Genomic DNA, 230686 nt, shown 5'->3' with positions numbered 1-230686 from the left:
TGACCTTCTGGCCCTACAACCTGAACCTGAGCTTCAGCAACTACCGTTTCGACCTGATGGACGGCGGTGGCTGGAGCGCCTACACCAACAGCCTGCTCATGGCCCTGGGCGCCATGGTACTGGGTACGGCGCTGGTATTCTTCAACGCCTGGCTGATGGAGCGAACGCCACAGTCGAAGACCATGGCTGGCCTGTTCCAGTTCTTTGCCCTGCTGCCCCTGGCGGTGCCGGGGCTGGTGCTGGGGCTGGCGTATATCTTCTTTTTCAACCACCCGGACAACCCGCTCAACGGCCTGTACGGCACGCTGCTGATCCTGATTCTGTGCACCGTGACGCACTTCTATGCGGTCTCGCACCTGACGGCGGTCACCGCCCTTAAACAGCTCGACAAGGAGTTCGAGGCGGTGGGCGAATCCCTCAAAGCTTCTCGCTGGCGCGTGCTGTTCACGGTGACCCTGCCGCTGTGCCTGCCGGCTATCCTCGATGTGGCGCTGTACCTGTTTGTCAATGCCATGACGACGGTCTCCGCCGTGGTTTTCCTGTACGGCCCGCACACCCAGCTGGCATCGGTGGCGGTGATGAGTATGGACGAGGCCGGCGACATCGCTCCGGCCGCCGCCATGGCGGTGATGATCATGCTGACCTGTGCCGGCGCGAAATTGCTGCAAGGCGCGCTGCGAGCCTGGCTGGACCGGGCGACCCGGGCCTGGCGGCGGGGCGCATGACCTTTTCTCGAATCTCCCGCCTCTTCAAATGAGCCTGTTTGCAATCGGGTTGGTGCTGCTCTCGGCACTGACCCACGCCGGCTGGAACCTGTTCGGCAAGAAAGTCAGTCCCGGTGGGGCCTTCTTCTGGCACAGCACCCTCTGGAGCGCCCTGCTGGCATTGCCACTCATTGGATTGAATATCGATGGCCTGGCCCGGTTATCAACGGAGACCTGGTGGCTGGTGGTGCTGACCGGTTTTTTCCAGGCGGTGTACCTGTCCTGCCTGGCGGCGGCCTATCGGCATGGTGAGCTATCCATCGTCTACCCGCTGGCCCGCTCCTCTCCCCTGCTGATCGTGCTGTTTGGTTCGGTCTTTCTCGGCACCGCTGAACGTATCTCCGCCTGGGCTGTGCTGGGCATCCTGCTGATCGTTGCCGGTTGCATCGTTCTGCCCATGCAGCACTTCCGCCAGCTGCGTTGGCGCAACTACCAGAACCTGGCCACGTTGTTTGCCCTCATCGCAGCCGCCGGCACAGCCGGTTACTCCATCGTCGACGATGCAGCCACCGGACTGATGCGCGAGCAATGGCCGACGCCGGACGCAGACGGTGATGTGGCGCTGGTGTACGTGGTGTTGCAGGCCTGGTCCGCGCTGGCCTGGCTGACGCTCTTCCTGCTGCCGTCGTCCGGCGAGCGGCGCGAACTGGTGTCGCTCTTCCGATATTGGCGCAGCACGGCCCTGACCGGCGTCATGATCATGGCCACCTACGCGCTCGTGATCTGGTCCATGGCCTATGCCGACGATGTCAGTTACGTGGTCGCCTTCCGGCAGGTGAGCATCCCGATCGGGGTGGCCATGGGTTGGCATTTTCTGGGGGAATCGCTGTATCGACCCAAAATAGTGGGTGTGGTCATTATCCTGCTGGGACTGATGATGGTGGTGCTTGGATAACGCGTCAGGCGAGCAGTCGAGTGCCGCTGTCCGGCGGCATGGGAACCGGTGGAGGGAGCGGCCGGTTTGACCGTGCATCCGGGGATGCGATACGGCGGCGGTACCGTGCCGAGGCCATCACGGCCCGCGCCAGATTGAGCTGGCGCAGCGTCATGCGGTAGCCACCTCATCCCTCAGCACGGCCCAGCCGGCGTTTACAGCATGCCGGGACAACCGGGCATCGGGATTCACCGCGACCGGCACGTCAGCGCGATTCAGCAGCGGCAGGTCGTTGTGGGAGTCGGAATAGAACCAGATCGGCGCCATGGCTTCACCGGCCAGCCAGCGTTCCAGGGCATCGATCTTGCCTTGCTGGAAGGGGCGCAGGCGGCCGATGGCGCCGGTCAGCCGATCCGCCTCCCAGAGCACTTCGACGCCCAGCGCGTCCTCGATGCCCAACACTCGGGCGATGGGTTTGACCAGGTGATCGCCGGTGGCGGAGATCACCAGCAACCGGTCACCCCGACCGCGGTGCCAGGCCACCCGTTCGACACCGGTCGCCAGGATGCGGGGCCGGATCTCCCGTTCGATAAAGTCGGCCACGACGGCGTCAAACCGCTCGCGCGACCAGCCGCAAACCGGCGCCAGGTTGCACTGCATGTAGGCATCCAGGTCCAGATCGCCCCGGTGATAGGCCGCCATGAAGCCCCGGTTGGGCTCAAGCAGCGTTTCCTCCGTCGCAAATCCTTCCCGGACCAGGTATTCGGCAAACAGGTGCGAGCTGTCGCCCGCAATCAGGGTCTCGTCAAGGTCGAAGATAGCAAGCACATCGGTTTCCTTTGGTATAGACCAACAGTTAAAACCAGGGATGTGACAGTTTGACGACAAGCTTGTGTCAGCCGCTACCATCGCAGCATCGGCAAAGGCGACAGCGGATGACGGCGTGCATGGGCAACACCGAGGCCAAACAGCAGGCGGCGGAATCCCAGCGAGGGAAACTGTTCCCGAATCTGGCGCCGGGAATCGGTCGGTATGCCGGCGATGCCGTAAAGCCCTGTCACATCGGCCCAGTCGGCCTTGCGAAAGGCATTGGCCAGGCGATCGTCCGATGGGCGGATCTTATGGTGATCATGGATGATCCGGCGCACCTGCCGCTGCTCCTCCTCCAGTGAGAGCCCGGTCAGGTCCGGATGCCGGGACAGCCATGCCGACGCCCGGTCCGCCGACGGCGTCAGGTAATCGAAGCTGCCATCCAGCCAGATCCCCACGTCATGACAAGCCGCCGCAACCTCCAGTAAACGCTGCTCGGTGTCGGTCAGATCGGGGCAGAGGCAGCGGGTCAGGTTGAAGACGCGATAGACGTGGTTCCGGTACGCGTCAGTGGCCGGTCCCAGCGTGTTCTGCCAGTTCTGGAAAAGCCGTTCGACAATGGGTAAATGGGTGTCCATCAATGGTCTGCTCCCCTGTGCAAATCTTATTGAAAGATGCACACTGGATTTAGAGTGAACAACTTAAATGGCGTGATGCAGCGATCACCCGAAGGAGGTCTTCTGACAGCCCTGAGCGTTGAAAACCGCTATATCCGACTTGCCGACCACTTCTACACCCGCATCCAGCCGACACCGCTCAAAGAGCCCAAACTGGTGCTCTTCAACGACGATCTGGCGGATGACATGGGGCTGGAACCGGGCGACCGCGAAGACTGGGCCCGCATCGGCGGCGGTCAGGCATTGCTGGACGGCATGGATCCGATCGCCATGAAGTACACCGGCCACCAGTTCGGCGCCTATAACCCGGACCTGGGCGATGGCCGCGGCCTGTTGATGTGGGAAACCACCGGCCCGAACGGCCGGCACTGGGACTGGCACCTCAAGGGCGCCGGCCTGACGCCCTATTCCCGCTTCGGGGACGGGCGCGCCGTATTGCGTTCGACCCTGCGTGAATACCTCTGCAGCGAGGCGATGCATTATCTGGGTATTCCCACCACCCGCGCCCTGTTCATGACCAGTGCCAAGGATCCCGTCATGCGGGAATCCATCGAAACCGCCGCGACACTGATGCGGGTCGCCGAAACCCACATCCGCTTCGGTCACTTCGAGTACACCGCCTATCACCAGGGCCCGGAAGCGACCCGCGAACTGCTGGACCACACCATCGCCCTGCACTTCCCGGAATTGCAGGACGAGCCCCTGCCCGACCGCTATCGCCTGTGGCTGGAAGAGGTGGTCCGGCGTACCGCGCGATTAGTCGCCCAGTGGCAGGCCGTCGGTTTCTGCCACGGCGTCATGAACTCCGACAACATGTCGATCATCGGCGATACCTTCGACTACGGGCCTTATGCGTTCCTCGACGATTTCGACGCTGGCTACATCTGCAACCACACCGACCAGGGCGGCCGCTACGCCTACAACCGTCAGCCCCAGATCGGCTTTATCAACTGCCAGTTCCTGGCCCAGTCGCTGGTCCATGTGATGGACGAGGACGACCTGCGGCGGGCCCTGCGGTGCTATGAAACGACTTACAACAGCACGTTCGAATCGCTGATGAAGCAAAAGCTCGGACTGGAGCAGGATGCCGAGGGCGATATGTCCCTGATTATGGACCTGTTCAGCATGCTCCACGAGCATCATATCGACTACACCCTGTTCTTCCGGGGCCTGTCGACACGGGCAACCCGGGGCAATGCGCCGGTGCGGGACCTGTTCGTGGATCGGACCGTCGCCGACGGCTGGCTGACGCGCTACGACACCCGGCTGGCGCAGGAAACGCGCTCACCGGAACAGCGGGACCAGGCCATGTGCACTGTCAATCCCAAGTACATCCTGCGCAACTATCTGGCCCAGCAGGCCATTCAAGACGCGCAGACCGGCCAATACGACACCGCCCGCAAGTTGATGGAGGTGCTGAAAAACCCTTACGACGAGCAGCCGGAGAACGAGCACTATGCGGCCCTGCCACCAGATTGGGGCAAGCATCTGGAAATCAGCTGTTCATCCTGACGAAACGACCGAGGGGGAGCACAAAGATGGCAACGGAATATGTGGAATACCCGGAACAGAAAACGGTGGAGATACGCGTTGAAGGCCGTGTCTCCGCTGAGGATTTTGAGCAGATTGCCGGCCACATGGAGGCGTTCATCCAGCAGCACGGCAAGGTCAAACTGATCGAGGTGGTACGGGATTTCGACGGTTTTGACCTGTCGATCCTCAAGGACGCCATCCGGTTCGACCGCAAGCACCTCAAGGACTTCACCCATTGCGCCGTGGTCTCGGACTCCGGCTGGATCGGCCCCTTTGCCCGGTTCATGTCGCGGTTTCTGGACATGGAGCTGCGGGTGTTCCGGATGGATGAGGTGGAAAAGGCGCGCGAGTGGCTGGCCGGACCAGACAACTCGAGCATGTAGCAGACGCTTCAGAGGATGTTGCAAGGGTTTAAGGGGTAGGTTGGGCTGACGCAGGAAGCCCAACAATGGGCGGGCACCGAACGCCCTCGTTATTGCGGACATGCTTGGTGCATAGGCTCTCAAAAATCGGCCGGGCGACCATGGGGATGAAATTGACCGTAAACCCGGCTTGTTGGGCTTCCTGCGTCAGCCCAACCTACTTCGGAGAACATCGAAAAGGTCCGTTCGAAACCAATGCATGCCATCGCTGGCGCAGAGGACAGGATGTCCTCGTCGCATAAGCGGCCATGGACGGCCCTCTTAGGCGACCGAAGCGATGGCGTTCATTGGTTCAGACGCCCAAGTCATGCCGTTAGAAGCTCAAACAAAAACGGAGCCTCGAAAGGCCCCGTTTCTGCAGTCAGTGGATCGCCGAGATCAAACTGCCTTTGCGGCAATGATCTTCTCATGCCACTCGACCGGACCGGTCTGGTGCACGGAGCTGCCCTTGGAATCGACCGCCACGGTCACCGGCATGTCTTCCACCTCGAACTCGTAGATGGCTTCCATACCCAGCTCTTCGAAGGCCACGACTTCGGCCTTCTTGATCGCCTTGGAAACGAGATAGGCGGAGCCGCCCACGGCCATCAGGTAAACCGCACCGAATTCCTTGATGGCATCGATCGCCACCTGGCCACGCTCGGCTTTACCGATCATGCCGGTCAGGCCGGTCTTCTCCAGCATGGTGTGGGTGAACTTGTCCATCCGGGTGGCCGTGGTCGGACCCGCGGGCCCAACCACCTCTTCACGGACCGGATCAACCGGGCCCACGTAATAGATGAAGCGGCCTTTCAGATCGACCGGCAGCTCTTCGCCCTTCTCGATCATATCGACCATCTTCTTGTGGGCGGCGTCACGGCCAGTCAGCATCTTGCCGGAGAGCAGCACGGTTTCGCCCGGTTTCCAGTCGCGCACTTCTTCCGGCGTGACCGTGTCCAAATTGACGCGACGCACGTTCTCACCCACTTCCCAGGTGATTTCCGGCCAGTCGTCCAGGCTCGGCGGGGTCTGCAGGGAGGCGCCGGAGCCGTCCAGCACGAAGTGGGCGTGACGGGTCGCGGCACAGTTCGGGATGATCGCCACCGGCTTGTTGGCGGCGTGGGTCGGGTAATCCTTCACCTTCACATCCAGAACGGTGGTCAAACCACCCAGACCCTGGGCGCCGATACCCAACTCATTGACCTTGTCGAACAGCTCCAGACGCAGCTCTTCCGAGCGATTGGACGCGCCGCGGGCCTGCAGGTCGTGGATGTCGATCGGATCCAGCAGCGATTCTTTCGCCAGCTCCATTGCCTTCTCGGCCGTACCGCCAATGCCGATGCCCAGCATGCCCGGCGGGCACCAGCCCGCGCCCATCTGCGGGATCATCTTCAGCACCCACTCAACCACCGAATCCGACGGGTTCAACATGGCGAACTTGGACTTGGCCTCGGATCCGCCGCCTTTCGCGGCTACGTGAACCTCCACCTTGTCACCCGGCACCAGCTTGTGATGGATCACCGCCGGCGTATTGTCCTTGGTGTTCTGGCGCTTGCCGTCCGGATCCGCCAGCACGGAGGCCCGCAGAACGTTGTCAGGATGGGTGTAGGCCCGGCGCACGCCCTCATTGACCATGTCGTCCAGGGACATCTCGGCGTCCCACTGCACGTCCATACCCACTTCAACAAACACAGTCACGATGCCTGTATCCTGGCAGATCGGGCGCTTGCCCTGGGCGCACATCCGCGAGTTGATCAGGATCTGCGCCATGGCGTCCTTGGCCGCCTGGGACTCTTCCTTCTGATAGGCCTCGTAAACAGCCTGGATGAAATCCTTCGGGTGATAGTAGGAGATGAACTGCAGTGCGTCGGCAACGCTTTCGATCAGGTCGTCCTGGCGAATTACTGTGGTCATATCGGCTCTCATCAGTTGGAAGGTGCGCAGTAACGCATTGATCCGGGAGGGCAATGCCCTGCCATGGCTGGTTGTGACGCGACACCTGCTCAGTGGTTCTGCGGTCGGCACGGGCTCAGGCGGCACGGCCGGCCCGGTTCGACACTGGAAAAGTGCGCCACAGTTTACCCGATTCAGCGGCAGGAATCAGCGCCCGGGCTCTTTCCGGTCATGGCCGTCCCCACCTGGCGGATTGAAATCGAATCGGGCAATCCGGTTGCATTGAGAGACCAAACCCGGCTTTAATCGCCCCACATCACAGAGAACAACCATCAGGAGACCCCCGTGACCGACTTTATCCAGACCGAACGTCACGACGGCGTGCTGATCATTCGCATCAACCGTCCCGAGCGCAAGAACGCCCTGACCCACGCCATGTACACCGGCCTCGCCGATGCCCTGGGAGACGCCGAAACAGACGCCTCCATCCGGTGCTCGCTAATCACGGGCAGCGACGAATGCTTCACCGCCGGCAATGACCTCAGTGATTTCGCGGCTGGCCTGCCGGGCGAGTTTGAGACCACCCCCGTGGGCCGCTTCCTGTTCGCCCTCGCCAACGCCACCAAACCGGTTGTGGCGGCGGTCAACGGGCCGGCCGTCGGCATCGGCACCACCCTGCTGTTGCACTGCGACCTGGTCTTCGCCGGCACCAACACGCGGTTCCAGATGCCATTCGCCAACCTGGGGCTCTGCCCGGAAGGCGCCTCCAGCCTGCTGCTGCCCCTGTGGCTGGGACGGGCCAGAGCCAGCGAACTGCTGATGCTGGGCACGCCCTTTGACGCCGACAAGGCAGATCGCCTGGGCCTGCTCAACCGGATCTGCGAGCCCGGACAGACCGAATCGGAGGCCATCGCCGCCTGCCAGCAACTGGCGGCGCAGCCACCGGCCGCCATTCGGGCAACCAAGGCCCTACTCACTCGCCCCAACCGCGATGCCGTCCGTGAAACGATGCTGGCGGAAGGCGAGCTGTTCGGCGAGCGCCTGAAATCCGCCGAGGCGACCGAAGCCTTCACCGCCTTCCAGGAAAAACGCAAGCCGGACTTCAGCCAGTTCGACTGAGTCAACGCCGGCATGGCGGTGCCTGCCGCGTGAAAGATGCCGCAGAACGGGGTCCCGATACTCGACAGTATCCGGACCCCGTTCTATTTTTCATAAAGGCCCGCGTTGGGGAGTCTCTGGTTAACACCTGAGTCGTCTCTGCGCGCTCTGAAGACTGCTGATGCAAGTGATGCGGCACACCGACGCGGTTCGTAGTGAATGGCAGTAGCCCTTTCAAGAACCGCAACGCCGCAGATGCAGTCTTCAGAGCGCGCCCTACGGGGCATTCAGAGCGATCCACACTCTGCGTTGCGACTTTTTGAAAGGTGGACACATTCCTGCAAAGTCGCGCCTTGATTGTGAATCGCTCTGAAAGCCAGAGGCGACTCAGGAGTTAACCAGAGACTCCCTGGCTCAGAATCACACTTTAGAGCGATCAACAGGTTTCTGTTTCTTCCGATATAGTCAGACTGATAGAAACCACTGGTGTGCTCGCACCAGAGCGCTGGCAGGAGGGCGGTCGATCGCACCTCCGCAGGTTTTCAGACAAGAATTGGTGACTGACCGAGGGCAACCGGGCCAACCGGAGCGGTCAGTACCGACAATAACGACACAACAACAGGAATAGGTTCCATCCATGTTTAGAAAAACGCTAATAAGCCTTGCCGTAGCGTCGACTTTTGGCCTTTCCGGCTGTCTGAGTGACGGTTCCGACAACAAAAACGCCAATCCGGATTACAAGATCAGCAACCCGGACTTCGACGGCAAGACATGGCCGATTTTCAATCCGCTGACCAGTGAACTGCCGATCCCCAACGACCTGATCTTCGATTCAGAGCAGGGTGACGGCACATTCGGCGTTGCCGATTCCTCGCCCCCCGTGACGACGGCACTGAACGAGCTGAGCGGTGCGTCGACGGTTGCACCGGCGGTGGTTCAGCTGAATGGCAAGGTGGATCCGTCAACCGTTAATGCAAACACCGTATTTCTGCTCGAACTGGAATACGCCAGTGGCGATCCGGTTCAGGGCCTGAGCAATGGCGAGCCGCCCACCGTAGCGGGTGCGGCCGATGTCCGTGCCGACGTGGAAACACTGGATGGCACATCCGCAATCCGCATTCTGCCACTGGAACCGCTGCAGCCGCGTAAGCGCTACATCGTCGCTGTGACCACTGGCGTGAAGGACCTCAATGGCGACAGCATTGTGGCCTCCCCGTCCTACCAGAGCCTGACTGATGCTGAGCAGCCTCTGGGCAACGCGGCCCTGGCGCCAGTGCGCACACTGATCAACAGCCTCTGGGAGCCCACCATCACGGCCGCTACCGGTGGCGCTGTGACTGAAGACAACCTGGCACTGAGCTACAGCTTCACGACTTCCAACGATGAGAAGGTGCTGCAGTATATTGCAGAGCCGGGTTCCTGGTTTGCAGATCAGGTTGAGACCTATGTGAAGGTATCTGCGGCGAAGTCAGCCGTCGAAGGTGGCGCGACAAGCTATGCGCAAGTCAAGCCAGCCGTTGATGGCGCCGTTGGCGCATTCCCCAATATCCCGCTGGGAGATGGCTCTACGATCGCCGATAAACTGGCGACCGTTTTTGGAAGCGGTGCGCCCTGTGATGGCGTCGCAGCTGGCCAGGACTCCATCGACTGTGCCGGCGTTGCACTGGCCTCCAATTTTATCAACGTGTTGCCTACTCCGGTTTCCGGCGTCAATCGTTCAGCCAACGACTTCAGCATGGACGCAGCCGCAACACCCGTTGGACTGGTATCGGCCGTTGCCGGCAAGATTACTGGATCAAGTGGCGTACTGGCTGCCCAGGGCACTCTGGAACTGCCCTACTACCTGGGCACAACCGCAAGCACCGTGGCGACAGATCACTGGGAAGCAGACAGCGGTCTGGCCGCTGGTCTGAACAGTGCGTTTGCCAGCATTGGCCTGTCTCTGCCTCAGGCAGATCCGACCGTATCAACAGCAGTGAACTATATCTTCCCGTTCCCGGAAGAAACGAAAACGGTTGATGTGCCGGTGCTTGCGCTCTATCCGGCTTCCGGTGCCCCCAAGGGCATCGTGATGTACCAGCACGGCATTACCACTGACCGCAGTGCAGCGCTGACCTTCGGTACCGCGTTGGCCGCGCAGGGCTATGCCGTCATTGCGATTGATCAGCCGCTGCACGGTGTGGCAGCGTTCACCGATGCAGAGCAGCGGGCGCTGGCGGACCAGTTGCTGACTGGCGCGGGCTTGACTGTCAATGACACCAATCGCAGTGCTCTGCTTGCGGGTCAACTGTCTGATGGACTTCTCCAGCAACTGATCACGGCGGGGTGCCCGGGCCTGAGCTCCGACACGGATACCGCAAAGCTGCAGGTTATTGGTGGTGCTTGCGACGGAACCGTATCTGGTTCCTCTGATCAGATGGCAGGTCTAGTATCGATTGAGAATACCGCTGCCAACGCAGGCAGCACCATCCCGGGTCTCGCACCGATGATTGGTAATGAGCGCCACTTTGGCCTCTACGCCGAATCTCCCAGTACACCCGCTGCAATCGACTATGATGCAGGCGTTGGCGATTCCGGCAGCCTGTATATCAACCTGACCAGCTTCCTGACCACTCGCGACAACGGTCGTCAGAGCGCTGTGGACCAGATGAACCTGCGGGCCAGCCTGCCGGGCCTGACCCTGCCGGATACAACCGGTGCAGATCGTTTCACGATCTCTCCGGCTGATCCGTTCTACTTCGTAGGTCATTCACTGGGCACGATCACAGGGACTCCATTCCTGGCCAGCGTCAATGCCAACCAACTGGCGGCAACGGTCGTCAATGCTGACGGCTCCACCGCCGTCCCATCCGCCTTTAACGACATCAAGGCGGCCAGCCTGCTGACCCCGGGCGGTGGCATTGTTCGCCTGCTGGAGAACTCTCCGACATTCGCACCGCGCATCCTTCTGGGCCTTCAGAGTTCAGCCGGTCTGGAACAGGGTGACGCCAACCTGGAGACCTACTTCAACGTCTTCCAGGCGACTGTAGACACCGCGGACCCGATCAACTTCGTAGACAACTTTGACGATCCGTCGATTATCAAACTCTCCGAAGTGAAGGGCGACACCGTTATCCCGAACGCGGCTGACGAAGATCAGTGGGGCATCCCGGCACTGAACAAGACGTTCACGCCTTCGGAAACCGGCCTGCCGGTTAACGTCACAGTGGACAGCTTCAGCGCACCGTTGGCCGGTGGCGAACCGCTTACCCTGGGTCTGACGAACATCACGCGTTACGACACGGGTAGCCACGGCACCCCTGTCTCTGCGGATCCGGTCGATGTCTTCACCGGCATGGTTACCGATACAGTGACCCTGTTCATGAGCAACCCATAACAGACACAGCCTTTCAAGCTGGCTGATCCGATAAGCCCCCAACTCCGGTTGGGGGCTTTTTTGTTCCTTTGACGCACCGGCTTGCACAAGTCATTCAAGCCCACGCATCCAACTCGCATTTCAACTACGCTGGCATTATCGATTTCCAACCCGTTTTGATGTGTCGGACGCAGTTCATGACCGTTGAGAGCCATACCGCAACCGTCAGCACTGAACAGAAACAGATTCGGGACCAGCGCCTTCGTAAACGTCGACTGGGCATGTCGTTTGTCTCCTACCAGGGCACGCTGGTCATTGTTGTTCTGTGCTGGCTCGCCGGCCTTTTGCCCGGAAAGGTAGTGGTCGAATTCTTTATTTTGGCCGCTCTGATTAACGGCGCTTTCTTCTTGCTCATCCGGCACGACATCAACCTGCGCTTTCGAGATCCGAGCATGACCTGCCCGCAGATGGTGGCCTCCCTCCTGCCCCCAATCTGGGTGATGTATTTTCTGGAAGTCGCCCAGGCCCGGACCATCTTCCTGTTAATAGCCATCGTGCCGGCCCTGTACGGCATCCTGGCGTTGCGGACCCGTCAATTTCTTTGTGTTGCCGCTGCCTATCTTGTGCTTTATGGCGGGCTGGTTGCGGCCATCTGGCTGACGCGACCAACGCTGATCATGCAGAAGCTCTCGGTTGAACTGATCCAGGTGCTGGCCTTCGCACTGGTCATGGGTCAGATTGCCATCATCGGCGGCTATATCAGCGGGCTGAGAAACAAAGTACGCAAGCGCAATCAGGAACTTCAGTCCGCCATGCAACAGATCCGGGAGCTGGCCAATATCGACGAATTGACCGGCATTGCCAATCGGCGACGTCTGACTGATGCGTTTAGCGATGAGATAAGTCGAAGCCGACGTAGCGGGTCACCACTGAGCATTGCCTTGTTGGACATCGATCACTTCAAACGGATCAATGACCAATTTGGCCATCCAACGGGCGACGCCGTTCTCAAGCACATCGCCCGAACGATCAGGGAGAGCCTGCGGGAAACCGATTGTTTCGGCCGGTACGGCGGCGAGGAATTCCTGATGATTCTTCCGCAAACGGATCTGAACGGCGCCCGCGTAAAAGCGGAGAGGACATGCCGACTCCTTCGCGAACTCGGCTGCGACCGAATTCACCCGGGCCTGCGAATCTCGACATCGATTGGCGTTGCCCAGTTCCGGAACGGTGAATCCTCGCATGAGACCGTTCAACGGGCCGATAAAGCCCTCTACATGGCAAAGACCACAGGGCGTGACAAAGTGGTCGACGAGCTCGACACAGCCGCCTCAATGGATCAGCCAGCAGAAAGTCGTCACTCCTGATCGTGCCCGAGCAGGCATAAAAAGCCGGCCACCCTGAGGTAGCCGGCATGCATCATCCGTTTTTCACATTACTCGGATATCGTGGTTTCACCTTGCGGCAGCAGATTCGCCTCAATATCCGATTCCTTGAACAGCAGCTTGCGATAGTCCTTGTTGGAGAACCGCTCGCTCTGGTCGGTGAAATACGGCGACATGGCGTCGCTGGACTCCGAGTAGCTCACCAGACCATAGGCCTCCGGACCGTTGTCAGTGAACTCGAGACCAAAGTGCCAGCTGGTGCCTCGGGCAATTTTCCAGCCCTTACCCTCAACAGAATCCGAGGAAAGGCCCGCCGCAAATCGGTTTCCGCTGGCATCCTCATATTGCGATGTGTTCGTGCGAGGAATAATCGTGTCTTCTGCAAAATCAGAGTTCACGACACCCACCGCGTTGAATGCACCATCGACGTTGCCATCCCCCCCGTGCCAGGGAATTTTCGGGCTCTGGGTTACGACACCCGAGGCATCGCCACCCGGCGGCACGCCGCCTGTCGGCTGGTAGTACTGCACATCGCCCAGCTTGGCGTCGTAGGCAATGCCCGCATCATCCAGCAGCGTCAGCGCCGCCGCCAGCGATTCCAGCATATGATCGTCTGCGGTGCCTTTATTGGCCGGGTCTGGATCCGCCGGCGTGTAGACTGGATCATCCGGATCAAACTCAGTCTGCAGGTCATCCGGGAAGCTGCGCATGTAGATGTCAACAAACGTCCGGAAGGTATGCGCGCCGGTGCTGTCGATCGCATAGGTGCCGTTCCAGTTGTGCAAGGCCGTGCAACCATCTGCAACGGATCGGGCGCTGCCGGATACAGCCGGATCAGCCGGAAGTAGACCCATACCACTGGGGATGTTCACGTCGGTAGTACCGATGGTATCGCAACGATCCAGCAGCTCGCCCAGGAACTGCTCAGCGTACCAGCCGCGATCGTTCCAGATCACGCCAATCAGGTCCTTGGCGCTGAATTTGCCATCCTGACCCGCGGGGGCCGGCGTATTGGCATCCAGGCCATGGCCCATCGGGTTCTGCAGCATTTTGAGCCCCAACCGTGTCCGCGCGTTGATCGGCGCGTTCTCTTCGCCAAACATCGGCGAGTAGTCGGTCAGGAATTCATCCGGGTTGGTCGACCAATAGCTGCTGTTGGAGTTCTGTACAAAATCAGTCCGCAGCAGCTTTGGCTTGTCTTCATAGGGGACCAGACCATTGCACTCACCCTCTACCCAGTCATCGCGCGAGGTGCTGCCATCCAGCAGGGTCAGTCCATTTTCGAACAGCGTGTTGTAGGACGCACTGTATCGGCGCTTGAAATCAATGGTGGACAGTGCAGTCGGCGACAGGTTGGGGACCGAGCTACTATCGATGTAGAAGGCGTTGCCCTGATCGTCCGCGTAGGTAGAGTTGGTCCACAAGGTAGAGCCGCAATTGCGGAACACATCCTGGAACTCGGTCAGGTTGGATGCCCGGCTCATCTGCAGCCAGGTATCCAGCAGACCGCTGGTATTGGCATTCGCATCGCGGTAGGTGTAAGCGACCGTTGTACCCTGGCTGTTGGGATCCCCCCAGACTGGCAGGCCGCCACTGGTGATCGCATTACCCGACACCATGGGCCCGTATTCAGAGTAGTAGAAAGTCCGCTCCAATACTGTCGGTGTCGAGGTACCGTTTGCGACCTCAATCTGGAAGGTCTTGGTGGTAATGGGCTTCTCTTCACCGTCCTTGATGTAGGTGAGATTGTCACCCGTCTTGAGCGCCAACTCATACAGTGTAAAGCGACGGCTGGTGGTTACAGTGTGAGACCAGGCGAGATGCTCGTTGAAGTTGATCAACGGAATAGCCGTCCCCAACAGGCCCGCCCCGTTAACGTTCAGGTAACCCGGAACCGTCATCTGCATCTGATAGAGGCGACGATGGCCGGTGTAAGGAAAGTGCGGGTTCGCGAGCAGCGCACCGCGTCCCTGCTCCGTCATGCCCTTGCCAATGCCCCAGGCATTACTGGCCAAGCCCATATCGGTGTAGTTCGTGCGGCTGGAAGCAAACCGCTTGGCCTGAGAGGCCACGCCTGCCGGGTCGAAGGCGGGAGTCTCGTCGAGCTTGGCGACGACCGGGGTGGGCGAGGGAGATTCTCCCGGCGGAACGGCGATAAAGACCGCACCCGTGGCGAATAGCGCACCGCTGGCATACTGCCCCACAATCCGGTAGTGGGCCAAAAGATCCGTGGGTTCGATTTCTTTCACCCAAGGCTGATTACGGCATTCTGCTGGCAGGTCGGACGCCGGCGTATCGGCAACGTACTTGTTGTAGCCCGCCGTAAAGCCATCAATCATCGCACGGCTTTCTGACGACAGGTTGTCGTAGTCACGCTGGGCGCCACCCAGAATATCCTGGGCCTTGTAAGAGAAGTCGTTGATGACATTCATGTTATCGCCGGAACCGGGCTTGGCGTCGGGGCCAAAATACTTGGACCGCTCACTGCGCGCCTTGACGATCGCCTCGGCCAGCAGACAGACGTTATCCTCGGCCTGCGCGTAGCCTGCACCGAAAGCGGCGGAGGACAGGTCGTTGGCCTTGATGTGTGGCACGCCGTTGGTTGTCCGGCGGATGGTGGCCTCCAGCTTGCCGTTGGAGGGGGTCAGCGGATCAGCCGATGCCTCGTCATTGGAACCACCGTCACCACCGAAACAGCCGCTCAGCAGAATGCTGCCGGCCATGGCTATTCCAATAGCGCGTAGCGGGTATCGACCGGGCCTATCCAGCCCCAATCTGATGTGTCTCATTGTTGGCTTCCATTTATTGGCTTTGTTGGTGAGAAGGAGTCGGAAAACGACTCAAATTTCAGATTAGCAGACTGGCGGAATAGATCACCCCAAAACGTGAGTATTGATTCACTTTTTGGCGTTTCATTACGTAACCACATGACTTTATGATCTTTTAGTCATGCGACAGAGTTTTCAGGCAACGAGCCTAAGGCAAGCGAGTGGTGGCTGAAGGAGGCAGTAAAAATGCGTCAGGAGAGCGGCGACACGACCAGGAAAAAAGATAGGATGCCGGACAGGATGAAAGGAAAACAAAGGAGGCCGACGGACGCCGGCCTCCGGGAATCGATCAGCTCAGCTTGCGACCTTTGCTGGCCGCAATCCGCAGACGCAGAGCGTTCAGCTTGATGAAGCCTTCGGCGTCCTTCTGGTCGTAGGCGCCCTGGTCTTCCTCGAAAGTAGCGATCTTCTCGTCGAACAGAGAGTCTTCAGACTTCCGGCCAACCACGTCCACGTTGCCCTTGTAGAGTTTCAGGCGAACGGTGCCGTTGACGTAGGTCTGGGTCTGGTCGATCAGCGCTTGCAGCGCCTCACGCTCCGGTGACCACCAGTAGCCGTTGTAGATCACTTCGGCGTAGCGCGGCATGATGCTGTCTTTCAGGTGAGCCACTTCACGGTCCAGGGTGATGGACTCGATGGCACGATGGCCGCGCAGCATGATGGTGCCGCCCGGGGTTTCGTAGCAGCCGCGGGACTTCATGCCCACGTAGCGGTTCTCGACGATGTCGATACGACCGATGCCGTTATCGCCGCCGATCTTGTTCAACTTGGCCAGGACCTCGTGCGGCTTCAGGCGTTCGCCGTCGATGGCCACGATGTCGCCCTTCTCGTAGGTCAGCTCGATATAGGTCGGCTGGTCCGGCGCCTGCTCCGGTGCCACGCTCCAGCGCCACATTTCCTCTTCCGCCTCGGCCCAGGGATCCTCCAGCACCATGCCTTCATAGGAGATGTGCAGCAGGTTGGCGTCCATGGAGTAAGGGGATTTGCCCTTCTTCTTCTCCACCGGGATGTTGCGCTCTTCGCAGTAGGCCAGCAGCTTCTCGCGCGAGTTCAGGTCCCATTCACGCCAGGGGGCGATCACGTGAACACCTGGCTTGAGGGCGTAGGCACCCAGCTCGAAACGGACCTGGTCGTTGCCCTTGCCGGTCGCGCCGTGAGAGATCGCATCCGCGCCGGTTTCGTTGGCGATGTCGATCAGCCGCTTGGAAATCAGCGGACGGGCGATGGAGGTACCCAGCAGGTACTCGCCTTCGTAGATGGTGTTGGCTCGGAACATGGGGAACACGAAGTCACGTACGAATTCTTCGCGCAGGTCTTCGATGTAGATTTCCTTGACGCCCAGGGCTTCGGCCTTGGCGCGGGCCGGCTCCACTTCCTCGCCCTGCCCCAGGTCAGCCGTAAACGTGACGACCTCACACTGATAGGTGTCCTGCAGCCAGCGCACGATGACCGATGTATCGAGGCCACCGGAATAGGCCAGTACGACCTTCTTGATGTTTGACATGTCCATGCTCCGAGTCGATCAGAAAGGAGACACCGCGCCGGCGCCTCCGAATGGCTAAACGGCGCCCCATCTTCAACCCTAACGGAGGCGTGGAGAAGGAACGACCGGATTCAGAGAAGTGCGATATTGTACGGCAGGCGGGCGCCGCATCCAATCGGGAAGAGTGAAAAGCCGCGGTTCGCGGCTCTGTTAACCGTTGCGGGGATCGCTGTCGGCTTCCGCACGCTGAAGACTGCGGCGCTCGCCTTCCCGCTCCAGCCGCACCGTAGTGCGACGGTTTTCGGCCGGATTGCCGGAGGCCGGATAGCGCTCACCATGGTATCGCGTGATGATCTTGTCTTCGGGGATTCCGTTTGCCTTGAGGTATTCGGCCACCGTATTGGCGCGATCCTCGGACAACTGCCGATTGTGGATCCGGCTGCCGCTGCGATCCGTGTGACCATCCACATAGATCTGGGCGATGGTGCTGTCGGCCTGGATGAAGCGGACAATCAGATCCAGGCGATCCAGATCCGCATTGCTGAGCTGGGCACTGTCGAGCTTGAAGTGGATGCGGGAGCGTTTGATCTGGTCGTAGTTCACCGGCAGCAGGCCGGCAACGCAAGTCTGGTATTCCTGGTACGTATTGGCAAAATGGATGTTGGACAGTTGCACCCGGACCGGACCGGACGAATAGCGCGCCGGGCTGGTCACCGTCGGCGCCATTCCCTTCATCAGGCCATCCACCATGGCCATCGCCTGGGGCGTCCCGACTTTAACCGGGCGCGGATCAGAAGAGACACGGATCTGTCCCAACGGCCGAGGTGCGACACCTGGCCGCCAGCTCGGTGCCTCCACGTTGAGCGATGCCTGCCCCACCTTCATCAGTCGGAGGTTGGACTCAAGATAGAAGGTCAATGCCTCCCCCGCCCGATGCTGGAATACCGCCCGCCCGTATCCCGGGACGTCGTGGGTCATCGTGCAGTTGAACACCGAAGTGGTCAGGTACCACTGGCTATTCTCGATGCCGGCACCATAGCTCGCAGCCTGGCTCACCGGTAAGGGAACAGCAAACAGCGGGAGCATCAGCAACGGACGCAGGACGTTTTTCATCGGACGGACCATTTGGAATACGGTAAACGGTTGATAGTGTTGTTATCGGCCGTTCCGTGGAAATCTTTAGGAAATCGGTTGGCCGTTACCGCGCGCCCAATCCCGAACCCGGGTCTGGTATACTCCGCCGGAAACCGTGACACCCGCATCAGGAAACCGCTGCCCCCATGACCACCACACTGACCCTGACCCGCCCCGACGACTGGCACCTCCACGTTCGCGATGGTGCCATTCTGGCCGATGTCGTACCGGCAACCGCGCGCTGCTTTCACCGGGCGATCATCATGCCCAACCTGGTACCGCCGGTGGTCAATGCGGATGAGGCCATGGCTTATCGCCGGCGGATCCTGGACGCCCTGCCCGGTGACACCGGATTCGATCCCCTGATGACCCTGTATCTCACCGAGCAGACGACGCCTGAGGATATCCGCACCGCCCACGCCGCCGGCGTTTTGGCGGCCAAGCTCTATCCCGCCGGCGCGACCACGAATTCCGCCTCCGGCGTGACCGATATCCGCAACATCGACGATGCGCTGGCCGCCATGAGCGAGTGCGGCATGCTCCTGCTGGTTCACGGTGAGGTCACGGACGGTGATATCGACATTTTCGATCGGGAGAAGGTCTTCCTGGAGCGGGTGCTGGTGCCGACCCGGGAACGGTTCCCGGATTTGCGCGTCGTACTGGAGCACATCACGACGGCGGATTCCGCGCGCTACGTGATGGAAAGCGAGCGCAATCTCGCCGCCACCATCACACCGCAGCATTTGCTTTATAACCGCAACCACATGCTGGTTGGCGGCATTCGCCCGCACCTGTATTGCCTGCCGATCCTCAAGCGCCAGCAACATCAACAGGCCCTGCAGGACGCGGTGGTCAGCGGGGATGCCCGGTTCTTCCTGGGGACCGATTCGGCCCCCCATGACACCAGCCGCAAAGAGAGCGCCTGCGGTTGCGCCGGCTGCTTCTCGGCGTCCGCCGCCATTGAACTCTATGCGGAAGCCTTCGAGGATCTGGGCGTACTGGACAAGCTGGAGGCCTTCGCCAGCTTCAATGGCCCGGATTACTACGGCCTGTCGCGCAACACCGACACCATCACCCTGGTGAAGGAGCCGTGGACCCAGGCCGATTCCCTGCCCCTGGGCGAGGGCCGCATTACGCCGTTGCGCGCGGGAGAAACGATCCGCTGGCGCCTGCAGGCGTAAATAACCGTGAGCCAAGCGACATCATTCAACAGCAACAGTAAGGGTATTCAGTGATCGAGGAAGAAAAACCGACCTCTCCCATGGCCGCACGTTTCCGGGGCTTCCTGCCCGTCGTCGTGGATGTGGAAACCGGCGGCTTCAACGCCCGGACGGATGCCCTGCTGGAAATTGCTGCCGTACTGATTGAGATGGACGATGAGGGCTGGCTCAAAAGGGGCGAGACCCTGGCCTATCACGTTCACCCCTTCGACAACGCCAATCTGGAACAATCGGCCCTGGACTTCACCGGGATCGATCCGTGGGATCCGGAGCGGGATGCGGTCCACGAGCGGGATGCCCTGAGCGATCTCTTTACGCCGATCCGCAAGGCCATCCGCCACAACGAGTGCAAGCGGGCGGTGCTGGTGGGCCATAACGCGACCTTCGACCACAATTTCCTGTTTGCAGCCTCCGACCGCTGCGGCATCAAACGTAATCCGTTCCACCCGTTCTCAACCTTCGATACGGCCACACTCGCCGGCCTGGCCTATGGGCATACGGTGTTGGCGCGCGCCTGCAAGATTGCCGGCATCCCGTTCAGCAATCGTGAAGCGCATTCCGCCGCCTATGACGCGGAGAAAACGGCCGACCTGTTCTGCGGCATCGTCAATCGCTGGAAGGAACTGGGCGGCTTCCCGCCACCGTTGGTGGACATTGATGAAGACGAGACGGCATAACGCCGCCGTGTACAGGGCCCGCCGCGATGTCCCGGCGGGGCCCACCACCCTCAGAACAACTTGAAGACAGTCAGCTCAAGGCACCTGCCGATCAATCGTGACGGCGACCGGCTGGCCGTCATACTCCGCCAACCTGACCGGTTCGATGGCGGAACCCTGCCAATCCCCGCTCTGCGGAATCGCGTTGCCGGACGGCGACAAGCGCGCTGAGACAATCACCTGATCGGCGCCGGAGAGCGTGTTGCCCGGCGCCATGGCCATGCTGTCGTCCAGGGTCACGGTAACCGGCAGCTGGCCGGCCTGCAGTCGGGCAACCGCCAGCGGCATCGGCGATCCACCGGCCGCCTTGGCGAAGACGAACAGGGTCGTATCCGGCTTGATCTTGTCCCGCAGGTTATCCGCCAGGGTAACCTTCACGGTCACAGCTGCGCCACCAGACGCCATCAGTTGATCAGGTACCGGTTCGCCCAGGCGCCGGTAGGCCTCTGCCACGCCCTGCTTGATGGACGGCAACTGGGGATGATCCGGCGCCACCTTGATAATGCGCTCCCAATAGCGGATCGCCTCCCGGTAATCCTGCTGTTCAAAGGCATGGATGCCCAGCAGCCCCAGCGCATTGACTTCATCCGGGTTGCGCGAGCGCGCCTTGTCGATGGTGGAGGTTACCACCGGGGTCATGGCCCCCTTGCTGGCGAAGAAGCGGGCCTGTGCGGCCAAGCCCCAGGCGGTCGCCGCTTCACGGGGCACTTCTTCCACCTGCCCGGCCAATTGCTCGAACGCCCAGGCCGCCTCATCGTAATTCTCCAGGGTCATGTAAGTACGACCCAGCATCGCCCAGCCGTCCAGGTTGTCCGGGCTTTTCATGAGGCGATCCCGTAACTGTTCCGCCAGCGCGGCCATTTTCTGGTTGCGGCCCTGATCCGCTTGCTGCAGGGCCAGCATGGTGCGGTATTGCTCCAGCTGATCCACGCCACCCCAATCGCGATACAGCCACAGGGATACCGCCGGCACCGCAATGACGCTGACCAGCACCACGACCAGGGCGGCTCGACGGCTTCGCCCCGGCCCTCGGCCGGGAGACTCGGGCGATCGATCCACATCGTCCAGTAACGTCCCCGCCAGCTCTTCCTTCATCTGGTCGTGGGTGGGGGTATCGATCACGCCCGCCTCATGGTCCGCATCCAGCTCCGCCAGCCGGGACCGGTACGCCAGCAGGTTCTGGTGCCGGATATCATCGACGTCCGCCTTCTGCGACCGACCGAAAAACAACGGGTAGAGGACAAAGACCAGCGCCAGTCCAATCAGTGCGGCAAGCGTCAGCCAGAAAGCGGTTGTCATAGACTCGTGACCATGAATCAGGAATGTTGGGAGGGTGTATCGTGGGGAGGCTCATCGGCGTCCAGGAGTCGCTCAAGCCGCGCCCGATCCGCCTCGCTGAGTACCGGTGCGTTAGTGCGTGCCGAGCGCCTGGAGCGAATCACCAGGAGGGTGACGGCGACAATCCCCACCACCACGACGATCAGGGGCGTGAACCAAAGCAGCAACGTTCGCTTCTCCAGTTCGGGCCGGTAGCGCACGAACTCGCCGAAGCGGGATGTCATGGCGGCCATGATGGCGTCGTTACTTACGCCTTGCTGGACCAGACGATGCACTTCCGCCCGCATATCCGCGGCAATCGGCGCGTGGGAATCGGCAATGCTCTGGTTCTGGCACTTGGGGCAGCGCAATTCCTGCGTCAGGGTCTCGAAGCGATTCCGGTCCGCATCGTTGTCAAAGGGATAGGTGTCGCCGGCCGCGTGGGCCACGCCGCTGAGAAGGATCAGAAAAAGCAGGCCAATCACGCGCATCAGCCTTCCCTCTTGTAACGGGCAACCAACGGTGCCAGCTCTTCTTTCCAGACCTTTTCGTCCACCACGCCAACGTGGCGGTAGCGCACGGTGCCGTCCGCATCGATGATGTAGGTTTCCGGTGCCCCGTAGACGCCCAGATCGAAGCCGAACGTGCCCTGGGGATCAAACAGGACCTTGCTGTAGGGATTGCCCAGCTTGTCCAGCCATTTCAGCGCTTCCTGGCGATTATCCTTGTAATTCAGGCCAATAATGGGGACGCCCTGCTCCCGCGCCAGCTTGACCAGTTGCGGGTGTTCGACACGACAGGACGGACACCAGGTCGCCCAGACATTGAGCAGCCTGACCTGGCCCTTGAACACATCCGGCAGGTAGGTGGTTTGCGGGTCCTGCAGCGAGGCCAGCTGGAATCCGGGCACGGGCTTGCCGATCAGCGCCGACTCCAGGGTTTCCTTGTCCCGGCCGATGCCGGCAGACAACACCACGCCGACCCCAACGGCGACCACCAACGGCAGGAACAGCAACACTCGTTTGAGACTCAAGACGCGCTCCCTGTAACGGTACTTGCTGAAGCGGGTTGTTGTGTCGACGCTTCCGGCGACTCGCGGGTGACCCGCATGCGGTAACGCCGGTCGGCGATGGCCAGCGCCCCACCCAACGCCATGAAAATCGCGCCCAGCCAGACCCAACGGACCAGCGGTTTGTACTGGATCCGAACGGCCCAGGCCGTGTCGCCGACGGGCTCGCCCAGCGCGACAAACAGGTCCCGGAACAAACCGGCATCGATCCCCGCCTCGGTCATCACGTTGCGCTGGACGGTGTAGACCCGCTTTTCGGGATAGAGCGTGGTAACCGGTTCTCCCTCGTGGGTGATCACAAACCGACCTTGTTCAGCGGAATAATTGGGGCCCTGACGATGCTTGAGGCTGTCGAAATGGAACGTCAGACCGCTCATCTCCACCGTTTCACCCGGCGCCATGCGCACGTCCCGCTCAACGCCATAGTTGGTGACGACGGTGGCGCCGGCCATGACGATCGCCACCCCCAGATGCCCCAACACCATCCCGTAATAGCTGCGGGTCAAACGACGCAGGCCCGCCCGGCGCCCCTGGCGGGAAGCGGACCGGGCCCAGATGTCGCGGAAAGTGGCGACGACGACCCACGCCGCCGCAAAACAGCCGGCAAACGCCCAGGGCTCCAGATGACCCAGCCAAAGCGGCACGATCACCGCCAACACCAGACTGATCGACGCCGGCCACAGCAATTGCCGACCCAGCCAGCCACCATCCGTACGCTTCCACCGCGAGAAAATACCAACGCCCAGCAGCAGCGCCACGGCTATGGCCACCGGGCTGAACGTCATGTCGAAGAACGGTTTACCGACGGACAGGCTGCCCGCGCCCAGATAGTCCAGCACCAACGGATACAGTGTACCGACCAGCACCAGCAGCATCGCCGCCATCAACAGCACGTTGTTGAGCAGCAGGAAAATTTCCCGGGACAGCGAGCCGTAACGGACCCGCGTGTGCACCACCGGCGCCCGGAAAGCATACAGCGCCAGCGAACCGATGATGGTCACCGCCAGGACGCCGATCAGGAACTTGCCCCGCGCCGGATCGGCCGCAAAAGCATGTACCGAGGTCAGCACGCCGGAGCGCACCAGGAACGTGCCCAGCAGGCTGAGCGAGAAGGTCACGATCGCCAGCAATACTGTCCAGCTCTTGAACACGCCGCGCTTTTCGGTGACGGCCAGCGAGTGCATCAGCGCCGTGCCCGCCAGCCAGGGCAGCACGGACGCGTTCTCCACCGGGTCCCAGAACCACCAGCCGCCCCAGCCCAGCTCGTAATAGGCCCACCAGCTGCCCAGTGCGATCCCCAGTGACAGAAAGCACCAGGCCACCGTGGTCCAGGGCCGTGACCAGCGCGCCCAGGCGCCGTCCATGCGGCCGTTGATCAGCGCCGCAATGGAGAAGGCAAAGGCCACCGAAAAACCCACATAGCCCATGTAAAGCATCGGCGGGTGGATCACCAGGCCGAAGTCCTGCAACAACGGATTCAGGTCGGCGCCGTCTGCCGGTACATTCGGCAGCAGACGCGTGAACGGATTGGAGGTGATCAGGATAAAAAGCAGGAAGGCGACGCTGATCATGCCCATGATCGACAGCACCAGCGACACCAGCTCGGTTGGCAGGCGGCGGCTGAAAATCGCAACAGCGACGGTCCAGGCTGTCAGGATCAGGATCCACAGCAGCAGTGAACCCTCGTGGCTGCCCCAAACGGCACTGAATTTGTAGTACCAAGGCAGCAGGCTGTTGCTGTTGTTGGCCACATAGGCCACCGAGAAATCGTCCGTGATGAACGCCCAGGCCAGGCAGCCAAAGGCAATCGCCACAAACACGAACTGACCGCTGGCCAGCGGACGGGCGAACGCCTGCAGGTCCGACCGTTGGGTAATGGAGCCGGCCAGGGGCACCAGCGCCAGCAAAATCGCCAGCATCAGGGCCAGGATCAGGGCAAAATGGCCAAACTCGGGAATCATCGCGCTCTCCGCCTATTCCGTGACAACCGTTTTCACCGCATCTGCGGCGGCATCGTCACCGGTCTTTTTCTTCAGGGATTTGGCCACCTCCGGCGGCATGTAGTTTTCATCATGCTTCGCCAGCACCTCATCCGCGACAAACACACCGTCATCCCGCAGACGGCCGGTGGCTACCACACCTTGCCCTTCCGCGAACAGATCGGGCAGGATGCCGTCGTATTCCATCGGCACGGTGGACTTGAAGTCGGTCACCTTGAACCGGACCTTCAGGCTGTTGGGCTCGCGCACGACACTGTTGTCCTCAACCATGCCGCCGGCCCGGATGACAATATTGTGGGGCGCATCCCCGACCGCGATTGCCGTGGGATCGTAGAACAGGTTGATGTTCTGCCGAAAGGCATAGACCGTCAGCCCAACGGCAATGCCCAGCCCCGCCAGCAAGAAAATCACGATGGTCAGACGTCGTTTACGGACGGGATGCATCAGGACGAGCCCTCTTCGGTTCTCGGTGTGGCCGTTGCGGTTTGGCGACGCGCCATCTTCAACTGCCAGCGCTGACGATCGATCACGCGGCGACGCTGGAGGATCGAGCCAATGACCAGGGTCGCCATCACCAGGAAAAACACGCCGTAGCAGGTCCAGACATACGGCCCGTGCCCGTTCATCGTCCAGAAATCGTGCAGTGAATCAAACGCCATAACAGCCTCACTCTACCAGTTCCCGGACCCAGCGCGCGCGCCGTTCCCGATGCAGGATTTCGGTCTGCATCCGCAGACAGGCCAGCCAGCCGAACAGCAGGTACAGCCCGACGATCGATAAGACCAGCGGTATCCACATCTCCGGCGGCATGCTGGGTTTCTCGGTCAGCTTCAGGGTGGCAGGCTGATGCAGCGTGTTCCACCACTCCACGGAATACTTGATGATCGGGATATTGACCACACCCACCAGGACCAGCACGGCCACTGCCCGCGCAGCGGACTTCTCGTCGGCGATAGCGTTACCCAGGGCGATCACACCGAAGTACAGGAACAGCAGGATCAACATCGACGTCAGACGCGCGTCCCAGATCCACCAGGTACCCCAGGTGGGCTTACCCCAGACCGAACCGGTGAACAACGCCAGGAACGTCACCACGGCGCCCACGGGCGCCACCGCCTTGACGAACACGTCCGCCAGTTTCAGGCGCCAGACCAGCGTCACTAACCCGGCAGCCGCCATCATCACGTAGCAGGCCTGGGCCAGGAAGGCGGTGGGCACATGGATGTAGATGATCCGATAGCTGTTGCCCTGCAGGTAGTCTGGCGGTGCGAAGGCCAGCCCCCAGACAATGCCGGTCAGCAACAGCAGCAAACCCGGCACCAGGAACCAGGGCATCAGCCGGCCGGCGATGCCATAGAACCATTTGGGGGAGCCGAGTTTGTGAATGAACTGCCACATCAGACCTGTCTCCGGTTAACTGTTTGAAACGCTGATACGCAGGGCGGCGGCCGTGGCGAAAGGCGCGCAGGTCAGCGCCAGGACCAGCAAGGCGCCCAACAGCGCAAGGTGACTGGCGATCGGCAGGCCCTGGCCGGCAGCCATCACGGTACCGGTGCCGAAAATCAGCACGGGAATATAGAGGGGGATCACCAGCAGAGAAAGCAGGATGCCCGCCGAGCGCAGCCCCAGCGTCAGCGCCGCACCGATTGCGCCAATAAAACTGAGCACCGGCGTTCCAAGCAGCAGCGTTAGACAGAGGCAGGCGATCGAGTTCCCGTCCAGTTGCAGCATGAGGCCCAGCAGCGGCGTCATCAGGATCAGCGGCACCCCGGTCACCAGCCAGTGGGCAAACACCTTGGTCAGCACGATCAGATAGAGCGGCTGGGGCTGGAGCAACAGCTGTTCCAGCACCCCTTCCTCGAAATCATGGCGAAACAGATGATCCAGCGACAGCAGGGTCGACAACAAGGCCGCCACCCAGAGAATGCCGGCGCCAGCTTCGCTCAGGAAAGCCTTCTCGGGACTCACCCCAAGCGGGAACAGCGACACCACCATCACAAAGAAAACCAGTGGGTTGAACAGGTCCTGTCGCTGGCGCAGGCTGCTCAGCAGATCCCGCCGCAGCACCGCCCAGCAGGCCGGCCAGACCGGCACACTTTCCTGCTTGGGGGTCAGGCGCGGCAATTTCTGCATAGCACTCATACCGCCAATGCCTCCCCGGCATGGATCTGCAGGTCGAGGGACTGGGCACCCTGGTTGGATAGCCGATGATGGGTGGTGAGTATGATGGCCCCGCCAGCCGCCATGCGCTTTTCCAGCAGGCGCTCCAGGGATTCCACGCCCGCGCGGTCGATGGCGGTAAAGGCTTCGTCCAGGATCCAGAGCGGTTCGTCGGACAGATAAAGACGAGCCAGTGCCACGCGCCGCTGCTGCCCTGCCGAGAGATGGTGGCAAGGGATGTGGGCAAATGGCAGAAGCGACACCGCCTCCAGTGCCTCTTCCTGCTGATCCCGGGTCATCCCCGGATTGCAGGCCAGCAGCGCACCCAGATTCTCCAGCGGTGTCAGCAGGGGTTTGATGCCGGGACGATGCCCAATGTACAGCAGGTTCCGGAGAAAATGTTCCCGCGCCCGCCGAATCGGTTCGCCGCACCAGAGGATCTCACCCTCATAACCGGCATGCAGCCCGGCCAGAATGCGCAAGAGCGTGGTCTTGCCGGCACCATTGGGCCCCTCAACCCGCAAGAGGCTACCGGCTTCGACCGCCAGATCCAAGCCGGTGAACAGGATCCGATCGTCCCGCTCACAACTGAGGCTGGTGGCTTGCAGAAGAGGAAATGACATCAGACACTCCGGTGGCCGCTCACGATGTGCTTGCAGGGCACCATCGGCTTAAATTCGGAAGGCCGCACTATAGCCGAAATCAGGTCGGGATGCCGTACTGTTGAATCGTGTTTCATTATTATCATGACACCCCGAAGAGCCTGAGATTACACAAAAAGGTCCGAAAGGGTTTAACCTGAACAGAATAGTGAGAACGTGCCAGGGGAACAATGCCTCGAAGGGCTGATTCCCCTACTACAAACGGGCCAACCATGAAAATTCCCGTACCGGGACAGACACCCCCTACACCGGACAAGAGCACCCAAACGGACAAGGCCTCCCCCACACGCCCCGGGCCCACGTCCGGCAGCGACGGCGAATCGGTTGCACGCCCGACAGTGAGCCCGCGTCAGCTGCTGGACCAGTTGCAGCTGCGCCAGAGTCAGCAGGTGCTGGCCCGGGTGTCGCAGGTTCTGGAGAAAACCGCGTCCAACCCGGAACAGCTCCTTTTGGAGGTGCGCGGCAAATCCCTGGTGGTGAACAGCGATACCCGCCTCCAACCCGGCGACTGGGTCAAAATCATGCGCGCCGGGAATGAGTTGCGACTGATGGGCCAGGTGGCCCCGGACACCACGCCGCAGGCCCGGATTGCCCAGCAACTGGCTCAACATCTGCCCTGGCAGCATCGATTGGATCAAGGGCTGGGCCAGCTGGCGCGGGCATTACAGGCCCTGTCCTCACCGCCAGCGGACAATCGCCAGACGGCCGTTGCCCCCCAGATTCGCCAGGCCCTGGAGCAACTGGTTTCCCAGTTGCCGCAGGCCGGCAAACTCCAGCGGGCCAATACCGACAACCCGGTGGATACCCTGAAGACCTGGGTCCGCGACAGTGGCCTGTTTGCAGAAAGCCGGCTGGCACAGGCGCCCGCGTCGCCACCGGCCGACCTGAAACTGGCCCTGAACCGCCTCGTCACGGCCCTGCTCAACAGCCAGAATGAAGAAGCCGAGGCGTTCAACCGCTATGTACCCTTGACCAGCAAGGACCTGGTGCAGTCGCCGTTACAGTTTCCCCAGGCCGGTTCGCCACTGGCACCGCCCCCGCCCCAGGATCAGCTCAACACCGGTCAGATGCTGCGCCTGCTGGCCGGCATGCTGAACCGCATTACGGTCAACCAGCTCCATAGCCAGACGCTGACGACGCGCACCACGGCGGATGCGCCGGTAGCGACGCCCACCTGGCTGCTGGAATTGCCCTGGCTGGACGCCCAGAATCAGCCGCGCACCGCGCAACTCCGCCTGGAGCATGATGGCGAGGACGCCGACAGCAACCGTCCCAAGCGGCGTGTGGCGGAGTGGCGGTTGACGCTGGCGATGGATCTGGATGAAGCGGGCGCCGTTACGTTCGAATTGGGCATTCAGCAGCAACAGGTGTCAGCCCGGATCTGGGCCGAGAAAACCGAGACGCTGCGTCGGGCCAACGAAGAGCTGCCCCAGCTGCGTCAGCGACTCGGGGATCTGGGACTGGATGTAGTGGAGCTGGAATGCCGTCGCGGCCAGCCGCAGGGGGCCAAAACGCAACTGGATCATCGACTGGTGGATGTCAGGGCATGAGCACGGAAAACGGCACAGATTATCGGCGGGAAACGGCGGTCGCCCTGAAGTACGACGGTGAGCGAGCGCCCACCGTCGCGGCCAGCGGTACCGACGAACTGGCCCGGGAGATCATTCGGATTGCCCGGGAACACGGCGTACCGCTCTATGAGAACGCTGAGTTGGCCGGAATCCTGGGACGACTGGACCTGGACGAGGAAATCCCCGAGACCCTGTACCGGGTCATTGCGGAGATTCTCTCCTTTGCTTTCCACCTGCAGGGCAAGACGCCGGCCGATGCGGGCCGGACCGGGACAGACTCACCCGAGGCAGACGGACCGGCTCAGGCGACCTGACGACGACGCAGCGCGGACACCAGCTCGGCTTCTGGCCGGGAGATGCCGCAGGTGTTCATCAGGTCGTCGATATCCGCACCCAGATCAACCAGGCGCGACGCCTCGTCATAGGAAATTCTCAGCGGATCGTTCTGACGCATCTCGTCCACCGCAGCCCGCAACTCGTGCAGGCTGCGCTCGCAGGCAATCACCCGTTGTCCCACGCCCATGCTGCCACTGCTGGTGGCGTGCAGCTCACGGCCCACGGTTTCCAGACGCTCCCGGAAACGATTTTCCAGTTGCTGGATGCGACGACGATTGAGGATTGCCTGAACGCTGAGCAGGATCAGGGACCCTGCCGTGAGGGCCCAGGGTGCGATGTCTAGCCAGTCAGCCATAGCCTTTTCTCCCGGCTGGCAGCATCACACCCCATAAGGGGCCCCTCCGGTCGGGAGGGGTTACAGTGCGGCGATTTCCGCCCACTCGTGATCTGCCAGCATCTTGTCGAACTCAACCAGGATGATGAGTTCGCCGTTCTTGTTGCACACCCCCTGGATGAACTTGGCGCTTTCCTCGTTCCCCACGTTGGGTGCGGTCTCGATTTCACTGGACTTCAGATAGACGACTTCAGCCACCGAATCGACCAGGATGCCCATCACCTGCTGGGAGGCCTCCATCACCACGATCCGGGTGGCGTCGGTCACCTCGGCATCCGCCAGACCAAACCGGCGGCGGGTGTCGATCACCGTAACGACGTTGCCGCGCAGGTTGATGATCCCCAGCACGTAGTCCGGCGCACCTGGAACCGGAGCGATTTCGGTATAACGCAGCACTTCCTGAATCTGCATCACGTCGATGCCGTAGGTCTCTTCGTCGAGCCTGAAGGTCACGTACTGCAGGACCTTGTCTTCTGCGCCCTGACTCTGTTGTCCGCTTGGGGAAGCCATAATGTCCTCTCTTCAATCAGATGGCGCCCCCGGCGAGGGGCACCGCACAAACTCTGTCAAAATTCCAACACGGTTGCCCCATACTATAGAACAGGGCACAAACCGTGCCATCCCGGGCTAACCGTCATTTTTCAATATTTGTAAAACGAATCAGTTCAGATCGAGTTTCTGTTCCCGCTCCGCACGGGACAGCAGTTGGGTCATCGCCCCCACATCCAGCAGCGCACACATGTGATCCACCACCGTACCCGCCAGCCAGGGCCGGCGGCTACGCTCCGAGCGCCAGCGCACGTCGTCCGGGCGCAGGGTAAAGGACTGGGCCACTTCGTCACAGGCCAGGCCCCACTCGCTGTCATCCAGCCGGATCACGAACTGGTAGCCGTCGCGCGCGCCTTCGGGAACCCGTCCCGACATCACCCATTCCGCGGTATCCACAACCCGCAGGTTGTGTCCGCCTGAAGGCATCATGCCCATAAACCAGCGCGGGCGCCCGGGAATCGGATGCAGGTCGGTATCCATGCGATGGATGGCTCCCAACAGCACCAGCGGAACCGCGAGCTGAAGGCCCGCAACCCGGAAGATCAGACACTCGAACGCCTGATCCGCCCACGCTGGACGGCCCTGCGGTGCCGGCTGGGTATCGGGCTGGGCCGCGTCGGCCGGCTCGGCGATAACCTCTGGCGTCGGCGGTGCGGCCCTTTCTGTCGCCACAGCCCGAGCTTCAACCTGCTGGAGTGCTTCCTCTTGACGCTGCTTCTCCGCCTCCGCCCGACGGGCCTTCACACGCTGGGCCTGCGCCCGCACGCGATCACGACGGGCCTCGCGTTCAGCCTGTTTGACACGGTCCTGCTCCGCAACATCCACCGACGGCGGGGCCTCTACCGGCGAAGCAGGCGCTTCGGTTTTGACCTCCGTCCCGGTTTCGGCTTCGGTCTCGGTTTCTGTCGCCGTGCTGGTCGCCACGAACAACAGATCGTCCAGATAGCTGGATAGAGCCGCCGTGGGATCGACGTAGTCTGTTTTTTGACTCTTTTCCTGCATCAACGACTCCGGCGTCAACAAACTGACGTCCTCATTCCTGGCCCTTGCCCTGTTCGATCAGATCATCCAGCAGACGCCGGTAAGCCCTGACACCATGGGTGTCGCCACTGAATGCGGACGGCACCTGCCCCGCTTCGCTGGCATCCCGGAACTTGGTGTCCACCGGAACGGCAAAACGCCACAGGTCCTCGGGATAGGCTTTGCGCAATGCGTTGAGACTGTGGACGGACGCCTGGGTGCGACGATCGAACAACGTCGGAATAATCGTGTACGGCAATGGCGTGTTGCGCGACCGGATGATCATCTTGAGCGTATTGATCATCCGCTCCAGGCCCTTCATCGCCAGAAACTCGGTCTGTACCGGTACCAAAAGGCGCTGTGACGCCGCCAGGGCGTTGACCATCAATACACCCAGCGACGGGGTGTTATCCAGCAGCACGTAATCGAAATCGTCCCAGAGCTGCGCCAGCGCCCGGGAGACAATCAGCCCCATGCCCTCGACACCCACCATCTTGCGCTCCAGGGTCGCCAGCGCCGAACTGGCCGGTATCAACGACAACCCCGGGCAGGACGTCTCCAGCAGCAGTTGCGCCGGCAGCCCCTCGGGCACCTTGCCATTGTGCTGGAAAAGATCGAAGGCGCTGTGAGCCAGACTGTCCGGATCATGCCCGAACCAGCTGGTCAGCGAACCGTGGGGATCGAGGTCGACAACCAGCACACGCTTACCCGACTCAGCCAGTAATCCACCCAGTGTGACCACCGTTGTGGTCTTGCCGACACCGCCTTTCTGATTGGCGACCGCCCAGATTCGCACGAAATCATTCTCCCGTTGAGCCTCATCGCAGTACCCTGCGGTGCCTGATTAGATCGCACTCGCCGCTGCCATGACATTTATTTTTGTATCGGCTCGGTGACGGAAAACTTGAGCCGTTACCGCAAGCCGACGACGACGCGATAGGCAAACCTTTGCCCGTCGCTGGTGACGACAAGGATAAATACAGAAACCATGCCAGTTTCAGGGGATTGGAAGCGAAAATTAAACGCAGATGAAACTGTGGCTGACGGCGACCTAGCGAACGGCACCGCGGACACTGGCGTCCCTGGAGATCAGCAGGACCACCCGCCGGTTGCGGCTGCGCCCTTCCCGGGTGTCGTTGCGGGCCACTGGCTGGTACTGGCCGTAACCAATCGCTGCCATGCGTCGCGGATCGATGTGATTGCTCGCCAGCAAGCGGACAACGGCTGCCGCCCGGGCGGCCGACAGCTCCCAGTTCGAGGGGTAGGCCGCGGTGTGGATAGGCTGGTTGTCGGTAAAGCCTTCGACGCGGACGGCATTGTCGTAGCCGGACAGGATACCGGCAATTTTCTCCACGACCGGGAAGGCATCGTAATGGGGTTCGGCATCGCCGGAGCCAAACAGCAGGCTATTCTGGAGGCTCAGTTCGATCCAGTTCTCATTGGTCTCAACGGAAATCAGCCCCTTGTTGATGAGCGTCTGGAAATGGTCTTCAAGCTGGTTGGCGATGGATTCCAGGGCCTTGCTGCGCCCTTCCTCGTCATTGGCTTCATTGGCCGGGGCAGTGGCCACCGGAGGCGCGATCACCTGGTCTTCTGCGGGCGGTTCCGGGCGGGAAATACGATCCCCCACGGTAATCGGCTCCACCGAATGCTGCGGCGCATTGAACACCCCGGTCAGGGTTTCCGAGAGCACCTTGTACTTGCCCTCGTTCACCGACGAGACGGAATACATCACCACGAAAAAGCCGAACAGCAGCGTGATGAAGTCCGCGTAGGATATCAGCCAGCGTTCCCGGTTGTGCTGGTCGTCTTCTCTGGCGCGCCGGCGTCGCATAGTCGTGCCTGCTACTGGATGAAGCCCTTGAGGCGAAGTTCGATGGAACGCGGGTTCTCCCCTTCCGCAATCGCGATGAGGCCGTCAATCATCATGTCTTCGTAGCGCGTGCGCTGGCGGGCAATGGCGCGCAGCTTGCTGGCGACCGGAAAGAACAGGAGGTTGGCCAGCGCCACCCCATAGATGGTGGCCACAAACGCAGTGGCAATACCCGCCCCCAGAGTGCTGGGGTCTTCCAGGTTGGTCATAACCTGGATCAGCCCCATGACAGCGCCGATGATGCCGATGGTCGGCGCATAACCGCCCATGGCCTCAAACACCTTGGCCGCTTCAATGTCGCTTTGCTCGCGGGCATCCAGCTCCACTTCCATGATGCTGCGGATGGACTCGGTCTCGGCGCCATCGACCAGAAGCAGCAGCCCCTTGCGCGCAAACCGCTCCGGTTCGCGCTCGGCCAGCCCCTCAAGGCCCAGTAATCCCTGCTTACGGGCGCGTACACTCCAGTTGATGACCTTGTCGATACCGTCTTCAAGGCCGATATAAGGCGGCACAAACACCCAGCGGACCTGTTTGAGCGCCCGTTTGATGACCGGCCACGAGGTTTGCAGGATCGTCGCGGCGACCGTACCGCCCACCACGATCAGGCCAGCGGGCGCATTGAACAGGGACCCCAGCGCACCGCCCTCCAGGACGTTGCCGCCGAGGATGGCGGCAAAGGCGAGGATGATGCCCAGTAAGCTGAGCACGTCCATCAGCAGACGCCCTCGACCATCCGCTCGCCAATGTCATCCAGGGTCAGTATTTCGTCGCTCAGGCCGGCCTTGGCGACCGCCATGGGCATGCCGTAGATCACGGAGGATTTCTCATCCTGGGACCAGATCACGCTACCGGACTGCTTCATCATCCGGCAGCCTTCCTTACCATCAGCGCCCATGCCGGTCAGGATGATACCCAGGGTCTTGCCGGGAAAGCTGCGTGCCAGCGAGCCGAACGTCACATCGACGCAGGGTTTGTAGGTCAGGCGCTCGTCGCTTTCCAGGATGCGCACCCGGCCATGCGGGCCCTTGTTCTCGATCATCATCTGCTTGCCGCCGGGCGCCAGCAGGGCCAGGCCCGGGCGCAGCATGTCGCCGTCTTCAGCCTGACGGACCTCAATCTGGCACAGTTTGTTGAGGCGATCCGCAAACGCCGGCGTGAAGCTGGCTGGCATGTGCTGGATCAGCACGATCGGTGCCGGAAAACGGGATGGCAAACGCGTAAGAACCCGTTGCAGGGCAATGGGACCGCCCGTGGACGTGCCGATGCCCACCACACTGTAACTGCGCGGCTGGGTCTTGCGCGATGACCGGGAGGCTTCTGCTTCCGGTTCGGCCCTGCGCTGCGCCGGTGTGGGCCTGGCAGGACCACGTGTCTGCGGGCGAGCCGGTTGCGCGGGCGGCGGCGTGGACGGCACGGCTGGAGCTGGTCGAGTGCCTGGGCGACTGCGCGCCACATCCAGGATTCGCTCGCGCAGGATCTTCTGGAGCTGGCTATTATCCCGGGCGATTTCCTCGAAATTCTTGGGCAGGAAGTCGACAGCCCCGGCTTCCAGAGCATCCAGCGTCACCCGGGCGCCTTCGTAGGTTAGCGAGGAAAACATCAACACCGGTACGGGCCGGCGCTTCATGATTTCCTTCACGGCGGTGATGCCATCCATGATGGGCATCTCATAATCCATCGTGATCACGTCCGGGCGCAGTTTGTCCGCCATCTCGATCGCTTCCCGACCGTTAGTGGCGGCACCGACCACGCGGATATTACCCGACGCGTTCAGGATTTCGGTGAGTCGCTTGCGGAAGAAACCGGAATCATCAACGACCAGAACGGAAACGGTCATTCAGGCATTTCTCCTGTCATCCGTAGTGCTGCAGCAGACTGGGCACGTCGATAATCAACGCGATCCGCCCATCGCCGGTAATGGTCGCACCGGCCATGCCCGGCGTTCCGTGGAGCATCCGGCCCAACGGCTTGATGACCACCTCTTCCTGACCGATCAACTGGTCCACCACAAAACCAACCCGCTTGGTGCCCATCGCGACAATAACCACGTGACCATTCTCGGGATCGGGCTCGCCTGCTGCGCCGTGGATCAGCCAGTCCTTGATGTTGTAGATCGGGAACACCTTGTCGCGAACCACAATACACTCGCGACCGTCAACGATGTTCTTCTTGGTCAGATCCAGGTGGAAGATCTCCACGACATTGACCAGCGGCAGCGCGAAGGACTGGTCGCCCAGCATGATCATCAGTGTCGGCATGATCGCCAGCGTCAGCGGCACCTTGATCAGGATGCGGGAGCCTTTACCCAGTTCCGACTCCACATGGATGGTGCCGTTCAATTGACTGATCTTGGTCTTGACCACATCCATGCCCACACCCCGCCCGGACACGTCGGAAATCTGGTCCTTGGTGGAAAAGCCAGGAGCAAAGATGAGGTTGTAGCATTCGTTGCTGGTCAGACGATCCGCGGCGTCCTGTTCAAACAATCCTTTCTCGACCGCCTTCTGACGCAGCTTGTCCGGATCCATGCCGCCACCGTCGTCTTCAATCGACAGCAGGATATGGTCCCCTTCCTGCTCGGCTGAAAGCGTCACCACACCCGTCCGGGGCTTACCGGCTTTTTCGCGCACATCCGGTGCTTCAATGCCATGGTCTACGGAGTTGCGCACCAGGTGAACCAGCGGATCGGACAGGGCTTCGACCAGGTTCTTGTCCAGGTCGGTGTCCTCGCCGTGCATGACCAGATTGATTTCTTTCTTGAGGCTGCGCGCCAGATCGCGTACCACACGCGGGAAACGGCCGAAGACTTTCTTGATCGGCTGCATGCGCGTCTGCATGACGGCAGACTGGAGATCGGTGGTCACCACATCGAGGTTGGCCACCGCTTTGTGCATCTGTTCGTCTTCGCTGTCGTTACCCAGGCGCTGCAGGCGGTTACGCACCAACACCAGCTCGCCCACCATGTTCATGATGTCGTCGAGGCGTTTGGTGTCCACGCGCACGGTGGTTTCGGCAGCCGGCTGGGAGTCCCGCTGCGGTACAGCCGGGCTGGCGGGCGATTTACTCTCGTCCTTGTTGGCGGGAGCGCCCGGTTTCTCAGCCTTCCTGGGCGTTGGTGCCGGTTCCGGCCTCTTCGCTGCCGGCTGGCTGGCGCCCGGGGCACCGGGGCCTTTGCCTGAGCCGTGCAGTTCGTCCAGCAGGTTCTCGAATTCGTCGTCGGTAATCAGCTCATTGGCACCGCTGGTCCTGGCGCTCGCATCCGATGCACCACCGCCCTTTGACGCCGGTTCGACCGAGCCTTTGAACTGCCCCTTGCCGTGCAGGTCATCGAGCAGACTCTCGAACTCATCGTCGGTGATGTCATCACCGCCACTGCCGCCGGATTGCCCTGCTGCAGCGGGCTTGTCGTCGTCTGCCGGTTTACCGCTGTGCTGCCCTTTGCCGTGCAACTCATCCAGCAGGTTCTCAAACTCGTCGTCGGTGATCTGATCGTCGCCGCTGCTGTCGCCGGATGACGATTTCTCATCCTCAAGGGCATCCAGCAACTGCTCGAATTCTTCGTCGGTGATATCGCCCTGGTCCGCATGGCCGCCGGCTTCAGCCGCCGGTTCAGGCTGGGGGGCTGCCTCCGGCTCAGGTGCGGCGGGGGCCTCACCTTCGGGCAGCGCCAGGGCATCCAGCGCCTCGATCAATGCCGGATCGGCCGGTGTCGGTTCCTCCCGGTTGCGTACCTGGTCAAACATGGCGTTGACGTTGTCCAGGGCTTCGAGGACCACGTCCATGAGATCGGAGTCGACCCGGCGCTTGTGGTTACGCAGGGTGTCGAAGACGTTTTCCGCCGAATGACAACAATTGACCAGCGCTTCAAGCTGCAGGAAGCCGGCACCCCCCTTGACGGTGTGGAACCCACGGAAGATCGCGTTTAGCAGATCCCCGTTATCCGGATTCTGCTCCAGATCCACCAGCTGTTCGGACAGCTTTTCGAGTATTTCACCAGCCTCTACCAGGAAGTCCTGGAGAATTTCTTCGTCAGCATCAAGCGCCATGCAGTGTCCTCACTCAAAAACCAAGGCTGGACAGGAGGTCATCGACATCATCCTGGCCGGATACGACATCCTCACGCTCTTTGGCGTTCATTTGAGGGCCTTCGCCTTTTTCGATTGTTGTCGTTGTTTCGCCGATATCATGGACAGTGCCGGTGATTTCATCGACATGGCTGGCCATGACCACCAGGCTGAGCAGGTGTTCTTCCACTTCCTTGACCAGCGCCGTGACCTTCTGGATGACCTGACCGGTCAGGTCCTGGAAGTCCTGCGCCAGCAGGATCTCGGACAGGTTGCCGTAAAGGGCTTCCGCATCGCTGGCCGTTTGTTCGAAGAAGTTGTCGATCCGGTTGTACAGCTCACGGAATTCGCCGGCGCCGATTTCCCGGCGGCGCAGCTTGTGCCAGTCGGCTCGCAGCGCAACGGCCTGCTCCCGCAGGCTGTTGGCCTTGGGCATCGCCTCTTCCACGATGTCCATGGTGCGGTTGGCTGCCTGACTGGTCATGTCCACCACGTACGCCAACCGGTCGGAAGCGTCCGTGATCTTGGACAGGGCTTCCTGCTGCTCCGGGTTCTGCGGATCGATACTGAAGTTGCGAATGGCCTCGTGAAGGCTGCGGGTCAACCGGCCAACCTCACGGTAAAGGCTCTGGTCCCGGACATCATTCAGTTCATTAATCAGGCGCATCGCCGCGGCGTAATCGCCGGCGTCCACCTGTTGCTTCAGTTCTTCCGCCTGGTGCTGCAGCTTCTCAACGACATCGGGATCGAGGGAGCCGGCCTTGTCTTTTTTTGTGCCCATGATTGGCGCTCTGATACTCAGGACTGGATGCGTTCGAAAATCTTCTCGATCTTTTCCTTCAGGACAGCCGCCGTAAACGGCTTCACGACGTAACCGTTAACGCCGGCCTGAGCCGCCGCCACGATCTGGTCACGTTTGGCTTCCGCCGTCACCATCAGGATCGGCAGATTCTTGAGGTTCTCGTCCGCGCGAACGGCCTGCAGCAGTTCAAATCCGGACATGCCCGGCATGTTCCAGTCGGTGACCAGAAAATCGTATTTGCCACTCTTGAGCATGGGCAGCGCGGTGTTGCCGTCATCCGCCTCGTCAGTATTGGTGAAACCGAGGTCGCGAAGCAGATTCTTGATGATCCGTCGCATCGTGGAGAAGTCATCCACGATCAGAATTTTCATGTTTTTGTCCAAAGGGACCTCCAATCATTACAGCCCGGAATACCAATCCAGCGTCCAGTTCAGTGTCCGGCAATCCACACGATGCCGGCGCCACTGAAAGCACCGCCTATTCTGTCGCGTCAACGCCCGCTGTAAAGCGTCCGTTACCAAAAACTACAGTTCCGGGATCAAAGCCTGGGCATCAACGCTGACCACAAGCTCCCGGAATTCGATGTCAACTATTTGCTTGTCGCGCCTGATGTCGCGCGTCCGCCCATTCTGCCCTGCTCAACCGGCGTTTTGCGAACCGGCTTTGAACGGCGTGGCTAACGGACTTCCTGCCAATCCGTCAGGCGTGATTTCAGGCGCAATGCCGCCTGACTGTGAATCTGGCTGACCCGACTTTCACTGACACCGATGACGGCGCCGATTTCTTTCAGGTTCAGCTCTTCCTGGTAATACAGACTCAACACCAGCTTTTCCCGCTCCGGCAGCGCCGCGATCGCTTCGGCCAGACTGCGCTGGAATCCGGCCGCCGACAGCTCCTCAAACGGACGATCGGGCACAGCCTCTTCATTGTCTATCGGCAGCTCTCCCGATTCATTTAGCTCATCCAGGCTAAAAAGACGGCCGCTGTTGGAATCGGCCAGGCAGGCATGGTACTCCGGCAGGGTCATGTCCAGCTCGTCGGCGACTTCGTGATCCTGAGCCTCGCGCCCGGTCCGGTCTTCGACGGCCTTGATCGCCTGGGCGATGCGACGGGAATTGCGGTGGACGGAACGCGGCACCCAGTCGCCCTTGCGAATCTCGTCGACAATGGCACCGCGAATGCGGATACCCGCATAGGTTTCAAAGGAAGCGCCCTTGCCGGCATCGTATTTCTGGGCTGCCTCGAGAAGGCCGATCATGCCGGCCTGCATCAGGTCTTCAAGCTGGACAGAGGCGGGCAATCGCGCCAGTACGTGCAACGCGATCTTTTTCACCAGCGGCGCATGGTCCTCGACCAGTTGATGGGCCGATTTGCGCGAGCTCGTCTGTTGGTAGATTCCCAGGCCTTTTGCCAACGTCATCAATCCGGATTACCCGTGTGTTTCAATCGACCGTCATACCACGCCACCTGTCGGTCAGGGTACTCCATCAGGCGTCCACCAGGCGCTCAACGAAAAATTCGAGATGCCCCCGTGGAGAAGACGGGAGCGGCCAGTTGTCCACCTGCTGGGCCAGCGCCTTGATCGCCAGCGAGGCCTTGGCGCGTGGATAAGCGTCAAGCACCGCACGCTGCCGTTGTACCGCTTTTTTGACGGCTTCGTCGTAAGGGACGATGCCCACATATTGTAGCGCAACATCCAGAAATCGCTCGGTAACCCGGGTCAGTTTCCCAAACAGATGCTTGCCTTCCTGCTCGTTGCGAACCTGGTTGGCAAGGATGCGAAAACGGTTCACCCCGTAGTCCCGGTTCATGAGCTTGATCAGTGCGTAGGCATCGGTAATGGAAGTGGGCTCGTCGCAGACCACCAGCAGCAATTCCTGAGACGCCCGCAGGAAGCTGACCACCGATTCGGAAATACCGGCAGCGGTGTCAACGATCAACACGTCGATCTGGTCGCCCAGTTCGCTGAAGGCGTTGATCAGGCCAGCGTGCTCCATTGGCGTCAGCTGGGTCATCCGCTGGGTGCCGGACGAGGCGGGAACGATCTTGATGCCGCCCGGGCCGTCGACCAGTACATCGCGCAGGTCGCACTCGCCGTTCAGCACATCATTGAGATTGTGGTTCGCGGTGATACCCAGCAGGACGTCGATGTTGGCCAGCCCCAGATCGGCATCCAGAACCACCACCCGACGCCCCATCTGTGCCAGTGCAATAGCCAGGTTGACCGAAACGTTGCTCTTGCCAACGCCGCCCTTGCCACCTGAGACGGCGATCACCTGGACCGGGTTAACTCTACTCATGCCGGATACAGTCTCTCACGACAACTCTTGATAAGGATGGCCGGTTGATGACCGGCTCGACAGTGGAGCCCATGAACGCCCTGCGGCTGTTCCGGCGGACTCCCGGACCTCAGGCGCCGGCTGCAACCACGGCGGTTTCCCGAACCTGCTTCAGACGCTCCACACCCAGTCTGACCAGTGGAGCCGCCTGTGCCGGATGAATGTCCTCGGGGATGCGCTGCCCATCGGTGTAATACGCCACCCGAAGACCTGTTTCCATGGCAAAGCCTAGCACCTCGCCGAGTGTCAGGGCCTCATCCAGTTTGGTCATGATACACCCGGCCGGATACGCCATCTTATAGCAATGCCACGTGGATTTCATAATGCGAGGCTGGCTGGTGGCTGCCAGCACCAGGTAAGGCTTGACCGGATGCCGGCTTGCAGCCAGCTCCTCAAGCTGTTCCTGGTGGCCGCGATCGGAATGGGTCAGGCCCGCCGTGTCGATCAGAACCAGGCGTTTATCGGACAGGTCATCGAGAATCTGGTCCAGGGAATGACTCTCATCCACCACCCTCACCGGCACGTTCAGGATGCGACCGAATACAAACAGATGCTCATGTGCCGCGATCCGATAGCGGTCGGTGGTGACCAGCGCCAGGGAATCGGCGCCGTGCTCCAGGACATAACGCGCCGCCATCTTGCCGATGGTGGTGGTCTTGCCAGAGCCAGTGGGGCCCACCAACGCAACCAGACCACCCTGCTCGACCAGCTCCTGCTGCTGGGTGCGCAGGCCGGCCGCCAGCGTGCGCAATGCCCGCTTCCAGCCCTCTTCCAGTCGAACACCAGCAGCGTTACGAGACAGCGTGGAGGCCAGCGTGTGGGAAAGCCCGTACTCTTCCAGTCGCTCCATCAGGCGCTGCTGACTCGCGTCCACCGGGTCGTTTGCCGGGCCATTTGCAGCGGCCGGAGAACGACGCTCGTTGACCATATCACGCAGTGAATGGATTTCCGCCCGCATGGCTTCGAGGGCCGCATGGGTGGCGTCCTGAGCGGGTTCGGCAGCCGCCGGTTCCGGCGTGGTGAAATCCAGAATGTCCTGCTCACGGGGTTGGCGCTTTTCACGAATCTCCCGGATACGGTCCCGCGAGCGGCCGAGTTCTTCCTCCAGGCGGCGATGTTGTTCCGCCTGCATTTCGGCCAGCCGGGCGCCATTGGTCGCTTCCACCGCGGCGGTACCCAGACGCTGACGCGCCAGATTTTCGTCATAGTCGAGAGCCGTCACAATTTCGACGCCCCCATCCACGCGCCGGTTCGACAGGATGACGGCATCCTCTCCCATCTCCAGGCGAACCATCTTCAGGGCTTCCGCCATGGTTGGAGCAAAAAACCGTTTAACCTTCATGATGACCTACCTCCGGTGGCGCCGCGACCCGCGACGCCTTGCTGTTGCTGGGCGAGCCTCACTGCTGGCCCACCGACGCGACAATCGTAATCTGCTTATTGTCCGGCACTTCCTGGTAAGACAGGACGTGCAGGCGTTCGACCCCGTAACTCACAAAGCGCGCCATGACATGCCGCAGTGGCGCCGAAACCAGCAGGATGGCGGGCTTGCCCATCATTTCCTGACGTTGGGCCGCGTCCTGCAGGGAGCGCTGGAGCCGTTCCACCATGTTGGGCTCCAGCACCAGACCGATATCGTCCTGACCGCCGGATTGTTGACTCTGTTGCATGGACTTCAGCAACATCTGTTCCAACTCTGGATCCAGGGTGATGACCGGGATCTCGGATTCGTTGCCGCAGATGCTTTGGACAATCATTCGACGCAGGGACTGGCGGGCTGCTGTTGTCAGGATCCGGGCGTCCTGGGTCTTCGGCTGTACATTGACGACCGCTTCGGCAATCGACCGCATATCCCGGATCGGCACCTCTTCTTTCAGCAGACTCTGCAGGACTTTCAGCAGCAGACTGATGGAAATCGTGTTGGGTACCAGCTCTTCCGCCAGCTTGGGCGACATCTTCTCCAACTGTTCCAGCCACTTCTGGACTTCCTCGTGGCCGATCAGCTCATGGGCGTGCTTCTGCAGGATCTGGTTGAGATGGGTCGCCACCACGGTGCTGGCATCCACCACGGTGTAGCCCAGGGTCTGGGCCTGATCTTTCTTGTCCGGTTCGATCCAGCTGGCATCCAGACCAAACGCCGGATCCTTGCCCTCAATGCCTTCAATCTTGCCGAAAACCTGGCCCGGGTCGATCGCCAGTTCCCGGTCCGGGTGAATCTCGGCTTCGGCAATGGTCACGCCCATCAGGGTGATGCGATAAACGTTGGGCATCAGGTCCAGGTTGTCGCGGATATGGACGGACGGCATCAGGAAGCCCAGATCCTGGGACAGCTTCTTGCGCACACCCTTGATCCGGGTCAGCAGCTGGCCGCCCTGGGATTTGTCCACCATGGGGATCAGGCGGTAGCCCACTTCCAGGCCGACGATATCCACGGTGGACACGTCGTCCCAGCCCAGTTCCCGGGATTCGGTTTGCGGACCGGGCAAGGCCTGCTTCTGCGCGCCATCGCCGCCGCCCTGCGGACCGCCGGAAGGCGCCGAGCGCGGCATACCGCCCCCACGCGCCGGAAAGATACTCTCGTCCTCTTCCACCTGCTGCTGGCGTTTCCAGATGTAGTAGGCGCCCGCGCCGGCGATGAGGCCGAGCCCTATAAAGGCCACGTGCGGCATCCCCGGGATAATGCCCAGGATGATCAGGATGGCGCTGGCAATGAACAGAATCCGCGGTGCGGTGAACATCTGGGACAGGATCTGCTGGCCCATGTCCTGACTGGAGGTGACCCGCGTCACCATGATGGCGGCGGAGGTGGAGAGCAGCAGCGACGGGATCTGGGCGACCAGGCCGTCACCGATGGTCAGCAGCGCGTAACTGCGCATGGCATCGCCGAACGACAGGGCGTGCTGCATCATGCCGATGGCCACGCCGCCGGCGATGTTGATGAACAGGATCAACAGGCCGGCGATGGCGTCGCCCTTCACGAATTTGCTGGCACCGTCCATGGAGCCGTAGAAATCCGCCTCCTGGGCGATTTCGGCGCGACGGGCCTTGGCTTCGTCCTGATCGATCAGGCCGGCGTTCAGGTCGGCATCGATCGCCATCTGCTTGCCGGGCATGGCGTCCAGGGTGAAGCGGGCGCTGACTTCCGACACCCGACCGGCACCCTTGGTGACGACCATGAAGTTGATGATGACCAGGATGGCGAAGACCACCAGGCCGACGGCATAGTTGCCGCCGATCAGCACGGCACCAAACGACTCGATCACCTTACCGGCGGCGTCGCCCCCTTCGTGACCGTTGAGGAGGACAATTCGGGTCGAGGCCACGTTCAGGGCCAGACGCAGCAGTGTCGCGACCAACAGCACCGTCGGAAACGCGGCAAACTCCATCGGCCGCAGTGCGTACACACACACCAGCAGGATGACGATGGACAGGGTGATGTTGAACGTGAACAGCACGTCCAGCAGGAACACCGGCATGGGCAGGATCATCATGCCCAGCAGTGCCATCAGCAGAACCGGGATGCCCAGGTTGCCGTTTGTCAGCGATTTGACGTTATTGAGGACCAGCGCTCTGTCCACGACCCGATGTTCTCCAGTAAACAGGGTATCTCACGTGCCGCGATGTCGTTTTTTTGACGGCACGACTGTATCTGGAGGGTGTTTCGCAATAAGCGTACCAACCGACGCTCAACCCGCCCGACAAGGGGATTGCGGCCTACCCGGACTGACTGAATCGGGGAAGTAAGGTATCCTTGGTGAGATTTTATGTCCCTATTTTAGAAAAGAAGGTGAGCCATGCCCGTCCTCGAGGTAAAGCACCCCCTGATCCGCCACAAACTCGGCCTGATGCGCCGGGCGGACATCAGCACCAAGAACTTCCGTGAGTTGGCGCAAGAGATCACGGCCCTGCTGACTTACGAAGCCACCAAGGACTTCCAGCTGGAAAAACAGACCATCCAGGGTTGGGCTGGGCCGGTGGAAGTGGATCGCGTGAGCGGCAAGAAAGTGACGATTGTCCCCATCCTGCGTGCGGGCATGGGCATGCTGGAGGGCGTCCTGACCCTGATCCCCGGCGCCCGCGTCAGTGTCGTCGGCCAGGTCCGTAACGAAGAAACCCTGGAAGCCAGCACCTACCTGGAAAAGCTGGTCGGCGAACTGGACCAGCGTATGGCGATGATCGTCGATCCCATGCTGGCCACCGGCGGCTCGCTGATCTCCACCATTGACCTGCTCAAGAAGGCCGGCAGCACGGAAATCCGTGCCCTGGTCCTGGTGGCGGCGCCGGAAGGCATCGACAAGGTCCAGAAGGCCCATCCGGATGTCTCCATCTACACAGCGTCCATCGACGAGCGGCTGAACGAGAAGGGTTACATCCTGCCCGGGCTCGGTGATGCCGGCGACAAGATCTTCGGCACCAAACAGAAGGAAAACTAAACATGCAGACGAGTCCGAACGAGCCGGTATGGCGCCAGGCCCTCGCCGGCGCGCAGATGTTGCTGGTCGCCTTCGGCGCCCTGGTCCTGATGCCGCTGATCACCGGCATGGACCCCAACGTTGCCCTGTTCACCGCCGGTATCGGCACCCTGATCTTTCAGATCATCACCGGCGGCCAGATCCCCATTTTCCTGGCCTCCTCTTTTGCCTTCATTGCGCCGATCATCGCCTCCAAGGCCAAATTCGGCATGGAAGAAACCCTGGGCGGCCTGGTGGCCGCGGGTGTCCTCTACATGATCCTCAGCGGCGCCGTGAAACTGCGGGGCACCGGCTTCCTGAACCGTCTTCTGCCGCCGGTCGTCATCGGTCCGGTCATCATGGTCATCGGGCTGGGTCTGGCTTCCACGGCGGTCAACATGGCGATGGGCAAGGCCGGCGACGGCAGTGCACAGCTCATCCCCTACAACACTGCGATCTGGATCTCGATGATTTCCCTGCTGACCACGATTCTCTTCGCGGTCTTCGGCAAGGGCATGTTCCGGCTGATCCCCATCATGTTCGGTGTGATCGTGGGTTACATCGCGTCCGCCGTCATGGGCATCGTCGATCTGTCGCCGGTCAGCGAAGCAGCGTGGCTGCGCGTTCCTGACTTTGTCACGCCGGAATTCGGCTGGGGCGCCATCCTGTTCATGGTTCCGGTAGCCATCGCGCCAGCGGTTGAGCACATCGGCGATGTACTGGCGATCGGCACCGTCACGGGCAAGAACTACATCCAGAAGCCGGGTCTGCACCGCACCCTGCTGGGCGACGGCGTGGCCACCAGCGCTGCGGCGATGCTGGGCGGTCCGCCCAACACCACCTATTCCGAAGTCACCGGCGCGGTCATGCTGACCCGCAACTTCAACCCGCGGGTGATGATCTGGGCGGCCATCGTGGCGATCCTGCTGGCCTTTATCGGCAAATTCGGCGCGGCGCTGCAGACCATTCCGGTACCCGTTATGGGCGGCATCCTGTGCCTGCTGTTCGGTTCCATTGCCGTCGTCGGCCTGAACACACTGATCCGTCACCACGTCGACCTGTCCGAAGCCCGTAACCTGGTGATTGCCGGTGTCACACTGGTCTTCGGTATTGGCGGCATGGCCCTGGGTCACGTGGAAGGTATTGCCCTGTGCGCCGTGGTTGCCATCGGGCTGAACCTGATTTTGCCCGGCAGCCAGGCTGCGTGGGGCGATTCGACCATTCCCAACGGTGATTCACCGGCGGCAGAATAGATCGGGCCTTGAGCAGGCGCTTCGCCAGGCGGAGCGCCTGTTGTCAGGGCTCATCCCTGACAACAACAAGGATCGCCCATGACACGCCCGATCGACAGCACCGGCATCAGCTTTACCGCCCTCTACACCGGTGCCGTCTGGCAGCATCATGGCCTGTCGGAAGACGGCCTCACACCGCCCGCAGGCCATGCCCTGTACACCCTGATGACGCCTTTTGAAGGGCTCAGCCGCCTGGTTACCGGCGGCAATATCCGCACCTTCCTGCTGCAACGCCATCTGATTATCGACCAACTGATTCACGAAGCCATCGAACAGCGCGGCATCAGCCAGGTGCTGGAAATCGCCTGCGGCCTGTCGCCTCGAGGCATACGGCTGCGCCAGCGCTACCCTCACCTGCAGATGCTGGAAGCCGACCTGCCGGCCATGGCGACCCGCAAAGCCGCTTACCTGGCAACCCACGGCTATCTCGGGGAACACCACCAGGTCCAGCCCATCGATATTTTTGCCGACGGCGGCCCCATGGCGCTGGAACGGGTGATCGAGGATCAGTTCGAGGCGGGACGACCACTGCTGGTCGTCACAGAAGGCCTGACCAGCTATTTCACCCTGGACGACATCAGCCAGTTCTGGCGCCGGCTGGCGCGCTGTCTGGCGGAACGACCGGGCTCGGCCTACCTGACGGAAACCTATCTCAAGCCCGAAGGGAAAATTCTGGGCCGTGGCCTGGACATGCTACGCGGCGCGCTGGGCCAGATGACCCGGGCCCAGGTCAGTTTTCATTTCCGCGATGGCGAATCCGGCGCCCGGCACTTGGCGGGCCTGGGGTTCGATGACGTTCGGGCGATTGATCCAGAAGACTTCTACGGGCGGTTGCCGATTCCCGAGAGCCGGGGAACGCCGCTGGTACGGATACTGGATGCTCGGAGTTAGCTCCGGGACACGGTCGCCTGGCGGCGCCTCCACGGGTATGTTGGGCTTCCTTCGTCAGCCCAACCTACACCACCATGATTACGCGGGGTACTCAAGAGGCTCGGGAGGGCTTGCCCGAAGACTTAATCGAAACCAATGGATGCCATCGCTGGAGAAAAGGACACGGATGTCCTTGGCCGCAATAGCGGGCCTGGGATGGCCCTCTAGGGCGGCGGAAGTGATGGCATCCATTGGTTTCAGCCCCCAAGATCTGCTGAAGCCCCCCAACTCAGCTATCCCGCCGCAAATCACTGGGAATCGGGAAGTCCGGCATACCCGGCCGCTGCCCCTGCCCACGGCGATAGCGCCGCAACTGGTACAGGTAGGCCAAGACCTGGGCAATCGCCACATACAGCCCCTGGGGGATCTCGCCGCCCACGTCGGTATTGTGATAAACCGCCCGGGTCAGCGGCGGGGTGCGCAAGACATCCACCTTGTGCTCCCGGGCGATTTCCATGATCTTGAAGGCCACCTGATCGGCGCCCTTGGCCACAACGACCGGCGCCGCCATCTTCTTCTGGTCGTACTTGAGCGCTACCGCGTAATGGGTCGGGTTGGTAATGACCACGTCGGCGGTGGGCACGTCCTGCATCATGCGGCGCTGGGCCATTTCCCGCTGGAGCTGGCGAACCTTGCTCTTGACCTCCGGCTTGCCTTCGGTGTCCTTGAACTCGTCCTTGACCTCCTGCTTGGTCATGCGCAGCTTTTTCTGGTGGTCGTAGATCTGGAACGGCACATCGATGGCCGCAATGATGATGGTGGCGCAGGACAGCAGGAAAAAGCTCCAGCCCAACGTCCACAACACATGCTCCATGGCCGGAATCGGTGCTTCCTCGGCGATTGCCAATAAGTCGTCGGTGCGCTGGTCGAGGATCACCAACGCGATAACCATCACCAGCGCCACTTTCGCCACCGCCTTGACCAACTCGATCAGCGCCCGTAGCGAGAACATCCGCTTGAGCCCCTTGAGGGGATCCATACGACTGAGCTTGGGGGCAATGGCCTTGCCGCTGAACAAAAGACCGCCAATGCCTATCGGCCCGAAGATGGACGCCACCAGCAGCAACAGCAGAATGGGTGACAACGCGACGGCGGCATCCTGGGCGGCGGCTCCCAGCATGGTGGTCATATAGTTCGTGTCAAACGCCACCATACGCTCGAACGAAAAGCTGTAGCGCATGATGCGCTCAAGGGACGCTCCCAACGTGGAACCGAACATCAGCAGGCCACTGGCGCCCGCCAGCAGGACGGCCATGGTCGCCAGCTCACGGGAGCGGGCGGTCTGCCCCTCTTCGCGGGCTTTCTCAAGCCTTCGGGGGGTGGCCTCTTCAGTTTTTTCCTGACTGTTGTCGTCTTCTTCAGCCATTGTCGTCAACCCGCCGGATCAGGGGACCTGCTCTATAGAGCGCATGAAATCAAAGGTTTGCCGGGTGTACTCGTCAAAGTGTGGCAGAAAATTGGCGTGCAGTACCCAGATGGCAAACAATCCAAAAATCAGGCCAATCGGGAAGCCGAGGGAGAAGATATTCATCTGGGGCGCGGCCCGGGTCATCACACCGAACGAGATGTTGACGATCAGCACCGCCGTCACCGCCGGCAGTGCCAGCAGCATGGCGGAAACGAACATCCAGGTGATCCGGTGCGCCAGATCCCAATAGGCGTCGGGTCCCAGTCCGCTGAGTCCGATGGGAATGGTCCGGAAACTTTCCAGGAAGACCTCAAACGCCACCAGATGGCCGTTCATGGCCAGAAACAGCAGCGTGACGGTAATGGTGTAGATCTGCGACAGCACGGGGACCGTCACGCCGTTAGCCGGATCCACCATTGAAGCGAAGCCCAGGCCCATCTGCATCGCAATCATCTGGCCAGCAATCACAAACAGCTGAAACAGCGCGGTGAGCACAAAGCCCAAGCCGGCGCCGATCAAAACCTGCTGGATGGTAATGACCACTGCATTGGCGTTCAGCGCATCCACTTTTGGCACATCGCCGATCATCGGGACCACCAGGATCGTCATCAGCAGCGCCAGCCCCAGACGAATCCGGGCCGGCACCAGGCCGGCTCCGACAAACGGAATCGTCATCATGAAGCTGGCAATGCGAAACAGCGGCCAGACGTGTTGCCCGACCCACTGCCCCACGCCGTCGGCGGCGATCTCCAGTGCCATCGTCAACCGATCAGGTAGGGAATATTGGTGATCAGTCGTTCAGCGTGATCCATGAGCTGATGCAGCATCCAGGGACCGAACACGATGATCGACAGCAAGGTGACCAGCAGGCGCGGCAGGAAGCTCAGGGTCTGCTCGTTGATCTGCGTCGCCGCCTGGAACGTGCTGACGATCAGACCGACAACCAGCCCCGGCCCGATGATGATGGCCGATAGCAGGACAATCAGCCAGAGCGCCTGGCGCATGATGTCAATAACGGTTTCCGGGGTCATGGCTGACCTCCCTTACAGTCCGTAGCTGGCTGCCAGCGTTCCCATGATCAGGGACCAGCCGTCAACGAGTACAAAGAGCATGATCTTGAAAGGCAGCGAGATGATGATCGGTGAAAGCATCATCATCCCCATCGCCATCAGCACGCTGGCCACGACCATATCGATGACCAGGAAGGGTATGAACAGGATGAATCCGATCTGGAAGGCGGTCTTCAGTTCGCTGGTCACGAAGGCCGGCATCAACACCCAGAACGACACATCGTCGGGGCTGGCCGCCTTTTCGCCGGAAATCCGCATGAACAGCCCCAGATCATCTTCCCGGGTCTGGGCCAGCATGAATTTGCGGAACGGTTGGGAAGCCGCCTCGACGGCTTCCAGGGGCGCCATCTGTTCGGCAAGATAGGGCTGCAGCGCCGTCTCGTTCACCTGCTCGAACACCGGCCGCATAATAAAGATGGTCAGGAACAGGGCCAGCCCAAGCAGGATCTGATTGGACGGCGTGGACTGCAACCCCAGCGCCTGACGCAGGATGGAGAAAACGATGATGATGCGGGTGAACGACGTCATCATCATCAGCATCGCCGGCAGGAACGTGAGCGCCGTCATCAGCGCCAGGACCTGCAGGGTGACCGAATACTCCTGGGTATTGCCGTCCGGACCCGGGGTTACGGTGATTGCCGGAATGCCGGGAATATCGGCCGCCTGGGCCGGGAGAGCGAACAGGAACAGGGGGAGGCACGTCAGGCACAGTTTGAGGCTTCGGGCCAAGAGGGTCACGTATCACCTCCCTGGTCATTGCGGGAGGCCGAGCGATCACCCCAGCTGCGCCCGAGCATGGTCTGCAGTCGCTTGGCAAACTCACTATCGCCGCCCACGCTGCCACTGACCACCGGCTCGTCAAAGACATGCAGCGTCCGGATCGCGGTGGCGGTAATGCCCACCAGGATCTGGGTGCCGCCCACCTCAATCAGGGCAATGCGCTCGCGGGCGCCCACCGGCATGACGCTGACCACCTTGATCGCCTGGTTGTTCATGCCGGACAGGCCATTCATCCGCTTGACCAGCCAGGCACAGCCAAAAATCAGGGCAATGACGACAATCAGGCCAAGCCCCAGACTCATCAGTGATGAGAGGTTATCGGCGCCGCGGGTGACCGCACCAGCGCCATTTTTTTCTTCGGCCAGCAACGGGGCGCTGAGCAGCAGAAGCCATCCGCAGAACAGGATGCGATACAAGGGAACACCTCCACCCACCCGTCAGGCCCGGGCCATCGGCCGGGCCGGGGGTCAGGCTTTCTTATTTTGACAGTCGCTTGATGCGCTCGCCCGGACTGATGACATCCGTCAGGCGAATACCGAATTTCTCGTTCACCATGACCACCTCACCATGGGCGATGAGGGTGCCGTTGACCAACACGTCCAGCGGTTCGCCCGCCAACCGGTCCAGCTCGATCACCGACCCCTGGTTGAGCTGCAGCAGGTTACGAATGGGGATCTGGGTGTTCCCCACCTCCATGGAGATGGTCACCGGAATATCCAGGATGACATCCAGATCCGGAGCCGGACCCGTGCCGGTTTCCGAGATCGCACTTTCCTGGCCGAACTCTTCCATCGGTGCAGCTTTCACATCCTCTTCACTGGCACCGGCCTCCGCCATGGCGGCCGCCCATTCGTCGTCGCGCTCACCGCCGTCTTCGGCAGCGGTTTCGCCGTCAGCCGCATCATCGCCGGATTCGGACATGGCGGCTTCCCACTCGGCAGCGAGCTTTTCGTCTTCGCTCATCTCCTGCCCCTCTTTCTTGTTGTCGTCTTCAGCCATGCCTGTTCACCTTCAGTTGCTTCTTCACTTTGGGCCGGTTCATGCGACGGGTGACCCGCAGCGCCAGATTCCCGTCGCGGGTACCCATTTGGGCCTGATATATTGGAATGCCGTTAGCCGTTACCGTCAGCTCGTCTTCCAGTTCCACCGGAATCACATCGCCTGCCTTGAGTTTGGCGATTTCCCGCAACGACATCCGGCGTCGGCAGACTGTGGCATTGACCGGAACGTTCACGGCCTTGATGTCTTCCTGGAGGGCATTGACCCAGCGTTCATCGACTTCGTCGATATCACTCTGGACACCCGCGTCCAGCACATCCCGGATCGGTTCGATCATGGAATACGGCAGGGCCATGTGAAGTTCACCACCGCCGCCGTCCAGCTCGATATGGAACGTGCTGATCACCACCACTTCACTGGGGCTGACGATGTTGGCCATCGCCGGATTGACCTCGGAGCTGAGGTACTCGAAATCCATCTTCAGGACGGCATTCCACGCCTCGCGCATGTCCTTGAAGACCTGATCGAGCATCATCTGCACGATGCGGGTCTCGGTGGGCGTGAATTCGCGGCCCTCGATCTTGGCGTGCCGCCCTTCACCGCCAAAGAAGTTATCCACCAACTTGAAGACCAGCTTGGCGTCGAGAATAAACAGGGCTGTGCCGCGCAGCGGGCGCATCTTGACCAGGTTGAGGCTGGTGGGCACGTACAGCGTGTGGATGTACTCGCCGAATTTCATGATCTGCACGCCGCCAGTGGAGACGTCGGCGTTGCGGCGCAGCATGTTGAACAGACTGATGCGGGTGTAACGGGCAAATCGTTCGTTGATCATCTCGAGCGTCGGCATCCGGCCGCGCACGATCCGATCCTGGCTGGCCAGGTCGTAATTCTTGACGCCGGTATCGTCGACGTCGTCATAGGTGTCGACATCGCCGTCATCAACGCCGTGCAGGAGCGCGTCGATCTCGTCTTGTGAGAGTAAGTCCTGCATAGTCCCTATCCGACCTCGAGATTAGTCAATCGGCCACAATCAGTCATCGCTACTGCAACACAAAATTTTCAAAAAGGACATGGTCGATCGGCTCGCCGCCTTCCTCTGCCAGGATGCCGTTGATCGTGTCCAGTGTTTCCTGCAACAGCTTTTCCTTGCCTTCCGGCGTCTGCATGGCCTGGAAATCCTGCCCGCCAAACAGGGTCAGCAATCGGCTTCGGATCAGCGGCATGTTGGCCTGCGCGACGTCCAGCGCCCCCTGGTTGCGACTTTGCAGCGCCAGGAAGATCTGCATATAACGCTGGCGCCCGTCCGTGGACAGCGTGACCACAAACGGTTTGGTGATGGAATAGTAGTGGCTGGGCTGGAATGCCGGCTCGGCCGTCTCGTCAGCAGCCGCTTCATCGGCGGCGGCACCGTCATCGGATTTCAGGAACCAGAGCGTGCCGGCCACCGACAACCCCACCGCCAGAACAATGATCAGGACAAGGCCGATGATCAGCTTCAGCTTGCCTTTACCCCCACCCGCCGGGGCTTGCTCGGTATTTTCCGCCATAAGTCCTACAGTCAGATTATTGTCGTATCACGCTGCCTGGAGAGATTAGCAGCAAGGAACAGGCCAATCCTGCCGCTCCAGTCAGTTCTTTTGGAAAACAGAAGTTTAGCGTCTGGACGCGGAGACATAAACCACGAACACGCGTTCCGGGCATTCTGAAGAGGGGCTGACGGAAGCGTCGTCGCGATGGGCGGAAGGAGAAAGCCAGCCTGACCGGACGGTCAGGCGTAAAGATCCACTTCACCACGCCAGCTCAGATCAAGCTGACCGCTGGCAAGCGTGCCGGATTCGTCAGCCGACAGTTCGTCACCCTCACCGGCAAGGCTGCCACCGCCATGGCCGCCACTCTCATCGTCCTGCTGCAGTTGCTGCTGGGCACCCTGGTCCGCCGTGTCAGCGGACACTTCAAAGCGATCCAGGTTCAGCCCGTTCTCCTGCAGCATGTCACGCAGACGGTGGCCGTTCAGTTCCAACTGGTCACGGACGGCAGCATGGGTGGCGTGGACCGTCACCTGGGCCTGGTCGTGGTGCACCTGGACCCGGACCTCCAACGGCCCCATGTCCGGCGGGGTCACATGGATTTCCGCAGCGGACATGCGCTGACTGGTGAGCCAGGCCAGCTTGCCAGCGATCTTGTCACCCCACTCGGCGTGCTGAACCGGCAGATCAATGCTGGTGGAATAGCTTTTCAGGGGCGCCATGGTCTCGCGACCTTCCAGCCCCCGCTGCAAGCCGGTGGCGTTATTGGGCACCGAGGTTTGGGCGTTGCTGTCCCCCTGCAAGCGGCTCAGTTGGGCGGAAAAATCCAGGGCCTTGCCATCCGCGGCAACGTTCTTACCCAGCAGCGTGCTGACCGCGTCTGACTTACCGGCACCCAGGCCGTCACTGTTCCCATCCTGAGCGCTGTTGCCTGACGCCCCCTGGGCCAGCGATTTGAGGGAAAGCCCCTGCAGTGGATTCTGTGAAGCGGACGAGAGGGGCGACGGGCCATCGGCGGCGGCCGTCTTGGTCGTTTCCACCTTCACGTTGGTCGGCATGGAGAAGAGCATCGGGGCAGCGGCATCGTCTTTCCGCTTGTCGTCTTTCTGATCCTTGCCGTCCTTGTCATCCTTAGACGCCGTTTTCCCGTTCTTGTCGGCCTGGCCTTCCGCGACCGACTTGTCATCGTCGGCGGTATCGGCCTCTTGACCCTTGGCATCCCTGGCGTCATCGGAGCGTCTCTGCTCTTCGGCCTTATCCGCGCGGGCGGTTTCTTCCTGGCGCTCTTTGGCATCGACCCGCTCAGCCCGTTTTTCCTGCAGGCGCTCGTCTTCGGCACGGCGCTGGGCCCGCTCTTGCTGCGCTTCTTTCTGTTCCAGGCGCGACTGCTCGCGGTTGGAGACTTCCTCAAATGCTTCTCCGGAACGCTCGGTGTCTCCAGCCGACGAGGATCGTTCCAACATTTTATCGGGTGTGGGCGATGCGGGGTTAAGCACCAGTCCGGACATGGCAACCTCTTGCCGCTAGGCATCAATCAAACAGTGTTGCAGGGACTAGAGCAATTAAAGTGCCAGATTTTAGGGAGTGGGCATAAGCCAGCCGAGTGACGCCCGCCCAGGCGTGTTGGGCCGCCGGCACAGGGACCAGATCGACCGTCTCCGGCATCACCGCATCAGGGTGCGTTCCAGCAGCTCGCGGACGGTCGCGAATTCGCTCTGCATATCATCCAGAACATGGCGGGCATCATCGATGCGTTCTTCCTTACCCGCCAGTTCTGCGTCGGCGCACAAGGCGCCCAGACGCGGCGCACCGATGTTGATACAGCTTCCCTTGAAGCTGTGGGCGGATCGGGTGAAGGCGTCGGCGTCACGATCACTGAGTGCCGATCTCAGTGCAGTCAACCGTTCCGACGAGTCGCTCAGGTACGTCCTGATCAGCACGTCGAACTCGCCTTCCATAACCTCCTGAAGTTCCGCAAGCGCGTCATCGTCCAGATGTGGCTTGTCGTTCATGTTTGTCTCCTTGTCATCCGGCCGGGCCTGCGGCTTGACCGGCGGATCACCTTGTCCAGCTTGGATCAGCGGGCATCCCTCAACGACGCCCCGGACGTGTCCCCTCGGGAACGCGCCGCCAACGAAGGTCGGCTACACTGCCTGCTCCGTCATCCCGGTTCAACCCGTGTGTTGTTCCGATTCGTCGGGATCGAACGTCCAGCGATAGACCGCCTCCACTTCATTGCCCGTGCCGTGGTGCGTCAGCGAGCCACACAGCTGTCGCAGCAACGCCAGCCCGCGGCCGGCGTACCCGGCCTCAGGGACGGTCCTTTGTGTCTGCTCAGTATAGTTGAAGCCCACGCCACTATCCCGGCACACCACCCGCAACTCTCCGCCTTTCCGGCCGGTCTTGTGCTCGAGCCGGAACAACACCGCATGGTCCCCCACCGTTCGCAGGCGGCGTTCGCGCTCGGCATAATACTGGCCGAACCCTTCCAGCGAATTCTTCCATACAGACGGCAGCCCCAGCACCCCATGTTCCAGGGCATTGGTATAGAGCTCCGCCAGCACCGTGTACACCTCGCCACCCCGCCGGCGCAGACCGGGCACCTCCATACAGATGTGCAGCAACAGCGGCAGAGGATTGAACTGGGCCAGCGTTTCGCCGGTTACCTCATACTCGCAGGACCAGGTGGCCGGCCCGCTCAGGGCCGACTGGGTGACCCGCAACGGCAGTTCTTCAACGTCTGCAGGCGGCACCACATCGACGGTCAGCACCGTCAGATCATCGCTGTATTCCTCAGCACCGGTGAACCGGGCCACGGCCCGCAACACGGCATCCAGCACCGACTGGTCGTCGGACGTGCCGGCAACGGCGGCCTCCAGCCGGGTCTCACCGAACATCTCGCCCTCGGCGTTCATGGCTTCAGGAACCCCATCGGTGGCAAACAGGACCGTGTCCCCTTCCTCGACCTTGTAGCGGACCACGTCCACGCTGAAGCGTTCCGCCGCGACGACCCCCAAAGGCAGGTGGGCCGAGGCCAGTCGCTCGACGGTCTCTCCCCGACGCAGCAGGAAGCCACAGGGCAGGCCGCCATTCCAGATGCTGAGATTACCCAGATGGAAGTCGAGTTCGATAAAGGCGGCGCAACAGAACATGTCCTTGGGCATGATGCGCCACAGCTTCTGGTTGATCTCGCGCAGGATATCGCCGCTGAGGAAGCCCTTGCTGGTCATGCCGTAGAAAATCTCGGCCACCGGCATGGCCCCGATAGCGGCCGGCAGGCCATGACCGGTGAAATCGCCAATCAGGATATTCATGCCGCCGGACGGACGCGGACAGGCGTACAGGATGTCGCCGTTGAACACCGACATGGGCGAGGCATGGTAGCGGATATTCGGCGCATCCAGGCAGCCGGTGTGGGCGACATTGTCGAAAACCCGTTTGGCAATATTCTGCTCGTTGACCAGTCGCTGGTTGTGGGCACGAATCACGTCCCGCTGCTGGCTCAGGGTCCGGTGCATCACCCGCATGCGATTAAAGGCGTTGATCTTGGCTTCAATGATGATGCGGTTGTAGGGCTTGGAGAGAAAGTCGTCACCACCGGCCTCCAGACAGCGGGCCAGGGCATCGGCGTCGGACAGGGACGTCAGGAAAATGACAGGCACCAGCGATTCGCCCGCCAGCGCCTTGATATGGCGTGCCGCATCCATACCATCCATGCGCGGCATCATCACATCCAGCAACACGATCTGGGGCTGGAAACGCCGAAAGCATTCCACCGCTTCGATACCATCAGCAGCCGTCATGACGTCATGACCCTGACGCCGAACCATGGTACTGAGAATCAGGCGGTCGCTTTCGCTGTCATCGGCAATCAGGATGCGCAGCGCCTGCGCGTCCCTTTGCACCTCATCCAACGTAACGCCTCTTCCCGTCTACTTGATGGAGAACAGCTGCTCGAAATTGGAAATACTGAGAATCCGTCTTACGTCGCTGTTGCAGTTTTCGATGCGGACCCGACCGGCATCGCCACCGGCGTAATCCCGCAACAACAGGAGCATGCCCAGCGCGGAGCTGTCCAGATAGGTCGTTTCGGACATGTCGATGACGTAATCGCTGACGTCCTGGTCATCGTGCTCGTAGGCATCGCGGAAACTTTGATGGGAACTGAAGTCGAAGCGTCCATCGATACTGATAATCAGCGTGCGACCGTCTTCGCTTCGCCGCGTGTGAATGGCCATGCGGTGTCCTCCGTCAATGCTTGAGCCAGCGGGTCTGAATCGGGCGCGGCACCATTGAATGGCGTCTGCGGCCCTGCCCCGGGTATGTCCTTTACGCCGAGTGTCCGGGATGTATCCGAACTCATTTTTGATTATTCCACGGCATTGAGGATAGCCAAAACTCTGCAAAATGCATGCGTAAATTTAAAGTGGATTCCCCGACGGATCACGTCAAACGGCGTCGGGCGTGCATTCGATTGGCGGCTTCGTCGGCCTGCTTCTGGTCACGCAGGTCCTGCTGGCGCTGTTCCTGAGCCCGGCAGGCTTCAATGTGACGCGCCATCCCCTTGCGACGTTCATAAGCCTCGCGCCAGACATCCCGTGCCTTTTCAAACACTTCAACGGCTTTGCGGACCTGCTGTTCCTGGGACACGATGGCCTGATCGAGCTGGGCAATAAACGCCTGCCAGCCCTGCAGTTTGGTCACCGACACCACCCCTTGCTGACCACGGCGCATCTGGTCCCGGTAGTCGGCCTGATAGCGGCGCAGCTCATCCAACTGATGCTGTTGCTGCTGCAGGTGTTGTCGCGCCCGGTTCAGCCCATCCAGCGCCTGGTCCTCGCGGCGCTGCTCCAGCGACAGGACCACTTCAAGCCGCTCGGACCGCGGTTTCATACGTTACCCTGCTGCGGCGGTTCCGGTGCCCGGTTCTTGCGATTGGGCAACACCTCCTGCAACCGGTCAACACTGGCCTGATAGGGTGCGCTCTCTTTCAGCCCCTGGCGCAGGAAGGCACGCATGTCGTCGATGCGCTCGATGGCGTAATCGGTCTCCGGATCCGACCCTTTGACGTAGGCACCGACGCTGATCAGGTCCCGCGCCTGCTGGTAGCGGGCGAAAACCTGCTTGAATTCCTGGGCCTTGCGGAAGTGCTCGTTGGCCGTCACCTGGGGCATGACCCGGCTGACCGAGGCTTCCACATCTATGGCCGGATAATGCCCCTCTTCCGCCAGCGAGCGGGACAGCACAATGTGGCCGTCCAGGATCGCCCGGGCCGCGTCGGCTATCGGATCCTGCTGGTCATCGCCTTCGGTCAGTACGGTGTAGAACGCGGTAATCGAGCCGCCACCGGGCTTACCGTTACCTGTTCGCTCCACCAACTGGGGCAGCTTGGCAAAGACCGAAGGCGGATAACCCTTGGTCGCCGGTGGCTCGCCCACTGCCAGAGCAATTTCCCGCTGGGCCTGGGCGTAACGGGTCAGCGAGTCCATCAGCAGCAGGACGCGTTTGCCCCGGTCACGGAAATACTCGGCAATTCGCGTGGTCAGCATGGCGGCGCGGAGGCGCATCAGGGGCGAATCGTCTGCCGGCGAAGCCACGACCACGGAACGGGCCAGCCCTTCCTCGCCGAGAATGTCTTCAATGAACTCCTTCACCTCACGGCCCCGTTCGCCGATCAGGCCAACGACGGTGATGTCCGCGTCGGTGAACCGGGTCATCATGCCCAACAGCATACTCTTGCCCACGCCACTGCCGGCGAACAACCCCAGGCGCTGGCCCTGGCCGACTGTCAGCAGCGAATTGATGGCACGAATCCCGACGTCCAGGCTCTGCCGGACCGGAGCACGATGTAGGGGATTGATGATTTCGCCGGCCAGGCCCACCTGGGCTTCGGCCCGCAGGGGACCGCCACCGTCCAGCGGCACGCCGGAGCCATTGATCACCCGACCCAGTAGCTCGGGGCCCACCGGCACCCGGCTCGCCGAAGACAGCGGCACAACACGGGCGCCGGGTCTCAGCCCCTCGATGGCGGTCAGTGGCATCAGGTAGACGCGGTCATCCTCGAAACCGACCACCTCCGCCTCAACACTGCCGATGCCCTGCCCCTGGATCACGCAGCGATCGCCCACCACCATCGGGCAGCCGACGCATTCCAGCGTCAGCCCGACCATACGGGTCAGGCGTCCGGACAGCTCCGGTTCGATCTGCGGTGGCAGGTAATCCTGGAGTCGGTTGAGGCGGTCAGCCAGAGTGCTCGTCACGGTCATCCTCCCCGCGGTCGGTCTCGGTGTCCGTGTCGGTCTGGCCGGGCGCTGTCTGGTCATCGGCGTTGCCGGTTTCCAGCACGTCGCGATGGAAATCCGTCAGGTCGCCCATCATGGCATCCAGCTCGACGCTGTCACCGGGCTCGTCACTGTCCAGTTGCTGATCCAGCATGCGCTGGACCGCTTTCTGGAAGCGTTTCTCCACCGTGAAATCCACCAGGCTGTGGCGGGTTTCCACCTTACAGCCGCCGGCCAGGATGGTCTCGTCTTCGACGACACTGGCTTCGGCTTCCAGACGACCGGCCACATCCCGGACCCATTCCAGGTCCGACGGATTGACGCGAATACGTACGTTGTCCTGGGTGGACGGCAGGCTGGCTACAGCTTCGCGGACCACGGTGCGGATCTGGGACGAATCGGTTTGCAACTCCCGATAGACCACCGCACGGGCCAATACGGTGCTGAGATTGAACAGGGCCGTTTCCAGCTCGTCCTCATGGCGATGGATGGGATCCACAAGATCGGCCATGATAGCTTCGAGCTGCTTCAGCCGGGTCTCCACCTCTTCACGGGTCTGCTGCAGCGCTTCTTCGCGGCCCTGGGCGCGCCCCTCGTCCAGCCCCTGCTGGAATCCTTCCTGGTGGCCGGCTTCCCGACCGCGGGTCAGGCCTTCCTCGTGGCCGGCTTCCTGCCCCTCTTTCTGACCGTCTTCCCAGGCCTCCTTGCGGATGGCTTCCAGGTCGGCAGCCGTCAGCGGTTTGACGTTGCGATCCTCCTCCCGGGAATGCGCCACCATATTGCCTTTTTCATCAAGCAGTGGGAGCTCCCAACGCTCGTAAGCGGTCAGCTCTTCGGAAGGAATTCGATCACGATGGCCCTTGTGTTTCATTACATCATTTCTTCGCCGGAACCGCCGAGGGTGATTTCACCCGCTTCAGCCATTCGGCGGGCAATGGTGATAATGTCTTTCTGCGCCGCTTCCACTTCGCTGACGCGGACCGGCCCCTTGGCCTCCAGGTCATCCGCCAGCAGCTCCGACGCGCGTTTGGACATGTTCTTGAAGATCTTGTCCTTGACCTCGTCATCGGCGCCCTTGAGTGCCACGACCAGGACTTCGGAAGAGACTTCGCGCAGCAGGGCCTGAATGCCCCGGTCATCGATATCCTTGAGGTTGTCAAAGACGAACATCAGGTCTTCGATGGTCGACGCCAGGTCCGGATCCATATCCTTGATGGAATCCATCAGGTTGCCTTCGACGCTGCGGTCCATGAAGTTCATGATATCAGCCGCCCGCTTGACCCCGCCAATCCGGCTGGTTTGGGTGGTGGACCCGCCGGAGAACTGTTTCTCGAGGATGTCGTTGAGTTCCTGCAGGGCCTGGGGCTGGACGCTTTCCAGCGAGGCTACCCGCATCAGGACGTCCAGCCGGACCTTGTCGTCCAGCGTGGCGAGGATTTCGGCGGCCTGGTCCGGATCGAGGTAGGACACGACGATGGCCTGGATCTGCGGATGCTCGTAGCGAATGATGTCCGCCACCGCCCGCGGCTCCATCCACTTCAGCGTGTCCAGGCCGGTGGTGTTGCCGCCGATCAGGATCCGGTCAATCAGACTGGAGGCTTTGTCGTCGCCCAGCGCCTGGGTCAGCATCGCCCGGATGTAGTCGTCGTTGCCCACGCCCAGACCGGTTTGCCCGCCCACGGCGTCGACGAACTGGTCCAGCACGTACTTGACCTCTTCTCGGCTGACGTCCTTCATCTGGGCCATGGCGACCCCCACGCGCTGGACCTCCTTGGGCCCCATATGCTTGAGGATCTGCGCAGCATCCGCTTCACCCAGACTCATCAGCAGGATCGCCGCCTGCTCCACCCGGGGAATCTTGCGCATCGGCTTGGTCTGTTCTTTGGCCGGCTGGTTTTGCGCTGCGTTGTCGTCAGTCATCCACGTTTACCCACTGGCGCATGACCTGGGCGACCCGGGCCGGGTCTTCCGAAATCACGCCTTTCAATGCGTTCAGTTGCTTATCATAGCTATCTGTCGCACCAGGCAAAAGGAGGTCGTCGCTGCGATCCATAGCGCTGCGCAGGGCGTCGTCACCTTCGATACCCTGCAGGCTGTCGTAATCGTCCGAACCCAGTGACCGGTCACGCTCGCTGCGACCGGCGCCGGACAGGCTCTTCAGGGTCGGGCGCAGCAGACCAAGGACCAGGATCAGGATCACCAAACCCGCCAGCACCTGCTTCATCAGATCCCAGAACCAGGGCTGCTCCCAGAAGCCCGGTTTTTCAAAGGCCACCTGCTGCTCCGGCGCAAACGCCGTATTCATGACGGTAACACTGTCACCACGGGCCGCCGAGTAACCTACCGCATCCCGCACCAGCAGGGTCAGGCGCTGCAACTCCTGCTCCGACCAGGGCTGGTAGCTGACTTCGCCGGTGTCGGGATTGACCACCCGCTTGTCGTCCACGGCCACGGCAACGGTCAGACGCTGGACCGTGCCCTGCTCCTGGCGAATGTAGCTGACGGAACGGTCCATCTCATAGTTCTTGGTCGACTCGGTGCGGACGTTAACCGGCGTACTTTGCTGCTGGTTCTGCTGCCCCTGCTGACCCTGACCGTTCTGCTGATTCTGCTGGGCCTGGTTGTTGCTGGCCACTTCCGGTGCCGTCGCATTGCCTGGCGGCTGATTGCTGAGCGCACCCGGAATCCCGCCCTGAGTCCCCGCCGCCCGCTGCTCGCTCATCTTCCGCTCGGACCGGATGGCCCGCTGTTCGGGGTTGTAGAGTTCCTGGGCCTTCTCCACGTTGGAGAAATCCAGATCCGCCGAGACTTCGGCGCGGAAGCGGTCGTCGCCCACCACCGGCGCCAGAATACTGGCGACCCGCTTGTTGAGCTTGTCCTCGATGCGGGACGCGTATTCATACTGGTCCTGCATCTGCTTGGCGTCGCTGTCCTCGTCATCATTGGTCAGCAGGTTGCCGTTCTGATCCACAACGGTGACGTGCTCCCGCTTCATTTCCGGCACGCTGCCGGCCACGAGGTTGACGACGGCGGAAATTTGCTCGTCTGACAGGCGCCGGCCGGAGTAGACCTCCAGGAAGACAGACGCCGACGGTTCACGGGCATCCCGGACAAAGACGGAACGCTTGGGAATCGCCAGATGGACACGCGCCCCGTGGACGTTGCTCATACTGGAAATGGTACGCGCCAGCTCCCCTTCCAGGCCGCGGCGGTAGCTGATGGTTTCCATGAACTGGGACGTGCCCAGCCCCTGCTCCTTGTCGAGCAGTTCATAACCGACGGTTTTCTCGTCGGTGACGCCAGCGGCAGCCAGCTTGAGGCGGGCGTTATAGACGTCATCCGAGGCGACCAGGAGCGCACCGGTACGGGGCTCCATGTGATAGTCGATACCGGACTGATCCAGGATATTGGTGACTTCCTGGGTGTTGTAACTGGACAGATCCCCCAATACCGGTTGGTAGTTGGGCTCCTGGGCCCAGAGTACCACCGCGACGCCCAGCGCGACGCTGGCTGCCAGCCCCACCATCAGGCCAATCTGGCGCAGCAGGGTCAGGCGATTGAAGCCGAACAGGAGATCGCTCTGGCTTTCATTGCCGGCGTCGGTCGTTGCCGGTGTATTGGATGTTGTTACTTCGGCGGCTGCACTGGCCATGGTTCTGCTCCGCTATCAGACCGGCATGTTCATGATGTCTTCATAGGCCTGCACCACGCGGTTGCGGACCTGAGTCAGGGCTTCGAAAGAGACCGAGGCTTTCTGCGAGGCAATCATAACCCGGGCAATATCCACATTGGGATCGCCCTGCTCGTAGGCTGTGGCCATTTGCGTGGAGTTGGACTGCAGCTCGTTCACGCCATCTACGGCCTGCTTGAGCATGTCACCAAACCCCGGGGCTTCCTGGGTTTCGCTGGGACCATTGGGCTTGCGGACACTGTCGAGGGAACCCTTGAGCTGGTTCTCCTGCTCGACCCGCTGATTCTGCATCATCTGCGAGCGCAGAGAACGAATCTCGGAAAGGACGTTGTTGATGTCGGCCCGTTGAACCATGGTGCTCTCTCCTCGCCGGTTGCGCCTGACAGCAAACCGGTTCGCGTTGATCAGTCATTGCTGGAGAATTTAAAGCAAAGCTCGGGCCAAACCATAAATAACGTTAATTTTCATAAGGATAAGTAGAGTTTTCGATATTGTTACCGGAACCTTGCCAAATAATTGACTGGCGCCAGGCAGCAGTGCCGAAGGACCGACGGACCGGTAACAAAAAAGTGGCACCCGAAGGTGCCAGACGAAGGAGTTAACGCAGGAGTCAATCAGGGGTTCACAATGCGGATCAGGCTGTGGCCAGCTCCGCGTCGAGGTCGATACCGAAATCACGCATTTGGGCCAGCTTGTAGCGCAGCGTGCGGGGACTGATGCCCAACTGCTCGGCGGCGCGATTCCGGCGGCCGCGCTCACGCTTGAGCGCATCGATGATGATGCGGAATTCACGTTGTTTGAGGTCCTGCCCCAATGAACCGGACTCGGCCTCTGCTTCGGTCATTTCCGTCTGGAGCGGCTCACTGACCGGCAGCGGCGGTTCTTCAACCACCGGTTGCGGCGGGGTTGGCACGGTGCGGGGACTCAGTCCGGTAATGCCCATGTCCAGACACAGATCGTCGGCGACGATGTCTTGCCCCTGAAGCAGCACCAACGCCCGCTGGATGGCATTGTCCAGCTCACGAACGTTGCCCGGCCAGCTGTGATGGCGCAGGGCCTGTTCGGCATCGCGGCTGAAACTGATGCCGGTCAGCTTCATCTTGCGACTGTGGGACTTCAGCAGGTGGCGCGCCAGGGGCATAATGTCCCGCGGGCGCTCGCGCAGCGGCTGCCACTGCATCGGGAAGACGCTCAGGCGATAGTAAAGGTCTTCCCGGAATTTGCCTTCGCGGACATAATCCGCCAGGTCACGGTTGGTGGTGGCCAGCACGCGCACATCCAGCCGGATCGGCTTGCGACCGCCGACGCGCTCCACCTCTCTTTCCTGCAGAACCCTCAGCAGCTTGGCCTGCAAGCCCATGTCCATTTCGGAAATCTCGTCCAGCAGCAACGTGCCGCCGTTGGCCTGCTCGAATTTGCCCGGCGATGAGGCGTGGGCGCCTGTAAAGGCCCCTTTCTCGTGACCAAACAGGATCGCTTCCAGCATGTTTTCCGGGATAGCCGCACAGTTGATCGCCACGAACGGCTGATCCGCCCGCGAGGAATACTGATGGATATAGCGAGCCAGCACTTCCTTACCCGTCCCGCTCTCGCCGGAGATCATCACCGTCGAATCACTGGCGGCTACTTTGCGGGCCAACTGAAACATACGCTGGCTGACCGGATCTTCCGCTACCGGCTCGTCCTTGCGACGGGAGCCATCGCCGCCCACCACCCGACTGACGGCTTCCACCAGCACTTGTGGCTCGAACGGCTTGACCAGGTAATCGATGGCGCCGGCCTGCATCGCGGCCACCGCGTCGCTGATCTGGCCATAGGCGGTAATCAGCATCATCGGCAGCCCCGGATACAGTCGCTGGACGTCCGACAGCAGGTCATGACCGGACTTGCCGGGCATGTTGACGTCGCTCACCACGATATCGACGGGGCCGTCCGCCAGCCGCTGCAGCGCCTGTTCGGCGGAGTCGGCTTCACGTACCTTGAATTTCGCCAGCTCCAGCGTCGTCACCAGCGCCTCGCGCAGGTCACGATCATCCTCGACGATCAGAACGGTTGATTTGGCCATGATTGCCTCCGCCTTGTCCTTACTCTTGTACTCAGTTTCTTGAGTTCGTTGTTAAACCGCGTCCTGGGCCAGTGGCAAGCGTAGAATCGCCTGCGCACCTGAGCCCCCGGACGTCAGATCAAATTCGCCCTTGTGCGCTTTCACCACGGCCTGGACCACAGCCAGACCCAGCCCGGTGCCCTGGGATTTGGTGGTGTAGAACGCCTCAAGCAGCTGCTCGCGCTCTTCCGGCGCAAACCCCGGCCCATTGTCGGCCACGATGATTTCCGCTCGTCCCTCGTTCACGCTGACCCGCACCGTCACATGACTGGCGCCAGCTTCGAGGCTGTTGTTCACCAGGTTCAGACAGGCGCCGATCAGGGCGTCGCGATTGCAGTGGATCGACGCGGTGGACGGTGTCAGCGCCCACTCCAGCGTCGTTTCCGGACGCAACGCCAAAGCATCGGCCGCGCCCTGCAGGGCCTCGCCCAGGGACGCTAGCGACAGCTGTTCTGCCAGGCGTGTCTCGCCCCGCGCAAAAATGAGCATGTCGCGGACCTGTTGTTCCAGGTGAGTCAGTCGGGACATCAGTCGATCGGCACAACGCTGACGCAGCTCCGGCTCCAGGTCCGGCTGGGACAGATGCCCGCCATACAGAATGGCGGCGGACAGCGGTGTACGGATCTGGTGGGCCAGCGACGCCACCATCCGGCCCATGGCCGACAGGCGCTGGGCGTGGGACAGCTGGGCCTGGAGACGACGGGTTTCTGTCAGATCGTTCAGCAGGATCAACTGGCCCGGCTCGTTTTCCATGGAGCGGATTTCAATGCTGACCCGCCGGCCATCCCGCAGCGACACTTCGTGACCGTCGTCGCGGCGCGGTGCAAAACAGCGCCGGATCACCTCCAGCCAGGCCTCCCCTTCCAGCGGCTCGCCGAGCAGCGACACCGCCGCCGGGTTGCACTGGCTGACGACGCCCTTGCTGTCGAGAACCACCACGCCCGCAGGCATAACGGAGAGCAGTGTGGACAGTCGGTCGGCCAGGCGCTCCTTCTCTTCCAGCTCCTGCTGGCGCTGTCGGGTCTCAGCGGTCAGTTCACCAGACAGCTGGTTCACCCGGGACTCCAGCGTGCGGTAGGAATCGGTAATTTGCCGGGACATGCGGTTGAACAGGTCCAGGGCGGAATCCACAGCAGCATCGTCGGTGGCTTCCGGAAACAGCGCCGTCACCTTCTGATTGGCGTCGGCGGCGGCGTTGGACCCACCGGCCGTCGCGGATGACTTGGCGGAAAACTGCAGCTGGCTCATGCCTGACCTCCCGGCTGCGGGCTCACGACGAATGGTCGCGACGCCCGCAATATAATTAGCGTTGCAGGTCGTCAAGCGATTGCTGTGCCAGTTTTTATTTTTTCTTACTTTTCAGTAAGTTTCCGGAAACCAGAAAGCGGAGATGCCAGATATTTGTCGGAATATGAAGGTGTTAGACAAGGCGGGAACGGGATTTTGACAGTGGAAGGAATCAATCATTCGGGCCGGCCACGAACAGCCGGCCCGGGACATTCAGGCGTTTTCGGAGGTCTCTTCGCGCAGGCCGTATTTGCGGACTTTTTCCACCAGCGTGGTCCGCCGAATGCGCAGTTTTTCCGCCGCACGAGCCACGACGCCGCCGGCTTCATCCAACGCCTGTTGGATCAGCTGCTTCTCGAGATTACCCAGGTAATCTTTCAGATCGATGCCGTTGACGGGCAGTAGCGCCGGCGCATCCAGCCCCACCAGACCCGGCACGGCACCCGGCATGCCCTGATCTTCCATCGGCCGATTCTCATCGAAATCGTCCACATAGCGGAATTTTTTGGGCAGCTCCTGGACACCGATCACGCCGTAGGGGTGCATGATGGCGAGGCGCTCCACCAAGTTGGCCAGTTCGCGCACATTGCCCGGCCAGTCATGGCGGCACAGGCTCATGATGGCGGCGGAATTCAGGCGCAGTGAGCCGCGCTTTTCCTTCTCCATGCGGGCGATCAGCTCGTTCACCAGCAGCGGAATGTCCTCGACACGCTCGCGCAAGGCCGGCATCTCGATGGGAAAGACGTTGAGGCGATAGTAGAGGTCTTCCCGGAAATCGCCGCCCTCGATCATGTCTTCGAGATTCTTGTGGGTGGCGGCGATGACCCGAACGTCGGCACTCTGGGTGCGGTTACTGCCCACCCTCTCAAAGGTTTTCTCCTGCAGCACTCGCAGGATCTTGACCTGCATGTTGAGCGGCATATCGCCGATCTCATCGAGGAACAGGGTGCCGCCTTCGGCCATCTCGAAACGACCGATCCGGGCGGTTATCGCGCCGGTGAAAGCGCCTTTCTCATGGCCGAACAATTCACTTTCCAGTAGCTCGCCGGGAATGGCGCCGCAGTTGACGGGCACGAAAGGCTTGTCGCGGCGCGGCGAATGGTAGTGCAGGTTACGCGCCACGACTTCCTTGCCGGTTCCGGATTCGCCGGTGATCAGCACGCTGACTTCTTTATCGGCGACCTGGCTCATCAGCTGGCGCACATGCTGGACACTTCGACTCGTGCCCACCAAGCTGCGGAACAGCTGAACGCTGCGCTGCTGGCCTCGCTCTTTGGATCGGGCGTACTGATCACGAAAGACCTGACCGCGATAGAGGGAGTCAACAAACTTGGTGTAGTTGAGGGGCCATTCCATGCGGGCGATCACCCGTTTCGCGATGTCCTCGCTGACATCGGTCAGGTCGGGATCCCCCACCACCAGAACCGGCAGTCCGGGATCACGCTCGTCCAGCTGCTTGAGTAGGTCGACCAGCCCCGGCTCGGCGCTGTCCACCATCACCGACGTCGCGTCGGCCAGATCGGTCGCCTCAATACTCGCCAAAGCCTCCGGGGCGACCACCTGAGAGACCTCTCCGATAAAATCCAGGATCGTTGTCAGATCACGACGGACTGCGTCATTACTAATCAGGACCAGAATTTTATTGTGTTCGCTGGACATGCGGGATTTGTCTCCGGGTTATCAGGAAGGCACCGACCAGCCAGCTGTCAGATCGCCCCGGGGACGGGTCTGCGAAAGATGTGCTGCATTGGATGCCGGAGCCCCTCGGCAATGCTCTGGAAAGGCCACAGTTTGCCTGAATTCTGACGCGTAGTTAAGACTCCGGAAAGGTTTGAGTCAATTTTATGACGCAATTTTTTACCAAAAATCACGGCCGGCGCCCGCGGGCACGGACATTGGCATAGGTCTTCAGCGCATTACGGTTCTGGTTCATTCCACGCAGTTCCCTCGCCGCCGTATCACGGGATTCGGTCGCCTGCCGGGCAGCGTCGTCCATCAATTCCTGGAGGGTTTCCAGCCGCTGACCCAGTTCACCGCGATCATTCGCCTCATCCGCAACGGCTGCTGAAACCGTCGGCTGAACAGACTGGCTGACCTGCCCCAGCGTCTCCCAGTCTTCCTGCGAGAGCGCTTCGCGAAAGGCGTTGATCAGGCGATCCAGCGATTCCAGTGCGTTCGGCATTCGGTCTTCCCCTTCCCGGCGTTCAGTGGATGATTCACGCAGTATAACCGCGATATCGCCTGCCGCCGACCGGTACGCCACCAGGCTTGCGTCCCAACAAAAAACCCGATCCACAGGGATCGGGTTTTATCGGCGTCGATATCCATCAGCGGCGGGCTGAGCGACGTACCGCAGAGGCGGTGAACTCGTTGCCACGGAAGCCCGGATGGAAATCATACGGGCCCTGGCCATCATCGAGCCCATCCACATAATAGCGGTCGGACTTGAGATCGTAGGTCAGTTCCAGCGTGGTCCAGAACACCGGTACCGTGTAGTAGCTGATGTTGTGAGCCTCTGAAACCCGCCAGAGGTTGCCGTCCTCGTCGTACTCTTCAGACACCAGGATCTGCCAACTGTCTTCGTCGATGTAGAACACACGACGATGATAAATGTGCTCGATGCCGGTCCGCAGGGTGGCTTCCACAACCCAGACCCGGTGCAGCTCGTAACGGGTCAGTTCCTGATTGATGTGGCGCGCCTGGACGATCTTGTCGGCCGTCGCGGACGGCTGATGCAGGCGATAGGCGTTGTAGGGCACGTAGATTTCACGCTTGCCCTTGAGCACCCAGTCGTACTGGTTGGGCGCACCGTTATACATATCCTTCTGATCCACCGAGCGCAGCGACGAGCTGTTGGGCAGATCCGTGGTATAGGCCAGGTTCGGGGACCGACGCAGGCGACGCTCTCCGGATTCATAACGCCACGCCAGACGCGGCGAACGCACCTGGTCCAGCGTCTCGTGAACCAGATTCAGTGTCCCGGCCAGACTGGAGGGCGCCATAATCCGGGTCTTCAGATAGAAGATCTTGTTGTCGATATCCGCGAGGGTAGCGCCCGGCTCGCTGTAGGCGAAGAAGTAGTCGTACTCGGTCAGCACCGGCGTGAACGATCCATCCACCGTCGGTGTGGCAAAGGCGGAACGGTAGGACACTTCTTCCCCGCGGTAGCGCAGAATGTGATTCCAGATCGCTTCCAGGCCGCTCTTGGGTATCGGGAACGGGCTGGTGGCAATGGTATCGCGCACGCCATTACCGTTATCCAGCAGGGTTGCAGAAACGACGTTATCACGCAGGCGATCATAGATTCGCTCAGGGTAAGCCGCCGTACGCCGGGTCCGGTAGACCGGCATCACATAATCGGAGCCGTACTGCTCCAGCAGTTTTCGATGGCCGGCGGTCAGCTTGTCCTTGTAGAGATCGGCATTGCGGGCCGTAATGACGAACAGCGGCTTGTCATCGGTAAACGGATCCGTCTCGATCTTACCCTTCTGGTAACTCGCGGGCGGCGTTGACAGCCCGCCGTCCCAGGCCGGGATCGTGCCTGACGGATTTCCGGCGCGCTCGGCGCCAACCGGTGTCAGGTCCTGATCCAGGCGGGCGGCCTCAGCGTCGGATACCTTGGCCTGGGCGATACTGCCCATCCCGGCCAATGACAACACCGCCATCAGTGCAAGCGTCTGCTTCCCCATAGTCCGTTCTCCAACCAGCATGGACGCATTCCGCCACGGACGACCTTTCGTCGAACGTGTTGCGAACGCGTCGTTATATTTTTCGAATGCGCGCGCTTTTTGCCTGATTGGCGAGCGGATGACAAGCATTGAATTGTAGGAAGTTGTTAATTGGTAGCTTGCGAGGCGCCAATCATCGACACACAACGACAGCGAAACACAGGCAACAATCTGGTAGAATCACAACCAGCAGAGATCAATGAAGTCACGGGGTTCCGACATGGCGTCACAATGGCCGTCATTTACCAGACAGAAGCTGTTTCTGGCCAGTACCCTGTTCCGGCTTGCCGAGCAGCAGGAACACGCCGTTGAGCGGGAAGCCAGCATTCAGGGCGGTATTGCCCTGTTGGCCGAATCACGCCAGGCCCTGCTGCGGGTCATTGCCGACATCTACCAGGCGCGCCAGCAGGCACCACAAAGCCTGGACGCCCTCGCAGACAGCATTGGCGGTGATCGTGCCGAAGTGGAAGAGCTGAGACGCCTGGCCATGGAGCCCGGCTCCTGGTGGCAGCAAACCGAACAGTTGCTCAGTGAGCAACAGAGACCGACAGAGCGCAAGGCGCCAACCGAGCAGGAAAACATGATTGCGATTGCGGCCCAGAACGGACCGGATCGCGCACTGCCGGCACTGCAGGAAACCGCCGGCGGCATGAAAACGTATCTGGAAATGGTCGTGGAGCGTCATGACGAGTGGTGACCAATCACCCTCCCCCATGCAATGACGCAGCGACAACGAACACACTGATTTGAAAAGGCCAATGGCCTTCAGGATAAGGCAGTCTATATGTCCACATCGATTCTGGAAATTGTCGAACTTCCCGATGGTGACTTTGCCCTGCGCCGGGCGGACGACGAAACGACACCGCTGGTGCGTATTTCTTTCTCCCAGGAAGCACGGGACATGATGGAAGATCGCGACCTGTCTGTCGCCAAGGCGATGATGACCGCCGGTATCGAGGCGGTGGGCAATATTGCAGATGCCATCGATTGGGATGATGAAGACGCCGAAGCCGAGGTCGCCAAACCGGCTACCCCCAGAACGCTTCACTGACCGGGTCGGCCCTTCCAGCCCCCGCCCTCATTGTGGCGAGATCAGCGCGGCTGCTCGCCACCATTCACCGATCATCAGCCTCCATCTCACCACTCTTCAGTAACCATTTTTCCTGATCATTGGCGACCGCCCGACCAGAATGCTCAACCTGAGAGGCAGCACCTATCTCTCTCGACCAGAACTTGCGTCACTCATTGTCATTCGATTGTTCTGATAAATGGCCTGCTGACCTATACCCTGCAGACCACAGGAAATACCTGCGCGCCCTTGCGCTCGGCAACCACAACCAAGAGGGCTTACCGCTGACGCAATACGACGCCATGGCTGTTGCCCTGTGCCGACGCCGACTGTAGGCGCTCGAACGCCGGCGCGCCCATAACACCACCGGTCCACATCACGACCGCATGACACGTTCCGGCCCGTAGAGCACGCTCGGCCAGTGACGACGCATCGTGCTGATCGCTGGAACGCAGCACCAGGATTTCTCCGGCAACGATACCGTGCATCTGCTGCCACTTCTGCATCAGTGCCTGGGGCGGGTCAATCCACGCCAACCAGCGGCGCTCCTGGTTGAGCTGGGTCAGCATGGGCAGGAGCAACTGCATGTTTTCCACCTGCGCTTCCGGCAGGATAATCTCCGTCACATTCCCTTGGGGCACCTGAGGCGCCGATGCTCCGCGGGACGACGCGCTCCTCGCGAAATCAACGGATCCGGTCGGGCGGCCCGCCTCCTGGCGACGACTCTGTCGTTCCAGGGCCGGCTCCACAACAGGCACCGGCATCGGATGACGGGAAAGTGACGGGTTAAAACTGAGCTGCTCCATGGGACACCTCCGAATGCTCGCGTGCCGGGTGGTCAGTGCATATCCGAACGACGGATCACACCCACCCCCAGGCCTTCGATAAACAGTTCCTGCTCTGTGAGATCAACCTCGATGGGGTCGAATTCCTCATTCTCGGCAATCAGGTAGACACGGGAGCCGTCGCGCTTGTAGCGCTTGACCGTGACTTCCTCGCCAACCCGGGCCACGACCACCTGGCCGTTATGCACGTCCTGGGTCCGGTGAACCGCCAGCAAATCGCCATCGAGGATACCGATGTCCTTCATACTCATGCCGCGAACGCGCAGCAGGTAATCGGCGGATGGGGAGAAAAAAGTTGGCTGCAGGGCACAATAGTCGTCGATGTGTTCCTGCGCGAGAATGGGACTGCCGGCAGCGACCTGGCCGACAATCGGCAGGCCCGGATCTTCTTCCGCTTCCGGCAGCCGGATGCCACGACTGGCGCCCGGCACCATTTCGATCGCACCCTTGCGGGCCAGCGCCCGCAGGTGTTCTTCCGCGGCGTTTGCGGACTTGAAGCCCAACTCCTGGGCGATTTCCGCACGCGTGGGGGGATAACCCGTCTCATCGATCGACCGACGGATCACATCCAGTACCTGGGTTTGTCTTGGTGTCAGCTTCATGCCGTTGACCTGTCTTTATATACAGTATCAACGACTATATACAGTATTTCATCCAGTGTAAAGACGGTATACAGAAATCGGATCCAAGCCCTGAATACAACTATTTGATGCGGAAACCCTGATGGCTCCGGAAGCCGACCGCCTCAACATCTACGTGATCCACCCGAGCCCGCTCAGGGCCCTTGTGAAGCCACTCCACCAGACGATCCAGGGCATCGCCGTCACCGCAGGCAACGACCTCGACACGCCCATCCGGCAGATTCTTGGCATACCCGGAGAGGCCTTTCGCCTGTGCCTGTTCCTGCGTACTGGCACGAAAAAAGACGCCCTGAACTTGTCCGGAGATCCGGACCCTGATGCATTGCTCGTCCATAGCCACCTCCTGATAACGGCGTGACGCCGCGGGCAAAATGCTGACCCACTGCATCGCCGGCGCCACATTCTTTCCATCGTCCTTACTCTAACGCGGTACCGGCGCACTGAAAATGCCACCAAAGAGGACCGAACGCCCACTTCATACAGGATCAGGTCGGCGCGCTCCCGCTTGATGACGGGCTACCAGCGGTATTTGCCCCAATTCTCGGGGTTGGCCCAGAAACGGGGATTGTTCCAGTCCCGGGGTCGGTTGTAGGTGGCGATGTCGTAGGTAAACAGTTCGATGCCGTCGTCCAGAGTCGCATAGCGGGTGAAGGCCAGGCTGATCATATCGTTGAACGACCAGTCATCGTCCGGATGCACGCTGACCGCAACCCGGCGGGCACCCGCGTTGCGCAGCCAACCCAGCAGCTGCCGGGCGTCTTCATGGGAAAGCGTCCCCAGCATGTCGGTCACCAGCGCCAGGTCGACCACTTCAGCCCGACGGGACAGGCCCGTAACAGACTCGCCGTTCAGTTCCAGCAATTGCGAGCCGGCATGATCGGCCCAGACCCGACCGATACGGGCTGCCGTATCCCCTGCAACGATCAGGCTCTCGGGTCGGTATTGGCCGATTAGCTGTTTCAGGGTCTGCTCGAGCATGTCGATGTTTACTCCAGTGGTCATCATAGGGTGCGGGGTCATCCTGTCCCGATCGCGCACTACCGGCTCCCGACGCAGGGTAACCCGCTCGCCAGAGTCTCCTTCAGTCTAACAGCCAGCCACCAGGGACGTCGCACGCTCGGACCGGCGATGACGGTCTGTTAAGCGGCACTCGCTTGAGAGGCTGTGATAGAGTGACCCACAGCGAGTAGTGGCCTGCCTGGCAGGCCTGTAGACGATCGATCGGAGGGTGCGGCAAACGCTGCGACGCCCTCGTCCGGCTTTCAGACAAGGAGAGAACATGAGCTCGGATCAGGTAATCCGGATGCCCAGCATCCGCAACAACCGGGACGGCGATGAACGCCATGTCGGTGTCGAAGTGGAGATATCCGGTCTGTCCTATGACGGTCTTGTCAATCTCTGCGCGGGTTTGCTGGAGGCAGAGCCCCGCCTGGAGTCCCGGTACGTGAGCCGGCTCGACTCCCCGCTCGGCGATTTCACCATCGAGCTGGATTCCGATCCGATCAAGGACCTGGACCTGCAGGACGATCGCCTGCCCGAATCCATCCGGGAGCTGGGCAGTCATGCCATGGAGGTGATCGACGCCGCCGCCGAGCGCATCGTGCCCCTGGAGATCGTCAGCCCGCCGCTGGCCCTCTCCGACCTGAAAACCATGGAGACACTTTGCAACAAGCTGCGTGAAGCCGGTGCCGAGGGCAGCCGGGAAGCCCTGATCTATGCCTTCGGCCTGCAGCTCAACCCGGAGTTGCCCGATCTGGAACCGGCGACGATCCTGGCCTACCTGCGTGCCTTTGCCGCGCTCTACGACTGGCTAAAGTCCCGTCACCAGCTGGATATCAGCCGCAAGTTCACCACCTACATCGAGCCCTGGGACACCGACTACGTCGACCTGATCATGCAGCCGGACTACAACCCGGATCAGGCGACGCTGATGAAGGACTACCTGCACTACAACCCGACACGCAACCGCGCCCTGGATCTGCTGCCGTTGTTCTCTCATCTCGACGATGCGTTGCTGCGTCAATACGTCGATGATGAAAGGGTCAAAGCCCGTCCCACCCTTCACTACCGGCTGCCGGACTGCGACATCGACAACCCGCAGTGGCACTTTTCCACCGTCTGGAACGACTGGGTCCTGGTGGAAAACCTCGCGGCCGATGCCGAACGGCTCCAGTCACTGATGGCGCTCTACCGTGAGAGCCGCAAGATCAGCTTCAAGAACCTCACCACCAGCTGGAAGGACCGCTGCGACGAATGGCTTACGCAGAACCCGGGCTGACCATCGGGATCAGTGGACCGTCACGACAACGGCTGACACACCGTCTGATGCGCCTGGGGCTGGCGCTTTACGGCGCCCGTAGCGTCTTTATTCGCCCGGGCGCCCGGGTGGACGTCAGCCTGCTCGACGGCCTGATCCTTTCCGGGGGGACACACGTCCATCCGGAACGATACGGCCGCAAGCCGGAAGTGACCGCCCGCTTTGACCGAATGCGCGATACAACCGACTGGCACCTGCTGGAAGAATGCCAGCGCCTGCACTTGCCGGTGCTGGGTATTTGCCGAGGTGCCCAGTTGATCAACGTTTTCCGGGGCGGCTCCCTATGCCAGAACGTCACACCGCTTCGCGTCAACACGCGACACCGACCCTTGCTGCTGCCCCTGCAGACCGTCCGCCTGGTGCGTGACAGCCTCCTCGGCCAGATCATGCGCGCCACCACCATCGGCGCCAACCGCATCCACAGCCAGGCGATCAAGCGGCTGGGACAGGGGTTGCGGGTGGTAGCGATCGACAACGACTATTTCGTGCAGGCGGTTGAGAGCGAGGAAGGGCAATGGCTTCTGGGGGTGCAGTGGCATCCGGAATACCTGCTCTATCATCCGATGCACCGGCGTATTTTCGAATGTTTTGTCGAGCAGGCCAGGGAATACAAGTTACAGCGACTGGGGCGGAGTGAGGGACCGGTCCTTTAGCTCAGAGAGCCAACAGGTATTTACTGAGGACGGACTTGAGCCGACGTAACGTGTCGACATCATGCTCTTCCGCGGCCAGGTTGGCCTCGGCGTAGCGGCGCAGATCGTCGCGGGTGCGGATCGCCGACGGATCGCGGCCGGTAAGCTCCAGCAGGACCTGTTGCTCTCTGCGCGTGAGGCGCACCTGCTGTTCATGAACCAGCATGAAGGAACCTCTGAGACTGACTTTGGTCCATTCTCACTCGTGCCGGAAGGCAGAATCAAGGCTTCCGGTTTGACGGCCACAGCAGATAACGACAACGCCCGATGTCCCAGGACATCCGCTTCTTCGGGGGCCTGAAGCCCCCGATCCGACAACACAAGGAACCATCTATGGTGTTCAATCAACTCGGTATCCACAAGGTCATCCCTCGCCCGCTGTTGCTGGCCCTGGCATTCACGCCGGGTCTGGCTCTGGCCGGCGAAGTCAACGTGACTGGCGAAGGCAAGGTGTCCTATACCCCTGATAGCATCCGTCTGCAGTTTACCGCGCGGGCGGAAAATCCCGACGCCCAGGCGGCCACCCGGGCCGTCAAGACCACCATCGCCCAGTGGGAGGACAACGTCAGCGCCTACCGCAACCAGCTGGACGACTACGACAGCGCGGCCCTGAATCTCTATACACAACGCCTGCCGCCACAAAAGGACGGCGACAAACCGCAGACCCAGAGCGTGGCCGCCCAGTCCGTCAGCTTTACCCTGTCGGCCCTGGACAGCCTCAACCCGGTGCTGCAGGCCGCCCAGGACGCGGGTATGGAATACCATGTCGGCGAGGGCAACTTCTTCCACTCCAACGAGAAATCGCTGGAGCGGGAAGCCCTCGGCAAGGCGATTGATGATGCCAAGGCCCAGTGCCAGTTCATCGCCAAGCGCCTGAACCAGAGCTGTGGTGAGGTCAAATCGCTGTCCACCAGCTACGGCGGTCGCCCGGTTCCCATGATGATGGCGGAAGCCCGCGGCAAGAGCGGCCCGGTGACCGCCGTTGGCGACCGGGAAGTCACCGTGACGGTCAACGCCACCTTTGAATTGGACTGAAGCCTGCCCACCCGCTGGCACTAGAAATCGCGGGTGTAGAACAGGTCCAGGGAAGCCGCCAGCCCACTGGCGGCTTCCAGGTAGAAATAGCGCCCCAGATCGTAACGCAGCGCCACCGTCGTGATCGGCTCGAACACCCCGACGCCATAACGCACGGACAGGTCGTCGGTGATATAACCACTGGCTACCACGCTGGCTTCCTCGCCGGAACCTTCAGCCTCCAGCGTCAGATCCCGGATGCCAAACTCCTCGCCCAATCCCCGGGTCAGCTCGTTGGTCTGCGCGAGTCCCAGACTGAGAGCGGCCTGCCCCACCTGGCTCTGGTCGCCACTGGAGCGGAGCGGACGCCCGAGAATAACGTAGGACAGCGCCTCGGCCTGCGGCATGGACGGCTCCGAGAACACCTCGGCTTCCGGTTCGTCAGCCGGCCCACTCAGTCGCACCCCGGCCACCACGTTGTCGACGGTCCGCACCGCCTCCACGTCGATATAGGGTTCACTGATCGGTCCGACAAACACCAGCCGGGCGCGGCGAATCTCCAGTTCCTGCCCGTAGGCCTTATAGGTCCCGTCGACCAGCTGCAGCGTGCCCCGGGTATCGAGATTGTTGCCGATGTGCAACTCCCCTTTGAGGTTGCCCGTCACCCCGAATCCCTTGAAGGTGACCTTGTCCTCACCGACGACGACGGTCACGTCCATCGCGATTTCCTCAACCGCAGACGCCTGTTTCTCCTGGCCAACGATCACTTCGTCATCGGATACAGAGACCGCGGAGGGCGGCAGTTCGCGCACCTCGATGTCGCCCCGGGGAACGCCAACCCGACCGCTGACCGAGACTTTCTGGTCCTTGAAGCTGAACTGGATGTCCGGTGACAGTTCCAGCCGGGCATAAGGCTCATACACCAGCGGCAGGCGATCACCCTTCAGGTTCAGGGCAACGGACGGCTTGCCGCCACGCCAATCGATGTCCCCATCGAGGCTGCCCTTGCTGCGTTCGTTGCTGCGCCAGCTGCCATCGACTTCAGCTCGCTGCCCCTTGAAGGCCATATCAAGCGACACGTCCCGGAACGGGATGGGGATCGAGGGATCCAGCACCTTGCCGTTCTGCAGGCTCAGGTTGCCGTTCACCTGGGGGTTGAGCAGCGGCCCCGACAGATCCCCCTCCCCGCCAATCTGACCCTCGATGGATTGCAGCCCCACAAAAGGCTCAACAATGGCCAGCTGTAAGCCCGACAGGGCGTAATGCCCCTCGATCTCCCGGTTGCGGCTGTTGGGGTCGACGCTCAGGTCCAGGGTGAAGCGTCCCAGTTGGTCGCCGCTGAAGTCGAGGTTCAGGTCGGCTTTGCGTGGCTTCAGCTTTGCGTTCAGTTTCAGGGTGTTGTATCCAATGGACCGCCATTCATCCAGCTGCTGGATGCCAAATTCGCCGGGGCCCGCATTCAGGCTGATTGAGCCATCGGGCCCTTTGTCCGTCATCGTCAGATCAATCTCGCCATTCATTTTGGCCTGCCAGCGGAAATCATCCGGCCACAGCGCGGCGAGGCTCTCCATCGGGAAGTTCTGCAGCTGGTAGTGAATGCTCTGATCCGGCAGCAGCACCTGATCGTCCGCACACAGGCTGCTGGACTGCCAGCGCCAGCAATGGGCCGCCAACGTCAGCCGTCCCTTGTCGGTGTACTCGATCGCCGCAGGCTGCGCCAGACGCCAGATCTGGTCGGACGTCTTGACGCTCGCCTCGGCCAATGCGCCGGACCACAGCTGGCCCAGGCCGCCTTCGAACACCGTCCTGACAGTGGCCTCGGGATGGGTGAGGTCCAGTGTCAGGCGATGTTTCTCTTCCGTCCCCTTCAGCTGCACATCCAGGTCACCAATCACCTGTTCGCCCATGTGCAGTTTGTCGACGGTCAGGCTGGCGTCCACCTGCTTGCCATCCTGCACCGAACCGTTGAGGTCCAGGGTAGCCAGCTCCAGATCCTGCCAGGCCAACTGACGGCCTTTGAGCGTCACTTTGCCCGACGGCGCCTGCGGCGAGCCGGACACCTGCGCTTCACCCTCGATCCGTCCGGCCAGGCCCGGCCAGAGCTGGTCCAGTTTGGGCAGGGCCAGCTGCATATCCGCCTGGATCTGATCGGCCCACTGACCGCTCCCGGATACCGTGTTCTCGCCCACCACCAGCTTCAGCGGATCCATCCTCCAACGGCTATCGCTACCTTCCAGCTGGCCCCGGGTCGACAGCTTGTTTTGGCGCCAGGTCCCATCGAGCTGCCAATCCGCCTTGGCCTGGAGACCGGATGCCGGGATCGAGCCGGTAGAGGTCACCGATCCACTCAACTGCCCATTAAGCTCAGCGACCCAGAAGCCTGGATTGAACTGGTCCAGATTGAGGTCCGCGTCCCAGCTCACGATATCGCCGTACTGGACCTGCGCCTTCCCGGCCAGCCCGCCGGCGCCGGTATCCAGACGCAGGTTTGAAAGAGTCACCTGCTGCAGGTCACCCTCCGCATCCGTCGCCAGCGTCATGTCGCCGGCGGGCCCCTGTGCCGCCGCCTGCAGTTGCACGTTGTACCGGTCGTCCGCGTAGTTGAACGTGGCCTCTGCAGACTGCAGCTTCACCGGCGGCTCTTCGACTCCCGGCAGCAGCGTGTACCAGGGGAACCGGTTGATGGCGAGCTTGCCGCGGGCGCTGAGCGTATCCAGCCATTGCACCTCGCCGGTCAGGCGGGTCTGCCGTTGCGAGGCGTCCGGCAAGGCCAGCTGCAGCTCTATATCCCGTGCCCGATCGGTCAGCGCGTTGCCGGTCAGCTTCAGCGACACCGGACCCTCCGTGCCCGGCAAGGTGGCGGAGGAGGTCACGTCGAACCCGTCGTCCAGATTGCCATCCAGCGCCAGCGTCCACTGGTCCAGTTCCAGGGTGGCCGGCAAGCCCGACCAGGGCATGAACCGTTTGCTGTTGAGCTTCAGCGACGCCGGCAGCCCGGGCTCGAACGGCTGCGCGCGGCCGGACAGCTGGGCTGCCAGGTAGCCTTCGCTGGTGCCGGTCAGCCGCAGGTCGTGAGCGCTGCCGGCCAGCTTGAGAGCCAGCTTCCACGCCTTGTCCGGCTCCGGCGAAGGCAGAGCCAGTGCCACGTCCAGATCCAGCGGCCAGTCGCCGCGGGTTTCCAGGCGGCCCTTGGCATTCACCTCGACCGCGTCGGTCACCAGCCCGAAATCCTTGATGGTCCAGGCCGCACCGGACGCGTCCACGGCCAGCGTAAACGACTGCCAGATGGTGCTGTCGTCCACGGCCAACGGCCCCAGCCGGACATCACCGACCGACAGTCCGACCGGCAGATTGATCGACGGCAGCGTGAAGGGTTCATCGCTGGACTCCTCGCTGGGAGCCAGATGCACGTCAATCCGCTCGGCCAACAGCCGGTCAATACACAGCACGCCGGTGAACAGGCAGCTCGGCGACCAGTCCAGATACACCTGATCCAGATCCAGGTTGACGCCATAACCCTGCCAGTGGACATGGCTGGCCTGCCAACGCCCGAGTATGGCGCCCTGCCCGCCGGAGACGTCCAGGCCGGGTACCTGCTCCAGCAGCCATGCCGTGCCGGTCTCCGAGCGCAATACCAGGAACACGGTAAACAGTGCCAGAAGAACCAGGGCCAGCACGCTGCCGGCTGTCCACAACAAGACCCGCTTCATAGCTCTGGCCCCATCGAGAAGTGCAGACGCCAGCTGCCCCCCAGATTGTCGTCGAGACCCTTGGCCAGATCCAGGCGAATCGGCCCGACCGGGCTGACCCAGCGGATACCGGCACCGACACCGGTCGCCAGTGGATCGTTCAGGCTATCGATGGCATTGCCCCGGTCGACAAAGGTCGCCAGGCGCCATTGATCGGACAGCGGATACTGGTATTCGAGGCTGCCCACGATCAAATACCGGCCGCCCACGGTGTCGCCGTCGGAGTCCTTGGGAGACAGGGTCTGGTAGCCGTAACCTCGCACGCTCTGGTCACCACCGGCGAAGAAGCGCAGCGAGGGCGGCACGTCGTCAAAATCGTTGGTGGCCACCGCCCCGAGCTGTAAACGACCGAGAAATCGATGACCGTTGCCGACCGTCACCAGCCCCTTGGCCACCGCCAGCACATGGGCAATATCCGCATCGGAAAGAAGCTGTCGGTGGGCCCCGGTGACATCCAGCTGCAGACGATACCCCCGTGATGGATCCATCGGCGAATCCGCCACCAGCTTGGAAAAACTGATGCCCGGCAGCAGCAGTTGACTGCTGTTGGGCTCCTGCTGGCCAATGGTGTAGTTCTCACGCTCCAAACGAAGCGAAAGCACCCGCATCCACTCATTATCGAGCTGGTGGCGCCACTGCTCACCAAAGGTGAAGCGCTCGGACTTCACATCCTCGATGTTTTCGTTCTGATACCCGGTGGTGAAACGGATGGCATCGGTCATGGGGGGATCGAGCGGCAATTCGTAGTAGGCACTGACACTCTGGCGCGGCGCCGACAGTTCGGCCTCCGCTCCGCGGCGGTGGCCCATGGCGTTAATCCAGTGCTCCGTCCAGGTGCCGCGGAAGCGCGGCCCCACGTCGGTGGAAAAGCCGATACCCGCGGCCACCGAGCGAGGATCCCGGGTGTTCAGCCGCACATGGATCGGAACCCGTCGGTCGGTTGCCTCTTCGTGACGAGCATCCACAATCACCCCGGCAAAATAGCCACTGTTGGAAAGATTGTTGTCGAGCTCGGCGATCTTGTCCGCATCGTAGGGATCCCCGGGCTTGATCTCGACAAAGCCGTCAAGCAGCGGCTCCTCGAAAGTCCCGTCGCCTTCAAAGGTGACGTCACCAAAGAGATAACGCGGTCCGCTGTCAAAGACAATCAGGATATCCGCCGTGCGGGCCTCCGGATCCACCTTGAGCTTGCGCTCGGTGAATTTTCCATCGAAGTAACCCAGCTTGCGGGCCCGGTTCCGGATACGCTGGCGAACCGCCTCATAGGCCCCGTGGTTGAGCACCTTGCCCGGCGCAATCGCGGACAGATCGCCCTTGCCGAAATCCGGATCAGACGCCGCATCGCCCTCCACCCGCACCTCACGGTTGCGGATCATCACCGGTTCGCCCGGCTGGACGGTGAGCTGGAGGAGCGGCGTCTCCCCGGAGTCTTCCACCTGCCACTGGACGCTGGGATCGTAATAGCCCAAGGCCCGCAACGCTTCACGCACCTGGGACTCGGCATGGCTGACATAGCGACGGAGATCTTCGGCGGAACGCCCGTCGACGTTACCGATGTAGTTGCTGGCGTTTTCCTGGAGGGCAGGAAAATCACCTTCGACGCGAACCTCGACCTGGCCCGCGCCCAGCGCAGAGGCGGCCCAGAACAGACCTGACAGCAGAAAACCGGTGCATGCACCCAGGCGTAATGCGCTGATCGTCAAAAACGTCTCCGTCCCTAAGTGACCTTTCGAACAGCCGTATGCTACCGAAGATCGGCGTTCCCTGCCTGACTTTCCGGATTACAGAATGGGACGATCAGAGATGCCTCAAATCTTGTCGTAAAGGACGCCGTAATAGATGGCGAAAAAGTGACAGGCCCCGCCACCGACCACAAACAGGTGCCAGATGGCGTGATTGTAGGGAATCTGCTTGATCAGGTAGAACACCACACCCAACGTGTAGGTAATGCCGCCGGCCACCACCAGCCATAGCCCCAGGCTGTTCACGCTCGCCGCCAGCTCGGTGGAGGCAAACACGATCAGCCACCCCATCAGCAGATAGATCACGATCTGCAACGCCTTGAAACGGTGGCCAAACACCAGCTTCAGGGTAATCCCCGCCGCCGCCAGACCCCAGACGATGCCGAACAGCAGCCAGCCGGCTCCATCGCGCATATTCACCAGCAAGAACGGTGTGTAGGTCCCCGCAATCAAGAGGAAAATGGCGCAGTGATCCAGCATCTTGAAGATGCGGCGCAGATGGGGCTGACGGGCGCTGTGGTACAGCGTCGAGGCCAGGAACAGCAGGGTCATGCTGGCGCCATAAATGCTGAAGCTAACAATTTTCCAGGGGTCCGCTTCCAGGCTGGCCAGTACGATCAGCACCACCATGCCGGCGATACTGCACAGGGCCGCCAGGCCATGGCTGATCCAGTTCAGCCATTCCTCGACGACCGGGTAGTCCTGCACGCTGCCATCAACGTTGACCGTGGGTTGGGTACTCAAGGATGCCTCCGGAATCTCTTCTCGACGCTCAGAATTTCAGCTTACAACTGTAAGCTGAAAAAGAATGATTTCAAAGGGGGGATAACCGAATCGTCACAATGTGACAGGCCTATCGCCCGGCTCGATGTCGTCAATACCGGCACAGTCCGGGCCGCGTTGACCGGATTGCCCTGCCCCGAAGCCCCGTTCGCCAATGGCGGAGGGCCAGCCGCACCACATGATCAGGTTCAGCTTCCTGAACCAACAACAACGGAGATTCAGCATGACGCGCGATCCAATCGGTTTCGCCCTGTCCGCCATGAATCGCCTGGCCGGCCTCCCCCTGCTTGATCGCCTGGGCGTGCGCAAGCCGGTCGAGCGACTGGCCTACCAGGGAACTCGTGTCGGCTTTCAGGCGTTGACCGTCGCCAACCGTGAATTCAAGCGGGCCCGGGATCTGTTCCCCCGCAAGCGGCTGCCCGCCCGCCGACCGGGCGACCTGTTCGACCTGAACCTGGACGACGACCAGCAGATGATCGTCGACAGCCTGCGGCGCTTTGCCTCCGATGTGCTGAGACCGAATGCGGCCGAGTGCGATGAGAATGCCGCCCTGCCGCATGACATCGAGCACCAGGCGCAGGCGTTGGGCCTGAGCCTCTATGCCGTGCCCGCCGAGTTTGGCGGGGTTGCCGAGAATCTGTCGCCAGTGACCAGCGTCCTCATCGCCGAACAGCTCGCCTGGGGCGACCTGGGACTGGCCCAGGCCCTGCTGGCGCCGTTCAGCGTGGCCCAGGCCATCACCCGCTGGGGTACGGCCGAGCAGCAGTCCACCTACCTGCCAGCGTTCTGCGAAGACCAGCCGCCGGTCGCCACTATCGCCATCGACGAGCCGGTGCCCCTGTTCGATCCCATGTCACTTTCGACCCGCGCGACACGCCATGGTGACGACTTCACGCTGAACGGTCTGAAAAGCGGCGTTGTCCGCGCTGGCGACAGCGATCTGTATCTGGTGGCTGCCGAACTGGACGGCGAAGGCCCACGGGTGTTCCTGATTGAGCGCGGGACCGGTGGCCTGGCCTTCGAAGCCGAACCCGCCATGGGTCTGCGAGCTGCCGGGACGGGCCGTATCCGCCTGGATAACGTGAGGCTGCCGGCCTCCGCCCTGCTGGGCGACGAGGACTTCAACTACAGCACCTTCATCGATCGCGGCGTGCTGCTGCGCTGCGGCCTCGCCGCGGGCTGTGCGCAGGCGGTACAGGACTATGTCATCCCCTATGCCAACGAGCGCGAAGCATTCGGTGAACCCATCAGTCACCGCCAGTCGGTCGCCTTTATGATCAGCAACATGGCCATCGAGATCGAGAGCATGCGCCTGCTCACCTGGCGCGCCGCCAGCAGAGCGGAAACCGGTCGCACCTATCACCGGGAAGCCTGCCTGGCGCGGCTGCTCTGCAGCGAGAAAGCCATGGAAGTCGGCACCAACGGCGTGCAGTTGCTGGGCGGTCACGGCTTCGTCAAGGAACACCCGGTGGAACGCTGGTATCGGGACCTGCGCTCGGCCGCCACCCTGTTTGGCGGTACCCACGCCTGATGCCGTTAAGGAGACTTCGACGATGAACCTGGAAATACCGCGTAAATTCACCCCGCTCATCAATCAGGCCCAGCAGGTGGCCCGGGAAGTGTTTCGCCCCATCTCCCGCAAGTACGACCGCGCCGAGCACGACTATCCTCGCGAGCTGGACATGTTTGCCTCCATCATGGATGGCATGAATGAAGGCGCCGGCGATGGTGGGGCCGGCGCCGGCAGCCTGGCCCGCGCCGGCGGTGAAAACGGCTCTGGCAACCGCAACGGCACCAATATGAAAACCGTCCTGGGGCTGACTGAATTGTGCTGGGGCGATGTCGGACTGGCCCTGTCCATTCCCCGTCAGGGGCTGGGTAACTCCGCCATCGCCGCGGTCGCCAACGAGGAACAGCTGGCCCGCCTGGGCAGCACCTGGGCCGCCATGGCGATCACCGAACCCGGCGCCGGATCGGACAGCGCCTCGATCCGCACCACCGCCACCCGGGACGGTGACGACTACATCATCAACGGCGAGAAAATCTACGTTACCGCCGGCGAGCGAGCCGATGCGGTGGTGGTCTGGGCGTCGCTGGATCGCAGCCAGGGCCGCGCCGCCATCAAATCGTTCGTGGTGGAGAAAGGCACCCCGGGCATGACCGTGGAACGGCTGGAAAAGAAGCTGGGCATTCGCGCCTCCGACACCGCCGCCATTCGCTTCGACAACTGCCGGGTACCGGCGGCCAACCTGCTGGGCGATCCCGAGATCAGCGTCAACAAGGGCTTTGCCGGCGCCATGCAGACGTTCGACAACACCCGCCCGGTGGTCGCCGGCATGGCCATCGGTATCGCTCGCGCTGCCCTGGACCAGACCTACGCCCTGCTGGAAAAATACGGCCAGCCGCTGACCTACCGCGCCCAAACCTGGACCCAGACCGCGGCCGAACGGGAGCTGCAACTGTTGGAGGCGGAGTGGGACGCCGCCCGCCTGCTTACCCTCAAGGCCGCCTGGATGGCGGACAACGGTCTGCCCAACTCCCGTGAGGCCTCCATGGCCAAGGCCAAGGCGGGGCGCGTCGGTAACCAGGTGACCCTGCGCTGCGTGGAGCTCTGCGGCAGCCTTGGCTACAGTGAAGTGGAGTTGCTGGAAAAGTGGGCGCGGGATTCCAAGATCCTGGATATCTTCGAAGGGACACAGCAAATCCAGCTGCTGATCATCGCCCGCCGCCTGCTCGGCAAAAGTTCGGCGGAACTCAAGTAGCCGAATGCCAGTGGTGGCCATCGGGCAACCGAAGGCCACCGCCGGTTTCTCGCTGGCTATGTGCCGGTGGTAGGCTACGGCGTCGAGCAGTCGTTGTCCGCTGCCCTGGATGGGGCGGAAACGCCCCCACTCATCGGCCAGGCGAGGCGCATGTTTACAATCAATCGAGCCAATCTACGTCGCAGTCACCAGCTGTTCTGGTTCATCGTGGATTTCGTGATGCTGGGGCTGCTGTTCCTCAACATCACCTGGATCATCTTCGACTCGCTGTATGCCGTCGAAGCGGTCAGGGACCTGCTCTTCCAGTATGCCCAGCCCTTTGCGGAATTCTATCGGCCGATCCACCGCAACTTCATTTTCTATGACCTGATTTTCGTCTGGATCTTCCTGACCGAATTCGCCATCCGCTGGATCTACGCCATTCACAGCAAGCTCTACAGCCGCTGGTATTTCTACCCGTTTATCCACTGGTACGACCTGCTGGGCTGTATCCCGATCGGCTCCTACCGCTTCCTGCGGGTGTTGCGGGTGATCTCCATCGTATACCGACTGCACAAGTACCAGGTCATCGACTTTACCCAGACCCGCGTCTACCAGTTCCTCAAGTTCTACTACGAGGCCTTCATGGAAGAGTTGTCGGACCGCATTGTCATCAAGGTGCTGTCCGGCGCCCAGGAAGAAATGACCCACGGCTCACCGCTGATCCACCGCATCCAGAACGACATCCTCATGCCTCGTCGGGAGCTGCTGACTCAATGGCTGTCGGAAAAGGTGGCGGAAACCGCCCAGACCGGTTACATCCCCAACCGCGGAGCGCTGCGCCACTACCTGGAAAACTGCGTGGACCATGCCCTTACCCAGAATGTTGAGCTGTCCCGCCTGCGTCAGGTGCCGATGCTCGGCCCCCAGATCACGGAAACCCTGGAAGCGGCCGTGGGCGATATCGTGGCGGAAGTCATCCACCGGATCCTGGAAGATCTGGCGTCGGCCAAGAACCACGCCTTCATCGAGGACATCGTCGGCACCTTCCTCCAGGAAACCGCCGCCCCCGGCGAAGGACCGAGTGAAAGCGAGCGTCAGATCATCCAGGTGGTCAACGAAATCATCGAGGCCCTGAAGAAACAGATGGCCATCAAGCGCTGGCGCCAAGAGCTGTAATGGTCGGATCGGGCCAAAAGAGGATCGCCGACGGCCCCACCCGCTTCACCTAAAGCAATTGCTTTACTTGTCGCCACCACTTGTCTTTAATGGATGATTCAGAACGTCTTTTTCCGAGGAAGTCATCCGGCATGTCTGATCTCCATTACCGCAGTGCGATCGAGCTGCTCGCGGCCCTGAAGTCCGGCGAGCTGACCAGTGAGGCGCTCACCCAGGCCCTGATCGCCCGAATCAAGTCACGCAATCCCGACGTCAACGCCGTGGTCACCCTGGCCGAAGAGGACGCCCTGCGCCAGGCTGCCGAGGCCGATGCACGGCGCGCCCGGGGCGAGCCACTCGGCCCCCTGCACGGCCTGCCCATGACCCTCAAGGACACCTGGGAAGTCGCCGGCCTGCACTGCGTGGCCGGCGCCCCGGCGATGAAGGATTATGTGCCGCGCCAGAACGCCGATCTGGTGCAGCGGCTCGTGGATGCCGGCGCCATCATCCTTGGCAAGACCAACGTGCCGCTCTATGCCATGGACATCCAGAGCTACAACAAGGTCTTCGGCACCACCCAGAACCCTTACAACCCCAAGCACACGCCTGGTGGGTCCTCCGGTGGCGCGGCGGCGGCTCTCGCTGCCGGACTCACACCGTTGGAAGTAGGCAGCGACCTGGCGGGCTCCATTCGCACGCCCAGCCACTTCTGTGGCGTGTTCGGCCATAAGCCCACCCGCCACCTGGTGTCCATGCGCGGCCACATCCCCGGACCGCCCGGCACCCTGAGCGAGCCGGATCTGGTGGAAGGCGGCCCCATGGCCCGCAGTGCAGGCGACTTGCGGACGCTGTTGCCGGTGATTGCCGGTCCGCGTCGACTGGAGCAGCGCAGTTGGTCGCTGTCACTGACCGACAGTCGCCTGGACAGTCTGGAGCAGGCCCGGGTCGGCCTCTGGCTCGACGATCCCCTGTGTCCAGTGGCCGACGAACTGACCCAGGCCTATCGCGCGTTGGGCCGACGGCTTGAGGAACAGGGCGCGCTGGTGGCGGATGCCCGACACAACCTGCTGGATATGGAAACCATCCTGCCGGTTTATTTCAACCTGCTCGGCAGCCTGGTGAGCGCCTCCCTGACACCGAAACAGCGGCGCCAGATGGCCTGGGTCGGACGCCTGGAAAAATGGCTGCGACTCTTCCTGCCCATGACTCACCACATCGGCGAATACGGCCGTGCCGTGAACCAGCCCATCCACAGTTGGCTGCACTGGAACGAACGACGCGAAAAAATGCGCGCCGAGATCGATACCCTGTTTGATGAATACGACGTGCTGTTGACGCCAATAACGCCGACCACGGCGATCGAACACGATCAGAAAGGCGAAGCCTTCAACCGCAGGATCACCGTGAACGGCAAGCCCCGCCCCTACCTCGACCAGTTCTGCTGGATCGCCCTGGCCACGACACTGGGATTGCCCGCCACCTCGGTGCCGGTGGGCCGGTCTCGGGACGGCCTGCCCTACAACATCCAGGTCATCGGGGCGCCGGGCATGGACCTGACCACCATTGGTTTCGCGGAATTGATGGAGAACGCGGGACTGGCAGGATTCGAGATCCCGAAAGGCTTCTGAACCACCGTCACATCAAATGAAAAAGCCCGGCCATTGGCGCCGGGCTTTTGGGTTTCGCGGGGATCCGAAAGGTATCAGTCGCGTTCCAGAATGGCCGTTACCCCCTGGCCGCCAGCGGCACAAATGGAGATCAGGCCGCGACCGCTGCCCCGCTCAGCCAACTGCTTGGCGAGCGTCGCGATGATCCGGCCGCCGGTGGCCGCGAACGGGTGCCCGGTCGCCAGGCTGCTGCCCTTGGGATTCATCTTCGAGCGATCGATGCTGCCCAGCGGCTTATCCCGACCTAATCGCTCTTTACAGAACGTGGGGTCTTCCCAGGCCTTGAGGGTCGACAGCACCTGCGCGGCAAACGCTTCGTGGATCTCGTAGATGTCGAAGTCCTGCAGGGTCAGGCCGGCTCTGTCGAGCATCCGCGGCACGGCGTACGCCGGCGCCATCAGCAACCCCTCCTTCTTGTCGACAAAATCCACGGCGGCCACTTCCGAGAAGGTCAGGTAAGCCTGAACCTCCATGTTGTTGGCCTTGGCCCACGCCTCGCTCGCCAAAAGCACGCAGGACGCGCCGTCTGTCAGCGCGGTGCTGTTGGCGGCGGTCATGGTGCCGTTCTCACGATCGAAGCACGGCTTGAGAGTCGACAGCTTTTCCAGCGTGGTATCCGGGCGCAGGACGTTGTCTTTTTCCAGGCCGGCCAGCGGGGTCATCAGGTCCTCGAAGAAGCCGGACTGGTAAGCCGCAGCCAGCTTCTGGTGACTCTCGTAGGCCAGTTCGTCCTGGGCGTCCCGCGGGATATTCCACTCATGCGCGGTGATCTGGCAATGGTCACCCATGGACAGGCCCGTACGGGGCTCGCCGTTCTCCGGGATTTCGGGAACCAGGTGGCTCGGACGGAACCGACCCAGGATCTTCAGGCGTTCGGTGTTGGTCTTGGCCCGGTTCAGGTCCAGCAGGATCTCGCGCAACCCCTCACCGACGCCGATCGGCGCGTCGGAGGTGGTGTCGGTACCGCCGGCGATGCCACACTCGATCTGACCGAGGGCAATCTTGTTGGCCACCAGGATCGCCGCCTCCAGGCCGGTGCCACAGGCCTGCTGGATATCGTAGGCCGGCGTTTCCGGCGCCAGACCGGAGCTCAGCACCGACTCACGGGTCAGGTTGAAGTCGCGGGAATGCTTGATTACGGCGCCAGCCGCCACTTCGCCCATACGCTGGCCTTCCAGGCCGAACCGATCCACCAGACCGCGCAGGGTCGCGGTGAGCATGTCCTGGTTGCTGAGTTTGCTATAGGCGCTGTTGGAGCGCGCAAACGGAATGCGGTTGCCGCCAATGACGGCCACCCGGCGGACGGTCTGCGCAGCCTTCGCCGCTTTCTTCTGTCCTGCATTGCTTGTCTGTGCCATGGGATTATCCTGTTCATCAGTATGATGTGTGGCAGTCTATCGAGACGGGCTTCCCGCTCATTGGCAGCCCTGACAACGGGCCGACCGCGTTGAGTCAATCCAAAGCCGGCCAGTTTTCATACCATACGGGAAACGCTGAAGAGCGCGGGGACCCTCTGCAGCGCCGATATCGCAGACGCCCCGTCAGACACCTCATTCAAAAAACGCGCGCAAGACGCAAGGAAACCACTATGTCAGACCTTTACCTCAAGTTCGTCAATACCCCTGTCGGCAAAACCACCGCCTCGACCCTGGGCCTGCCGTCGCCAGTCGTGCTCAAGCGCTGGCAGCGCAGCGATCAGCCGTTTATCGAGGGTGACGTGCTGGTCGGCGCGGCCAACGGCGCGCGGGCCATTGAGACGTTGGGCAGTATTCTCGGGGCCAGCCCCGCCAACGTATTTCACGCCTCCGGCACCGAGCGGCTGACCGATTCAGCCAAGGCTGGCAGTAAGGCCAAACCGCTGGACGTCAGCGGCGACATCCAGAAAACGTTTTCCGCCCTGGTGTTCGATGCCAGCGGCATCAAGGACACAACGGAGTTGCGGGCGCTGTACGACTTCTTCCACCCGGTGATCCGCAAGCTGGCCACCAACGGCCGAGTTCTGGTGATCGGCCAGGATCCGGACACCTGCCGCAAGCCCGCCCACGCCGCCGCCCAGCGCGCCCTGGAAGGCTTCGCCCGCAGTGTGGGCAAGGAAATCGGCAAGAAAGGCGCCACTTCCAACCTGATCTGGATTGCGCCTAACGCCGAGGAACGCATCGACTCCAGCGTACGCTTCTTCCTGTCGCCCCGCTCGGCGTACGTCGACGGTCAGGTGGTGAAGATTGGCAAGTCGGACACCGGCAACACCGCCACCAACCCGGTGGCTCCGCTGACGGGCAAGGTCGCCCTGGTAACGGGCGCCTCCCGGGGGATTGGTGAGTCCATCGCCCAGACGCTGGCCCGGGACGGCGCCACGGTGATTGCGCTGGATATCCCGGCGGCGATGACCGATCTGGAGCGCGTGGCCAAGGACATCAATGGCAAACCACTGGCCTGCGACATCACCGGAGCCAATGCGCCGACGCTGATTGCCGAGTTCCTGGAAAACATGGGCAGCGGGCTGGACCTGATCGTCCATAACGCCGGTATCACCCGGGACAAGACGCTGGGCAACATGCCCGAGCATTTCTGGGATATGACGATTGCCGTCAACCTGACCGCCGAGGAACGGATTGACGAGGAACTGCTCAAGCGCGGCCTGATCCGCGAGAACGGCCGCATCGTGTGCGTGTCGTCCATCAGCGGCATTGCCGGCAACTTCGGTCAAACCAACTACTCCACGTCCAAGTGTGGCGTCATCGGTTACGTGGAGGCCATGGCCAAAAGCCTCAAGAACGGCATCACCATCAACGCCGTGGCACCGGGCTTTATCGAAACGCAGATGACGGCCGCCATGCCGATCACCATCCGTGAGGCCGGTCGGCGTATGAACAGCCTGTCCCAGGGCGGCTTGCCGGTGGACGTGGCAGAAACCATCGCCTGGTACTGCCACCCGCAATCAGCCGGCGTGTCCGGCAACGTGGTGCGGGTATGCGGTCAGTCGCTGATCGGCAAGTAAGGTCATCCCGCCACGGGATGACTCAGTGGGCCGGCGCGGGTTCGGCATCCGGATCCGCCTGCCCCGGCTTCAGCAGCAGGACCACCGGAATCATCAGTACGAACAGCGCCCCCATGAAATGGAAGGCGTCGATGTAGGCCAGCATCTGCGCCTGGCCCTGCACGGTCTGGTTGAGTAGGGCCAGCGCCTGTTCATGGCTGCCGGTCACACCCTGTAACTGGGACAGGTGCTGCTCCCATTCCGGATCGCCGGGACTGGTATTGGCCACCAGCGGCACCCGGTGGTGGGCACCCAGGCGCGAGATCAGCGTCACCAGCACCGATATCCCGACACCCCCACCCAGGTTCCGCATGAACGCCAGCATGGACGCCGCCTGGTTGTTGGCGCTGGCCGGCAGCCCGATGTAGGCCATGGTGTTGATGGGAATAAACAGGAAGGCAATTCCCAGCGTCTGCCACACACGCATCAACGCCAGGGTTGTACTGTCGACCTGCAGCGTGAAGCCGCCCATGAACCAGAGCGAGCTGCCGGCACACAGCAGGCCGAACGAAATCATCAGCCGCAGGTCCACTTTACCCGCCAGTTTCCCCACCACCGGCATCATCGCCATGATGGCAAAGCCACCGGGCGAGATCACCAGCCCCGCATCCAGCGCGGTGTAACCCAGCAGCGACTCCATGAACAGCGGCAGCAACGCCGTCGAACCCAGCAGGATAAAACCGAGCACGAACATCAGCAGGTTGGAAATGGCGTAGTTGCGATAGCGATACAGACGCAGGTTGACGATGGGGTTGTCCTGATCGAACGAACGCACGATGTAGGTCAGCAGCGCCACGATCACCACACCGGTAAGAACCTGGATCTCCAGGGAATCCCACCAGTCCTCGTTTTGCCCCCGATCCAGCAGCCACTGCAGGCTACCGATGCCGACGGCGATCAGGCCGAAGCCGACATAATCGATGGGACTGCCGTCGTGGTTGGGTTTCTCGTCCGGCAGGTACATCCGGATCAGGACGATCAGCAGCGCCCCGACCGGCACATTGATCAGGAAGATCCAATGCCAGCTGAATTGGTCGGTGATCCAGCCCCCGAGCGTCGGGCCGATGGCCGGCGCCGCCACCACGGCGATCCCGTACATGGCAAACGCCATGGCCCGCTGGGCCGGCGGGAAGGCGTCGGCGAGAATCGCCTGGGACACCGGCTGCAACGCACCACCGGCCAGCCCCTGGATCGCCCGGAAGAAGATCAGCATGCCCAGACTGGGGGCCAGTCCGCAGGCCAGGGATGCGGCGCTGAAGCCGATGATGCAGGCGATGAAGAATCGGGTGCGGCCGAAATACTCGGACAGCCAGCCGGCAATCGGCAGGGCTATGGCGTTGGTCACCAGATAGGACGTCAGAACCCAGGTGGATTCCTCCGGCCCGGCGCCCAGGCTGCCGGCAATGTTGGAGAGGGAAACGTTGGCGATGGAGATGTCGAGCACCTCCATGAACGCCGCCAGCGCCACCATCGGCGCAATCAGCCAGGGATTGATCGCCTTGCGGGCCGGGGGCGCCTCGTTGCCGGTTGCGGCATCACTCATGATGGCCCCTTACGGCTGCTTGCCCGCGCTGTCCAGATGCACCGTCGGTACGACAGACATGCCAGGCCACAGCTGCATGTCTTCAGGCGTGTCATCCAGTTCGATACGGATCGGCACACGCTGCACCACCTTCACGAAATTGCCGGTGGCATTTTCCGGCGGCAGCAGCGCAAAACGGGAGCCGGTCCCCGGCTGGAAAGAGGCAACGTGGCCGGTCAGGGTCTTGTTCGGGTAGGCGTCTACATCGATGTCCACCCGATCGCCCACGTGCATATCGCCGATCTGGGTTTCCTTGTAGTTGGCCTTGATCCAGGGATGGCCAGAGACCAGGATCACCAGCGTCGCTTGCGGTCCCACCATGGCGCCGGTGCGGGCCTGCAGTTCGCTGATCCAGCCATCCACCGGGGCCTTGATGGTGGTCCAGTCCAGGTTCAGTTGGGCCTGGGTCAGGCTGGCCTGGGCCTGTTCCAGATTCGCTCGGGCTTCATCCACGGCGGCCTGCATGACCGGAAGACGCTGATCATCGGCGGCCACCGCCTGCTGCTGTGCGCGTGCCGAGGCAAGCTGGCTCCTGGCCACGGACACAGCGGCGGCTGTCGCCGCATGATCGCTTTCCAGGGTATTCAGGTTGGTTCGTGCATTCTCCAGCGTCTGCTTGGACACCTGGCTGCGTTCAACCAGCACGCTGTAGCGTTTCACATCCCGGCGCGCCTGTTCAATCTTGGCGGCCTGGGCGTCCCGCGTTCTTTCCTGCTGAGTGATCTGGGCTTTGGCCACCTCAACACTCGCGGTGGCTTCCGCTTTGCGGGCGGCCAGATTGGCCTGGAAAGCCGTCAGCGAGGCCCGGGCACTCTCAAGCGAGGCCTGGGCATTGGCTACCTTGGCCTGGGCCGCTGACAGTGACGCCTGGTAGGGTTCCGGATCGATCGTCGCCAGCACCTGCCCGGCTTTCACCGGCTGGTTGTCGTGCACAGCCACATCCACCAGCGGGCCATCCACCCGGGGTTTCAGGTACACCACGTCCCGCTGGACAAAGGCGTCATCGGTGGTTTCCTTGCCCAGGCTCCACCACCAGAGGGCGGCAATGACGACGGCAGCAACGGCAAAAACAATGAAGAGGCGTTTCAAACGCGAAGACATGAGTGTCGTTCCATCCCTTAAAGAATCAGATCCCTCGCACCCTTCGAGAGGCACTTAGAAGAGAAAGGCCCCGTGAAGATACGGGCGCGGACGCCAACCGGACGTCAGACCGCGAGCCGAGGGCCCGGATCGACGCGATCATCGCCGAACATGACGGGAACGCAGCATAAACCACGAACTGTCCGATTCGCAATTCGCCGACAACGCCTGGATCAGGTTTGGAAGTTGCAGAGGTATGATGAACGCAAAAACCCGAAACCAGCGTATGCTGTCGGGTACAATCAATCCACACAGGGAAAGGAAATGGTGGGTGGTGCAGGGATCGAACCTGCGACCCTCGCCTTGTAAGGGCGATGCTCTCCCAGCTGAGCTAACCACCCGGGAATTCGGGAAATGGCGGAGCGGACGGGACTCGAACCCGCGACCCCCGGCGTGACAGGCCGGTATTCTAACCAGCTGAACTACCGCTCCGCGATCATCTTTCTGTCGAAGGGGTTAACCCGACAGTGCGCTGAATTGGTGGGTGGTGCAGGGATCGAACCTGCGACCCTCGCCTTGTAAGGGCGATGCTCTCCCAGCTGAGCTAACCACCCAATCAGCGCGGATGCACCAGCGTTTTGCCGTGCCGGCGTTGCTGTGTCATCCAGATGAGACGCGCATTTTAAGCATTTGAGTGGGCCTGTCAAATACTTTTGTGGGATTTTTTGGAATTAAACTCAAGTGGTTATTTTGCAGCCAGGTCACACACCCCTGAGCCTGTCACGATGCGTCGGATTCGCTTGACTTTGCCGGCGTGCGCTTCTTTTTGCCGGCGGCCGACTTGGCGACAGATTTCGACGCACGGCCCGATTCAGCCGTGCTCTTGCGCCGCCCCGCCCCGACCACCGAGCTGGCCTTGCGGACGGCAGAAGCGGCCTTTTTCTCCAGCGCCAAGTGCCCAACACTGGAACGGCGCTCGTCGGGAATGGCTTCTTCAGCCAGTCGCCGATTGATCTCGTCCAGTTTGGTTTGCAACGCCTGCAGGCGCTCGTCCACCAGACTCTTCAACGAAGGCCCGAGGTGGTCTACCAGATGGCGCAACTCATCCAGTCGTTCTTCCCCCAGGTGCTCCGCTTCGTGGATCACCTCCAGATACTGCCGGCGCAAACGATCCAGCCGGCCCCGCGCCCAACGCACGGGTTCTCCCACAGTGTCCTTCAACGACATCGCATCCTCTTTATTCTTGTGTCCAGGCACATGGAAACAGCGCTCATGCTTTCTTCAGTCTAGTCAGACCACCCCGATGGGCCAAGAAAGATGTGCGTCGCCTCACATTTTATGAAGCTTGTGCCCGACCACATTGGCATCCATTGCCACCAGCCGCGTCATTTCCGCGAGGACGACTCCCTCACCCGCATTCAGAATGGCCACCAACCACTGTCTTCCGCCTCCTCCGCCCGTTCACGCTCGGCCTCCAGCGAGGCGTACGCCTTGTCCAGGGCATCAATCTGGCGATCAGTTTCCAGCGGCTGGGTAGGTCCGCCGCCGAAAGGCCAGTACCAGGGCGCCTCCTCGTATTGCCCGTTGGCCTTCATGGTCTCGATTTCCTCGTCGCGCGCGGTCTCAAGCTCTTCCCGGCGGCGCTCATAGTCCGCGTCCTGGTTCGCTTCGACGATGGATGTGGCGGCGTGGTTCGGCGCCAGCATGTCACTGTTGAGGAACTGGGTCGTCACGATCTCGCCCTGGCCCATGGCATAGTCCCGAGTGACCAGTTGCAGGTCGCCCGAAGCCAACGGGTCCTCGGCATCCAGATCCGGATGCGCCTGATCCGGAGGGGATAGCTCGTTGTATCGCAGATAATAGATCTGGCCGGCTTCGACATGGAGCACCGCATCGGCAATCCGGCTCAAATCGATATCATTGATGCCTTCAAGCCCCAGCAGGGGCCGGCGCATGATGATGTGGCGGGGACCGGGCTCGACTTCGAGCCAGGTGTAGCTGTCATCGCGAATATTGAAGTAGTGCTCGCCGTCGATGTACACACTGGGCGACTCGATCTCGTCGGCCGCCCAGCGGGAATGCGTGCGATAAAAGTAGACGAGGGCGTGATTCTGCTGGTCCCACTGATCGTTGGGAATGTGCACGAAATCCTTGCCCGATACCGGATGCAGGAAGGCACCGGTACTCTTGCCGATGGACTGGTGAATACTGCAGCCGCTGAGCGTGAAAACCAGGGTCAGTGCGGCAAGCCTGGCCATCCGTGTTGCGTTACGCATGATTGTGTCATCCCCCGAACCGTTCCGGCGCCCCGCAGGTGCGTAGCCTGGAGACGCCTCTGGTCCCGGATCATAGCAACAGGCCGGTCGATGAAACCGAGACCTACCGCAAGGGATGACTACAAACCGTTACACGGCCTGATCGGCCGGGTCTACTTCCGCAGGCTGGACACTTCGTCGTCAAGCCGGATCAGACGCGCGTTGAGCTGCGCCCGGGCCGCATCGATGGCATCGATGGCGTTTTCGATCTTGCTCAGGCGCTGGCGGGTATCGGCCAGGCTGCCCTTCAACGAGTCGAGGTTACCGCCGCCCTTTTCCAGGCTATCCAGGCGGGCGAGAATTTCCTGACGCGCCAGATCCTGCTCGCGTCCGAACCGGTCCAGACGCTGCTCGACGGTCGCCGTCATGTTGTCAGCCTTGTCTTCCACTGCCTTCAGGCGAGGCGCCAGATCGTCGAGACTGGATTGCAACGAGGCGATCGATGCCTGGCGTTCGTCGGCGGCCTCCTGCAGGGACTTGATGTCGGCGGCGAGCGTATCGGCCCGCTTGTTGAGGTCGCTTTTCAGGGTGCTGGTGGTTTCTTCCAGGTAGGCCAGTGCCGCCTTGTTGGCGTTAATGGCGTCCTTGTTCCGCTCGTTGGCCACCGCCCACAGCTTGCGGATTTCACTCTCATTGGTCTTGGCCTGCTTTTGCAGGCTGGCCAGGGACGAGTCCTTTTCCTCCAGGTTCTCCCCGGTTTCGGACAGCTTGCCCTCGAAGCGCGCCAGCGCCAGCTTGCTCTGGCGGGCCCAATAGTCCGCCTCCTGCAGGCGCTCCGACATCTGGTCAATCTGCTGCTTCTGCAAGTACCAGCCCCAGCCACCGGCCGCGACGGCCGCCAACAGAAGGATCACCAGAACGGGAATCGCGCCCCGCCCGGGCTGCCGATTCAGGGACAGCTCCGGCCCGGGCCGGGAGGCCCGCGGCGTCGACTTTTCACGCTTGGGCTTACCCGAGCCCGCTGATCCCCGTACTTCATCCCGTTCAGGACGTATCGGTTCCATAGTTTCCCCAGTTCAGAAGAGTCAATCTGGACGTGATCTTATCGATTCGCTGCTCAAAGCGCCAAAGAGTGTCATAATTTGCATGGCTAACGAGCTCTGCATACAATGCTCGGCTTCTTTTTTAACACACCGGGACCTTGCTTATGCAGCCGCAAGTTGGTCTTATCATGGGCTCCAAGTCGGACTGGCCGACCATGGAGCATGCCGCCAACATGCTTGAGAAGCTGGGCGTCGCCTACGAAACACGGGTCGTGTCGGCCCACCGCACCCCCGACCTGCTCTTCGACTATGCCCGCAACGCCGCCGATCGCGGCCTCCAGGTCATTATCGCCGGTGCCGGCGGGGCGGCCCACTTGCCGGGCATGGTGGCCTCCCAGACGGCTCTGCCCGTGCTGGGCGTCCCCGTACAATCGAAGGCGCTGAACGGCCTGGATTCCCTGCTGTCGATCGTTCAGATGCCGGGCGGCGTGTCCGTGGGCACGCTGGCCATCGGCAAGGCGGGTGCAACCAACGCCGGACTGCTTGCAGCGCAGATCCTCGGGCTCAATAATGCCGATATCCGGGCCGCGGTGGAACAGTTCCGGACGTCCCAGACCGAGGCCGTCCTCGACAACCCCGACCCCCGGGCTGAGTGATTCCAGACGGACCTACCCGGCCCACAAATCGGTCGACTTGATCATCACCGGAGTATCACATGCGAATTGGTGTATTAGGCGCCGGTCAACTCGGGCGAATGCTCGCCCTCGCCGGTTACCCGCTGGCCAACGATTTCGTCTTCTATGACATGTCCGGCAACCCCAGCGCCGGGCTGGGCGAAGTCATCATCGACCGCAACAACGAATTTCTGAAAGACTTTCTGTCCCGCGTGGATCGGGTGACCTACGAGTTTGAGCACCTGCCGGTGGAGGTCGCCCAGATCATTGCGCGTGAAAAACCCGTCTATCCCTCGCCTCGCGCGTTGCAGGTCTGCCAGAACCGGGAAGCGGAAAAGACCCTGTTTGGCAGCCTGGGCATCCCGACTCCGGAATGGCGCATCGCCGAAAATGCCGAGCAGCTGCGCAAGGCCGCCAGCGAGCTGGGCTGCCCGGTGGTCGCCAAGTCCAATACAGAAGGCTACGACGGCAAGGGGCAGGCCGTCCTGCGTTCGCCGGAAGACGCCGCAGAAGCCTGGCAGTCCATCAACCATGACAAGCTGATCGTCGAGAAATTCGTCGATTTCCAGCGTGAAGTCTCCATCATTGCCGTGCGCGGCGAAGACGGTGAACTGGCTTTCTATCCGATGGCGGAAAATGTCCATCACGACGGCATCCTTCGCTATTCCATTGCACCGGCACCCGGCCTGCGCCCGGAAGTCCGGGACGATGCCGAGCGCTATATCCGCATGCTCCTGAACGAGCTCGACTATGTCGGCGTGCTGGCACTGGAGCTGTTTGAAACGGCGGATGGCCTGGTAGCCAACGAAATGGCGCCGCGGGTTCATAATTCCGGGCACTGGACCATGGAAGGGGCTGTCACCAGCCAGTTCGAAAACCACATCCGCGCGGTGACCGGTATGCCGCTGGGCGATACCAGCGCCCGGGGCGTCAGCTGCATGGTGAATATCATCGGTAGCCACGGCGAAATTCGCGACATCCTGCGCCTCCCCTATACCCACCTGCACCTTTATAACAAGCTTGAGCGTTCCGGACGCAAGCTGGGCCACATTAACGTGCTGGCCGACAGCTACGAAGAGCTGGTCTGGCGCGTCAAGAACTGCGCCTGCTTCCTGCCGGGCGCGCCCGAGCTGGACTGCTCGCTGACCCGCGGCTGAAGCCTCCTTCCCGGGCGCCTGCTTCGAAGCGCCCGGGTCGGTTTTACCCCCTTCCCCTTGAAAAAACATCCGCGGCCCCAACATCTTGCGACGTGGATTCGCCCCATCCAGGGTGTTAAGCTCTGCATACCCCATGTGACGAGATGTAACGTCATCTGACCGCTGGGGCACGTCCCCAGAGCTGTTCACATCACATCAATACTGTTGAGAGAAGATACAAGGGAGACCTTCCAATGGCATTCGAACTTCCAGCACTGCCTTACGAAAAGAACGCACTTGAACCGCACATCTCTCAGGAAACCCTGGAATACCATTACGGCAAGCACCACCAGACTTACGTCACCAAGCTGAACGGCATGGTCGAAGGTACCGACAATGCCAACAAATCCCTGGAAGACATCATCAAGACGGCCGGTCCGGGCGGCCTGTTCAACAATGCAGCCCAGGTCTGGAACCACACGTTCTACTGGAACTGCCTGAGCCCGAACGGCGGTGGCGAGCCGACCGGTGCAGCGGCAGACGCCATCAACAAGGCCTTCGGCTCTTTCGACGCCTTCAAGAAAGAATTCAATGAAAAGGCCGCCGGCAACTTCGGTTCTGGCTGGACCTGGCTGGTCAAGAAGACCGACGGCAGCGTTGCCATCGTCAACACCGACGACGCCGGCACACCGCTGACCACCGACGACAAGCCGGTCCTGACCGTCGATGTGTGGGAGCACGCCTACTACATCGATTACCGGAATTCACGTCCGAACTATCTGGAAGCCTTCTGGAAGCTGGTCAACTGGGATTTCGTGAACGAAAACCTGGGCTGATCCCATAAGGGAACCAGTCTGTCTCCGATCTGGTGTCCAGATCGATCAACGCCCGTTCCTTGAGCGGGCGTTTTTTGTTGCAAACCTTTACCCGTTGAAACTGGACTTTGTCCGCCCATACAGCTATTTAACTAGGGGTGGGACATCGTATGCACGGCGGAATCCAACTCGACGCCCGGCTTTATCCACCCGTCATACCGAAGCCCATCATTCGCCGGCCGCCCATAACGATTATAATGCGGCCACCTGCACAGGACGTAACGCGACAAGCTCCGTGGCGCGACAGGAAGTCGTTCACCCAGGTTCGTCTCATCGCTACCTGACGTCTCGGCACCATTGCCGATGAGGCAAAAATCGAGGATCACCGGAACACCTGTCCGGGGATCCCCTAAGCGCTGGATAATGACTAGACAGTTTCAGTTTGAACACCGACTCGGCTATCGCATTCTTCGCTGGGTACTGCTGATTGCGCTGCTGAGCGGTATCGTATTGAGCACGACTCAGATCATCGTCGATGCCAATCGCGTATCCGATGAACTGGACCAGCAGGCCCACCAGACGCTGGCACTGGTCCGCGATGCAGCCAGCCAGGCGGTTTACAGCATTGACGAGGACCTGGCCCAGCCGGTGGTCGATGGGCTGTTCGAACAACAGGCGGTCCGCTTTGCCCAGATCATGCATCCTGACGGTGAAGTGCTGGCCCGCAACACCCGCGACCTGCTTCCGGCGGACTACCGTCCCCTGACCGATCGCATCTTTTCCGCTGAACGCCATTATCGCGTGCCCCTGACCCGCGGCGCCGACGATCCGGTCATTTACGGTTATCTGGAAGTCAGTTACGACACCGCTTACTCCGCGGCCTCCTGGCTCGAGCGCGCCACCCTGACCTTCCTGTCCGGCATTGCCCGGGCCATCGTCCTGAGCCTGGTGCTGTTTGCCGTTTTCCATATCCTGCTGACCCGACCGCTGTTCCGGATCATCAGCTCCATTTCGCGGGTTAACCCCGATAACCCCGGCGGCACTCTTCTGGACATGCCGCGGGGGCATCGAAACGACGAACTGGGTCTGTGGGTGAACGCCACCAACAACCTGCTGGTGGCCATCACCGAGAACCAGGAGAAACAGGCGGAAGCCGAGGCACGGGTCAATCGCCTGTCCCGCTATGACAAGCTCACCGGCCTGCCCAACCGGGAACTGTTCCTGGTTATGCTCAGCAACGCCCTGGAAGAACACCGACGCAACGACCAGACCCTGGCTGCATTCTGTTTCGGCATTGACGACTTCAAGAGCATCAACGAGCAGCACGGTTACCACATGGGCGACCAGCTGCTGCAAACCATCGCTGATCGCCTCGGCGGCGACGGCCCCAACGGCCCGCTCATCACTGCGCGCCTGGGGAGCGACCAGTTTGTCGTGGTCGAGCAGCACCTGCGTGATGGCTACCAGTGCGCTGCCACGTCTGAATGGCTGCTCAACGAAATCAACGCGCCCATTCGCCTGGCCGGTCGCGATGTCTCGGCCACGGCCACCATCGGTATCGCCCTGTTTCCTGACGATGCCGAACACAGCGAACAACTGCTCCAGCGCGCCGAGCAGACCATGACGCTGGCCAAAGCCGGAGGCGGCAACCAGTTCCAGTTCTATGTCGCCAGCGTCGACCAGGAAATCCGTGACCGAAAACGGCTGGAGAAGGAGCTTCATCAGGCCCTGGTGGAGAATCAGTTCCACCTCGTCTACCAGCCCCAGATCAACCTGGAAACACGCCGCGTCATTGGCGCCGAGGCGCTGCTGCGCTGGGAACACCCCGTCCACGGCCTGATCCCGCCAGATCATTTCATTCCGCTGGCGGAACTGAGCGGATCCATCGTGGAAATCGGCAGCTGGGTCCTGGACGAAGCCTGCGCCCAGGCCGCGCTCTGGTCCAGCGAAGGCATGCCGATCCGGATTGCCGTTAACCTTTCGGCCGTGCAACTTCGCCAGGACGACATCGTCGAGACCGTACTCAAGACCCTCAAACGGCACGCCATTCCACCTGGCCGGCTGGAGCTGGAGGTGACGGAGACCGGGTTTATGGAAGATCTCGACAGTGCCGTGGAAAAGCTGGTGCAGCTGCGTAACGAGGGCATCAACATTGCCGTGGACGACTTCGGTACCGGCTATTCGTCCCTGACCTACCTCAAGCGACTGCCCATCCAGCACCTCAAGATTGACAAGCAGTTTATTCACGACCTGCTGGTCAACGAGGAAGACACCCGCATTGCCAATACCATCATCGACCTGGGCAAGAGCCTGAACCTGGACGTCATTGCCGAAGGTGTGGAAACCGAAGAGCAGGAATTCTACCTTCACAACCGCGGTTGCCAGCTGGCCCAGGGCTACTTCTTCAGCAAGCCGTTAAAACCGGACGATTTCGCAAGCTTTGTGGTGGCGTTCCACCGTAAAATCACCGCCAATTCAACTGAAAACTGACGACAAGGACCCTTCATGACGACAACGCTGATTGGCCTGGCGGTCATCGCCGCCGTGGTTATTCTGATCGTATCCATCTACAACCGGCTGGTCTCCCTCCGCAATCGTTTCAAGAACGGCTTTGCCCAGATCGACGTCCAGCTCCAGCGACGTCACGATCTGATCCCCAACCTGGTGGAAGCGGCCAAGGCCTATCTGTCCCATGAGCGCAACACGCTGACCGAAGTCATGGAAGCCAGAAACAACGCCGTGAGCGCCCAGAAGGATGCCGCCGGCGACCCGGCCGACGGCCAGAAAATCCAGAAGCTGTCCTCTGCCGAGAACATGCTGTCCCGCGCCCTGGCCAACTTCTACGCAGTGGCGGAGAACTACCCCGAGCTGAAAGCCAACGAAACCATCCAGCAGCTGATGGAAGAACTGTCCAGCACCGAGAATCGTGTGGCGTTCTCCCGTCAGGCTTATAACGATGAGGTGATGTTCTACAACACCTTCCGGGAGAAATTCCCCAACAACATCATTGCCGGCCTGTTTGCCTTCAAACCGTCCGAGCAGCTGCAACTGGAAAACCCGGAAGCCCGCCAGGCACCGAAAGTCAGTTTCTGATTCCGGGCACACTGACCCGGCAACGACCCTATGGCCAAACTTGGATTCTTCGAGCGCCAGGAGCGCGCGCGGCGTAACACCACGCTGCTCGTGTTCCTGTTTACGGCAGCCGTCCTGCTGATCACCCTGGTGGTCGATCTGGTGGGCTATCTGGTGACCCGCAATGTCGAGCCCACCGCCCACTTCGGCGTCTGGCTGACGTCCGAGCAGGGCATCTTCACATCCATCGCGGTCGTCTCCGTGATCGGGCTGGGATCACTGATCCGCTGGATCGACCTGGCCGGCGGCGGCGAGCGGGTGGCCCGGATGGTGGGCGCCCGACTTCTTGATCCCTCAAGTCAGGACCCCCAGGAACGCCAGTTACGGAACGTGGTGGAGGAGATGGCGATTGCCAGTGGCGTGCCGGTTCCGGATCTCTACGTGATGGATAACGAAACCGCCATCAACGCGTTCGTCGCCGGGTATTCTCCGGGCGAGGCCGTCATGGTGGTAACGCACGGCACCCTCACCCAGTTGAACCGGGACGAACTGCAGGGTGTGGTGGGCCACGAATTCAGCCACATCCTCAATTCCGACATGCGCATCAACGTGCGGCTGATCGCCCTGTTGGCCGGCATTCTGATGATTGGCCAGATCGGTCAGTTCCTGCTGGGCAGCGCTGGTCGACGCCGCTATTACAGCTCCCGCGACAACAAAAGCCAGGGGCTGGCCATCGGCCTCGGACTGGCCCTGATGCTCGTGGGCTATATCGGACTGTTCTTCGGACGCCTGATCCAGGCCGCCATCTCACGGCAACGGGAAATGCTGGCTGACGCCTCCTCGGTGCAATTCACACGCAACCCCGAAGGCATTGCCAGCGCGCTCTATCGTATCGGCGAGTCGAGCAGTTATTTCCAGTCCACCGGCCACGCCAGCGATGTCAACCACATGTGTTTTTCGGAATCAGTGCGCATGCGCTTCGCGGGCTGGCTCGCCTCACATCCGCCGCTGGAAGACCGGATCAACGCCATTGGTCCGGGACTGCTGGCGCGCTTCCGCAACCGCCGCCGGGATGATGTCCGGCAGGCTCGGCCAACGGTTGAGGACGCCGCCCGGGGCTCCCTGTTCCGCGATGGTCTGCAGGACATGGTCGCGCCGCTGGCCGGACGTCACACCACGCCGGTGGCCCCGCACACACGGCTGTCCGACAGCGCAGGCGTCGTGACGACCGCCAACGAGGAATACGCCCAGCAGCTGCTGCGCCAGCTGCCGGACAATGCCCGCACACTGCTCTACACCCGAACCGGTGCGGTGCAGTATTGCTACAGCCTGATTTTCCACAGCATGTCCGCAGAGGAGCGGGAACAGGCCCTCTCCCGGATCAGCGAAGCGCGCGGCGTGCTCGGGTTTGACCCGGCGCTGATCGAACGCTTCTACCCCACCCTTGATCAGCTTGGTGAAGCCATCCGACTACCGGCGCTGGAACTGGCCATGCCGGCCCTGCGCAAGCTCGATCCGGAAGAGCGACGCGGTCTGGAAAAGGTCCTGACTCACCTGGTCCGAGCGGACGGACAGGTCACCCTGTTCGAGTTCGCTCTGCTGAGCTTCATCCATCGCCACCTGTCCCCGGCCGGACGACGTGCCGACAAGGTGCGCTTCCGCCGGTTTGCCGATGTGGCTGACAGCCTGGGGATTCTTCTGAGTCTCGCGGCACGTTCGGCCACAGAATCGCCGGAAGAGGCGCAGAAATGCTACTCAGAGGCGGTTGCCGGCTTTGAAGGGCGAACCGTGGATCTGGGGCCGCTCAGGGACAAGGTCTCGTCACGGGCACTACAGGAGGCCCTGATACGGCTGCGCGCCCTGTCGCCGATGCTGAAGCCGGCGATTATCGACGCCTGCGGCCACTGCATCCTGCGGGACAATCAGGTGGTGGTCAGGGAATATGAAATCCTGCGCCTGGTCGCGGATCAGCTGGACTGCCCGATGCCGCCACTGCCCGTAGCGGCAGTCTAGTCGCCCGCTTATTCCTCAGGGCACCGCTCACGGCAAAAAGAAAGGCCGGCAAATGCCGGCCTTTCTTATGGACTGCCCCCTCCCCTTACTGGGACGGCTGCGACTCGAAGTACTGCGGCTGCAGCCGATTACGCTCAAACAGGGTATCGATCGGCGGTCGCTTGGTATTCTCCGGGATCTTATGCCCCAGCTTCTTGCTCAGTCCCAGGTTGATGTTCCAAAGCCCCTGGTACTTCTCGTCGGTGATCGTCGCTACGTCACCCTTGGCCAGGATGATCTTGGGTCGCAGGAACACCAGCAGATTACGCTTGATCTTGTTCTCCGACTCGGAGCGGAACAGGGCACCAATGTAGGGAATGTCCCCCAGGAACGGCACTTTGCTCTTGGTGATGCTGTAGTCTTCCCGGATCAGGCCGCCCAGCACGATGGTCTCGCCATCGTCTGCCAGTACCGTGGTCTTGATCTGGCGCTTGTTGGTGACCAGATCCGAGGCGGATTCGACGCTGTCGGCAATGTTCTCGGTGGTCTGCTCCACGATCAGCTTGACCAGGCCGTCTTCGCTGATTGTCGGGGTCACTTTCAGGGTCAGGCCCACGTCACGCCGCTCAATGGTCTGGTACGGGTTCGACACGCCATCGCTGGTGGTTGTGGTCGAACCGGTGACAAACGGAACGTTCTGACCCACGACAATCTCGGATTCCTGATTATCCAGGGTGATAATACTCGGCGTGGACAGCAAGTTGGCGGCGGTCGAGCTGGACAGCGCCTGAATCAGCAGGCCCCAGGTAATGCCGTTCTCGTTGCGTTCGCCGAAGCCGAGCGACATACCGCCGGTGGCCGGTGAAATCACCTCATTACTGGCGATGGCCCCAATGATGTCGCTCAGGCTCAGCCCGACATTGCCGAAGTTGGTGCCCGCTACCGGCGTCGAGCCGCTGCCTTCATCACCCACGGCAAACTGTACGCCCACGTCCTTACCCAGTTCATCACTGATCTCGACAATGGCCGCCTCAATCAGGACCTGGGCACGCCGGACATCCAGCGCGTTCACGATGGTATCCACTTCCTGCATGATGGACGGCTCACCACGGACCACCAGTGCGTTAAGACCTTCGTCGGCGAAAATGGCAAAACCGGTGTTACCGCCGGAACTGCCACCCGTGCTGGTCTGCCCCTGCTGGTTCTCCTTGGCCACTTCACCCATGACACCTTTCAGGATTTCAGCCAGGGACTTGGCATCGGCGTGCTTGAGTCGGATGACCTTGGTCGTGCCTCCGGAGGCGGACGGCTGATCCAGCTTCTTGATCAGTTCCCGCATCTTGGTGCGGAAGTTCTCGTCACCGCGGAGAATGAGCCGGTTGCTGCGCTCGTCCGCGGTGACGCTGTATTTGTTGGCGGCATCGTTGGCCTGTTTACCCAGTTCCGAGGGCGCCAGCTCCTGCAGCAGGCGCACCATGTCGCCCACCCAGGCTTCCTTCAGCTGGATGACCTCCACCTCATACTTCGACGGGCTGTCCAGTTCCTTGACGATCTGTTCAATGCGATGCACGTTCGCCGAATGATCACTGACGATCAGCGCGTTGGCTGCCGCCACACCGGCCAGGTGCCCGTACTTGGCTACCAGCGGCCGCAGGATGGGCACCAGCTCCAGGGCGTTGGCGTTGTTGACCTGGATGACCTTGGTGATCAGTTGCTCGGAGGGAATGGTATCGAAGCGTTTCAGGGACTCGGCAGACTGTTTGGCATCCACCTGCTGGACAATCTTGATGACCTCTTCGCCGGGTATCGCCGTAAAGCCGTGAACCTGCAGCACCGCCAGGAACAGGTCGTAAATCTCGTCCTTGTTCATGGGCGCCGAGGACAGGACGGTGACCTTACCCTTGACCCGCGGGTCGACCACGAAGCTGTAACCGGTGATATCAGCAATCTGCGTGACGAAGGCGCGTATGTCCGCATCCTTGAGGTTGAGTTTCCAGGTGCCCTCTTCCTGGGCATGGGCCATCATGCTCAGCGGGAGAAGCAAAGCCAGAACCAGAGCCCGGATCAATGGCGTGTTCAGATTAGTCATGCAGTGCTGGTTTCCTGTAACTGAGAAACTGACGGAAAGCACACCGGCCTTCCTTTTTATAATCGTTGTACTATAAGACCGCCGCCAGCGGTGACAACATCCTTATTGGGGCAACGCGTAGTTTACGGTAAAACTGGCGCCATCCCGCATCACTTCCACTTGAATCTGTGGCTGGCTCCGCCAGTTCTCGAGCAATTGCCGATCCTGCTCGATATCCCCCAGCGACTGACCGTTGATGGCTGTAATGACATCGCCTTCTTTCAGGTTCAGTGCGGACAGCATCGGGTTGGAGCCGTCATAAACGTATCCCTGCTGGCTGCCGGATGCCACGGGTTTGAGTCCGTAACGCTGCAGCGCAGCATCGCCCTCGGCGGCCAGCTGGGCCTGAGCGTCCTCCACAAAGGCCTCGGGAGACATCCCACGCGTCTCTTCCGGAACCTCCGATACCATACCCTCAGCGTCGCCGTCTTCAAAGGCCAGCGACTCCACTTCTCCGTTTCGTCGGATCAGGATGCGTAACGGGTCGACTTCCACCAGCTCGATGTCGCCGGGCATCACGTCACCGACGCGATAATAAGCCGTTGAGCCATCCGTTCCTGAAACTATAGCACCGGACTCCTCGGATCGCGCCGCTACCATGACGCCTTCCAGGTGCATACGCAGGTTGGTTTCCGGCGCGGTTTGCTTCACCGCTTCCGCCACCGGCGCGCCCACCGGAGGCCGGCCGAAGAGATCATAGGCCGCAAGTGGCGTCTGCTCCACGGCCGAATCCAGAGACGCCGCGTTTGCCGATGCGGAGGGCCCGGCCATGACCGGGTCCTGCCAGGCAATCATCCAGGTCAGACGTCCCATCACCCAGGCGAAATAGATCACCAGCCCGATCAGCAGCAGGTTCGCCACCCACCGCGGTAGACGCCCGAATGGCGTTGTGAATGTCACCGATGCCATACCCTATCCCGCCGGCAGCACGCGCTGCCTCACGCTGAAAACCACATCACCCGGCGCAGCGTTGCCCGACCAGGGTTGATTCACCAGGTCCAGCAGGCGCCGATAGAGCTGGATCTGCATCATGCCATCGGGCTGGACCTGGGCGGAAATGACCGGCTCCGGGCTTTTTGCGCTGCTGATATCCAGTGCAATCCGACCCTGATCGCGATCCAGTCGGGCCTGCATAGGCGGCAACACCGCCCGCTCCCGCGAGGCGCCCATCGGCCAGCTCACCTCGCCGCCGGGCCAGCTTGCACGCCCAGACAGGGCCTGCAGGGCACCGTCGGTCGCCGCCAGCGAAAACCGGTCGATGGTGACGTCGCCCTGTATGATCGCGCCACCACTACGCTGAATCTCGCGACTGAACTCGGGAATGTTGATACGGCCGTCGGCCGAGAGGGCCATGGCATTAATACCGGTGAGGTGGAACTGGCCCTGGAGGTGGGATCGTGGCGTGCGCAGCTGCCAGCCCAGCGGCAGGAATTGACCGTTGTCCATGAGGCTTTCGAGGTGCCAGCCCGCCTGCAGGGAGTGCCCCATCACTTGGGCCTGGACCTGGCCATTCCAAAGCTGACCAGAGACTTGTTCGATGGCCACGCCGGGCGGCAAGGGGACCGAATCACGACACAGATGCCAAACCCATCCCGCCGGTAACCAGAAGATCAGGGCAGCCAGGTAAACCACGATCCCCAGCAGGGTCAGCAAGACCACTTTTCCGGGTCGCAGGAAGGGTGTATCCAAAGTCTCGGCCATAGGGTGTCAGGGCATGTATGGGCGCGGAATCGCGCGAATTTTCCGGAGTCTAACAAACCCCCTGTACAAGTGCATGACACAGTCCAAAAAAAAGCCCCGCGTCGAAACGCGGGGCCTTTTTTGACCGTGAACGGTCGGGGTATTGAACGGGGCCGGTTTACATCATGCCGCCCATGCCGCCCATACCACCCATGCCGCCCATATCCGGCATGCCGCCACCGGCTTTCTCGTCTTCCGGCTCGTCCGTCACCATCGCTTCGGTGGTGATCATCAGACCGGCAACGGAAGCCGCAGCCTGCAGGGCTGAGCGAGTGACCTTGGCCGGATCCAGGATGCCCATCTCCAGCATGTCACCGTAGCCTTCGGTCGCCGCGTTGTAGCCGAAGCTGCCTTCGCCCTGGCGCACCTTGTCGACCACAACAGACGCTTCACCGCCTGCGTTGGTGACGATCTGGCGCAGCGGCGATTCCATCGCACGACGCAGGATGTTGACGCCCGCCTTCTGCTCTTCGTTTTCAGCCTGGACGCTGTCCAGAGCTTCCAGAGCGCGGATCAGGGTCACGCCACCGCCCGCAACGATGCCTTCTTCAACAGCAGCGCGGGTAGAGTGCAGCGCGTCTTCAACGCGAGCCTTCTTCTCTTTCATTTCCACTTCGGAACCGGCGCCTACCTTGATGACGGCAACACCGCCAGCCAGCTTGGCCACACGTTCCTGCAGCTTCTCCTTGTCGTAGTCGGAGGAGCTTTCTTCGATCTGCTTGCGGATCTGCTCAACGCGCGCTTCGATATCAGCCTGGGCACCGGCGCCATCGATGATGGTGGTGTTTTCCTTGGTGATGTTAACGCGCTTGGCTGTACCCAGATCGTCCAGAGTGGTGTTTTCCAGGGTCAGGCCCACTTCCTCGGAGATCACGGTACCGCCGGACAGGATCGCGATGTCCTGCAGCATTTCCTTGCGACGGTCACCAAAGCCCGGCGCCTTGACGGCGGCCACTTTGACGATGCCACGCATGTTGTTGACAACCAGGGTCGCCAGCGCTTCGCCTTCGATGTCTTCGGCGATGATCATCAGCGGTTTGCCCGCCTTGGCCACGCTTTCCAGCACCGGCAGCAGTTCGCGGATGTTGGAGATCTTCTTGTCGACCAGCAGGATGAACGGGTCGTCCAGCTCGGCGGACATGCTGTCCTGATTGTTGATGAAGTACGGAGACAGGTAGCCGCGGTCGAACTGCATACCTTCAACCACGTCCAGCTCGTCTTCCAGGCCACGGCCTTCCTCAACGGTGATCACGCCTTCTTTACCCACGCGCTCCATGGCGTCGGCGATGATCTTGCCAATGGTTTCGTCGCCGTTGGCGGAGATGGTGCCCACCTGCGCGATGTTACGGCTGTCGTCGCACGGCTTGGCCATGTCACGGATAGACTTGACGGCCGCCTGGGTCGCCTTGTCGATGCCGCGCTTCAGATCCATCGGGTTCATGCCGGCAGCAACGGCCTTCAGACCTTCGTTAACGATGGACTGGGCCAGAACGGTTGCGGTGGTGGTACCGTCACCGGCGGTGTCGTTGGTCTGGGAAGCGACTTCCTTGACCATCTGGGCGCCCATGTTCTCGAACTTGTCCTTCAGCTCGATTTCCTTCGCGACGGACACGCCGTCCTTGGTGACGGTCGGTGCGCCAAAGGACTTGTCCAGAACCACGTTGCGGCCTTTCGGACCCAAGGTGACCTTAACGGCGTCGGCCAGAATGTTGACGCCTGCAACCATACGCTTGCGGGCTGAATCGCCAAATTTAACGTCTTTAGCTGCCATAGTTGTCTTTCCTGTATTCGTTTATGCGTTAACCAATCTGCAAATGACGTGAGCTAACGAGTCGGCTGGACTCAGCCTTCCAGCACGCCGTAGATTTCGCTTTCGCTCAGGATGAGAAGATCTTCACCGTCGACCTTCACCGTGTTCCCGGCGTACTGACCAAACACCACGGTATCACCGACGTTGACCGCCAGAGCACGGGTCTCGCCATTGTCGAGAACGCGGCCGTTGCCCACGGCGATCACTTCGCCCTGGGAGGGCTTTTCCTTGGCGTTGCCCGGCAGGACGATACCACCAGCGGTCTTCTCTTCCTCTTCCTTACGGCGTACGACAACACGATCGTGTAGCGGACGAATTTTCATTGCTCGTATTCTCCAGATAGTCAGATTGTCTTTGGCAATGAGGTTTGCTCAAAACGCTTCGGATTCGTAAGCACCTGTTTTGGCAGGCTCTTCGTCACCCTCAGCAAACTTGTGATCCTTATGTGGGGGTTTGCACCTACATTTCAACACCCACCCGGAAAAAATTTTTCACTTTTTTTCCAGCGAATCCCGCGTGTCGGAAGGCTTCCGCTCTTCCTCACGACGGTACTCCCCTTCAATGATGTCATCGCCTCCCGGCCGGGCCTGACCGAACGGGTTCTGCCCGCCCATGGTGAAGTGAACACTGCTGCGCGATGAGCCCGCTACCACCATGCGTTTGAGCGCGTAGGAGGCGAACATCTGACGGGTCCAGGGCAACAGGCACAGGAAGCCGATCGTATCGGTCACAAAGCCCGGAGTCAGCAGCAGTGCACCACCGACGGCCAGGATCAGCCCCTCGGCCACTTCGCGGGCCGGCAGCTCGCCGCTGTTCAGTCGCTGGTTGGCCTTGAACAACGTCGCCAGTCCCTGCTGGCGTAACAGGGCGGCGCCCACGACGGCGGTCAACAGGACCAGGCCGATGGTGGGCAACACCCCGATGATGCCGCCCACCTTGATCAGGACCACCATTTCGATGATGGGCAGCACAATGAATGCGAAAAACAGGAAACCCATGTATGGCTCCTCAGAAAAATGACTTTGCCAGCCGGGCCCTCAATGACGACGATTGGCCCTCTGGTATACTGCGCTTCGCCTTTTTGACAGCGACAAACAAAGATCAACTCACAACAAACAATTAGGGCACAGCATGAAACTTCAAGATTCCGTGATTGCAATTACCGGCGGCGGCCAGGGTTTGGGCCGTGCCATGGGCGAATACCTGGCCGCGCGCGGCGCCCGTGTGGCGCTGATTGACCTGATTCCCGAAAAGCTGGATGAGGCCGTGGAAGCCTGCAAGGCCGTCGGCGGTGATGCGCGGGCATACACCTGCAACGTGGCCAGGGAAGAGGAAGTGGAAGCGACGTTTGCCGCGATCGTCGAAGACTTCGGCCAGCTCAACGGCCTGGTCAACAACGCCGGCATCCTGCGCGACGGCATGATGGTCAAGGTCAAGAACGGCGAGATCGAAAAGCGCATGTCCCTGGCTGAATGGCAGGCGGTGATCGATGTGAACCTGACCGGCGTTTTCCTGTGCGGCCGTGAAGCCGCCACCCAGATGATCAAGCACGGCAACCAGGGCGTGATCGTAAACATCAGCAGCATCTCCCGCGCCGGCAACATGGGCCAGAGCAACTACTCCGCCGCCAAGGCCGCCGTGGCCGCGCTCGTGCCGGTCTGGGCCAAGGAGCTGGCGCGCAACGGCATTCGCGTGATGGGCATCGCACCCGGGTTTATCGAGACCGAAATGGTGGCCTCCATGAAACCGGAAGCGCTGGAGAAGATGACCGCCGGCATTCCGCTCAAGCGCGTGGGCAAGCCGGAAGAAATCGCCTCCGCGGCGGCGTTTATCTTCGAGAACGACTACCTGTCCGGACGCATGATCGAGGTCGACGGTGCCCTCCGCCTCTGAGCCCGACGACGTCTCCCGCGAGCAGATCATCTGGCAGGTAGTCTGTTCGATCCCGCCCGGCTATGTGGCCAGCTACAGCCAGGTGGCCGAGCTGGCCGGCTTCAAGGGGCTGGCCCGCTTTGTCGGCCGTGCCATGGGCCAGCTGCCGGAAGGCTCGGACGTGCCCTGGCACCGGGTCCTGAAACAGGATGGGCGTATTGCCTTCCCGCCGGAATCCAACCGCTTCTACTACCAGTCACGCCTGCTCACGGAAGAAGGCGTGTTGGTTAAAAACGGGCGTGTGCCCATGGCCCGGTTTCGCTGGCAGCCCTGATTCAGACGGACTGGCGCTCGCCTTCCCCGCTCGTGTCATGGGCGTCGGCCGGCGCCAGGGCGTCCAGCCGTTTCCCCTGTTTCATCATGTAGCCCGCCAGCAGGATGGCGGGCAAGCCCATGACCGCCGAAATCAGGAAGAACTCGCTGTAGCCGTAACCTTCCACCACCAGCCCCGAGAAGCCGCCGATAAACTTGCCCGGCAGCGTCATCAGTGAACTGAACAGGGCGTACTGGGTGGCGGTGAACGAGGCGCTGGTCATGCTCGACAACCAGGCAATCAGCGCCACGTTGGCGATCCCGCCGCTCAGGTTGTCCGCACTGACCACCACCGCCAGGGTCCCGATGTCCGGCGGGTACTGGGCAATCAGCATGAACAGCAGGTTGCTGAGCGCGGTCAGGATCGCCCCGGCGAACAGGATGGTGCGCACACCGTAACGCGCCACCAGCAAACCGCCGATACCGGAGCCGAGGATGGTCATCAGGAAGCCGAAGATCTTGGTCACGTCGGCGACGTCCGTCTTCGAGAACCCCATAAACTTGAGGTAGAACGGATTGGCCATCACCCCCATGGCGATGTCGCAGATCCGGTAGGTGGCGACCAGTACGAGGATCAGGACAGCCAGCTCCCGATAGCGCTTGAAGAAGTCCATGAAGGGGCCGGCGACCGCGGCGGAAAACCAGCCCGCCAGCCGCGCCAACTGCGGCGACAGGTGAGCCCGCTTGGCGACTTCCTGCTCCACACGATGGGCCAGATCGGCGGCGGCCGCATGGTGATTAACCTTCGGCTCGCGCACCACCAGCACCGTGACGATGCCGATACCCACCAGAAGCGCCATCACGTCATAGGCGATCTGCCAGGACCAGAATTGGGCCAGGTAGAGGGCGCCTGCTCCCGCCACCAGCAGGGCCAGGCGATAGCCGAAGATATAGGCCGCCGCCAGCGCGGCCTGCAAGCGGGGTTCGGCAATCTCAATCCGGTAGGCGTCGAGGGAAACGTCCTGGGTTGCCGACGAGAACGCCACCAGCAAACCGCACCAAGCCATCAACACCGGCGATGCGGCGGCATCCACCCGAGCCATCAGGAACAACCCCGTGGCAATGCCCACCTGGGCCAGCAACATCCAGCTGCGTCGTTTGCCGAACAGCCGGTCCAGCAACGGCAGCGAGACCCGATCCACCACCGGCGCCCAAAACACCTTGATGGAATAGGTAATCCCCAGCCAGCTGAAGAAACCGATGGTTGCCGTATCCACACCGACATCGGCAAGCCGCGCGTTCAGCGTGGAGAAGACCAGCAGGAATGGCAGACCCGCCGAGAAGCCCAGCAGCAACATGGCCAGGACTTGCCAGCGGGTGAACGTGTAGAGCGCGTCCCGCAGGAAATCGCGCCGTTCCCTTGAAATGATGGCAGCGGCTCCGTCAGTCGCGGAAGTTATTGTACTGAAGCGGCAGGTCCAGATCGGACTCCTTGATCAGGGCGATAGCGGCCTGCAGGTCGTCCCGCTTCTTGCCGGTCACGCGGACCTTGTCGCCCTGGATGCTGGCCTGAACCTTCATCTTCGCATCCTTGAGGAGTTTGACGATCTTCTTGGCATCAGGCGTCTCGATCCCCTGACGCAGCGTCAGGTGCTGTTTCATCAGCTTGCCGGCGCGGCTTTCACCGTCTTCGGACAGGGCGCGGGTGTCCACATTGCGCTTGGCAAAGGCCATCCGCAGCATTTCCATCAACTGTTCCAACTGGAATTCCTGCTCGGCGCTGATGGTGATGCCCTTGTCGTCCAGTTCGAAATCCGCCTCGACATTCTTGAAGTCCCAGCGGTTGCCCAGCTCACGCTTGGCCTGGTCCACCGCGTTGGTGACTTCGTGCATATCAATTTCTGAAACAATATCAAAGGAAGGCATGACTCCGGCTCCGGAAATGCGGAAACGATCACGCAATGAAAGGCCATTGCGGGACGGGTCCGCAGGTTTGCAAATTGGGCCGAGGAAGCCCGGCAAATTCAGGCTATAATGGCCGCGATTCGAGTTTGAGCAGCCCGGAGGCGCGATGCCGTCCCGCTGCTGGACGCAAGAATAACAAGTTGGCTCTAGAGCCGCACCCTGGATCGGACCTGAGAGTAGTATATCAGCATGCCTAACCTGGACCTCCCCGTACTGGTCGTCGACGATGCCAAATTCAGCAGCATGGTGGTTGCCCGGACCCTGCGTAAAGCCGGCTACCGCGATGTCCGCATCGCCAACAACGCTTCGGATGCTTTGCAGCTCATGGAGCAGAGGCCGGTCAGCGTCCTGATTGCAGACTGGCTGATGCCGGAAATGGACGGGCTCGAACTCACCGCACGGGTACGACAGATCGACGAGCAGGAAAACCACTACACCTATGTGATGCTGCTGACCGCCCGCGAGAGCGTCGAAGCCCTGGCGGAAGCATTCGACCACGACGTCGACGACTTCATCTACAAGTCCGACATGAGCAAGCAGTTGCTGCCACGGATTTTCGCCGCCGACCGGATGGCCGATCGCCAGAACACCCTGCTCCGGGCCAACGCCCTGTTGATCGAGAACAACCGCGAGCTGGAGTCCCGCAACATCATCGACCTGGAAACCGGCCTGTGCAATAACCTGTACGCGCGGCAACGGCTGGAGCGCAGTATCCGTCATGCCGAGTCCCGCGGCGGGGCGTCCGCCTATGTGCTGGTGGGTATCCGCAACTGGCAGAGCCTAAAGCGCCAGCATTCGCCCGGCATCATGAGCGAATTGGCCCTGGGCATTGGCCGGCGCCTCAGCCACCTGATCCGCCCGATGGATACCTTGTGCCGGGTGGGCGATAACCAGTACGCCCTGATCGCGCACTTCGAGAACCCCGAACACTGCACCACCAGCGCTTTCCGCCGGATCTACGACGGCATCAACCACAAAGCACTGAAAACCACCGCCGGCTATATTTCCGTCGAGGCCGGCATGGTGCTTTGCCGCACCGACATGCAGGACGGCACGCCGAGTATCGATGAAGTCGAGAAGGCCGCCCTCCAAGGCCTGGTGGATGCCTACGAGACCCGACTGTTCACCGAGACATCGCCAGTTCTGCTGGAAGAAGCCTGATCGATTGCCGGTCGGCGCCTGACCCAACAATTCGTTACACTGCGACACAGATCACGAACAGACAGGCGAACGAGTCACGCTTATAGTTTGAATCGTGGATGTAAGCAGTATCCCCCCACGGCGGAGGAGTGAGTATTCCTCCAAGTGAGCAGCCTGGAGAGTCAGATGTCCCTCCGCCGGTAAATGGGGTCAACATCCTCACGGATTAACGAATTTTTCAGGCACTTTCGTTCTTTCCTTATTTTCCAGGCGGGTCGGGTTTTCCGATCCGCCTTTTTATTTGCCCACCGTTTACCGTTTTCTCCCCGCAAGACATTCCGGCCATTGAACTGATCCGCTCTCCCCGCTATTAATGCGGTTATACTCATAACAACGAATGAGCATGACCGACACACCACCACTGGGCACCGCATCGATAGCCGCCCTGCGTCAGTATGTGCGGGCTGCCGGGCACAAAGGTATCGACACGACGCCACTCCTGACCCGGGCCGGCCTCGACCTGTCACCGGGCCACTCGGACGACGAACGCATCGACGGCGAACGTTTCCAGCGATTTATCCGACTACTGGTCGACGCAACCGGCAATCCCATCCTGGGTCTGGAGACCGGGGACTTCGTGCAACCCGGTTCCTATACGGTGTTGGGCTACATCACCATGAGCTGCGCCACGCTGGGCGAAGCCATCCAGTACATTATTCCCTACGAGAAGCTGGTGGGCGATATGGGCCTCACCCGTTTCCTGGTGGACGGCGACCGCATGCACCTGATCTGGCAGTGTGCCTACAACGATCCGCGGGTACGCCCGCAGATGATCGACAACGTGATTGCCTCCTGGATCCAATACGCCCGCTGGCTGGGCGATGACGCCGATACCTCCCCGGAAGCGGTACACCTGGAGCGGCGCTCGCCGGGTGCGGCGCTGGAATCGGCCTATCGGGAGCGGTGGGGCTGCCCGGTGGTGTTCGAGGCGGCCGATAACCGTGTTATCGCTTCCCGAGCGTTGCTGGAACGGCCGTTACGCCAGCCGGATCCCGGCCTGCGCCGCACGCTGGAAGCCCATGCCCGCAGCCAGATGGCCGCCATTACCGCCGATACCGCCCTCCTCACCCGGGTTCGGGAGGCCATCCGCCAGCAACTCCTGCAGGGCGTCAGCCGGCAGGACATTGTGGCCGGACAATTACACATGACCGCTCGCACCCTTCAGCGGAAACTGAGTCAGGAAGGCAGCAGCTACCAGTCGCTGCTGGATGAAGTGCGCCAGTCCCTGGCGGAAGATTTCCTGTGCCATACGCAGATGGCGATTCCCGACATCGCCCTGCGGCTGGGCTTCAGTGAGCCGGCCTCCTTTCATCGCCGTTTCAAAAGAAACACCGGCGTCACACCCGGCGACTACCGGACCACTCACAGCCACACCCCGGCGACCGATTAACCGTTCTTTGAAAGGCGCTCCAGAACCGGAGCCGTATCCGCTCCCAGCGTGCGCCCGGTGAAACGGGCCTCGCAAGGCGTCCGACTGAACTTGATCGGGTGGCCGATCTGACGTTGCGTGCCACCCTGTTCCCGGGGCACGTCAATCACCATCGCCCGGGCTTCCAGTTGCGGGTGCGCTGCGGCTTCCGCCAGGGTCAGTACGGGCTCCACGCAGGCATCCTGTTCCGCAAAAACCGCCTCCCATTCGGCCAGCGGTCGCTCGGCGATGGCGCTCTTCAGCGCCTGCTTCAATTCCCGCTGATGTTCAGGGTTCTGACTCAACCCCAGGCTTTTCATATCGGCCAGGCCCAGGACATCGCACAGCCGGGCCATGAATTGCGGCTCCAGGCTGCCCACGGACAACCAGCGACCGTCCGCCGTCTCGTAGTAGTCGTAGAAACTGCCACCGTTGAGCAGCGACTGCTCCGGCCCGGGCCGTTCGCCCCCGGCCAGGTGGGCAGCGCCGGCCATGCCGTTCATCGCAAAAGCGGCATCCGTCATGCTGACATCAACAAACTGCCCTTCTCCGGTCTGCTGGCGATAGACCACTGCCGCCAGGATGCCCATGACCGCATGATGCGAGCCACCGGCCACGTCCGCCACCTGGATACCCAGTGGCGGCGGACCGCTCTCTTTGCGACCGCAGTGACTGCTGACGCCGGCGAGGGACAGGTAGTTGATATCGTGGCCCGCCCGCTGCCGGTAGGGGCCGGTCTGACCATAGCCGGTGATCGCGCAATAGATCAGGCCCGGATTGATGGCGCGCAGCGTGTCGTAGTCGATCCCCAGCCGTTGCATCACCCCGGGGCGGAATTGCTCGATGACGATGTCGTACTCGGCCACGAGTCGCTTCACCGTATCGATGCTGTCCGGCTGTTTGAGATCCAGCGCCAGCGAGGCCTTGCCCCGGTTCAGGTAGGTATGTGCCGTGCCCACGCCGTCCACTTGGGGCGGCATCAATCGGGTCAGATCCATCCGGTCCGGCGCTTCTACGCGCAGGACCTCTGCACCCATATCCGCCATCAACATGGTGGCATAGGGGCCGGGCAAGAGCGTGGTGAAGTCCAGGATCCGAAGCCCATCGAGCGGTCCGGCCATAGTTGCGTCTCCCTGTGTGATTCCGCGCCCCAGATTGCCGGCCCATGGCATCGCCGCCAACGGCGAGTTCCGCCAATCTGATTGGCCGTATCTACCATACCCCGGCTTCATCCTGTCCCCCAATGGTGTTGCAAACCCGGGGGACCTTCTTATGATGGGCGAATCGTTACAGCATACAGGTCAACGGATGGCGAATCTGACGGTTTCCGGGCACTTTGTCCTGGCCGCACTCAGCGGTGCCGAGTATCAGCGACAGGATTCCAGCGTCATGCTGCGGCGTGCCGGCATTTCGCCGGAGCTGATCCGCACGCCCGGCGCCCGCGTCAGCAGCGCCCAGTTCACCCGGTTGATGCAGGTGATCTGGGACGCCATGCAGGACGAGTTCATGGGGATGGGACCGCGCCGCTGCCATCCCGGCACGTTCGCCACGATGTGCACGCTGATCCTCGAGCATTCGACCCTGGAGAGCGGTCTGGAGCGGGCGGAGCACTTTTCCCACCTGTTCGACAGCACGGTCTGTATGGGACTGGAGCGGGGCGGTGACCGGGCGTCGCTGGTGCTGCACCTGGACCTGCCCGTCCACGACCCGCACTATTTCCTGCGCGAGAGCATCCTGGTGATCTGGCATCGCCTGTTCAGCTGGTTGATTGGTCAGGCCATCACCTTGAAAAAAGCGCGCTTTGATTACCCCGCCCCACCCCATGCCGACGAATACCGGCACATTTTCCACTGCCCGCTGGCCTTTGATGCCGACCGGACCGAACTGGTTTTTGATGCGCGCTTCCTGACCGCACCGATCATCCGCGACCGCCCGGAAATGCGACGCTTCCTGAAAACTTCGCCGGCGGACCTGCTGGCACGGCCCGATGAGGGCAACAGCTACACCGGCCGCATCCGCGCTCTGATCGGCCGGGATTTTTCCCAGGCCCTGCCGGATTTCGAGTGGATTGCATCAGAACTGCACGTCAGCCCGCAAACCCTGCGCCGACGGCTCAAGCAGGAAAATACGTCGTTCCAGGAAATCAAAGATCTGCTGCGGCGGGATCTGGCGATCTATCACCTGGGCCGGGGCGAGCGCTCCATCAACGAGATCGCCCATCTCGTGGGATTCACCGAGCCGTCCACCTTTCATCGGGCGTTCAAGAAATGGACCGGGATGACGCCCCGCGCCTGGCGAGAGGAGGAAGTCGGTGCCGAGTCGTAACGAACCGGCACCGCCATCCTATCCTATGATGGGGACTGGAGGCGCCGGATCAGGTCGCCGAGGGTGCGCGCCAGAGCCTGAGTGGTATCCGCCTGGCCGCCCAGCTTGAGCCAGCGCGAGCCATCCCGTGGATCGTAGATCCAGCAGGTGCGGCCGTCATCCGGGCAGTCCCACTTGAGCAGCGGATTAATGCCGTAGACCGGCAGGCGCGAAGAGACCACTTCCGAGCGACCGTCATCCAACTTGCGAGTTTCCTGGACCTGGAGGGCACCGGTATCGGTGGACACCTGATACACCACATCAGGCGTCTGATTGGCATTGATCACCCGACCATTGCCCGCGCGCCAGGCGTTCTGGGAGAGCAGGCTGTTGGCGTGGCGTTCCAGCGCTTCGCGGGGCGTGCTGGCCAGATACAGCTTCTGCAACTGCTCGACGGAATTGCCGTCGGCCGGCTCAATCTTGGCCACCGGCTCGCCCTGGGACTGGGCAGCACTGGCCACATCCCCTTCCTCTTTACGGGCCTGCTCCACCGACGTGATCAGCTCCAGGGCCTCGGTGTAATGCTCGCCCTTCTCACCCGCCTGGGTGACGTAGGCCTCCAGCGCCGCCATGGCTTCGTTGTAGTGCCCGGCCTCGTACATGACCCGGCCCCGGTAGAAGGCGTAATCGTCCGGCTTCTTGGTTTCCAGCGCCTGCAGGCGATTCAGGTATTCACCGGCCTGCCCCCACTGCTGGTTCTCGACCGCCTTCTCGACCGCCAGCATCAGCCGGCGCGTTTCGTGCTCTGGAGGCAGGGCCCAGGCGAGTTGGGTGAACAGCATGCTACCGACAACAACACCCATCCATCTGCTTTTCATTCCTGAATTCTCCGCAGGGAACATCAATGTTTTCAGTGCGTTGGGACAACGCCGGTTCCACCGGGTTGGCGCAGAACGCATGGCAAATTCTTCCCTAAAGTGTCTGCCATTACCCCGGATGATTCAAGGAGATGCCGCGACAAGCTGTGAAAACCCACTCAGCGGGACCGGGTCAGTGGATCAGTCAACAACGATGGTATCGCCACTCTGATCCCCATCGTCATCACCGCCACCGGCCATCGCGGCCCGGGACAGGGTTAAGGCCAGTGAGTTTTGCCAAGGATATGTGTTCAACACGCAGGGCTCCCGAAGATGCGGATCTTGGATGTCGTGTTGATCATTCTAGGCCACGATGGCGTGGCGTCACTGTGACCTGAATTCCATTCGTCGGGAGCCGTTTCGACGATTTTCAGTCGTTTTCGTCATCCGTCTCGTCGTCCTCGTCATGACCAACGCCTGCCTGCTCGCGGATCGACTTGGGCAATTCCTTTTTCACCCGCACGCCCAGTTCGACGAACCGGTTGGCCTGCGAGATCAGATTGCCCTTGCCGCGGGTCAGCGTGTTCATGGCGCCATCATAGGTGCCCTGCGCGGTCTGCAGCTGGCTACCCAGCTTTTCCATGGATTCCACGAAGACCCGCAACTTGTCGTAGACCGCTCCGGCCCGGTCGGCGATCTGCCGCGCATTCTGACTCTGGCGCTCGTACCGCCAGATGTTCTCGATGGTGCGCAGGGTCGCCAGAAGGGTGGTCGGCGTGACCACGATAATCTTGCGCTCGAACGCTTCGGCAAACAGGTTCTCATCCTGCTGGAAGGCCGCTACGAAGGCCGGTTCGATCGGCATGAACAGCAGTACGAAGTCCGGCGAATGCAGTCCGTTGAGCTGGCTGTAGTCCTTCTCGCTGAGACCGCGAATGTGCTGGCGCACCGCCTCGACGTGGGCCTTGAGGGCACTCTCGCGGGCGTCGTCGTCTTCGGCGGTGACCCATTCCTGATAGGCCAGCAAGGACACCTTGGAATCCACAATCAGGTTGCGCTTGTCCGGCAGGTGGACCACCACATCCGGGCGCAGCAACTGACCCTCGGCATCCCGGTACGAGCCCTGGGTTTCGTACTCGACGCCCTTGCGCAGGCCGGATTTCTCCAGCACCCGTTCGAGGATCAGCTCCCCCCAGTTCCCCTGGATTTTCTTGTCGCCCTTGAGCGCCCGCGTCAGGTTCGCCGCTTCCTCGGTGATCTGCTTGTTCAGCTTCTGCAGGGCATCGATTTCACTGCGCAGCGCCTGACGGTCCCGGGTTTCGGTGGTGTAGACGTCCTCCACGCGCTTGCGGAAGTCCTGCAACTGCTCTCGGAAGGGGTTCAACAGGGAATCGAGATTGGTGCGGGTCTGCTGCGAAAAACGCTCGCTCTTCTGCTCGAAAATGCGGTTGGCCAGGTTCTCGAATTCCTGTTTCAGCGCATCGCGATTGCGCTCCAACAGTTGCAGCTTTTCGCCGGTAGTGCGGCGCTCCTCTTCCAGAGTCACCTCGTATTCGCGCAGCGACACCCGGGCGTCGGACAGGGAGCGGTTAACCGCCTCGTAACGGTCATTCAGCTCGGACAGATCCTGCTCCAGCTTGCGCTCGCGCTTCTGGGAACCGTCCCGCTCCGCCACCAACGTGGCCATCCGGTTATCCAGCTCCGTGGCCTTGTCACGCCAGCTTTCCCGGGCGGCCTCAAGATCCCGTTGATGGCGATGCTGCTCCGTCGCCTGCTCCCGCAACTGGTCGCGTTCCTGCTCCAGAAGCGCCCGGTCCCGGCTGGCGTGGTAAGCCTGTTCCTCGGCCGCTTCGGCGCGGGTGGTCATGGCATCCAGGCGGGACTGGACCTCCTCACGTACCTGTCGCAGGCGACGCTGATAGAACAACACCAGCGCAAAAGCGGTAACCAGCGCCACCCCAAGAGCGACGGTAACAAGCACCGGAAGCATTTCCCGGGGAATAGTAAGCGGCACATTCAACTCCTGTCTCTGGAAAGTGACCGTCGCGACTCGCACTGCAAGCCCGGACGTTGATGGGTAAGGCATTATCCAGAAAACCGACTGCCCGGGCCAAGGAACTTACCCGGACCCACTTCGACTAAAGGTGAAGTGACACCCTCGCAGCAGGTTGATATCCGTACACAATGGGTGATCCTGCACGCAGCCGATATGACACACAAGTCTCAAAATTCCGGAGACATGTAATAAGAGAGCATCCAGAGATGGAAGCCGCTCGTAATCTGAGCTACAACAGTCGGTATAACGATAATTAAAAAGTGCTCAAAGTCGGCCGGACATCGCCGAACTGTCAGCGCTGCGGGGTTCGCCCCGGACAAGGAATTTTCGAGACACAGCCATGTTAAAAGCACTCTGGCGCAGAACGACCGGACAGGCATGCGCCCCGGAGGACGGTGGTAGCAACACCGGGTTCAGCCTTACAGAACACCTGACCCACACCGGCCAGTATCATCTCGAACGCCTGCATACGCTGGTGGAATTGCGCTATGAAAAGCGGTTCGACGATGCGTCAGACAGCACCATTCGCAGCCTGATTCACTACGCGTCCCGCATCCAGGATCAGGACATCCAGCGCGAGCTGCTTCTGCTGTACCTGAATTGCCCGCCGTCGGTCCAGGCCTACCTGCGCTCCGACGATATCCTCGACGCCGATCACTATATCCGGACCCAGCACCCGCCGACCGAGTAAACGATCCCGCCGGCAGGCCCGTAACGCCAACCGGATCACAGACCCGCAAGGGGGGTTACAGATCGGTAAATCGGCGTAATGTCGTAATAATGTATACTTCGCCCTTCATTTTCGGACAACCCCGATCAGTCACACACGGTTTATTGCGGACAGAGGTTTGTCATGCCTATGCGCGCGCTTCGCACGCTTTCACGATGGGTTCTGATCCCGGCTCTCGGGACACTCCTGGCCGGTTGCTCCGGCTCGGCCCTGGTCAAACAGGACGACCTGAACACACTCAAACAGGCTGAGACCGTCCAGTCCGGCGAACTCCGGCAACTGAGTGAAGACCTCAAGGCCCACCATCGCGGCATGGTGCGCAACAACAACGAAAATACCCGGGCCCTGATCGAAACCATCCGCGAACAGATCAAGCCTCCCAGCTGCCCCAAGCGACCACAGCCGGTTTGCTCCTCAGTCAGCAGCGGTGAGACCGCATCCTCCTCGCACTTCCAGGACATGCTGGTTGTCGGTGAATTGGAAAAGGTGCATTTCCTGGAGCCCGGCTTCACCTATGAAGCACGGGTCGACACCGGCGCCGAGACCTCGTCGCTGGACGCCCGCAACGTGACCTATTTCGAACGTAACGGCGAGGACTGGGTCCGCTTCGACGTGCCGGTACCGGGCACCAAGGACAAGCTGAAAACGCTGGAGCGCCCTCTCTCCCGCAATGCCCGCATCATCCAGGCGTCGGCAGACGACAGTGAGCGCCGGGCCGTGGTCGAGCTGCAGTTCGCCATTGGCGATCACGTCCAGAAAGCCGAGTTCACATTGTCCAATCGTGAAGCTCTGTCCCACACCGTCCTGATCGGCCGCAATATCCTCCGGGATGTCATGCTGGTCGATGTCGGCAAGGATTTCGCTACCCAATTGCCCGCCAAGTTCACATCGAAGGCCGGGAAAAACCAGTCCGCCAAGGAAGCGCCGCAGTGAAGTCCCGTTACCCGTTTTACATCGCCATTGCCCTGCTGATCTTTACCGGCGTGGGCATCGCCACCTTGCGTCATTTCGAACTCGGTATTCCCTGGCTGTCCGGTGAGGAACGGCCGGTCTGGCTGGTGGAAGCGCGGGTGGATTTCCGGGCCAGTGGCGATCCCGTACTGGTCAGCCTGAACCTGCCGGACGATCCGCCCGGCTTCCATGTGCTGTCGGAGCAGGCGGCGTCACCGGGATACGGCTTTTCGATCGTCGATGATCAGGGCGATCGCCGGGGCGAATGGTCGATCCGTGAAGCCAACGGTCCGCAAACGCTGTACTACAAAGCCCAGTTCATTCCCGACCCGGACGCCCAACCCCGGCCACCGGAACAGCCGCCCGAGCCCGACACCGTCTACTGGGAAGAACCCCAGGCGACCGCCGCCCACGAAGTGTTGGCGCTGGCTGCCGCCAAATCCAGTACGCCGGAGAGCATGACCCGGGAACTGATCAAACTGATTCGCTCCACCGATCCGGACCAGAACACCGCCCTCCTGCTGGCCGGCCACGACGATGTGGATGTGCTGGTCAAACTGCTGAATTACGCCGATATTCCGGCGCGGGTCTCCGAGGGCGTCAAGCTGGAAGATGCCCGCCGGCGCCAGCCACTGCGGCCTTTCCTGGAGATCTACGACGGCGACCACTGGCTGACGTTCAATCCTCAGACCGGTGAACAGGGCCTGCCCGACAACGTCCTGCTGTGGAGCCGGAATACCCAATCCCTGCTTGACGTGATGGGCGGCAGCCAGTCCGTGGTGAGCTTTGCCATGCTGCGGCAGACGGTACCCGCGTTGCAGCTGGCCCGGGCCGAGTCGATGGAAAACGGTCTGGGCTTCCTGAGCCTCTATCAGCTCCCCATAGAGGAACAGAGCATGTTCCGCATGCTGTTACTGCTGCCATTGGGGGCGATGGTGGTCGCCTTTATGCGGGTGATCGTAGGCATTCGTACGTCCGGCACCTTCATGCCGGTGCTGATTGCGGTGGCCTTCCTGCAAACCTCGCTCGGCCCGGGACTGGTAACGTTCATCACCGTGGTGGCGTTGGGGCTGTTGCTGCGAGGCTACCTGTCGAATCTCAACCTGTTGCTGGTGTCGCGGATTGCGACGCTGATCATCCTGGTCATCTTCATGTGCACTGCCATCAGCATCGTCGGCTATCAGATGGGCTTCAATACGGGCATGACGGTGACCTTCTTTCCCATGGTCATCCTGGCCTGGACGATCGAGCGCATGTCCATCCTGTGGGAAGAGGAAGGTCCTCACGAGGTCTTTGTGCAAGGCGGCGGCAGCCTGCTGGTGGCGATACTGGCCTATCTGGTGATGAGCCTGCCGATTGCCGGCCATCTGACCTTCAACTTCCCGGAACTGCACCTGATCATCCTGGCGGTGATCCTGCTGATGGGGCAGTACACCGGCTACAAGCTCAGCGAACTGCGTCGGTTCCATCCCATGCAGGAGTATGACTGATGCGATGGATCTCGCCGGCCGCCCTCACCCGCCGCGGCATGCTCAATATGAACCGGCGCAATGTGGATTACATTGCCCGTTACAACGACCGCAGCGCCTACCCGCTAGTGGACAACAAGCTGAAAACCAAGCTGGTGGCCGAGGAATACGATGTGGCCACCCCGGCCCTGCGCCAGGTGGTTTCCCAACAGCACCAGATCTCCCATTTCCGGGAACGGGTGGCGGACCTGAACGGCTTCGCCATCAAACCGGCCAAGGGCTCCGGTGGCAAGGGCATCCTCGTCATTACCCGGCGCGAGGACGACAGTTTTATCAAGGCCTCCGGTGCGGCGGTGTCCCTGCGACACCTGGAACGCCACCTGTCCAACATCCTGGCGGGCCTTTACTCGCTGGGTGGTTCGCCCGATGTGGCGATCGTCGAGGATCTGATCCAGTGCAGCAGCGCCCTCACCGACTACTCGTTCCAGGGCGTGCCCGACATCCGCATTATCGTTTTCCGCGGTTATCCGGTGATGGCCATGCTGCGCCTGGCCACCCGGGCTTCTGACGGCAAGGCCAACCTGCACCAGGGCGCCATCGGCGTGGGCATCGACATCGCCACCGGCCGAAGCCTGAACGCCGTGCAGTTCAACCGCCCGGTCAAGACCCACCCGGACACCGGCCTGGCGCTGGAGCACATCCATATCGAAGACTGGCATACGATGCTGGTGATGGCGTCACGCTGCTACGAGGCCACGGGCCTCGGCTATATGGGTGCGGATCTGGTGCTTGACCAGAACAGTGGCCCGACTCTACTGGAGCTGAACGCCCGGCCCGGCCTGGCTATCCAGATGGCCAATGGCAAGGGCCTGTTGCCACGCCTGAAGTACATCGAAAGCCTCAAGCGCACCCACCTCACCCCGGAAGCGCGAGTGGAATACGCCATGTCCATTTTCAGCCACACGGGCAACCTGTCTGCCCCACAGCAGACGGGCTATCGAAAGCCGGCCTTCGCCTGACCCTTCGCTCGGCCAAATACCCAGCCCCTTTTTTTCCAGACATAAAAAAACCCGCCTCAGTTGAGGCGGGTTTCTTCGGATCAGGCCGGGCGCTTATTTCATGCCGGCGTTGATCAGGGCACGCTCGTTGTTCAGCCCCTTGTAAAGGCCGTAGCACATAACGAGCAACACGAAGGTAAATGGCAGACCGACAGAGACGGCACCTGCCTGCAGTGTTTTCAGCGCGTCGGCACCGCCGCCGAAGACCAGCGCCGCCGCGATTGCACCTTCCATGACGGCCCAGAAAACACGCTGCTGGGTCGGCGCGTCCAGCTTGCCGCCGGCGGTGATGCTGTCGATCACCAGCGAGCCGGAGTCAGAGGAGGTCACGAAGAACACCATGACCAGGATGATACCCAGGAAGGACGTGATGGTGGTCAGCGGGATATTCGCCAGCATCTGGAACATCGCCAGTGAGACGTCGGTCAGACCGTCGGTTGCCAGTGAGCCCACACCCGCCTGGATCTGCTCCAGTGCCGAACCGCCGAATGCACTCATCCAGATGATGGTGATGATGGTCGGGATAATCAGTACAGCGGTCACGAACTGGCGTACGGTACGACCCTTGGACACCCGGGCGATGAACATACCGACGAACGGTGACCAGGAGATCCACCAGGCCCAGTAGAAGACGGTCCAGCCATGGAACCAGGTCTCGTCTTCACGACCAAACGGGTTACTCAGCGGCAGGATATTACCGACGTAAGCGGAAGTGGTGGTCCAGAACGCTTCGAACACACCCAGGGTGTGGCCAGCGAAAATCACGAACAGCAGCAGTGCCGCCGCCAGCCCCATATTGATATTACTGAGCAGCTTGACGCCACCATCCAGACCACGAATCACCGAGATCAACGCCACGCAGGTAATGCCGAAAATGATGGCGATCTGGGTGCTGATGCCGCTGTCGATACCGAACAGGTAGTGGAGACCGGAGGCTGCCTGTTGCGCGCCCAGACCCAGGGACGTGGCCAGACCGAAGATGGTCGCCAGCACCGCGAGGATGTCAATAACGTCACCGATCCAGCCCCAGACGCGATCACCGAAGATCGGGAAGAAAGCCGAACGCAGGGTCAGCGGCATGCCCTTGTTGAAGGCAAAAAAGGACAGGGACAGCGCGACAATCGCGTAGATGGCCCAGGGATGCAGACCCCAATGGTACATGGTCGCCCCCATGGCGAGGCTCGCACCTTCCGGCGTATTCGGGGCCACATTGAGTGGCGTGCCGTACCAGTCGGTGTAATAGGCGACCGGCTCGGCAACACCCCAGAACATCAGACCAATACCCATACCAGCAGCGAACAGCATCGCAAACCAGGACATGGTGGAGAATTCCGGAACTGCGTCGGTACCGCCAATGCGGATATTGCCGACCGGCAGCACGATGAGTGCCAGGCAGAAAATCACGAAGATGTTGCCACTGATCAGGAAGAGCCAGTCAAAATGATTGATGGCCCCGGCCTTGGCACCGCTGAGCAGCGAATTCGAGACATCCGGGAAAATCAGGGTTCCCACCACGAAAAAGATGATCAATGCTGCCGTAACGAAAAACACCGTCTTGTGCAGGTCCATCCCCAGCGGGGTTATATTGTCCTGACCTGCCTGATAGTCGGTGGAGTACTCGTCTTTAAGGACTTCGCTCACGTCAAGTCTCCTCGAACGGATTGTTGGGTCCATTTCGGACTCAAGATTACAGACCGTTAAGTCTATTCATTTGAGCTCGAAATATCAAAAGCGATTTCCGGATGGAACCCACTTTTCTAACCGTAGTCCAGATATTGAGGCTCTTCCCGAGAATTTTTTCGGCGCCTTTAAACAACAGGCTACCGGCACATAGAGATTGTCATCGTTGCCTTTCACCCGCGTTGTTTCCAGGTCGCTCCGGGCCACGAACAGCGGCAATTCAGCCACCCTGAACGGCGATTGACCGTCCTCTATTTACTTACAGGTCTAAGGACTGAGAAAAAACGATTCTGCACATCTATCGTGCCAAGGGGCGCTGCGCAGACCCCGGTAAGTCTGTTAAAATATCGTTTTCTCAACGGGGTGCCTGCAACCGTATCGACAGGCTGAGATCAGACCCGCGGAACCTGCTCCGGATCATGCCGGCGAAGGGATTGAGTGAAGACTCTGCCTGCGGTCTGCCGTCCCCCGGAATGCCTCCACGACGACGGGAATCGACCACAATGGCACGCTTTTTCCTCCTGATTCTGCTCACGCTTTCCGCCAGTCTGGCTTGGGCTGGCCCAACGCTGACGGTTTACACCTACCCATCCTTCGTCTCAGAGTGGGGGCCGGGACCCGCCGTCAAGCAAGCATTCGAAGCGCAGTGCGACTGCACCGTCAACTTCGTGGCACTGGACAGCAGCGTGGCCATCCTTCACCGGTTACGCCTGGAAGGCGAATCCAGCCCGGCCGACGTGGTATTGGGGCTGGACGCCAGCATCATGGCCGACGCCCGCAAAACCGGCCTGCTGGCCCCACACGACATCGACACGTCGTCGCTCAATCTGCCTATTGAATGGCAGGACGACACCTTCGTGCCTTACGACTGGGGCTATTTCGCGTTTGTTTACGACACCCAGCAGCTTTCGGATCCCCCCACCAGCCTGGACGGGCTGATCAATGCCCCGGACGATCTGAAAATCATCATCGAGGACCCGCGCACCAGCACACCCGGCCTGGGCCTCCTGCTGTGGATGCGTAAGGTCTACGGTGATCAGGCCCCGGCTAAATGGCAGGCACTGCAAAAGCACATCCTGACGGTCACCAAAGGCTGGAGCGACGCCTACTTCTCGCTGTTCATGAACGGCGAAGCGCCCATGGTGCTGTCCTACAGCACCTCCCCGGCCTATCACATGGCGGTGGACAAGACCGATCGCTATCAGGCCGCTGCCTTCGACGAAGGCCACTACCTGCAAGTGGAAGTGGCGGCACGCCTGCGGAACAGCCCTCACCCCGAGCTGGCCCAACAGTTCCTGGCGTTCATGCTGACCCCCGCTTTCCAGCGGGAAATTCCCCTGAAGAACGTGATGTATCCGGCGACGGACCTGGGCAACGAGCTGCCCGCTGTGTTCAGTCGGCTGATCGAACCCGCCCGGACCCTGTACTTCGATCCGCAAACCGTCGCCGACCATCGCAAGGCCTGGATTGACGAGTGGCTCAACGCGACCGCACAGTGACGCCCCCATTCAGCCATCCGCGCTGGCGAGCCTGGCCCGGCCGGGCGGTGGCACTGCTGCTGGTCGGCATCGTGGCGGCCGGCTTTTCCGGCCTGCTGGCGGAGTGGCAATGGCAGGCGGTCAGCGATCTCTGGCAAAGCGCCTACCTGCGTCAGGTGATCTGGTTCAGCGTATACCAGGCCACCCTGTCTACCGGACTCAGCCTGCTGCTGGCCATTCCGGTGGCCCGGGCGCTGCACCGGCATCCGCGGTTTGCCGGTCGCGCCCTGCTGCTGCGGATGACGGAGCTCAGTCTTGTGCTGCCCACCATCGTCGCGGCATTTGCCCTGGTGGCGGTGTACGGCCGCTCCGGCTGGCTCAATACGGCGCTGGGCTGGCTGGGCCTGCCCTTCCGTTGGAACCTCTACGGGCTGCAGGGCATCCTGCTTGCCCACGTCTTTTTCAACGCGCCACTGGCCGCCCGCATCCTGCTGCAGGGACTCGAGCGCATCCCCGCCAACCAGTGGCGGATGGCGGCTCAACTGGGCCTGACCAGCGGGCCGCTGTGGCGCAACCTGGAATGGCCGGCCCTGCGCCGGGTTTTGCCGGGACTGGCGGTGTTCATTTTCATCCTCTGTTTCACCAGTTTCGCCATTGTGATGACACTGGGTGGCGGCCCACGGGCTACCACCATCGAAGTCGCCATCTACCAGTCACTGCGCTACGAATTCGACTTTGGCCGCGCCGCCCTGCTGGCGATGGTGCAGCTGCTGATCTGTGGCGCCCTCTGGCTGGTGGCCTCTCGGCAGGGATCGCCTCGCAGCCTGGTTCCCGGAAGCCATGAACAGTCCGGCACACGGCGCCGGGACGCCCGCCCTCGGGATCGACTCCTGTTGCAGCTGTTCCTGGCTTTCCTGGCGCTGCCTCTACTGGCGGTCGTGATCCGAGGGTTGCCCGGACTGCTGGGTGAAGCCGGTCAGGGCCAGCTTTGGTGGAGCCTGGCTCGGAGCCTGAGCGTGGCCACAATCGCCGCGTTCCTGGCTTGCAGCTGCGGTTTGGCCATCCTGGCCGCCAGCCAGTCGGCGCGCCAGGGCGGTCGCCGCCTGATGGCCCGCCTGCTGGAATCCAGCGGCCACCTGACGCTGCTGGTGCCGGCCCTGGTGCTGGGCACCGGCCTGTTCATCCTGTTGCGCCCCCAGTTGGGCCAGACCCACCAGGGCCTGGCGCTGGTGGCGATGATCAACGCACTGATGGCCCTCCCCTTCGTGCTACAGGTGTTGCGCGGCCCGTTTGCCACATTGCCGCCAAACAGCCTGCGGGTCGCCGACCAGTTGAACCTGCGCGGCAGCTATCGACTGCGGTTTCTCCTGCTGCCGCTGCTCCGGCGCCCCCTGCTGCTGGCCGCAGCCTACGCCGCCGGCCTCTCGCTGGGCGACTTCAGCGTCATCGCTCTGTTCGGCAGTCCGTCCGCACCCACGCTGCCGCTGCTGCTGTTCCAGCAACTGTCGGCCTATCGGATCGAAGCAGCGTCCGGCACCGCGTTTGTCATGCTGATCCTGCTGTTCGTCGTCTTCTACATTCTCAATCGCTGGGGGGACAGGCGCCGACGTCAGCGGTCGCCACGCCGTCTCGCCACCGGAGCACGCGCCCATGCTTGAGTTCCAGGATCTGAGTTTCCGCTATCCGGACACCGACCGGCCGCTGACCTTCAGCGGCAATGTGGCGCCGGGACAATGCCTGGCCGTGACCGGTCCCAGCGGGTGCGGCAAGAGCACCCTGCTCAACCTGATCGCCGGCTTCCTGAGCGCCGGCTCCGGCAGTCTGCGCTGGCAGGCCCAGGACATCCAGTCCCTGCCGCCCTGGGACCGACCGGTCACCTCCGTCTTCCAGGAAGACAACCTGTTCGATCACCTGAGCGTGCACGACAATCTCGGCCTGGGCATTCATCCGGGTCTGAAATTGTCCCGCGAGGACAAGGCCGCCATCGACGCCATGCTGGACAAGGTCGGTCTGGATGGGCTGGCACGCCGCGTCCCTACGGAACTGTCGGGCGGCCAGCGCCAACGCGTGGCCGTGGCACGGGCACTGCTGCGCGGGACACCCCTGCTGTTGCTGGACGAACCCTTCACCGGGCTGGATCCGGACACCCGCCAGACCCTGCGTCAACTCATCCGCGACCAGCGCGACCAGGGCACCGCCATCGTGCTGGTCAGTCATGACGAAAGCGATGTCGAGAGCCTGGCCGACCGCCATCTGCGCCTGACAGCCTGACCCCGCTGTGCTGCAATAGAAGGCATCACAAGTCATCCGCCCGGGGGCATGCGGCTCGACCTGTCGGCGCTGCTGCCCCTATCATGCCTCTTTTGCTGTCAAACGGGAGTCTGCTCGCGCATGTCCAAGTCGTCATCCTCCTTTCCCGCGCGCTACCTGGCCTACTACATTGCCCTGGCAGGTTTTGTGGCCACACTGGTGCTGGCCTGGTTCTATCCGTCGACCCTGATCCTGCCGATCCTGTTTGGGGTACTGGTGGTGCTGGGGACCTACGACATCCTGCAGAAACGGCACACGGTCAGCCGGCTCTACCCGATCCTCGCGCACATCCGCTATTTCCTGGAATCCATCGGCCCGGAAATCCGCCAGTACTTCATCCAGCGTGACACCGAAGAGACGCCCTTCTCCCGGGAACAGCGGGCCATCGTCTACCAGCGGGCCAAGAACGTCCTGGACAAGCGGCCGTTCGGCTCCATGCATGATATGTATGCCGAGGGCTATGAGTGGATCAACCACTCCATCGCGCCAGTGGACCACCAGGACAGCGACTTCCGTGTGGTGGTGGGCAAGCACTGCAAACAGCCCTACAGCGTCAGCATCTTCAACATCTCTGCCATGAGTTTCGGCTCGCTCTCGGCCAACGCCATCCTGGCGCTCAACAAGGGTGCCAAGAAAGGCAACTTCTACCACGACACCGGGGAAGGCTCGATCTCGCGCTACCATCGGGAATACGGCGGCGATCTGGTCTGGGAAATCGGTTCCGGTTATTTCGGCTGCCGCAACAAGGACGGCTCCTTCAACGAGGAGCTGTTCGTGCGCAACGCCACCCGCGATCAGGTGCGCATGATTGAAATCAAGCTGTCGCAAGGAGCCAAGCCCGGCCACGGCGGCATCTTGCCGGGGCCCAAGGTCACGCCGGAAATCGCGGAGGCGCGCGGCGTGGATCCCTGGGAGGATGTGGAATCACCGGCCAGTCACAGCGCGTTCCGCACGCCGCTGGAACTGATGGATTTCATCGAGCATCTGCGGGAGATCTCCGGCGGCAAACCGGTCGGCTTCAAGCTGGCAATCGGTCATCCCTGGGAATGGTTCGGGCTGGTTAAAGCCATGCTGCAGACCGGCAAGAAACCGGATTTCATCGTGGTCGACGGCGGAGAAGGCGGCACCGGCGCCGCGCCCCTGGAATTCACGAACCGCCTGGGCATGCCCATGACGGAAGCGCTGTTGCTGGTGCACAACACACTGGTGGGCGCGAATTTGCGCGAAGACATCGCCGTCGGTGCCGCCGGCAAGATCACGTCCGCCTTCAACATTGCCCGCACCCTGGCGCTGGGCGCCGACTGGTGCAACGCGGCCCGGGGCTTCATGTTCTCGCTGGGCTGCATCCAGTCCCAGAACTGCCACACCGGGCGCTGCCCCAGTGGCGTGGCCACCCAGGATCCCAAACGCAGCCAGAAGCTGGACGTGGCCGACAAGAGCGAGCGGGTCTACAACTTCCATCGCAACACCATGGAAGCACTGACGAACCTGCTGGGCGCTGCCGGTTTGCGACATCCCCGGGAACTGGGGCCGGAGCATATCATCCGGCGGGTGGATGAAAACGAAGTACAGCCTTACATGGATCTGTTCCGATTCCTGGAACCGGGCGCGCTGATCGACGGCCATATCGATATACCGATCTTCGCAAAATACTGGGATGTGGCCCGGGCGGAATCGTTCGAAGCGCCCGAATTCGTCAAGAAGCTGCGGGAAACCAAACTGCGCTAATCGCCACCATCCTGCGCATCCACCCCCTGCCCTGCCTGCAGTTCCGCTGCGGGCAGGCGATCCGCCCCCCAACTGCGATGGACCCGGTCCATGACATCCTGCAGTTCTTCCGGCCGCACGTTGGCCAGCGCCCCATGCTCCAACGGATCGTAGTGGAAGATGTAGAGCCGCGAGGCAAACTCGCCGAACGCCAACGAGGACTCGCCATGGCGTTCATCGTGCCCGGAGGTGCTGACCTTGATGCCGTCGCCCCAGTCCTGGGCACTGTCGTTATTGGGATTGAAGAAATACACCCGCATAACGTCTTCGGGATCCAGCCCGACACGCAGGATCGAGATGGCGTGCCAGCCAATGAATCGGGCAGCGCTGTCAGTCACAGCAATGCCTGCCGGCTGCGGGTGAATCAACGGTTGGTTGCCGTTGTAGTAGGGATGATAGCTGGCGTAGAAATGGCGTAGAAAGGTGTCCTCGTCGTGCAAATGCCCCGTCGCCACATCCACATTGATGCGGAAACCCCGGCCACACCACCACCCGTGGAATTCGGGATTGATCCAGCGGTGCGGGTCACCGTCACGGTCATCACAGAGGCGGCCCATTTCGCCATAGATCCGGTCCAGATGAGGCACCAGGATCAGCGAGACCGCATCCAGGTCCAGATGCAATTCTTTGGCAACGCCGCCCGCGCTGGCAACTGAAGAAACCGGCTTGCCTTCGAAATGCATGATGATTTCATCGTCCCGGGCGGCCCATACCAACAGCTGCAACAGGTAATCCGGATCGCTGTATGACCACATGGAAATCGCCCGAGCCGACTGGCAGGTCGGGTTGTTCCCCTGCCCCACACCTAACGGCTGCCCCAGCACACAAATGACGCCCTCAAGGAGCCGGGCACGCGGTGAGGCCGACTCCCCGAAAACCAGCGCCAACTGTTCCCGCGTGGTACGCGATAACGGCAGATTGACCTGCCGCCACAGCGCTGGTCCCATCGCCGGGTTGTAGAGAATGCCACGCTCCAGCATCAGCGCGAGGCCATAGACGGTCTGCGATGTCTCCGGATGAACACTTTCCTGGATCAACGCATGCACCAGTTCGCGATAGCACAGCAGACAGTCCCGGCCGGTGCTTGACAGGCCCAGCGCCTCGGACAGCAACTGGTCCCCCTGATCCAGGAGAAAGCGCACCAGTACCGCGTGGTAGGCGGACACCAGCCCCGTGTCGTGCATGGCCCGGGCACAGCCCATGGCCTCCGCCTGCAGACGTCGCTGGTCCATGGCGGCCAGTCGTTCCTCGTATACAGACAGTCCGGGATCTTCACGGCAGGCCTCGGTCGGCCCGAAGAGGCTGCTGACCAGTCGATGCGCGCCCTGACCACTGGCACCCAGATCGATGTCCGGGTTGCTGTTGCAGATCGCAATCTGGGTAATCATCTGCTTGACCGGACCGGTAAGAATCGGGCGCTGTTCGATGATCCGCCAGATCTCGGCAATCAGTTGATCGATCACGTGCTCGTAACCGATGCGATCGGCCAAATGGCGCACCAGTGCCCGGGACAGGCCGGCCAGGCGACCCTGCTGTTCCCGCTCCGCTTCTCCAGGCGCGCCGAACAGCAGGGCCAGGTTCATGGCCAACACTTGAGCCAGGAAATGATGCGCCTGCTCTGAGGACACCTGGGGATGCCGATAGCGGCCCATGGCCACCGCCAACAGTCGCAGCTCACTCAGAGCCTCCACCGCCAGGGTATCGGCGACGGGACTCTTGAGCGACTGCGGTGTCAGGGACGGCACAAGAATATGGGGGTGGGCCCAGTCGGTCCCCTCGAAAACGCCGGCTTCTTCCAGCGCCTGAGCCCGCTGCTCCACCGCTGCACAACCACCCGGCTGCAACAGGACGCGCCGTACCAGATCAAAGACGACGGGCACCTTGCCGGGTTTGGCGAACGTTCTGGCGCCGGCCAACTGGGTGGTTGCTTCGTCCAGTTTGGCCAGCAGCCCCTCGAGTTTTCCGGGGGCTGCCTGCGGGCTGATGGGGTTGTCCACTCGACGTCCTCGTGATCGGGAAAAGTCGACAGACTACACGTAAAAGTCCAGCTCTTCCTGATGTTTCAGGAGATCGCGCATCTTGTGGGGATCGTCACCCTTGAAGTAGAGCAGCCCCCAGTGAGTCCCGAAGGCCGTGCGCTTGGTTACTGTATCCTGCATGGGCGGCGCCAGGTCGTTGGACTCGTAGTACGGGTGATCCTCGGTTTCCTCCGGAATTTCCAGGCGGCTGACCACCCGCAGTCGCGGATAGACCCCGAAACAACCGGCATAGCACTTGGCATCCACCACCTCTTTCGGGAAGAAGGCAGTGATTTCCTCTTCGGTGGTCTTGGGATCGAACGCCAGGATCATGCCCTGATAGGCGTTGAAGCCGTACACCCGTTCGAGTAGCTCGAACACCTTGAAGCCCGGCGGGCGATACGCCACCTCGCCGAAGTACATCTCGCCATCGTTGGTGACGAAATATTCCGGGTGGACGAACCCGAAATCGATATCGAACGTCTTGATCAGCTTCTCGATCTGCTCCGTAATCTGCGGCCGGTACTTTTCCAGCTCCGGCGAGGCCGGCACGAAGACCGAATACCCCAGGGTGACGTACTCGGAAATGTTGAGGAAGCGGATCTTGCCGTTATGAATCCAGGCTTCCACCGCAAACTCCCAGCCGTCCAGGTGGGATTCCATCAGGACCGGGAATTCCTCCTCGGGAATGGTATCGACCTCGTCCGGCGTGCGGATCACCCGGTGGCCGAGGCAACCGGCCTTGTCGAAGGCCTTGAGGTGAATCGGGTCGTTGGGGTCGCCGTCGAGTTTGAGCAGCGTCTGGTTGACCCGTTTCAGGAATCGGATGACGTCATCACGATCGTGCGCTTCCTCAAAGATGCCCACCCGAATACCGCCGAGTTGGGCGCGCCGTTTCATCAGCGCCTTGTCCCGCAACAGCATGGCTTGGCCAAACAGGCGGGGTTTGTCCAGCAGGACTGCATTGATCGCGCCGGCCCATTCCACCGTCTCCTCGAACAGCGGAATCGCCACGTTGACGCCCATGTCCTTCAGCGTTTGTGCAATTTCCATGGAGCGGTCGTTCAGCCGTTCAAAATTCCAGGGCACGTAGGGAATCTTGTGTTCCTGGCAGTAACTCTCGGCCCATTCGGGCGCTACAACAACGTAGCGGCGGTTGAATTGATCGGCGGCTTCCACCGCGTTCAGACTCCAACCGAGCAAGGCAATATACCCCTTGTCCGGATCGTAGGAACCACTGACTTGATCAGACATCCCTCATTCTCCTTTTTGGGTATCGGTCTTTTACCCTACACCAACCAAGCATGGATAAAAAATAGTCAGACCGGACGGAAAACGACGAATTCGGAGGAAGGGGCCCCGGCCGCCAGGAGGAGACGCCGGCCGGGGCAAGGGCTGGATCAGATATCGATGCGCGCTTCCTTGCCGGCCTCAAAGTAGACCGCACGGCTGAGATCGATCATCAGTTCGGCCGGTTCACCGGGATCCACGGTATGGTCCGGATCCAGTCGACAGTGCACTTCGGTGTCGTTGATCTTGATCAGGGCCATCACATCCGGACCTGTCGGCTCGGTGACCTCGATCCGGAATTTGCCGGAAGACGTCGCCTCCTGCCCGGCTTTGTGCGCCAGCGGCTGGGTAATGTGCTCCGGGCGGATACCCAGATGGATTTCCTTGCCTTCGTAGGCAGCCAGTTTCTCCGGCAGCGGCACGTAGATCTGCTCGCCGTCGGCACTGCGCATGCTGGCGCGCAGGTTGCCGCCGTCGTTCTCCACCGTCAGCGGGATGAAGCTCATGGCCGGTGAACCGATGAAGCTGGCCACGTAGCGACAGGACGGACGCTCGTAGATTTCCTTGGGAGAGCCCAACTGCAGCAACTCACCGTCCTTGATCACGGCAATGCGGTCCGCCAGCGTCATGGCCTCGATCTGGTCGTGGGTCACGTAGACGATGGTGGTGCCCAGGCGCTGGTGCAAACGCTTGATTTCCGTGCGCATTTCCACCCGCAGCTTGGCGTCCAGGTTGGACAGCGGCTCGTCGAACAGGTAGAGCTTGGGACGACGCGCCAGCGCGCGGCCCATGGCCACCCGTTGCTGCTGGCCACCGGACAGTTGCGAGGGCTTGCGGTCGAGCAGCGGCTCGATCTGCAGCAGCTTGGCCACACGCTCGACTTCCGCGTCGATCTCTTCCTTGGGCATGCGCCGGATCTTCAGGCCGAACGCGATGTTTTCACGCACCGTCATCGTCGGATACAGCGCGTAGGACTGGAAAACCATCGCGATGTCGCGATCCTTGGGTTCGGCGTTCGTCACATCGCGACCGTCGATCAGGATGCTGCCTTCGGTGACGGTTTCCAGGCCGGCAATGCTGTTCATCAGCGTTGATTTACCGCAGCCGGAGGGTCCTACGAGGATCAGAAACTCACCGGACTCGATGTTAATGTCGATACCCTTGAGCGTTTCCTGGACGGCATTGCCGTAGGTCTTGCGAATACCCTTGAGTTGTAATTGTGCCATTGTCAGACCTCTAACCTTTTACAGCGCCGGACGTCAGTCCGCGAATGAAATACTTCCCTGCCAGGACATAGACGACCAGTGTTGGCAGGGCGGCGATCATGGCGGCGGCCATATCGACGTTGTATTCCTTCACACCGGTACTGGTATTCACGAGATTGTTCAGGCCGACGGTGATCGGCTGGCTGTCACCGCTGGCGAACACCACCCCGAACAGGAAGTCGTTCCAGATCTGGGTGAACTGCCAGATGAAGCACACCATGATGATCGGCACCGACATGGGCAGCAGGATGCGCACGAAGATCGTGACGAATCCGGCGCCATCCAGGCGGGCCGCCTTGATCAGCGCGTCTGGCACGCCCACATAGAAGTTGCGGAAAAACAGCGTAGTAAAGGCCACGCCATAGACCACATGGACAATCACCAGGCCGGTAGTCGTGTTGGCCAGGCCCATCTTGCCCAGAGTCGCCGCCATCGGCAGCAGGATCACCTGGAACGGCAGGAAGCAGCCGAACAGCAGCAGGCTGAAGAAGATGTCCGACCCGCGGAAGCGCCACTTGGACAGCACATAGCCGTTGATCGCACCGAGAGCGGTGGAAATCAGCACCGCCGGGACGGCCATCTTGATGGAGTTCCAGAAGAACCCGCTGACGCCGTTGCACTGGACCCCGGTACAGGCCGTGGACCAGGCCTTGGCCCAGGCATCAAAAGACCAGACTTCCGGGAAACTGATCAGGTTGCCCGAGCGGATATCACCAGTGGTCTTGAAGCTGGTGATGATCATGATGAACACCGGAATCAGGTAGGCCACACACGCCAGCAGCAGCGTGGCATAGATGAGGATCCGGCTGGGGGTGAGTTTTTTCTCGATGTGACTAGCCATTGCGTTGTCCCCTCAGTTCCGAATACAGGTAGGGCACCAGAAGCGCCAGCAGCATGGCCAGCATCATGATGGAACTGGCGGCACCCAGGCCCATCTGGCCGCGAGTGAACGTAAACGAGTACATGAACATGGCTGGCAGGTCGGAGGCGTATCCCGGTCCACCGGATGTCATCGCCATGACCAGGTCGAAGCTCTTGATGGCGATGTGCGCCAGCACCATCACCGAGCTGAAGAACACCGGGCGCATGGCCGGCAGCACAATACGCAGGTAGATCCGCGGCAGGCTCGCCCCGTCGACGCGGGCGGCGTTGATGATGGCCGGATCAATGCCCCGCAGGCCCGCCAGGAACAGCGCCATGACGAAGCCGGACGCCTGCCAGACGGCGGCGATGACGATGGTGTAGATCACCATGTCCGGGTTGGTCAGCCAGTCGAACTTGAAGCTGGTCCATCCCCAGTCGTGCATGAGCTTCTCCAGCCCCAGACTGGGATTGAGAATCCATTGCCACACCGTCCCGGTCACGATCATGGACAGGGCCAGTGGGTAGAGATAGATCGTGCGGATCACACCCTCGTTGCGGATGCGCTGATCCAGCAGGATCGCCAGAAAGCAGCCAATAACCAGGCAGCAGAAGATGAACAGCAGGCCGAAGATGGCCAGGTTCGCACACGCGGTTGCCCAGCGGGCATTGCTGAACAGGTGCGCGTATTGCTCGAAGCCCACGAATTCGTAGCTGGGCAGGAAAGTGGAGCCGGTGAACGACAGGACACCGGTCCAGAACATAAACCCGTAGATACCAACCAGCGCCATGGCAGCCGTCGGCGCAAGCGCCAGTTTGGGCAACCATTGTTGTAAACGCTGGGTCAGTCGGCCACGGGCGGGCTGGGATGCCGTTTCCGACACCACACCAGAGTGAGCCATGGTGAGAACTCCTCAACCGTTATCGGTCAGCGGACGAGGCGCTGGCCAGCGCCCCATCCGGTCTTGCAGGTTAGATCAGAGAGCGGACTGGACAGCAGAAGCCAATTGCTTGGCGGTGGCTTCCGGATCCGCATCCTTGGTGTTGAAGAAGTTCGTGATCACATCGAAGATCTGGCCCTGGATGGCACTGGTGGTCGCCATGCCGTGAGCCATGCTCGGGACCAGGCCGCCTGTATCGGCGGTGGACTTGAAGGCCTTCATGGATGCCTTGGCGCAGTCGTCAAAGCTGGCCATGTCGACATCGGTCCGTACCGGGATGGAACCCTTGGCCTTGTTGAAAATGGTCTGGAACTTCGGACGCAGGATAGTGCGTGCCAGATCCATCTGGGCTTTTTCGTTGGCCTCATTGTTCAGCTTGAACATGGCCAGTGAGTCGATGTTGAACGTAAAGGCGTCCTCGCTGCCCGGAGCCGGTACACAGAGGTAGTCCTTGCCGGCCACCTTGTCGGCCGCCGTGAACTCGCCCTTGGCCCAGTCGCCCATGATCTGCATGGCGGCATCGCCGTTGATGACCATCTTGGTGGCCACGTTCCAGTCACGACCAACCGCGTTCGGGTCGATGTAGTCGCGGATCTTGTGGAACTTGGTCAGCGCCTCAACCATTTTCGGGCCGGACAGCACGTCCATGTCGTGATTCACGAAAGCCGCGGTGTAGTCCTTGGGACCCAGAACCGCCAGGGCAACGGCTTCAAAGACCGTCGCGTCCTGCCAGGCCTGACCACCGTGGGCCAGCGGGATAATGCCGGCGGCCTTGATCTTGTCAGCGACCTCAAAGAATTCGTCCCAGGTGTGCGGAACGTCAACGCCGACTTTCTTGAACACGTCGGGATTGACCCACAGCCAGTTGACCCGGTGTACGTTGACCGGAACGGCCACGTAATGGCCTTCGTACTTCATGATGTCGGAAACGATCGGCGGCAGGACCTGATCCCATTTTTCTTCCTTGGCCACGTCATCGAGATTGGTCAGGAAGCCCAGCTTGGCCCACTCCTGGATGTCGTGGCCCTTGATCTGGGCCGCGGCCGGGGGGTTGCCGGATACCGCGCGTGTCTTGAGGACGGTCATGGCGGCTTCACCACCACCACCGGCGACGGCGAAGTCTTTCCAGGTGTGACCCTGCTCTTCCATCATTTCCTTGAGGACGCCCATGGCCTTGGCCTCGCCACCGGATGTCCACCAGTGGAGCACCTCAACCTGGCCGGCGTGCGCCGGGGAAAGCACAAAACTCAGGCCGATAGCGGCCAGTAAATGCCTGATCGGTTTCATAGGTTGGCACCTTGTTGTTGTTGTGAATGTCATTTTTTCGCTGTCAGCGCTCGACAACGTCATTCGAGTCTATGGCAAGGGGCAAAAGCCTGACGTATCAAAGTGCAAGGTCAATGTAACCGGATCGATACATTGACCTGAAACGCAGCAACCACAAGGCTTGGCCCCAGACAGGCCAGGAGGATTAGTCCGGATTCCGCGGCAGGATCAGCGTCAACCGCAACCCACGCTGTTCCCGGTTGGAGGCTTCAACATCCCCCCCATGGGCGTGGGCGATCGCCCGGGCAATGCCCAGGCCAAGCCCTTCTCCCGGCGCGCTGGGTGACGCCCGGTAGTAGGGCTCGAAGATCTTCTTGAGCTGGTCCGGCGGCAGCCCCGGCCCCTCGTCCTCGAAATGCAGGGTCAAGGTCGTGGGGGAATCCTCGATACGGATCGTGACCCGTTCCCCGTATTTTAGCGCATTATCGAACAGGTTCCCGATGCATCGTCGAAGCGCCAGGGGCTTGCAACGGTATGGCCGCCGGGCCCGTCCCTCCAGAGAGACCTTGCCCGGCGTGCGGGCGGCGGGTTCGGTAACCTGGTCGATCAGACCATGAACGTCCACCGACTCCATATTTTCATAGATGTCATTGTCCTTGACCGACTGCAGCGCGCTCTTGACCAGGAGGTCCAACTCCTGGAGATCCTTCTCGAATTTGGAACGCAGCATCTCATCGTCAAGCAGTTCGCTGCGCAGGCGCAGGCGGGTGATCGGCGTTTTCAAGTCGTGGGATACGGAGGTGAACAACTGCTCACGATCTTTCAGGTAGCGCTGAATCCGGTCTCGCAGCGTGTTAAAGGCCCGTGTGACGGCGACCACTTCACTGCTGCCCCGCTCCGCCAGCGGCGGTCGATCGTCATCGAACGGCATTTCCCGGGCGGCCCGGGCCAGCCGGCGCAGCGGCCGGGTCTGCCAGCGCACCAGCAAAGCAATGAAAGTCAGCAAGAAAATCGTCAGCAGGCCAATGAAGAAGATCTGCTGTTTGGGCAGGCCGCTATCATCCTCCAGCGACACATAGGGCGCTGGCAGCGGCGTCGCCAGATACAGCCACTCATCGGGGGCGATCTCGATCTGCGTCACCAGCACCGGCGGATTGATCGGATCGAGGTTGAGCGCGTAATTGGCCCAGGAGGGCGGCAGGTCCGTCAGCTTCATCTGGCTGTTGAGGATGCGCAGATCCTCCGGCGCCACGAATTCCACCCGAATGGGCAGATCGCCGCCAATCCGTTCCCGCAGCACCTCGGACACCGCATCCACCACGTCCGCCTTGCGGGACGTATCCGGCAACGGCTTCAGGGCGATTTCCCGCTCGTTCAGGGACACGAAAAAGCGCGTACCGCCCATGTTGCGCAACTGCTCCAGCACGATATGCCGGTATTCCAGCGGCAATGACTTGAAAAAGCGGACCGTCGCCGCCGCGGAATAGGCCAGGTTACGGCTACTGTTGATCAGCCCGGCGGTTTCCTGGGCGCGGAAGGTGGTGTACCAGAATGCAGTGGAGATCCCCTGGGCCAGCACCACCGCGACCAGGGTCAACAGCAGCATCCGCGTCAGCAGGGACTGGGGCCGGATGCGCTGGAACAGGGCCCGGACTTTACTCATTCTCGTAACTGACGGTGGCCGTGAGCATGTAGCCCGCGCCGCGCACCGTGCGGATCAGCTTGGGCTGGCGGCCCTTGTCCCCCAACCGGTGCCGCAACCGCGACACGGCCACGTCCACCACCCGGTCCAGCGGATCGGCTTCCCGCCCGCGGGTAACGCCGGCGATGGTGTCGCGATCGAGAATGCTGTTGGCGTGATCCACGAACAGCTTGAGCAACGCGAAATCCGCCCCGGACAGGCTGATGCGCTGCCCGCCCTGGTCATTCAGCTCGTGGGTCTGGCAATCCAGCCGCCACTGGGCGAATCGGACATAGCGCCGGAACCCCTGCTGGCTCAACTGGGAACGCCGCAACAGCGCCTTGATCCGGGCCTGGAGTTCCCGGGCGCTGAAGGGTTTGGCGATGTAGTCGTCCGCGCCGAGTTCAAGACCGATCACCTTGTCGGTTTCGTCGGAACTGGCGGTCAGCATGATGATGGGCAGGGCGAAATGATCCCGCACCCAGCGACACAGGGTGAAGCCGTCGTCGCCGGGCAGCATGATGTCCAGGATCAGCACATCCGGCAGACAGTCATCCATGGCGGCCCGCATGGCCTCGCCATCGGAAGCGGTCCGCACGTGGTAGCCGGCCTGCCCGAGAAAGGTCTGTAGCAATTCGCAGATGTCTTCATCGTCATCCACGACCAATACGGAATGGGTTACTGCAGTCATTGCGCGAAGCCGATTGTGTCCGTTGTTATTTTGAGGTGCCTTCGGTCAGGGCGTGTTGCCACCGGCCCTGTGCCCGGCCACACACTATGTCCTCTGTTCCCCCACCTGTCCAGACAGGCGGGTCATACAGCGCAATGTGGCCACGCCCTGAATCGTGCCCCGAGTCGCACGGGTGTTTGAGATAGATCAACATTCCGGCTCCGCTTCGGTTCAGGCTGGAAAGATGACCAGAACGTCGATCCGAAAACGGGGAAAAACACATGGACACCCAACTCTCGAAAGCGGCACTGACAACGCGGCTGGCCAAAGCCTGCATCCCGTTCCGGGAAATTGCCGACCTGCCGCTCAGCGGTTTAATGCGGCGCATTGGCGATGCGCGAGTGGTGATGATCGGCGAGTCCTCTCACGGTACCTCCGAGTTTTACGAGACCCGCGCCAGGATCACCCGGGCCCTGATCGAACGCGGTCATTTCAGCTTCGTGGCCATCGAGGGGGACTGGCCGGATGCCTCGCGCATCGACCACTACGTCCGTCACAAGGAATACCCGGCGTCGGAGTGGACTGCCTTTGCCCGCTTTCCCACCTGGATGTGGCGCAACGAGGAAGTCCGGCGTTTCGTGGACTGGCTCAGAGGCTGGAACAGCACGCACGCCATGCCGACCCGTGTCGCCTTCCACGGTCTCGATCTCTACAGCCTGTACACCTCGATCCATGAAGTGATCCGTTTCCTGCGGGATCACGATCCGGTCACCGCCAACCAGGCCATGCATCGCTACCAGTGCCTGCTGCCCTATCGGGACGATCCAATCGAATACGCCCGCTCCGCCATTCAGCCGGGCTTCCGAAGCTGCGAGAATGCCATCCTGGAAACCCTCCGCACCCTGTACGAACACCACCGGCAGCTGGAAGCCCATGACGGTGAACGGGTGTTCGACATGCTGCAGAACGCCAACCTCGTCGCCAGCGCCGAAGAGTACTACCGCACGATGTTCTTCTCGGAAAACAACGCCTGGAACCTCCGCGATACCCACATGTTTGCAACGCTGGAACGGCTGTTGGCCCACTATGGCGAGGGTAGTCGGGGCATCGTCTGGGCGCACAACTCCCACGTCGGCGACAGCGACGCTACGGACATGGGAAGACGCGGGGAATTCAATATCGGCCGACTCGCCCGGGCCCGTTTCGGCAACCAGATGTTCAATATTGGCTTCGGTACGGATACCGGCACCGTGGCGGCCGCCTCCGACTGGGGGGCCCGCATGGAAATCAAGTCCGTGCGCCCGGCCCTGCCCGGCAGCTACGAACGCCTGTTCCACGACAGTGGCATCGAGCGGGCCCTGTTGCCCTTACGCCATGGCGATCCCGAACTCATCTACCACTTGCGGCACCAATACCTGCAGCGGGCCATCGGCGTGATCTACCGGCCACAGACGGAACGACAAAGCCACTACTACCACGCCAGCCTGCCGGACCAGTTTGATGAATTCGTCTGGTTCGACCGGACCCAGGCGGTCACCCCACTCACCACGACGGCCATCAAGGGGATGCCCGACACCTATCCGTTCGGCGTGTAGGGTCGCTATCGATACCAGAGAATCAAACCGACCTCCAACGGCGCCTCCAGAACGCCGTGGGGGTCCCGGGGCACGATGCGCGGCGTGAAATCGGTAACCGGACGCACCGAGGGCACGTCGCAGACGTAATTGTAAGCCCCGACGGAGCCCACCAACTCGGCCGATCGCGCCATGGTGCAGGTAATGCTGCCGCCGTCATCGGCGTGGGCATAGAGTTCCACCTGAACCCAGTCCGGCGACATCGGCCCCAGGTGCACCTGCACCACAAACCGGTCGCCCGCCGGCCCTTCGTTGATTGCCAGGTTGCCGAACCGGATCGACGGCCATTGCCGGGTCAGCCCTTCCAGCCAGCCCGCCACCTCAGCCACGCCCACCCGGTTCAGCTCTGCCAACCGCCGGCCGGCGCGCTCGTAACACAGGAAAACGTACTCCCGCAGCATGCGATTAGCGGAATATTCGGCGGTCAGTGTGGCCATACTGGCTCGCATCGTGGCCAGCCATTGACGTGGCAGGCCTTCCATGTCCTGGTCGTAGAAACGCGGAATGACGTCGTTTTCAAGGCAGTTATACAAGGCTTCGGCGTCCAGAGTGTCGTCCGCTATGTGTTCGGCACCGATCCCCCAGCCCACCTCCGGCGACCAGGCCTCGGCCCACCAGCCATCCAGTTGCGACAGGTTCAGCCCGCCGTTGACCAGCACTTTCATGCCGCTGGTACCACAGGCTTCCCAGGAGGTCCGCGGCGTGTTGATCCAGACGTCAACGCCCTGCACCATCATCTCCGCGATCCGCAGGTCGTAGTCTTCCAGGAAAATGACACGCCCCGCCACGTCGTCCCGCTGCATGAAGGCGTGCCACCGCGCCAGTCGTTCCTTGCCGTCGGTGTCTTTCGGGTGCGCCTTCCCCGACAGGATCAGCTGTACCGGACGTGTCGGTTGGCTCAGCATGGCGGCAAACCGGTCCGGGTCAGTCAACAGCAGGTCGGGTCGTTTGTAGGCGGTAAAGCGGCGGGCAAAACCGAGGGTGAGGACGTCCTCTTCAAGACGGTCGCCCGTGTCCATCGCCGCGCCCTGCCGGCCGCCCTGCTGACGCAGCCGTTCCCGCACGAACGTCAGCAGGCGACTGCGATTGTTTGCCCGCAACTGCCACAGGGCGTGGTCGTCCACCGTTTGGATGGCCTCATCCAGGCCCACCATGGTGTGGCACCAGCGATGTTTGCCGCATTGGCGGGTCCAGAGTTCGTCCGCCTCCGGCGAGTCCCAGGAGGGCGTGTGGACGCCGTTGGTGATCGCCAGGATGGGCACCTCGTCGTCCGGCCAGCGGGGAAAGACCGGCCGCAGGATTTCCCGGGAGACGGTCTGGTGCAGCTTGCTGACACAGGTGACGGCACCCGCCAGTCGCAGGGACAGGAACGCCATGTTTAAGAAACCATCACTGCCCTGAGCCGGCTGGCCCAGCCTGATCAGATCGTCCAGCGACAGACCAAGAGGCTCCGTCAAACCGGACAGGTACTTGCGGACCAGATCGACCGGAAATCGATCGAACCCGGCCGGCAGGGGGGTGTGCGTGGTAAAGATATTGCCGATACGAGTGGCCACCCGGGCCGCTTCAAAGCTGGTCTGATGCACCTCCCGGTATCGGCGCAGCCGTTCGAGCGCGGCAAATCCCGTATGCCCTTCGTTCATGTGGCATACCGAAGCCTCGATGCCGGCCGCTTCGAGCAGGCGCCAGCCGCCAATGCCCAGCAGCAGCTCCTGCTCCAGCCTCTTCTCGTCGTCGCCTCCGTAGAGTTCGCTGGTGATCCCCCGATCACCGGGATCGTTACGCGGATCGTTGCTGTCCAGAAGCAACAGACGACAACGCCCGACGATAGCCTGCCAGGCCCTGAGGCGAACGGGACGTCCGGGGAACTCGACGGTGATGTGGATCCACTGCCCTGCATCATCACGCAGGGGTGACAGGGGCAGCATGGACGGGTCGTTGTAGGGGAAGAACTCCAACTGGCGGCCGGCGCTGGTGATGCTCTGATGGAAATACCCCTGCTGGTAGAACAGGCCAACGGCAACGACCGGAACGCCAAGATCGTGGGCAGACTTGAGCAGGTCGCCGGCCAGTACACCCAGCCCGCCCGAGTAGATGGGCAGCGACTCGGTGATACCGAACTCCATGGAGAAGAAAGCCACCGTGCCGAACGGTGTGCCCCGATACTCGGTTTCAAACCAGGTCTTCTGGGCTTGCTGGGCGGCGTACTCGTCCTGCTGTTGCTGCACCAGGGCCAGGAAATCCGCATCCCCGGCCAGCTGCTCCAGATGCTCGTCGGAAATGGAATGCAGGACCAGCCAGGCATTGCGCGTGGTGTGCCAGAGTGCCGGGTCCATGGTGCGCCAGATGTCGTCGCCGCTGTGATGCCAGGTCCATTGCAGATCCAAGGCCAGCGCAGCCAGCGGGCTTAGCGGCGGCGGTAAATGTCGGGCCAGGTAACTCTCAAGCGCCTTCATAGCTGGCTGCACCAGCAGAATGCCCGGAGACAGGCTGCCTGTGCTCAGCCAGCCACCGCCGCAGCCTGGAGACATCGTCCCGCTGCCGCGCCGTCATGGCATCGAACTCGACGGCAATACCGTGGTTCTCGACCCGGACCACCATGCCGTGGGAAATCCGGCAATAGCGCCGGGTTTTCTTCGAGGACTCATCGGGCGAGAGGTATTGCAGCTCCACGGGCTGGTTGACCGAAAAGGTACCGGGCGGCATCGTGATGAAGAAGCCACTGCGACCGAGATTGGCGGTGTGGGTGTTGTACTGGAACCCCCGACTGTCGATCAGGGTGACAGGTAATCGGGCGGACAGACGAATGCCTTGACGATGATCCATAAGTCACCTCCATTTACTTCATTTTCCGATGCCCTGACCGCGCGCTCATTGACCCGGATCAGATTTTCGCCCTTCCAGACGGCGCCCCGGGTTACTCTCCGGCGCCCAGCATGGTGTGCACGCCGGTGCCGCTGCGTGATCCCAGGCTCACCGCCTGGAACAGGTGGGAAGGCGGCGCCAGTTCGGCCATCCGATAAAGCGCCTGCAACTGCTGGCGGAACAGTCGCTCGAAAGGCGTTACGGCGACGGCATCATGCCCTTCGCCCATCCACCAGAACCAGTCCGAGCCCTCGCAGACCGCTAACTGCTTTTCAATCGCCCGGGCCTTGTCCGGGGGGAATTGACCGGCTTCGAGTAAAGGCCGCACCTGCCCGGCGGCTTCGGTCAGTAGCATCCAGGCCCGGTTCTTGTCAGGGTGGCCGATCCAGGTATCCAGTCGGCCGCCCACCCAACTGCCAGCGCGAAAATCCGGAATCGCCCCCACCACCGGGACGCTGACCAGTTCCCGGAAGAGAGAAAGCTGCAAACGCGGGTGAGCGGCGAGCGCGCGATACAGCATCCGGGTGAAATGCCAGCCCCGGTCGGGATAGCTCGGCCAGGGGTTTTCTCCGTCCAGGAAGACCGTGATCACGCAGGGCGCCGGACCCTGGTGGCCCTGCCCGATCGCTTCAAGCTGCTCGATAAAATGCGCGACGGCCGGTTCCGTTTCCCAGCCCTGGTAAGTGAAGCCGATCAGATCGGACAGGCCATCATCCCGGAAGAATCCCCTGAGCTCCCCGTCGGCGTGGCGAAAGGCCCCATGAGTCGTGACCAGATCCGGCGCGCCTTCATGCGGCAGCACCCGGGCGCTGCTGGCAAACCAGGCGAAGCCGGCCTCGGCCAGACAGCCGAGAACCGGCTGACTGATCGCCGCCTCGGACGGCCAGACGCCACTGGGCCGGGTATCGAACACCGTGCGGAAGGTGTCCAGTGCCGCGTTCAGGTGCCAGACCACCCGCGCCTTCCCGTCCGGATAGGCCGCCTCCGGCAACGTGATGTCCGGGATCGACTCCCGCGCACTGTCCAGATCCAGCAGCAGTGGCAGGATGGGATGCCCCCATGGATTCAGGCTCAGCTCGATCTGGCCCCGCTCCGCCAGCCGACGATACCGGGGCAGCAAGCCATCGAGGACGTCGGCGATCAGGCGGAAAAGTGCCCGGCGCTGCCGAAGATCGAAGTGCCGGCCCTGGACCATCAGTGAGCGCACCACGTCACTGCCCCGGTGCAAACTCTCACCACACCAGCCCAGATGCAGCCAGACGAGCAGGTCCGCCAGCAGCGACGGGGGCAGATAGGGCCGGCCTGCGGGATCCTCCAGGAACGGCCGGGCCAGCGCCACGCCCGTAGCGGCCGATGGCAGAGCGCGGGTAAACCAGTCGGGGATCTGCTGGGCGCAAAAGGCCAGCAGCTCTGCGGCGTCGGTTGTAGCCGGATCCGGCAAGGTTCCGGCGTATAGCGCATCCAGCAGGCGATCGCCCACCCGTTCGGCCGAGCCGGTGAGCACCGCCTGCAGGCGCCGGCTGTAGGCGAGTAACTGTTCCAGCAACACCGGCGAGAAATTGATCACGACCCGGGCATGCTGATCTTCCTCCAGGCGATGGATCAGGTCGCAGTAGCCGCCGATGCCATGCAGATAGCACCAGGGCAGCACAAATGGGCCGTCCTCCGGCAGGTTGTAGCCCGGTTGGTGCAGGTGCCAGCCAAGCACCACGCTGGCCTGCCAGTCAGAGGCCACGGGGGTAATCCTGCCCCAGGCGCTCGGGCGTGACGACCACAACGCCACCGGGCGAGATGTGGAAATGCTGGGCGTCGGTGGCCGGGTCGATGCCGATGTGCATGCCGTCCGGAATCCGGCAGCCGCGGTCGATCATCGCGCGCCGTATGCGGCAGTGACGGCCGACGCTGACATCCGGGAACACCACGGTCTGTTCAATCTCCGAGCCGGGTGCGACCGACGCGCGGGAGAACAGGACCGAACGTGACACCCGCCCGCCCTTCACCAGGCAGCCACCGGCAACGATGGCGTCCTCGGCCACGCCACTGTAGCCGTCAGACGTGACAAAACGGGCCGCCGGCAGTTGTTCCTGGAACGTCCAGATGGGCCAACTGACGTCGTAGAGATCCAGTTCCGGTGACGATTCGGTGAGTTCCAGGTTGGCCTGCCACAGGGAATCGACAGTGCCCACGTCCCGCCAGTAGGCCGAGCGCTTGCGAAACGGGTCCCGGAACGGAAAAGCCGCCACTTTGGCGTTTTCCACCATAGCGGGAATGATGTCCCGCCCGAAATCGTGGTGCGAGCCTTCCAGCCGGTGGTCCGCCAGGACCCGGTCGCACAGGGCCTCGGTGCGAAACACGTAGATCCCCATGGAAACGAGGGCCTTATCCGGTGTGCCGGGGATTGGACTCGGATCGGCCGGCTTCTCCCGGAACGACTGTACCCGGCTGTTCGAGTCCACCGCCAACACCCCGAAACTGGACGCCTCGGCCAGGGGCACCTCCACACAGCCCACAGTGACGTCCGCGTTGTTCTCCACATGAAACGCCAGCATGGTGCCGTAGTCCATTTTGTAGATGTGGTCGCCGGCGAGGATCAGGATAAACGCCGGCCGGTGGCTGCGGATGATGTCGAGGTTCTGTAACACCGCGTCGGCGGTGCCGGCATACCAGGCCGCCTCGATCCGCTGCTGGGCTGGCAGCAGCTCCACGAACTCACCCAGCTCTCCCCGCAGGAAGCCCCAGCCACGTTGGATATGACGGATCAGGGAATGCGACTTGTACTGGGTCACCACGCCGATCTGGCGAACGCCGGAGTTTACACAGTTGGAGAGCGCGAAATCGATAATCCGGAATTTGCCGCCGAACGGCACGGCCGGTTTGGCGCGCCAGTCCGTCAGGTCCCGTAACCGTGAACCGCGGCCGCCGGCCAGGATCAGAGCCAGGGTCTGGCGGGTCAGCCTGCTGACATAGCGGGCCGTGGACAGGGGTTGGTGGTTCATCGTCGATTCCCGCGCGTTTCCTGCAACTCTTTCCAACGCTATCAGGGCAATCTGGAAAAAGTTTGCTCCAGATCAGCAAATGCCGTTTCTCATGTGTGCTCAATAAGCAACAGAACCCCTGGAAACCGCTCGTGCAGGACGCCACAGAATGATCGCTGAAAACCACCCCGCGACCCAGTCGCTGACACTGTCACGGGAATCTCTTCAAGCGTTTGCCGAAGGCCGGACCTGGCAGGTGCAGTCGCTGCTGGGCGCCCACAGACGGATGGTGGAAGGGCAGCCCATGATCCGCTTCACGGTCTGGGCCCCGCGTGCGACGGAAGTCAGTGTGGTGGGGGACTTCAACGGCTGGCAGCGAGCCACCGATCCCCTGACGCCAATCGGGGATTCGGGCATCTGGTGTGCGGTGTCCGCGGCGGCCACCCCGGGCCAGCGCTACAAATTCGCCATCACCGGCGCCGACGGAGAAACCACTTTGCGGGCCGATCCCTGTGGTCTCCTGTTCGAGATGCGGCCAGCCAACGCGTCGGTGATCAGCGACGAGGATCGCCCCTACCGCTGGCACGACCACGACTGGCTGGCGCAACACGACCAGATCGACTGGCAACGCGCGCCTCTGGCCATCTATGAGGTCCACGCCGGATCCTGGCGCCGGCACTTCAACGGCCACTGGTACACCTATCGCGAACTGGCCTATGCGCTGGTGCCCTATGTCCGCTCACTGGGCTTCACGCACATCGAGCTGATGCCGCTGAATGAATACCCCCTGGACGAATCCTGGGGCTACCAGTCCACCGGCTATTTCGCCCCCACCAGTCGCTACGGCAGCCCGGACGACTTGCGCTTCCTGGTGGACTACTGCCACCAGAATGGACTGGGCGTGATCCTCGATTGGGTGCCGGGCCATTTCCCCACCGATCGTCACGCTTTGGCACTGTTCGACGGCGCGCCGCTCTATGAACAGGGCGACCCGGTCCATCAGCTGCATCCCCAGTGGGGCACGCTGAACTTTGATTACAGCCGTCCGCAGGTGCGGGATTTTCTGGTTTCCAGCGCACTCCACTGGCTCAGCGATTTCCACATGGATGGCCTGCGGGTCGACGCCGTGGCCTCCATGCTTTACCTGGACTTCAGCCGGGGCCCCGGGCAGTGGCGACCCAACCGGGAAGGCGGCAATGAAAACCTGGACGCCATCGTGTTCCTGCGGACCCTGAACGAGCAGTGCCAGCGCCGGCACCCGGGTGCGCTGATCATCGCCGAAGACTCCACCGACTGGTCCGGCGTCACCCACCCCGTGGACGACGGCGGGCTCGGCTTCCAGTTCAAGTGGAACCTGGGCTGGATGAACGACACCCTGCGCTACCTGGCACTGGATCCCGTCTACCGCAGCTTTCATCACAACCTGCTCACGTTCGGCCTACTCTACGCCTTCAGCGAGCATTTCGTGCTGCCGCTGTCCCACGACGAGGTCGTGCATGAAAAGGCCAGCCTGGTCAGCAAGATGCCCGGCGATCCCTGGCAAAAACTCGCCAACCTGAGGCTGCTCTATCTCTTCATGTACGGCTACCCCGGCGCCAAATTGCTGTTCATGGGGAACGAGTTTGCCCAGACCACCGAGTGGAACGCGCTCGACGAGCTGGACTGGCAGGCCCTGCGGCACGGTGAGGGCCAAGGCATCCGCAATCTGGTACGCGACCTGAACGACCTCTATCGCCGCAGCCCACCGCTCTGGCCCAATGACCGGACATCCCACAGTTTCCAGTGGCTGGATTGCCACGACGGTCGCCATTCGGTGGTCAGTTTCGTGCGCCAGGACGCGACGGAACACCTGGTTTTTGTCCTCAATTTCACCCCGGTGCCCAGACAGAATTACCGCATCAGCATGCCCTCGATGGCCCGCTACGCGGAGTGTCTGAACACGGATTCCCATCATTATGGCGGCTCGAACCTGGGCAACCCGCTTCCCCTGACACCGCAACCGGTGCCCTGGATGGGTCTGTCCCAGTCCGTGACCCTCACCCTGCCACCGCTGGGCGGCGTGGTGCTGAAGCCGCTACGCGATGATCACCCGACGGATGCCGATGAAAATTCTGCAGATCACCTCTGAGCTGCCCCAATTGGCACAAGTGGGCGGGCTGGCCGATATGGTGGACGGCCTCAGCCGCGGTCTGGTGCGCAACGGCCACGACGTGGCCTGCCTGCTGCCCGCCTATCCGGCCACTCTGGCAGCACATGGTCCTGCTAAAGACGACCTGACCACCCGCTTCCTGCTGGACGGCGAGCCGGTCACCCTGATCCACAAGGCGCCCTCGCCCGGCGGGCCGGTGGTCCTGTTGGCGTCCCATCCACTGCTATCCAGCGTTCCGGAGACCGATGGCCAACCGACCGGTGGTGATGGCGTCTATCGCCTATGGCCGGGAGACGACGACCGGGCCAGCGCCATCCGTTTTGCGCTATTCTGCCGGATCGCCGTGTTGATCGCGGAAAACCAGTGCGGGCTGGACTGGCAGCCGGATATCATTCACTCCCACGACTGGCCCACGGCGCTGGTCAACGCCCTGCTGGCCCGTCGGCAGAGCGCGATCGCCCGGGTCTTCACGATCCACAACCTGGGCTACCGTGGCCTGATCGATCGCCCGACCTTCGATCAGCTCCAGCTCAGCGCTGACCTCTGGCAACCCTCGGAACTGGAATTCCACTGTCAGTGCGCCCTGATCAAGGCAGGGCTGATCCATGCCCAGCAGGTGACGGCGGTCAGCCCTACCTACACCCGCGAAATGGCCACACCAGAGCAGGGTCAGGGGCTCGATGGATTGATCCGCCACCTTGGCGACAAGCTGACCGGCGTTCTCAACGGCATCGACATCGACCGCTGGAATCCGGCGGCCGATCCACACCTGCCCTTTGATTACTCGCCCACCCAGCCATTCGGAAAGACGCTCTGTAAAACCACCCTGAAGGCCTGGCTCGAACTCGACAGCCCGGACGACAGACCGCTGATCGGTTTCATCGGGCGGCTGGTGGACCAGAAAGGGATCGACCTGCTGATTGGCGCGGCGCCGACGCTGCTGGAGCGCGGCTGTGACCTGGTGGTTCTGGGTAGCGGTCAGCCGGATTACGAGCACCAGCTCCAGCAGTTGGCTCACCAGTACGCGGCGGACATGGTCGTCCACATTGGCTTCGATGCCGCCCTCGCTCACCAGATCCTGGCGGCAGCCGATGTGCTGTTGGTGCCGTCCCGCTTTGAGCCCTGCGGCCTGGTGCAGATGTACGCGATGCGCTACGGCACGGTGCCCGTGGCCCGGCGCACCGGTGGATTGGCCGACAGCATCAGCGACCCCGCAGACGCGTCAGGCGGGCAACAGACCGGCTTCCTGTTCGAAGGCGACGACCCCGGCGCCCTGATCCATGCCGTGGACCGGGCCCTGGTCCTGTATCACCAGCGTGAGGCCTGGGAAGACCTGCGCAATGAGCTGATGACGGTCGACTGGTCCTGGACGCGTCCTGTGGAAGCGTACGAGCGGATCTACCGGCGTGCCCTGCACGAGGCCGCCACGAACGGCGCTACGACGTAGCCCGGTTGGGAGCCAGGCGTTGCGCCTCTTCCAGGGCCTCGATGACTTCCTCTTCGCTGACCTGCTGGAAATCGCCATACCACAGGCCGACGGAATTGAAAATCTTCGGCTCCTGCAGGCAGACACAGTCGTCGGCGATGCTGGAAAAACGCGCCGTGGTGCCCTGCGGGCCCACTGGGACAGCAACGATGATGCGTCGGGCCTCACGCTTGCGTAACACCTGGACCGCCAATTCCATGGTGGCACCGGTGGCCACCCCGTCGTCCACCAGGATCACGGTGCGACCGGCAACCGGTGCCGGCTTGCGCACCAACCGAAACCGTCGAATGCGGGAGGCCAGTGTATCCAGCTCCCGCTGTTGCACCCGCTCCAGCTCCTCCGCCGTCACGCCGACGGCACGGATCAAGCGATGATCGAGATAGCGAGTGCCGTCCTCGGCAATGGCCCCCATGGCCACTTCCGGCTGACGCGGCAGCCCCAGCTTACGCAGGTTCAACACTTCCAGTTCCAACCCCAGGGCCTGGGCAATCTCACGCGCGACCGGTACGCCGCCGCGGGGCAGTCCCAGCACCAGGGCGTCAGCAGGCACCGAATGGGTCTTCAGCGTCCGGGCCAGCTCAGCGCCCGCCGCTTCACGGTCTTTGAACAGGGTCTTCAACATAGGGCCTCCGAACGGAAAGCGATCTACAGATTCACTATATGAGTGAAACGGCCTGATTGAAGTTTGACCTGAGTCAGAAAAGGGCCTGAGCACTCCACTAAATTGCAAGCAGGGACAATCAAGCGGAGGGCTCTATCATGTTGGTCAAGGACATCATGCACAAAGACATCCACTGCTGCAGCACGTCGAATTCACTGGATGACATTGCCAACCAGATGTGGAACGAAGACGTGGGCTTCATGCCCATACTGGACAAGGACGACAAACTCGCCGGGGTGGTGACGGACCGGGATATCGCCATGGCCGCGGTCCTGAAACACCGCCCGCTCTGGGAAATCAGCGCTTCAGAGATGGTCACCGGCCGGCCCTGCCACGTCTGCCACCCGGACGATGAAGTGCACAAGGCCCTGAACGTGATGGGCGCCTCACGCATCCGGCGGGTTCCGGTCATCGACGGTGAACAGCGTTTAAAGGGCATCATCGGTCTGAAAGACATTGCCGATCATACCGGCAGCGGTGGCAAGTCAAAAAATGCCGGCGGCCTGACCTCGGAGGAATTGCTGGGCACGATCCAGAGGATCTGCAAGCCCAACCTGCTGCAAGCGAGCGCTTAAGAAACTCCGGATTAAAACCGATCTGATTATGCCGTTTTGTCATTGGCGATCTCGGATCAGCCGATTTAGGGTCAGGGGGTAGAAATGGAGGAACGACCTCATGGACATGCCCGAATCGGCAAATCCCTTTGCGTTGCCCCGGTCTTGCTCCCATTGCCGGCTGGGGCATCTCTGCCTTCCAAGGGCCTGTAGTTTTCAGGAGCTCGGATTACTCGACACCATCATCGGATACCAGCCGCCCTATCCTCCCAAGCAGCGTATATTCAGCCAGGGCAGCCCTTTCCATTCGTGCTATGTCGTCAAGAGTGGCTCGGTCAAGACGGTCTACGTCAACGAGCAGGGTGAGGAAAAAGTGCTGGGGTTCTACCTGCCCAGTGAAATGTTCGGGTTCGAGGGGATTTTCCGGGACAGCCACACCTGCTCGGCCATTGCACTGGAACGCACCACGATCTGCCACATTTCCTTCAGGAATCTCGAACAGCTCGCTACCCAATTGCCCTCCCTGCAACACTGGATGTTTCGCATGATGAGCCACGAACTCAACATCCTGGAGCAACTCAACCGCTGGCTGAGCCAGAACAGCGCCGAAGAACGGATTATCGGGTTCCTGCTGGACCTGTCCACGCGGCAAAGCGCGCGCAACCTGTCGCCGACCCGTTTCCGACTGGCCATGAACCGCAGTGACATTGCCAACTTCCTCGGCATGGCGCTGGAAACCGTGAGCCGGATCCTGGCTCGCCTGCAGCGGGAACGACTGCTGGACATTCGTGGTCGCGAGGTCATCATCAACGACTTGGCCACCCTGCATCGCTTTAAATCCACTGATGACAACGCCAACGATGGCCTTAATCGCCACCTGATCGGTATCGGTTAACAGAGCACACGCAGCCCGCCTAACGCAGCGATTGGCGGAGCCGTGAGAGGGCGTACAGGAAGAATGCCGACCCAATCCCCACCAACGCCAGCAGCTGCGGCCACACTATCGTGAATCCGGCACCCCGGAAAAGGATGCCCTGCCCCAACTGGACAAAGTGAGTCGTGGGTGCCAGAAGCATCACGTACTGGATCAGCGGCGGCATGCTCTCGCGCGGCGTTACCCCACCGGACAGCATCTGCAGAGGAATCAGCACCAGGATCACCAGCAGCCCCAGCTGCGGCATGGAGCGGGCCACGGTGCCGAAGAAGATACCCATCGAAGTGGTGGCAAAAAGGTGCAACGCCGTGCCCAACAGAAATAGCATCAGCGATCCGGAAATTGGCACGTTCAGCCAGGCTTCCACCACAAAACGCAGGGAAAAAGCAGACGCGGCCAGTACGACCAGGCCCATGGACCAGACCTTGGCCGCCATGATCTCAAAGGGCGTGACGGGCATGACCAGCAGATGCTCGATGGTGCCATGCTCTCGCTCGCGGATCAGGGCCGCGCCGGTGAGGATGATCGACAGCATGGTGATCTGGTCGATCACGGCATTGACCGCGCCGAACCAGCTCTGGTCCAGGTTGGGATTATAGACCGCGCGTACGACCGCCTGGACGGGCTGGGGCATCCCGACGCCCTGGTCTTTCAGAAAGGCGGCCACTTCCGTCTGGATAATCTGCTGGATATAGCCGGCGCCGGTAAACGCCTGACTGACCTGGGTGGCATCGACGTTCAGCTGCACCGTCGTGGCGTTTCCCCGCAACAGGTCTCGCTGGAAATTCAAGGGGATGTTGAGTGTAAAGGTGTACCGCCCCTTGTCCATCCCCTCATCCATGGCAGCATGGCTCGCTTGCACCGGCGCAACGAAGTAAGGGGCCTGAAAGGCATCGATGATGCGCCGCGACACCGGCGACTGATCCTCATCGACCACGGCGATGGTTGCCCGATAAAGCGCTTCGGGCTCACCGGTGGCGCTGGCGTGAACGCTCAGCGTAAACGCATAAATGATCAGGATCACCATGGCCGGATCCCGGAACAGGGTCCGCAGCTCCTTGATGCCCAGTTGCAGGATGTTGGACAACGAACGCCTCATTTTTCCTGCTTCCTCAGGCCGGCAACGCTGGCCAGGATCAGCACCGGAACGGTGACCAACAACGCCAGGAAATAGGGGTAGAGATCCGCCATGCCCAGCGCCTTGGAGAACACGCCCCGGCTGATCAACAGGAAATGACTGGTGGGGTACAGGTGGCCAATGAATGCCGAAGCGCCCTCCATGGAGGATACCGGATGCACAATGCCGGAGAACTGGATGGCCGGAATCAGGGTCGCAATGGCGGTGCCGAAAATCGCCGCAATCTGGCTGTTGAACAGCGACGACATCAGCAGTCCCAGACCGGTGGAGCACATCACGTACAACAAAGCACCGAGCGTCAACGTGACCAGGCTGCCCTTGATCGGAACGCCAAACACCGTCGCCGCCACCAGCGCCATCAACAGGAAGTTGATCAGCCCCATGCCGATATAGGGCAACTGCTTGCCCAGCAGGAACTCCAGCCGGGTCACTGGCGTGACGTAAAAGTTGGTGATCGACCCCAGCTCCTTCTCCCGCACCACGCCCAGCGCCGTCAGCATGGCCGGAATCATCATCAGCAGCAGGGGAATCACCGCGGGCACCATGGCCGGCAAACTCTCCACATCCGGGTTGTAGCGATAGCGAATGGCCACATCGACGCGGGCGCCGGTGGCGTTATCGCCCTGATCCCGGGCCAATTCCTCGATATAAGCGCCGTGAATGCCCTGAGCGTAGCCCTGTACGGTATTCGCACGGTTGGGGTTCGCGCCATCGACCCAATAGGCCACCTGGGGCGTGTCGCCGCGTTTGAGATCCCGCCCGAAATGGGGCGGGATTTCCACCGCGAGGCTGATGTCGCCGCTACGCAGCCGCTGATCCATATCCTCATAGCTGGTCAAGGGGGGCTTTTCCCGGAAATAGCGAGAGCCGGACAGGTTGAGCGCGTAGCCCTGACTGGCCGTCGTCTGATCCCGATCCAGTACGGCAAAATTCAGATCCTCGACGTCCATGGTGATGCCGTAGCCCATGATGAACATCAGCAGCAGTGTGCCGACCAGGGCCATGGTGGCGCGCACCGGGTCACGCCGCAGTTCCATACTTTCCAGTCGGGCGTAGCTGAGCAGGCGACGGCGACTGAAACGGGGCGGCGTGCCCGTCTCCGGCACATCGACGGGCACGGCGTTGGGCGGTTCCGGGAACGGTTCGCTGTCGTCGCTGGCATCCCGCAGACAGGCAATAAAGGTGTCTTCCAGGGTGGTCGAGTCGTGCCTGGCCATCAGGGCCTGGGGCGTGCCGCTGTCCAGCACCCGACCGGCATGCATCAGTGAAATGCGGTCGCAGCGCATGGCCTCGTTCATAAAATGCGTCGAAATAAAGAGGGTGACACCGTCTTCCCGGGACATGCGGATCAATTGTTCCCAGAAATTGTCCCGTGCGATCGGATCCACGCCGGAGGTGGGTTCATCGAGGATCAGAATCTCCGGTTGATGGAGGATGGCAACAGCCAGCGACAATCGCTGACGAACCCCGAGTGGGAGCTTGCCGGAGGTCTGGTCGACCACTCCCTGCAGATCGAAACGCTCCAGCAACGCCCGCCGTCGAGCGGCATACCCGCCGGTCGACAGGTGAAACAGGCGGGCGTGCAGGTCCAGGTTCTGCCCGACGGTCAACTCGCCGTACAGTGAGAACGCCTGGGACATGTAGCCGACCCGACGACGAGTTTCGATGTCATGCGGGTCCACGGGCTCGCCGAACAGCCGGGCCTCGCCCGCTTCGAAGGGCAACAGGCCGGTCAGCATCTTCATGGTGGTGGTCTTGCCACAGCCGTTGGAGCCGAGAAACCCGAAAATCTCGCCTCGCTCGATCCGGAAATCCACGCGATCCACCGCCGTGAAATCGCCAAAGCGTTTGGTCAGCCCATGGGCTTCAATGGCCACCCCGTCGTTGACGGACCGGGGTGGAATGACGAGCTCCCGGTGCCGACCGTTCCGGCTTTCCGGCAACAACTGGATAAAGGCGCGTTCCAGCGAATCGCAACCGGTCTTTTCCAGCAGGCCAATCGGCGTGCCGGTGTCCAGAATCCGACCACCGTTCATGGCGACGAGCCAGTCAAACCCCGCCGCTTCGTCCATGTAGGCCGTGGCGACCAGCACACTCATACCCGGGCGCTGGCGCCGTATGCGTTCGATCAGCGCCCAGAACTGGCTCCTGGAAAGGGGGTCAACGCCAGTGGTGGGCTCGTCGAGAATCAACAGGTCCGGATCATGGATCAGGGCGCAACAGAGGCCCAACTTCTGCTTCATGCCGCCGGAGAGTTTGCCGACAGGTCGCTCGGTAAATCTGGACAGGCCGGTGCTGCGGGTCAGGTCCGCGATGCGACGGTCGCGCTCTTCCCGCCCCTGGCTGAACAGGCGACCAAAGAACTCAAGGTTCTCCCGCACGGTCAGCGACAGATACAGGTTCCTGCCCAGCCCTTGGGGCATGTAGGCGATGCGTGGCCCCGTCAGGCGCCGGTGTGTGGCATTCGCCATATCGCCACCCAGAACGGTGATCGTACCGGACTGGATACGCCGGCAGCCGGCTATCAATGCCAGCAGGCTGGACTTGCCGACGCCATCGGGTCCAATCAACCCGACGACCTGGGCCGCCGGAACGTCCAGGGTCAGATTGTCCAGGGCCTGCACTTTGCCGTAACGCAGACCGACCTCTCGCAGACGGGCAACGCATTCCCGGCTCATGGTGAGACGTTTACGGTCAGGTTTTCCGGCCAACGGGTGTCCGGGTCCAGTTTGATGTAAGCCATACCCGGCAGGCCCGTTTTGACCTGCTCAATGTGCTCTCGCAGCAACGCAGGATCAATTCGTGCCCGAATGCGGAACATGAGTTTCTCCCGCTCGCTCTGGGTCTCCACCGTCTTGGGTGTGAACTGGGCCACGCTGGAGACGAAGCTGACGCGCGCTGGCAACACATAGCCGGGTGCCGCGTCCAGCACCAGGTGGACATCATCCCCCAGCGCCACCCGGCCGGCCTCCGACGTGGGCAGGAAGAACGTCATGTACACGTCGGTCAGGTCCACGAGGTTGAGCACCTTGCCGCCAACCCCCAACACCTCGCCGGGCTCGACGATGCGGTACTGGACCCGCGCCACCCGATCCGCGCGCAGCTCACTGTCGTCCATATCCGCCTGCACCCTGGCCACCGCCGCCTCTGCCGCCTCGATCGCGGATTCGGCCTCGACCACCTGGGAACGGGATGCCGCAATCGCGGCGTCGGTTGCCGAGACCTGAGCCCGCGCCACCGCCAGCGCAGCCTCAGCACTCTGCATATTGGCGCGATCGTCATCGACCTGCTGACGGGAGATCGAGTTGCGTTCCAGCAGAGTATTGGAACGTTCGAAGCGTTTCCTGGCCGCAGTCAATTCAGCCTGGCGTTGCAACACGACCGCTTCGGCGGACGCCTTGTTGCTCTCATTCTGAGCCACCAGGGCATGCGCCGTTTCTAGCGCATTGCGGGCGCGCTGACGTTCGGCGCGAACCTGACGTAATTCGGCCTCCAGCGATCGGGTGTCCATCCGCGCCAGGACCTGACCGGGCTCCACGAAGTCCCCTTCCCGGACCAGAATCTCTTCGACGCGCCCCGCCAGCTTGGTCGCAATATCAATCCCGGTCGCCTCAATGCGACCGTTGCCCGAGACGATCCCATCACCGAGCTCGTCAGGCCGCATTTCATACCAGGTTGCCCAGCCAATAAAGGCCAGTACAACCGTGACCAGTAAGGCGCGGTAAAGCGATTTCTTCATCTTGGGCGTCATGATCGAAAGGGGCTCTCCCATTCTTGTCTGTCGGGGCATAACGCCCCGAGACAACCGGCTTCGCTGCAGGCGAAGCGGTCACCGTATGTCGTGGGCGTAGACGCGGGCGTCTGGTAGATCAGGCTACTGGCGATAATCGATTCCGGGTTCAGACAGGCTCACCCGGGTGCCCGCCCGGCCAGCTACAATCCCCTCAATGTCAGCCAGCGAACCGATCACCGCGGTCTTTCCGGTCCGCCGGGTGAAGTCGCAGGCGGCCTGAACCTTGGGGCCCATAGAGCCTGCAGCAAATGACAGCGCCTGCAGATCGTCGGGATGCGCCCGGGCGATGGCCCGCTGGGCGGGCTGCCCCCAGTCGACGTAGACGGCCTCCACATCCGTCGCAATGATCAGCAGATCACTGCCCAGCTGCTCCGCCAACAGGGCTGAGCAGAGATCCTTGTCGATCACGGCTTCGATGCCGTGCAGCTTGCGACCGGCATCGTAGACGGTCGGAATCCCCCCGCCCCCGGCACAGATCACCACGCTGCCCTTTTCCAGCAGCCACTTCACGGGCCGGATTTCGAAGATGCGCCTGGGCTGTGGGCTGGGCACAACCCGGCGGAACCGATCACCATCCGGCGCCATGTGCCAGCCTTTCTCGGCGGCGAGCCTGTCCGCCTCCTCGCGCGAATAAACCGGTCCGATCGGCTTGCTGGGATGCTGGAAGGCCGGGTCGGAAGCATCCACTTCGACCTGGGTAAGAATCGTGGCGAACGGCGTCTCGACCGGCAGCAGGTTGCCCAGTTCCTGTTCGATCATGTACCCGATCATGCCCTCGGTCTGGGCCCCCAATACGTCCAGCGGATAGGGCTCGACCTGGCTGTAGGCGGCACCCTGCAGCGCCAGCAATCCCACCTGAGGGCCGTTGCCATGGGCGATCACAAGCTCATTCCCGGGAATGATCCGGGCCAGCTGTTCGCAGGCGACCCGCACATTCTGGCGCTGGTTTTCTGCGGTCAGCGGTTCGCCCCGGCGTAACAGAGCATTCCCGCCGAGGGCAGCGACGATACGCATTCAGTCTCTCCTCTGCCGGGGGCGTCAGATATCGCCCAGGGTGGACACCAGGACTGCCTTAATGGTGTGCATGCGGTTCTCGGCCTGTTCGAACGCGATGCAGGCGGGGGATTCAAAGACCTCATCGGTCACTTCAATCCCGTTGCTGAGCTCTGGATACTGGTCGGCAATCTGCCGACCGACCTTGGTCTCAGCGTTATGGAAGGCCGGCAGGCAGTGCATGAACCGCACCCGTGGGTTCCCGCTGGCATCCAGCAGCGCCTTGTTCACCTGGTAGGGCCGCAGCAAACGGATCCGCTCACCCCAGGTTTCGATCGGCTCGCCCATGGAGACCCACACATCCGTGTGGATGAAGTCGACACCCTGCACGGCCTCTTGCGGGCTCTCGGTGAGGGTCAGCCGGGCCCCTGACGCTTCCGCAAACTGTCGGCAGGCCGCAATGTGTTCCTCCGAAGGCCAGAGGGCTTTCGGAGCCCCGATCCGCACGTCCATCCCCAGCTTGGCGCCAATCAGCAGCAACGAGTTGCCCATGTTGTTGCGGGCATCCCCCAGGTAGGCATAGCGAATGTCGTGCAGCGGCTTGTCGCTGTGCTCACGCATGGTCAGCACGTCGGCCAGCATCTGGGTCGGATGGTATTCATCGGTGAGGCCGTTGAAGACCGGCACCCCAGCGTACTGGGCCAGGTCCTCGACAATCGCCTGCCCTGCCCCTCGGTATTCGATGGCGTCGTACATCCGCCCCAGCACACGGGCGGTGTCCTTCATGGTTTCCTTGTGCCCGATCTGTGACGACGTGGGATCGATATAAGTGACGTTGGCCCCCTGCTGATAGGCCGCTACTTCAAAGGCACAACGGGTTCGTGTGGAGGTCTTCTCAAAGATCAGGGCAATGTTCTTGCCCCGAAGATGCTGCTGCTCGGTACCGGTGTAACGCGCCCGCTTGAGATCCCGGGACAGGTCCAGCAGGTATTGCAGCTCGCGGGTGCTGTGGTGCATCAGACTGAGCAGGCTGCGGTTGTGGGTATTGAACGCCATGTGAAAACCTCCGTGACAATGTTCCGTTTGCGTCAGTAATCGACGGGATCGCGTACGATGGGACAGGTCATACAGTGGCCGCCACCGCGCCCCCGGCCCAGCTCGCTGGCATCGATGGTGATGACTTCGACGCCGGCCTTGCGCAGCAATGTGTTGGTGGAGGTGTTGCGGTCGTAACCGATGACGACGCCGGGCTCGATGGCCACCACGTTATTGCCGTCGTCCCACTGCTCCCGTTCCGCTTCGTAGCTGTCACCGCCGGTTTCCACCACGCGCAGCGCCTTCAGTCCCAGCGCCTGAGCCACGACGTCCAGGAAGCTGCCCTCTTCACGCCGCAGGTCGATTCCTCCCGGCTTGCTCTCATCCGGGCGCAGGCTAAAGGCCACGATGGATTGCACGGCTTCGGGAAAAACGGTCACCAGATCCCGGTCGCAGAAGCTGAAGACCGTATCCAGGTGCATGGCCGAACGGGCCTTGGGCAGGCCGGCAACGATCACCCGTTCGGCGGCGCCCTCATTGAAGAGGGATTGAGCCAGTTGGCCGATGGCCTGGCGCGACGTCCGCTCCCCCATGCCGATCAACACAATGCCGTTGCCGATCGGCATCACATCGCCACCTTCCAGCGTGGCCATACCGTGATCCTGATCCGGATCGCCATACCAGACTTTGAAGTCGGCCTCCGCAAACTCCGGATGAAATCGATAGATGGCGGTGGCCAGCAGGGTCTCTTGGCGTCTCACGAGCCAGTGCATGGGATTGAGGGACACGCCGCCGTAGATCCAGCAGGTCGTGTCCCGGGTAAACAGGGTGTTCGGCAGCGGCGGGAGGACAAAGCTGGAGTGCCCCAGGTAATCCCGGAACAGCTTGACGATGCTGCCACTGTGATCGCCGGGCAGATCATCACCGGACACCCCGCCAATCAGGAATTCGGCCAACCGGCGCGGCTCCTGCTCCTCCAGCCAGGCCCGCACTTCGTCCTGCAGGCCCAGTCCGACCAGGTTGGGTGTGATCTTGCGATCCAGGATCCAGTCCCGGGCCTCGGGATTCCTGACGGTTTCCGTGAGCAGATTGTGCATTTCCAGCACTTCGACCCCGCGTTCCCGCATTTTGGTGACGAAGTCAAAGTGATCCCGTTTGGCCTGGTTGACCCAGAGCACATCATCGAACAGCAGATCGTCGCAGTTACGGGGCGTCAGCCGCTGGTGCGCCAGGCCCGGTGAACAGACCAGGACCTTTCTCAGCTTGCCAATTTCCGAGTGAACACCGAGGGTTTGGGGGCCAGACATGGCACATCTCCTTGTCTTGGATAGGAAGAAGCGTTTTGAGCACCGGCGAACAGCGTCCGGTCAGAGCGACAGGAACCCGGCGTACAACCCATAGGCGGCAATCAGGGCGCCGGCCACCACCACGGCGAAGATCACTTTTTCCAACGGCGTGAACACGGGCTGGTTCTGCTCCCGTTTGGCCTTGGCAAACAGCGCCGCGCCCGGCGCGTAGAGCAGTGCTGACAACAGGATGTACTGGACACCCCCGGCGTACACCAGCCAGACGCTGTAAATCACGGCGACCAGCGCAATCAGGAGATCCTTGTTGCGGGCACGCGGGTCGGTCTCGTAAGTGTCCTTCCGCCAGGCCACCAGCAGGGCGTAGGCGGCGGACCAGAAATACGGGATCAGGATCATCGACGTCGCCAGGTAGAACAGGCTCAGGTAGGTAGACGCGTTGAACAGCGTCAGAATCAGGAAAAGCTGGATCAGGCCATTGGACAGCCAAAGGGCATTGGCCGGCACTTGTTTGCTGTTTTCCTTGCGCAGGAAGGCCGGCATGGTGTGGTCTCGGGCGCCGGCAAACAGGATCTCGGCACATAGCAGCGTCCAGGCCAGCAGACCACCGGCCAGGGAGATGATCAGCCCGACGCCGATCAGCACCGAGCCCCAGCGGCCCACCACGTGTTCCAGCACGCCGGCCATCGACGGATTCTGGAGCCCGGCCAGCTCCGGCTGGCGCAGGATCCCCATCGATAGGACATTCACCAGGATCAACAGCAGGAGCACGCCCAGGAAACCGATCACCGTCGCCTTGCCGACGTCACTGCGTTTTTCCGCCCGGGCAGAGTAAATGCTGGCGCCTTCAATGCCGATGAAGACCCAGACGGTCACCAGCATCATGTTGCGAACCTGGTCCATCACGCTGCCCAGCTCCAGGTTGCCCTGCCCCCAGAAATCGTCAACAAAAATGCCGCTCTTGAAGGCTGTGGCAGCAATAACGATGAAGACAATCAGCGGCACCACCTTGGCGATGGTGGTCACCAGGTTGATGAAAGCGGCTTCCCGGATTCCCATGAGCACCAGGAAGTGGATGCCCCAGAGCACCAGCGAAGCGCAAACAATCGACGCGAGTGTGTTGCCTTCACCGAAGATCGGGAAAAAGTACCCCAGCGTGCTGAACAGCAGAACAAAATAACTGACGTTGCCCAGCCAGGCGCTGATCCAGTAACCCCAGGCTGACGAGAAGCCCATGTAGTCGCCGAAACCGGCCTTGGCATAGGCGTAGATACCGGAATCGAGATCGGGCTTGCGATTGGCCAGCGTCTGGAAGACAAACGCTAGAGTAAGCATGCCGATGGCCGTGATCACCCAGCCGATCAGGACCGCGCCGGCGCCCGCACTGGCCGCCATATTCTGTGGAAGGGAAAAGATACCGCCGCCGATCATGGAACCGACGACAAGCGCAACCAACGCGCCGAGTTTCAGTTTTTGAGTGTTTTGCGTCATGGCTCATCTCTTCCCGTGAGAGCGTTAGACGCAAACTACACAAAGCCTTTGTGGAACATCCTGATCCCGGTCAAGATTGGCTCAAATCGGAGGGATTTTATGCAAACAATACGCAGTTGAATGCATATTGCACTGTTTAAGGAGGAAAATCGGTCACGTGACGAGGGTAAACGGCTTGCCGCTGGTACGATCCGGAATCGTCCGATCACTTGGAACACCGGGAAGAAAAACCGACATTCAACGGCTTATAAAAGGGAGGAAATTGGTCGGGACGGCAGGATTTGAACCTGCGACCACCTGCACCCCATACAGGTGCGCTACCAGACTGCGCTACGCCCCGACACGGCAGGCTTTGAACAGTGAGTTCAATAGCTTAGCGGGAGCGAAGTCTACACCAGCTCCTGCCAAAAATAAACAGGAATTTTGCGAGAAAAAGGAAGGTCCAGCGCCGACGCTGACCGGGGGTCAGGTCGGGCTGTTAAGGACGTCCAGGACTTCTTCCAGCTCGGCAATCATCTGACGGATGAGCTGCTTGTACTGGGAGGTGTCGTCCTTGATTTCGTGGCTGCTCAGCTTTTGCTTGGCGCCACCGATGGTGTAGCCCTGATCGTAAAGCAGGCTACGAATCTGCCGGATGGTCAGGACGTCGGCGCGCTGGTAATAGCGACGATTGCCCCGCCGCTTCACCGGCGACAGTTGCGGGAATTCCTGTTCCCAGTAGCGCAGGACGTGAGCCTTGACGCTACACAGGTCCGCAACCTCACCGATGGTGAAGTAGCGTTTGCCAGGAATCGGCGGCAGCTCGTTGTTATGACTGGGTTCCAGCATACGCTTCTACTTTCTGTTTTAGTTTTTGTCCCGGGCGGAAGGTCACCACGCGCCGCGCACTGATGGGGATTTCCTCCCCGGTCTTCGGATTGCGCCCGGGACGCTCTTTCTTGTCCCGGAGATCGAAATTGCCGAATCCCGACAACTTGACCTGCTCGTTGTGACTCAGTGCGTCCCTGATTTCACCGAAGAAGGCTTCCACCATCTCCTTGGCTTCGCGTTTGTTGAGCCCCAGCTCTTCGTAGAGGCGCTCCGCCATCTCCGCTTTCGTCAAAGCCGTCATTCCGATTAACTCCTCAGTGTTGCACCAAGTTCCGCCTTCAGCGCGTCGATCGCCGCACCGAACCAGGTCTGGATCTCGTCGTCATTCAGCGTCCGCTCCGGATGCTGCCAGAAGAGACTCAGGGCCAGGCTCTTGCGCCCTTCGCCGATGGCTTCACCCTCAAACACGTCAAACACCCGCGCGCCGGTCAGGAACTCACCCGCCTTCTCACGGGCAACGCGCTGAACTTCAGCGTACGTCACCTCATTCCCGATAATGATAGCCAAATCCCGCCGAACTTCCGGGAATTTTGAAAATTCTTTGAAATTAGGCACATATCCGGAAAGGATCGAATTCAAGAATAGCTCAAAGACGTAAATCGTGCCATCCAGGTCAAGCTTTTTCTGGACTTGCGGGTGCAAAGCGCCCAACCAGCCCACGAATTCACCGTTTTTATGCAGCTTGGCCGTCTGCCCCGGATGCAGTGCGACATGCTCGCCAACGCTGAATTCAACGCTGATACCCAGCAGTTCGAACAGGGCTTCCAGATCGCCCTTCACGTCGAAGAAGTCCACACCACGGCGGCCATTTACCCAGCTTTCGGGGTTCTGTGCTCCGGTGACGGCGCCGGCCAGCATGGGCACCTGCTCAATCCCGTCGCCGTCGCGCACGAAACGCAGGCCGGTTTCAAACAGGCGGATGCGGGACTGCTGGCGATTCTGGTTGTAGGCCACGGTCTTCAGCAGGCCCGGCCAGAGGCTGGTGCGCATCACGGACATATCGCTGGAAATCGGGTTGGCCAGCTCGATGCCGGTATGATCGCCGTCGATCAGCGCCTGGACCTTGCTGTCCACGAAGCTGTAGGTCACTGCTTCCTGATAGCCGCGGTCCACGAGCAGGGATCGCACTTGGCTGATCGGTCGCACCGCTTCCTGCTCTTCGCGCAGACCCAGGCTACCGACCGGCTCGGTCACCGGCAGATTGTTGTAACCATAAATGCGGCCGACTTCCTCGATCAGATCCTCTTCAATGCTGATGTCCGGGCGATAGCTCGGCACGTGGACTTTCCAACCTTCGCGGGTCAGTTTGTCCACATGCAGGCCCAGGCGCGTCAGGATTTCCTCGATTTCGGTGCGGTCGATTTCCAGTCCCAGCACGTCCGTGACCCGTTGCTGACGCAACTCGATCACCGGAGATTTGGGCAGGTGCGGTTCGCTGTGCACTTCCACGATCTCGCCCGCTTCGCCGCCGACGATTTCCAGCAGCAGCGCCGTAGCACGCTCCATGGCATCGCGGGTCAGCTCCGGGTCGACGCCCCGCTCAAAGCGGTGAGAGGCATCGGTGTGCAGACCGAAATGACGCGCCTTGCCGGCAATGGAGATCGGATCGAAGAACGCCGCTTCCAGCACGAGGTCACGGGTCTTTTCAGCAACGCCGGAGTGCTCGCCACCCATCACGCCAGCGATGGCGATGGGCTTCTCGTGATCGGCAATGACCAGCGTGCCGTCAACCAGCTCGACTTCCTGGCCATCCAGCAGTACCAGCTTCTCACCGGATTTGGCCCAGCGTACGACGACGCCACCATCGATCTCACTGCGATCAAACGCATGCATGGGCTGGCCCAGCTCCAGCATGACGTAGTTGGTGACGTCCACCGCCGCATCGATGCTGCGGATTCCGGAGCGACGCAGGCGCTCGCGCATCCACAGGGGCGTTTCGGCGCTCAGATCGACGTTGCGGATGATCCGCCCCAGGTAACGGGGGCAACCTTCCGGCGCATCGATGCGAATGTCGATCACGTCCGAATGCACCGGCTCCACCGGATTGATGTCGGGGCCTTCCACCAGCAGGCGGTTGAGCACACCGACTTCACGAGCCAGGCCACGGATGGACAGGCAATCGCTGCGGTTCGGCGTCAGGTCCACATCAATGGTGGCGTCGTCCAGGCCCAGGTAGTCGCGGATATTCTCGCCAGCCGGCGCTGAAGCCGGCAGCTCCATCAGACCGTCGTGGTTATCGGACAGTCCCAGCTCGGACTCGGAACACAGCATGCCATTGGACGGCTGGCCCCGCAGCTTGGCCTTCTTGATCTTGAAGTTGCCCGGCAGCACCGCGCCGACCTCGGCAAACGGCACTTTCATCCCCGGCCGGACATTGGGTGCGCCACAGACCACCTGGACCGTTTCTGCGCCGCCAGCGACCTGGCAGACCCGCAGTTTGTCCGCGTCCGGATGCGGCTCGACCGACAGTACTTCGCCGACGATGATGCCGGTAAATTCACCGGCGACGGGTTCAAACTCGTCCACTTCCAGACCGGCCATGGTGATCTGATCCACCAGAGCCTGGGTGTCGATCTCCGGGCTCACCCACTCGCGCAGCCATTGTTCGCTAAATTTCATGTTCGTTGCCTTGTCCTGATCCGTTTATCCTGAAACCGTCAATGCCAGTGCTGTCGATCAGCGGAACTGGCGCAGGAAGCGCAGGTCGTTCTCGAAGAACATGCGCAGGTCGTTCACGCCGTAGCGCAGCATGGCGAGTCGTTCGACGCCCATGCCAAAGGCAAACCCGCGGTAGGTTTCGGGATCAATGCCGCAGTATTCGAAGACCTTGGGATGGACCATGCCGCAGCCCATGACTTCCAGCCACTTGATCGAGCCGTCGTCATTGCGGCCCCATTCAATGTCCACCTCGGCCGACGGCTCGGTGAACGGGAAGTAGGACGGACGGAAGCGCACGGCCAGATCCTTTTCGAAGAACACCCGCAGGAACTCTTCCACGGTACTCTTGAGGTCGGCAAAGCTGATGTTCTTGTCGACCACCAGGCCTTCCACCTGATGGAACATCGGCGTGTGGGTCATGTCCGAGTCGCAGCGGTAGACCCGGCCCGGGCAGATCATACGGAACGGCGGCTGGCCGTCTTCCATGGTGCGGATCTGGACCGGTGAGGTGTGGGTCCGCAGCAGGGTGCCCGGATTGAAATAGAAGGTGTCGTGCATGGCGCGGGCCGGGTGATGGCCGGGAATATTGAGGGCCTCGAAGTTGTGGTAGTCGTCTTCGATTTCCGGACCCTCTTCCACGGTGTAACCGGCACGGGAGAAGAACTGCTCCATGCGCTGGATGGTGCGCGTCACCGGATGCAGGCCACCACGACTCTGGCCTCGACCGGGCAGGGTCACGTCGATCGATTCCGCCGCCAGTTTGGCGTCCAGGGCCGCATTTTCCAGCTCGGCGCGACGCGCATTGATGGCGTCCTGCACTTCGCCCTTAGCCTGGTTAATCTTCTGCCCCGCGGCAGGCCGCTCTTCGGCGGACAACTGCCCCAGCGACTTGAGCTGCTGTGTCAGCACACCCTTCTTGCCCAGATAATCAACACGCACCTGATCCAGCGCCTGCAGGTCCGTCGCCTGCTCTACCGCTTTCAGGCCGTCCTGTACGAGTTGCTCCAGGTTTTCCATTGACCCTGCTCCAAATATGCATTGTGTTCTTTGCGGGTGAGAACCCCTGAAAAATGACCGGCGCCGTGGCTGATCCTTTTTCAGAGATTCCCCGGACGTTCCCGGGCGCACCATTCTACAGGCCCCGGAACAAAAAAGGGGGAAGAGCATGCTCTTCCCCCTACTTCGGAATGCCCCAAGGGGCACTCAATCCGATATGCAATCGATGAAAGAGCTTACGCGAGCGCAGCCTTGGCTTTTTCAACGACGGCACTAAACGCCTGTTGCTCGTTCATCGCCAGGTCGGCCAGGACCTTACGATCGATTTCAACATTCGCCTTTTTCAGACCAGCGATCAGACGGCTGTAAGACAGGCCGTTGGCGCGGGCACCCGCATTGATACGGGCAATCCACAGCGCACGGAACTGACGCTTACGGTTGCGACGGTCACGATAGGCGTACTGACCTGCCTTGATGACCGCCTGTTTGGCAACACGATAGACGCGGCTCCGGGCACCGTAGTAACCCTTCGCCTGCTTCATGATCTTCTTGTGACGACGACGTGCGACGACACCACGCTTTACACGAGCCATATTTCAATCCTTCTCTTTACTGAACCAGAAATTAAAGCGCGGTCATGCGCTTGATGGATGCAATGTCAGCCTTGGCAATTTGCTTGGTGCCGCGCAGCTGACGCTTCCGCTTCGGGCTCTTCTTGGTCAGGATATGACTTGTGAAGGACTGCTTATGCTTGAAGCCTTTGGCAGTCCGCTTGAACCGCTTGGTGGCCCCGCTCTTGGTTTTCATCTTGGGCATTTTATAAAACTCCGCATTTTATGATTTCAATAAATAATGAGTCCTGAACGACAAATCCCCCGCACTGTGACGGGGGACAGGCGATCAAACAGGCCTCACTTTTTCTTTCGGGGGGCAACAACCATCGTCATTTGCCGGCCTTCCATCTTCGGCCGTTGCTCTACCTGGGCAAGCTCTTCGATGTCGGCTTCCACACGATTCATGAGCTGCATACCAATTTCCTGGTGTGCCATCTCACGACCGCGGAAACGAATCGTGATCTTGCCCCGGTCCCCGTTCTCAAGGAAACGTACCAGGTTGCGTAGCTTGACCTGATAATCCCCTTCTTCCGTGCCAGGCCGGAACTTGACTTCTTTTACCTGGACCTGCTTCTGCTTTTTCTTCGCAGCGGCTTTGGCCTTCTTCTCTTCGAAGACCTTCTTGCCGTAGTCCATGATCTTACAGACGACCGGATCGGAATTCGTAACCTGAACCAGATCCAGAGAAGCTTCTTCTGCGGCCTTCAGTGCGTCCTCGATGGAGACAATGCCCACCTGCTCACCGTCCGCCGCAATGAGACGTACTTCTGTGGCTTCGATATTCCCGTTGATGGGCGCTTTAGGAGCCCGTCCCCGATTCGTTCGCTGTTTAATAATCAGTTCTCCGTTTGATTTCTGCCTTTGCGGGACACGTCTTCGGCCAACAGGGCCTGGAAGGCGTCCAGCGACATCGTACCCAGGTCATCGCCCTTGCGATTACGTACGGCAACGGCGCCGGCCTCGACCTCTTTATCACCCACTACGGCGAGGTAGGGTACTTTATTGAGCGTGTGCTCGCGAATTTTAAAGCCGATTTTTTCGTTTCTCAAGTCGGCGTGGGCGCGATAACCGGAATTTTCAAGGGCTTTCGCAATTTTTTCGCAATATTCACGCTGATTATCGGTGATATTCATGATGGCGACCTGGGTCGGCGCCAACCACGTGGGGAAGGCCCCCTCGTAATCCTCAATCAGGATACCGATAAAGCGCTCGAACGACCCCAGTACGGCCCGGTGCAGCATCACCGGTGTGCGCCGCTCGGAATTGTCGGCCACATACTGCGCGCCCAGACGGCCCGGCATGGAGAAGTCCACCTGCACGGTACCGCACTGCCAGACCCGGCCGATGCAATCCTTCAGGGAGTATTCAATCTTCGGCCCGTAGAAAGCGCCCTCACCCGGCAGCAGTTCCCACTCGACGCCTTCGCGATTCAGCGCTTCTTCCAGGGCGGCTTCGGCCTTGTCCCAGATTTCGTCGGAACCCACACGCTTTTCCGGTCGGGTGGAGAGTTTATACAAAATCTCGGTGAAGCCGAAATCGGTATAAACCTCATGAAGCAGGTCCATGAACTTGGACACTTCTTCCTGGATGGCCTCTTCCTCACAGAAGATATGGGCGTCATCCTGGGTAAAACCGCGCACCCGCATCAGGCCGTGCAGCGCGCCGGAGGCTTCGTTACGGTGACAGGAACCGAACTCGGCCAGACGCAGCGGCAGATCCTTGTAGCTTTTCAAACCTTGGTTGAAGACCTGGATGTGGCACGGGCAATTCATCGGCTTGATGGCGAAGTCATGCTTCTCGGACTCGGTGGTGAACATGTCATCACCGAACTTGTCCCAGTGGCCGGACTGCTCCCAAAGGGTGCGTGACACCACCTGCGGCGTCTTGATTTCCTGGTAGCCGTGCTGGCGCAGTTTGTCGCGCATGTACTGTTCGATCTGCTGATAGACCGTCCAGCCGTCCGGGTGCCAGAACACCATGCCTGGCGCTTCTTCCTGCATGTGGAACAGGTCCAGCTTCTTGCCGATCTTGCGGTGATCCCGCTTCTCGGCTTCTTCCAGGCGGTGCAGGTACGCCTTGAGGTCTTTCTTGTTGCCCCAGGCGGTGCCGTAAATCCGCTGCAACTGCTCGTTGCCGGTGTCGCCGCGCCAGTAGGCACCCGCGACCTTGGTCAGCTTGAACGCCTTGAGCTTGCCGGTGTTCGGTACGTGCGGGCCACGGCACAGGTCGATGAACTCGCCCTGCTGATAGAAGGACAGGTCTTCGTCGCCCGGGATGTCCTGGATAATGCGGACCTTGTACTCCTCGCCCATCTCGTCGAACAACTTGACCGCTTCATCGCGCGAGAGGACGGAGCGGGAAACCGCGAAGTCCTGCTTCGCCAGCTCTTCCATCCGCTTTTCAATCCGCGCCAGATCTTCGTTGGTGAACGGACGGTCAAACTTGAAGTCGTAATAGAAGCCGTTGTCGATGACCGGGCCAATGGTTACCTGCGCCGAAGGGAACAGATCTTTCACCGCCATGGCCAGCAGGTGGGCGGTCGAGTGGCGGATGATGTCGACGCCATCCTCGTCCCGATCGGTGATGATCGCCAGTTCGACGTCCTCATCGATCGCGTAGCTGGTATCCACCAGTTTGCCATTCACACGACCGGCCAGGGCGGCTTTGGCGAGGCCAGCACCGATATCGGCGGCCACATCGTGAACGGTAACAGACTGGGAAAAACTGCGGTGACTGCCGTCGGGCAGCGTAATAACGGGCATGACAAGCTCCTATCAGCGGTGATCCTTACGAGAGACCACATGGTTTTTGGGAATCGCGCCACGAATCGCGATTCTTTCAGGCGCCGGATTTTAACAGCGTATCGCGGCAACTGTCATGCAAAAGCATTACAGGCGGGGCACAATGTGAACGGCGTGCCTCCAAGCTTTAAAGGATCAGGACATCGACCCAATGAAAGTCATTGCGTTTCACAACATCAAGGGCGGCGTCGGCAAGACCGCCGCAGCAGTCAATGTCGCCTACCTGGCGGCCCGCGACGGCGTCCCCACCCTGCTTTGGGATCTGGATGCCCAGGGCGCCGCCAGCTGGTATCTGGGCGACACCCCGGATCTGACCGGCGAAAAGGCCGCCCGACTGGTTAAAGGCAAAACGCCCATCGGCAGGATGATCAACGCCACCGCCTACCCAAAGCTGGACCTGATCCCCGCCCACCCCAGCTTTCGCAATCTGGATTTGCGACTGGAACAGGAGGGCCAGAAACAGGCACTGCGAGATTGGCTGGCGCCGCTGTCGGAAGACTACGCCCTGATCGTCCTGGACTGCCCGCCTTCGTTGTCCCGACTCGCCGAACAGGTATTACAGACGTCAGATGCGGTGTTCGTTCCGACGATTCCATCCTGGCTGTCGATCAACAGCTGGGACCAACTGATCGCGTTTGCCGAAGATAAAAAGGTCAAAACGGGTAAGCTGCACCCTTTCCTGTCCATGGTCGACCGGCGCAAGCGCATTCACCAGACCTTGCTGGGCAAGCCCAAGGGCGGACTGAAACGCCGGATGAAAGCGTTCATTCCCTACGCCAGCGATGTGGAACGAATGGGCGAACAACGTTGCCCGGTCTCGATTACCCGGCCGCGGGCGCCGGCGGCACTCGCCTACGAATTGCTCTGGAAGGAAATCCGCAAGCTGATCAAGCGTTGAACCACCACCACAAAAAAAAGCCCCGCGACCTTTCGGTTCACGGGGCTTTTGATCGATCGAAGGGTCAGGCCGTGGCGACCTAGCCCTCCTCCCGGTTTCGTCGCCGGATCTGCAGGAAGGCAATCAGCCCCAACAGGATAAGCGCCGGGATGAACATGAGTTCCTTCGGCGGTCGCTCCAGCCTCGCCTGCACCGCATCGATGGTCCAGTCGAAGGACAGGCCCGCATCCTCAGCCGGGCTGCCGAAGGTCACGAAGTCCACCACCATGCGGTCGCCGTCGCGGCGCACTTCCAGACCCGCCTGCTGCAGACGGTCTTCCGGAGTATCCCCGGCCGGCAGCGGCAGGTTCAGGAACGTAGACTTCTCCTCGCCTTCGATCGACATGCCGGAGGCCTTGAGGATCATGTCCTCCCCGGGCGGCACTTCGCTGATGTGATCCATGATCTCGGTCCCCGGACGCAACTCGGTCGGTGGATAGACCATGTCCCACCAGAAGCCGGGCCGGAACAGCGTGAAGGTGATCAACAGCAGCGCTGCGGTTTCCCAGAGTCGGCTCTTGATGAACCAGAACCCCTGGGTCGCGGCCGAGAACACCAGCATGGCCGTGATCGCACTGGCGACCGTCACCAGCAGATCAAACCAGCCGGTCAGGCCGATCAACAACAGCTGCGTGTTGAAGATGAACATGAACGGCAGGATGGCCGTCCGGATGTCGTAGGTGAACCCCTGTATACCGGTTTTTATCGGGTCGGCCCCGGATATGGCCGCCGCAGCATACGCCGCGAGCCCCACCGGTGGTGTATCGTCCGCAAGAATCCCGAAGTAGAACACAAACAGGTGAACGGCGATCAGCGGTACGATCAGGCCATTCGCTGCACCAAGCGTAACGATGACCGGCGCCATCAGCGTTGAGACCACGATGTAGTTGGCCGTCGTAGGCAAGCCCATGCCCAGGATCAGGCTGATCACTGCCGTAAAGATCAGCATCAGCAGCAGGTTGCCGCCGGAGATGAACTCCACGAATTCGGTCATCACCAGACCGATCCCGGTCAGGGTCACGGTACCGACGACGATACCGGCCGTGGCCGTGGCCACACCGATACCGACCATGTTACGACCGCCGGTCGCCAGCGAATGGAGGAGATCCACCCAACCGTCCTTGAACGACGTCATCATGCTGCCGGAGTGCTTGCGGAAGAAGTGCTGCAGCGGGCGCTGGGTGACGACGATGAAGATCATGAACAGGGTCGCCCAGAACGCCGACAGCTGAGGTGACAGACGGTCGACCGTCAGGCACCAGACCAGAACCACCACCGGCAACAGATAATACAGCCCCGTCTTGACCGTCGGTCCGACGGGCGGCAATTCAACCGCCGGTTCGTTCGGGTCATCCTCTTCCAGCGGCGGGAAACGGCAGGAATAGGCCAGCAGCGCGATGTAGGCAATCACCAGCAACACCGCCAGGATCCAGGAAGCCGCCTCACCGAAGACACCTTTCATCCAGCCGACGCCGTAATAGGTGGCCAGGGTCAGGACACACAACCCGATCAATAGCACGACCCACGTCAGCATCCGCTGTGCGAGCGATGGACGATCGGTGCGCTCGATGCCGTGCATCTTCAGCTTGCAGGCCTCCAGGTGCACGATGTAGATCAGTGCAATGTAAGAAATCAGCGCCGGCAGGATCGCGTGCTTGATCACTTCCAGGTAGGAAATACCGACGTACTCCACCATCAGGAAGGCGGCCGCCCCCATCACCGGGGGCGTCAGCTGGCCGTTGGTCGAGGCCGCCACCTCAACGGCACCCGCCTTGCTGGCCGGGAAACCGACACGCTTCATCAGGGGAATGGTAAAGGTGCCGGTCGTCACCACATTGGCAATCGAGGAACCGGAGATAATACCGCTCAGGCCACTGGACACCACGGCCGCCTTGGCCGGGCCGCCACGCATGTGCCCCAGCAAGGCGTAGGACACCTTGATGAAGTAGTTACCGGCCCCCGCCTTTTCCAACAGGGCCCCAAACAGCACGAATAGGAAGACGAAACTGGTGGAGACGCCCAGGGCGACGCCAAAGACACCTTCGGTCCCGAGCCACTGGTGCGAAGCCAGTTTTTCCAGGCTGGCGCCCTTGTGGGAAATCACGTCCGGCATATAGGGGCCGGCCAGCGAGTAGAAGATAAAGACCGCGGCAACCACCATCAGCGGCAGCCCCAGGGCCCGCCGGGTGGCTTCCAGCAGCAGGATCATGCCGCCGATGGCGACGATCATATCCTGCATGTTGGGCGCGCCGGGGCGCGACGCCAGCTGATCGTAGAACAGGTAGATGTAGGACGCCGCGAACGCGGCCAGCACCGCCAGTACCCAGTCGTAGACCGGTACGTGATTGAGCGTGCGCCCCTTGATCATGGGGAACGCTGAAAACGCGAGGAAGATGGCGAATGCCAGGTGAATCGAACGGGCTTCCGTGGAATTGAAAATACCCGTGTTAAAGATGAACGGCAGCGGGGATGCTATCCACAGCTGGAAAAGTGCCCAGACCACAGGCACCAGAAAAAGAATCATACCCGGAATGCCAGTGGCTGCCCTGCCGCCGGTTTCCGTTTGCATCACCGCTTCGGTATCAGAGAGCTTCATGCCCTTTTCAGCCTTGGATGACGTGTCTTTTTGGTTCGCCATTGATACGACCTTTCAGGAGGGATTGACCAAAAACGGCTGCCCCCAACCGGGGCAGCCGTGATCCAACCGATAAGTTCGAACGCGACAATGGAAGCTGGCGAGCCTCCATCACCGGTCTTACTCCATCAGGCCAACTTCTTTGTAGTACTTGACCGCACCCGGATGCAGCGGAGCACTCAGGGCGTCATGAACCATTTCCTCTTTCTTCAGGTTTTCAAACGCCGGGTGCAGACGCTTGAAGCTGTCGAAGTTTTCGAAGACCGCCTTTACGATCTGATAGACCACGTCGTCCGGGACGTCGGCGGTGGTGACGAAGGTCGCCGCCACACCGAATGTGGTGGTGTCGTCCGGATTACCGCGATACATGCCGCCCGGAATGGTGGCGACCCGGTAGTACGGATTTTCCTCAACCAGCTTCTTGGTGGCGTCGTTCTGGACGTTGACCAGCACGCTGTCACAGGACGTGGTGGCTTCCTTGATGGCGCCGGACGGGTGGCCGACGGTGTAGAAGAAGGCGTCGATCTTGTTGTCGCACAGTGCCTGCGACTGCTCGGCGGCCTTCAGCTCGGCAGCCAGGGAGAAGGCGCTCATGTCCCAGCCCATCTCGTTCATCAGCACTTCGGCCGTGGCACGCTGACCGGAACCCGGGTTACCCACGCTGACGCGCTTGCCCTTGAGGTCATCGAAGTTCGTAACATTGGCATCTTTACGAGCGACGACAGTGAACGGCTCGGGATGCAGTGAAAAGACCGCACGCAGTTTCTTGAAAGGACCGTCGTCCTTGAAGTCGCTGGTGCCGTTGTAGGCGTGATACTGCCAATCGGACTGGGCCACCGCCAGGTCGAGCTCACCCGCGCGCAGTGCGTTCAAGTTGTAGATGGAGCCACCGGTACTTTCAACCGAACAGCGAATGCCGTGCTCCTTGCGATCCTTGTTGACCAGGCGACAGATTGCGCCACCTGCCGGATAGTAAACCCCGGTAACGCCGCCGGTGCCGATGGTGACGAACTGCTGTTCCGCCGCCGAAACCGACCCGGATGCCGCACCGAGACTCACAGCGGTAGCCAGCGCGAAAGTGGATAGTTTGTGTCGAAGTGCCATTATCGTCATTCCCTTCTTTTTTAGTTTATGTCACTCGTTTTCCGGGGCGGCCAAGGGCCACCCCACCCTCTTACTTTCATTCTAGAACATAGAACAAGAGTCCTACGAAATAAAGCCGACCATTGTAGCTAAATGCATGAGTCAAAAACAAAAAAGCCCGCATTTGCGGGCTTTTTGAGTAGCGGCCTAACCGCTTATTTGGCACTGCGTGCCTTGGCCACCATCTTGTCCGGACGCAGGAGGAACCGCGCCAGTGCCGGCAGCAGCCAGATGGAGCCGACCATGTTCCAGATGAACATGAAGAACAGCAGCAGCCCCATATCCGCCTGGAACTTGATGGGTGAGAAGATCCAGGTCACCACACCCAGGCCCAGCGTCACGCCGGTGAAGATAACGGCCTTACCGGTGGAGCGCAGGGTCTCGTAGTAGGCTTCCTGCAGCGTCTTGCCTTCCAGCAGGTATTTCTCCAGCTTGGTGTAGATGTAGATGCCGTAGTCGACACCAATCCCCACACCCAGCGCGATGACCGGCAGGGTGGCGACTTTGATGCCGATACCGGTGGCCGCCATGATCGCCTCGCAAAGGACCGACGTCAGGCCCAGCGGGATGATGATACACAGCACGGCCCGGATCGACCGGAACGTCAGGAAGCACAGCAAACTCACCACGCCGTAGACGAACATCAGCATGAGGTTCTTGGCCTTGGAGATGACCTCGTTGGTGGCCGCCTCCACACCGGCGTTACCGGCCGCCAGCTTGAAGTTATGAACCTCGTTGCTGTTATCCGCGGCGAACTTCTCGACCTCGTCCACCACCGTACGCAACGTTTCCGCCTTGTGATCCTCCAGGAACACCAGGACCGGCGTCAGACTGCAGTCGGTGTTGATCAGGCCACTCGGCGCCTCACGGATGGACGCATTGATGATGGTCTGGTTGCGGGAGATCTCGTACCACTTCCAGTTGCCCTCGTTCAACGCCTTGGTCACGATCTTGGAGACATCCGCCAGCGACACGGAAGATTGCACGCCCGGCGTGTTCTGCAGATCCCACTGCAGACGGTCCATGGCGCTGAGCACTTCGTACTGGGTGCACTGCTCCTTCTGGGTTTCCACCATCACCACCAGGATGTCGGCACTGGTGGAGTAATTGTCGATGATGTACTTGTTATCCACGTTGTAGCGGGAGTCGGCGCGCAACTCAGGCGCCCCCTGATCCAGGTCACCGACCTTCAGGTCCTGCTTGTAGTAGAAGCCAAGGCCCAGACCCAGCAGGGCAATCAGCAGCGAGATCGGCGCTACACCGGGATGGGAGAAATAGGACATGATCCGCCACTTGCGGTCTTCCTTCTCGCCATGGTGCTGGACGTGATTGACGCCGCGCTTGGTAATGCCCACGTAGGACATGATCAGCGGGTGCAGGACCAGGTTGGTGACGATGATGATCGCCACACCGATACCGGCGGCCACGGCCAGATCGCGGATAACGTCCACTTCGATGAACAGCAACGTCAGGAAGCCGAAGGCGTCGGAGACCAGGGCCAGCATGCCCGGAATGTACAGCGAGCGGAACGCCAGTCGCGCCGAGGTCAGCGGATCAAAGCCCTTGGCCGCCTCGAACGCCATGGCGTTGACCACCTGAACCCCGTGACTGATCCCGATGGCGAACACCAGGAACGGCACCAGCACCGAATACGGATCCAGCCCGTAACCCAGCAGACGCAGGATGCCGAGCTGCCAGAACACCGCGACAATCGACGCGAATACCGGCACCAGCGTGCCTGCGATGCAGCGGGAGTACCAGAACAGCAACAGTGTGGTCAGCACGATGGTAATACCGGCGAACCAGGCGATGGAGCCGATCCCCTCGATCAGATCACCCACTTTCTTGGCGAAGCCGACGATGTGGATGTCGATGTTCGGGTTCTGCTTCTCGTACTTCTGGCGAACCTTTTCTTCGAGCTGCTTGGAGAACTCGGCGTAGTCCAGCGCTTCGCCGGTTTCCGGGTTCTTCTCGTACAGCGGGGCGTAGACGATGGTGGACTTGAAGTTGTCAGACACCAGACGGCCGACTTCACTGGAGCGCAGGATATTCTGACGCAGCTGCTCAAGGCTATCGCGGGAGCCGTCATAGCTTTCCGGAATGACGGTACCGCCCTGGAAGCCCTGCTCGGTGACCTCGACCCAGCGGACGTTTGGCGTCCACAGCGACTTCAGGCCGGAGCGGTCCACGCCGGGCAGGAAGAACACCTCGTCGGTGATCTGCTTGAGCGTGTCCATGTAATCCTTGGTGAAGATATCGCCGTCTTTGGCTTCCACGGCGATCCGCACGAAGTTACCCAGGTTCTCCAGGTCATCCCGGTGTTCCATCATATTGACGATGTAGGGATGCTCCAGCGGGATCATGCGCTCGAAGCTGGCATCCGGCTGGATCTTGACGGCGTTATAGCCCAAGAAAATGGTCAGCAACAGGAAGGCGATCAGGATGATCACCCGGTTGTTGAAGATCAGGCGTTCCAGAAACGGCTCCGCCTTGGGCGACGTGAAGTAATGCTCGCCTTTGTCGTGTTTGGGGTTGGACATTCAATGACCCTCTTCGGAATTCTTGTCGTGCTTATGGAGTTGGCGGATCAGGGATTCTTGCCGTTGATGTCGGTGTGCTTGACGCCACCTTCACCGAACAGCACCAGCTCCTCGTCAGAGACCGGCAATACAGACATCACGCCCTGACGATCCGACCTGAAGTAGGTCCGGAAACTCTCTGCGTTGTTGGAACTCACCAGTACCGTGCCGCCGTTGCCTACCAGCGTGATGCGGCCGTCTTTGGCCACCGCGCCGTTGTTCAGCGTATTCGGCGAATCGTTGGGTACCGTCGTCCAGTTGCGGCCCAGGTCCGTCGACATGAAGACGTGGCCACGCAGTCCAAAAGCGAGGATCTCATTGACGTCACCGGTCCCCGTTACCCCAAAGAAGGAACCCGTGTAGGGACTCTCCACCTTTTCCCAGGTATCGCCCCGGTCGGTGGACAGAAAAATCGTGCCGGCTTCGCCGACAATCACCAGGGCGCCACCCGTAACTTCGGTGATGCCGTTGAGGTGGAAACGGTCCGGATTCGGGACGTGGGCGGACCAGTCGCGCCAGGTCTGGCCACCGTCGTCGGTACGGAAGATGAAACCGTAGGAGCCCACCGCAAAGCCGGTGTTGTCGTTGGCAAACCAGACGTCGAGCAGCGGCTTCCAGGGACCGACCTCTTTGTCGGCCTGAGCGTCTTCAAGACCGAACTGCATGCCTTCGAGGGTCCACTGCAGATCCTCTTTCTGGTCGTCCGGTGCGTTTTCGACCTTCTGCTCCAGGTTGGCAATCTGTTCCTTCATGGTCGCGATCACCAGATCCGCCGCCCGGCTGCCGTCCAGCTGCTTCTCCCAGGTTTCACCGCCGTCACTGCTGTGCAGGATGACCGCACCGTGACCGACCGCCCACCCCTGCTTGGGTGTCGGAAAGCTGACACCGGTCAGGGTCGTCGATACGGGGACCTTGCCCTGCTGCCAGGTCTGGCCCTGGTCGTCGGAATAGATGATGTGCCCCCGCTCGCCTACGGCCACCATGCGATCTCCCGCATAGGTGCTGTCGGTCAGCAGACTTTCGTTAGCCAGCGACGTGGGCCGGGCGGGCGTCTCAAGAACATCACTGACTGCCGCTGCCCAGGGACTGGCCAGAGCCAGCGACAGCCCCAGCAACGCTGCAAATGCCTTGCGCTTGAAAGGTGTAGCCATTCAGATTGCCTTTATTCTGAGTTGTTTAGTGTCTGTGGTGCCTTCCGGATGCCATCCGGAAACGGGCAGATGCCGCTTGTCCGGCACCTGCCCGCATCGTGCTTTGTTCCCGGTTTGCCGGGTTATCGTGTTCTCTCCCGATCAGCGAACGCTGCGACGACGCAGGGATGCCGGCGAGAAGTAACGCTTGTTGGGTACTTCATCGGTGAAGACCCGGGTATTCGGTTCTTCGGTGTCCAGGCCCTGGACGTTGTAGCGACGCGCCTGCAGATCATTGAAGACCTCCAGGGTCGACCAGACGCCCGGCAGCTCATAGAAGTTCTTGACGATGGCCATGCTCACCCGCCAAAGCTGGTCGCGGCTGTCGTACTGATCCACCAGCAGCGTATTCCAGCTGTCTTCATCCACATAGAAACGACGCTTGGAGTATATGTGGCGCTCGCCCTTTCTCAGCGTAGCCAAAACCACGTGAACGCGATGCAGTTCCCAGCGGGTCAGATCCATATTGATGTGGGATACACCCAGGATCTTGCTGTAGGGCACGCCCTTCTGCGCGATCTTGTAGTTGTTGTAGGGCACGTAGATCTCGCGCTCACCCTCGTAGGTCCAGTTGTAACGGTCCAGGGCGCCGTTGAAGATGTCGGTATCGTCCGCGGTGCGCAGGTTATCGGCAGCGGCGATCGGCGAGTCGTAGCCCAGGTTCGGCGCCCGGCGTACGCGGCGCTGACCGGCGTTGTAACCCCAGCCGTTACGCGGGTTCTTGATCTGGTTCAGGGTCTCGTGGACCAGGATGGCGCCACCGGCCAGACGCGGCGGGGATTCGGTGAACGACAGGTAGTAGAACAGGATGTTGTCCAGCGTGGACTCATCGCCTTCCGGATTGTAGAAATTGAAGAAGGCTTCCTGCTGGGAACGGATCAGGGTGTAATCGCCGTTCTGCTGCACCGCCACCTCGTTGGCGCGACGCGTCAGGTTGATGCCGCGCCAGCGGGTCAGGTGGTTCCACATGACCTGGTAGGCTTTCTGCTCGTTGTCGCCGCTCAGAATCGGGAATGGGTAGCCGCCGTAGGCGCCCTTGATGCCGGCCCCTTCTCCGACGATGGTGGCGGAGGTGGCGTTTTCCTTGGTGTTCTTGGCCACCCAGTCCGGAATCGCGTGGCTGCGTCGGGTCCGGTATACCGGGATATGAAAGGTGGTCGGGTAGGTTTCGATCATGGCGATGACACCATCGCTCAGGTGATCGCGATACTCGTCGAGATTCTTGGCGTTGATGGTGAACAGGACTTTGTCATCCGGGAATGGATCCGGATGGAAGTCACCGCTTTCCTTGTAGCCGGAGCCTGCAGGCGGCTTGGTGATGCCGCCGGTCCACGCCGGAATCGTGCCGGAGGCATTGCCGGCCACAGGAGAGCCAAACGGGGTCAGATCCTGTCCCAGGCGCGCAGCTTCGGCAGCAGAAACCGCGGCACTCGCCTGGCCGGAGATCATGGAAAACGCAAGCACACTGCCCAACAGCCATTTCTTGTTATGGATCATTGTTCGGACCTTTCATGTGTCTAAAAGCCGAAAGGCTTTTGTTTTTTATAGTGTTTCCGGTCGGTTCGAGCCGGACCGGCAGCGCCATTCAGCATGGCATCTTGTTCTTCAACCGCGTCGGCGAACCGCCGTCACGGGGGCGGGACTCCCCTCGCACCGGGAATCCACCTGCAAGAATCGAAGGTTAGCGTATATGCGGTCAAAATCCATCAACCGAAAGTGCGATTTTGTAGCGTTGTGCAACGACAGACGGGGCGATGGCGGAGCGTTAGTGGTCGGCCTGGAAGGCAGGAAGGAGCACCCCGGACCAGGATGCGGCCCGGGGTGTGAGTTGAGGACGATCAGTCCTTGAGGGACTTGTGGACCACCTCGTACACGTCCTTGGAAAGATCCGGCTTGGCCTGGATCTGCTCCAGGGCCGCCCGCATGCCCTCGCGATACACCTCGCCGTAGTTGCGCCAGCGCGTGAGCGGCGCCACCAGGCGGGCAGCGATTTGCGGGTTGGAGCTGTCCAGGGACAGGATATGCTTCGCCAGGAAGCGATAGCCGGAGCCATCCTCGGCGTGGAAGTTGGCGAGGTTCTGACCGGCAAAGGCGCCAATCACCGAACGGATCTTGTTGGGATTCTTCCAGTCGAACGCCGGGTGCTCGAGAAGAGCCTCCACCGCCGACAGCGTCCCGGCCCGCGGGCTGCCGGCCTGGATGGAGAACCACTGCTCAACCACCTGAGGGTCGTTGCTGAAACGATCGTAAAACGCATCCAGCGCCTGGGTACGGTCGGCTTCGAAGTCGGAGTTCACCAGCGAACGCAGCGCCCCGGACTGATCGGTCATATTAGTGGCCGAATCGAACTGCTTGAGCGCCATCTGGCGCGCCTCTTCATCATTGATGTGCAACAGCCAGCTCAGTGCCGTGTTCTTCAGGGAGCGACGGGCAATCGCCTCCGGCGTCGGCTCGTAGGCACCGTCTTCGCGGTTGCGCAGGTAACAGGCCATCAGCTCTCCCTGCAGCTCCAGCGCCAGCTGGTTCAGGACACGGGTGCGTGCGCTGTGGATCGCCTGAACATCCGCCACGTCGGCCAGTTCAATCAGGTAAGCCTCGCTGGGCAGCTGCAGCATCTTGGCCACAAGGGCCTGATCCAGATCGGTGTCCGACAGCAATTGACGGAAGGCGGTGACCAGCCGCGGATCCACGGTCTGTTCCTGGGGCTGGCCCACCATCGACTGGATGACGTCGACCGCAAGCCGCTGACCGGCGTCCCAGCGGTTGAAGCCGTCGCTGTCGTGGCTCATCAGGAACAACAGCTGATCACGGCTCCACGGGTAACGCACCTTCACCGGCGCCGAGAAGCCGCGCAGCAACGACGGCACCGGACGTTCGGCCACATCGCGGAAGACAAAGGTCTGCTCGGATTCGGTCAAATCCAGAATCCGCTGGGTCGGCGCCCCGGACTCGCCCGCACTCAACTTGAGCGGCAGATCGGAGCCATGCTCTCCGATCAGGCCAATGGCAAACGGGATGTGCTGCGGCTTTTTCTCAGGCTGTCCCGGGGTTGGCGGAATCTTCTGGCTCAGGGTCAGCGTGTAGGTTTTGGCCTGCTCGTCGTATTGGTCAGTCACATCAACCACCGGCGTGCCGGCCTGCTGGTACCATAGGCGGAACTGGCCCAGGTCGCGGCCACTGGCCTCCTCCATCGCCTTGACGAAATCGTCGGTGGTCACCGCCTGGCCGTCATGGCGCTGGAAGTAGAGATCACTGCCCTTGCGGAAGGCTTCCTCACCCAGCAGCGTATGGATCATGCGCACCACTTCGGCGCCCTTTTCATACACAGTCAGCGTGTAGAAGTTGGAAATCTCGATGTAGGAATCCGGCCGTACCGGATGGGCCATTGGGCCGGAGTCTTCGGCAAACTGGGCGGTGCGCAGCAGGGTGGCATCTTCGATCCGCTTGACCGTAGGGGAGCCCATGTCCGACGAGAACTGGGAGTCCCGGAACACCGTGAAGCCTTCCTTGAGGCTCAACTGGAACCAGTCGCGACAGGTCACCCGGTTACCGGACCAGTTGTGGAAATACTCGTGCGCCACGATGGCTTCGATGCGCTGGAACGCCATGTCGGTGGCGGTATCCGGCGTGGCCAGGACGCACGAGGAGTTGAAGATATTGAGCCCCTTGTTCTCCATGGCGCCCATGTTGAAGTCGTCGACGGCGACGATCATGAAGATGTCCAGATCGTACTCGCGGCCGTAGATCTGCTCGTCCCAACGCATGGAGCGTTTGAGGGAATCCAGCGCGTGGTCGCACTTGGCGGCGTTACGCGGCTCCACGTACATACGCAGATCAATCTCGCGGCCGGACTGGGTGGTAAAGGTGTCTTTCTTCTCCGTCAGGTCACCGGCGACCAGCGCGAACAGGTAACAGGGTTTGGGGAACGGGTCTTCCCAGGTGACGAAGTGACGACCGTCTTCCAGATCGCCGCGATCCACGTCATTGCCGTTAGACAGGAGGATCGGGTAACGCGCCTTATCGGCCTCGACCCGAGTCCGGAACCGCGCCATCACGTCCGGGCGATCCGGGAAATAGGTGATCCAGCGGAAACCCTCGGCTTCGCACTGGGTGCAAAACATGCCGGACGACTTGTAGAGTCCTTCCAGCCGGGTGTTGTCCTGCGGCAGGATCCAGGTCACCACGCCCAGGGTGAAGGTATCCGACACCTTCTCGACCCGCAGACCGCCGGAGGTCACCTCGAAATCGGACGGTGCCAGCGGCAGGCCATTGAGCGTCAGACCTTCCAGTTCCAGACCTTCGCCATCCAGCTCCAGTGGCTGCCCGGGATCCGCCTCAGGATTGCGCCGGATCTCCATCGAGTTGTAGACGCGGGTCCCTTCCTCGAACAGTTCGAAACGCAGGTCGACATGGTCCACCAGATACGGCGGCACCTTGTAATCCTTCAGGTAAATGGTCCGTGGCTGACTGGTTCGCATGGTACTTTCTCCGATTTGGCGATCCCGGTTCGGGCCGGGAACGGGTGCCCCGCCGTCGCGGGAGCACCCCACTTCAGTTTGAAAACAGGTCCGATGTCTGCGGGGTCTCGTCAAACACCTGCAGACGCACACTGTACGCGGTGAATTTGCGAATGTTGATCACGCCGCTGTCGAGAATCAGGTACTGGCCCTTGATGCCTTCCAGGCGCCCGCCCACCGACGGGGTCTTGTCCAGGTTGTGGGTCTTGATCCGGGCGGGCCACACCTCGACCGGATAAGCCAGGTCGAGCGCCTCGTCCGATACCGGCCTGATCGCATCCTGCCCGTGCGTGTCGCGCAAATCATCCAGCGACGCCTCGATCTTCTCCAACATACGCGCACGCTCTTCCACCAGGTCGAGTGCCGGTACATCGCCCTTGAGCATGGCCCGCCAATTGGTGCGATCGGCCACGTATTCTTTGCAGACCACCTCCACCAGTCCCGACAACTGGCGTGTCGTCACTTCCAGCATGGGAATGGCGGCAACGGCGCCCTGATCGATCCAGCGGGTTGGCACCTGCGACTTGCGGGTGATGCCCACCTTCAGGCCCGATGAATTGGCCAGATAGACAATATGGGGCACCATGCAGTGGGTTTCGCCCCACTCCGGCTCTCGGCAGGTGCCTTCATGGTAATGGCATTTTTCCGGACTGACGATGCAGCTGTCGCAGGCCGCCAGCTTCCGGAAGCAGGGATAGCAGAACCCCTGGTTAAAACTCTTCTTCGTCAGGCGATCGCAGTGAATACAGCGGATTTCCCCGTCGAAATCGATCTGGATGTCCCGGCCGATCAAGTCGTTCAGCGGCACCAGGGTCTCACCGACTTTCATCCGGTAATGCACTGGCGGTCCGGGTTCGACCGGCATCTTGCGCAACGGACCTTGGACATCAACAACAGCGGACGACATAGACGGCGGCCTCAATTCAGGATGCGAATGGGCGTCGTATCGTCAGCGGGCGTTGAATCCCGCAGCTCCTTACGCTCGCGGTCGATGTATCCCACCCGTTCGTTCTGGGGGATATTGTGCTCGTTTTCGTAATAGATCACAGCTTCCATGCAGATCTGGCGCTGATCCTCGGAAACCGGGCGACCATCCGGCCATTTACCCAGTTCGACAGCGCGGCGCAGACTCTTGTAAACGGTGGGATCCAGCCGTTTGATCAGTTCATCGTAAGTCATCTTCTCCCCTTAGATCACTGGCGCCGACGGCACCATTTACCAACGGCGCAGCACTCGGCCAATCCTGTCAGCTTAACATAGAGGCGATTGTTTACGGCGGCTCCGACTTTGGAAATAGGCTATCACCACGATGGTGTATTGCGCCGGGGAAAATTTTTTAAAAAAAGTGGGTAGAAACCTTTGACAATCGATAATGATAATAATTATCATTTCAACCGTACCAAGTGAGAACGGTCGTTTCATTTGGTCTCTCTCATCAGGAGCTATGGGAAGTAACCTCACGTCACCTGACGTGTCGTAAAACCCTGCAACAGGCTCATTTATGGCTGGTGTTGGTTAACCGGGTCTAACCTAGCGTAACCACACCAGCCCTTTTTTTATTGTATCCCCTCGTGTATACCATTCGGCTCGTCGCGTCCGATCGCTGTTGTTCTGCAGTAGGTATACACGCCCATGAAGCGAAACCAGATAAAACGCCGCCCCCTGGCCGATACGGTGCTGAACTCCCTGGAGCCTGAAAGCATCGAGTACCGAGAGCTGGACGGCGACGGCCTCTACATCCGAGTGAAGCCGAATGGTACCAAATCCTGGAACCTGCGATATAAGCGCCCGAATGGGAATTGGTCGTGGAAAGGGATCGGCCGCTTTCCCCAGATGTCAGGCAAGGCCGCACGAAAGGAAGCTGCCAGGCTCAATGCGATGGCCGCCGATGGTATCGATCTGAGCAAACTGGACGAGTCCGGAAAATCAAAGCCGCGATTTTCAGACGTTGCCTGGGACTGGTACCGGAGAAAGGAAGCCGATGGCGTTTCCACAAAGACCCTGCGGATGATGAAGGACGCGCTGGATAAAGACATCATCCCCCCGCTGAAGCGCAAGGCTGCCGATCAGGTGACCCGGGCCGACTGCACGATGATCCAGGAGAAGATAGAAAACCGCGGCGCCTGGCATATCGCCAAAAAGGTCCGGATCTGGCTGAACCAGATATTCAGCCAGGCGATCGCCCAGGGCAAGTGTGACCTCAACCCTGCCAGCGAACTGAGACACGTAGCCGCAAAGGCACCGCCAACCAAACATCATCCGCACCTGCTGGAACCGGACCTGCCCGACTTCCTCCAGTCCCTGGAAAACTCCAACAGCCTCTACACCACCCGGGTAGCTGTTCAGATGGTGCTGCTCACCGCCTCGAGGCCGGGCATGGTAAGGCTCGCCGAATGGAGCGAACTGGACCTGGACGAAGCCCTTTGGTCTATTTCCGGACTCAAGATGAAGAAGAGCCGGGATCACCTGGTTCCGTTGCCGGACCAGCTCGTCCGGATGCTCAAATGCCTGAAGGAGATAACCGGCACCAAGCGTTATCTGTTCCCAGGCGTCCGGGGAAACCAGGTCATCTCCCACGGCACGATAAACGCGGCGATCGCTCTGATTGGTTACAAGGGAAAGCTGGTCGGCCACGGATCCAGACACACCGCATCTACCTTGCTCAACGAACACGGATGGCGGGAAGCCTACGTCGACATGCAGCTTTCCCACGTTCGCCAAGGTGCCTCTGGTGTCTACAACAAGGCGAAGTATCTGCAGCAGCGCCGACTGATGATGCAGTGGTATGCCGACTACCTGGATGCCCTGCAGAACGGAATTACAGAAGAACAGCAGCAGTCATTCGCCCAGCTGGTGCTGCAATAAACCAGAAAAGGAGATATCGAGCGTGAGATTCGCAGCAGTATTGGCGCTGTTGCCGGCCGCCGCGCTGGCTGACTACGGGAGCGTCAGGGTAGACGAGGTGGTCCGGGTTTACGACGGAGACACGATCACAGTGAACATTCGCGAGTGGCCACGCCTTCTCGGCGAAGAAATCGGCGTGCGCATTAGCGGAATCGACACACCAGAGATCCGCGCCCATTGCGAGAACGAGAAAACGAAGGCTTACGAGGCCCGGGACCTGGTCCGAGGCATCCTGGCCGGCGCGCAACAAGTCGAGCTGCGCAACCTGGATCGGGGAAAGTACTTCCGGGTTGTCGCTGATGTCTATGTCGACGGAACCAACATCGCGGACCAGGTGATGAATGCCGGCCTCGCTCACGAGTATGACGGCGGCACGAAAGAAACCTGGTGCCCGTTGTAGCAACTCCCCATCACGGCCGCCGATGACCTCCCCACCCCTTCCTTTTACGGCGGCCAGTTCTCCCATCTTTTGTTTATAAAAGCTCGCGAGTTTCGAGTGATATACGCGTGTGTGCGCATGCGCATAGGCTCTGCTGGCTCAGAATCCTGCGGGGCTTCGGAAAACTGTAACAAGTGCAATAAGTGTAATTTACGGTTCTATCTATCTGAATTTAAAGCCTATTGCTTGTTACACTTTTAGAGTTAAAAACGTAACACGTTACACTTAGGTACTGTTACAGAAGCCGAAAACCAGCCCCAATAAAATCAACGGTGTAGCACTTTTGTTGCACTTTGTTACGTTTTGACTGTAACAGGGTTTTCTCAATAATAACGGGCACTTACAATCCAAAAAAAGCGCTGTTACACCTGTTACACTTTTCCGATGACCGCCTGTTTTATCAGATACCCGGCGGGCAAATATCAATGAGTTACGGTACTCGGGCGCTTGATGATCTGGGGGCGTTGATAAATCGCTGCACCAAGAGCCCGCAGGCGGGGCGGGGTGACCGCGAGCTTCACCCAGTGCCACCCCACCCGGGGGGATCCCGTGGCGCCTCTGCATGGCTTGCCTCGTGAGCTGGCACAGATGCAGATCGGAAAGCCAACGATAGTTATTCGCACATTTCTCGACGCGTGTGGCGGGATATTGGGCGGGATTCCTGCGGGCAATAAAAAAGGCCACCCGCAGGTGGCCAAGGCGCTGACGCTATCGCGCTGTGACTGGTTTAACTGGCAGCTTCACCCAGGGTGTACGGCCGGAACTTGATCACCTCTTTACCCACGATGTCGTTCATCTCCAGCAGCCGTTCCTGAAGGGGCTCCAGTTCGTTGGCTGCAAACACCCGGGCAGCCTTTTCGGAGTCACCGAAGCCGGATGTGTTCGTGGGGATGATGCCCATCAGCTGGGGCGGTACCCGATGCCCGGCCAGTTGATCGTCGCGAGTGGCGTTCTTGATGTTCCAGAACTCGTCCTTCGCCGCCACTTCACTGACAGGGATCACCTGCATGCCGTCCTTCTTCCCGTTGGGTGCGTAGACGAACAGGTTCTTGAAGTTGCCCGGGCCTTTGGCATCGCGCAGAGCCTGGCGTAGGTTGTCGATGTCTTCCTGCTGCTGGGCCGCATCGGTCATGTACATGATGAATCCGGCGTGGGAACCGTTTTGGTAGTATTTGCGGCGGAACAGCGTGGCGCTCTCGTTCAACCAGGCCGACTGCAGGGAGCCGATATAGTCGGGCACGCCGTACAGCTCCTGGTCGATGTCCGGTTCCATCAGGTGAACCACACTCCCCTTCTCGAACTCGGTCTGCTGCAGCCAGTCGTGAACCCACCAGTAGGAATCCTCTTTCACACCGCGCCGGGTGTATTTGGCCAGGATCGGTTTGATCCGGATCAGACGCCCCAATCGATTCTCGACCTGCTCGCCGTAGAGGTTGCCGAACACCAGGTAATCCAGTGCCATGCGCGAGAAGTCCTGGCGGCTCAGGAAGCTGGTCGGCTGGAATGACTTAACCAGGATGTTTCGCTTCACCTGGAGCGCACTGCCATGGTGAGCGGTGGCCCGGTAGGACTTGGCCAGCGCCGACATGTCCACTGGCGGTTCGTAGTAGTCCTGGCCGGCCATCCAACAGCCGGTGTAAAGCATGTCGTACCGGTCCATCACCGGTACCGGATCGCCAAACGTGAACGCTTCGACGTGTTGGGATTGGGCCATCAGTAAATCTCCATCATGCTGCCCCGCTGCTCGGTGGGACCTTCGAGGGGTTCGTTTGCCAGCGCGTGCATCGCAGCCCATGCCAGGTCGGCATGGCCCGTGTCCTCACGGCGGCCGGATTTGTAGGTGATGTGGCGTTGCGAATCGGTCATGCCGCGGCGGATCGCCATGAAGCTTTGGGCCATATCCGTCCAGCCGGCGTCGAACTGCAGCCGACCGCGATCGATGATGTTCTGCGTTTTGATCACCAGCCGGGCCTTCACGTCTGGCGAGTAGTTGAAGCGAGTCACCGCCGGGAAGAATTTTTCGACCAGTTCCGCCACCGCTTCGCCCAGGCCGGTGGTGTCCATTCCGATGTAGGACACGTTGTAGCGGAAGGTGAGCTTCCTGATTTGCTCAGCCTGCTGCTCATAGTCGAGGCCGCGAAGGCGGATTTTCTCGACAATCCGGTGCGGTCGATTGGCGGACTTTGACGGCAGCACCACCACCAGGCCGGCACCATCCCCATCCTCACCGCTACCGGACGGGTCGTAACCGATCCAGACTTCCATATCGCCCAGCGGCCGATCGGCGTAGGGCTTCAGCTCTCGCCATTCCACCCAGCTGTCGACCATGCAGCGCTGCAGCTTGGCCAACGGGAACACCGCGTGCGTATCGTCCACGAACTGGCACATCAGCAGGTTTGCGAATTCGTCTTCCGAGTACTCGAGGCGCAGCTGGTCGATATCGAACAGGTCGCAACCGCCCTGCATGGCATCTTCCACCGTCACGATCTGGCGCCATTGGCCGTCGTCGCATGCCAGGCCATTGGCCAGCGCCGCATGGGATGTGTCGACCGTGACTCGCTTGTCCTTGGCCCGGCGCTTGTTGAACAGCTCACCGGTCCAGAACGGGTAGGCATCGTGGGTAACCGCTGAAGGCGTGGAAAAGTAGGTCTGGCTCCACTTCTTGTGCATGGCCATGCCGGACGCCACCTTCCGGAACTCCTGGAAGTTCTGGATCCAGAAGTACTCGTCCATATACAGATCGCCGTGGTAACTCTGGGCGGTGCGGACGTTGGTACCGAGAAAATAGAGCGTCGCGCCATTCGGAAGGACCAGCGGATCGCCCCGCAGCTCCACCCCGCAGGTGTCCTTGATGAACTGGACGATGTACTGCCGGAACACATGGGCCTGGGCTTTGGAGGCACTGAGGAAAATCTTGTTCTTGCCGGTGTGGAAGGCGTCGACGATCGCTTCCCGGGCAAAGTACCAGGTGGCGCCGATCTGGCGGGATTTCAGGATGTTCCGGATCCGCTGCGTCAGGCCGGCGACCTTCCAGCGGTGCTGGTAGTCGAACAGGGATTCCTCGAACGCGCTGGTGATCAGGTCCAGGCCGTCTTCACCGATGTCGTTCTTAGCCTTGCGCGGGGCCCGGTTGCGCTCCTGGATCTTCGGGTTCAGGTCTGATTCCCGGCCGGTTTCCTCGTACTTGTGAACCCGCGCCAGCCTCTCGATCTGCCGGCCCAGCAGGTCGATTTCCTTGAAGTCCTTCCCTTCCTTCTCGTCCTTGAAGATCAGCTGGACCATTCGCGCTTCCAGCGAGCTTTCCACCCGCTGGATCGGCTGGGACTCATCCCAGTTGAAGCGCTTCTTCCAGTTGCTGAAAAGCTGCGGACTGATACCCAGTTTTTCGGCAATGCGCTGCGGCCGCCATCCCATCCAGTACAGGGTGCGGGCCTCAACGAAGTGTTCGCGGTAATCAGATTCGACGGCGTTATCCATGCAGCCAGCGTAAAGGCTGCCGGCCTGGCATCACTGCGCGGGGATTTGTCGGGGAAAACGGGACAACCGCAACCGGTTGGCTTCGATGGGCTGTGGCACGAATCTGGTGGCACTTGAGACGTACAGCATCGCCCAACAGCACTGGAGAGGCAAGATGAAAAAATGGTTCCGCGTGGCCACCGAAGGTGCCACCACCGATGGCCGGGCGATCAGCCGGGCCTGGATCGAACAGATGGCCGCGAACTTCGACCCCGCCAAGTACGGCGCCCGGGTCTGGCTGGAACACATGCGCGGCATGTTGGCCGATGGACCGTTCAAGGCGCTGGGCGATGTCCATGGCCTGCGCGCTGAAGAAAACGCCGACGGCAAGATGGAGCTGCACGCCCAGATCGAGCCGACCAAGGATCTGATCGCGATGAACAAGGATCGCCAGAAGATCTACACCTCCATCGAAGTGGATCCCGAGTTTTCCGACACCGGCGAAGCCTACCTGGTCGGTTTGGCCGTCACCGACTCACCCGCTTCTCTCGGCACCGAAATGCTGCAGTTCAGCAGCCAGGCGACGCATAACCCCCTGAGCGACCGCAAGCAGCGCCCCGAAAACCTGTTCTCCGCGGCCATGGAAGCCGAATTCGACTTCACGGAAGACGGCGGCGACCAGCCGGGTTCGGACGAGCCATCGCTGTTCAACAAGGTCAAGGCGCTGTTCTCCAAGCACCGCGACGCCAACGCCGCCAAGTTCGCTGACTTCCGGACGGACCTGGAAAAGACCCTGGAACTGTTCGTCGGCGAGACCCAGAAGCTGCAGGGCGAGCTGGAATCCCGGGACGCCAGCTTCAACCAGTTGAAGCTGGACCACGACGCCCTCCAGCAGAAATTCGACGCCCTGAGCGCCGAGCTGGAGAACAGCCCGCACCATCACAGCCAACGCCCACCGGCCACCGGCGGTGACGCTTCTAACCTCACCGACTGCTGAAGGAACGACTGACTATGCGTAATGAATCCAGAGTGCAATTCAACAAGCTCCGCCGCCGGATCGCCGAGCTGAACGGAGTGGAATCCTCCACCGAGAGCTTCGCGGTAGAACCGTCTGTCCAGCAGACCCTTGAACGGCGCATTCAGGAATCCAGTGCCTTCCTGGGCCGCATCAACATGTTCGGGGTGGACGAAATCAAGGGCGAGAAGATCGGCCTGGGCGTGGGCTCCACCATCGCCGGGCGCACCGATACGTCCGCCAAGGATCGCACGCCGCGCGATGTCGCCGATCTGGGCGCCAATGGCTACGAATGTTTCCTGACGGAGTTCGACACCGCGCTGCCCTACGCTCGTATCGATGCCTGGGCGAAGTTCCCGGAATTCCAGGCCATGGTCCGCGACGCCATCCTGCGCCAGCAGGCCCTTGACCGCATCATGGTCGGCTTCAACGGCACCAGCGCGGCCACGGAAACCGACCGGACCGCCAATCCGCTCCTGGAGGACGTGAACATCGGCTGGTTGCAGCAGTACCGCAACAACGCAGCCGCTCGGGTAATGAGCGAGGTAGTTGCCTCATCCGGGGCCGTTAATGTTGGCGCCGGCGGCGACTACGAAAACCTGGACGCTCTGGTGTATGACGTGGTCAACGAAATGATCGACCCGTGGTACCGCGAGAATCCGGACCTGGTCGTCATCGTTGGTCGCAAGCTGATGAGCGACAAGTACTTCCCGATCATCAACCAGAACAACGCCCCGACCGAACAGCAGGCGCTGGACATGCTGGTCAGCCAGAAGCGCATCGGCGGCCTGCAGGGCATGCAGGTGCCCTTCGTACCGGACGGCACCCTGCTGATCACCACGCCGGAAAACCTGTCGATCTACTACCAGAACGGCAGCCGCCGACGGCACATCATCGACAACCCGAAGCGCAACCGCATCGAGAACTACGAGTCCTCTAACGAGGCCTACGTGATCGAAGACTTCGGTGCCGGTGCGGTCGTCGAAAACATCACTCTGGTGTAAGGGAGGCGTCATGGTCAGCCCAGCACGTAAACACTTCCAGAAAGCGATGGCCGCCAAGGACGCGGCCACCGCCACACCGACCAAGCCGCAGGGTGACAGCTACGAGCTGCACCGCGCGGCCATCATCGAAGACACTCGTCGGCTGCACGACATCCAGAGCATCGAGCGCAAGATCGAAGCCAAGCGCGAGCTGCTGCCCAATTACGACGGTTACGTCCAGGGCGTTCTGGAAGCCGGCAAAGGCCAGCAGGATGACGTCCTGATGACCCTGATGGTTTGGCACCTGGATATCGGCGACCTGAAGACCGGTCTCGACATTGCGGAATACGCCGTCGCCCATGATCTGAAGACGCCCGACCGGTATCAGCGGGACACCGCGAATCTGGTGGCCGAGGAAGTGGCCGACTTCGCCCTGAAGCTCGACGACAAGGCCGAAGGCAAACCCGACATCCTGGAACAGCTTCACCGGACCGTCGAATGCTTCGCGGATGCGGACATGCACGACCAGGTGAAGGCGAAGCTGTTCAAGGCCCTGGGCTACCTGGAACGCGACATTGGGGACAAGGAAATCGCCCTGCAGTCGCTCAAGCGGGCCCTGGAACTGAGCGAGCGCGTCGGCGTGAAACAGGACATCCAGCGCCTGGAAAAAGAACTGAAGGATTCCGGCCAGTAGCCGGTACCGAGTCGGCACCCCGACGCCAGGCGGCACGGGGCCCTGAGCCAAGGCCACGCCAACAGCTCTACGGCCCCGTCCACCGCCTTCATCCGGAGGCACCATGAGCCTGATCGCTGCCGGTGGCACCACCGAGCCCGTCACCATCACCAACGCCGCTTTTTTCCCGGATCTGGACCTGGACACGTTCCGCGAGGCCATCCGCCTCGATGGCACCGTGACCAATGAACGCGCCGTTCCCGCTCTGGAAATCGCGATGTCTGACGTCAACGGGCAGCTGGCCGAGTGGATGCAGGAACAACAGGCCGCGGGCGCGACCGCCCTGGACGAGGTGGCACAGCCGGCCTGGCAGCCAGACGGCTATTACACCCGGCTGTATAAGCGGGCGGTATGGTCACTGGCCAAAGCCAACCTGGTGGAGCGGTACCGGGACTATGACACCACCGGCACCGGTCATGACCGGGCCGACGCCCTGGAACCGACCGATGGCGACTACCGCCGGGACGCGGCCTGGGCGATTGCCGACATCCTGGGTAACCACCGGACCACCGTGGAGCTGATCTGATGGCCGCCGATGTTCGCGCCATTCAGGGAGACACCGTGGACCGGATCTGCTACCGGCACTATGGCTACACCGCCGGCGTCACCGAGGCCGTCTACGAAGCCAACCCGGGCCTGGCTGAGCTGGGCCCGATTTTGCCAACAGGTACCAAGGTCACCCTGCCAGAAGTTGCTGAAGCGCCAACCCGGACGACCGTTCAACTATGGGACTGAGTGGAGACAGCATGGCGGAAGAACATTCCGACCAGAGGCTATACGACATGGTCACGCACGATCTGGCGGCGAGGATCAGGGAACTGGAACAGCTGCAACCCCGCGTCCAGGCCCTCGAGCACGCCGTGACTGAAATTCGCCACGACTTCCGGGAAGCCCGGCAGGAACAGCAGGAGTCCCACCGGGAGACTCACTCCGCGCTGAACGCCTTCCGTCGTCGCATGGATCAGGACAAGCGCGACACCCTGAACGCGCTGAATGACAACGCCAGCGCCACGACCGTCGCCATCACCGGCCTGACCGACAAGGTGGGATCCATGGGCAAGAAAATTGCCTTTGCGGCCGGTGCCATCTGGGTGCTGATGGGCATCGGCGGCCTGATGCTTATGTTCCGCGGCCAGGTGGTCAACCTGCTCAGCATCGCAATCGGAGGACCCGCACAGTGACACTTCAACACGGCGACGTTGGCCAACAGGTCACCGCCCTGCAGAACAAACTGAACGCAACCGGCGCTTCACTGTCCGTGGATGGCTGGTTCGGCGACGAGACCGAAAAGGCCGTGACCCGCTTCCAACGCAAAGCCGGCCTGTTCGTGGACGGCATCGCCGGTCCGGCCACCTTCGCCGCACTGGACCCCACCACGCCGTCCGAGATCGGGCGCAAGGCCCTGCGCGAAGGCGACATCAAGGCCGCTGCCCGAAAACTGGGTGTGCAGGTCGCGGCGATCAAGGCGGTGACGGAAGTCGAGAGCCGCGAGACGGGATTCCTGCCATCCGGCCGCCCGGACATCCTGTTCGAACGCCACGTCATGTACCGTCGCCTGGAGCCTGCCGAGCGCGAGCACAACGCCGAGAAGTTCCCCAACATCGTCAACCCGAAACCCGGCGGTTATATCGGTGGCGAGGGGGAATGGCGCCGGCTGCGTCGTGCCTGCTCCATTGCCGAACCCGTGGCCATCGAGTCAGCCAGCTGGGGCCTGTTCCAGATCATGGGCTTCCACTGGCAGGCGCTGGGCTACACGTCCGCCCAGGACTTCTACCACAAGATGATCCAGAACGAGGCCGAACACCTGGACGCCTTCGTCCGCTTCATCAAGCTGGACAGCGGGCTTCACGCCGCGCTGAAGGCCCGGGATTGGCGGTCCTTCGCCGAGCAGTACAACGGCCCCGCCTACACCCGCAACCACTACGACACGCGCCTGGCCGCGGCCTACGACCGTCACCGTGCAATGGGGAGATCCCGTGAAACTCACGCCGCAGCAGCTTGACGCCTGGCGGGTCGTGCCGCGCCTGCTGGTGCTGATGTACGGCGTCCTGGTCTGGCAGATCTGCACGTGGTTTATGGCCCTGCCGGATCCATCCGGCGCCCAGTCCACCTTCGTGTCCGCCGTGGTGGGCGGTGCGGCCGCCTGGTTCGGCTTCTACGTCAACAGCGGGAGAAAGCAGGAATGACCAAGCTGAAGATCGCCGGCTATGCGCTTCTGGTCGCCGTCATCGCCTGGTCGGGCTGGCAGGCCCGGGGCTGGTTTGAAGACAGCAAAGACCTGGCGGCGAAGGAAGCCATGGAAAAGACCCTGGACGCCGCCATGGACCGGGAATCCAAGGTCGCCCGGGAAGTCCAGGACAAGCTGGCCCAGCTGAAGCCAACAGAACGCATCATCGATCGGGGGATTATCCGTGAAGTGCAGAAGCCGATTTATAAGCGCGTGTGCTTTGAGCCTGAGCTTGTCCGCCTGCTCAATGCTGCCGCAGACGGGGAAACCGCAGCCCTTCCAGGAAAACTTACTGACGAGGTGCCCGCAGACGCTACCCCATCTGACTGACGGCACCGGCGGCACAGCCGCGGTCACCCTGAAGGAATGGGCCGGCATCTACCACCGCTGCAAAATCCACCATAACGGCCTGGTCCAGGCGATCCGAGAACGGCAAGAGGCCCAGCAATGAAGAAGCTCGCCGACCTGCGCAACCACATCCTGACCAACGTCCGGCACCTCAAGAAGAATCCGGACAAGCTGCTGACCTTCATCGAGGACGGCAACATCGAGTGTTGGCAGGGCACCAACCTGAGCCACAAGTACACGCTGCCCGTGCGACTGATCGTTACCGACTACGCCGGCGAGGTGGACGAGATCATCATCCCGATCCTGTCCTGGCTGCTGGTAAGGGAACCGGGCTTTGACCCGAAGAATTCCATCAGCTTCGAAGCCGAGCTGCTGAACAACAACAGCTACGACATCAGCGTGACCGTCAACATCACCGAACGGGTCATAGTGAACGCCACCGAAGCGGGTCTGGATGTGGAACACGTGCTGCCCGATCCACCGCTGGAAATGAACGCCGACGCCGAATGGCAGATCATCAGCGACCTGCACGGCCTGGCCGAACCGGTACCGGGCGATGACTGACGACATCGACGCCCTCTCCGGCTGGGTCGAACCGCTCCTGCGCAAGATGGATACGGCCGAGCGGCGCAAGCTGATGAAGGTGATATCCCGGGACCTGCGCAAGGCCAACCAGGAGCGGATGAAGCAGCAGGAAGATCCGGATGGTCAGCGCTGGGAACCCCGCAAGAAACGGAATCTGCGGGGGAAGAAAGGCGCGATCCGCAAGAAGGCCATGTTCACCAAGCTGCGCACCGCCAAATACCTGAAGATCCGCACCAGCCCGGACGAAGCCGGACTGGCGTTCGCCGGTCCCGTGGGGCGCATCGCCGCCATTCACCACTTCGGCCTTCGCGCCAAAGTGGACAAGGACGGCCCGGTTTACGACTACCCGGCCCGCCGCCTGCTCGGCTTTGGACGCGAGGACCTGGAACGGATCGCCGATCGTGTCCTGGAGCACATCGAGCCCTAGCGGATTTTGTGGGTCCGCCCCCGACAAGACGCCCGACTTCCCGCCCGCGCGACCTCACGCCCAAACTGGCGCCATGAATACGCTTGCTGAAGCCTTCCGCCTGATCAACAACCTGATCCGCATCGGCACCATTGCCGAAGTGGACCACGACCGCGCCCGTGCCCGGGTGCAAGCGGGCGACAACCTGACCGGCTGGCAACGCTGGATCACCTTGCGAGCCGGTACCACAGTCGACTGGGATCCGCCCACCGAGGGGGAACAGGTGGTTCTTATCTCACCTTCCGGCGACCTGGCCCAGGCCATCATCATCACCGGCCTGTTCCGGCAGAACGCCCCATCCAGCAGCCCGGACGAGCACAAGCGGGTCTATCCGGACGGCAGCGAGATCACCTATGACCACGTGAAAAAGCAGCTCGTCGCCAACCTGGTAGGCAAGGTGAACGTGAACATTACGGGCGATGCCACGGTTAACGTCGGTGGCAATGCCACGACCGCCGTGGCCGGCATCTGTAAGGTCAACGCCGAGAAGATTCACCACAACGATGGAAACCCGGTGGTCACCACCGGTCACGTCTGCCACTTCACCGGCCTTCCCCACGGTGATGGCTCCAGCACAGTAACGGCGGGCAAGTGATATGGCAATGGACAAGGCTCAACTGAAAAACCGGATCGTTTCCGAGATGGAAGCCTTCGGCGCCAACTCAAACGGGCAGCACAGCTGGGTAGAGCGGATGGCCCAGGCAATCGCCAATGCCGTGGTTGACGAAATTCAGACCAACGCGACGGCTGAGGTATCCGGTGGCAGCAGCGCCGGCTCCTGGCCCGTGACGTGAGGTGTCCATGATCGGAATGAGCGCGACCAGTGGTAAACGCCTGAGTGGCCTCGAGCATATCCAGCAAAGCATGGCCGACATCCTGTCCACGCCCGTGGGTAGCCGAGTGATGCGCCGTGAGTACGGTTCGCTTCTGCCCTCGCTGATCGATCAACCACTGAACGGAGCCACACTGCTACGCGCCTATGCGGCTGTGATCACTGCCTTGAATGAATGGGAGCCACGGATTCAGGTAGAGCGAGTCGTGAACCTGGTGCGAAGCAATCAACCAGGTGCTGCTGTCATCGAGATGGATGTCCTGGTTAAAAGCGGGGATGGCCAAGAGCGGCACTCTCTTTCTATCTCACTCAACACCGGGAGGGGCATCTGATGGCGGGCGCATTCACTGCAGTAGACCTATCGAAACTGCCCTCGCCCGACGTCGTCGAGGTGATCGACTATGAGGTGATCCTTCAGGCCATGATCGATGATCTGAAATCGCGATCGGAAGACTTCGACGCCATTCTGGAGTCCGAGCCTGCAATCAAATTACTGGAAGTGGCCGCTTTTCGGGAAACCATCCTGCGCCAACGCATAAACGAGGCCGCCCGATCGGTCATGTTGGCCTACGCCATGGACTCTGATCTCGACCAGATCGCCGCTCGTTACAACGTCGAGCGCCTGGTGATCGATCCGGGCGATCCGGCCGCTCAGCCTCCAATTGACCCCACAATGGAAGACGATTCCAGTCTACGCCGCCGCGTGCAACTGGCATTCGAAGGCTTGAGCACTGCGGGGTCCATTGGCAACTACCTATTCCACGCACTCGGTGCTGATGCCGATGTGCTCGATGCCAGCGTTGACTCCCCAAGCCCGGGCCAGGCTGTTGTATATGTCCTGTCCCGCTCCGGAGACGGCACAGCGCCCGCGGCTCTACTCGATGCAGTCGACGCAACGCTTTCAGCCGAAGAAATCCGGCCTTTGACGGACCAGGTCACCGTGCAAAGTGCAGAAATCGTGAATTACACCATCGATGCTGAGCTCACCCTCTACCCTGGCCCGGATGGTAACGTAGTCCTGCAGGCAGCAACGGCCGCCATTCAGTTACACATCGAAGAGAGTAGCCGACTCGGCCGGGATGTAAGCCTTTCAGCGATATACGCAGCGCTTCACCAGGAGGGCGTCCAGAAGGTAACATTGAACAGCCCGGTGGCCGATATCGCCATTGCGACCCACCAGGCGCCCAGTTGCACCTCCGTGAACGTCATCATTGGTGGTGTCGATGAATAGCCTGCTGCCACCGAGCACAACCGATCAGGAGCGTGACCTGGAAGCCACCATGGCTAGATCCAGCGATCTGCTGTTGGCCATTTCACATCTCTGGAATCCGCAGACCTGCCCCGCGGAAATTCTGCCCTGGCTCGCCTGGGCCTTCTCCGTCGACACCTGGAAAGACAGCTGGACAGAGCAGCAAAAGCGGGCCGTGATCTCCGCCTCCTACGACGTGCACAACCGTAAAGGCACGGTCGGAGCAGTGAAGACCGCCATCGGGGCCCTGGGCTTCGATGCAAAGCTGACCGAGTGGTTCCAGAACGGCGCCGAGCCCTACACCTTCGACGTGGAGGTTGAGATTACCGACACGCCCCTGGACGAGGATCAGATCCAGTTGGCCCAGCGAATCATCGACCGTTCAAAGAACGTGCGCAGCCACTACGACCTGAAGCTGATCGCCAAGCTGCCCGGCAGCATCTTCGTTGCGTCGGCACTCACCATCGGCGAATCGGTCGACGTCTATCCGTACCAATCCACCGCCATTGAGTCCTACGGTCGCGCCGTTGCTCAGTCCGGTTTCGCAGTTTATGACAGCGCAGAGGTCTACCCACAATGAGCAGCTTTTACAGCCTGATCACCACGATCGGCCGCGCCCGAATCGCTAACGCGCTGGCGCTACAGCAAACAATCAGCCTGACTGAAATGTCCGTGGGCGATGGCAACGGCTCTGATGTTATGCCCACCGAAGCCATGACGGCTCTGTCCAATGAGGTATACCGGGCAGCGATCAGCCAACTGAGTATCGATCCGGCCAACCCCGATCAACTGGTGGCCGAGATGGTCATTCCCATGGATCAGGGCGGGTTCACGGTTCGTGAGGCCGGCGTCTGGGATGACCAGGGCAACCTGATCGCAATCGCGAACTTCCCTGAAACCTACAAGCCAATCGTGGCGGAGGGCTCCGGCCGCGAGCTCACGGTTCGGATTTTCCTGCAGGTTGAGAGCGCCGACGCGGTGGACCTGGTGATTGATCCGACGGTGATCTTCGCCTCCCGCGCCTGGGTGAACAGCCGCTTGAATTGGCAGATCGTCGACACCCCGGGAGCGCTCGCCGTCAGCCAGAAGCACTTCATCACAGCGGCCGGCACCTACACGCTGCCCGCGCCCGAGTCGGTGAAATCCGGGGAGTCGATCATCGTGGCCTCACGACCAGATGTCGAGCCAGTTATCTCAGTCGCCGGCGGATCCCAAATCAACACGGATCGAGGAGCCGATACTGAAATCATCATCAATGGCGATGTCCAGGCCGAATTCGTCATGACAGGAAACCAATGGGAGATTTGAGATGCCAATCAGACTGGGTGGCGGTGGTAGTAGTGCTCTACCAATCAACAGCATCGCACCGATGAACACAACCGACCCTCTTTACACCGAAGCAAACGGCAGCCAATGGCTGCGGTCTGGCACAGTATCGAATGACATTAATGAGTACCCCCTAGCTGCTAAGAGTTTTGGTGCCTATTTCAACAAATCGTTTAGCGTAGGCGGTCAAGAGACAAATCCAACGGCAATCACCTGGGACGGCAGCTTCTTTTATGTCATTGGTGCAGCCAATATTGTTCACAAATATGCGCCCGATGGAACCTTTATTGAAGCAATCCCAACGAGTCTATCTACGATTACTGGGATGGCATGGGACGGCACCAATTTCTGGATGGCAACCACCTCAGGAAACCGAATTCATAAGGTCGATTCGGCTTTCAACTTCACGGGTGATTCCGTGGCCGTTGGCAACCAGGTGAATACGCTGGAAGGAGTTGCATTCGATGGCACCCATCTGTGGGCTTTGGATAAAACCGGCGCAGGATCAGACTCATCGTTAGCCTGCATCTACCAGTATGATCTCGATGGCAATTACACGGGAGTCTCTTTTAATTACGGTGCCCAATCAGGCAATGGTTGGAGCTTTGCCTACGCAGCAGGGTCCCTGTGGGTGGCAACAGGCAATGGCCGTGTGCTGGAAATCAGTCCCGCCGCCGGTCTAACAGGGGAATCTTTTTCGATTAGCGCATCGTCGGACATGACCATTGCCAGGGGCTTGGCATTTGATGGAACGTCACTCTGGGCTCTGAACGTTGCACAGGCAAACGTATTGGCGTTTGAAAAACATGTTGGAATGCTCACCCGAAAAACGGACTCAGACTCCGAAAAGCCACTCTATGTGAGGGTAGCCTGATGCCACTGAAGACATTGAAAAACCCGGCTCCACTAAGCAAAACCCAGTTCGTTAAGCTCTGTCAGCGTGCGGGCGGGACGACGGACACGATGCTGGTTCAGGCCCGGGCTGACGAGCAGCTGTCGGCCATGTGGATCAAGATCGAACTGGCCGACCGCGTAGAGAAGGCGGACCCTGATCTGCATGAAGGCCTGCAGGCTTTGGAAGCGCTCGGCTACCTGCCAAATGGCGCCGATGCGGTCATGAGCAGCTGGCCGGTGCGCTGATGAAATCCGTTCGGGTCGAAATCCAGATCCCAACCGCCTGGAGAAAGCGTGCCCGCTACGTGCTCCAGGAGGAAGTAACCATTAGCGGTGTCAGTGTTCCGATGGGGTTTGCCACGGATGGCGCCACAGTCCCGAGAATATTCTGGCCAGTGTTCCCCCCTGTCGGGGAGTATTTCCTGGCTGCCGCCGTCCATGACTACGCCTTAATCGAAGGTCGTGGTTGGTCGGCGGCCAACGCGCTATTCGATTCCAGTTTGAGGGAACTGAGTGTACCCTCATGGCGACGGCGGATCATGGTACTGAGTGTTCGCCTATATGGCTGGTATCAGTGCAATATTGTTCATTAGCTCCACACAAGTCCGGCCCATAGCGCCACAGCCTCCAGCGTTCATCATGGCAGTTAAACCACCGCCACATAGATGACCTGGAGGCGTCATGCCCGACCAATACCATCACGGCGTCCGTGTTCTTGAGATCAACGAGGGCACACGGACCATTCGCACCGTCGCAACCGCCGTCATTGGGCTGGTGGCGACCGCTCCCGAGGCGCTGGCCGGCGTGGCCGCCGAAGCCACCCTGCGCCCCATCGCCGACAATGCCGACATCGTTTACACCGCCGCAGCCGTAGGCGTCGCCGGCAACAACATCACCGTCCAGTATGTGGATCCGGGCGCGGCCTCGTCCGCCCTGGCCGTGACCGTCGCCGGCAACGCCATCACCGTCAGCCTGGCCACCGACGCCCAGGGCGACATCACCAGCACGGCCAGCGAGGTCATCACTGCCATCGGCAACAGCGCCGAAGCCAACGCCCTGGTTACCGCCGCACTCGATGCCGGCAACGACGGCACCGGTGTGGTCAACGCCATTGGCGTCACCGCCCTGGAAGGCGGCGAAGACGAGCCCTTCCCGCTGAACACGCCCGTTCTGGTCACCGACCTGTCCGGCGCGATCGGCGACGCGGGTACCAAGGGCACCCTGCCCGGCGCCCTGGACGCCATCGCCGACCAGGCATCCGCCACCGTTGTCATCGTCCGTGTCGAGGAAGGCGCCGACGAAGCCGCGACCGAAGACAACGTCATCGGCACCACCACGGCCGCCGGCAAGAAGACCGGTCTGCAGGCCCTGCTGTCCGCCGAGCAGAACCTGGGCGTGAAACCGCGCATTCTGGGTGTGCCTGGTCTTGATACCGAGAACGTCACCGCCGCCGGCATCACCATCGCCCAGAAACTCCGCGCCTTCCTGTACGCCAGCTGCTACGGCTGCGCCACCCTGGAAGAAGCGATCCTGTACCGGGACGGCTTCGGTGCCCGCGAGCTGATGCTGATCTTCCCGGACTTCACCGCATTCGACGTGAACACGGCGACCACCGGCACCGCCTATGCCGTCGCCCGGGCCATGGGCCTGCGCTCGCTGATCGACCAGACCGTGGGCTGGCACAAGACGCTGTCCAACGTGGCCGTGAACGGCGTCACCGGCATCGACAAGGACATCCACTGGGACCTGCAGGACCCGAACACCGACGCCGGCCAGCTCAACGCCAACGACGTCACCACCCTGATCCAACGCGAAGGCTTCCGCTTCTGGGGCTCCCGCACGTGCAGCGCAGATCCGCTATTCGCGTTCGAGAACTACACCCGCACCGCCCAGATCCTGGCCGACACCATCGCCGAGGCGCACATGTGGGCCGTGGACAAGCCCATGCACCCCTCGCTGGCCAAGGACATCATCGAGGGCATCAACGCCAAGTTCCGGGAGCTTAAGAACCTGGGACTGATCATCGACGCCCGCGCCTGGTTCGACAGCGAGATCAACACCAAGGACACGCTGAAGGCCGGCAAGCTGTACATCGATTACGACTACACCCCGGTACCGCCGCTGGAAAACCTGATGCTGCGCCAGCGCATCACCGACCAGTACCTGGCGGACTTCGCCAGCCGTGTAGCCGCGTAAAGGAGCACTGAACCATGGCACTTCCCAAGAAGCTCAAAGACTTCAACCTGTTCGGCAACGGCGACAACTGGCAGGGCATGATCGCGTCCCTCACGCTGCCGCCGCTGGCCCGCCAGATGGAGGAATTCCGGGGCGGCGGTATGGCGGCCCCGGTCGATATCGACCACGGCATGCAGAAGCTCCAGTTCCAGTGGACGCCGGCCGGCCTGATCCCCGAGCTGTTCGACAACTTCGGTACCAGCCAGATGGACGCCGACATGCTGCGCTTCGCCGGCAGCTACGAGCGCGACGACACCGGCCAGACCGTCCCCGTCGAAATCGTCGTCCGCGGCCGCCACAGCGAGATCAACATGGGCGACGCCGAAGCCGGCAGCGACAACACCCAGAGCGTCACCACCACCCTCAGCTACTACAAGCTGACCATCGACGGCGAAGACGTGGTGGAAATCGACGTGCCCGGCATGGTCGAGAAGATCGGCGGTGTCGATCGCCTCAAGGAACGCCGCAGCAACCTTGGCCTGTAAGGACCCCTGACCCATGAGCAAGACAGAAACCGTCACCGTCGACCTGGACACGCCGATCACCCGCGAGAGCGAGAAGATCGACCAGGTGAAACTGCGCAAGCCCATGGCCGGCGAACTGCGCGGCCTGAGCCTGGCCGAAGTGATCAATCTCGACGTGGACAGCATCACCAAGCTGGTGCCCCGCATCAGCACACCCACCCTGACCGAACCCGAAGTACGCAACATGGACCCGGCCGATCTGACCGAGTGCGGCAAGGAAATCGCCGGTTTTTTGCTGCAGAAGCGGCACAAGGGCTGATCCCCCGCCGCGTTGAAGATGCCATGGCAGACGTGGCGGCCATCTTCCATTGGTCGCCCTCTGCCATGGCCAGCATGCCGATCAGTGAACTCATGGAGTGGCGGGAACAGGCCCGCAAGCGCAGCCAGCCGGAGGAATAATGGCCAACAAGTCCCTGGACCTGCAGGTCATCCTGGCCGCCCGTGACAAGATCACCGGTCCCCTCAAGAAGATCAACGCCACGTCCACCGGCACCGCCCGGGCGCTGAAGCAGAACCAGCAGGAAATCAAACAGCTCAAGGCCTCCCAGCGGGACGTGTCCTCGTTCAAGAAGCTGGACCGCTCCATCCGGGAGAATTCCCAGTCCCTGAACACCGCCCAGGAGCGCGTGCGCCAGCTGGGCGACGAGCTGCGCAACACCAGCAAGCCCACCGATAAACTGCGATCCCAGTACAACAAGGCCCGGCGGGAGGTGGACAAGTTCACTGCCACCGGCCAGCAGCAGCGCAAGGAACTGGGGCGCGTCCGTGACCGGCTGAAACAGGCCGGCGTCGACACCCGCAACCTGTCCCAGGAAGAACAGCGCCTGGCCGATCGCATGGTCAAGGCCAACGACCGGATCCAACGCCAGAAACGCTACCTGGACAAGCTCGGCAAAGCCGACGTTAGCGGCAAGTTCAACAACATGACGAGCGAGGTGGGTAAGGCAAGCCGAACTTTGGCTGTCGGTGGTGCCACTATTGGGGGCACCTTGGGGCTGATTTCTCATGGTTACGCTGAGAACGCTGAAGAGGTCGACCAGTGGGCCAAACGGCTCGGGCTTGCCACTAAATCCTTGAGTGAGTGGCAATACCTTGGCCGACAATTTGGTGTTGATAGTGACGCCATGATTGACGCGATAAAGGAACTGTCGCTGCGTACCGATGAGTTTGCCGTCACTGGAAAAGGGCCTGCCGCCGATGCATTCCAGCGGCTTGGACTTGGACAGAAGGAGCTGGCCGCCGCATCCGGAGATACCGACAGACTCATGCAAATGGTCCTCAACCGAATGAGGTCCATCGAGAATGTTGCTGCTCGTCAGAGACTCGCTGATGAGCTTTTCGGTGGTACTGGTGGTGAGCAGCTGGCCGAAGTAGCCAGTCTAAGCGCCAAGGAAATCGGGACGCTAAAAAGCGAAGCAGAGGATCTGGGCGCAACTGTAGGAGGCAAGGGCGCTAAGGATGCGCGCGCATACATGAAGGAATGGCGCCGTGTTCAAGGCGGCCTTCAAGGTGTTAGGAACACGATAGCTACCGAGCTTTTACCCTTCTTTACAGATGTCATGAGCGAATCCGTCGATTGGCTTAAAGAAAATCGTAGCGAAGTGAATTCCTTCGCGAGTAGCCTCAGTGATGGATTCAGAAGTGCATTGCCAGTTGCCAAAGACCTCTTCTCTGGTATCGCAGCTGGAGCGAGAACTGTCGCCAGCCTTGTGACGAGCCTGGCGACCTTGGTCGGTGGCTTCGACAACCTAGGAATGATCCTAGCCTTTATCTTTGCCCTCAAGCCGGTCATGACCATCCTGGCATTCGGTAAGGCGATCTTCTCGGCCTCCAGCGCCATCATCGGGCTCGCCGGCGGCTTGCCGGCGATCGCGGCCGGCATCAAAGCCATCGGCCTGGCGATTGCTGCCAACCCGATCGGATTGATCATCACAGGCATAGCCGCCGCGATCGGCGGCGCCGTGTACCTCATCTACAAAAACTGGGACGGGATCACCGGCTGGTTCAGCGACCGCTGGCGCGATATCAAAGCCGCATTCGACGGCGGCCTATCCGGGATTGGCAAGCTGATCTTGAACTGGTCACCGCTCGGCCTGTTCTACAAGGCCTTCAGCAAGGTTCTCAGCTGGTTTGGCGTGGACCTGCCCGACACGTTCACTGGCTTTGGATCGCAGATCCTGGAGGGTCTGGTGGGCGGCATTACCGGCGGACTCAAGAAGGTGAAGGACACCATCGTTAACGCCGGCAAGGCCACCATCGGCTGGTTCAAGGACGTGCTGGGTATCAAATCGCCCTCGCGCGTCTTCATGGGCGCAGGCCGTGACACGCTGGAAGGCTACCGCAAGGGGCTGGAACAGCAGGAGCCCCACGCGCTCAAGCAAGTTAGCGGCTTCGGCCGCCGGGTACGCCGGGCCGGTGCAGGCATCGCCATTGGTGCCGCCGCCCTGCCGGCCGCTGCCGGTAGCGTCCAGTTCGACAGCCGGCCGCCCGTCGCGGCTCAAGCCCCGGCCGCAACCCAGAGCGGCGGCGACCAGTACACCTTCAACGTCTACGCCGCCCCCGGGCAGAGCGCCGAGGAAGTCGCCGCGCAGGTTCAACGCATCCTCGAGGAGCGCGACCGCCGCAAAGCCACCCGGGCCCGCAGCGCCCTGTACGATCGGTCTTGATGGGAGAGTAACGCCATGATGATGACGCTGGGCATGTTCGTGTTCGAAGTGAAGTCCCTGCCCTACCAGCAGCTGCAGCGCAGCACCCAATGGCGCCACCCGAGCCAGAACCGGACCGGTCAGCGCCCGGCTTACCAGTACCTGGGCCCGGGCGAGGATCGCATCACCCTGTCCGGCACCCTGATGCCGGAAATCACCGGCGGCCGCGTGACGCTGGACGACGTGCGCATTATGGCCGACGAGGGGAAAGCCTGGCCGCTGATCGAAGGCTCCGGCCGCGTGTACGGCTTCTGGAGCATCACCGACATCCAGGAGACCAGCACCGTCTTCTTCCGGGACGGCGTGCCCCAGAAGATCGACTTCACCATCCAGCTGGTGCGCGTCGACGACGCCGACTTCCAGTCCCTGCGCGATCGCGCTGCCACCAACCGGGACGCGGCCGTCGGCCTGGGGCTTTATAGCCCGCGACGCAGCAACGGTGGAGGCCTGATCGCCTGATGGATCACCTGTCCCCCGCCTATCGCCTGATCGTCAACGGCACCAACATCACGCCCACCGTGAATGGCCGCCTGATCGACCTGACCCTGGACGAAACCCCGGGTGACGAGGCCGACACGCTGAGCATCACCCTAAGCGACCACGACAGCGCCCTGGAGATCCCGCCCAAGGGCGCCGAAATCGAGCTGGCCATCGGTTGGCGTGGCCAGGCCCTGGTGGAGAAAGGCACCTTCATCGTGGACGAGGCCCGTTTCAGCGGCCCGCCGGACCAGATCAGCATCACCGCCCGCAGCGCCGACATGCGCAAACAGCTGCCCGCACGCCAGACCCGAAGCTGGCACCAGACGAGCATCGGCGACATCGTCGGCACCATCGCCGCCAATAACGACCTGAAAGCCGTCGTTCAGGACCAACTGGCCAGCACCGTCGTTGAACACCTGGACCAGACCGACGAATCCGACCTCAACCTGCTGACCCGGCTGGGCCAGAAGCACGACGCGATCGCGGCCGTGAAGCACGGCCGGCTGCTGTTCACACCGCGCGGCCAGGCGGAAACCGTCCGCGGTACCGCCCTGCCCGTCATCACCGTCACGCCTGGGGACGGCGACAGCTACGATTACCGGGAAACCGATCGCGAGGATTACACCGGCGTCGCAGCGTTCTATGACGACCTGGAACAGGGCCAGCAGGTGCAGGTAACAGCCGGAACCGACGACCGGCTAAAGCGACTGCGCGGCACCTACCCCAACAAGGACGAAGCCGAGGCGGCCGCCTGGGCAGAATTGAAGCGAATCCAGAGGGGTGAAGCAGAGTTCGGAATAACATTGGCCAGGGGGCGGCCGGAGGTGGGGCCTGAATACCGGCTGAAGGTCGGCGGGCTGAAGCCGCAGATCAACAGCCGGGATTGGGTAGTCACGCGGACCAGTCACAGTTTGAGTGATAGCGGTATGGTCTCCGCGCTCAATGCTGAAACAAAATCGGGATAAAGCCGCGGTTCAGATTCGACCAGGCTCCATCTGAAGGTCCAAAAGTGTGTCGGTATTTGGATCGTAATCGCATCTATAGATATAGTTCTCGAATGCACCGTAGCCATTAGAGAATTGAACCTGGTCACCGTAGTAGGACAGCGTCCCCTTATCTTCATCCAGCCAGCCGCGTCGGCTCAGTTTCATGTCTGCAAAGCCATCGGTCCACTTCACCTCATACTTGGCTCGACGCTCGACTGCCTGAACACACAAAGTGGTTGCTGAAGCCACGTTTTCACGCCCCCAGCACTGAATATCCTTCCGGCATTCCTCAGCTTTAGCCGCTTTTTCCGCAGCCAGTTCATCAGCTGATTTTTCAGACTGCTGTGTTTTTGAAGGTTCTGAATCCGGCTCGTCATCAGGCCCAAAAATCGCCCACCCGATGACCACAATCACAAACAGGCCGACAGCTCCGACCAGCGTATCCTTGGCCGACATACCGGGATTCTTGACCCCGCAATGCGGGCACTTTTCAGCTTTTGTCGAAACCTCTTTTTTGCATTCCTTACACTTTGTCAGCGCCATCGATCACTCCTTTTTACTTCTACTTCGGTTTTACTTATCCCTGAATGGCGGGCATTCACCACTGCCAATAACAAAACAACGTTATGGGTTCGCGCTAGCCTGAACTGGGCGCTTAGGCGGGTAAATATAATCGATTTCAACGAGCTTAACTTCATAGGACTTCTTGGATGGCACGTAGCGCTCGACCACAGTGATATCAGCGCTGGCTTTCGTTTTACCGTGCAACTCTTTCGGATCAACATTATCTGAAAGCTGGAATCTAACCCTGGAATCCGCAACCCCCGGAACAACGCCTGCCCAGTTCTTATCTGACTTATCCCTGTCGCTCGCGTAAATAAAGATATGGGCATTCTGGTACTTGGCGGTTTTTTCTTGAGGTATAGGCGCCTCATAATCCAGTGGGACCCGCTGGACATACTCCTTCGGAACGGTTAGCGCTGGATTGTTATCAACTTCAATCGTGCCATCAGGATCAGCTTTGGCAGGACGAACAACAGCCACAGCTTGACGAGCCAGCTGCTTGGTATCCTTCGTCGCATCTAGGATCGATTTAATGTCTTCGGCATCAAGACTGGCCGTGCCACCCACATTGACGATCGTATTATTGTACGCTTCGATCTGGTTCGTCGGCTGGCCAGGTTGAAGTGCGTTCATAACACCATATGTCATCATCGCCCCAAAACCGACCGCAACAACTGTTCTTATCATGGTGTTATCTTCAAGCATTTTGTCGACGACTTCCTTGGCTTTGTCATAGTTTTCCTTTCCTTTGAAAACGAACTTCACTAGGAAATCTTCTGTCAGGCTACCGGACCTTAGCGAATCGACATAAACCTGCATGTTGACAACTTCAAGCTCCTCAAACGCCTTCTCTACAAACTTAGGCGTCCGCTGCAGGAGCTTTTCCACATTCTTCAGCGACTCAATGATTTCCGGTATAGGAACAGGATTCTTTGTGCTGTAGTGGATTCGGTACGTGGTCTCTACTGTAAAGTATTGTTCCTCTGACATCTGTAACCCTTTTTAATTATATATTTCCCTGGATTCCCCAGCTCATAGCGCTTACTCGAGTACTGAAAAGAGGGCCCAATCAGTAAACGAGAAAACTCAAAAAACCCGGCCACCCCGCCAGTAGCACTGCCCCACGATATCCACCTGGTTTAGATTCTCGGGACGAATAATCTCTTCCTGGTAAAACGTATTGTCACTGGACACCCGAAGGCTCCCGTCTGTGAGCTTCTGGAGACGCTTGATGCGCAGAGCATCGCCGATTCGAATGGCGAACACTCCGTCGGGCTTAATGCGGGACCGATCGATCAGGATCGTGTCACCGTCCGACAGTGTGGGATCCATCGAGTCACCAGAGACACGAATGGCCACCAGGTCTTTTTGGTGAAGCCCTTCTCGAGCCAGCCAGTCATTCCGGAACTTAAGGTAGCTGCTGATCACTTCCTGGTCGAAAAGCGAACCGTCGCCAGCGCTGGCTTCGATGTCATAAACCGGGACTTCGCTGTAGTCCTGGTCCGCGTAGTAAACAGACGGTTCATCAGAAACTCGGTTATCACCCAATCCGAAAATTAACCAGTCGAGGCTGCGACCGGTTTTCACGCAGAACTTGACGCAGTACTCAATCGGAATGGATCCACGGCTCTTCCAGTTGTAGACCGCCTGTTTTGACGCCCCCAAATACTCGCCTACGAGCCCGTCATTCTTGACCCCGATCGCCTCTCTCATTCTGTGAATAATTTGTTCACTATTTAAAAGACTGTCACTCATTTCGGATACCGATAGAAAATTTAAATTCCCATAATGTTTACTTGCTTGCGGATCGGGGACTATCATTCTGTGTAATTCAGCGTTACACAGAGGATACACCATGACTGGTGCAAAGAAACCCAACCCAAGCCACCGGGCACCGACCGGTGTGCTGACCGCCAAGCCCATCGCCCTGCGCCTTTTGAGCGAGGAACGCTCAGCCCTGGAAGACGCTGCCATTGCCGAGGGCCGATCCATGGCATCCCAGGCCCGCATCTTCTTCCTGCAAGGCCTCAACGATTACCAGCGCAAGCATTCCGCCTGACCCCTGAAGGAGTAGATCGATGTATCAGGACCCCAAACGCATCCGCAAACACCGTGTGAGCCTCAACCTGGACGACTACGAGGCTGCGTTGATCAATGCCCTGGTGGATTACACCGGCACCGATCGCGCCAGCCTGCTGCGCCAGATGCTAATCGCCCAGGCCGAGGCGTCCCTGTTACCCACGACTCCCAGCATGACCGGCGGCGCGCCCCATTCCGAGGCACACATTCGCAGCATTTGAGGTCCTGAAGAGATGCCGGAAATAACCCTAGAGCTGACCGAAGAACAGGCCGGGCTCCTGGAGACTGTTCGTCTGCAGCAGGGCCTTGAGACCCAGAGCCAGGCCGCCGAGTGGCTGATCAAACAACGCATGCGGGGTGCCAGTCTCCGGCTGACTGGCCGCAACCGAGCCCTACACGCCGTGGGAGGGCCGCGTAAGTGAAGCTCAGCCAGATCAAACGCAACTACCTGACGATCGGCTGCCCCGCCTGTGGCGAGGCCTGCTCGATCCAGACCAGTCGCTCCATTCAGCAGAAGGGGAAGGACGCCTTCGTCCAGTGCCGAAACATCGAATGCGGGTACCGCGGTTCGCTGGAGTTGTCCTACGGCCCCGTGCTGGAAGCAAAGAACCCGAAGGCACCGGTGGAAGACCAGGAACGCCTCGAGCCCGGCATGCGCAACAACTTCCTGCGGATCCTCTGCCCTCACTGCGCCGGCGTCTGCCGCGTGCGGACGAGCGTTCAGATGATCCCGGCACAGCGCCAGCTCTACGTGTACTGCCAGGAGCCGGATCACTGCGGCTACAAGGGCGTGGTGTTCCTGACCCACACCGACCGACTCTCCCTGGACCCGGAAGGCCGAATGCGGGAAATCCCGCTGTCTCCCGAAGTCCGCGAGCAATGCCAGCAGGAAATGGAGCTGGCTTACGACAAGTTCTCACCCAAGAAGAAGGACGCAAAAGCATGACTGTGAACGCGATCGCCCAATCCATGACCGACGCCGCCTACGCCCAAATCCTGGCCCTGAAGAAGGCCGGATCCGATGCCCGCGAGTGCATCGAGATGGCCACCGACAGCCTGATGGAGGAATACCAGTGCTCCCGTCGCCGCGCGGCGTTGCTGGCCGTGCAGACCTGGACGGACCTGGACGCCAAGGGCAAGCCCGGCGCCTACGTCGATGTGAGCCTGACCACCGGCAACATGGTGGTCATCCACGACGACAACGGCCACACCAGCATCTTCTCGGTCCGCGAGCTGCTGCAGCTGCGGGCGGAACACGCCACACCCACTCGCATCAACGCCTGATCCGGAGCCTTCCGAATGCAAGACCAACTACGGTCGGACATCCTGCACCGTCTGCAGAGCGACATGGACGGCGTGGAGCGCGGCAAGTTCCTGCGGCGCCTGCGCTGCCCGGCCTGTGGCAAGCGCGAAGCCTTCGTGGGCACCGAGAGCCCGTGGATGGTGAAGTGCGGCCGCGAGAGCAAGTGTGGCGAGCAGCACCACGTGAAGGAGCTGTTCCCGGACCTGTTCGACAGCTGGACGGAGCGCTACGGCCGCAAGGACCGGAAACCCGGCGAGCGGGACACCGGCACCGAAGTTGCCGACGCCTACATGCGCCATGGCCGCGGCTTCGATTTGGACATCGTGCGCGGCTGGTACAGCCAGGAGCACTACTGGGACCGGGACCGGAACATCGGCAGTGCCACGGTGCGCTTCTACCTGAACGATCGCCGGGACTACTGGGAACGCCTGGTCGACAAACCGCACCGGTTCGGCAAGAAGAAGGCCCACTTCAACTATGGCTCGAAAACCAAGGGCCAGGCCTGGGTACCGCCCGGACTGGATCTGGCGCAAGGCGACGAGCTGTGGATTGTGGAAGGCATCTTCGATGCGATCGCGTTGTATCACGCCGGCATCGCCGCCGTGGCCGCCTTCAGCTGCAACAACTACCCGGACCAGTTCCTGGAAGCGCTGCGCAAGGCCCGCGAGGAAGCCGGCGAGGATCTTCCCCGCCTGATCTGGGCTATGGACGGCGACGCCGCCGGCACCCGGTACATCCGCAAGTTCGCCAACATCTCCCGCGCGGACGGCTGGAAGGTCGGCGCCGCGGTCATTCCTCAGGAAGGCAAGCACAAACGCGATTGGAACGACGCCTGGCAGCGTGGCGAGCTGGTCAACGATCACGGCCAGCAAACCACCGACGAGTTCCTGTACCAGGGCGACCTGGTCATCGCCCGCAGCGCCCAGGAAAAAGCCAACCGGATGTACAGCCACACCGGGCGCAAGGAATTCCCATTCGGATTCAACAACCGGCTGTTCTGGTTCAAGTTGAACATGGAGGAATACCACAAGGCGATCAGCGACCTGGAGGACAGCGACGAGCCGCTGACCGACAAAGAGATCATTGCCCGGGCACTTGAGCAGTGCAACGCGGTGGTCGAGATCGCCAACTGCTACCCGACGGCCCTGTATTACCTGGCCAACAAGGTCACGGACGAAAGCTGGTATTACTACCGCGTCGATTTCCCGCACGACGGCCGGCCGGTGAAGAACACGTTCAGCGGCGGCCAGCTGGCCAGCGCCAGCGAGTTCAAGAAGCGTCTGCTGGGCATCGCCCCCGGTGCCGTCTGGACCGGCTCCAGCCAGCAATTGGACCGCCTACTGAAGCAGCAGATCAGTGGCATCAAGACGGTCGAGACCATCGACTTCATCGGCTATAGCAAGGAACACGAAACCTGGGTATTCCCGGAACTCGCTGTCCACGCTGGCCAGATCCATGAGCTGAACAACGAGGACTACTACGACATCGGCCGCATGAGCGTGAAGACGCTGTCCGAGTCCGTGGCCCTCAACATCAACCGGAGTGCCGCCGACTACCAACGCGGCTGGGCTCGCGATCTGGCGGACTGCTTCGGCCCCAAGGGCGTCATCGCCCTCGCCTTCTGGCTGGGCAGCCTGTTCGCCGAGCAGATCCGCGGCCAGCACAAGTCGTTCCCGTTCATCGAGATCGTCGGCGAGGCCGGTTCCGGTAAGTCCACGCTGATCGAGTTCCTGTGGAAGCTGGTTGGCCGCCAGGATTACGAGGGCTTCGACCCCAGCAAGGCCACCCTCGCCGCCCGCGCCCGGAACTTCGCCCAGGTCTCCAACCTGCCGGTGGTGCTGATCGAGTCAGACCGGGACCAGGAAGCCGGCGCCAAGCAGAAGCAGTTCGACTGGGATGAACTGAAGACCGCCTACAACGGCCGCAGCGTGCGCAGCCGTGGCCAGAAGAACGGCGGCAACGACACCTATGAACCCCCTTTCCGCGGCGCGATCGTCATCAGCCAGAACGCCCAGGTGAACGCCAGCGATGCCGTCCTTCAGCGGATCGTCCACGTGAACGTGACCCGGGAGGGCCACAACGAGACCACCAAAGCCCTGGCTGAAAAGCTGGAGCGGACGCCGATGGAGCAGGTCAGCGGCTTCGTGCTGCAGGCCACCGCCGCCGAAGCCAAGGTGATGCGCCTGGTCTGCGATCGCGCCCCGGCCTACGAAAAGGCCTTGGCCGAACTGCCGGACATTCGCATCCACCGGATCGCCAAGAATCACGGGCAGCTGCAGGCGCTGGTGGATTGCCTGGGCCCGGACTGCCTGAAGCTGCTGCCGGAATCCTACCTGGAGCCCGCCCGGGAAATGATTCAGGGCATGGCGCTGGAGCGCCAGAACGCGGTTAACGCGGATCACCCGATGGTCCAGGAATTCTGGGAAGCCTTCGACTACATCGAGGGCCAGCGAGCCACACCGACGCTCAACCACTACGGCGCCGAGGGCAAGCTGATCGCCGTCAACCTGAAGCACTTCGAACAGGTCTGCGCGGAAGCGAAGCTGCGCATCCCCCCGATCACGGAACTCAAGCGACACCTGAAAACCTCCCGGTGCCGGAAATTCATCGAAGCCAGCCGCACTGTGCGATCAGCGATCCGTGGCGAAGAAGCCGCCATGGGCAGCATGTCCGTGCGCTGCTGGGTGTTTGAGAAAGAGCTGTAGGAGGACATCGACGTGGAATACACCTTCGACCAGGCCGCGGGCCTGCTGAACATCGGTAGGAACACCCTGACCCGGCAGCTGCGAGAACAGGGCATGCTCTGCCGCTACAACCTGCCCACCGGCCGCTGGCGCGGGTCCGATGTGTTCCGTGTCGTGATGTCGTCCTACCGGCATCCGACCCTGGGCAACCGCCCCTACGGCCGAACCTTGATTACCAACACTGGGCTGGACGTGATCGCCGCCAAGATCGGCGCCCGCCCTGTCCGCCTCAACAGCGACGACTTACCCGTCGCCTGGGTCAACTGAACCCGCCCTGACACCACCCCCGGAACTGACCAAAAGGTGATCGATATGACCGACACAAAAGCCCTAACTCCGTCCGCAAGACTGCACGACATCGGCGAAATGACCGTCATCAACGACGACCACGGCCGCGTGCATCACCACTGCGCCATGGTCCTGATCTTCGACGATCGGGACCAGGCCGCCGCCTGCATGGAAGCCGGCGTCATCCACCTGGTACCGGCCCAGGACCTCAACGCCAACGCAACGGAGCACCTGACCCATGGCTGATAAAGCGGATATCGCCGGCGAATACATCGAACAGGAACTGGAACGTGCGCTGGAGAACCGGCGCACCCAGCCCCAGCCGGCCAACGACGACCCGTACTGCGAGGAATGCGGCTTCGAGATCCCCGCCAAAAGACGCGAAGCCCTGCCCGGCTGCGCCACCTGCGTGGACTGCCAGCAGACCATCGAGCTGAAAAAAAGAACGACAGGACAGTGAGGTAACACCCGATGAAAACGCTGACGCTAACCCGAGAAGAAAGAATCGAAACCCTATTCCTGAAGGCTGAAGAAATCTTCCAAAAAAGCCTGGTCCTGACGCAGCGCGGTATCGCCCATGGCCATGCCAACTTCGCTGCGCATGTTAAGACCTTCCGGGCAGAGGTGAAGCCCCTAGACGCGATCTATAGCGGCAAGGAAGACCACACAAAATCGGTGGCTGAGATCGATATTGATTTTGACCCCTTCGAATGGACGGACCCCGAAAAGACCGAATCCGAGTATCGAAAGCAGCTGATCGAAACTGACAGATACATCAGTTACCTGAATTACCTGATTGAACTGGATAAGCCGTTTCTCCTAAAGGCTATTGGAGGTGCTGCATGAAAATGAATCTGTCATGCAGACCAGACAAAGCCCACGGAAGAGATGCCGTGCCCGTCTATGTGCAGGTGGGAGTAGTTGAGCGATTCGAGCTATTCATCGCTGGTGAGGCAGTTGTATTCGCGGTCCATTGGGACACCAAAGGCGAACAGGTAAAGCTATCTCACTACGACAGCGGTTTGAGCATTTCCGGGGATATCGACTTGTCGGTTGGCCGCAAGGGTAACAGGGAGAAGGCGCAACGGCTGATAGATCGGAAGGTCGGGGAATTCGGAAGCGAAAGGTTTCTTCAGCGAATCAACTCAGTTCCGAAGGTCAACTATCCACATAGCACATTCCATGGATTGCTTGGGGAGGGCGAGGAATGACAGTAGCGATCGCCCCCAAAGTCGCACGCATTCGGGAGTTCAAAACCCAGTACGGTCTCGACTTCAACGACGAGATCAACGGCGATCTGTTCGCCGGAGGCGGTGGCGCCAGCACTGGCTATGAGATTGGCACGGATCAGCCGATCCATTTCGCAATCAACCACGACGAGGATGCGATCAGCCAGCACGAAGCCAACCATCCAGGCGCGCGGCACTACCACAGTGACGTGTTTGAGGTGGACCCCGTTGTCGTTGTCCGGGACTTCAACGGCCGCCCGATCGGCCACCTGCATGCCTCTCCCGATTGCACGGACCACAGCCAGGCCGCCGGCGGGCAGCCGCGAAAGAAGGCCATCCGTTCGCTGGCTTGGGTAATCCACAAGTGGGCCGGTAGGGTCCGCCCTCGAGTGATCACCATGGAGAACGTGGAGCAGATGCTGAACTGGGCACCGCTGGTGGCCAAGCGCTGCAGAACCACCGGTCGGGTCGTCAAACTGGACGGCTCTATCGCCGCCCCCGGCGAGCGCGTCCCGGTCCAGGAGCAATACTTGGTTCCCGACAAACGCCGAAAGGGCCACAACTGGCGGCATTTTGTCGATGGCCTGCGTGCCATGGGTTACACCGTTCAGTGGCGCACGATGCGAGCTTGCGACTACGGAGCGGCAACCACTCGAGAGCGGCTGTTCCTCCAAGCGCGGTGCGACGGCCAGCCGATCGTGTGGCCTAAACCCACATATTCCGAACACCCGAAAGCCGGCCAGAAGAAATGGCGCCCGGCCGCCGACATCATCGACTGGAGCATACCGGCCCCAAGTATCTTTACCCGCAAGCGGCCGCTCGCAGACAACACGCTGCGCCGGATCGCCAAGGGCATTCAGAAGTTTGTTCTGGATTCGGCTGACCCGTTCATCATCCCGATCGCCAACTATGGGGCTGGCGAGTCTGTGCAGTCTATCCGCGAGCCCCTGAGGACCATTACGGCCTGGCCACGCGGCGGCTCGTTCTCGCTGGTCACCGCCTACATGGCACAGATGAATGGCGGCTTCAACGAAACACCAGGTCACGACCTGCGCAAACCCTGCAGCACAATCACAAACCGTGGAAGCCAGCAGCAGCTGGTGACTGCCTTTCTGTCCAGGCAGTTCGGCCAGAGCATTGGCAGCGCCATCACGACTCCGGCACCGACGACCACGGCCGGCGGAGGCGGTAAAACCGCCCTCGTAGAATGCACTCTTTCGCCGGAGCAGGAAGCGGGCGCCCTGCGCGTGGCTGCCTTCCTGATGCACTACTACAGCGAGGGCGGGCAATGGGGCGACATCCGAAAGCCTTTGGGCACCATCACCACCAGAGACCGCCTGGCGCTGGTCACCGTCACCATCCAGGGCCACCCCTACGTGATCGTGGATATCGGCCTGCGAATGCTGGTCCCGAGAGAGCTGTATAACGCCCAGGGCTTCCACCCCAACTATGTGATCGATCGCGGCCACGATGGCCGGAAATTCTCAAAGGCAAAGCAGGTTCGTTTCGTCGGAAACTCCGTCAGCCCCCAGCCAATGGCAGCGCTTTGCCGGGCAATCCATCAACCAGAAGCACACCTGGAGGCAACCGCATCATGAACCGAAACCAATTTGAACAGCTCGCCAACGCCCGCGGCATGAACACCGAAAGACAGGGAGACGGCTACCAGTCTCACGAAACGGCCGTGGCGTGGAGCTTCTGGCAATCAGCCCAGTTCGAGACTGTGCTTGTGCCGAATGAGCACGGGAAAAATCGCTACGGACTCGATATGGCGTATTTCCGCAGGCTATTTAACCGCGAACTGAACCGCCCGCTAGTGGATTTCCGGCCTGACGAGCTGGCCAGGGTGCTGGCAAGGGCAGCGCGAACGGCGGATCCAAATGTTCTTCAGGAGCCTGAATTTCATCTCGAGCAAGCCCGGGAAGGAGTAAAAGCATGAAAATATCTGATATAGAGCTGATCCAGGCCATCTGGAAGAATCAGATCAGGCTGCTTTCTGGGTCGGTTGTCATGCGCTACGTAGGAGGCATGTACGGCGTCTGTCGCAATGATGATTTCTGGTATGTGTCGAACTCTTCAGAGCATCGATGCAGCCGCCAGAATATTACTCGAGTTCTGGGGGAACAGCAGCTGTGGTCCAGAATTAAGCGCCTATACCAGGAGGGTCACCTGTCGAGTAAGTATCACGGCGAACTTCTCACCTTCTTCATCGACGGAGAACTGGCGCGGGAGGCCTTTTCAGCAGCTCGTAATTGGTGGCTAGCGAGAGGCATCCCCCAAGGGATGGAAAATGGGGCGAGTAGATGCGTGCCTTTATCAGAAAATCAGTATCAGGCAATGCAGAAAGATTGCTTTGCAGACCTGATGGATATGTTCCCCAGCCCACCTGAGAAAACGAAAACCTGCACATATCCCAGCTGCAACTGCCCGTTCGACATGGGCGCGGATAGTAAATGCCTAAGAAACCGGCCGAGCAAGCCAGAGGGCGGGAGGTGAACCATGCCAGAAGTGAAAGGCAGCTATCTGGCCCGAAGCGCGGCCATGCTCTGCCAGGACGAGTCGTTCCGACTCTACCTGGACCGGGCCAGCAGCAAGAAGGCCGGCGTGGAGATCCCGGACGGAACGCACAACGAGGAGGACGCCCGCGACGTGATCCTGACCGCCTGCGGCATCAAGAGTCGGGCCGAGCTGGACCACAACTTCACCGCGGCCGCTAAATTCCGGCAGATCAAAGGCCACTACCAGCGCTGGAAGGCTCGACGGGATCGGCGCCAGCAAGCCCAGGAACAACCAGCAGTATGAGGACCAGCTTCACGATGCAACAGAATCAGACAGAACAGCCCCAGAAGAAGCCGGTACCGGTGAACAAGTTCGATCCGCGCTTCGTCCAGGTGAGCCGCCGGGAAGCGGCCGCCATCATCGGCCGGAGTCCGACCGAGTTCGACCGGCTCAGGAAGAAGGACAAGCGCTGCCCGAAGGGGTACAAGACCGGCGAAGGCGTGGCCGCCCGCGTGATGTTCCGGCTTTCAGAGGTTTACCGCTACAGCGAAGCGCTCCTGGAAGACGCGAAGGAAGGCGAGGACACGCCCCCCAGCAGGGATTAATCTGTATACCCTCGTGTATACCCTGAAAAAATCGCCCGCTCAGCCCAGCAATAGCGGGCTTTTAAATCTTCCTCATCAGGAGCTTAACAGGCTCATTTAATGCCCCGCCGTTTGGCGGGGCTTTTTTATGCCTGAAAAATGCTCATCTGAAGTACGCCGCTAACGTTTGGGAAGTGCCGTAGGTTGGGCGGACCAGGGAAGCCCAACGATTTCCAACCTGAGCCCCGCCATCCGGCACTCACCTTCTGCTCGCCAGACCAATCCATTACGTCTCGGATTCTGGTGGGATTGTTGAAACATTGACTCCCTGTCAATTGTTGGGCTTCCCTGGTCCGCCCAACCTACAGCGGCAAGGTGTCAAACAGCGTAACGTGCGGCATCAGGCGCCCTGGGAATCCTGTTTGCGCGGCGGTGGCATCAGTACCGCCATGATCAGCCCGGCCAACAGGCCGCCGAGATGCGCCTCGTTGGCCATCGAGCCCAGCCCCAGGATCTGCGTCAGCGGCGTGAAGCCGATCAGGATCCAGACCAGCGACACCACGATCAGGGCCGGAGGAAACTGGAATCGGGGCCGGCGTTGTTGGCTGAGCCAGCAGTAGCCCAGGATGCCGTAAACCACACCGGACAGACCACCGAACAACGGCCCGGACACCAGGAACTGCAGGGTGTTCGACAGCAGACTGATGATTACCACCAGGATGCCCAGGCGCAGCTTGCCGTCAAACCACTCCACCTGACTGCCGAGAAACCACATCATCACCGCATTGAAAATAATGTGCGACCAACTGAAATGCAGCAGATCCGGCGTCAGCAACCGCCAGAACTGACCCTGGGACAGAGTGGCCGACAGCGCATCCAGCCGCTGCGCCAGGGTATCGAAGACAAACCGCGTCGGGTCGACAAACATCAGCGCAGCCGAAGCCGGATCACGCCCCAGGCCGGTAAACCAGGTCACCAGCGCCGCGATGGCGATGATCGCGAGGACCATGGGCGCGTGTTTGGGCGACGGCTGCCAGCGGCCGTTGACGAATACCGGGGAGTGATTGGTCTCATGGATGGCCCGACGCACTTCCGGCCGGGACATGAACTGCTCAAGCGCTGCCAGCACTGGCTCGGCATGCTCCTGGTGCTCCAGCCAGAGAACTTGCTGGTCGCCCTCCTCGGAAATCCGGTGTTCGATGCCCTGCTCACGCAGCCACTGACTGAAGTCGGCCAGGTCCGTCCCGGCCGACAGCTGTTTGACTCGGTACAAAGGGTTACCTCGTAAGACTGTCTTCGGTTTGCGAATCGCTCGGCAGTTCCGGTCGCGGTACGTTAACCCAGACAAATTTGTCCGCGGAAAGTTGCCGCTCATCGTCCATCCGATACGCCACGAGGCGGCCGTATTTCACCGCGCTGTAGTCGATACAGGCCACGTTGGGCTTGAGCGGCGCCGGTCGCCCTTCCCGCCAGTAATGGCCGACAAACACGGGCGGTTCGGTGGGCGGATAGGCAATGATTTTCTTCTTTTCAGCGTCGGACAGTGGCCGGTTGGCGATATGCTCCGGCAACGGATCCGGCTGGAAGACCACATCGTTGTAGGTCTGCGGATTCTCCGCCCAGAACTTGGTGCGGAAAAAGCGGCGCACAAAGCCGTCCTTGCCTTCGATATGCAAGCCGTCCGGCAGGCGCAGGTCGGTACCGCGCAGCAATCGGTCCATCACCTGGCCGGCGAAGGAATCCAGCACCGACGAGGCATGCAGGAAATCCTCGTCGATCAGGTTGCCACCCTGGGCTGCCTTGAACTGGTCGATCAGCCGGCTGTCCCAACAGGCGTGCACCACCCGGAAATGCTCGACTTCCAGAAACAGCGGCAGCGTGTAGAACCACTCCAGGAATTCATTCCACTCATGGGGATGGTGCTCGAACTGGTCCAGCGTTTCCTGGATCAGCCGGTCGTGCCGGGGATTATGCTCCCGCAGGAATTTCCTGTCGCTGCCCGGACGAGCCCGGGTGCAGTAACCCAGGGCGTTGTATTCATGGTTGCCCATGGTGATCTGCGCCGAACCGTGCTCGACCATGTCCCGCACCATATGCAGCGACTCGCGGATGCGTGGCCCGCGGTCAATGATGTCACCGATGAAGATCGCCTGCCGACGCTTGTGTTCGTAGACCCCGTTGACCTTGCGATAGCCCATCTGCTCCAGCAGGGCCTGAAGCGTGTGGGCGCATCCATGGATGTCGCCGATGATGTCATAGCCCCGGCTGCCTGACCGCTTTACAGACATAGTTAACTCGCTGCGATGTTACTGGCCCAACCGAGTTTCTCCCGGCACGTGGCGTAGAAATTGTGATCCGTCGGATGAATCAGGCGAATCTTGAAAGGCTTCTTGGTGATACGGATGATGTCGCCCGGCGCGCAGGACACATCCATCTGGCCGTCGCAACTCATCTGGGGATAGGTTTCGTTATCCTCGCCGATCACCAGTTTGATCTCGCTCTTGCCATCCACCACGATCGGCCGGCTGCTGAGCGTGTGCGGGAACATCGGCACCAGCACCACCGCATCCAGCTTGGGATGCATGATGGGTCCGCCGGCAGACAGGGAATAGGCGGTCGAGCCGGTCGGCGTGGAGACGATCAACCCGTCCGAACGCTGGCTGTAGACGAAGTGGCCATCGATATACAGATCGAAACCGATCATGCGGGTCGATTTGCCGGGATGCAGCACCACGTCGTTCAGTGCCGTGCCGAAACCGACCGGGTTGTCGCTGCGGGTCACGTGGGAGTCCAACAGGAAGCGATGCTCTTCGATGTACTCGCCCTGCAACACCCGACCCACGCGCTCTTCCAGGTCGTCCGGTGAGATGTCGGTCAGAAAGCCCAGGCGTCCACGGTTGACGCCGAGAATGGGGATCTTGGACTTGGCCAGCTCCCGGGCGGCCCCGAGCAGGCTGCCGTCGCCGCCGACGACGATGACCAGGTCGCAGATTTCACCCAGCAGCTTCTTGCTGGACACCTGCAAGCCGTGGCCCGGCAACATGGTGGCGGTTTCCGACTCCAGGATCACCTGATAATTTTCATTGAGCAGATAGGTCTTCAAGTGGCGCAGGGTCTCCACCACCTTGACGCTGTTCATCCGCCCAATTACACCAATATTTCTGAATTGCTCCATTCGATATCCTGTGCCAGCCCAGTGATGCGTTTGGGTCACTCGGGGTATAGTGACCGGACCGTATTGCCGTGGTCCGTCCGGGAACCACTCACGGCGATTGACGCCTTTGCCGGAAGTCGCCGGGCGCGTTCAGTGAACACGGGTCCGCCAATACTACCCAAAGTGACAGCATTTCTGAAAAAAGAACAGGAGCCCGCCATCACGTCATCCGGCCCACCCTCGCCCCTGTGGCAGACCGCTGCGGTCAGACACCTGGCCTGGTTGTGCCGGGCGCCGCAACTGACCGATGCCGAAGCGAATTTTGATCTGGCGAGCTATCTGCCGCCAGACCTGCCGCAACGCCTGGCCCGTCTGGACGCACAGCCCCGACCGCTGGAGACGCTGTTGGCCGCACACCCCAGCCCCCGGCTCGGCTTCTACTTCGAACGGCTCTACCAGTTCCTGCTTACGGATCTTCTGGGCTGGCGCATCCTGCTGATGAACGAGCAGGTCCGGGAGGAGCGCCGAACGCTGGGCGAATTGGATTTCATCGTTGAGAACACCCATGACCGGCGCGTCGAACATCATGAAATCGCCGTCAAATTCTACCTCGGCTACCGGCAGGAAAACGGCACCGACTACTGGTACGGGCCCAACGCCAAGGACCGGCTGGATCGCAAGACCCAGCGCCTGACCGACCACCAATGCCGGCTCACCAGAGCCCCCGCAGCGCAACGGATGCTGGCCGACCAAGGCATCACGCAACCGCCCCTGCCCCGGCTGTTCATGCCCGGTTACCTGTTTTACCCGGCAGACCGGTCACTGGCATCGCCGGCCGGGGCACCGCCCGATCATGACAAGGGCACCTGGTGCCGGATCGAAACGCTGGATGATGCCGTCACGGCGAACTGGCATTGCCTGATGAAGCCGCACTGGCTGGGCCGCTATCAATCATCCGAACCACCGGATGCGGAGAACACGAGGGCGATGCTGGCATCGATCCGGGCTGGCGGTGCACCGCGCCTGTTTGCGTCGATGGCACCGCGCGGTGATGGTGGTAGTTGGGAAGAGACGGGAAGAACCTTCGTGGTGCCCGCGCAGTGGCCGGATGGTTAAGGGTTGCTAACCCGAGGTTTCCTGGTGTGGCTCGCAGCGATCGTCAACGCCCGGCCGGAAATCGGACGGTTGGCTGACGCGGATCAGAGGCTCATGGCAGGGTTTGCCGTCCACCTCAGCCTGGCAGCGCGGGTCTTCGTGATGAGCCAGCCACTGTCGATAGGCCGGTTCGTTCAATCCGCATTTTTCGGCCACATAAGCCATGGCGTTTTCAAAGTAGCGGGGAATGTCCTCGTAGGGCAGCGTAATGTGGCCAAGGCCGGGGTGGTAAGCGACCAGGAAGACATTCTGGGCCTTGAGTTCCGCCATCAGGGTGTTTTCCGCCGGCTCCCGGTGGGCCAGGTCGTAGCGTTCCTGCTCCAGCACGACGATCTTGTCGTTGCGCAGCTCCAGTTCTCGCTGCTTGCGTTCCAGTTGCTCGCGCAGCAGGACCACTTCCGCATCGCTGGCGTCCTGGCGGGCGTCGGTGGCATTGCCGGCCTCGCTGATCTCCTGTTGCAGGGTCAGATACTGCTCGTTGCGCTCCGACAGGCGCACTTTCAGCTGCTCGTTCGCCAGACGCTGGCGTTCCAGCTTCTCCTCCATCGCCTGCAGTTCGTTACGCAGGGTCTGCATCTCATGCCGGTGCTCGCGCTGGATATCCGACATGGCGTCGCGATGCACGCTCTGGAGCGTCTTGATGCGCAGCCGCTGCTCGCGGATGGTCCGGGCCAGCCGCACCCGCTGGCGGGCGGCCTCACGGGTATCGGTGGTGCTTGAGGAGCGCTTGACGGCCGCCTGCAGGATCGGGATGTCCTCGTCCGGCGCCTCCATCACTTTCTTCTGGAATTTCAGGTGGTTTTCATCCACCGCCCGGCGAATCGCCTGGAAGTGGTTGCTGCCCGGAGTCATGTCCGGGTCCCAGAGTTCGTCGGTAAACCGGGGTTCCGGGCATTGGCTGCGGCAGGCCAGGTAAATCGGGCCAGCACCGAGATCCGGCCCTTTGGCCGCGGTCTCGGAAAACTTTTCCACGGGCACGTTCCAGTGGCTGTCGGCCCGCCCCTCCTCGTCGAAATAGATGCGGAAGAAGACCAGACCCCGAATGCCCAGATCCGGCCCCAGATTCAGGTAAACCGCCCGGACTTCGGTATCGGCCAGATCCGACAAGCCCACATAACCGTCCAGAAAGGCACCAAACTCCGAGCCCCGCATCTGCCTCGCGACCGTCGCGCCGTCCATGAAAAAGACGGCCGAGTACCCCTCATCCGCCGCGGCGGTTTTCGCCATGCCTTGCCTCCGGTGGTGCCGTAAAACGTCAGAAATCAGCGTGCTTTGTAATTTAACGCCTATTGTAGACATCCCTCCGCGGAGAATAAGCAGAAATCTGCAACGTTTTGAAACCGTCGACCGCAGAACACGACTCAAAGGCCCACACAGCAACGCCCGGCTCGACGGCAGCGTCCCTTACGACCCAACCGTGGCACTAGACATTAGTTGTAACTTCGACCAACTTCATTTGATTAATTTTTAGACATCTCCAAAGCTGAAGGAGTACCTGATCGATAAATGTTCGGCCCGCCCGGCCACGACGCAACGTCGGATGTATTGCGCCCGGTCCCGGAGTCGACAGACAACAACAGTCATTCGGGGAGAAGCACAATGTCAGACAACAAGTTCAAGCGCCGCAGTTTCCTGAAGGGCAGCGCTGCCCTGGGGGCCGGCGTGGTCGCACCCACCATCTTCACCCGCACGGCCAGCGCCTACACCAATGAACCCGGTGACAGCCGGGTCGTTCTGGGTTTCAACGTGCCCCAGTCCGGCCCCTACGCTGATGAGGGTGCGGATGAACTGCGTGCCTACAAACTCGCCGTCAAGCACCTGAACGGCGAGGGTGACGGCGGCATGCTGAATACGTTTTCCTCCAAGACCCTGGACGGGACCGGCATCCTGGGCCGCAAGGTGGACTACGTTACCGGCGACACCCAGACCAAGTCCGACGCCGCCCGAGCCTCAGCCCGGGCCATGATCGAGAAAGACGGCGCCATCATGATCACCGGTGGCTCCTCCTCCGGCGTGGCAATCGCGGTCCAGTCCCTGTGCCAGGAAGCCGGCGTTATCTTCATGGCCGGCCTGACCCACTCCAACGACACCACCGGCAAGGACAAGAAAGCCAACGGGTTCCGTCACTTCTTCAACGCCTACATGTCCGCCGCAGCACTGGCGCCGGTACTGGGCAAGGAATACGGCACAGACCGCAAGGCCTACCACCTGACCGCCGACTACACCTGGGGCTGGACCCAGGAGCAGTCGATGATTGCCTTCACGGAGGAACTCGGCTGGGAGACGGTGGATACAGTGCGTACGCCCCTGTCGGCCACGGACTTCTCGTCCTACATCGCGCCGGTGCTCAACTCCGGGGCGGACGTGCTGATCCTCAACCACTACGGCTCCAACATGGTCAACTCGCTGACCAACGCGGTGCAGTTCGGTCTGCGAGACAAGATCGTCAACGGCAAGCAGTTCGAGATCGTGGTACCGCTGTACTCGCGCCTGATGGCCCGCGGGGCCGGCGATGCGGTCAAGGGCATCTTCGGCTCCACCAACTGGCACTGGACGCTGCAGGATCCGGGCTCCCAGGCCTTCGTCAAATCCTTCGGCAAGGAGTACGGCCACCCGCCGTCCCAGGCCGCCCATACCTGCTATGTGCAGACCCTGCTGTATGCCGATGCGGCCCAGCGGGCGG

The 230686-nt window shown here is 61.1% G+C and carries 218 protein-coding genes, 4 tRNA genes, 2 pseudogenes and 1 riboswitch (2 of these 225 cut by a window edge); of the genes and pseudogenes, 96 read left to right on the top strand and 128 right to left on the bottom strand.

Annotated elements, in window-relative coordinates; genetic code table 11:
- On the top strand, positions 1 to 725 hold the 3' end of the coding sequence (locus J3364_RS05195) for a putative 2-aminoethylphosphonate ABC transporter permease subunit (protein ID WP_349557300.1). The gene continues 991 nt to the left of window position 1, outside the view; 725 of the gene's 1716 nt are visible here — the last part of the coding sequence; its start codon lies off the left edge, out of view; its stop codon occupies positions 723 to 725.
- Positions 726 to 753: 28 nt separating this feature from the next.
- Entirely contained in the window at positions 754 to 1659 is a 906-nt protein-coding gene (locus J3364_RS05190) for an EamA family transporter (RefSeq protein ID WP_349557298.1), read from the top strand.
- Between the two features lie 150 nt (positions 1660 to 1809).
- Here the strand turns inward: J3364_RS05190 and J3364_RS05185 are convergent, their stop codons facing one another.
- Both J3364_RS05185 and J3364_RS05180 read right to left on the bottom strand, forming a co-directional pair.
- Positions 1810 to 2466, bottom strand: coding sequence for an HAD family hydrolase (locus tag J3364_RS05185; protein ID WP_349557296.1), 657 nt, complete (start codon positions 2464 to 2466; stop codon positions 1810 to 1812).
- A gap of 74 nt (positions 2467 to 2540) precedes the next feature.
- Entirely contained in the window at positions 2541 to 3086 is a 546-nt protein-coding gene (locus J3364_RS05180; protein ID WP_349557295.1) for an HD domain-containing protein, read from the bottom strand.
- A gap of 75 nt (positions 3087 to 3161) precedes the next feature.
- Here J3364_RS05180 and J3364_RS05175 point away from each other — a divergent pair, with 75 nt between their 5' ends.
- The gene (locus J3364_RS05175) at positions 3162 to 4637 is read left to right on the top strand and encodes a protein adenylyltransferase SelO (protein WP_349557463.1); all 1476 of its coding nucleotides are present in this window, start codon (positions 3162 to 3164) and stop codon (positions 4635 to 4637) included.
- Positions 4638 to 4663: 26 nt separating this feature from the next.
- Positions 4664 to 5041: a SpoIIAA family protein gene (locus J3364_RS05170; protein ID WP_203140654.1), complete on the top strand. Its 378-nt coding sequence runs from the start codon at positions 4664 to 4666 to the stop codon at positions 5039 to 5041.
- Between the two features lie 417 nt (positions 5042 to 5458).
- On the opposite strand, the gene J3364_RS05165 is transcribed toward J3364_RS05170, so the two are convergent.
- A complete protein-coding gene (locus tag J3364_RS05165; protein ID WP_203140653.1) occupies positions 5459 to 6973 on the bottom strand; it encodes a fumarate hydratase in 1515 nt (504 codons plus the stop codon).
- Between the two features lie 324 nt (positions 6974 to 7297).
- Here J3364_RS05165 and J3364_RS05160 point away from each other — a divergent pair, with 324 nt between their 5' ends.
- The 3 genes from J3364_RS05160 to J3364_RS05150 all read left to right on the top strand — a co-directional run bounded on the left by J3364_RS05160 (position 7298) and on the right by J3364_RS05150 (position 12772).
- Positions 7298 to 8071 (top strand): enoyl-CoA hydratase, encoded by a 774-nt coding sequence (locus J3364_RS05160; protein ID WP_349557293.1) that lies wholly within the window; start codon positions 7298 to 7300, stop codon positions 8069 to 8071.
- A 616-nt stretch (positions 8072 to 8687) separates the two neighbouring features.
- Positions 8688 to 11426: an Ig-like domain-containing protein gene (locus J3364_RS05155; protein ID WP_349557291.1), complete on the top strand. Its 2739-nt coding sequence runs from the start codon at positions 8688 to 8690 to the stop codon at positions 11424 to 11426.
- A 176-nt stretch (positions 11427 to 11602) separates the two neighbouring features.
- Positions 11603 to 12772, top strand: a complete 1170-nt coding sequence (locus tag J3364_RS05150) for a GGDEF domain-containing protein (RefSeq protein WP_349557289.1) — start codon at positions 11603 to 11605, stop codon at positions 12770 to 12772.
- Between the two features lie 68 nt (positions 12773 to 12840).
- On the opposite strand, the gene J3364_RS05145 is transcribed toward J3364_RS05150, so the two are convergent.
- From J3364_RS05145 to J3364_RS05135, 3 genes are all read right to left on the bottom strand, one after another.
- Complete coding sequence (locus J3364_RS05145; protein ID WP_349557287.1) at positions 12841 to 15579, bottom strand: penicillin acylase family protein; 2739 nt, start codon at positions 15577 to 15579, stop codon at positions 12841 to 12843.
- A 328-nt stretch (positions 15580 to 15907) separates the two neighbouring features.
- Positions 15908 to 17122, bottom strand: a complete 1215-nt coding sequence (locus tag J3364_RS05140; protein ID WP_203140648.1) for an argininosuccinate synthase — start codon at positions 17120 to 17122, stop codon at positions 15908 to 15910.
- Positions 17123 to 17311: 189 nt separating this feature from the next.
- Positions 17312 to 18214, bottom strand: a complete 903-nt coding sequence (locus J3364_RS05135) for an OmpA family protein (protein WP_349557285.1) — start codon at positions 18212 to 18214, stop codon at positions 17312 to 17314.
- A gap of 167 nt (positions 18215 to 18381) precedes the next feature.
- Here J3364_RS05135 and pyrC point away from each other — a divergent pair, with 167 nt between their 5' ends.
- Both pyrC and rnt read left to right on the top strand, forming a co-directional pair.
- The gene (gene pyrC, locus J3364_RS05130; RefSeq protein WP_349557283.1) at positions 18382 to 19416 is read left to right on the top strand and encodes a dihydroorotase; all 1035 of its coding nucleotides are present in this window, start codon (positions 18382 to 18384) and stop codon (positions 19414 to 19416) included.
- An 80-nt stretch (positions 19417 to 19496) separates the two neighbouring features.
- Positions 19497 to 20132 (top strand): ribonuclease T, encoded by a 636-nt coding sequence (gene rnt / locus J3364_RS05125; protein WP_349557282.1) that lies wholly within the window; start codon positions 19497 to 19499, stop codon positions 20130 to 20132.
- A gap of 75 nt (positions 20133 to 20207) precedes the next feature.
- Here rnt and ccmI read toward each other — a convergent pair whose 3' ends face one another.
- The 9 genes from ccmI to ccmA are packed head-to-tail and all read right to left on the bottom strand — an operon-like array spanning position 20208 to position 27340.
- Positions 20208 to 21470, bottom strand: coding sequence for a c-type cytochrome biogenesis protein CcmI (ccmI, locus tag J3364_RS05120; protein WP_349557280.1), 1263 nt, complete (start codon positions 21468 to 21470; stop codon positions 20208 to 20210).
- Positions 21471 to 21487: 17 nt separating this feature from the next.
- Complete coding sequence (locus J3364_RS05115; RefSeq protein WP_502882474.1) at positions 21488 to 21979, bottom strand: cytochrome c-type biogenesis protein; 492 nt, start codon at positions 21977 to 21979, stop codon at positions 21488 to 21490.
- Positions 21979 to 22521 (bottom strand): DsbE family thiol:disulfide interchange protein, encoded by a 543-nt coding sequence (locus tag J3364_RS05110; RefSeq protein ID WP_349557278.1) that lies wholly within the window; start codon positions 22519 to 22521, stop codon positions 21979 to 21981. The genes J3364_RS05115 and J3364_RS05110 overlap by 1 nt, the downstream gene beginning before the upstream one ends.
- Entirely contained in the window at positions 22518 to 24518 is a 2001-nt protein-coding gene (locus J3364_RS05105) for a heme lyase CcmF/NrfE family subunit (protein ID WP_349557276.1), read from the bottom strand. The genes J3364_RS05110 and J3364_RS05105 overlap by 4 nt, the downstream gene beginning before the upstream one ends.
- Before the next feature lie 12 nt (positions 24519 to 24530).
- Complete coding sequence (gene ccmE / locus J3364_RS05100) at positions 24531 to 25001, bottom strand: cytochrome c maturation protein CcmE (protein ID WP_349557274.1); 471 nt, start codon at positions 24999 to 25001, stop codon at positions 24531 to 24533.
- Positions 25001 to 25216 carry a heme exporter protein CcmD gene (gene ccmD, locus J3364_RS05095; protein ID WP_349557273.1) on the bottom strand — a complete coding sequence of 72 codons (216 nt, stop codon included), beginning with the start codon at positions 25214 to 25216 and terminating at the stop codon, positions 25001 to 25003. Before ccmD ends, ccmE begins: the two co-directional genes overlap by 1 nt.
- Before the next feature lie 7 nt (positions 25217 to 25223).
- Entirely contained in the window at positions 25224 to 25955 is a 732-nt protein-coding gene (locus tag J3364_RS05090; RefSeq protein WP_349557271.1) for a heme ABC transporter permease, read from the bottom strand.
- A gap of 15 nt (positions 25956 to 25970) precedes the next feature.
- A complete protein-coding gene (ccmB, locus tag J3364_RS05085; RefSeq protein ID WP_502882479.1) occupies positions 25971 to 26690 on the bottom strand; it encodes a heme exporter protein CcmB in 720 nt (239 codons plus the stop codon).
- Positions 26691 to 26695: 5 nt separating this feature from the next.
- Positions 26696 to 27340 carry a cytochrome c biogenesis heme-transporting ATPase CcmA gene (gene ccmA / locus J3364_RS05080; protein WP_349557268.1) on the bottom strand — a complete coding sequence of 215 codons (645 nt, stop codon included), beginning with the start codon at positions 27338 to 27340 and terminating at the stop codon, positions 26696 to 26698.
- 251 nt (positions 27341 to 27591) lie between these two features.
- On the opposite strand from ccmA, the gene fliK reads away from it, so the two are divergent.
- Positions 27592 to 28929, top strand: coding sequence for a flagellar hook-length control protein FliK (gene fliK / locus J3364_RS05075; protein WP_349557266.1), 1338 nt, complete (start codon positions 27592 to 27594; stop codon positions 28927 to 28929).
- On the top strand, positions 28926 to 29264 hold the full coding sequence (locus J3364_RS05070; RefSeq protein ID WP_349557264.1) for an EscU/YscU/HrcU family type III secretion system export apparatus switch protein: 339 nt from the start codon (positions 28926 to 28928) through the stop codon (positions 29262 to 29264). Before fliK ends, J3364_RS05070 begins: the two co-directional genes overlap by 4 nt.
- Here the strand turns inward: J3364_RS05070 and J3364_RS05065 are convergent.
- The 14 genes from J3364_RS05065 to flhA all read right to left on the bottom strand — a co-directional run bounded on the left by J3364_RS05065 (position 29252) and on the right by flhA (position 43905).
- Positions 29252 to 29641, bottom strand: a complete 390-nt coding sequence (locus J3364_RS05065; RefSeq protein WP_349557262.1) for a DUF2802 domain-containing protein — start codon at positions 29639 to 29641, stop codon at positions 29252 to 29254. The two genes, J3364_RS05070 and J3364_RS05065, sit on opposite strands and share 13 nt — an antisense overlap.
- Positions 29642 to 29701: 60 nt before the next feature.
- On the bottom strand, positions 29702 to 30190 hold the full coding sequence (locus J3364_RS05060) for a chemotaxis protein CheW (RefSeq protein ID WP_349557261.1): 489 nt from the start codon (positions 30188 to 30190) through the stop codon (positions 29702 to 29704).
- A 150-nt stretch (positions 30191 to 30340) separates the two neighbouring features.
- Positions 30341 to 31231 (bottom strand): chemotaxis protein CheW, encoded by an 891-nt coding sequence (locus J3364_RS05055; RefSeq protein ID WP_349557259.1) that lies wholly within the window; start codon positions 31229 to 31231, stop codon positions 30341 to 30343.
- 31 nt (positions 31232 to 31262) lie between these two features.
- Complete coding sequence (locus tag J3364_RS05050) at positions 31263 to 32045, bottom strand: ParA family protein (protein ID WP_349557257.1); 783 nt, start codon at positions 32043 to 32045, stop codon at positions 31263 to 31265.
- 255 nt (positions 32046 to 32300) lie between these two features.
- On the bottom strand, positions 32301 to 33083 hold the full coding sequence (gene motD, locus J3364_RS05045; protein ID WP_349557255.1) for a flagellar motor protein MotD: 783 nt from the start codon (positions 33081 to 33083) through the stop codon (positions 32301 to 32303).
- Between the two features lie 11 nt (positions 33084 to 33094).
- Positions 33095 to 33835 (bottom strand): flagellar motor protein, encoded by a 741-nt coding sequence (locus J3364_RS05040; RefSeq protein ID WP_349557253.1) that lies wholly within the window; start codon positions 33833 to 33835, stop codon positions 33095 to 33097.
- Positions 33835 to 34959 (bottom strand): protein-glutamate methylesterase/protein-glutamine glutaminase, encoded by a 1125-nt coding sequence (locus tag J3364_RS05035; RefSeq protein ID WP_349557251.1) that lies wholly within the window; start codon positions 34957 to 34959, stop codon positions 33835 to 33837. Before J3364_RS05035 ends, J3364_RS05040 begins: the two co-directional genes overlap by 1 nt.
- Positions 34960 to 34975: 16 nt before the next feature.
- Positions 34976 to 37168, bottom strand: coding sequence for a chemotaxis protein CheA (locus J3364_RS05030; RefSeq protein ID WP_349557250.1), 2193 nt, complete (start codon positions 37166 to 37168; stop codon positions 34976 to 34978).
- A gap of 13 nt (positions 37169 to 37181) precedes the next feature.
- A complete protein-coding gene (locus tag J3364_RS05025; RefSeq protein ID WP_349557248.1) occupies positions 37182 to 37967 on the bottom strand; it encodes a protein phosphatase CheZ in 786 nt (261 codons plus the stop codon).
- Positions 37968 to 37984: 17 nt separating this feature from the next.
- Positions 37985 to 38371: a chemotaxis response regulator CheY gene (gene cheY, locus J3364_RS05020; RefSeq protein WP_123633236.1), complete on the bottom strand. Its 387-nt coding sequence runs from the start codon at positions 38369 to 38371 to the stop codon at positions 37985 to 37987.
- Between the two features lie 293 nt (positions 38372 to 38664).
- Positions 38665 to 39408, bottom strand: coding sequence for an RNA polymerase sigma factor FliA (locus tag J3364_RS05015; protein WP_349557246.1), 744 nt, complete (start codon positions 39406 to 39408; stop codon positions 38665 to 38667).
- Between the two features lie 67 nt (positions 39409 to 39475).
- Positions 39476 to 40288, bottom strand: a complete 813-nt coding sequence (locus tag J3364_RS05010; RefSeq protein WP_123633234.1) for a MinD/ParA family protein — start codon at positions 40286 to 40288, stop codon at positions 39476 to 39478.
- A gap of 109 nt (positions 40289 to 40397) precedes the next feature.
- On the bottom strand, positions 40398 to 41669 hold the full coding sequence (gene flhF, locus J3364_RS05005) for a flagellar biosynthesis GTPase FlhF (RefSeq protein WP_349557244.1): 1272 nt from the start codon (positions 41667 to 41669) through the stop codon (positions 40398 to 40400).
- Positions 41670 to 41727: 58 nt separating this feature from the next.
- A complete protein-coding gene (flhA, locus tag J3364_RS05000) occupies positions 41728 to 43905 on the bottom strand; it encodes a flagellar biosynthesis protein FlhA (RefSeq protein ID WP_349557242.1) in 2178 nt (725 codons plus the stop codon).
- Between the two features lie 216 nt (positions 43906 to 44121).
- Here flhA and upp point away from each other — a divergent pair, with 216 nt between their 5' ends.
- From upp to J3364_RS04985, 3 genes are all read left to right on the top strand, one after another.
- Positions 44122 to 44760 carry a uracil phosphoribosyltransferase gene (gene upp / locus J3364_RS04995; protein ID WP_123633231.1) on the top strand — a complete coding sequence of 213 codons (639 nt, stop codon included), beginning with the start codon at positions 44122 to 44124 and terminating at the stop codon, positions 44758 to 44760.
- A gap of 2 nt (positions 44761 to 44762) precedes the next feature.
- Positions 44763 to 46031: a uracil-xanthine permease family protein gene (locus J3364_RS04990; RefSeq protein WP_349557241.1), complete on the top strand. Its 1269-nt coding sequence runs from the start codon at positions 44763 to 44765 to the stop codon at positions 46029 to 46031.
- Positions 46032 to 46109: 78 nt separating this feature from the next.
- On the top strand, positions 46110 to 46961 hold the full coding sequence (locus J3364_RS04985) for a class I SAM-dependent methyltransferase (RefSeq protein WP_349557240.1): 852 nt from the start codon (positions 46110 to 46112) through the stop codon (positions 46959 to 46961).
- A gap of 268 nt (positions 46962 to 47229) precedes the next feature.
- On the opposite strand, the gene flhB is transcribed toward J3364_RS04985, so the two are convergent.
- From flhB to J3364_RS04870, 23 genes are all read right to left on the bottom strand, one after another.
- The gene (gene flhB / locus J3364_RS04980) at positions 47230 to 48366 is read right to left on the bottom strand and encodes a flagellar biosynthesis protein FlhB (RefSeq protein WP_349557238.1); all 1137 of its coding nucleotides are present in this window, start codon (positions 48364 to 48366) and stop codon (positions 47230 to 47232) included.
- A gap of 18 nt (positions 48367 to 48384) precedes the next feature.
- Positions 48385 to 49167 (bottom strand): flagellar biosynthetic protein FliR, encoded by a 783-nt coding sequence (gene fliR / locus J3364_RS04975; protein ID WP_203140631.1) that lies wholly within the window; start codon positions 49165 to 49167, stop codon positions 48385 to 48387.
- A gap of 2 nt (positions 49168 to 49169) precedes the next feature.
- Positions 49170 to 49439 carry a flagellar biosynthesis protein FliQ gene (gene fliQ / locus J3364_RS04970; RefSeq protein ID WP_203140630.1) on the bottom strand — a complete coding sequence of 90 codons (270 nt, stop codon included), beginning with the start codon at positions 49437 to 49439 and terminating at the stop codon, positions 49170 to 49172.
- Between the two features lie 12 nt (positions 49440 to 49451).
- Positions 49452 to 50207 carry a flagellar type III secretion system pore protein FliP gene (gene fliP, locus J3364_RS04965; RefSeq protein WP_203141268.1) on the bottom strand — a complete coding sequence of 252 codons (756 nt, stop codon included), beginning with the start codon at positions 50205 to 50207 and terminating at the stop codon, positions 49452 to 49454.
- 5 nt (positions 50208 to 50212) lie between these two features.
- A complete protein-coding gene (gene fliO / locus J3364_RS04960) occupies positions 50213 to 50674 on the bottom strand; it encodes a flagellar biosynthetic protein FliO (protein ID WP_502882473.1) in 462 nt (153 codons plus the stop codon).
- 61 nt (positions 50675 to 50735) lie between these two features.
- A complete protein-coding gene (fliN, locus tag J3364_RS04955; protein WP_349557237.1) occupies positions 50736 to 51257 on the bottom strand; it encodes a flagellar motor switch protein FliN in 522 nt (173 codons plus the stop codon).
- Positions 51250 to 52248 carry a flagellar motor switch protein FliM gene (gene fliM, locus J3364_RS04950; RefSeq protein ID WP_349557235.1) on the bottom strand — a complete coding sequence of 333 codons (999 nt, stop codon included), beginning with the start codon at positions 52246 to 52248 and terminating at the stop codon, positions 51250 to 51252. Before fliM ends, fliN begins: the two co-directional genes overlap by 8 nt.
- 49 nt (positions 52249 to 52297) lie before the next feature.
- Positions 52298 to 52804 (bottom strand): flagellar basal body-associated FliL family protein, encoded by a 507-nt coding sequence (locus J3364_RS04945; RefSeq protein WP_349557233.1) that lies wholly within the window; start codon positions 52802 to 52804, stop codon positions 52298 to 52300.
- 221 nt (positions 52805 to 53025) lie between these two features.
- On the bottom strand, positions 53026 to 54291 hold the full coding sequence (locus tag J3364_RS04940) for a flagellar hook-length control protein FliK (protein ID WP_349557231.1): 1266 nt from the start codon (positions 54289 to 54291) through the stop codon (positions 53026 to 53028).
- 156 nt (positions 54292 to 54447) lie between these two features.
- Complete coding sequence (locus tag J3364_RS04935) at positions 54448 to 54795, bottom strand: Hpt domain-containing protein (protein WP_349557229.1); 348 nt, start codon at positions 54793 to 54795, stop codon at positions 54448 to 54450.
- A gap of 159 nt (positions 54796 to 54954) precedes the next feature.
- The gene (locus J3364_RS04930; protein ID WP_502882472.1) at positions 54955 to 56697 is read right to left on the bottom strand and encodes an ATP-binding SpoIIE family protein phosphatase; all 1743 of its coding nucleotides are present in this window, start codon (positions 56695 to 56697) and stop codon (positions 54955 to 54957) included.
- Positions 56698 to 56715: 18 nt separating this feature from the next.
- Positions 56716 to 57021, bottom strand: coding sequence for an STAS domain-containing protein (locus J3364_RS04925; RefSeq protein WP_131477894.1), 306 nt, complete (start codon positions 57019 to 57021; stop codon positions 56716 to 56718).
- Positions 57022 to 57226: 205 nt separating this feature from the next.
- Positions 57227 to 57676 (bottom strand): flagellar export protein FliJ, encoded by a 450-nt coding sequence (fliJ, locus tag J3364_RS04920; RefSeq protein ID WP_349557227.1) that lies wholly within the window; start codon positions 57674 to 57676, stop codon positions 57227 to 57229.
- Positions 57673 to 59043 carry a flagellar protein export ATPase FliI gene (gene fliI / locus J3364_RS04915; RefSeq protein ID WP_349557225.1) on the bottom strand — a complete coding sequence of 457 codons (1371 nt, stop codon included), beginning with the start codon at positions 59041 to 59043 and terminating at the stop codon, positions 57673 to 57675. Before fliI ends, fliJ begins: the two co-directional genes overlap by 4 nt.
- Positions 59024 to 59935, bottom strand: coding sequence for a flagellar assembly protein FliH (locus J3364_RS04910; RefSeq protein WP_349557223.1), 912 nt, complete (start codon positions 59933 to 59935; stop codon positions 59024 to 59026). Before J3364_RS04910 ends, fliI begins: the two co-directional genes overlap by 20 nt.
- Complete coding sequence (gene fliG / locus J3364_RS04905) at positions 59935 to 60930, bottom strand: flagellar motor switch protein FliG (RefSeq protein ID WP_236012011.1); 996 nt, start codon at positions 60928 to 60930, stop codon at positions 59935 to 59937. Before fliG ends, J3364_RS04910 begins: the two co-directional genes overlap by 1 nt.
- 46 nt (positions 60931 to 60976) lie before the next feature.
- On the bottom strand, positions 60977 to 62716 hold the full coding sequence (fliF, locus tag J3364_RS04900; protein WP_349557221.1) for a flagellar basal-body MS-ring/collar protein FliF: 1740 nt from the start codon (positions 62714 to 62716) through the stop codon (positions 60977 to 60979).
- A gap of 15 nt (positions 62717 to 62731) precedes the next feature.
- Positions 62732 to 63109, bottom strand: coding sequence for a flagellar hook-basal body complex protein FliE (fliE, locus tag J3364_RS04895; RefSeq protein WP_349557220.1), 378 nt, complete (start codon positions 63107 to 63109; stop codon positions 62732 to 62734).
- 280 nt (positions 63110 to 63389) lie between these two features.
- Positions 63390 to 64820, bottom strand: a complete 1431-nt coding sequence (locus J3364_RS04890; RefSeq protein ID WP_349557218.1) for a sigma-54-dependent transcriptional regulator — start codon at positions 64818 to 64820, stop codon at positions 63390 to 63392.
- A gap of 51 nt (positions 64821 to 64871) precedes the next feature.
- Positions 64872 to 66107, bottom strand: coding sequence for a sensor histidine kinase (locus J3364_RS04885; protein ID WP_349557216.1), 1236 nt, complete (start codon positions 66105 to 66107; stop codon positions 64872 to 64874).
- A gap of 252 nt (positions 66108 to 66359) precedes the next feature.
- Positions 66360 to 67805 carry a sigma-54 dependent transcriptional regulator gene (locus J3364_RS04880; RefSeq protein WP_131477912.1) on the bottom strand — a complete coding sequence of 482 codons (1446 nt, stop codon included), beginning with the start codon at positions 67803 to 67805 and terminating at the stop codon, positions 66360 to 66362.
- A 208-nt stretch (positions 67806 to 68013) separates the two neighbouring features.
- Positions 68014 to 68328 (bottom strand): SOS cell division inhibitor, encoded by a 315-nt coding sequence (locus J3364_RS04875; protein WP_349557214.1) that lies wholly within the window; start codon positions 68326 to 68328, stop codon positions 68014 to 68016.
- Positions 68329 to 68473: 145 nt separating this feature from the next.
- A complete protein-coding gene (locus J3364_RS04870; protein ID WP_349557212.1) occupies positions 68474 to 69835 on the bottom strand; it encodes a DUF1329 domain-containing protein in 1362 nt (453 codons plus the stop codon).
- 259 nt (positions 69836 to 70094) lie between these two features.
- Between J3364_RS04870 and J3364_RS04865 the strand changes: the two genes are divergently transcribed.
- Both J3364_RS04865 and J3364_RS04860 read left to right on the top strand, forming a co-directional pair.
- The gene (locus tag J3364_RS04865) at positions 70095 to 70571 is read left to right on the top strand and encodes a DUF6586 family protein (RefSeq protein ID WP_349557210.1); all 477 of its coding nucleotides are present in this window, start codon (positions 70095 to 70097) and stop codon (positions 70569 to 70571) included.
- Between the two features lie 87 nt (positions 70572 to 70658).
- Positions 70659 to 70925 (top strand): hypothetical protein, encoded by a 267-nt coding sequence (locus J3364_RS04860; RefSeq protein ID WP_349557208.1) that lies wholly within the window; start codon positions 70659 to 70661, stop codon positions 70923 to 70925.
- A gap of 296 nt (positions 70926 to 71221) precedes the next feature.
- On the opposite strand, the gene J3364_RS04855 is transcribed toward J3364_RS04860, so the two are convergent.
- The 4 genes from J3364_RS04855 to J3364_RS04840 form a co-directional block, all read right to left on the bottom strand.
- Positions 71222 to 71749 (bottom strand): cell division inhibitor SulA, encoded by a 528-nt coding sequence (locus J3364_RS04855; RefSeq protein ID WP_349557206.1) that lies wholly within the window; start codon positions 71747 to 71749, stop codon positions 71222 to 71224.
- Positions 71750 to 71781: 32 nt separating this feature from the next.
- Entirely contained in the window at positions 71782 to 72390 is a 609-nt protein-coding gene (gene lexA / locus J3364_RS04850) for a transcriptional repressor LexA (RefSeq protein WP_123633183.1), read from the bottom strand.
- Positions 72391 to 72490: 100 nt separating this feature from the next.
- Positions 72491 to 72763, bottom strand: coding sequence for an acylphosphatase (locus J3364_RS04845; protein ID WP_123633181.1), 273 nt, complete (start codon positions 72761 to 72763; stop codon positions 72491 to 72493).
- A 182-nt stretch (positions 72764 to 72945) separates the two neighbouring features.
- Positions 72946 to 73434, bottom strand: coding sequence for a DUF6231 family protein (locus J3364_RS04840; protein ID WP_349557203.1), 489 nt, complete (start codon positions 73432 to 73434; stop codon positions 72946 to 72948).
- Between the two features lie 274 nt (positions 73435 to 73708).
- Between J3364_RS04840 and J3364_RS04835 the strand changes: the two genes are divergently transcribed.
- Together J3364_RS04835 and J3364_RS04830 are read left to right on the top strand one after the other, a co-directional pair.
- A complete protein-coding gene (locus J3364_RS04835) occupies positions 73709 to 74707 on the top strand; it encodes an amidoligase family protein (protein ID WP_349557201.1) in 999 nt (332 codons plus the stop codon).
- Positions 74683 to 75399, top strand: a complete 717-nt coding sequence (locus J3364_RS04830) for a gamma-glutamyl-gamma-aminobutyrate hydrolase family protein (RefSeq protein WP_123633176.1) — start codon at positions 74683 to 74685, stop codon at positions 75397 to 75399. The genes J3364_RS04835 and J3364_RS04830 overlap by 25 nt, the downstream gene beginning before the upstream one ends.
- Before the next feature lies 1 nt (position 75400).
- Here J3364_RS04830 and J3364_RS04825 read toward each other — a convergent pair whose 3' ends face one another.
- Positions 75401 to 75604 carry a hypothetical protein gene (locus tag J3364_RS04825; protein WP_123633174.1) on the bottom strand — a complete coding sequence of 68 codons (204 nt, stop codon included), beginning with the start codon at positions 75602 to 75604 and terminating at the stop codon, positions 75401 to 75403.
- Between the two features lie 167 nt (positions 75605 to 75771).
- Between J3364_RS04825 and J3364_RS04820 the strand changes: the two genes are divergently transcribed.
- Positions 75772 to 76473, top strand: a complete 702-nt coding sequence (locus tag J3364_RS04820; RefSeq protein WP_349557199.1) for an SIMPL domain-containing protein — start codon at positions 75772 to 75774, stop codon at positions 76471 to 76473.
- Between the two features lie 20 nt (positions 76474 to 76493).
- On the opposite strand, the gene J3364_RS04815 is transcribed toward J3364_RS04820, so the two are convergent.
- The 3 genes from J3364_RS04815 to trhA form a co-directional block, all read right to left on the bottom strand.
- Positions 76494 to 80162, bottom strand: a complete 3669-nt coding sequence (locus tag J3364_RS04815) for a translocation/assembly module TamB domain-containing protein (RefSeq protein WP_349557197.1) — start codon at positions 80160 to 80162, stop codon at positions 76494 to 76496.
- Positions 80159 to 81904, bottom strand: coding sequence for an autotransporter assembly complex protein TamA (locus J3364_RS04810; protein ID WP_349557195.1), 1746 nt, complete (start codon positions 81902 to 81904; stop codon positions 80159 to 80161). Before J3364_RS04810 ends, J3364_RS04815 begins: the two co-directional genes overlap by 4 nt.
- A 105-nt stretch (positions 81905 to 82009) precedes the next feature.
- The gene (trhA, locus tag J3364_RS04805; protein ID WP_203140613.1) at positions 82010 to 82687 is read right to left on the bottom strand and encodes a PAQR family membrane homeostasis protein TrhA; all 678 of its coding nucleotides are present in this window, start codon (positions 82685 to 82687) and stop codon (positions 82010 to 82012) included.
- A gap of 262 nt (positions 82688 to 82949) precedes the next feature.
- Between trhA and J3364_RS04800 the strand changes: the two genes are divergently transcribed.
- The 4 genes from J3364_RS04800 (at position 82950) to J3364_RS04785 (ending at position 88253) form a co-directional block, all read left to right on the top strand.
- The gene (locus J3364_RS04800; RefSeq protein ID WP_349557193.1) at positions 82950 to 84257 is read left to right on the top strand and encodes an acyl-CoA dehydrogenase family protein; all 1308 of its coding nucleotides are present in this window, start codon (positions 82950 to 82952) and stop codon (positions 84255 to 84257) included.
- Positions 84258 to 84279: 22 nt separating this feature from the next.
- Positions 84280 to 85488 (top strand): acyl-CoA dehydrogenase family protein, encoded by a 1209-nt coding sequence (locus tag J3364_RS04795; protein WP_349557192.1) that lies wholly within the window; start codon positions 84280 to 84282, stop codon positions 85486 to 85488.
- A 150-nt stretch (positions 85489 to 85638) separates the two neighbouring features.
- Complete coding sequence (locus tag J3364_RS04790) at positions 85639 to 86646, top strand: hypothetical protein (protein WP_349557190.1); 1008 nt, start codon at positions 85639 to 85641, stop codon at positions 86644 to 86646.
- Between the two features lie 131 nt (positions 86647 to 86777).
- Positions 86778 to 88253 carry an amidase gene (locus J3364_RS04785; protein ID WP_349557188.1) on the top strand — a complete coding sequence of 492 codons (1476 nt, stop codon included), beginning with the start codon at positions 86778 to 86780 and terminating at the stop codon, positions 88251 to 88253.
- 74 nt (positions 88254 to 88327) lie between these two features.
- Here the strand turns inward: J3364_RS04785 and J3364_RS04780 are convergent, their stop codons facing one another.
- The gene (locus J3364_RS04780; RefSeq protein WP_349557186.1) at positions 88328 to 89650 is read right to left on the bottom strand and encodes an acetyl-CoA C-acetyltransferase; all 1323 of its coding nucleotides are present in this window, start codon (positions 89648 to 89650) and stop codon (positions 88328 to 88330) included.
- Positions 89651 to 89880: 230 nt separating this feature from the next.
- Between J3364_RS04780 and J3364_RS04775 the strand changes: the two genes are divergently transcribed.
- A complete protein-coding gene (locus J3364_RS04775) occupies positions 89881 to 91290 on the top strand; it encodes a 3-oxoacyl-ACP reductase (protein ID WP_349557184.1) in 1410 nt (469 codons plus the stop codon).
- A 22-nt stretch (positions 91291 to 91312) separates the two neighbouring features.
- Here the strand turns inward: J3364_RS04775 and J3364_RS04770 are convergent, their stop codons facing one another.
- The 8 genes from J3364_RS04770 to J3364_RS04735 all read right to left on the bottom strand — a co-directional run bounded on the left by J3364_RS04770 (position 91313) and on the right by J3364_RS04735 (position 97310).
- The gene (locus J3364_RS04770; protein ID WP_349557182.1) at positions 91313 to 92872 is read right to left on the bottom strand and encodes a DHA2 family efflux MFS transporter permease subunit; all 1560 of its coding nucleotides are present in this window, start codon (positions 92870 to 92872) and stop codon (positions 91313 to 91315) included.
- A 9-nt stretch (positions 92873 to 92881) separates the two neighbouring features.
- On the bottom strand, positions 92882 to 94012 hold the full coding sequence (locus J3364_RS04765; RefSeq protein WP_349557180.1) for an HlyD family secretion protein: 1131 nt from the start codon (positions 94010 to 94012) through the stop codon (positions 92882 to 92884).
- A gap of 304 nt (positions 94013 to 94316) precedes the next feature.
- Positions 94317 to 94392: transfer RNA gene (locus J3364_RS04760), tRNA-Val, on the bottom strand.
- Positions 94393 to 94406: 14 nt separating this feature from the next.
- Positions 94407 to 94483, bottom strand: a tRNA-Asp gene (locus J3364_RS04755).
- A 46-nt stretch (positions 94484 to 94529) separates the two neighbouring features.
- Positions 94530 to 94605 (bottom strand) — tRNA-Val (locus J3364_RS04750).
- Between the two features lie 166 nt (positions 94606 to 94771).
- Complete coding sequence (locus J3364_RS04745; RefSeq protein ID WP_349557179.1) at positions 94772 to 95188, bottom strand: hypothetical protein; 417 nt, start codon at positions 95186 to 95188, stop codon at positions 94772 to 94774.
- Between the two features lie 221 nt (positions 95189 to 95409).
- Positions 95410 to 96267, bottom strand: coding sequence for a DUF2846 domain-containing protein (locus tag J3364_RS04740; protein ID WP_349557177.1), 858 nt, complete (start codon positions 96265 to 96267; stop codon positions 95410 to 95412).
- A 152-nt stretch (positions 96268 to 96419) separates the two neighbouring features.
- Entirely contained in the window at positions 96420 to 97310 is an 891-nt protein-coding gene (locus tag J3364_RS04735; RefSeq protein WP_349557176.1) for a hypothetical protein, read from the bottom strand.
- Between the two features lie 143 nt (positions 97311 to 97453).
- On the opposite strand from J3364_RS04735, the gene purE reads away from it, so the two are divergent.
- The 6 genes from purE to J3364_RS04705 all read left to right on the top strand — a co-directional run bounded on the left by purE (position 97454) and on the right by J3364_RS04705 (position 104999).
- Positions 97454 to 97945: a 5-(carboxyamino)imidazole ribonucleotide mutase gene (gene purE / locus J3364_RS04730; protein WP_123633151.1), complete on the top strand. Its 492-nt coding sequence runs from the start codon at positions 97454 to 97456 to the stop codon at positions 97943 to 97945.
- A gap of 59 nt (positions 97946 to 98004) precedes the next feature.
- Positions 98005 to 99120, top strand: a complete 1116-nt coding sequence (locus tag J3364_RS04725; RefSeq protein WP_203140604.1) for a 5-(carboxyamino)imidazole ribonucleotide synthase — start codon at positions 98005 to 98007, stop codon at positions 99118 to 99120.
- Positions 99121 to 99353: 233 nt separating this feature from the next.
- Positions 99354 to 99935 (top strand): superoxide dismutase [Fe], encoded by a 582-nt coding sequence (sodB, locus tag J3364_RS04720; RefSeq protein WP_349557173.1) that lies wholly within the window; start codon positions 99354 to 99356, stop codon positions 99933 to 99935.
- 402 nt (positions 99936 to 100337) lie between these two features.
- Positions 100338 to 102404 (top strand): putative bifunctional diguanylate cyclase/phosphodiesterase, encoded by a 2067-nt coding sequence (locus J3364_RS04715; RefSeq protein ID WP_349557171.1) that lies wholly within the window; start codon positions 100338 to 100340, stop codon positions 102402 to 102404.
- Positions 102405 to 102419: 15 nt separating this feature from the next.
- Positions 102420 to 103007 (top strand): LemA family protein, encoded by a 588-nt coding sequence (locus tag J3364_RS04710; protein ID WP_123633143.1) that lies wholly within the window; start codon positions 102420 to 102422, stop codon positions 103005 to 103007.
- 30 nt (positions 103008 to 103037) lie between these two features.
- A complete protein-coding gene (locus J3364_RS04705; RefSeq protein ID WP_349557169.1) occupies positions 103038 to 104999 on the top strand; it encodes a M48 family metallopeptidase in 1962 nt (653 codons plus the stop codon).
- Between the two features lie 85 nt (positions 105000 to 105084).
- On the opposite strand, the gene gspD is transcribed toward J3364_RS04705, so the two are convergent.
- The 6 genes from gspD to J3364_RS04675 form a co-directional block, all read right to left on the bottom strand.
- On the bottom strand, positions 105085 to 107067 hold the full coding sequence (gene gspD / locus J3364_RS04700) for a type II secretion system secretin GspD (protein WP_349557167.1): 1983 nt from the start codon (positions 107065 to 107067) through the stop codon (positions 105085 to 105087).
- Positions 107068 to 107169: 102 nt separating this feature from the next.
- Positions 107170 to 108015 carry a type II secretion system protein N gene (locus tag J3364_RS04695; RefSeq protein ID WP_349557165.1) on the bottom strand — a complete coding sequence of 282 codons (846 nt, stop codon included), beginning with the start codon at positions 108013 to 108015 and terminating at the stop codon, positions 107170 to 107172.
- 3 nt (positions 108016 to 108018) lie between these two features.
- The gene (gene gspN / locus J3364_RS04690; protein ID WP_349557163.1) at positions 108019 to 108807 is read right to left on the bottom strand and encodes a type II secretion system protein N; all 789 of its coding nucleotides are present in this window, start codon (positions 108805 to 108807) and stop codon (positions 108019 to 108021) included.
- Positions 108808 to 108964: 157 nt separating this feature from the next.
- Positions 108965 to 110617 (bottom strand): chaperonin GroEL, encoded by a 1653-nt coding sequence (gene groL / locus J3364_RS04685; RefSeq protein ID WP_123633134.1) that lies wholly within the window; start codon positions 110615 to 110617, stop codon positions 108965 to 108967.
- 71 nt (positions 110618 to 110688) lie between these two features.
- Positions 110689 to 110979: a co-chaperone GroES gene (groES, locus tag J3364_RS04680; RefSeq protein ID WP_123633132.1), complete on the bottom strand. Its 291-nt coding sequence runs from the start codon at positions 110977 to 110979 to the stop codon at positions 110689 to 110691.
- 168 nt (positions 110980 to 111147) lie between these two features.
- A complete protein-coding gene (locus tag J3364_RS04675; protein ID WP_123633130.1) occupies positions 111148 to 111654 on the bottom strand; it encodes an FxsA family protein in 507 nt (168 codons plus the stop codon).
- 133 nt (positions 111655 to 111787) lie between these two features.
- Here J3364_RS04675 and J3364_RS04670 point away from each other — a divergent pair, with 133 nt between their 5' ends.
- Positions 111788 to 112549, top strand: coding sequence for an SDR family oxidoreductase (locus J3364_RS04670; protein WP_349557160.1), 762 nt, complete (start codon positions 111788 to 111790; stop codon positions 112547 to 112549).
- The gene (locus J3364_RS04665) at positions 112533 to 112862 is read left to right on the top strand and encodes an MGMT family protein (protein WP_203140598.1); all 330 of its coding nucleotides are present in this window, start codon (positions 112533 to 112535) and stop codon (positions 112860 to 112862) included. The genes J3364_RS04670 and J3364_RS04665 overlap by 17 nt, the downstream gene beginning before the upstream one ends.
- Before the next feature lies 1 nt (position 112863).
- On the opposite strand, the gene J3364_RS04660 is transcribed toward J3364_RS04665, so the two are convergent.
- Both J3364_RS04660 and J3364_RS04655 read right to left on the bottom strand, forming a co-directional pair.
- Positions 112864 to 114243: an AmpG family muropeptide MFS transporter gene (locus J3364_RS04660; RefSeq protein WP_502882478.1), complete on the bottom strand. Its 1380-nt coding sequence runs from the start codon at positions 114241 to 114243 to the stop codon at positions 112864 to 112866.
- Between the two features lie 40 nt (positions 114244 to 114283).
- Complete coding sequence (locus J3364_RS04655; RefSeq protein ID WP_349557156.1) at positions 114284 to 114766, bottom strand: YajQ family cyclic di-GMP-binding protein; 483 nt, start codon at positions 114764 to 114766, stop codon at positions 114284 to 114286.
- Positions 114767 to 114994: 228 nt separating this feature from the next.
- Between J3364_RS04655 and J3364_RS04650 the strand changes: the two genes are divergently transcribed.
- The gene (locus tag J3364_RS04650) at positions 114995 to 115966 is read left to right on the top strand and encodes a GGDEF domain-containing response regulator (protein WP_349557154.1); all 972 of its coding nucleotides are present in this window, start codon (positions 114995 to 114997) and stop codon (positions 115964 to 115966) included.
- Between the two features lie 382 nt (positions 115967 to 116348).
- Complete coding sequence (locus tag J3364_RS04645) at positions 116349 to 117395, top strand: AraC family transcriptional regulator (RefSeq protein WP_349557153.1); 1047 nt, start codon at positions 116349 to 116351, stop codon at positions 117393 to 117395.
- Here J3364_RS04645 and J3364_RS04640 read toward each other — a convergent pair.
- On the bottom strand, positions 117392 to 118534 hold the full coding sequence (locus J3364_RS04640; protein WP_349557152.1) for a CaiB/BaiF CoA transferase family protein: 1143 nt from the start codon (positions 118532 to 118534) through the stop codon (positions 117392 to 117394). The two genes, J3364_RS04645 and J3364_RS04640, sit on opposite strands and share 4 nt — an antisense overlap.
- 187 nt (positions 118535 to 118721) lie before the next feature.
- On the opposite strand from J3364_RS04640, the gene J3364_RS04635 reads away from it, so the two are divergent.
- Complete coding sequence (locus J3364_RS04635) at positions 118722 to 119738, top strand: AraC family transcriptional regulator (protein ID WP_349557150.1); 1017 nt, start codon at positions 118722 to 118724, stop codon at positions 119736 to 119738.
- A gap of 23 nt (positions 119739 to 119761) precedes the next feature.
- Here the strand turns inward: J3364_RS04635 and J3364_RS04630 are convergent, their stop codons facing one another.
- Complete coding sequence (locus J3364_RS04630; RefSeq protein ID WP_349557148.1) at positions 119762 to 120595, bottom strand: tetratricopeptide repeat protein; 834 nt, start codon at positions 120593 to 120595, stop codon at positions 119762 to 119764.
- 409 nt (positions 120596 to 121004) lie between these two features.
- Positions 121005 to 122261 carry a DNA recombination protein RmuC gene (locus J3364_RS04625; RefSeq protein WP_349557459.1) on the bottom strand — a complete coding sequence of 419 codons (1257 nt, stop codon included), beginning with the start codon at positions 122259 to 122261 and terminating at the stop codon, positions 121005 to 121007.
- A 709-nt stretch (positions 122262 to 122970) separates the two neighbouring features.
- On the opposite strand from J3364_RS04625, the gene J3364_RS04620 reads away from it, so the two are divergent.
- The 4 genes from J3364_RS04620 (at position 122971) to J3364_RS04605 (ending at position 126799) form a co-directional block, all read left to right on the top strand.
- On the top strand, positions 122971 to 123321 hold the full coding sequence (locus J3364_RS04620; protein WP_349557146.1) for a hypothetical protein: 351 nt from the start codon (positions 122971 to 122973) through the stop codon (positions 123319 to 123321).
- A gap of 168 nt (positions 123322 to 123489) precedes the next feature.
- Positions 123490 to 124293 carry an ATP-dependent zinc protease family protein gene (locus J3364_RS04615; RefSeq protein ID WP_349557144.1) on the top strand — a complete coding sequence of 268 codons (804 nt, stop codon included), beginning with the start codon at positions 123490 to 123492 and terminating at the stop codon, positions 124291 to 124293.
- Positions 124290 to 125801, top strand: a complete 1512-nt coding sequence (locus J3364_RS04610) for an inactive transglutaminase family protein (RefSeq protein ID WP_203140591.1) — start codon at positions 124290 to 124292, stop codon at positions 125799 to 125801. Before J3364_RS04615 ends, J3364_RS04610 begins: the two co-directional genes overlap by 4 nt.
- Positions 125801 to 126799, top strand: coding sequence for an alpha-L-glutamate ligase-like protein (locus J3364_RS04605; protein ID WP_203140590.1), 999 nt, complete (start codon positions 125801 to 125803; stop codon positions 126797 to 126799). Before J3364_RS04610 ends, J3364_RS04605 begins: the two co-directional genes overlap by 1 nt.
- 93 nt (positions 126800 to 126892) lie before the next feature.
- On the opposite strand, the gene J3364_RS04600 is transcribed toward J3364_RS04605, so the two are convergent.
- Positions 126893 to 128479 (bottom strand): BCCT family transporter, encoded by a 1587-nt coding sequence (locus J3364_RS04600; protein ID WP_349557142.1) that lies wholly within the window; start codon positions 128477 to 128479, stop codon positions 126893 to 126895.
- 388 nt (positions 128480 to 128867) lie between these two features.
- Positions 128868 to 128969: riboswitch (TPP riboswitch) on the top strand.
- A 52-nt stretch (positions 128970 to 129021) separates the two neighbouring features.
- Between J3364_RS04600 and thiB the strand changes: the two genes are divergently transcribed.
- The 4 genes from thiB to J3364_RS04580 all read left to right on the top strand — a co-directional run bounded on the left by thiB (position 129022) and on the right by J3364_RS04580 (position 134034).
- Positions 129022 to 130017, top strand: a complete 996-nt coding sequence (gene thiB, locus J3364_RS04595; RefSeq protein ID WP_349557140.1) for a thiamine ABC transporter substrate binding subunit — start codon at positions 129022 to 129024, stop codon at positions 130015 to 130017.
- On the top strand, positions 129993 to 131654 hold the full coding sequence (gene thiP, locus J3364_RS04590) for a thiamine/thiamine pyrophosphate ABC transporter permease (RefSeq protein ID WP_349557138.1): 1662 nt from the start codon (positions 129993 to 129995) through the stop codon (positions 131652 to 131654). The genes thiB and thiP overlap by 25 nt, the downstream gene beginning before the upstream one ends.
- Complete coding sequence (locus J3364_RS04585) at positions 131647 to 132267, top strand: ATP-binding cassette domain-containing protein (RefSeq protein ID WP_349557136.1); 621 nt, start codon at positions 131647 to 131649, stop codon at positions 132265 to 132267. The genes thiP and J3364_RS04585 overlap by 8 nt, the downstream gene beginning before the upstream one ends.
- Positions 132268 to 132387: 120 nt before the next feature.
- A complete protein-coding gene (locus J3364_RS04580) occupies positions 132388 to 134034 on the top strand; it encodes an FMN-binding glutamate synthase family protein (protein ID WP_349557135.1) in 1647 nt (548 codons plus the stop codon).
- Here the strand turns inward: J3364_RS04580 and J3364_RS04575 are convergent.
- The 8 genes from J3364_RS04575 to J3364_RS04540 all read right to left on the bottom strand — a co-directional run bounded on the left by J3364_RS04575 (position 134031) and on the right by J3364_RS04540 (position 144086).
- The gene (locus tag J3364_RS04575; RefSeq protein ID WP_349557133.1) at positions 134031 to 136070 is read right to left on the bottom strand and encodes a hypothetical protein; all 2040 of its coding nucleotides are present in this window, start codon (positions 136068 to 136070) and stop codon (positions 134031 to 134033) included. The two genes, J3364_RS04580 and J3364_RS04575, sit on opposite strands and share 4 nt — an antisense overlap.
- Before the next feature lie 33 nt (positions 136071 to 136103).
- Positions 136104 to 137345 (bottom strand): ATP-grasp domain-containing protein, encoded by a 1242-nt coding sequence (locus tag J3364_RS04570; RefSeq protein WP_349557131.1) that lies wholly within the window; start codon positions 137343 to 137345, stop codon positions 136104 to 136106.
- Between the two features lie 146 nt (positions 137346 to 137491).
- The gene (locus J3364_RS04565; protein WP_349557129.1) at positions 137492 to 138607 is read right to left on the bottom strand and encodes an ABC transporter ATP-binding protein; all 1116 of its coding nucleotides are present in this window, start codon (positions 138605 to 138607) and stop codon (positions 137492 to 137494) included.
- 10 nt (positions 138608 to 138617) lie between these two features.
- On the bottom strand, positions 138618 to 139487 hold the full coding sequence (locus J3364_RS04560; RefSeq protein WP_349557127.1) for a carbohydrate ABC transporter permease: 870 nt from the start codon (positions 139485 to 139487) through the stop codon (positions 138618 to 138620).
- A complete protein-coding gene (locus tag J3364_RS04555; RefSeq protein WP_123633087.1) occupies positions 139480 to 140409 on the bottom strand; it encodes a carbohydrate ABC transporter permease in 930 nt (309 codons plus the stop codon). Before J3364_RS04555 ends, J3364_RS04560 begins: the two co-directional genes overlap by 8 nt.
- A 75-nt stretch (positions 140410 to 140484) precedes the next feature.
- Positions 140485 to 141735, bottom strand: a complete 1251-nt coding sequence (locus J3364_RS04550; protein ID WP_349557126.1) for an ABC transporter substrate-binding protein — start codon at positions 141733 to 141735, stop codon at positions 140485 to 140487.
- Between the two features lie 184 nt (positions 141736 to 141919).
- Entirely contained in the window at positions 141920 to 143377 is a 1458-nt protein-coding gene (locus J3364_RS04545; RefSeq protein ID WP_349557124.1) for an ATP-binding protein, read from the bottom strand.
- Complete coding sequence (locus tag J3364_RS04540) at positions 143370 to 144086, bottom strand: response regulator (protein WP_123633083.1); 717 nt, start codon at positions 144084 to 144086, stop codon at positions 143370 to 143372. Before J3364_RS04540 ends, J3364_RS04545 begins: the two co-directional genes overlap by 8 nt.
- A 260-nt stretch (positions 144087 to 144346) precedes the next feature.
- Between J3364_RS04540 and J3364_RS04535 the strand changes: the two genes are divergently transcribed.
- Entirely contained in the window at positions 144347 to 145660 is a 1314-nt protein-coding gene (locus J3364_RS04535) for an erythromycin esterase family protein (protein WP_349557123.1), read from the top strand.
- Between the two features lie 5 nt (positions 145661 to 145665).
- Here the strand turns inward: J3364_RS04535 and glgP are convergent, their stop codons facing one another.
- The 4 genes from glgP to glgC form a co-directional block, all read right to left on the bottom strand.
- Positions 145666 to 148155, bottom strand: a complete 2490-nt coding sequence (gene glgP, locus J3364_RS04530) for an alpha-glucan family phosphorylase (RefSeq protein ID WP_349557121.1) — start codon at positions 148153 to 148155, stop codon at positions 145666 to 145668.
- The gene (locus J3364_RS04525) at positions 148142 to 148525 is read right to left on the bottom strand and encodes a PilZ domain-containing protein (RefSeq protein ID WP_349557119.1); all 384 of its coding nucleotides are present in this window, start codon (positions 148523 to 148525) and stop codon (positions 148142 to 148144) included. Before J3364_RS04525 ends, glgP begins: the two co-directional genes overlap by 14 nt.
- A 91-nt stretch (positions 148526 to 148616) precedes the next feature.
- Positions 148617 to 150299, bottom strand: coding sequence for a glycoside hydrolase family 57 protein (locus tag J3364_RS04520; protein ID WP_349557117.1), 1683 nt, complete (start codon positions 150297 to 150299; stop codon positions 148617 to 148619).
- Positions 150289 to 151560, bottom strand: a complete 1272-nt coding sequence (gene glgC / locus J3364_RS04515; RefSeq protein WP_349557115.1) for a glucose-1-phosphate adenylyltransferase — start codon at positions 151558 to 151560, stop codon at positions 150289 to 150291. Before glgC ends, J3364_RS04520 begins: the two co-directional genes overlap by 11 nt.
- A 148-nt stretch (positions 151561 to 151708) precedes the next feature.
- Between glgC and glgB the strand changes: the two genes are divergently transcribed.
- Both glgB and glgA read left to right on the top strand, forming a co-directional pair.
- Complete coding sequence (glgB, locus tag J3364_RS04510) at positions 151709 to 153667, top strand: 1,4-alpha-glucan branching protein GlgB (protein WP_349557113.1); 1959 nt, start codon at positions 151709 to 151711, stop codon at positions 153665 to 153667.
- The gene (gene glgA / locus J3364_RS04505) at positions 153642 to 155135 is read left to right on the top strand and encodes a glycogen synthase GlgA (protein WP_349557111.1); all 1494 of its coding nucleotides are present in this window, start codon (positions 153642 to 153644) and stop codon (positions 155133 to 155135) included. The genes glgB and glgA overlap by 26 nt, the downstream gene beginning before the upstream one ends.
- On the opposite strand, the gene J3364_RS04500 is transcribed toward glgA, so the two are convergent.
- Positions 155125 to 155796 (bottom strand): phosphoribosyltransferase, encoded by a 672-nt coding sequence (locus J3364_RS04500; RefSeq protein WP_349557109.1) that lies wholly within the window; start codon positions 155794 to 155796, stop codon positions 155125 to 155127. The genes glgA and J3364_RS04500 overlap by 11 nt on opposite strands.
- A 137-nt stretch (positions 155797 to 155933) precedes the next feature.
- Here J3364_RS04500 and J3364_RS04495 point away from each other — a divergent pair, with 137 nt between their 5' ends.
- Together J3364_RS04495 and J3364_RS04490 are read left to right on the top strand one after the other, a co-directional pair.
- Positions 155934 to 156410 carry a CBS domain-containing protein gene (locus J3364_RS04495; protein WP_349557107.1) on the top strand — a complete coding sequence of 159 codons (477 nt, stop codon included), beginning with the start codon at positions 155934 to 155936 and terminating at the stop codon, positions 156408 to 156410.
- A gap of 100 nt (positions 156411 to 156510) precedes the next feature.
- Complete coding sequence (locus J3364_RS04490) at positions 156511 to 157284, top strand: cyclic nucleotide-binding domain-containing protein (protein WP_349557106.1); 774 nt, start codon at positions 156511 to 156513, stop codon at positions 157282 to 157284.
- Between the two features lie 19 nt (positions 157285 to 157303).
- Here the strand turns inward: J3364_RS04490 and J3364_RS04485 are convergent, their stop codons facing one another.
- From J3364_RS04485 to J3364_RS22600, 17 genes and pseudogenes are all read right to left on the bottom strand, one after another.
- A complete protein-coding gene (locus J3364_RS04485) occupies positions 157304 to 158422 on the bottom strand; it encodes an ABC transporter permease (protein WP_349557104.1) in 1119 nt (372 codons plus the stop codon).
- Complete coding sequence (rbbA, locus tag J3364_RS04480) at positions 158419 to 161139, bottom strand: ribosome-associated ATPase/putative transporter RbbA (protein ID WP_349557458.1); 2721 nt, start codon at positions 161137 to 161139, stop codon at positions 158419 to 158421. The genes J3364_RS04485 and rbbA overlap by 4 nt, the downstream gene beginning before the upstream one ends.
- Positions 161136 to 162212 (bottom strand): HlyD family secretion protein, encoded by a 1077-nt coding sequence (locus J3364_RS04475; protein ID WP_349557457.1) that lies wholly within the window; start codon positions 162210 to 162212, stop codon positions 161136 to 161138. Before J3364_RS04475 ends, rbbA begins: the two co-directional genes overlap by 4 nt.
- A gap of 123 nt (positions 162213 to 162335) precedes the next feature.
- The gene (arcC, locus tag J3364_RS04470) at positions 162336 to 163268 is read right to left on the bottom strand and encodes a carbamate kinase (protein WP_349557102.1); all 933 of its coding nucleotides are present in this window, start codon (positions 163266 to 163268) and stop codon (positions 162336 to 162338) included.
- Positions 163269 to 163292: 24 nt separating this feature from the next.
- A complete protein-coding gene (locus J3364_RS04465) occupies positions 163293 to 164303 on the bottom strand; it encodes an ornithine carbamoyltransferase (RefSeq protein WP_349557100.1) in 1011 nt (336 codons plus the stop codon).
- A gap of 32 nt (positions 164304 to 164335) precedes the next feature.
- Positions 164336 to 165589, bottom strand: a complete 1254-nt coding sequence (arcA, locus tag J3364_RS04460) for an arginine deiminase (RefSeq protein ID WP_349557098.1) — start codon at positions 165587 to 165589, stop codon at positions 164336 to 164338.
- Positions 165590 to 165649: 60 nt separating this feature from the next.
- Positions 165650 to 167077, bottom strand: coding sequence for an arginine-ornithine antiporter (arcD, locus tag J3364_RS04455; protein ID WP_349557096.1), 1428 nt, complete (start codon positions 167075 to 167077; stop codon positions 165650 to 165652).
- A gap of 263 nt (positions 167078 to 167340) precedes the next feature.
- A tRNA-Pro gene (locus tag J3364_RS04450) sits at positions 167341 to 167417 on the bottom strand.
- Between the two features lie 125 nt (positions 167418 to 167542).
- Positions 167543 to 167905 carry a MerR family transcriptional regulator gene (locus tag J3364_RS04445; protein ID WP_123634238.1) on the bottom strand — a complete coding sequence of 121 codons (363 nt, stop codon included), beginning with the start codon at positions 167903 to 167905 and terminating at the stop codon, positions 167543 to 167545.
- Positions 167886 to 168188: an integration host factor subunit alpha gene (gene ihfA, locus J3364_RS04440; RefSeq protein ID WP_004578706.1), complete on the bottom strand. Its 303-nt coding sequence runs from the start codon at positions 168186 to 168188 to the stop codon at positions 167886 to 167888. Before ihfA ends, J3364_RS04445 begins: the two co-directional genes overlap by 20 nt.
- Before the next feature lie 5 nt (positions 168189 to 168193).
- Complete coding sequence (pheT, locus tag J3364_RS04435; protein ID WP_349557093.1) at positions 168194 to 170566, bottom strand: phenylalanine--tRNA ligase subunit beta; 2373 nt, start codon at positions 170564 to 170566, stop codon at positions 168194 to 168196.
- Positions 170567 to 170623: 57 nt separating this feature from the next.
- On the bottom strand, positions 170624 to 171622 hold the full coding sequence (pheS, locus tag J3364_RS04430) for a phenylalanine--tRNA ligase subunit alpha (protein WP_123634240.1): 999 nt from the start codon (positions 171620 to 171622) through the stop codon (positions 170624 to 170626).
- A gap of 215 nt (positions 171623 to 171837) precedes the next feature.
- On the bottom strand, positions 171838 to 172194 hold the full coding sequence (gene rplT / locus J3364_RS04425; RefSeq protein ID WP_111497796.1) for a 50S ribosomal protein L20: 357 nt from the start codon (positions 172192 to 172194) through the stop codon (positions 171838 to 171840).
- A gap of 31 nt (positions 172195 to 172225) precedes the next feature.
- Positions 172226 to 172417: a 50S ribosomal protein L35 gene (rpmI, locus tag J3364_RS04420; protein ID WP_123634241.1), complete on the bottom strand. Its 192-nt coding sequence runs from the start codon at positions 172415 to 172417 to the stop codon at positions 172226 to 172228.
- A 95-nt stretch (positions 172418 to 172512) separates the two neighbouring features.
- Positions 172513 to 173055 carry a translation initiation factor IF-3 gene (gene infC / locus J3364_RS04415; RefSeq protein WP_123634242.1) on the bottom strand — a complete coding sequence of 181 codons (543 nt, stop codon included), beginning with the start codon at positions 173053 to 173055 and terminating at the stop codon, positions 172513 to 172515.
- Positions 173056 to 173078: 23 nt separating this feature from the next.
- Positions 173079 to 174767, bottom strand: a pseudogene (gene thrS / locus J3364_RS04410) (threonine--tRNA ligase); the annotation flags it as partial.
- A 39-nt stretch (positions 174768 to 174806) separates the two neighbouring features.
- Positions 174807 to 174977, bottom strand: a pseudogene (locus tag J3364_RS22600) (TGS domain-containing protein); the annotation flags it as partial.
- A gap of 190 nt (positions 174978 to 175167) precedes the next feature.
- Here J3364_RS22600 and J3364_RS04405 point away from each other — a divergent pair.
- Positions 175168 to 175914 (top strand): ParA family protein, encoded by a 747-nt coding sequence (locus tag J3364_RS04405; RefSeq protein WP_349557091.1) that lies wholly within the window; start codon positions 175168 to 175170, stop codon positions 175912 to 175914.
- A 79-nt stretch (positions 175915 to 175993) separates the two neighbouring features.
- On the opposite strand, the gene J3364_RS04400 is transcribed toward J3364_RS04405, so the two are convergent.
- From J3364_RS04400 to J3364_RS04365, 8 genes are all read right to left on the bottom strand, one after another.
- Positions 175994 to 178591, bottom strand: a complete 2598-nt coding sequence (locus J3364_RS04400; protein ID WP_349557089.1) for a TRAP transporter permease — start codon at positions 178589 to 178591, stop codon at positions 175994 to 175996.
- A 117-nt stretch (positions 178592 to 178708) separates the two neighbouring features.
- Positions 178709 to 179692 carry a TAXI family TRAP transporter solute-binding subunit gene (locus J3364_RS04395; RefSeq protein WP_349557087.1) on the bottom strand — a complete coding sequence of 328 codons (984 nt, stop codon included), beginning with the start codon at positions 179690 to 179692 and terminating at the stop codon, positions 178709 to 178711.
- 194 nt (positions 179693 to 179886) lie between these two features.
- The gene (locus J3364_RS04390; RefSeq protein ID WP_123634247.1) at positions 179887 to 182271 is read right to left on the bottom strand and encodes an efflux RND transporter permease subunit; all 2385 of its coding nucleotides are present in this window, start codon (positions 182269 to 182271) and stop codon (positions 179887 to 179889) included.
- A 47-nt stretch (positions 182272 to 182318) separates the two neighbouring features.
- The gene (locus J3364_RS04385) at positions 182319 to 183461 is read right to left on the bottom strand and encodes a WD40/YVTN/BNR-like repeat-containing protein (RefSeq protein WP_349557085.1); all 1143 of its coding nucleotides are present in this window, start codon (positions 183459 to 183461) and stop codon (positions 182319 to 182321) included.
- Positions 183462 to 183602: 141 nt separating this feature from the next.
- Positions 183603 to 184997: a DUF1329 domain-containing protein gene (locus J3364_RS04380; protein ID WP_123634249.1), complete on the bottom strand. Its 1395-nt coding sequence runs from the start codon at positions 184995 to 184997 to the stop codon at positions 183603 to 183605.
- A 341-nt stretch (positions 184998 to 185338) separates the two neighbouring features.
- Complete coding sequence (pepN, locus tag J3364_RS04375; protein ID WP_349557083.1) at positions 185339 to 187978, bottom strand: aminopeptidase N; 2640 nt, start codon at positions 187976 to 187978, stop codon at positions 185339 to 185341.
- Between the two features lie 73 nt (positions 187979 to 188051).
- Positions 188052 to 188924: a DUF2797 domain-containing protein gene (locus J3364_RS04370; protein ID WP_349557081.1), complete on the bottom strand. Its 873-nt coding sequence runs from the start codon at positions 188922 to 188924 to the stop codon at positions 188052 to 188054.
- Between the two features lie 11 nt (positions 188925 to 188935).
- On the bottom strand, positions 188936 to 189196 hold the full coding sequence (locus J3364_RS04365) for a YeaC family protein (protein ID WP_349557079.1): 261 nt from the start codon (positions 189194 to 189196) through the stop codon (positions 188936 to 188938).
- Positions 189197 to 189649: 453 nt separating this feature from the next.
- Here J3364_RS04365 and J3364_RS04360 point away from each other — a divergent pair, with 453 nt between their 5' ends.
- Positions 189650 to 190882, top strand: a complete 1233-nt coding sequence (locus J3364_RS04360) for a tyrosine-type recombinase/integrase (protein WP_349557077.1) — start codon at positions 189650 to 189652, stop codon at positions 190880 to 190882.
- Positions 190883 to 190904: 22 nt separating this feature from the next.
- The gene (locus tag J3364_RS04355; RefSeq protein ID WP_349557075.1) at positions 190905 to 191321 is read left to right on the top strand and encodes a thermonuclease family protein; all 417 of its coding nucleotides are present in this window, start codon (positions 190905 to 190907) and stop codon (positions 191319 to 191321) included.
- Positions 191322 to 192087: 766 nt separating this feature from the next.
- Here the strand turns inward: J3364_RS04355 and J3364_RS04350 are convergent.
- Positions 192088 to 193074 (bottom strand): phage portal protein, encoded by a 987-nt coding sequence (locus J3364_RS04350; RefSeq protein WP_349557074.1) that lies wholly within the window; start codon positions 193072 to 193074, stop codon positions 192088 to 192090.
- Positions 193074 to 194837: a terminase large subunit domain-containing protein gene (locus tag J3364_RS04345; RefSeq protein WP_349557072.1), complete on the bottom strand. Its 1764-nt coding sequence runs from the start codon at positions 194835 to 194837 to the stop codon at positions 193074 to 193076. The genes J3364_RS04350 and J3364_RS04345 overlap by 1 nt, the downstream gene beginning before the upstream one ends.
- A gap of 154 nt (positions 194838 to 194991) precedes the next feature.
- On the opposite strand from J3364_RS04345, the gene J3364_RS04340 reads away from it, so the two are divergent.
- The 27 genes from J3364_RS04340 to J3364_RS04215 all read left to right on the top strand — a co-directional run bounded on the left by J3364_RS04340 (position 194992) and on the right by J3364_RS04215 (position 212383).
- Complete coding sequence (locus J3364_RS04340; protein ID WP_349557071.1) at positions 194992 to 195813, top strand: GPO family capsid scaffolding protein; 822 nt, start codon at positions 194992 to 194994, stop codon at positions 195811 to 195813.
- A 14-nt stretch (positions 195814 to 195827) separates the two neighbouring features.
- A complete protein-coding gene (locus J3364_RS04335) occupies positions 195828 to 196835 on the top strand; it encodes a phage major capsid protein, P2 family (RefSeq protein ID WP_349557069.1) in 1008 nt (335 codons plus the stop codon).
- A 10-nt stretch (positions 196836 to 196845) separates the two neighbouring features.
- Complete coding sequence (gpM, locus tag J3364_RS04330; RefSeq protein ID WP_349557067.1) at positions 196846 to 197508, top strand: phage terminase small subunit; 663 nt, start codon at positions 196846 to 196848, stop codon at positions 197506 to 197508.
- 103 nt (positions 197509 to 197611) lie between these two features.
- Entirely contained in the window at positions 197612 to 198073 is a 462-nt protein-coding gene (locus tag J3364_RS04325) for a head completion/stabilization protein (protein WP_349557065.1), read from the top strand.
- Entirely contained in the window at positions 198073 to 198282 is a 210-nt protein-coding gene (locus J3364_RS04320) for a tail protein X (protein ID WP_349557063.1), read from the top strand. Before J3364_RS04325 ends, J3364_RS04320 begins: the two co-directional genes overlap by 1 nt.
- A gap of 11 nt (positions 198283 to 198293) precedes the next feature.
- On the top strand, positions 198294 to 198728 hold the full coding sequence (locus tag J3364_RS04315; protein WP_349557061.1) for a hypothetical protein: 435 nt from the start codon (positions 198294 to 198296) through the stop codon (positions 198726 to 198728).
- Positions 198725 to 199549, top strand: a complete 825-nt coding sequence (locus J3364_RS04310) for an N-acetylmuramidase domain-containing protein (protein WP_349557059.1) — start codon at positions 198725 to 198727, stop codon at positions 199547 to 199549. Before J3364_RS04315 ends, J3364_RS04310 begins: the two co-directional genes overlap by 4 nt.
- Positions 199524 to 199733, top strand: coding sequence for a hypothetical protein (locus J3364_RS04305; protein WP_349557057.1), 210 nt, complete (start codon positions 199524 to 199526; stop codon positions 199731 to 199733). The genes J3364_RS04310 and J3364_RS04305 overlap by 26 nt, the downstream gene beginning before the upstream one ends.
- Positions 199730 to 200104, top strand: coding sequence for a hypothetical protein (locus tag J3364_RS04300; RefSeq protein ID WP_349557056.1), 375 nt, complete (start codon positions 199730 to 199732; stop codon positions 200102 to 200104). Before J3364_RS04305 ends, J3364_RS04300 begins: the two co-directional genes overlap by 4 nt.
- A gap of 117 nt (positions 200105 to 200221) precedes the next feature.
- Positions 200222 to 200686, top strand: a complete 465-nt coding sequence (locus tag J3364_RS04295; RefSeq protein WP_349557054.1) for a phage tail protein — start codon at positions 200222 to 200224, stop codon at positions 200684 to 200686.
- Complete coding sequence (locus tag J3364_RS04290; protein ID WP_349557052.1) at positions 200679 to 201134, top strand: phage virion morphogenesis protein; 456 nt, start codon at positions 200679 to 200681, stop codon at positions 201132 to 201134. The genes J3364_RS04295 and J3364_RS04290 overlap by 8 nt, the downstream gene beginning before the upstream one ends.
- Before the next feature lie 73 nt (positions 201135 to 201207).
- Positions 201208 to 201768 carry a phage baseplate assembly protein V gene (locus J3364_RS04285; protein WP_349557051.1) on the top strand — a complete coding sequence of 187 codons (561 nt, stop codon included), beginning with the start codon at positions 201208 to 201210 and terminating at the stop codon, positions 201766 to 201768.
- 1 nt (position 201769) lies between these two features.
- The gene (locus J3364_RS04280; protein WP_349557049.1) at positions 201770 to 201967 is read left to right on the top strand and encodes a hypothetical protein; all 198 of its coding nucleotides are present in this window, start codon (positions 201770 to 201772) and stop codon (positions 201965 to 201967) included.
- Between the two features lie 7 nt (positions 201968 to 201974).
- Positions 201975 to 202337, top strand: coding sequence for a GPW/gp25 family protein (locus J3364_RS04275; protein ID WP_349557047.1), 363 nt, complete (start codon positions 201975 to 201977; stop codon positions 202335 to 202337).
- A complete protein-coding gene (locus tag J3364_RS04270; RefSeq protein WP_349557046.1) occupies positions 202337 to 203236 on the top strand; it encodes a baseplate assembly protein in 900 nt (299 codons plus the stop codon). Before J3364_RS04275 ends, J3364_RS04270 begins: the two co-directional genes overlap by 1 nt.
- Positions 203229 to 203834: a phage tail protein I gene (locus tag J3364_RS04265; protein ID WP_349557044.1), complete on the top strand. Its 606-nt coding sequence runs from the start codon at positions 203229 to 203231 to the stop codon at positions 203832 to 203834. The genes J3364_RS04270 and J3364_RS04265 overlap by 8 nt, the downstream gene beginning before the upstream one ends.
- Positions 203831 to 204562, top strand: coding sequence for a phage tail protein (locus J3364_RS04260; RefSeq protein ID WP_349557042.1), 732 nt, complete (start codon positions 203831 to 203833; stop codon positions 204560 to 204562). Before J3364_RS04265 ends, J3364_RS04260 begins: the two co-directional genes overlap by 4 nt.
- Position 204563: 1 nt before the next feature.
- The gene (locus J3364_RS04255; protein WP_349557041.1) at positions 204564 to 205454 is read left to right on the top strand and encodes an NHL repeat-containing protein; all 891 of its coding nucleotides are present in this window, start codon (positions 204564 to 204566) and stop codon (positions 205452 to 205454) included.
- A complete protein-coding gene (locus tag J3364_RS04250; protein WP_349557040.1) occupies positions 205454 to 205720 on the top strand; it encodes a hypothetical protein in 267 nt (88 codons plus the stop codon). The genes J3364_RS04255 and J3364_RS04250 overlap by 1 nt, the downstream gene beginning before the upstream one ends.
- Entirely contained in the window at positions 205720 to 206067 is a 348-nt protein-coding gene (locus tag J3364_RS22595) for a DUF1353 domain-containing protein (RefSeq protein ID WP_502882471.1), read from the top strand. Before J3364_RS04250 ends, J3364_RS22595 begins: the two co-directional genes overlap by 1 nt.
- Positions 206068 to 206572: 505 nt before the next feature.
- On the top strand, positions 206573 to 207670 hold the full coding sequence (locus tag J3364_RS04245) for a phage tail sheath protein (protein ID WP_502882477.1): 1098 nt from the start codon (positions 206573 to 206575) through the stop codon (positions 207668 to 207670).
- Between the two features lie 14 nt (positions 207671 to 207684).
- Positions 207685 to 208194 carry a phage major tail tube protein gene (locus tag J3364_RS04240; RefSeq protein WP_349557036.1) on the top strand — a complete coding sequence of 170 codons (510 nt, stop codon included), beginning with the start codon at positions 207685 to 207687 and terminating at the stop codon, positions 208192 to 208194.
- A gap of 13 nt (positions 208195 to 208207) precedes the next feature.
- The gene (locus J3364_RS04235) at positions 208208 to 208492 is read left to right on the top strand and encodes a phage tail assembly protein (protein ID WP_349557034.1); all 285 of its coding nucleotides are present in this window, start codon (positions 208208 to 208210) and stop codon (positions 208490 to 208492) included.
- A gap of 23 nt (positions 208493 to 208515) precedes the next feature.
- Positions 208516 to 208632: a GpE family phage tail protein gene (locus J3364_RS04230; protein ID WP_349557032.1), complete on the top strand. Its 117-nt coding sequence runs from the start codon at positions 208516 to 208518 to the stop codon at positions 208630 to 208632.
- Complete coding sequence (locus J3364_RS04225) at positions 208632 to 210899, top strand: phage tail tape measure protein (protein ID WP_349557030.1); 2268 nt, start codon at positions 208632 to 208634, stop codon at positions 210897 to 210899. Before J3364_RS04230 ends, J3364_RS04225 begins: the two co-directional genes overlap by 1 nt.
- Positions 210900 to 210914: 15 nt before the next feature.
- The gene (locus J3364_RS04220) at positions 210915 to 211397 is read left to right on the top strand and encodes a phage tail protein (RefSeq protein WP_349557028.1); all 483 of its coding nucleotides are present in this window, start codon (positions 210915 to 210917) and stop codon (positions 211395 to 211397) included.
- Entirely contained in the window at positions 211397 to 212383 is a 987-nt protein-coding gene (locus J3364_RS04215; protein WP_349557026.1) for a contractile injection system protein, VgrG/Pvc8 family, read from the top strand. Before J3364_RS04220 ends, J3364_RS04215 begins: the two co-directional genes overlap by 1 nt.
- A gap of 9 nt (positions 212384 to 212392) precedes the next feature.
- Here the strand turns inward: J3364_RS04215 and J3364_RS04210 are convergent, their stop codons facing one another.
- The 3 genes from J3364_RS04210 to J3364_RS04200 all read right to left on the bottom strand — a co-directional run bounded on the left by J3364_RS04210 (position 212393) and on the right by J3364_RS04200 (position 214723).
- Entirely contained in the window at positions 212393 to 212947 is a 555-nt protein-coding gene (locus J3364_RS04210; RefSeq protein ID WP_349557025.1) for a hypothetical protein, read from the bottom strand.
- An 81-nt stretch (positions 212948 to 213028) separates the two neighbouring features.
- Positions 213029 to 213958, bottom strand: coding sequence for a hypothetical protein (locus tag J3364_RS04205; protein WP_349557023.1), 930 nt, complete (start codon positions 213956 to 213958; stop codon positions 213029 to 213031).
- 96 nt (positions 213959 to 214054) lie between these two features.
- Positions 214055 to 214723 (bottom strand): LexA family transcriptional regulator, encoded by a 669-nt coding sequence (locus J3364_RS04200; protein WP_349557021.1) that lies wholly within the window; start codon positions 214721 to 214723, stop codon positions 214055 to 214057.
- A 100-nt stretch (positions 214724 to 214823) separates the two neighbouring features.
- Here J3364_RS04200 and J3364_RS04195 point away from each other — a divergent pair, with 100 nt between their 5' ends.
- From J3364_RS04195 to J3364_RS04120, 16 genes are read left to right on the top strand one after another with little or no spacing between them, the layout of a single operon-like run.
- Positions 214824 to 215027 (top strand): hypothetical protein, encoded by a 204-nt coding sequence (locus J3364_RS04195; protein ID WP_349557019.1) that lies wholly within the window; start codon positions 214824 to 214826, stop codon positions 215025 to 215027.
- Between the two features lie 19 nt (positions 215028 to 215046).
- On the top strand, positions 215047 to 215268 hold the full coding sequence (locus J3364_RS04190) for a hypothetical protein (RefSeq protein WP_349557017.1): 222 nt from the start codon (positions 215047 to 215049) through the stop codon (positions 215266 to 215268).
- 12 nt (positions 215269 to 215280) lie between these two features.
- The gene (locus tag J3364_RS04185) at positions 215281 to 215469 is read left to right on the top strand and encodes a hypothetical protein (protein WP_349557015.1); all 189 of its coding nucleotides are present in this window, start codon (positions 215281 to 215283) and stop codon (positions 215467 to 215469) included.
- Entirely contained in the window at positions 215466 to 215993 is a 528-nt protein-coding gene (locus J3364_RS04180; RefSeq protein ID WP_349557013.1) for an ogr/Delta-like zinc finger family protein, read from the top strand. The genes J3364_RS04185 and J3364_RS04180 overlap by 4 nt, the downstream gene beginning before the upstream one ends.
- Complete coding sequence (locus J3364_RS04175) at positions 215990 to 216331, top strand: adenine nucleotide alpha hydrolase family protein (RefSeq protein ID WP_349557011.1); 342 nt, start codon at positions 215990 to 215992, stop codon at positions 216329 to 216331. The genes J3364_RS04180 and J3364_RS04175 overlap by 4 nt, the downstream gene beginning before the upstream one ends.
- A gap of 15 nt (positions 216332 to 216346) precedes the next feature.
- A complete protein-coding gene (locus tag J3364_RS04170) occupies positions 216347 to 219055 on the top strand; it encodes a toprim domain-containing protein (protein ID WP_349557009.1) in 2709 nt (902 codons plus the stop codon).
- A gap of 12 nt (positions 219056 to 219067) precedes the next feature.
- Entirely contained in the window at positions 219068 to 219361 is a 294-nt protein-coding gene (locus J3364_RS04165) for a phage antirepressor KilAC domain-containing protein (RefSeq protein ID WP_349557008.1), read from the top strand.
- Positions 219362 to 219406: 45 nt separating this feature from the next.
- The gene (locus tag J3364_RS04160) at positions 219407 to 219628 is read left to right on the top strand and encodes a hypothetical protein (RefSeq protein WP_349557006.1); all 222 of its coding nucleotides are present in this window, start codon (positions 219407 to 219409) and stop codon (positions 219626 to 219628) included.
- Complete coding sequence (locus J3364_RS04155) at positions 219621 to 219842, top strand: TraR/DksA C4-type zinc finger protein (RefSeq protein ID WP_349557004.1); 222 nt, start codon at positions 219621 to 219623, stop codon at positions 219840 to 219842. Before J3364_RS04160 ends, J3364_RS04155 begins: the two co-directional genes overlap by 8 nt.
- Positions 219843 to 219853: 11 nt before the next feature.
- On the top strand, positions 219854 to 220228 hold the full coding sequence (locus tag J3364_RS04150) for a hypothetical protein (RefSeq protein ID WP_349557002.1): 375 nt from the start codon (positions 219854 to 219856) through the stop codon (positions 220226 to 220228).
- A complete protein-coding gene (locus J3364_RS04145) occupies positions 220225 to 220593 on the top strand; it encodes a hypothetical protein (RefSeq protein ID WP_349557000.1) in 369 nt (122 codons plus the stop codon). The genes J3364_RS04150 and J3364_RS04145 overlap by 4 nt, the downstream gene beginning before the upstream one ends.
- A complete protein-coding gene (locus tag J3364_RS04140) occupies positions 220590 to 222209 on the top strand; it encodes a DNA cytosine methyltransferase (protein ID WP_349556998.1) in 1620 nt (539 codons plus the stop codon). Before J3364_RS04145 ends, J3364_RS04140 begins: the two co-directional genes overlap by 4 nt.
- Complete coding sequence (locus J3364_RS04135) at positions 222206 to 222550, top strand: hypothetical protein (protein ID WP_349556996.1); 345 nt, start codon at positions 222206 to 222208, stop codon at positions 222548 to 222550. Before J3364_RS04140 ends, J3364_RS04135 begins: the two co-directional genes overlap by 4 nt.
- On the top strand, positions 222547 to 223107 hold the full coding sequence (locus J3364_RS04130; protein WP_349556994.1) for a hypothetical protein: 561 nt from the start codon (positions 222547 to 222549) through the stop codon (positions 223105 to 223107). Before J3364_RS04135 ends, J3364_RS04130 begins: the two co-directional genes overlap by 4 nt.
- 3 nt (positions 223108 to 223110) lie before the next feature.
- Positions 223111 to 223413 (top strand): hypothetical protein, encoded by a 303-nt coding sequence (locus J3364_RS04125; protein WP_349556993.1) that lies wholly within the window; start codon positions 223111 to 223113, stop codon positions 223411 to 223413.
- A gap of 14 nt (positions 223414 to 223427) precedes the next feature.
- Positions 223428 to 223715, top strand: coding sequence for a hypothetical protein (locus tag J3364_RS04120; protein ID WP_349556991.1), 288 nt, complete (start codon positions 223428 to 223430; stop codon positions 223713 to 223715).
- A 379-nt stretch (positions 223716 to 224094) separates the two neighbouring features.
- Here J3364_RS04120 and J3364_RS04115 read toward each other — a convergent pair whose 3' ends face one another.
- From J3364_RS04115 to J3364_RS04105, 3 genes are read right to left on the bottom strand one after another with little or no spacing between them, the layout of a single operon-like run.
- On the bottom strand, positions 224095 to 224967 hold the full coding sequence (locus J3364_RS04115) for a rhomboid family intramembrane serine protease (protein WP_349556989.1): 873 nt from the start codon (positions 224965 to 224967) through the stop codon (positions 224095 to 224097).
- Positions 224968 to 224971: 4 nt separating this feature from the next.
- Positions 224972 to 225982: a metallophosphoesterase gene (locus tag J3364_RS04110; RefSeq protein ID WP_349556988.1), complete on the bottom strand. Its 1011-nt coding sequence runs from the start codon at positions 225980 to 225982 to the stop codon at positions 224972 to 224974.
- Positions 225983 to 225984: 2 nt separating this feature from the next.
- Positions 225985 to 226869, bottom strand: a complete 885-nt coding sequence (locus J3364_RS04105) for an NAD(+) kinase (RefSeq protein ID WP_349556986.1) — start codon at positions 226867 to 226869, stop codon at positions 225985 to 225987.
- Between the two features lie 162 nt (positions 226870 to 227031).
- Between J3364_RS04105 and J3364_RS04100 the strand changes: the two genes are divergently transcribed.
- Entirely contained in the window at positions 227032 to 227964 is a 933-nt protein-coding gene (locus J3364_RS04100; protein ID WP_349556984.1) for a DUF1853 family protein, read from the top strand.
- A gap of 6 nt (positions 227965 to 227970) precedes the next feature.
- On the opposite strand, the gene J3364_RS04095 is transcribed toward J3364_RS04100, so the two are convergent.
- The gene (locus J3364_RS04095) at positions 227971 to 229230 is read right to left on the bottom strand and encodes a DNA repair protein (RefSeq protein ID WP_349556982.1); all 1260 of its coding nucleotides are present in this window, start codon (positions 229228 to 229230) and stop codon (positions 227971 to 227973) included.
- Positions 229231 to 229602: 372 nt separating this feature from the next.
- Here J3364_RS04095 and J3364_RS04090 point away from each other — a divergent pair, with 372 nt between their 5' ends.
- Positions 229603 to 230686, top strand: the 5' portion of a protein-coding gene (locus tag J3364_RS04090) for an ABC transporter substrate-binding protein (RefSeq protein WP_349556981.1). It continues 260 nt past the right edge of the window; the window shows 1084 of its 1344 coding nt (coding positions 1–1084); its start codon is at positions 229603 to 229605; its stop codon lies off the right edge, out of view.

Source organism: Marinobacter sp. NFXS9 (genome assembly GCF_040148665.1).
GTDB classification, from domain to species: domain Bacteria; phylum Pseudomonadota; class Gammaproteobacteria; order Pseudomonadales; family Oleiphilaceae; genus Marinobacter_A; species Marinobacter_A mangrovi.
Note: the sequence above shows the minus strand (reverse complement) of the source record. Positions and strands in the feature narration are given on the sequence as shown.

Excerpts from the sequence above, each read along its gene's own strand:
- J3364_RS04385 (WP_349557085.1), bottom strand. The coding sequence starts at position 183,461 with ATGGCTACACCTTTCAAGCGCAAGGCATTTGCAGCGTTGCTGGGGCTG.
- J3364_RS04550 (WP_349557126.1), bottom strand. The coding sequence starts at position 141,735 with ATGAAACCGATCAGGCATTTACTGGCCGCTATCGGCCTGAGTTTTGTG.
- groES (WP_123633132.1), bottom strand. The coding sequence starts at position 110,979 with ATGAAAATTCGTCCGCTACACGATCGTGTTGTCGTACGCCGTAAGGAA.
- J3364_RS05055 (WP_349557259.1), bottom strand. The coding sequence starts at position 31,231 with ATGCAGGAAAAGAGTCAAAAAACAGACTACGTCGATCCCACGGCGGCT.
- J3364_RS05175 (WP_349557463.1), top strand. The coding sequence starts at position 3,162 with ATGCAGCGATCACCCGAAGGAGGTCTTCTGACAGCCCTGAGCGTTGAA.
- J3364_RS04570 (WP_349557131.1), bottom strand. The coding sequence starts at position 137,345 with ATGTCTGATCAAGTCAGTGGTTCCTACGATCCGGACAAGGGGTATATT.
- arcD (WP_349557096.1), bottom strand. The coding sequence starts at position 167,077 with ATGACGCAAAACACTCAAAAACTGAAACTCGGCGCGTTGGTTGCGCTT.
- J3364_RS04715 (WP_349557171.1), top strand. The coding sequence starts at position 100,338 with ATGACTAGACAGTTTCAGTTTGAACACCGACTCGGCTATCGCATTCTT.
- J3364_RS04095 (WP_349556982.1), bottom strand. The coding sequence starts at position 229,230 with ATGGCGAAAACCGCCGCGGCGGATGAGGGGTACTCGGCCGTCTTTTTC.
- glgB (WP_349557113.1), top strand. The coding sequence starts at position 151,709 with ATGATCGCTGAAAACCACCCCGCGACCCAGTCGCTGACACTGTCACGG.
- J3364_RS04855 (WP_349557206.1), bottom strand. The coding sequence starts at position 71,749 with ATGGAGCAGCTCAGTTTTAACCCGTCACTTTCCCGTCATCCGATGCCG.
- rpmI (WP_123634241.1), bottom strand. The coding sequence starts at position 172,417 with ATGCCCAAGATGAAAACCAAGAGCGGGGCCACCAAGCGGTTCAAGCGG.
- J3364_RS04380 (WP_123634249.1), bottom strand. The coding sequence starts at position 184,997 with ATGATCCATAACAAGAAATGGCTGTTGGGCAGTGTGCTTGCGTTTTCC.
- J3364_RS22595 (WP_502882471.1), top strand. The coding sequence starts at position 205,720 with ATGAAATCCGTTCGGGTCGAAATCCAGATCCCAACCGCCTGGAGAAAG.
- J3364_RS04645 (WP_349557153.1), top strand. The coding sequence starts at position 116,349 with ATGACCGACACACCACCACTGGGCACCGCATCGATAGCCGCCCTGCGT.
- fliF (WP_349557221.1), bottom strand. The coding sequence starts at position 62,716 with ATGGCCAGTGCAGCCGCCGAAGTAACAACATCCAATACACCGGCAACG.
- J3364_RS04260 (WP_349557042.1), top strand. The coding sequence starts at position 203,831 with ATGAGCAGCTTTTACAGCCTGATCACCACGATCGGCCGCGCCCGAATC.
- J3364_RS04870 (WP_349557212.1), bottom strand. The coding sequence starts at position 69,835 with ATGGGGAAGCAGACGCTTGCACTGATGGCGGTGTTGTCATTGGCCGGG.
- J3364_RS04770 (WP_349557182.1), bottom strand. The coding sequence starts at position 92,872 with ATGAGTGATGCCGCAACCGGCAACGAGGCGCCCCCGGCCCGCAAGGCG.
- J3364_RS05155 (WP_349557291.1), top strand. The coding sequence starts at position 8,688 with ATGTTTAGAAAAACGCTAATAAGCCTTGCCGTAGCGTCGACTTTTGGC.
- J3364_RS04615 (WP_349557144.1), top strand. The coding sequence starts at position 123,490 with ATGCGCGCGCTTCGCACGCTTTCACGATGGGTTCTGATCCCGGCTCTC.
- J3364_RS04275 (WP_349557047.1), top strand. The coding sequence starts at position 201,975 with ATGATCGGAATGAGCGCGACCAGTGGTAAACGCCTGAGTGGCCTCGAG.
- fliJ (WP_349557227.1), bottom strand. The coding sequence starts at position 57,676 with ATGAAACCGCGGTCCGAGCGGCTTGAAGTGGTCCTGTCGCTGGAGCAG.
- J3364_RS04560 (WP_349557127.1), bottom strand. The coding sequence starts at position 139,487 with ATGGCTAGTCACATCGAGAAAAAACTCACCCCCAGCCGGATCCTCATC.
- J3364_RS04675 (WP_123633130.1), bottom strand. The coding sequence starts at position 111,654 with ATGGGTTTCCTGTTTTTCGCATTCATTGTGCTGCCCATCATCGAAATG.
- J3364_RS05115 (WP_502882474.1), bottom strand. The coding sequence starts at position 21,979 with ATGCGCGTGATTGGCCTGCTTTTTCTGATCCTTCTCAGCGGCGTGGCC.
- J3364_RS04265 (WP_349557044.1), top strand. The coding sequence starts at position 203,229 with ATGAATAGCCTGCTGCCACCGAGCACAACCGATCAGGAGCGTGACCTG.
- J3364_RS05145 (WP_349557287.1), bottom strand. The coding sequence starts at position 15,579 with ATGAGACACATCAGATTGGGGCTGGATAGGCCCGGTCGATACCCGCTA.
- J3364_RS05040 (WP_349557253.1), bottom strand. The coding sequence starts at position 33,835 with ATGGACGTGCTCAGCTTACTGGGCATCATCCTCGCCTTTGCCGCCATC.
- J3364_RS04400 (WP_349557089.1), bottom strand. The coding sequence starts at position 178,591 with ATGGCGAACCAAAAAGACACGTCATCCAAGGCTGAAAAGGGCATGAAG.
- gpM (WP_349557067.1), top strand. The coding sequence starts at position 196,846 with ATGGTCAGCCCAGCACGTAAACACTTCCAGAAAGCGATGGCCGCCAAG.
- J3364_RS04620 (WP_349557146.1), top strand. The coding sequence starts at position 122,971 with ATGTTAAAAGCACTCTGGCGCAGAACGACCGGACAGGCATGCGCCCCG.
- J3364_RS05135 (WP_349557285.1), bottom strand. The coding sequence starts at position 18,214 with ATGAAAAACGTCCTGCGTCCGTTGCTGATGCTCCCGCTGTTTGCTGTT.
- ihfA (WP_004578706.1), bottom strand. The coding sequence starts at position 168,188 with ATGACGGCTTTGACGAAAGCGGAGATGGCGGAGCGCCTCTACGAAGAG.
- J3364_RS04150 (WP_349557002.1), top strand. The coding sequence starts at position 219,854 with ATGAAAACGCTGACGCTAACCCGAGAAGAAAGAATCGAAACCCTATTC.
- J3364_RS04120 (WP_349556991.1), top strand. The coding sequence starts at position 223,428 with ATGCAACAGAATCAGACAGAACAGCCCCAGAAGAAGCCGGTACCGGTG.
- J3364_RS04695 (WP_349557165.1), bottom strand. The coding sequence starts at position 108,015 with ATGGCATCGGTGACATTCACAACGCCATTCGGGCGTCTACCGCGGTGG.
- J3364_RS05140 (WP_203140648.1), bottom strand. The coding sequence starts at position 17,122 with ATGTCAAACATCAAGAAGGTCGTACTGGCCTATTCCGGTGGCCTCGAT.
- fliN (WP_349557237.1), bottom strand. The coding sequence starts at position 51,257 with ATGGCTGAAGACGACAACAAGAAAGAGGGGCAGGAGATGAGCGAAGAC.
- flhF (WP_349557244.1), bottom strand. The coding sequence starts at position 41,669 with ATGAAGGTTAAACGGTTTTTTGCTCCAACCATGGCGGAAGCCCTGAAG.
- J3364_RS04825 (WP_123633174.1), bottom strand. The coding sequence starts at position 75,604 with ATGCTGGTTCATGAACAGCAGGTGCGCCTCACGCGCAGAGAGCAACAG.
- fliG (WP_236012011.1), bottom strand. The coding sequence starts at position 60,930 with ATGCGCAAGATTCCCCGGGTGGAGCAGGCGGCGATCCTGCTGATGAGT.
- motD (WP_349557255.1), bottom strand. The coding sequence starts at position 33,083 with ATGCGACGCCGGCGCGCCAGAGAAGACGACCAGCACAACCGGGAACGC.
- J3364_RS04635 (WP_349557150.1), top strand. The coding sequence starts at position 118,722 with ATGGCGAATCTGACGGTTTCCGGGCACTTTGTCCTGGCCGCACTCAGC.
- ccmE (WP_349557274.1), bottom strand. The coding sequence starts at position 25,001 with ATGCATCCCGTCCGTAAACGACGTCTGACCATCGTGATTTTCTTGCTG.
- gspD (WP_349557167.1), bottom strand. The coding sequence starts at position 107,067 with ATGACTAATCTGAACACGCCATTGATCCGGGCTCTGGTTCTGGCTTTG.
- ccmB (WP_502882479.1), bottom strand. The coding sequence starts at position 26,690 with ATGCAGAAATTGCCGCGCCTGACCCCCAAGCAGGAAAGTGTGCCGGTC.
- J3364_RS05030 (WP_349557250.1), bottom strand. The coding sequence starts at position 37,168 with ATGGCGCTTGATGCTGACGAAGAAATTCTCCAGGACTTCCTGGTAGAG.
- J3364_RS04405 (WP_349557091.1), top strand. The coding sequence starts at position 175,168 with ATGAAAGTCATTGCGTTTCACAACATCAAGGGCGGCGTCGGCAAGACC.
- J3364_RS04290 (WP_349557052.1), top strand. The coding sequence starts at position 200,679 with ATGACTGACGACATCGACGCCCTCTCCGGCTGGGTCGAACCGCTCCTG.
- J3364_RS04815 (WP_349557197.1), bottom strand. The coding sequence starts at position 80,162 with ATGAAGCGGGTCTTGTTGTGGACAGCCGGCAGCGTGCTGGCCCTGGTT.
- J3364_RS04170 (WP_349557009.1), top strand. The coding sequence starts at position 216,347 with ATGCAAGACCAACTACGGTCGGACATCCTGCACCGTCTGCAGAGCGAC.
- J3364_RS04625 (WP_349557459.1), bottom strand. The coding sequence starts at position 122,261 with ATGGCCACGTTGGTGGCGGAGCGGGACGGTTCCCAGAAGCGCGAGCGC.
- J3364_RS04125 (WP_349556993.1), top strand. The coding sequence starts at position 223,111 with ATGCCAGAAGTGAAAGGCAGCTATCTGGCCCGAAGCGCGGCCATGCTC.
- J3364_RS04875 (WP_349557214.1), bottom strand. The coding sequence starts at position 68,328 with ATGCCGAACGCACTGGAATCGCTGGATCGCCTGATCAACGCCTTTCGC.
- J3364_RS04705 (WP_349557169.1), top strand. The coding sequence starts at position 103,038 with ATGGCCAAACTTGGATTCTTCGAGCGCCAGGAGCGCGCGCGGCGTAAC.
- J3364_RS04325 (WP_349557065.1), top strand. The coding sequence starts at position 197,612 with ATGAGCCTGATCGCTGCCGGTGGCACCACCGAGCCCGTCACCATCACC.
- J3364_RS04545 (WP_349557124.1), bottom strand. The coding sequence starts at position 143,377 with ATGAGTAAAGTCCGGGCCCTGTTCCAGCGCATCCGGCCCCAGTCCCTG.
- J3364_RS04795 (WP_349557192.1), top strand. The coding sequence starts at position 84,280 with ATGAACCTGGAAATACCGCGTAAATTCACCCCGCTCATCAATCAGGCC.
- rplT (WP_111497796.1), bottom strand. The coding sequence starts at position 172,194 with ATGGCTCGTGTAAAGCGTGGTGTCGTCGCACGTCGTCGTCACAAGAAG.
- J3364_RS04835 (WP_349557201.1), top strand. The coding sequence starts at position 73,709 with ATGAGCTCGGATCAGGTAATCCGGATGCCCAGCATCCGCAACAACCGG.
- fliK (WP_349557266.1), top strand. The coding sequence starts at position 27,592 with ATGAAAATTCCCGTACCGGGACAGACACCCCCTACACCGGACAAGAGC.
- fliM (WP_349557235.1), bottom strand. The coding sequence starts at position 52,248 with ATGCAGGACTTACTCTCACAAGACGAGATCGACGCGCTCCTGCACGGC.
- J3364_RS04105 (WP_349556986.1), bottom strand. The coding sequence starts at position 226,869 with ATGGAGCAATTCAGAAATATTGGTGTAATTGGGCGGATGAACAGCGTC.
- J3364_RS05190 (WP_349557298.1), top strand. The coding sequence starts at position 754 with ATGAGCCTGTTTGCAATCGGGTTGGTGCTGCTCTCGGCACTGACCCAC.
- J3364_RS04535 (WP_349557123.1), top strand. The coding sequence starts at position 144,347 with ATGGACACCCAACTCTCGAAAGCGGCACTGACAACGCGGCTGGCCAAA.
- pepN (WP_349557083.1), bottom strand. The coding sequence starts at position 187,978 with ATGCGAACCAGTCAGCCACGGACCATTTACCTGAAGGATTACAAGGTG.
- J3364_RS04885 (WP_349557216.1), bottom strand. The coding sequence starts at position 66,107 with ATGAGCCAGCTGCAGTTTTCCGCCAAGTCATCCGCGACGGCCGGTGGG.
- J3364_RS04225 (WP_349557030.1), top strand. The coding sequence starts at position 208,632 with ATGGCCAACAAGTCCCTGGACCTGCAGGTCATCCTGGCCGCCCGTGAC.
- upp (WP_123633231.1), top strand. The coding sequence starts at position 44,122 with ATGCCCGTCCTCGAGGTAAAGCACCCCCTGATCCGCCACAAACTCGGC.
- J3364_RS04175 (WP_349557011.1), top strand. The coding sequence starts at position 215,990 with ATGACTGTGAACGCGATCGCCCAATCCATGACCGACGCCGCCTACGCC.
- J3364_RS04840 (WP_349557203.1), bottom strand. The coding sequence starts at position 73,434 with ATGATGACCACTGGAGTAAACATCGACATGCTCGAGCAGACCCTGAAA.
- J3364_RS04155 (WP_349557004.1), top strand. The coding sequence starts at position 219,621 with ATGGCTGATAAAGCGGATATCGCCGGCGAATACATCGAACAGGAACTG.
- J3364_RS04525 (WP_349557119.1), bottom strand. The coding sequence starts at position 148,525 with ATGGATCATCGTCAAGGCATTCGTCTGTCCGCCCGATTACCTGTCACC.
- pheS (WP_123634240.1), bottom strand. The coding sequence starts at position 171,622 with ATGGAAAACCTGGAGCAACTCGTACAGGACGGCCTGAAAGCGGTAGAG.
- J3364_RS04655 (WP_349557156.1), bottom strand. The coding sequence starts at position 114,766 with ATGCCTTCCTTTGATATTGTTTCAGAAATTGATATGCACGAAGTCACC.
- J3364_RS04315 (WP_349557061.1), top strand. The coding sequence starts at position 198,294 with ATGGCGGAAGAACATTCCGACCAGAGGCTATACGACATGGTCACGCAC.
- J3364_RS04300 (WP_349557056.1), top strand. The coding sequence starts at position 199,730 with ATGACCAAGCTGAAGATCGCCGGCTATGCGCTTCTGGTCGCCGTCATC.
- J3364_RS04735 (WP_349557176.1), bottom strand. The coding sequence starts at position 97,310 with ATGGAACCGATACGTCCTGAACGGGATGAAGTACGGGGATCAGCGGGC.
- J3364_RS04230 (WP_349557032.1), top strand. The coding sequence starts at position 208,516 with ATGGCAGACGTGGCGGCCATCTTCCATTGGTCGCCCTCTGCCATGGCC.
- J3364_RS04130 (WP_349556994.1), top strand. The coding sequence starts at position 222,547 with ATGAAAATATCTGATATAGAGCTGATCCAGGCCATCTGGAAGAATCAG.
- J3364_RS04485 (WP_349557104.1), bottom strand. The coding sequence starts at position 158,422 with ATGAGGCGTTCGTTGTCCAACATCCTGCAACTGGGCATCAAGGAGCTG.
- J3364_RS04235 (WP_349557034.1), top strand. The coding sequence starts at position 208,208 with ATGAGCAAGACAGAAACCGTCACCGTCGACCTGGACACGCCGATCACC.
- J3364_RS05105 (WP_349557276.1), bottom strand. The coding sequence starts at position 24,518 with ATGATTCCCGAGTTTGGCCATTTTGCCCTGATCCTGGCCCTGATGCTG.
- J3364_RS04395 (WP_349557087.1), bottom strand. The coding sequence starts at position 179,692 with ATGGCACTTCGACACAAACTATCCACTTTCGCGCTGGCTACCGCTGTG.
- J3364_RS04650 (WP_349557154.1), top strand. The coding sequence starts at position 114,995 with ATGCCTAACCTGGACCTCCCCGTACTGGTCGTCGACGATGCCAAATTC.
- J3364_RS05165 (WP_203140653.1), bottom strand. The coding sequence starts at position 6,973 with ATGACCACAGTAATTCGCCAGGACGACCTGATCGAAAGCGTTGCCGAC.
- pyrC (WP_349557283.1), top strand. The coding sequence starts at position 18,382 with ATGACCACCACACTGACCCTGACCCGCCCCGACGACTGGCACCTCCAC.
- J3364_RS05010 (WP_123633234.1), bottom strand. The coding sequence starts at position 40,288 with ATGAGTAGAGTTAACCCGGTCCAGGTGATCGCCGTCTCAGGTGGCAAG.
- J3364_RS04865 (WP_349557210.1), top strand. The coding sequence starts at position 70,095 with ATGGCGTCACAATGGCCGTCATTTACCAGACAGAAGCTGTTTCTGGCC.
- arcC (WP_349557102.1), bottom strand. The coding sequence starts at position 163,268 with ATGCGTATCGTCGCTGCCCTCGGCGGGAATGCTCTGTTACGCCGGGGC.
- J3364_RS04185 (WP_349557015.1), top strand. The coding sequence starts at position 215,281 with ATGCCGGAAATAACCCTAGAGCTGACCGAAGAACAGGCCGGGCTCCTG.
- J3364_RS04335 (WP_349557069.1), top strand. The coding sequence starts at position 195,828 with ATGCGTAATGAATCCAGAGTGCAATTCAACAAGCTCCGCCGCCGGATC.
- glgP (WP_349557121.1), bottom strand. The coding sequence starts at position 148,155 with ATGAAGGCGCTTGAGAGTTACCTGGCCCGACATTTACCGCCGCCGCTA.
- J3364_RS04240 (WP_349557036.1), top strand. The coding sequence starts at position 207,685 with ATGGCACTTCCCAAGAAGCTCAAAGACTTCAACCTGTTCGGCAACGGC.
- J3364_RS04880 (WP_131477912.1), bottom strand. The coding sequence starts at position 67,805 with ATGTCCAGCGAACACAATAAAATTCTGGTCCTGATTAGTAATGACGCA.
- J3364_RS04640 (WP_349557152.1), bottom strand. The coding sequence starts at position 118,534 with ATGGCCGGACCGCTCGATGGGCTTCGGATCCTGGACTTCACCACGCTC.
- J3364_RS04785 (WP_349557188.1), top strand. The coding sequence starts at position 86,778 with ATGTCTGATCTCCATTACCGCAGTGCGATCGAGCTGCTCGCGGCCCTG.
- J3364_RS04270 (WP_349557046.1), top strand. The coding sequence starts at position 202,337 with ATGGCGGGCGCATTCACTGCAGTAGACCTATCGAAACTGCCCTCGCCC.
- J3364_RS04365 (WP_349557079.1), bottom strand. The coding sequence starts at position 189,196 with ATGACTTACGATGAACTGATCAAACGGCTGGATCCCACCGTTTACAAG.
- glgC (WP_349557115.1), bottom strand. The coding sequence starts at position 151,560 with ATGAACCACCAACCCCTGTCCACGGCCCGCTATGTCAGCAGGCTGACC.
- J3364_RS04940 (WP_349557231.1), bottom strand. The coding sequence starts at position 54,291 with ATGTCCGGACTGGTGCTTAACCCCGCATCGCCCACACCCGATAAAATG.
- J3364_RS04630 (WP_349557148.1), bottom strand. The coding sequence starts at position 120,595 with ATGAAAAGCAGATGGATGGGTGTTGTTGTCGGTAGCATGCTGTTCACC.
- J3364_RS04285 (WP_349557051.1), top strand. The coding sequence starts at position 201,208 with ATGAATACGCTTGCTGAAGCCTTCCGCCTGATCAACAACCTGATCCGC.
- J3364_RS04295 (WP_349557054.1), top strand. The coding sequence starts at position 200,222 with ATGAAGAAGCTCGCCGACCTGCGCAACCACATCCTGACCAACGTCCGG.
- J3364_RS04370 (WP_349557081.1), bottom strand. The coding sequence starts at position 188,924 with ATGTCGTCCGCTGTTGTTGATGTCCAAGGTCCGTTGCGCAAGATGCCG.
- purE (WP_123633151.1), top strand. The coding sequence starts at position 97,454 with ATGCAGCCGCAAGTTGGTCTTATCATGGGCTCCAAGTCGGACTGGCCG.
- J3364_RS04280 (WP_349557049.1), top strand. The coding sequence starts at position 201,770 with ATGGCAATGGACAAGGCTCAACTGAAAAACCGGATCGTTTCCGAGATG.
- J3364_RS04320 (WP_349557063.1), top strand. The coding sequence starts at position 198,073 with ATGGCCGCCGATGTTCGCGCCATTCAGGGAGACACCGTGGACCGGATC.
- J3364_RS04580 (WP_349557135.1), top strand. The coding sequence starts at position 132,388 with ATGTCCAAGTCGTCATCCTCCTTTCCCGCGCGCTACCTGGCCTACTAC.
- groL (WP_123633134.1), bottom strand. The coding sequence starts at position 110,617 with ATGGCAGCTAAAGACGTTAAATTTGGCGATTCAGCCCGCAAGCGTATG.
- J3364_RS05065 (WP_349557262.1), bottom strand. The coding sequence starts at position 29,641 with ATGGCTGACTGGCTAGACATCGCACCCTGGGCCCTCACGGCAGGGTCC.
- J3364_RS04465 (WP_349557100.1), bottom strand. The coding sequence starts at position 164,303 with ATGGCGTTCAATACCCACAACCGCAGCCTGCTCAGTCTGATGCACCAC.
- J3364_RS04540 (WP_123633083.1), bottom strand. The coding sequence starts at position 144,086 with ATGACTGCAGTAACCCATTCCGTATTGGTCGTGGATGACGATGAAGAC.
- J3364_RS04605 (WP_203140590.1), top strand. The coding sequence starts at position 125,801 with ATGCGATGGATCTCGCCGGCCGCCCTCACCCGCCGCGGCATGCTCAAT.
- J3364_RS04820 (WP_349557199.1), top strand. The coding sequence starts at position 75,772 with ATGGTGTTCAATCAACTCGGTATCCACAAGGTCATCCCTCGCCCGCTG.
- J3364_RS04340 (WP_349557071.1), top strand. The coding sequence starts at position 194,992 with ATGAAAAAATGGTTCCGCGTGGCCACCGAAGGTGCCACCACCGATGGC.
- glgA (WP_349557111.1), top strand. The coding sequence starts at position 153,642 with ATGAAAATTCTGCAGATCACCTCTGAGCTGCCCCAATTGGCACAAGTG.
- J3364_RS05170 (WP_203140654.1), top strand. The coding sequence starts at position 4,664 with ATGGCAACGGAATATGTGGAATACCCGGAACAGAAAACGGTGGAGATA.
- J3364_RS05070 (WP_349557264.1), top strand. The coding sequence starts at position 28,926 with ATGAGCACGGAAAACGGCACAGATTATCGGCGGGAAACGGCGGTCGCC.
- fliR (WP_203140631.1), bottom strand. The coding sequence starts at position 49,167 with ATGGCACTGGAGATCGCCGCCGACGGCGTGGGGCAGTGGGTCGGGCAA.
- J3364_RS04495 (WP_349557107.1), top strand. The coding sequence starts at position 155,934 with ATGTTGGTCAAGGACATCATGCACAAAGACATCCACTGCTGCAGCACG.
- rnt (WP_349557282.1), top strand. The coding sequence starts at position 19,497 with ATGGCCGCACGTTTCCGGGGCTTCCTGCCCGTCGTCGTGGATGTGGAA.
- J3364_RS04830 (WP_123633176.1), top strand. The coding sequence starts at position 74,683 with ATGGCTTACGCAGAACCCGGGCTGACCATCGGGATCAGTGGACCGTCA.
- J3364_RS04255 (WP_349557041.1), top strand. The coding sequence starts at position 204,564 with ATGCCAATCAGACTGGGTGGCGGTGGTAGTAGTGCTCTACCAATCAAC.
- J3364_RS04910 (WP_349557223.1), bottom strand. The coding sequence starts at position 59,935 with ATGAAACACAAGGGCCATCGTGATCGAATTCCTTCCGAAGAGCTGACC.
- J3364_RS04765 (WP_349557180.1), bottom strand. The coding sequence starts at position 94,012 with ATGTCTTCGCGTTTGAAACGCCTCTTCATTGTTTTTGCCGTTGCTGCC.
- J3364_RS04360 (WP_349557077.1), top strand. The coding sequence starts at position 189,650 with ATGAAGCGAAACCAGATAAAACGCCGCCCCCTGGCCGATACGGTGCTG.
- J3364_RS05150 (WP_349557289.1), top strand. The coding sequence starts at position 11,603 with ATGACCGTTGAGAGCCATACCGCAACCGTCAGCACTGAACAGAAACAG.
- J3364_RS04985 (WP_349557240.1), top strand. The coding sequence starts at position 46,110 with ATGACACGCCCGATCGACAGCACCGGCATCAGCTTTACCGCCCTCTAC.
- lexA (WP_123633183.1), bottom strand. The coding sequence starts at position 72,390 with ATGAAGCTGACACCAAGACAAACCCAGGTACTGGATGTGATCCGTCGG.
- sodB (WP_349557173.1), top strand. The coding sequence starts at position 99,354 with ATGGCATTCGAACTTCCAGCACTGCCTTACGAAAAGAACGCACTTGAA.
- J3364_RS04200 (WP_349557021.1), bottom strand. The coding sequence starts at position 214,723 with ATGAGTGACAGTCTTTTAAATAGTGAACAAATTATTCACAGAATGAGA.
- J3364_RS04670 (WP_349557160.1), top strand. The coding sequence starts at position 111,788 with ATGAAACTTCAAGATTCCGTGATTGCAATTACCGGCGGCGGCCAGGGT.
- J3364_RS04585 (WP_349557136.1), top strand. The coding sequence starts at position 131,647 with ATGCTTGAGTTCCAGGATCTGAGTTTCCGCTATCCGGACACCGACCGG.
- J3364_RS05015 (WP_349557246.1), bottom strand. The coding sequence starts at position 39,408 with ATGACGTTGGCAAAAGGCCTGGGAATCTACCAACAGACGAGCTCGCGC.
- J3364_RS04390 (WP_123634247.1), bottom strand. The coding sequence starts at position 182,271 with ATGTCCAACCCCAAACACGACAAAGGCGAGCATTACTTCACGTCGCCC.
- J3364_RS04780 (WP_349557186.1), bottom strand. The coding sequence starts at position 89,650 with ATGGCACAGACAAGCAATGCAGGACAGAAGAAAGCGGCGAAGGCTGCG.
- J3364_RS04740 (WP_349557177.1), bottom strand. The coding sequence starts at position 96,267 with ATGCGTAACGCAACACGGATGGCCAGGCTTGCCGCACTGACCCTGGTT.
- rbbA (WP_349557458.1), bottom strand. The coding sequence starts at position 161,139 with ATGAGCCGGGAATGCGTTGCCCGTCTGCGAGAGGTCGGTCTGCGTTAC.
- J3364_RS04860 (WP_349557208.1), top strand. The coding sequence starts at position 70,659 with ATGTCCACATCGATTCTGGAAATTGTCGAACTTCCCGATGGTGACTTT.
- J3364_RS04490 (WP_349557106.1), top strand. The coding sequence starts at position 156,511 with ATGGACATGCCCGAATCGGCAAATCCCTTTGCGTTGCCCCGGTCTTGC.
- fliE (WP_349557220.1), bottom strand. The coding sequence starts at position 63,109 with ATGGTTCAACGGGCCGACATCAACAACGTCCTTTCCGAGATTCGTTCT.
- J3364_RS04990 (WP_349557241.1), top strand. The coding sequence starts at position 44,763 with ATGCAGACGAGTCCGAACGAGCCGGTATGGCGCCAGGCCCTCGCCGGC.
- J3364_RS04445 (WP_123634238.1), bottom strand. The coding sequence starts at position 167,905 with ATGCTGGAACCCAGTCATAACAACGAGCTGCCGCCGATTCCTGGCAAA.
- thiB (WP_349557140.1), top strand. The coding sequence starts at position 129,022 with ATGGCACGCTTTTTCCTCCTGATTCTGCTCACGCTTTCCGCCAGTCTG.
- J3364_RS04890 (WP_349557218.1), bottom strand. The coding sequence starts at position 64,820 with ATGGCCAAATCAACCGTTCTGATCGTCGAGGATGATCGTGACCTGCGC.
- flhB (WP_349557238.1), bottom strand. The coding sequence starts at position 48,366 with ATGGCTGAAGAAGACGACAACAGTCAGGAAAAAACTGAAGAGGCCACC.
- J3364_RS04555 (WP_123633087.1), bottom strand. The coding sequence starts at position 140,409 with ATGGCTCACTCTGGTGTGGTGTCGGAAACGGCATCCCAGCCCGCCCGT.
- fliQ (WP_203140630.1), bottom strand. The coding sequence starts at position 49,439 with ATGACCCCGGAAACCGTTATTGACATCATGCGCCAGGCGCTCTGGCTG.
- J3364_RS04775 (WP_349557184.1), top strand. The coding sequence starts at position 89,881 with ATGTCAGACCTTTACCTCAAGTTCGTCAATACCCCTGTCGGCAAAACC.
- J3364_RS04220 (WP_349557028.1), top strand. The coding sequence starts at position 210,915 with ATGATGATGACGCTGGGCATGTTCGTGTTCGAAGTGAAGTCCCTGCCC.
- ccmD (WP_349557273.1), bottom strand. The coding sequence starts at position 25,216 with ATGGCGTTTGATTCACTGCACGATTTCTGGACGATGAACGGGCACGGG.
- J3364_RS04945 (WP_349557233.1), bottom strand. The coding sequence starts at position 52,804 with ATGGCGGAAAATACCGAGCAAGCCCCGGCGGGTGGGGGTAAAGGCAAG.
- J3364_RS04190 (WP_349557017.1), top strand. The coding sequence starts at position 215,047 with ATGTATCAGGACCCCAAACGCATCCGCAAACACCGTGTGAGCCTCAAC.
- J3364_RS04195 (WP_349557019.1), top strand. The coding sequence starts at position 214,824 with ATGACTGGTGCAAAGAAACCCAACCCAAGCCACCGGGCACCGACCGGT.
- J3364_RS04800 (WP_349557193.1), top strand. The coding sequence starts at position 82,950 with ATGACGCGCGATCCAATCGGTTTCGCCCTGTCCGCCATGAATCGCCTG.
- J3364_RS05180 (WP_349557295.1), bottom strand. The coding sequence starts at position 3,086 with ATGGACACCCATTTACCCATTGTCGAACGGCTTTTCCAGAACTGGCAG.
- J3364_RS04160 (WP_349557006.1), top strand. The coding sequence starts at position 219,407 with ATGACCGACACAAAAGCCCTAACTCCGTCCGCAAGACTGCACGACATC.
- ccmA (WP_349557268.1), bottom strand. The coding sequence starts at position 27,340 with ATGTCATTTCCTCTTCTGCAAGCCACCAGCCTCAGTTGTGAGCGGGAC.
- arcA (WP_349557098.1), bottom strand. The coding sequence starts at position 165,589 with ATGTCTGGCCCCCAAACCCTCGGTGTTCACTCGGAAATTGGCAAGCTG.
- J3364_RS04925 (WP_131477894.1), bottom strand. The coding sequence starts at position 57,021 with ATGGCCATTCACACGCGGCGAAGCGAAGACGGTCGCACGCTGATTATC.
- J3364_RS04500 (WP_349557109.1), bottom strand. The coding sequence starts at position 155,796 with ATGTTGAAGACCCTGTTCAAAGACCGTGAAGCGGCGGGCGCTGAGCTG.
- J3364_RS04345 (WP_349557072.1), bottom strand. The coding sequence starts at position 194,837 with ATGGATAACGCCGTCGAATCTGATTACCGCGAACACTTCGTTGAGGCC.
- J3364_RS04935 (WP_349557229.1), bottom strand. The coding sequence starts at position 54,795 with ATGAACGACAAGCCACATCTGGACGATGACGCGCTTGCGGAACTTCAG.
- J3364_RS05025 (WP_349557248.1), bottom strand. The coding sequence starts at position 37,967 with ATGGGCACAAAAAAAGACAAGGCCGGCTCCCTCGATCCCGATGTCGTT.
- J3364_RS04725 (WP_203140604.1), top strand. The coding sequence starts at position 98,005 with ATGCGAATTGGTGTATTAGGCGCCGGTCAACTCGGGCGAATGCTCGCC.
- J3364_RS04790 (WP_349557190.1), top strand. The coding sequence starts at position 85,639 with ATGTTTACAATCAATCGAGCCAATCTACGTCGCAGTCACCAGCTGTTC.
- pheT (WP_349557093.1), bottom strand. The coding sequence starts at position 170,566 with ATGAAATTTAGCGAACAATGGCTGCGCGAGTGGGTGAGCCCGGAGATC.
- J3364_RS04145 (WP_349557000.1), top strand. The coding sequence starts at position 220,225 with ATGAAAATGAATCTGTCATGCAGACCAGACAAAGCCCACGGAAGAGAT.
- J3364_RS04710 (WP_123633143.1), top strand. The coding sequence starts at position 102,420 with ATGACGACAACGCTGATTGGCCTGGCGGTCATCGCCGCCGTGGTTATT.
- J3364_RS04140 (WP_349556998.1), top strand. The coding sequence starts at position 220,590 with ATGACAGTAGCGATCGCCCCCAAAGTCGCACGCATTCGGGAGTTCAAA.
- J3364_RS04215 (WP_349557026.1), top strand. The coding sequence starts at position 211,397 with ATGGATCACCTGTCCCCCGCCTATCGCCTGATCGTCAACGGCACCAAC.
- J3364_RS04845 (WP_123633181.1), bottom strand. The coding sequence starts at position 72,763 with ATGGACGAGCAATGCATCAGGGTCCGGATCTCCGGACAAGTTCAGGGC.
- J3364_RS04110 (WP_349556988.1), bottom strand. The coding sequence starts at position 225,982 with ATGTCTGTAAAGCGGTCAGGCAGCCGGGGCTATGACATCATCGGCGAC.
- ccmI (WP_349557280.1), bottom strand. The coding sequence starts at position 21,470 with ATGACAACCGCTTTCTGGCTGACGCTTGCCGCACTGATTGGACTGGCG.
- J3364_RS04250 (WP_349557040.1), top strand. The coding sequence starts at position 205,454 with ATGCCACTGAAGACATTGAAAAACCCGGCTCCACTAAGCAAAACCCAG.
- J3364_RS05090 (WP_349557271.1), bottom strand. The coding sequence starts at position 25,955 with ATGTGGCAGTTCATTCACAAACTCGGCTCCCCCAAATGGTTCTATGGC.
- J3364_RS04565 (WP_349557129.1), bottom strand. The coding sequence starts at position 138,607 with ATGGCACAATTACAACTCAAGGGTATTCGCAAGACCTACGGCAATGCC.
- J3364_RS04475 (WP_349557457.1), bottom strand. The coding sequence starts at position 162,212 with ATGACGCCCAAGATGAAGAAATCGCTTTACCGCGCCTTACTGGTCACG.
- J3364_RS04135 (WP_349556996.1), top strand. The coding sequence starts at position 222,206 with ATGAACCGAAACCAATTTGAACAGCTCGCCAACGCCCGCGGCATGAAC.
- J3364_RS05035 (WP_349557251.1), bottom strand. The coding sequence starts at position 34,959 with ATGACCGTTTCCGTTCTGGTCGTTGATGATTCCGGTTTCTTCCGCAAG.
- gspN (WP_349557163.1), bottom strand. The coding sequence starts at position 108,807 with ATGGCCGAGACTTTGGATACACCCTTCCTGCGACCCGGAAAAGTGGTC.
- J3364_RS05060 (WP_349557261.1), bottom strand. The coding sequence starts at position 30,190 with ATGGCTTCCCCAAGCGGACAACAGAGTCAGGGCGCAGAAGACAAGGTC.
- J3364_RS04205 (WP_349557023.1), bottom strand. The coding sequence starts at position 213,958 with ATGTCAGAGGAACAATACTTTACAGTAGAGACCACGTACCGAATCCAC.
- J3364_RS04350 (WP_349557074.1), bottom strand. The coding sequence starts at position 193,074 with ATGGCCCAATCCCAACACGTCGAAGCGTTCACGTTTGGCGATCCGGTA.
- J3364_RS04210 (WP_349557025.1), bottom strand. The coding sequence starts at position 212,947 with ATGGCGCTGACAAAGTGTAAGGAATGCAAAAAAGAGGTTTCGACAAAA.